Annotated in this window: 203 protein-coding genes, 2 tRNA genes and 6 pseudogenes (2 of these 211 cut by a window edge); 120 read left to right on the forward strand and 91 right to left on the reverse strand. The window is 72.5% G+C overall.

Going from position 1 to position 230043, the window contains the following annotated elements:
- The 4 genes from Sru02f_RS08710 to Sru02f_RS08725 all read left to right on the forward strand — a co-directional run.
- Window positions 1–208, forward strand: partial view of a RidA family protein gene (locus Sru02f_RS08710; RefSeq protein WP_109031856.1) — the 3' portion only. 197 nt of this gene lie to the left of the window's left edge; 208 of the gene's 405 nt are visible here — the last part of the coding sequence; its start codon lies beyond the left edge, outside the window; it ends in the stop codon at window positions 206–208.
- Window positions 205–960, forward strand: coding sequence for an imidazole glycerol phosphate synthase subunit HisF (gene hisF, locus Sru02f_RS08715; protein ID WP_109031857.1), 756 nt, complete (start codon window positions 205–207; stop codon window positions 958–960). The genes Sru02f_RS08710 and hisF overlap by 4 nt, the downstream gene beginning before the upstream one ends.
- Window positions 961–1043: 83 nt before the next feature.
- The gene (locus Sru02f_RS08720) at window positions 1044–1631 is read left to right on the forward strand and encodes an ArsR/SmtB family transcription factor (RefSeq protein WP_109031858.1); all 588 of its coding nucleotides are present in this window, start codon (window positions 1044–1046) and stop codon (window positions 1629–1631) included.
- Between the two features lie 13 nt (window positions 1632–1644).
- Entirely contained in the window at window positions 1645–2898 is a 1254-nt protein-coding gene (locus Sru02f_RS08725; protein WP_167469521.1) for an MFS transporter, read from the forward strand.
- A 10-nt stretch (window positions 2899–2908) separates the two neighbouring features.
- Here the strand turns inward: Sru02f_RS08725 and Sru02f_RS08730 are convergent, their stop codons facing one another.
- A complete protein-coding gene (locus Sru02f_RS08730; protein ID WP_109031859.1) occupies window positions 2909–3544 on the reverse strand; it encodes a TIGR03085 family metal-binding protein in 636 nt (211 codons plus the stop codon).
- An 81-nt stretch (window positions 3545–3625) separates the two neighbouring features.
- On the opposite strand from Sru02f_RS08730, the gene hisI reads away from it, so the two are divergent.
- The 11 genes from hisI to lgt all read left to right on the forward strand — a co-directional run bounded on the left by hisI (window position 3626) and on the right by lgt (window position 12607).
- Window positions 3626–4081 carry a phosphoribosyl-AMP cyclohydrolase gene (hisI, locus tag Sru02f_RS08735; RefSeq protein ID WP_109031860.1) on the forward strand — a complete coding sequence of 152 codons (456 nt, stop codon included), beginning with the start codon at window positions 3626–3628 and terminating at the stop codon, window positions 4079–4081.
- Window positions 4082–4110: 29 nt separating this feature from the next.
- Window positions 4111–5610 carry an anthranilate synthase component I gene (locus Sru02f_RS08740; protein WP_167469538.1) on the forward strand — a complete coding sequence of 500 codons (1500 nt, stop codon included), beginning with the start codon at window positions 4111–4113 and terminating at the stop codon, window positions 5608–5610.
- A gap of 83 nt (window positions 5611–5693) precedes the next feature.
- On the forward strand, window positions 5694–6329 hold the full coding sequence (locus Sru02f_RS08745) for a TIGR02234 family membrane protein (protein ID WP_373103424.1): 636 nt from the start codon (window positions 5694–5696) through the stop codon (window positions 6327–6329).
- Window positions 6330–6473: 144 nt separating this feature from the next.
- A complete protein-coding gene (locus tag Sru02f_RS08750; protein ID WP_109031863.1) occupies window positions 6474–6725 on the forward strand; it encodes an HGxxPAAW family protein in 252 nt (83 codons plus the stop codon).
- 101 nt (window positions 6726–6826) lie between these two features.
- A complete protein-coding gene (locus Sru02f_RS08755; RefSeq protein WP_109031864.1) occupies window positions 6827–7273 on the forward strand; it encodes a DUF2752 domain-containing protein in 447 nt (148 codons plus the stop codon).
- A gap of 117 nt (window positions 7274–7390) precedes the next feature.
- The gene (gene trpC, locus Sru02f_RS08760) at window positions 7391–8200 is read left to right on the forward strand and encodes an indole-3-glycerol phosphate synthase TrpC (protein WP_030866604.1); all 810 of its coding nucleotides are present in this window, start codon (window positions 7391–7393) and stop codon (window positions 8198–8200) included.
- Window positions 8201–8219: 19 nt separating this feature from the next.
- Complete coding sequence (gene trpM / locus Sru02f_RS08765) at window positions 8220–8414, forward strand: tryptophan biosynthesis modulator TrpM (RefSeq protein WP_109031865.1); 195 nt, start codon at window positions 8220–8222, stop codon at window positions 8412–8414.
- Window positions 8415–8528: 114 nt separating this feature from the next.
- The gene (gene trpB, locus Sru02f_RS08770) at window positions 8529–9812 is read left to right on the forward strand and encodes a tryptophan synthase subunit beta (protein ID WP_109031866.1); all 1284 of its coding nucleotides are present in this window, start codon (window positions 8529–8531) and stop codon (window positions 9810–9812) included.
- Window positions 9809–10624: a tryptophan synthase subunit alpha gene (gene trpA, locus Sru02f_RS08775; RefSeq protein WP_109031867.1), complete on the forward strand. Its 816-nt coding sequence runs from the start codon at window positions 9809–9811 to the stop codon at window positions 10622–10624. The genes trpB and trpA overlap by 4 nt, the downstream gene beginning before the upstream one ends.
- 101 nt (window positions 10625–10725) lie before the next feature.
- Window positions 10726–11499, forward strand: coding sequence for a DsbA family protein (locus Sru02f_RS08780; RefSeq protein WP_167469522.1), 774 nt, complete (start codon window positions 10726–10728; stop codon window positions 11497–11499).
- 76 nt (window positions 11500–11575) lie between these two features.
- Window positions 11576–12607, forward strand: a complete 1032-nt coding sequence (gene lgt, locus Sru02f_RS08785) for a prolipoprotein diacylglyceryl transferase (RefSeq protein WP_109031869.1) — start codon at window positions 11576–11578, stop codon at window positions 12605–12607.
- Window positions 12608–12682: 75 nt separating this feature from the next.
- Here the strand turns inward: lgt and Sru02f_RS08790 are convergent, their stop codons facing one another.
- The 6 genes from Sru02f_RS08790 to Sru02f_RS08815 all read right to left on the reverse strand — a co-directional run bounded on the left by Sru02f_RS08790 (window position 12683) and on the right by Sru02f_RS08815 (window position 20038).
- Entirely contained in the window at window positions 12683–13507 is an 825-nt protein-coding gene (locus Sru02f_RS08790; protein WP_109031870.1) for an HpcH/HpaI aldolase/citrate lyase family protein, read from the reverse strand.
- Window positions 13504–14718 (reverse strand): CaiB/BaiF CoA transferase family protein, encoded by a 1215-nt coding sequence (locus tag Sru02f_RS08795; protein ID WP_109031871.1) that lies wholly within the window; start codon window positions 14716–14718, stop codon window positions 13504–13506. Before Sru02f_RS08795 ends, Sru02f_RS08790 begins: the two co-directional genes overlap by 4 nt.
- On the reverse strand, window positions 14676–16079 hold the full coding sequence (locus Sru02f_RS08800; RefSeq protein ID WP_109031872.1) for an ADP-ribosylglycohydrolase family protein: 1404 nt from the start codon (window positions 16077–16079) through the stop codon (window positions 14676–14678). The genes Sru02f_RS08795 and Sru02f_RS08800 overlap by 43 nt, the downstream gene beginning before the upstream one ends.
- On the reverse strand, window positions 16067–17245 hold the full coding sequence (locus Sru02f_RS08805) for an ADP-ribosylglycohydrolase family protein (RefSeq protein ID WP_109031873.1): 1179 nt from the start codon (window positions 17243–17245) through the stop codon (window positions 16067–16069). The genes Sru02f_RS08800 and Sru02f_RS08805 overlap by 13 nt, the downstream gene beginning before the upstream one ends.
- Window positions 17242–18519, reverse strand: coding sequence for an ADP-ribosylglycohydrolase family protein (locus Sru02f_RS08810; protein ID WP_109031874.1), 1278 nt, complete (start codon window positions 18517–18519; stop codon window positions 17242–17244). Before Sru02f_RS08810 ends, Sru02f_RS08805 begins: the two co-directional genes overlap by 4 nt.
- A gap of 136 nt (window positions 18520–18655) precedes the next feature.
- A complete protein-coding gene (locus Sru02f_RS08815; protein ID WP_373103426.1) occupies window positions 18656–20038 on the reverse strand; it encodes an ADP-ribosylglycohydrolase family protein in 1383 nt (460 codons plus the stop codon).
- Between the two features lie 233 nt (window positions 20039–20271).
- Between Sru02f_RS08815 and Sru02f_RS08820 the strand changes: the two genes are divergently transcribed.
- The 3 genes from Sru02f_RS08820 to Sru02f_RS08830 all read left to right on the forward strand — a co-directional run bounded on the left by Sru02f_RS08820 (window position 20272) and on the right by Sru02f_RS08830 (window position 27445).
- Window positions 20272–21003 carry a VIT1/CCC1 transporter family protein gene (locus Sru02f_RS08820; RefSeq protein WP_109031876.1) on the forward strand — a complete coding sequence of 244 codons (732 nt, stop codon included), beginning with the start codon at window positions 20272–20274 and terminating at the stop codon, window positions 21001–21003.
- A gap of 441 nt (window positions 21004–21444) precedes the next feature.
- Entirely contained in the window at window positions 21445–25989 is a 4545-nt protein-coding gene (gltB, locus tag Sru02f_RS08825) for a glutamate synthase large subunit (RefSeq protein WP_109032108.1), read from the forward strand.
- Window positions 25982–27445: a glutamate synthase subunit beta gene (locus Sru02f_RS08830; protein WP_109031877.1), complete on the forward strand. Its 1464-nt coding sequence runs from the start codon at window positions 25982–25984 to the stop codon at window positions 27443–27445. The genes gltB and Sru02f_RS08830 overlap by 8 nt, the downstream gene beginning before the upstream one ends.
- Window positions 27446–27585: 140 nt before the next feature.
- On the opposite strand, the gene Sru02f_RS08835 is transcribed toward Sru02f_RS08830, so the two are convergent.
- Window positions 27586–28503, reverse strand: a complete 918-nt coding sequence (locus tag Sru02f_RS08835) for a chitosanase (RefSeq protein WP_109031878.1) — start codon at window positions 28501–28503, stop codon at window positions 27586–27588.
- Window positions 28504–28516: 13 nt separating this feature from the next.
- Window positions 28517–29452, reverse strand: coding sequence for a rhomboid family intramembrane serine protease (locus tag Sru02f_RS08840; RefSeq protein WP_109031879.1), 936 nt, complete (start codon window positions 29450–29452; stop codon window positions 28517–28519).
- A gap of 156 nt (window positions 29453–29608) precedes the next feature.
- Between Sru02f_RS08840 and Sru02f_RS08845 the strand changes: the two genes are divergently transcribed.
- Window positions 29609–30334, forward strand: a complete 726-nt coding sequence (locus Sru02f_RS08845) for a vWA domain-containing protein (RefSeq protein ID WP_174855071.1) — start codon at window positions 29609–29611, stop codon at window positions 30332–30334.
- Between the two features lie 19 nt (window positions 30335–30353).
- On the opposite strand, the gene Sru02f_RS08850 is transcribed toward Sru02f_RS08845, so the two are convergent.
- Window positions 30354–30983 carry an SIMPL domain-containing protein gene (locus Sru02f_RS08850; protein ID WP_167469523.1) on the reverse strand — a complete coding sequence of 210 codons (630 nt, stop codon included), beginning with the start codon at window positions 30981–30983 and terminating at the stop codon, window positions 30354–30356.
- Between the two features lie 40 nt (window positions 30984–31023).
- A pseudogene (locus Sru02f_RS08855) lies at window positions 31024–31923 on the reverse strand (hypothetical protein).
- A gap of 133 nt (window positions 31924–32056) precedes the next feature.
- Here Sru02f_RS08855 and Sru02f_RS08860 point away from each other — a divergent pair.
- From Sru02f_RS08860 to Sru02f_RS08875, 4 genes are all read left to right on the forward strand, one after another.
- A complete protein-coding gene (locus tag Sru02f_RS08860) occupies window positions 32057–32407 on the forward strand; it encodes a chorismate mutase (RefSeq protein ID WP_109031883.1) in 351 nt (116 codons plus the stop codon).
- Window positions 32408–32536: 129 nt separating this feature from the next.
- Window positions 32537–35035, forward strand: a complete 2499-nt coding sequence (gene pepN / locus Sru02f_RS08865; protein ID WP_167469524.1) for an aminopeptidase N — start codon at window positions 32537–32539, stop codon at window positions 35033–35035.
- Window positions 35036–35203: 168 nt separating this feature from the next.
- Entirely contained in the window at window positions 35204–36562 is a 1359-nt protein-coding gene (locus Sru02f_RS08870) for a pyridoxal phosphate-dependent decarboxylase family protein (protein ID WP_109031885.1), read from the forward strand.
- Window positions 36559–37971, forward strand: coding sequence for a lysine N(6)-hydroxylase/L-ornithine N(5)-oxygenase family protein (locus Sru02f_RS08875; RefSeq protein ID WP_109031886.1), 1413 nt, complete (start codon window positions 36559–36561; stop codon window positions 37969–37971). The genes Sru02f_RS08870 and Sru02f_RS08875 overlap by 4 nt, the downstream gene beginning before the upstream one ends.
- Before the next feature lie 18 nt (window positions 37972–37989).
- On the opposite strand, the gene Sru02f_RS08880 is transcribed toward Sru02f_RS08875, so the two are convergent.
- Entirely contained in the window at window positions 37990–39798 is a 1809-nt protein-coding gene (locus tag Sru02f_RS08880) for a bifunctional metallophosphatase/5'-nucleotidase (RefSeq protein ID WP_109031887.1), read from the reverse strand.
- A 214-nt stretch (window positions 39799–40012) separates the two neighbouring features.
- Between Sru02f_RS08880 and pyk the strand changes: the two genes are divergently transcribed.
- A complete protein-coding gene (pyk, locus tag Sru02f_RS08885; RefSeq protein ID WP_109031888.1) occupies window positions 40013–41443 on the forward strand; it encodes a pyruvate kinase in 1431 nt (476 codons plus the stop codon).
- A 49-nt stretch (window positions 41444–41492) separates the two neighbouring features.
- Here the strand turns inward: pyk and Sru02f_RS08890 are convergent.
- A tRNA-Leu gene (locus Sru02f_RS08890) sits at window positions 41493–41566 on the reverse strand.
- A 101-nt stretch (window positions 41567–41667) separates the two neighbouring features.
- On the opposite strand from Sru02f_RS08890, the gene Sru02f_RS08895 reads away from it, so the two are divergent.
- Complete coding sequence (locus Sru02f_RS08895) at window positions 41668–42324, forward strand: ANTAR domain-containing response regulator (RefSeq protein WP_109031889.1); 657 nt, start codon at window positions 41668–41670, stop codon at window positions 42322–42324.
- A 75-nt stretch (window positions 42325–42399) separates the two neighbouring features.
- On the opposite strand, the gene Sru02f_RS08900 is transcribed toward Sru02f_RS08895, so the two are convergent.
- From Sru02f_RS08900 to Sru02f_RS08940, 9 genes are all read right to left on the reverse strand, one after another.
- Complete coding sequence (locus Sru02f_RS08900) at window positions 42400–43116, reverse strand: ABC transporter ATP-binding protein (RefSeq protein WP_109031890.1); 717 nt, start codon at window positions 43114–43116, stop codon at window positions 42400–42402.
- Entirely contained in the window at window positions 43113–44042 is a 930-nt protein-coding gene (locus Sru02f_RS08905; protein ID WP_003976806.1) for an ABC transporter ATP-binding protein, read from the reverse strand. The genes Sru02f_RS08900 and Sru02f_RS08905 overlap by 4 nt, the downstream gene beginning before the upstream one ends.
- Window positions 44043–44047: 5 nt before the next feature.
- Entirely contained in the window at window positions 44048–45874 is a 1827-nt protein-coding gene (locus Sru02f_RS08910) for a branched-chain amino acid ABC transporter permease (protein ID WP_109031891.1), read from the reverse strand.
- A 5-nt stretch (window positions 45875–45879) separates the two neighbouring features.
- Entirely contained in the window at window positions 45880–46812 is a 933-nt protein-coding gene (locus Sru02f_RS08915; protein WP_003976808.1) for a branched-chain amino acid ABC transporter permease, read from the reverse strand.
- Between the two features lie 114 nt (window positions 46813–46926).
- Entirely contained in the window at window positions 46927–48162 is a 1236-nt protein-coding gene (locus Sru02f_RS08920; RefSeq protein WP_164276841.1) for a branched-chain amino acid ABC transporter substrate-binding protein, read from the reverse strand.
- 287 nt (window positions 48163–48449) lie between these two features.
- Entirely contained in the window at window positions 48450–49046 is a 597-nt protein-coding gene (locus Sru02f_RS08925; protein WP_109032109.1) for a Tat pathway signal sequence domain protein, read from the reverse strand.
- Window positions 49043–49288, reverse strand: a complete 246-nt coding sequence (locus tag Sru02f_RS08930) for a hypothetical protein (RefSeq protein WP_331478594.1) — start codon at window positions 49286–49288, stop codon at window positions 49043–49045. The genes Sru02f_RS08925 and Sru02f_RS08930 overlap by 4 nt, the downstream gene beginning before the upstream one ends.
- A gap of 448 nt (window positions 49289–49736) precedes the next feature.
- The gene (locus Sru02f_RS08935; protein ID WP_164276837.1) at window positions 49737–50225 is read right to left on the reverse strand and encodes a PaaI family thioesterase; all 489 of its coding nucleotides are present in this window, start codon (window positions 50223–50225) and stop codon (window positions 49737–49739) included.
- Window positions 50226–50315: 90 nt separating this feature from the next.
- On the reverse strand, window positions 50316–52595 hold the full coding sequence (locus Sru02f_RS08940) for an FdhF/YdeP family oxidoreductase (protein WP_109031895.1): 2280 nt from the start codon (window positions 52593–52595) through the stop codon (window positions 50316–50318).
- 221 nt (window positions 52596–52816) lie between these two features.
- Here Sru02f_RS08940 and polA point away from each other — a divergent pair, with 221 nt between their 5' ends.
- The 3 genes from polA to Sru02f_RS08955 all read left to right on the forward strand — a co-directional run bounded on the left by polA (window position 52817) and on the right by Sru02f_RS08955 (window position 58314).
- Window positions 52817–55540, forward strand: coding sequence for a DNA polymerase I (polA, locus tag Sru02f_RS08945; RefSeq protein WP_109031896.1), 2724 nt, complete (start codon window positions 52817–52819; stop codon window positions 55538–55540).
- Between the two features lie 293 nt (window positions 55541–55833).
- A complete protein-coding gene (locus Sru02f_RS08950; protein ID WP_174855072.1) occupies window positions 55834–56202 on the forward strand; it encodes a hypothetical protein in 369 nt (122 codons plus the stop codon).
- A gap of 318 nt (window positions 56203–56520) precedes the next feature.
- Window positions 56521–58314: a lytic transglycosylase domain-containing protein gene (locus Sru02f_RS08955; protein ID WP_109031898.1), complete on the forward strand. Its 1794-nt coding sequence runs from the start codon at window positions 56521–56523 to the stop codon at window positions 58312–58314.
- Between the two features lie 51 nt (window positions 58315–58365).
- Here the strand turns inward: Sru02f_RS08955 and Sru02f_RS08960 are convergent.
- Together Sru02f_RS08960 and Sru02f_RS08965 are read right to left on the reverse strand one after the other, a co-directional pair.
- A pseudogene (locus Sru02f_RS08960) lies at window positions 58366–61214 on the reverse strand (ATP-dependent RNA helicase).
- Between the two features lie 80 nt (window positions 61215–61294).
- Window positions 61295–62107 carry a class I SAM-dependent methyltransferase gene (locus Sru02f_RS08965; RefSeq protein WP_167469540.1) on the reverse strand — a complete coding sequence of 271 codons (813 nt, stop codon included), beginning with the start codon at window positions 62105–62107 and terminating at the stop codon, window positions 61295–61297.
- 375 nt (window positions 62108–62482) lie between these two features.
- Between Sru02f_RS08965 and rpsA the strand changes: the two genes are divergently transcribed.
- The 4 genes from rpsA (at window position 62483) to Sru02f_RS08985 (ending at window position 66154) form a co-directional block, all read left to right on the forward strand.
- A complete protein-coding gene (gene rpsA / locus Sru02f_RS08970; protein ID WP_109031901.1) occupies window positions 62483–63994 on the forward strand; it encodes a 30S ribosomal protein S1 in 1512 nt (503 codons plus the stop codon).
- A gap of 156 nt (window positions 63995–64150) precedes the next feature.
- A complete protein-coding gene (locus tag Sru02f_RS08975; protein ID WP_003976821.1) occupies window positions 64151–65089 on the forward strand; it encodes a PAC2 family protein in 939 nt (312 codons plus the stop codon).
- A 32-nt stretch (window positions 65090–65121) separates the two neighbouring features.
- A complete protein-coding gene (gene coaE, locus Sru02f_RS08980) occupies window positions 65122–65724 on the forward strand; it encodes a dephospho-CoA kinase (RefSeq protein WP_109031902.1) in 603 nt (200 codons plus the stop codon).
- A 49-nt stretch (window positions 65725–65773) separates the two neighbouring features.
- On the forward strand, window positions 65774–66154 hold the full coding sequence (locus Sru02f_RS08985) for a tetratricopeptide repeat protein (RefSeq protein WP_109031903.1): 381 nt from the start codon (window positions 65774–65776) through the stop codon (window positions 66152–66154).
- Window positions 66155–66162: 8 nt separating this feature from the next.
- Here Sru02f_RS08985 and Sru02f_RS08990 read toward each other — a convergent pair whose 3' ends face one another.
- Window positions 66163–66420, reverse strand: coding sequence for a DUF6343 family protein (locus tag Sru02f_RS08990; RefSeq protein ID WP_109031904.1), 258 nt, complete (start codon window positions 66418–66420; stop codon window positions 66163–66165).
- Window positions 66421–66593: 173 nt separating this feature from the next.
- Here Sru02f_RS08990 and Sru02f_RS08995 point away from each other — a divergent pair, with 173 nt between their 5' ends.
- Together Sru02f_RS08995 and Sru02f_RS09000 are read left to right on the forward strand one after the other, a co-directional pair.
- A complete protein-coding gene (locus Sru02f_RS08995; RefSeq protein WP_109032110.1) occupies window positions 66594–67280 on the forward strand; it encodes a class I SAM-dependent methyltransferase in 687 nt (228 codons plus the stop codon).
- A 142-nt stretch (window positions 67281–67422) separates the two neighbouring features.
- On the forward strand, window positions 67423–67872 hold the full coding sequence (locus Sru02f_RS09000) for a DoxX family protein (protein ID WP_174855073.1): 450 nt from the start codon (window positions 67423–67425) through the stop codon (window positions 67870–67872).
- A 28-nt stretch (window positions 67873–67900) separates the two neighbouring features.
- Here the strand turns inward: Sru02f_RS09000 and Sru02f_RS09005 are convergent, their stop codons facing one another.
- The gene (locus Sru02f_RS09005) at window positions 67901–68479 is read right to left on the reverse strand and encodes an RNA-binding S4 domain-containing protein (RefSeq protein ID WP_109031906.1); all 579 of its coding nucleotides are present in this window, start codon (window positions 68477–68479) and stop codon (window positions 67901–67903) included.
- Window positions 68480–68580: 101 nt separating this feature from the next.
- On the opposite strand from Sru02f_RS09005, the gene Sru02f_RS09010 reads away from it, so the two are divergent.
- Window positions 68581–69294: a uracil-DNA glycosylase gene (locus Sru02f_RS09010; protein ID WP_109031907.1), complete on the forward strand. Its 714-nt coding sequence runs from the start codon at window positions 68581–68583 to the stop codon at window positions 69292–69294.
- 54 nt (window positions 69295–69348) lie between these two features.
- On the forward strand, window positions 69349–70317 hold the full coding sequence (gene pip, locus Sru02f_RS09015) for a prolyl aminopeptidase (RefSeq protein ID WP_109031908.1): 969 nt from the start codon (window positions 69349–69351) through the stop codon (window positions 70315–70317).
- Here the strand turns inward: pip and Sru02f_RS09020 are convergent.
- On the reverse strand, window positions 70314–70820 hold the full coding sequence (locus tag Sru02f_RS09020; RefSeq protein WP_109031909.1) for a GNAT family N-acetyltransferase: 507 nt from the start codon (window positions 70818–70820) through the stop codon (window positions 70314–70316). The genes pip and Sru02f_RS09020 overlap by 4 nt on opposite strands.
- Entirely contained in the window at window positions 70817–71230 is a 414-nt protein-coding gene (locus tag Sru02f_RS09025) for a RidA family protein (protein ID WP_109031910.1), read from the reverse strand. The genes Sru02f_RS09020 and Sru02f_RS09025 overlap by 4 nt, the downstream gene beginning before the upstream one ends.
- Window positions 71231–71379: 149 nt before the next feature.
- Between Sru02f_RS09025 and Sru02f_RS09030 the strand changes: the two genes are divergently transcribed.
- From Sru02f_RS09030 to Sru02f_RS09050, 5 genes are all read left to right on the forward strand, one after another.
- Complete coding sequence (locus Sru02f_RS09030) at window positions 71380–72162, forward strand: nucleotidyltransferase domain-containing protein (RefSeq protein ID WP_109031911.1); 783 nt, start codon at window positions 71380–71382, stop codon at window positions 72160–72162.
- Window positions 72163–72357: 195 nt separating this feature from the next.
- The gene (locus Sru02f_RS09035; protein ID WP_109031912.1) at window positions 72358–74214 is read left to right on the forward strand and encodes an FUSC family protein; all 1857 of its coding nucleotides are present in this window, start codon (window positions 72358–72360) and stop codon (window positions 74212–74214) included.
- A complete protein-coding gene (locus Sru02f_RS09040) occupies window positions 74214–75575 on the forward strand; it encodes an amidohydrolase (protein ID WP_109031913.1) in 1362 nt (453 codons plus the stop codon). The genes Sru02f_RS09035 and Sru02f_RS09040 overlap by 1 nt, the downstream gene beginning before the upstream one ends.
- A 137-nt stretch (window positions 75576–75712) precedes the next feature.
- On the forward strand, window positions 75713–76402 hold the full coding sequence (locus Sru02f_RS09045) for a DUF899 domain-containing protein (RefSeq protein ID WP_109031914.1): 690 nt from the start codon (window positions 75713–75715) through the stop codon (window positions 76400–76402).
- 155 nt (window positions 76403–76557) lie between these two features.
- Complete coding sequence (locus tag Sru02f_RS09050; protein WP_003976837.1) at window positions 76558–76740, forward strand: hypothetical protein; 183 nt, start codon at window positions 76558–76560, stop codon at window positions 76738–76740.
- An 18-nt stretch (window positions 76741–76758) separates the two neighbouring features.
- Here the strand turns inward: Sru02f_RS09050 and Sru02f_RS09055 are convergent, their stop codons facing one another.
- Both Sru02f_RS09055 and Sru02f_RS09060 read right to left on the reverse strand, forming a co-directional pair.
- A complete protein-coding gene (locus tag Sru02f_RS09055; protein ID WP_109031915.1) occupies window positions 76759–77193 on the reverse strand; it encodes a hypothetical protein in 435 nt (144 codons plus the stop codon).
- Window positions 77190–77903 (reverse strand): ATP-binding protein, encoded by a 714-nt coding sequence (locus Sru02f_RS09060; protein ID WP_109031916.1) that lies wholly within the window; start codon window positions 77901–77903, stop codon window positions 77190–77192. The genes Sru02f_RS09055 and Sru02f_RS09060 overlap by 4 nt, the downstream gene beginning before the upstream one ends.
- A gap of 283 nt (window positions 77904–78186) precedes the next feature.
- Between Sru02f_RS09060 and Sru02f_RS09065 the strand changes: the two genes are divergently transcribed.
- Together Sru02f_RS09065 and Sru02f_RS09070 are read left to right on the forward strand one after the other, a co-directional pair.
- Window positions 78187–79047: a helix-turn-helix domain-containing protein gene (locus tag Sru02f_RS09065; protein WP_003976840.1), complete on the forward strand. Its 861-nt coding sequence runs from the start codon at window positions 78187–78189 to the stop codon at window positions 79045–79047.
- A complete protein-coding gene (locus Sru02f_RS09070) occupies window positions 79048–79323 on the forward strand; it encodes a DUF397 domain-containing protein (RefSeq protein ID WP_003976841.1) in 276 nt (91 codons plus the stop codon).
- Between the two features lie 141 nt (window positions 79324–79464).
- Here Sru02f_RS09070 and Sru02f_RS09075 read toward each other — a convergent pair whose 3' ends face one another.
- Together Sru02f_RS09075 and Sru02f_RS09080 are read right to left on the reverse strand one after the other, a co-directional pair.
- Window positions 79465–80955 carry a glutamate synthase subunit beta gene (locus tag Sru02f_RS09075; protein ID WP_109031917.1) on the reverse strand — a complete coding sequence of 497 codons (1491 nt, stop codon included), beginning with the start codon at window positions 80953–80955 and terminating at the stop codon, window positions 79465–79467.
- 162 nt (window positions 80956–81117) lie between these two features.
- Window positions 81118–81597: an anthrone oxygenase family protein gene (locus tag Sru02f_RS09080; RefSeq protein ID WP_109031918.1), complete on the reverse strand. Its 480-nt coding sequence runs from the start codon at window positions 81595–81597 to the stop codon at window positions 81118–81120.
- A gap of 214 nt (window positions 81598–81811) precedes the next feature.
- Between Sru02f_RS09080 and Sru02f_RS09085 the strand changes: the two genes are divergently transcribed.
- Complete coding sequence (locus Sru02f_RS09085) at window positions 81812–82444, forward strand: nucleoside/nucleotide kinase family protein (RefSeq protein ID WP_109031919.1); 633 nt, start codon at window positions 81812–81814, stop codon at window positions 82442–82444.
- A gap of 150 nt (window positions 82445–82594) precedes the next feature.
- On the opposite strand, the pseudogene Sru02f_RS09090 reads toward Sru02f_RS09085, so the two are convergent.
- Window positions 82595–82820: pseudogene (locus tag Sru02f_RS09090) on the reverse strand (magnesium transporter CorA); the annotation flags it as partial.
- Window positions 82821–83066: 246 nt separating this feature from the next.
- Here Sru02f_RS09090 and Sru02f_RS09095 point away from each other — a divergent pair.
- The gene (locus tag Sru02f_RS09095) at window positions 83067–83861 is read left to right on the forward strand and encodes a methyltransferase domain-containing protein (protein ID WP_109031921.1); all 795 of its coding nucleotides are present in this window, start codon (window positions 83067–83069) and stop codon (window positions 83859–83861) included.
- Between the two features lie 13 nt (window positions 83862–83874).
- Here Sru02f_RS09095 and Sru02f_RS09100 read toward each other — a convergent pair whose 3' ends face one another.
- On the reverse strand, window positions 83875–84810 hold the full coding sequence (locus Sru02f_RS09100) for a carbohydrate kinase family protein (protein WP_109031922.1): 936 nt from the start codon (window positions 84808–84810) through the stop codon (window positions 83875–83877).
- On the reverse strand, window positions 84807–85712 hold the full coding sequence (locus Sru02f_RS09105; RefSeq protein WP_109031923.1) for a pseudouridine-5'-phosphate glycosidase: 906 nt from the start codon (window positions 85710–85712) through the stop codon (window positions 84807–84809). Before Sru02f_RS09105 ends, Sru02f_RS09100 begins: the two co-directional genes overlap by 4 nt.
- A gap of 138 nt (window positions 85713–85850) precedes the next feature.
- Here Sru02f_RS09105 and Sru02f_RS09110 point away from each other — a divergent pair, with 138 nt between their 5' ends.
- Window positions 85851–86279, forward strand: a complete 429-nt coding sequence (locus Sru02f_RS09110; RefSeq protein ID WP_109031924.1) for a VOC family protein — start codon at window positions 85851–85853, stop codon at window positions 86277–86279.
- A 42-nt stretch (window positions 86280–86321) separates the two neighbouring features.
- Here the strand turns inward: Sru02f_RS09110 and Sru02f_RS09115 are convergent, their stop codons facing one another.
- Both Sru02f_RS09115 and Sru02f_RS09120 read right to left on the reverse strand, forming a co-directional pair.
- Window positions 86322–86876 (reverse strand): methylated-DNA--[protein]-cysteine S-methyltransferase, encoded by a 555-nt coding sequence (locus Sru02f_RS09115; RefSeq protein WP_109031925.1) that lies wholly within the window; start codon window positions 86874–86876, stop codon window positions 86322–86324.
- A gap of 37 nt (window positions 86877–86913) precedes the next feature.
- Window positions 86914–87783, reverse strand: a complete 870-nt coding sequence (locus Sru02f_RS09120; RefSeq protein WP_109031926.1) for a glycerophosphodiester phosphodiesterase — start codon at window positions 87781–87783, stop codon at window positions 86914–86916.
- Window positions 87784–88074: 291 nt separating this feature from the next.
- On the opposite strand from Sru02f_RS09120, the gene Sru02f_RS09125 reads away from it, so the two are divergent.
- From Sru02f_RS09125 to aroQ, 7 genes are all read left to right on the forward strand, one after another.
- Window positions 88075–88953, forward strand: a complete 879-nt coding sequence (locus Sru02f_RS09125) for an MHYT domain-containing protein (RefSeq protein WP_109031927.1) — start codon at window positions 88075–88077, stop codon at window positions 88951–88953.
- 39 nt (window positions 88954–88992) lie between these two features.
- The gene (gene uvrB, locus Sru02f_RS09130) at window positions 88993–91131 is read left to right on the forward strand and encodes an excinuclease ABC subunit UvrB (RefSeq protein WP_109031928.1); all 2139 of its coding nucleotides are present in this window, start codon (window positions 88993–88995) and stop codon (window positions 91129–91131) included.
- 142 nt (window positions 91132–91273) lie between these two features.
- The gene (locus Sru02f_RS09135) at window positions 91274–91852 is read left to right on the forward strand and encodes a TerD family protein (RefSeq protein WP_003976854.1); all 579 of its coding nucleotides are present in this window, start codon (window positions 91274–91276) and stop codon (window positions 91850–91852) included.
- Window positions 91853–91976: 124 nt separating this feature from the next.
- Window positions 91977–93992, forward strand: a complete 2016-nt coding sequence (locus Sru02f_RS09140) for a TerD family protein (RefSeq protein ID WP_373103428.1) — start codon at window positions 91977–91979, stop codon at window positions 93990–93992.
- A 252-nt stretch (window positions 93993–94244) separates the two neighbouring features.
- The gene (locus Sru02f_RS09145; RefSeq protein WP_109031930.1) at window positions 94245–95246 is read left to right on the forward strand and encodes a TerC/Alx family metal homeostasis membrane protein; all 1002 of its coding nucleotides are present in this window, start codon (window positions 94245–94247) and stop codon (window positions 95244–95246) included.
- 133 nt (window positions 95247–95379) lie between these two features.
- Window positions 95380–96480, forward strand: coding sequence for a calcium:cation antiporter (locus Sru02f_RS09150; RefSeq protein ID WP_109031931.1), 1101 nt, complete (start codon window positions 95380–95382; stop codon window positions 96478–96480).
- A 90-nt stretch (window positions 96481–96570) separates the two neighbouring features.
- Entirely contained in the window at window positions 96571–97044 is a 474-nt protein-coding gene (aroQ, locus tag Sru02f_RS09155) for a type II 3-dehydroquinate dehydratase (protein WP_003976858.1), read from the forward strand.
- A 204-nt stretch (window positions 97045–97248) separates the two neighbouring features.
- Here the strand turns inward: aroQ and Sru02f_RS09160 are convergent, their stop codons facing one another.
- Together Sru02f_RS09160 and Sru02f_RS09165 are read right to left on the reverse strand one after the other, a co-directional pair.
- On the reverse strand, window positions 97249–97905 hold the full coding sequence (locus Sru02f_RS09160; protein ID WP_109031932.1) for an MBL fold metallo-hydrolase: 657 nt from the start codon (window positions 97903–97905) through the stop codon (window positions 97249–97251).
- A gap of 70 nt (window positions 97906–97975) precedes the next feature.
- Window positions 97976–98662, reverse strand: coding sequence for a maleylpyruvate isomerase family mycothiol-dependent enzyme (locus tag Sru02f_RS09165; RefSeq protein ID WP_109031933.1), 687 nt, complete (start codon window positions 98660–98662; stop codon window positions 97976–97978).
- Window positions 98663–98885: 223 nt separating this feature from the next.
- Here Sru02f_RS09165 and uvrA point away from each other — a divergent pair, with 223 nt between their 5' ends.
- On the forward strand, window positions 98886–101939 hold the full coding sequence (gene uvrA / locus Sru02f_RS09170) for an excinuclease ABC subunit UvrA (protein ID WP_109031934.1): 3054 nt from the start codon (window positions 98886–98888) through the stop codon (window positions 101937–101939).
- A 64-nt stretch (window positions 101940–102003) separates the two neighbouring features.
- Here uvrA and Sru02f_RS09175 read toward each other — a convergent pair.
- The 3 genes and pseudogenes from Sru02f_RS09175 to Sru02f_RS09185 form a co-directional block, all read right to left on the reverse strand.
- Window positions 102004–102223, reverse strand: a pseudogene (locus Sru02f_RS09175) (YceI family protein); the annotation flags it as partial.
- A gap of 51 nt (window positions 102224–102274) precedes the next feature.
- Entirely contained in the window at window positions 102275–103183 is a 909-nt protein-coding gene (locus Sru02f_RS09180; RefSeq protein ID WP_109031935.1) for a carbohydrate kinase family protein, read from the reverse strand.
- A complete protein-coding gene (locus tag Sru02f_RS09185) occupies window positions 103164–104285 on the reverse strand; it encodes a LacI family DNA-binding transcriptional regulator (RefSeq protein WP_244941836.1) in 1122 nt (373 codons plus the stop codon). Before Sru02f_RS09185 ends, Sru02f_RS09180 begins: the two co-directional genes overlap by 20 nt.
- A 222-nt stretch (window positions 104286–104507) precedes the next feature.
- Between Sru02f_RS09185 and Sru02f_RS09190 the strand changes: the two genes are divergently transcribed.
- On the forward strand, window positions 104508–104933 hold the full coding sequence (locus Sru02f_RS09190; RefSeq protein ID WP_109031936.1) for a Rieske (2Fe-2S) protein: 426 nt from the start codon (window positions 104508–104510) through the stop codon (window positions 104931–104933).
- Between the two features lie 17 nt (window positions 104934–104950).
- Here Sru02f_RS09190 and Sru02f_RS09195 read toward each other — a convergent pair whose 3' ends face one another.
- Window positions 104951–105901, reverse strand: a complete 951-nt coding sequence (locus Sru02f_RS09195; RefSeq protein ID WP_109031937.1) for a hypothetical protein — start codon at window positions 105899–105901, stop codon at window positions 104951–104953.
- A gap of 351 nt (window positions 105902–106252) precedes the next feature.
- On the opposite strand from Sru02f_RS09195, the gene uvrC reads away from it, so the two are divergent.
- From uvrC to pgi, 11 genes are all read left to right on the forward strand, one after another.
- A complete protein-coding gene (gene uvrC / locus Sru02f_RS09200; protein WP_109031938.1) occupies window positions 106253–108415 on the forward strand; it encodes an excinuclease ABC subunit UvrC in 2163 nt (720 codons plus the stop codon).
- Window positions 108412–109455: an RNase adapter RapZ gene (gene rapZ, locus Sru02f_RS09205; RefSeq protein ID WP_109031939.1), complete on the forward strand. Its 1044-nt coding sequence runs from the start codon at window positions 108412–108414 to the stop codon at window positions 109453–109455. The genes uvrC and rapZ overlap by 4 nt, the downstream gene beginning before the upstream one ends.
- Before the next feature lie 7 nt (window positions 109456–109462).
- On the forward strand, window positions 109463–110554 hold the full coding sequence (locus Sru02f_RS09210) for a gluconeogenesis factor YvcK family protein (RefSeq protein WP_109031940.1): 1092 nt from the start codon (window positions 109463–109465) through the stop codon (window positions 110552–110554).
- Complete coding sequence (gene whiA / locus Sru02f_RS09215; protein WP_003976869.1) at window positions 110545–111537, forward strand: DNA-binding protein WhiA; 993 nt, start codon at window positions 110545–110547, stop codon at window positions 111535–111537. Before Sru02f_RS09210 ends, whiA begins: the two co-directional genes overlap by 10 nt.
- A gap of 205 nt (window positions 111538–111742) precedes the next feature.
- Window positions 111743–114715 (forward strand): M14 family metallopeptidase, encoded by a 2973-nt coding sequence (locus Sru02f_RS09220; protein WP_109031941.1) that lies wholly within the window; start codon window positions 111743–111745, stop codon window positions 114713–114715.
- Between the two features lie 227 nt (window positions 114716–114942).
- A complete protein-coding gene (gap, locus tag Sru02f_RS09225) occupies window positions 114943–115953 on the forward strand; it encodes a type I glyceraldehyde-3-phosphate dehydrogenase (protein WP_087809970.1) in 1011 nt (336 codons plus the stop codon).
- A gap of 133 nt (window positions 115954–116086) precedes the next feature.
- A complete protein-coding gene (locus Sru02f_RS09230; protein WP_109031942.1) occupies window positions 116087–117298 on the forward strand; it encodes a phosphoglycerate kinase in 1212 nt (403 codons plus the stop codon).
- Between the two features lie 5 nt (window positions 117299–117303).
- Window positions 117304–118080 carry a triose-phosphate isomerase gene (tpiA, locus tag Sru02f_RS09235; RefSeq protein WP_109031943.1) on the forward strand — a complete coding sequence of 259 codons (777 nt, stop codon included), beginning with the start codon at window positions 117304–117306 and terminating at the stop codon, window positions 118078–118080.
- Window positions 118081–118226: 146 nt separating this feature from the next.
- Window positions 118227–118463, forward strand: coding sequence for a preprotein translocase subunit SecG (secG, locus tag Sru02f_RS09240; protein WP_016325957.1), 237 nt, complete (start codon window positions 118227–118229; stop codon window positions 118461–118463).
- Window positions 118464–118676: 213 nt separating this feature from the next.
- Window positions 118677–119012: an RNA polymerase-binding protein RbpA gene (locus Sru02f_RS09245; RefSeq protein WP_003976875.1), complete on the forward strand. Its 336-nt coding sequence runs from the start codon at window positions 118677–118679 to the stop codon at window positions 119010–119012.
- A 115-nt stretch (window positions 119013–119127) separates the two neighbouring features.
- On the forward strand, window positions 119128–120783 hold the full coding sequence (gene pgi / locus Sru02f_RS09250) for a glucose-6-phosphate isomerase (protein ID WP_109031944.1): 1656 nt from the start codon (window positions 119128–119130) through the stop codon (window positions 120781–120783).
- A 34-nt stretch (window positions 120784–120817) separates the two neighbouring features.
- Here the strand turns inward: pgi and Sru02f_RS09255 are convergent, their stop codons facing one another.
- Genes Sru02f_RS09255 through Sru02f_RS09265 form a run of 3 tightly spaced genes read right to left on the reverse strand, consistent with a single transcriptional unit; the run spans window position 120818 to window position 124577 of the window.
- Complete coding sequence (locus Sru02f_RS09255; protein ID WP_109031945.1) at window positions 120818–123247, reverse strand: FtsX-like permease family protein; 2430 nt, start codon at window positions 123245–123247, stop codon at window positions 120818–120820.
- 50 nt (window positions 123248–123297) lie between these two features.
- Complete coding sequence (locus tag Sru02f_RS09260; protein ID WP_109031946.1) at window positions 123298–124065, reverse strand: ABC transporter ATP-binding protein; 768 nt, start codon at window positions 124063–124065, stop codon at window positions 123298–123300.
- The gene (locus tag Sru02f_RS09265; RefSeq protein WP_109031947.1) at window positions 124062–124577 is read right to left on the reverse strand and encodes a PadR family transcriptional regulator; all 516 of its coding nucleotides are present in this window, start codon (window positions 124575–124577) and stop codon (window positions 124062–124064) included. Before Sru02f_RS09265 ends, Sru02f_RS09260 begins: the two co-directional genes overlap by 4 nt.
- A 160-nt stretch (window positions 124578–124737) precedes the next feature.
- Between Sru02f_RS09265 and Sru02f_RS09270 the strand changes: the two genes are divergently transcribed.
- From Sru02f_RS09270 to Sru02f_RS09290, 5 genes are all read left to right on the forward strand, one after another.
- Window positions 124738–126003, forward strand: a complete 1266-nt coding sequence (locus Sru02f_RS09270) for an ABC transporter substrate-binding protein (protein ID WP_109031948.1) — start codon at window positions 124738–124740, stop codon at window positions 126001–126003.
- 171 nt (window positions 126004–126174) lie between these two features.
- A complete protein-coding gene (locus Sru02f_RS09275) occupies window positions 126175–127800 on the forward strand; it encodes a glycoside hydrolase family 13 protein (protein ID WP_109031949.1) in 1626 nt (541 codons plus the stop codon).
- 47 nt (window positions 127801–127847) lie between these two features.
- Window positions 127848–129176: an ABC transporter substrate-binding protein gene (locus Sru02f_RS09280; protein ID WP_109031950.1), complete on the forward strand. Its 1329-nt coding sequence runs from the start codon at window positions 127848–127850 to the stop codon at window positions 129174–129176.
- 13 nt (window positions 129177–129189) lie between these two features.
- Window positions 129190–130554, forward strand: coding sequence for a carbohydrate ABC transporter permease (locus tag Sru02f_RS09285; protein ID WP_109031951.1), 1365 nt, complete (start codon window positions 129190–129192; stop codon window positions 130552–130554).
- Window positions 130555–130564: 10 nt separating this feature from the next.
- Window positions 130565–131404, forward strand: coding sequence for a carbohydrate ABC transporter permease (locus tag Sru02f_RS09290; protein WP_109031952.1), 840 nt, complete (start codon window positions 130565–130567; stop codon window positions 131402–131404).
- 128 nt (window positions 131405–131532) lie between these two features.
- Here Sru02f_RS09290 and pgl read toward each other — a convergent pair whose 3' ends face one another.
- Genes pgl through tkt form a run of 5 tightly spaced genes read right to left on the reverse strand, consistent with a single transcriptional unit; the run spans window position 131533 to window position 138137 of the window.
- Window positions 131533–132318, reverse strand: a complete 786-nt coding sequence (gene pgl, locus Sru02f_RS09295) for a 6-phosphogluconolactonase (protein WP_109031953.1) — start codon at window positions 132316–132318, stop codon at window positions 131533–131535.
- Window positions 132315–133370, reverse strand: a complete 1056-nt coding sequence (gene opcA, locus Sru02f_RS09300) for a glucose-6-phosphate dehydrogenase assembly protein OpcA (RefSeq protein ID WP_109031954.1) — start codon at window positions 133368–133370, stop codon at window positions 132315–132317. Before opcA ends, pgl begins: the two co-directional genes overlap by 4 nt.
- Window positions 133367–134890 (reverse strand): glucose-6-phosphate dehydrogenase, encoded by a 1524-nt coding sequence (gene zwf, locus Sru02f_RS09305; RefSeq protein ID WP_109031955.1) that lies wholly within the window; start codon window positions 134888–134890, stop codon window positions 133367–133369. The genes opcA and zwf overlap by 4 nt, the downstream gene beginning before the upstream one ends.
- Window positions 134891–134893: 3 nt before the next feature.
- Window positions 134894–136012, reverse strand: a complete 1119-nt coding sequence (gene tal, locus Sru02f_RS09310) for a transaldolase (RefSeq protein WP_109031956.1) — start codon at window positions 136010–136012, stop codon at window positions 134894–134896.
- 37 nt (window positions 136013–136049) lie between these two features.
- Window positions 136050–138137 carry a transketolase gene (gene tkt, locus Sru02f_RS09315; RefSeq protein WP_109031957.1) on the reverse strand — a complete coding sequence of 696 codons (2088 nt, stop codon included), beginning with the start codon at window positions 138135–138137 and terminating at the stop codon, window positions 136050–136052.
- 370 nt (window positions 138138–138507) lie between these two features.
- Here tkt and Sru02f_RS09320 point away from each other — a divergent pair, with 370 nt between their 5' ends.
- The 4 genes from Sru02f_RS09320 to Sru02f_RS09335 all read left to right on the forward strand — a co-directional run bounded on the left by Sru02f_RS09320 (window position 138508) and on the right by Sru02f_RS09335 (window position 141952).
- Complete coding sequence (locus Sru02f_RS09320; protein ID WP_003976885.1) at window positions 138508–139461, forward strand: heme o synthase; 954 nt, start codon at window positions 138508–138510, stop codon at window positions 139459–139461.
- A 97-nt stretch (window positions 139462–139558) separates the two neighbouring features.
- Window positions 139559–139927, forward strand: a complete 369-nt coding sequence (locus Sru02f_RS09325; protein WP_164278617.1) for a hypothetical protein — start codon at window positions 139559–139561, stop codon at window positions 139925–139927.
- 114 nt (window positions 139928–140041) lie between these two features.
- On the forward strand, window positions 140042–141148 hold the full coding sequence (locus Sru02f_RS09330) for an amidohydrolase family protein (RefSeq protein ID WP_109031960.1): 1107 nt from the start codon (window positions 140042–140044) through the stop codon (window positions 141146–141148).
- A 60-nt stretch (window positions 141149–141208) separates the two neighbouring features.
- A complete protein-coding gene (locus Sru02f_RS09335) occupies window positions 141209–141952 on the forward strand; it encodes a nucleotidyltransferase domain-containing protein (protein ID WP_174855074.1) in 744 nt (247 codons plus the stop codon).
- On the opposite strand, the gene Sru02f_RS09340 is transcribed toward Sru02f_RS09335, so the two are convergent.
- The 4 genes from Sru02f_RS09340 to Sru02f_RS09355 all read right to left on the reverse strand — a co-directional run bounded on the left by Sru02f_RS09340 (window position 141907) and on the right by Sru02f_RS09355 (window position 145671).
- Window positions 141907–142929: a COX15/CtaA family protein gene (locus Sru02f_RS09340; RefSeq protein ID WP_109031962.1), complete on the reverse strand. Its 1023-nt coding sequence runs from the start codon at window positions 142927–142929 to the stop codon at window positions 141907–141909. The two genes, Sru02f_RS09335 and Sru02f_RS09340, sit on opposite strands and share 46 nt — an antisense overlap.
- A 55-nt stretch (window positions 142930–142984) precedes the next feature.
- Complete coding sequence (locus Sru02f_RS09345) at window positions 142985–143794, reverse strand: ABC transporter permease (protein WP_109031963.1); 810 nt, start codon at window positions 143792–143794, stop codon at window positions 142985–142987.
- Between the two features lie 88 nt (window positions 143795–143882).
- Window positions 143883–144806 (reverse strand): ABC transporter ATP-binding protein, encoded by a 924-nt coding sequence (locus Sru02f_RS09350; RefSeq protein ID WP_109031964.1) that lies wholly within the window; start codon window positions 144804–144806, stop codon window positions 143883–143885.
- Between the two features lie 76 nt (window positions 144807–144882).
- The gene (locus Sru02f_RS09355; RefSeq protein WP_109031965.1) at window positions 144883–145671 is read right to left on the reverse strand and encodes an AAC(3) family N-acetyltransferase; all 789 of its coding nucleotides are present in this window, start codon (window positions 145669–145671) and stop codon (window positions 144883–144885) included.
- 171 nt (window positions 145672–145842) lie between these two features.
- Here Sru02f_RS09355 and Sru02f_RS09360 point away from each other — a divergent pair, with 171 nt between their 5' ends.
- The 11 genes from Sru02f_RS09360 (at window position 145843) to dapD (ending at window position 154440) form a co-directional block, all read left to right on the forward strand.
- Entirely contained in the window at window positions 145843–146601 is a 759-nt protein-coding gene (locus Sru02f_RS09360; protein ID WP_109031966.1) for a helix-turn-helix transcriptional regulator, read from the forward strand.
- Window positions 146598–148019 (forward strand): Fe-S cluster assembly protein SufB, encoded by a 1422-nt coding sequence (gene sufB / locus Sru02f_RS09365; protein WP_003976894.1) that lies wholly within the window; start codon window positions 146598–146600, stop codon window positions 148017–148019. Before Sru02f_RS09360 ends, sufB begins: the two co-directional genes overlap by 4 nt.
- 60 nt (window positions 148020–148079) lie before the next feature.
- Window positions 148080–149264 carry a Fe-S cluster assembly protein SufD gene (sufD, locus tag Sru02f_RS09370; RefSeq protein WP_109031967.1) on the forward strand — a complete coding sequence of 395 codons (1185 nt, stop codon included), beginning with the start codon at window positions 148080–148082 and terminating at the stop codon, window positions 149262–149264.
- Window positions 149261–149578 (forward strand): non-heme iron oxygenase ferredoxin subunit, encoded by a 318-nt coding sequence (locus Sru02f_RS09375; RefSeq protein ID WP_003976896.1) that lies wholly within the window; start codon window positions 149261–149263, stop codon window positions 149576–149578. The genes sufD and Sru02f_RS09375 overlap by 4 nt, the downstream gene beginning before the upstream one ends.
- A gap of 7 nt (window positions 149579–149585) precedes the next feature.
- Window positions 149586–150350: a Fe-S cluster assembly ATPase SufC gene (gene sufC / locus Sru02f_RS09380; protein ID WP_031046948.1), complete on the forward strand. Its 765-nt coding sequence runs from the start codon at window positions 149586–149588 to the stop codon at window positions 150348–150350.
- Window positions 150347–151603, forward strand: coding sequence for a cysteine desulfurase (locus Sru02f_RS09385; protein ID WP_109031968.1), 1257 nt, complete (start codon window positions 150347–150349; stop codon window positions 151601–151603). The genes sufC and Sru02f_RS09385 overlap by 4 nt, the downstream gene beginning before the upstream one ends.
- Window positions 151604–151620: 17 nt before the next feature.
- Window positions 151621–152091 (forward strand): Fe-S cluster assembly sulfur transfer protein SufU, encoded by a 471-nt coding sequence (gene sufU, locus Sru02f_RS09390; RefSeq protein WP_030868583.1) that lies wholly within the window; start codon window positions 151621–151623, stop codon window positions 152089–152091.
- Window positions 152088–152420, forward strand: a complete 333-nt coding sequence (locus Sru02f_RS09395) for a metal-sulfur cluster assembly factor (RefSeq protein WP_003976900.1) — start codon at window positions 152088–152090, stop codon at window positions 152418–152420. Before sufU ends, Sru02f_RS09395 begins: the two co-directional genes overlap by 4 nt.
- 107 nt (window positions 152421–152527) lie before the next feature.
- The gene (locus tag Sru02f_RS09400; protein ID WP_003976901.1) at window positions 152528–152848 is read left to right on the forward strand and encodes a DMT family transporter; all 321 of its coding nucleotides are present in this window, start codon (window positions 152528–152530) and stop codon (window positions 152846–152848) included.
- Window positions 152848–153441: a TetR/AcrR family transcriptional regulator gene (locus Sru02f_RS09405; RefSeq protein ID WP_109031969.1), complete on the forward strand. Its 594-nt coding sequence runs from the start codon at window positions 152848–152850 to the stop codon at window positions 153439–153441. The genes Sru02f_RS09400 and Sru02f_RS09405 overlap by 1 nt, the downstream gene beginning before the upstream one ends.
- 9 nt (window positions 153442–153450) lie before the next feature.
- Window positions 153451–154440: a 2,3,4,5-tetrahydropyridine-2,6-dicarboxylate N-succinyltransferase gene (gene dapD / locus Sru02f_RS09410; protein ID WP_109031970.1), complete on the forward strand. Its 990-nt coding sequence runs from the start codon at window positions 153451–153453 to the stop codon at window positions 154438–154440.
- Between the two features lie 51 nt (window positions 154441–154491).
- On the opposite strand, the gene Sru02f_RS09415 is transcribed toward dapD, so the two are convergent.
- Complete coding sequence (locus Sru02f_RS09415; RefSeq protein ID WP_109031971.1) at window positions 154492–155220, reverse strand: DNA alkylation repair protein; 729 nt, start codon at window positions 155218–155220, stop codon at window positions 154492–154494.
- Window positions 155221–155508: 288 nt separating this feature from the next.
- Here Sru02f_RS09415 and Sru02f_RS09420 point away from each other — a divergent pair, with 288 nt between their 5' ends.
- Entirely contained in the window at window positions 155509–155760 is a 252-nt protein-coding gene (locus Sru02f_RS09420) for a hypothetical protein (protein WP_109031972.1), read from the forward strand.
- On the opposite strand, the gene dapA is transcribed toward Sru02f_RS09420, so the two are convergent.
- Window positions 155745–156662 (reverse strand): 4-hydroxy-tetrahydrodipicolinate synthase, encoded by a 918-nt coding sequence (gene dapA, locus Sru02f_RS09425; protein ID WP_174855075.1) that lies wholly within the window; start codon window positions 156660–156662, stop codon window positions 155745–155747. The genes Sru02f_RS09420 and dapA overlap by 16 nt on opposite strands.
- A gap of 182 nt (window positions 156663–156844) precedes the next feature.
- Here dapA and Sru02f_RS09430 point away from each other — a divergent pair, with 182 nt between their 5' ends.
- The 3 genes from Sru02f_RS09430 to Sru02f_RS09440 all read left to right on the forward strand — a co-directional run bounded on the left by Sru02f_RS09430 (window position 156845) and on the right by Sru02f_RS09440 (window position 158589).
- Window positions 156845–157264: a phage holin family protein gene (locus Sru02f_RS09430; RefSeq protein WP_109031974.1), complete on the forward strand. Its 420-nt coding sequence runs from the start codon at window positions 156845–156847 to the stop codon at window positions 157262–157264.
- On the forward strand, window positions 157261–157725 hold the full coding sequence (locus Sru02f_RS09435; RefSeq protein WP_109031975.1) for a DUF3618 domain-containing protein: 465 nt from the start codon (window positions 157261–157263) through the stop codon (window positions 157723–157725). Before Sru02f_RS09430 ends, Sru02f_RS09435 begins: the two co-directional genes overlap by 4 nt.
- 156 nt (window positions 157726–157881) lie before the next feature.
- Window positions 157882–158589, forward strand: a complete 708-nt coding sequence (locus tag Sru02f_RS09440; protein ID WP_109031976.1) for an antibiotic biosynthesis monooxygenase — start codon at window positions 157882–157884, stop codon at window positions 158587–158589.
- A gap of 31 nt (window positions 158590–158620) precedes the next feature.
- Here Sru02f_RS09440 and Sru02f_RS09445 read toward each other — a convergent pair whose 3' ends face one another.
- On the reverse strand, window positions 158621–160462 hold the full coding sequence (locus Sru02f_RS09445) for an endonuclease/exonuclease/phosphatase family protein (protein WP_109031977.1): 1842 nt from the start codon (window positions 160460–160462) through the stop codon (window positions 158621–158623).
- Between the two features lie 216 nt (window positions 160463–160678).
- On the opposite strand from Sru02f_RS09445, the gene Sru02f_RS09450 reads away from it, so the two are divergent.
- The 5 genes from Sru02f_RS09450 (at window position 160679) to Sru02f_RS09470 (ending at window position 166512) form a co-directional block, all read left to right on the forward strand.
- Window positions 160679–162106: a hypothetical protein gene (locus Sru02f_RS09450; protein WP_109031978.1), complete on the forward strand. Its 1428-nt coding sequence runs from the start codon at window positions 160679–160681 to the stop codon at window positions 162104–162106.
- A 208-nt stretch (window positions 162107–162314) separates the two neighbouring features.
- Window positions 162315–163784 (forward strand): PhoX family protein, encoded by a 1470-nt coding sequence (locus Sru02f_RS09455; RefSeq protein WP_109031979.1) that lies wholly within the window; start codon window positions 162315–162317, stop codon window positions 163782–163784.
- Window positions 163777–163902: transfer RNA gene (locus Sru02f_RS09460), tRNA-OTHER, on the forward strand. The genes Sru02f_RS09455 and Sru02f_RS09460 overlap by 8 nt, the downstream gene beginning before the upstream one ends.
- 380 nt (window positions 163903–164282) lie before the next feature.
- Entirely contained in the window at window positions 164283–165884 is a 1602-nt protein-coding gene (locus Sru02f_RS09465; protein ID WP_109031980.1) for a TROVE domain-containing protein, read from the forward strand.
- Window positions 165885–165921: 37 nt separating this feature from the next.
- Window positions 165922–166512 carry a TetR/AcrR family transcriptional regulator gene (locus Sru02f_RS09470; RefSeq protein ID WP_174855076.1) on the forward strand — a complete coding sequence of 197 codons (591 nt, stop codon included), beginning with the start codon at window positions 165922–165924 and terminating at the stop codon, window positions 166510–166512.
- 40 nt (window positions 166513–166552) lie between these two features.
- On the opposite strand, the gene Sru02f_RS09475 is transcribed toward Sru02f_RS09470, so the two are convergent.
- From Sru02f_RS09475 to Sru02f_RS09510, 8 genes are all read right to left on the reverse strand, one after another.
- Window positions 166553–167752, reverse strand: a complete 1200-nt coding sequence (locus tag Sru02f_RS09475) for a TerD family protein (protein ID WP_109031982.1) — start codon at window positions 167750–167752, stop codon at window positions 166553–166555.
- An 85-nt stretch (window positions 167753–167837) separates the two neighbouring features.
- Window positions 167838–168059: a hypothetical protein gene (locus tag Sru02f_RS09480; protein ID WP_109031983.1), complete on the reverse strand. Its 222-nt coding sequence runs from the start codon at window positions 168057–168059 to the stop codon at window positions 167838–167840.
- 188 nt (window positions 168060–168247) lie between these two features.
- Window positions 168248–169237, reverse strand: a complete 990-nt coding sequence (locus Sru02f_RS09485; protein ID WP_003976918.1) for a zinc-dependent alcohol dehydrogenase family protein — start codon at window positions 169235–169237, stop codon at window positions 168248–168250.
- Window positions 169234–170112 (reverse strand): carbohydrate ABC transporter permease, encoded by an 879-nt coding sequence (locus Sru02f_RS09490; RefSeq protein WP_109031984.1) that lies wholly within the window; start codon window positions 170110–170112, stop codon window positions 169234–169236. The genes Sru02f_RS09485 and Sru02f_RS09490 overlap by 4 nt, the downstream gene beginning before the upstream one ends.
- On the reverse strand, window positions 170109–171053 hold the full coding sequence (locus Sru02f_RS09495) for a carbohydrate ABC transporter permease (protein WP_109031985.1): 945 nt from the start codon (window positions 171051–171053) through the stop codon (window positions 170109–170111). Before Sru02f_RS09495 ends, Sru02f_RS09490 begins: the two co-directional genes overlap by 4 nt.
- Window positions 171050–172420 carry an ABC transporter substrate-binding protein gene (locus tag Sru02f_RS09500; RefSeq protein WP_109031986.1) on the reverse strand — a complete coding sequence of 457 codons (1371 nt, stop codon included), beginning with the start codon at window positions 172418–172420 and terminating at the stop codon, window positions 171050–171052. Before Sru02f_RS09500 ends, Sru02f_RS09495 begins: the two co-directional genes overlap by 4 nt.
- A gap of 89 nt (window positions 172421–172509) precedes the next feature.
- On the reverse strand, window positions 172510–173286 hold the full coding sequence (locus Sru02f_RS09505; RefSeq protein ID WP_109032111.1) for a DeoR/GlpR family DNA-binding transcription regulator: 777 nt from the start codon (window positions 173284–173286) through the stop codon (window positions 172510–172512).
- A gap of 283 nt (window positions 173287–173569) precedes the next feature.
- Window positions 173570–174379: an NAD-dependent epimerase/dehydratase family protein gene (locus tag Sru02f_RS09510; RefSeq protein WP_109031987.1), complete on the reverse strand. Its 810-nt coding sequence runs from the start codon at window positions 174377–174379 to the stop codon at window positions 173570–173572.
- Window positions 174380–174614: 235 nt separating this feature from the next.
- On the opposite strand from Sru02f_RS09510, the gene Sru02f_RS09515 reads away from it, so the two are divergent.
- From Sru02f_RS09515 to Sru02f_RS09525, 3 genes are all read left to right on the forward strand, one after another.
- Window positions 174615–175565 carry a 5-dehydro-4-deoxyglucarate dehydratase gene (locus Sru02f_RS09515; RefSeq protein ID WP_109031988.1) on the forward strand — a complete coding sequence of 317 codons (951 nt, stop codon included), beginning with the start codon at window positions 174615–174617 and terminating at the stop codon, window positions 175563–175565.
- The gene (locus tag Sru02f_RS09520; protein WP_109031989.1) at window positions 175562–176734 is read left to right on the forward strand and encodes a hypothetical protein; all 1173 of its coding nucleotides are present in this window, start codon (window positions 175562–175564) and stop codon (window positions 176732–176734) included. Before Sru02f_RS09515 ends, Sru02f_RS09520 begins: the two co-directional genes overlap by 4 nt.
- 79 nt (window positions 176735–176813) lie before the next feature.
- Window positions 176814–177206: a VOC family protein gene (locus tag Sru02f_RS09525; RefSeq protein WP_109032112.1), complete on the forward strand. Its 393-nt coding sequence runs from the start codon at window positions 176814–176816 to the stop codon at window positions 177204–177206.
- On the opposite strand, the gene Sru02f_RS09530 is transcribed toward Sru02f_RS09525, so the two are convergent.
- Window positions 177195–178442 carry an MFS transporter gene (locus Sru02f_RS09530; protein WP_109031990.1) on the reverse strand — a complete coding sequence of 416 codons (1248 nt, stop codon included), beginning with the start codon at window positions 178440–178442 and terminating at the stop codon, window positions 177195–177197. The genes Sru02f_RS09525 and Sru02f_RS09530 overlap by 12 nt on opposite strands.
- A gap of 185 nt (window positions 178443–178627) precedes the next feature.
- On the opposite strand from Sru02f_RS09530, the gene Sru02f_RS09535 reads away from it, so the two are divergent.
- From Sru02f_RS09535 to Sru02f_RS09600, 14 genes are all read left to right on the forward strand, one after another.
- Entirely contained in the window at window positions 178628–179227 is a 600-nt protein-coding gene (locus Sru02f_RS09535; protein WP_109031991.1) for a TIGR03086 family metal-binding protein, read from the forward strand.
- A 181-nt stretch (window positions 179228–179408) separates the two neighbouring features.
- The gene (locus Sru02f_RS09540) at window positions 179409–180077 is read left to right on the forward strand and encodes a GntR family transcriptional regulator (RefSeq protein ID WP_109031992.1); all 669 of its coding nucleotides are present in this window, start codon (window positions 179409–179411) and stop codon (window positions 180075–180077) included.
- Entirely contained in the window at window positions 180074–180982 is a 909-nt protein-coding gene (locus Sru02f_RS09545; protein WP_109031993.1) for a dihydrodipicolinate synthase family protein, read from the forward strand. Before Sru02f_RS09540 ends, Sru02f_RS09545 begins: the two co-directional genes overlap by 4 nt.
- On the forward strand, window positions 180979–182709 hold the full coding sequence (araD, locus tag Sru02f_RS09550) for an L-arabinonate dehydratase (protein WP_109031994.1): 1731 nt from the start codon (window positions 180979–180981) through the stop codon (window positions 182707–182709). Before Sru02f_RS09545 ends, araD begins: the two co-directional genes overlap by 4 nt.
- 119 nt (window positions 182710–182828) lie before the next feature.
- Window positions 182829–183764, forward strand: coding sequence for a carbohydrate ABC transporter permease (locus Sru02f_RS09555; RefSeq protein ID WP_109031995.1), 936 nt, complete (start codon window positions 182829–182831; stop codon window positions 183762–183764).
- A complete protein-coding gene (locus Sru02f_RS09560; RefSeq protein WP_109031996.1) occupies window positions 183761–184657 on the forward strand; it encodes a carbohydrate ABC transporter permease in 897 nt (298 codons plus the stop codon). The genes Sru02f_RS09555 and Sru02f_RS09560 overlap by 4 nt, the downstream gene beginning before the upstream one ends.
- On the forward strand, window positions 184654–185811 hold the full coding sequence (locus Sru02f_RS09565) for a Gfo/Idh/MocA family protein (protein WP_109031997.1): 1158 nt from the start codon (window positions 184654–184656) through the stop codon (window positions 185809–185811). The genes Sru02f_RS09560 and Sru02f_RS09565 overlap by 4 nt, the downstream gene beginning before the upstream one ends.
- The gene (locus Sru02f_RS09570) at window positions 185808–186653 is read left to right on the forward strand and encodes a DUF6807 domain-containing protein (RefSeq protein WP_109031998.1); all 846 of its coding nucleotides are present in this window, start codon (window positions 185808–185810) and stop codon (window positions 186651–186653) included. Before Sru02f_RS09565 ends, Sru02f_RS09570 begins: the two co-directional genes overlap by 4 nt.
- Window positions 186650–188218 carry a glycoside hydrolase family 43 protein gene (locus tag Sru02f_RS09575; protein WP_109031999.1) on the forward strand — a complete coding sequence of 523 codons (1569 nt, stop codon included), beginning with the start codon at window positions 186650–186652 and terminating at the stop codon, window positions 188216–188218. Before Sru02f_RS09570 ends, Sru02f_RS09575 begins: the two co-directional genes overlap by 4 nt.
- 63 nt (window positions 188219–188281) lie before the next feature.
- Window positions 188282–189652 carry an ABC transporter substrate-binding protein gene (locus tag Sru02f_RS09580; RefSeq protein WP_174855077.1) on the forward strand — a complete coding sequence of 457 codons (1371 nt, stop codon included), beginning with the start codon at window positions 188282–188284 and terminating at the stop codon, window positions 189650–189652.
- Between the two features lie 132 nt (window positions 189653–189784).
- The gene (locus Sru02f_RS09585) at window positions 189785–190588 is read left to right on the forward strand and encodes a rhamnogalacturonan acetylesterase (protein WP_109032001.1); all 804 of its coding nucleotides are present in this window, start codon (window positions 189785–189787) and stop codon (window positions 190586–190588) included.
- Window positions 190589–190655: 67 nt separating this feature from the next.
- Window positions 190656–192002 carry a pectate lyase family protein gene (locus Sru02f_RS09590; RefSeq protein WP_109032002.1) on the forward strand — a complete coding sequence of 449 codons (1347 nt, stop codon included), beginning with the start codon at window positions 190656–190658 and terminating at the stop codon, window positions 192000–192002.
- Window positions 192003–192068: 66 nt separating this feature from the next.
- Window positions 192069–193214, forward strand: coding sequence for a pectinesterase family protein (locus tag Sru02f_RS09595; RefSeq protein ID WP_109032003.1), 1146 nt, complete (start codon window positions 192069–192071; stop codon window positions 193212–193214).
- 125 nt (window positions 193215–193339) lie between these two features.
- The gene (locus tag Sru02f_RS09600; protein WP_109032004.1) at window positions 193340–194137 is read left to right on the forward strand and encodes an HAD family acid phosphatase; all 798 of its coding nucleotides are present in this window, start codon (window positions 193340–193342) and stop codon (window positions 194135–194137) included.
- A gap of 12 nt (window positions 194138–194149) precedes the next feature.
- Here the strand turns inward: Sru02f_RS09600 and Sru02f_RS09605 are convergent, their stop codons facing one another.
- The 8 genes and pseudogenes from Sru02f_RS09605 to Sru02f_RS09640 form a co-directional block, all read right to left on the reverse strand.
- On the reverse strand, window positions 194150–194824 hold the full coding sequence (locus Sru02f_RS09605) for a hypothetical protein (protein ID WP_373103431.1): 675 nt from the start codon (window positions 194822–194824) through the stop codon (window positions 194150–194152).
- A complete protein-coding gene (locus tag Sru02f_RS09610; RefSeq protein ID WP_109032006.1) occupies window positions 194821–195396 on the reverse strand; it encodes a SigE family RNA polymerase sigma factor in 576 nt (191 codons plus the stop codon). The genes Sru02f_RS09605 and Sru02f_RS09610 overlap by 4 nt, the downstream gene beginning before the upstream one ends.
- Before the next feature lie 76 nt (window positions 195397–195472).
- Window positions 195473–196927 carry a peptidoglycan D,D-transpeptidase FtsI family protein gene (locus tag Sru02f_RS09615; RefSeq protein ID WP_109032007.1) on the reverse strand — a complete coding sequence of 485 codons (1455 nt, stop codon included), beginning with the start codon at window positions 196925–196927 and terminating at the stop codon, window positions 195473–195475.
- Between the two features lie 81 nt (window positions 196928–197008).
- On the reverse strand, window positions 197009–197668 hold the full coding sequence (locus Sru02f_RS09620) for a response regulator transcription factor (RefSeq protein WP_109032008.1): 660 nt from the start codon (window positions 197666–197668) through the stop codon (window positions 197009–197011).
- Window positions 197665–198936, reverse strand: coding sequence for a sensor histidine kinase (locus tag Sru02f_RS09625; protein ID WP_109032009.1), 1272 nt, complete (start codon window positions 198934–198936; stop codon window positions 197665–197667). Before Sru02f_RS09625 ends, Sru02f_RS09620 begins: the two co-directional genes overlap by 4 nt.
- Window positions 198933–199953: pseudogene (locus Sru02f_RS09630) on the reverse strand (hypothetical protein). Before Sru02f_RS09630 ends, Sru02f_RS09625 begins: the two are co-directional and overlap by 4 nt.
- Window positions 199954–200064: 111 nt before the next feature.
- A complete protein-coding gene (locus tag Sru02f_RS09635) occupies window positions 200065–200535 on the reverse strand; it encodes a GNAT family N-acetyltransferase (protein ID WP_109032010.1) in 471 nt (156 codons plus the stop codon).
- Between the two features lie 3 nt (window positions 200536–200538).
- Entirely contained in the window at window positions 200539–201312 is a 774-nt protein-coding gene (locus Sru02f_RS09640) for an IclR family transcriptional regulator (protein WP_003976948.1), read from the reverse strand.
- A 122-nt stretch (window positions 201313–201434) separates the two neighbouring features.
- On the opposite strand from Sru02f_RS09640, the gene Sru02f_RS09645 reads away from it, so the two are divergent.
- The 4 genes from Sru02f_RS09645 to Sru02f_RS09660 all read left to right on the forward strand — a co-directional run bounded on the left by Sru02f_RS09645 (window position 201435) and on the right by Sru02f_RS09660 (window position 205664).
- Window positions 201435–202964, forward strand: a complete 1530-nt coding sequence (locus tag Sru02f_RS09645; RefSeq protein WP_109032011.1) for an aldehyde dehydrogenase (NADP(+)) — start codon at window positions 201435–201437, stop codon at window positions 202962–202964.
- A 131-nt stretch (window positions 202965–203095) separates the two neighbouring features.
- Complete coding sequence (locus Sru02f_RS09650; RefSeq protein WP_109032012.1) at window positions 203096–203704, forward strand: DUF1349 domain-containing protein; 609 nt, start codon at window positions 203096–203098, stop codon at window positions 203702–203704.
- Window positions 203705–203796: 92 nt separating this feature from the next.
- Entirely contained in the window at window positions 203797–204510 is a 714-nt protein-coding gene (locus Sru02f_RS09655; protein WP_109032013.1) for a DsbA family oxidoreductase, read from the forward strand.
- Between the two features lie 59 nt (window positions 204511–204569).
- Window positions 204570–205664 (forward strand): aminotransferase class V-fold PLP-dependent enzyme, encoded by a 1095-nt coding sequence (locus tag Sru02f_RS09660; protein WP_109032014.1) that lies wholly within the window; start codon window positions 204570–204572, stop codon window positions 205662–205664.
- 82 nt (window positions 205665–205746) lie between these two features.
- On the opposite strand, the gene thpD is transcribed toward Sru02f_RS09660, so the two are convergent.
- From thpD to Sru02f_RS09685, 5 genes are all read right to left on the reverse strand, one after another.
- On the reverse strand, window positions 205747–206646 hold the full coding sequence (thpD, locus tag Sru02f_RS09665) for an ectoine hydroxylase (protein ID WP_003976953.1): 900 nt from the start codon (window positions 206644–206646) through the stop codon (window positions 205747–205749).
- Between the two features lie 6 nt (window positions 206647–206652).
- The gene (locus Sru02f_RS09670) at window positions 206653–207051 is read right to left on the reverse strand and encodes an ectoine synthase (protein WP_003976954.1); all 399 of its coding nucleotides are present in this window, start codon (window positions 207049–207051) and stop codon (window positions 206653–206655) included.
- 98 nt (window positions 207052–207149) lie between these two features.
- Window positions 207150–208421, reverse strand: coding sequence for a diaminobutyrate--2-oxoglutarate transaminase (gene ectB / locus Sru02f_RS09675; protein WP_003976955.1), 1272 nt, complete (start codon window positions 208419–208421; stop codon window positions 207150–207152).
- 130 nt (window positions 208422–208551) lie between these two features.
- Window positions 208552–209064 carry a diaminobutyrate acetyltransferase gene (gene ectA, locus Sru02f_RS09680; RefSeq protein WP_109032015.1) on the reverse strand — a complete coding sequence of 171 codons (513 nt, stop codon included), beginning with the start codon at window positions 209062–209064 and terminating at the stop codon, window positions 208552–208554.
- Between the two features lie 329 nt (window positions 209065–209393).
- Window positions 209394–210521 carry a pyridoxal-phosphate-dependent aminotransferase family protein gene (locus Sru02f_RS09685; protein WP_109032016.1) on the reverse strand — a complete coding sequence of 376 codons (1128 nt, stop codon included), beginning with the start codon at window positions 210519–210521 and terminating at the stop codon, window positions 209394–209396.
- 177 nt (window positions 210522–210698) lie between these two features.
- Between Sru02f_RS09685 and Sru02f_RS09690 the strand changes: the two genes are divergently transcribed.
- The 3 genes and pseudogenes from Sru02f_RS09690 to Sru02f_RS09700 all read left to right on the forward strand — a co-directional run.
- Entirely contained in the window at window positions 210699–211181 is a 483-nt protein-coding gene (locus Sru02f_RS09690; protein WP_109032017.1) for a hypothetical protein, read from the forward strand.
- A 43-nt stretch (window positions 211182–211224) separates the two neighbouring features.
- Window positions 211225–212316, forward strand: a complete 1092-nt coding sequence (locus tag Sru02f_RS09695; RefSeq protein WP_109032018.1) for an amidohydrolase family protein — start codon at window positions 211225–211227, stop codon at window positions 212314–212316.
- 197 nt (window positions 212317–212513) lie between these two features.
- Window positions 212514–213458, forward strand: a pseudogene (locus Sru02f_RS09700) (SCO1860 family LAETG-anchored protein); the annotation flags it as partial.
- 311 nt (window positions 213459–213769) lie between these two features.
- On the opposite strand, the gene cobC reads toward Sru02f_RS09700, so the two are convergent.
- The 5 genes from cobC to cobM are packed head-to-tail and all read right to left on the reverse strand — an operon-like array spanning window position 213770 to window position 219551.
- Window positions 213770–214858, reverse strand: coding sequence for an Rv2231c family pyridoxal phosphate-dependent protein CobC (cobC, locus tag Sru02f_RS09705; protein WP_109032020.1), 1089 nt, complete (start codon window positions 214856–214858; stop codon window positions 213770–213772).
- Window positions 214830–215747 (reverse strand): sirohydrochlorin chelatase, encoded by a 918-nt coding sequence (locus Sru02f_RS09710; RefSeq protein WP_109032021.1) that lies wholly within the window; start codon window positions 215745–215747, stop codon window positions 214830–214832. The genes cobC and Sru02f_RS09710 overlap by 29 nt, the downstream gene beginning before the upstream one ends.
- A complete protein-coding gene (gene cobJ, locus Sru02f_RS09715; protein WP_244941837.1) occupies window positions 215744–217504 on the reverse strand; it encodes a precorrin-3B C(17)-methyltransferase in 1761 nt (586 codons plus the stop codon). The genes Sru02f_RS09710 and cobJ overlap by 4 nt, the downstream gene beginning before the upstream one ends.
- On the reverse strand, window positions 217501–218742 hold the full coding sequence (gene cbiE / locus Sru02f_RS09720) for a precorrin-6y C5,15-methyltransferase (decarboxylating) subunit CbiE (protein WP_167469529.1): 1242 nt from the start codon (window positions 218740–218742) through the stop codon (window positions 217501–217503). The genes cobJ and cbiE overlap by 4 nt, the downstream gene beginning before the upstream one ends.
- Window positions 218739–219551 (reverse strand): precorrin-4 C(11)-methyltransferase, encoded by an 813-nt coding sequence (cobM, locus tag Sru02f_RS09725; RefSeq protein WP_164272288.1) that lies wholly within the window; start codon window positions 219549–219551, stop codon window positions 218739–218741. Before cobM ends, cbiE begins: the two co-directional genes overlap by 4 nt.
- A 95-nt stretch (window positions 219552–219646) precedes the next feature.
- Here cobM and Sru02f_RS09730 point away from each other — a divergent pair, with 95 nt between their 5' ends.
- The gene (locus Sru02f_RS09730; RefSeq protein WP_109032023.1) at window positions 219647–220375 is read left to right on the forward strand and encodes a ZIP family metal transporter; all 729 of its coding nucleotides are present in this window, start codon (window positions 219647–219649) and stop codon (window positions 220373–220375) included.
- Window positions 220376–220395: 20 nt separating this feature from the next.
- On the opposite strand, the gene cobI is transcribed toward Sru02f_RS09730, so the two are convergent.
- The 6 genes in view from cobI to Sru02f_RS09760 are tightly spaced (each overlapping or abutting the next) and all read right to left on the reverse strand, a layout consistent with a single transcriptional unit that may run on beyond the window.
- Window positions 220396–221127 (reverse strand): precorrin-2 C(20)-methyltransferase, encoded by a 732-nt coding sequence (cobI, locus tag Sru02f_RS09735; RefSeq protein WP_109032114.1) that lies wholly within the window; start codon window positions 221125–221127, stop codon window positions 220396–220398.
- Entirely contained in the window at window positions 221124–222551 is a 1428-nt protein-coding gene (locus Sru02f_RS09740) for a cobyrinate a,c-diamide synthase (RefSeq protein ID WP_109032024.1), read from the reverse strand. The genes cobI and Sru02f_RS09740 overlap by 4 nt, the downstream gene beginning before the upstream one ends.
- Complete coding sequence (gene cobO / locus Sru02f_RS09745) at window positions 222545–223144, reverse strand: cob(I)yrinic acid a,c-diamide adenosyltransferase (protein WP_003976969.1); 600 nt, start codon at window positions 223142–223144, stop codon at window positions 222545–222547. The genes Sru02f_RS09740 and cobO overlap by 7 nt, the downstream gene beginning before the upstream one ends.
- Window positions 223144–225159: a putative cobaltochelatase gene (locus Sru02f_RS09750; RefSeq protein ID WP_109032025.1), complete on the reverse strand. Its 2016-nt coding sequence runs from the start codon at window positions 225157–225159 to the stop codon at window positions 223144–223146. The genes cobO and Sru02f_RS09750 overlap by 1 nt, the downstream gene beginning before the upstream one ends.
- A complete protein-coding gene (gene cobN, locus Sru02f_RS09755; RefSeq protein WP_109032026.1) occupies window positions 225156–228809 on the reverse strand; it encodes a cobaltochelatase subunit CobN in 3654 nt (1217 codons plus the stop codon). The genes Sru02f_RS09750 and cobN overlap by 4 nt, the downstream gene beginning before the upstream one ends.
- On the reverse strand, window positions 228806–230043 hold the 3' portion of the coding sequence (locus Sru02f_RS09760) for a cobyric acid synthase (RefSeq protein WP_109032027.1). It continues 271 nt past the right edge of the window; only the last 1238 of its 1509 coding nucleotides appear in the window; its start codon lies beyond the right edge, outside the window — the gene reads right to left on this strand; its stop codon occupies window positions 228806–228808. The genes cobN and Sru02f_RS09760 overlap by 4 nt, the downstream gene beginning before the upstream one ends.

The raw sequence follows: 230043 nt of genomic DNA on the forward strand, positions 1-230043 counted from the left end.
CGAGTTCGGGCTCGGCATCGGGTCCGTGATCCGGACCCGTGTGTACCTGGCACATTCGCGCGATGTCGATGAGGTGGGCCGCGCCCACAAGGAGCTGTTCGACTCCGTACGCCCTGCCACGACCCTGCTGGTCGTGGAGGGCTTCATCGACTCGCGGGTCCTGGTGTCGGTCGAAGTGGAAGCGTATAGAGGAGCCGTGGATTCATGACCCTGGCGGTCCGAGTCATTCCCTGCCTGGACGTGGACAACGGCCGGGTCGTCAAGGGCGTCAACTTCCAGAACCTGCGCGACGCGGGCGACCCCGTCGAGATGGCCAAGGTGTACGACGCCGAGGGCGCCGACGAGCTGACGTTCCTGGACATCACCGCCTCGTCGGGCAACCGCGAGACGACCTACGACGTGGTGCGCCGCACCGCCGAGCAGGTGTTCATCCCGCTGACCGTCGGCGGCGGGGTGCGCACCGCCGAGGACGTCGACAAGCTGCTGCGGGCCGGTGCGGACAAGGTGGGCGTCAACACCGCCGCCATCGCCCGCCCCGACCTGATCCGCGAGATCGCCGAGCGCTTCGGCCGCCAGGTGCTGGTGCTGTCGGTCGACGCCCGGCGCACCGAGGCGGGCACCTTCGAGGTGACCACCCACGGCGGCCGGCGCGGCACCGGCATCGACGCCGTGGACTGGGCGCACCGGGCCGCCGAGCTGGGCGCGGGGGAGATCCTGCTGAACTCGATGGACGCGGACGGCACGAAGGACGGCTACGACCTGGAGATGCTGGCGGCGGTACGCAAGCACGTGGGTGTCCCGGTCATCGCGTCCGGCGGCGCGGGCAGCCTCGCCCACTTCGCCCCGGCGGTCGAGGCGGGCGCGGACGCGGTACTGGCGGCGTCCGTCTTCCACTTCGGCGACCTGCGGATCGGCGAGGTGAAGACCGCCCTGCGCGAGGCGGGCCACCCCGTCCGGTAGAGGCCGAGCAGACGGCGAGACGAGAAAGGAAAATTGCGCAACATCTATTGCGCAATTTTTCTTTCGTAATCTAGCCTGGGTGCATGCCGCGTAAGGAGAACCACCCCGTCACCGATCTGGGCACCCTCAAGGCCCTGGCCCATCCGCTGCGCATGCAGCTCTACCGCGGGCTGTGCGTGGCGCGCACCGCGACCGCCTCGCAGCTCGCCGAGCAGGTGGACGAGGCCGTCTCGCTGGTCAGCTACCACCTGCGCAAGCTGGCCGAGCACGGGCTGGTCGAGCAGGCCGACCCGCAGAGCGCGGACGGCCGGGAGCGCTGGTGGCAGCCCTCCTCGAACGGGGTGACCATCCGCGACGAGAACTTCCGCGACGCCCCCGAGCGCGCGGCGGCCCACCTCGCGGCCACCCGGCTCTTCCACGAGCAGCGCGCCGACATGTACCGCCGCTACCTCGACGAACGCCCCACCTGGGGCCCGGAGTGGAACTCCGCCGCCCCGGACAACGAGTCCCTGCTCCGGCTCACCCCCGCCGAGCTGAGCGAACTGGGCGACGAACTGCTCGCGCTGGCGAGGAAGTACGACGAGAAGGGCCGCGCCGCCGAGGCCGCCGGTGACACCGAGGCGCGCGAGAACGTCGCGCTCCACGTGTACGGGTTCCCGTTCCGTGTCTGAGGGGACCACGCCCGTGCCGGCCACGCGCATACCCCCGGTCGTCGACGGCCCGGCACGTCCCGCCCACCGGGACGGCAACGTCCTGCGCTGGGTCGGGGCCTACACCGCGTCGATGCTCGGCGACAGCGTCTTCTTCCTCGCGCTCTCCTGGGCCGCCGTGCGGCAGGGCAGCCCCGCCGAGGCCGGGATCGTCACGGCCGTGAGCGCGGTGCCGCGTGCGCTGCTCATGCTCGGCGGCGGAGTGGTCGTCGACCGGCTGGGACCGCGCAGGGTCGTCATCGGCAGCGACGCCGTACGGTGCGCGGCGGTCCTCACGGTGGCCGCGCTGCTCTTCGCCACCGACCCCGGACTGTGGCTCCTGGCCCTGCTCGCCCTGGTCTTCGGCGCGGTGGACGCCCTCTTCATGCCCGCCGTCGGGGCGCTCCCCGCGCGCATCACCGCCAAGGACCAGCTCGCCCGCGTCCAGGGCATGCGCGGCCTCGCCGTCCGCCTGTCCTCCTTCGTGGGCGCCCCGCTCGGCGGCCTCGGCGTGGCGCTCGGCGGCGCGGCGGCGGCCTTCGCCCTCGCCGGGGTGCTGATCGCCGTGTCGGTGCCGCTGCTGGTCTCCGTACGGCTGCGCGAGCTGCCCCCCGACGACACGGCCACCGCCGAGGGCGGCACGGCGTGGCGGGACCTGCGGGACGGGCTCCGGTACATCCGCCGGCACCGCGTCCTCGGACCGCTGATGCTGGTCATCGCCCTCGGCGACCTCGGCTTCGTCGGCCCGCTCAACATCGGCCTGACCCTGCTCGCCGACGAACGCGGCTGGGGAGCCGCCGGCATGGGCTGGGTACTCGCCGGTTTCGGGGTCGGCGCCGGGACGGCCGCCCTGCTGCTGACCGTCCGGGGACGCGTGCCGCACGCCGGGTACGTCGTCGCCGGCGCCCTCGTCCCCGGCGCGGTCGCGATCGGCGCGCTGGCGCAGGCCCCCGCCCTTCCGGTGGCCGTCGGGACGGCGCTGCTCATCGGGCTGCTCGCGGGCCTCAGCGGCGCGCTCTGCGGGGCCCTGCTCCAGACGCAGTCCGCTCCCGCCCTCCTCGGCCGCGTCACGGCGGTCTCCGGCATCGTCAGCCTGGGCATCGCCCCGCTGAGCATGCCCCTGTCCGCCGCCGCCATCGGCGTCTGGGGCACCGGCCCGGTCTTCGCCGTCAGCGCCGTGGTGTGCGGCCTCGGCGGGGTGGTCGCCCTGTGCGCGCCGGGCGTACGGCGGGCCGAGCTGCCGAAGTGAGCGGCGGAGGTCAGATGCCCAGCTGCTTCGTCTCCCGCAGCTTGGCGATCGCGTTCTCCTCGCCCTCCAGCTCCACCTTCGCGGCGCCCTGCCTGCCGTACGCGAACAGCAGCAGCTCGGACGGCTCGCCCGTCGCCGTCACCACCGGCGTACCCCGGTGGGCGACCGTCGTCTGGCCGTTCGGGCGGCGCAGCACCAGGCCCGTCGGGATGCCCCGGCCCATCAGGCGGGCGGCCCGCTCCAGGCGGGACCACAGGGCGTCCTGGAAGACCGGGTCCAGCTCGCGCGGCGACCAGTCCGGCTGGGCGCGGCGGACGTCCTCGGTGTGGACGTAGAACTCCACCGTGTTCGCCGCCTCGTCGACCTGCTTGAGCTGGAAGGGGGAGAAGCGGGGCGGGCCGGTGCGGATCAGCTGGAGCAGCTCCTCGTACGGCTTCGCGCCGTACTCCTCCCGCACCCGGTGGAGGCGGGACTCCAGCGGCTTGATCAGGGCGCCCCCGGCCGCGTCCGGACGCCGCTCGCGCACCACCACGTGCGCGGCCAGGTCACGGGTCCGCCAGCCCTCGCACAGGGTCGGGGCGTCCGGACCGGCCGTCTCCAACAGGTCCGCGAGCAGAAGTCGTTCACGCTTGGCGAAAGTCGACATGGAGTCAGCCTACGGCGGTCGGCCGGGTCCGCCCAATGGACATCCCGGGGGAGTGTCCGCCCCACGCGGCACAATGGGCGCATGACCAGCAGCTCCCCCACCGGCGGCGGCCCCGGGCGGCCCAGCCGGCTCGCCCCCGAGATCGCCGACCGCCTCAAGCGCAGCGCCGACGGCCTCCTGCCCGCCATCGCCCAGCAGTACGACACCGGAGAGGTGCTGATGCTCGGCTGGATGGACGACGAGGCGCTGCACCGCACGCTGACGACCGGCCGCTGCACCTACTGGTCGCGCAGCCGCCGGGAGTACTGGGTCAAGGGCGACACCTCGGGCCACTTCCAGTGGGTGAAGTCCGTCGCCCTGGACTGCGACGCCGACACCGTCCTCGTCAAGGTCGACCAGGTGGGCGCCGCCTGCCACACCGGGACCCGCACCTGCTTCGACACCGACGTGCTCCTCGCCGAGGGTTCCGGGGGTTCCGAGGGCTCTGAGGCAACCGAAGACGCCGCGGGCGCCGACGTGCCCGGCGCGGGTCAGTAGGGTCTGCGGCCATGGACGTCACGCCTGACATGGACCTCGACACCTTCCGCAAGCTGGCCGCCGACCGCCGGGTGATCCCGGTGAGCCGCAAGCTCCTCGCCGACGGCGACACCCCGGTGGCGCTGTACCGCAAGCTCGCCGCCGAGCGCCCCGGCACCTTCCTGCTGGAGTCCGCGGAGAACGGACGTGCGGCGTTCCAATGGTCTCGGTACTCCTTCATCGGCGTCCGCAGCGCCGCCACCCTCACCGAGAAGGACGGCCGGGCGCACTGGCAGGGCACCCCGCCCGTCGGCGTCCCCACCGACGGCGACCCGCTCGCCGCCCTGCGCGCCACCGTCGAGGCCCTGCACACCCCGCGCGACCTCGCCCACGACCTGGGCCTGCCGCCCTTCACCGGCGGCATGGTGGGCTACCTCGGGTACGACATCGTGCGCCGCCTGGAGAAGGTCGGCCCGGGGGAGCGCGACGACCTGAAGCTGCCCGAGCTGACCATGCTGCTCACCAGCGACCTCGCCGTCATGGACCACTGGGAGGGCTCGGTCCTGCTGATCGCCAACGCGATCAACCACAACGACCTGGAGACCGGCGTCGACGAGGCCTACGCCGACGCGATCGCCCGCCTCGACGCCATGGAGGCCGACCTCACCCGTGCCGTCGCCCAGCCTCCGGCCGCGCTGCCCCCCTCCGAGCTGCCCGAGTACACCGCGCTGTGGGGCGGCCCCGACTTCCAGGACGCCGTCGAGGACATCAAGGAGCGCATCCGCGCGGGCGAGGCCTTCCAGGTCGTCCCCTCCCAGCGCTTCGAGACGCCCTGCACGGCGAGCGCGCTCGACGTCTACCGGGTCCTGCGGGCCACCAACCCCTCCCCGTACATGTACCTGCTCCGCCTCGACGGCTTCGACGTCGTCGGCTCGTCCCCCGAGGCGCTGGTCAAGGTCGAGGACGGGCGCGCCATGGTGCACCCCATCGCCGGTACCCGCCCGCGCGGCGCCACCCCGCAGGAGGACCAGGCCCTCGCCGACGAACTGCTCGCCGACCCCAAGGAGCGCGCCGAGCACCTGATGCTGGTCGACCTCGGCCGCAACGACCTCGGACGGGTCTGCGAGCCCGGGTCCGTCGAGGTCGTCGACTTCATGTCCGTCGAGCGGTACTCGCACGTCATGCACATCGTCTCCACGGTCACCGGCCGGGTCGCCCCGGACCGCACCGCCTTCGACGTCCTCACCGCCTGCTTCCCGGCCGGCACCCTCTCCGGCGCGCCCAAGCCGCGCGCCCTGCAGATCATCGACGAACTCGAACCCTCCCGCCGCGGCCTGTACGGCGGCTGCGTCGGCTACCTCGACTTCGCCGGCGACTCCGACACCGCCATCGCCATCCGCACCGCCCTGCTGCGCGACGGCACCGCCTACGTCCAGGCGGGCGCGGGCGTCGTCGCCGACTCCGACCCGGTCGCCGAGGACACCGAGTGCCGCAACAAGGCGGCGGCCGTGCTGAGGGCCGTACACACGGCCAACCGGCTGGCGCAATAGGGCCAACCGGTCGGACCGGTGGGGCGATTCTCACGCCCCCAATGCGAACCCCGGGTGACGGTTCGCCCGGGGTTCGGGTGATAGTGGAGTACGTGACAGCCGTTCCTCACCCCCGTACCCCAGCCGCAGGACCCGCCCGGGCCGGCCGCCGGAGCCTCGCCGTCGCCCTGCTGTGCGGCGCGCTCGGCGCCGCCGTCGCCCTGCTCGCCACCCGGCAGGAGTGGGCGGAGGGCACCGCGACGGTGGCCGGCGGCGCGTTCACCCTGACCGCCAAGGGCAGCGACGTCACGGGCGTACCCGCGTCGCTCGCCATAGTCGGCCTCGCCGCGCTCGTCGCCGTCTTCGCCGTCCGCCGGGCCGACCGCTTCGCCGTCGCCGCGCTGCTCGCGCTGAGCGGCGCGGGCACCGTCGCCGCCGCCCTGGCTGGCGCCTCCGACAGCTCCGCGCTCGACGACCAGGCCGCGAAGGCGGCGGGCGACACCTCGGCCACCGTCGACGCGCTCTCCCACACCGCCTGGCCGTACGTCGCGGCCGTGGGCGGCGCCCTGCTCCTGCTGGCCGGGCTGCTCGCGCTGCGCTACGGCCGCCAGTGGCCCGCGATGTCCGGACGCTACGAACGCGGCGGAGCCCCGCGGCGCAGGCCGCAGACCGTCGACCCGGACCGCCCCGAGGACCTGTGGAAGGCCATCGACCGCGGCGAGGACCCCACCAGCGCCTGACCCGCGTCCGGGCCCGCCTCCCGCCCCGTGCCCCGACCCGCGTTCACCCACTGGAGCACCCCCGCTCACGGCGCGTGCCCCCGTGCGGGACAATGGGTGCGAGCGTCCTGCTCAGACATGGCACACAGCAACGAGGAGCAAGCAATGGCGGGCAGCAGCCACGGTCACACCCCGGCCGCCTGGACCGGTGTCATCATCGCCTTCATCGGTTTCTGCATCGCGGGCATGTTCATGGTGGCGGCCCAGCCGTGGGGCTTCTGGGCCGGCATGGCGGTCGTGCTCCTCGGTGGTGTCGTCGGCTACATCATGAGGATGATGGGCCTCGGCCAGCCGAAGCAGAACCACCCCGTGCACCAGGTCGCGGGCGAGCGCGCCGAGGCCGGCGCCAAGGGCTGACCGGGCGCGGCGGTCACGGACCTCCGGAGGGGCGGATCGGCACACCGTGCCGGGACCGCCCCTCACGTGCGTGCGGGGGCCGCCGGAGGCAGAATGCGGGCGTGGACTTCGAGAGCGGGAAACCCGGCCGGACCGGCAACGCCCTGCCGCGCGGCGCGGCCCTCCGCCTCGCCGTCCCGGCCGGAGTGCTCGCGGCCGTCGCCGGGGCCTTCGCCTACGTCGGGAGCGTGGACCCCTACGAGCCCGGCCACTACCCCGTCTGCCCCCTGCTGCGCTTCACGGGCGTCTACTGTCCCGGCTGCGGCGGCCTGCGCAGCGCCCACGCCTTCGTCCACGGCGACCTGACGGCTGCGCTGCACGCCAACGCGCCCGCCGTCCTCGCCTATCTGGGCTTCGCCGTCCTGTGGACCGTCTGGGTGATCCGCGCGGCCCGGGGCCGTCCGGTACGCGTCGACCTCGGGCCGGTCCACCTGTGGACGCTGGGGACGTTGCTGCTGGTCTTCACCGTTGTCCGGAACCTGCCGTTCGGTGGCTGGCTGCTGCCTTGATCGTCCACGGGGCGTCCAGGTACTGGGACTGGGATCGGGCGGATGCGGGGCCGGTGCCCGGCTGCGGATACCATCACAGTGACCACACGTTTTGCCGTCTGAAAGGGGGCCGCTCGCGTGAGTGTGCTCGACGAGATCATCGACGGAGTCCGTGCCGACCTCGCGGAGCGGCAGGCGCGCGTCAGCCTCGACGAGCTCAAGGAGCGCGCGGCCAAGGCTCGCCCCGCCAAGGACGGCGTGGCCGCGCTGCGCGGCGACGGCGTCAAGGTCATCTGCGAGGTCAAGCGCTCCAGCCCCTCCAAGGGCGCGCTGGCGGCCATCGCCGACCCGGCCGGGCTCGCCGCCGACTACGAGGCGGGCGGCGCCGCCGTCATCTCCGTCCTCACCGAGGAGCGCCGCTTCGGCGGCTCGCTGGCCGACCTGGACTCGGTCCGCGCGCGCGTGGACATCCCCGTGCTGCGCAAGGACTTCATCGTCACCTCGTACCAGCTGTGGGAGGCCCGCGCCCACGGTGCCGACCTCGTACTGCTGATCGTCGCGGCCCTCGAGCAGCCGGCCCTGGAGTCGCTGATCGAGCGCGCCGAGTCCATCGGCCTCACCCCGCTGGTCGAGGTGCACGACGAGGACGAGGTCGAGCGCGCCGTGGACGCGGGCGCCAAGGTCATCGGCGTCAACGCGCGCAACCTGAAGACGCTCGAGGTCGACCGCGGCACGTTCGAGCGGGTCGCCCCGGAGATCCCCGCGCACATCGTCAAGGTCGCCGAGTCCGGCGTCCGCGGCCCGCACGACCTCATCGCCTACGCAAACGAGGGCGCCGACGCCGTGCTGGTCGGCGAGTCCCTGGTCACCGGCCGGGACCCGAAGACGGCGGTCTCCGACCTGGTGGCGGCCGGCGAACATCCCGCACTCCGCCACGGCCGGGGCTGACCCCCGGTAGGCTGACCCCGTGACCTCCGCACTCACTCCGGCCCCCCGGGACCCGTACGCCCGCCTCGCGCGCGGCTGCCGGCCCCGAGGCTGCCGCGCTCCCGCACGCCGGGTGCACGGCCGCCGGGTGCGGTACGTCATCGGCGACGAGCCCGGGCAGGTCAACGGCATGCGATGGCTCACGCGCCCCACAAGGGGCGCGGGGCTGTCCTGAATCTCCGACTCCGTCGCGTGTGCGCGAGCAGCCGCACACGGCCCGGAGCGGTCTCATCCACCCCGCCCCCACGGCGATTCTGTCCACACCAGACACTCACCGTGAGGTACACGCATGCCCAGTAACTTCTTCATCCCCGACCCGGAGGGCCAAGTCCCCTCCGCCGAGGGCTACTTCGGCGCCTTCGGGGGCAAGTTCATCCCCGAGGCCCTCGTCGCGGCGGTCGACGAGGTCGCCGTCGAGTACGACAAGGCCAAGTCCGACCCGGAGTTCGCCCGCGAGCTGGACGACCTGCTCGTCCACTACACGGGCCGCCCCTCGTCCCTCACCGAGGTCCCCCGTTTCGCCGCCGAGGCCGGCGGGGCCCGGATCTTCCTCAAGCGCGAGGACCTGAACCACACCGGCTCGCACAAGATCAACAACGTGCTCGGCCAGGCCCTGCTCACCAAGCGCATGGGCAAGACCCGCGTCATCGCCGAGACCGGCGCGGGCCAGCACGGCGTGGCCACGGCGACCGCCTGCGCCCTCTTCGGCCTCGACTGCACCATCTACATGGGCGAGATCGACACCCGCCGCCAGGCGCTCAACGTGGCCCGCATGCGCATGCTCGGCGCCGAGGTCATCGCCGTGAAGTCCGGCAGCCGCACGCTGAAGGACGCGATCAACGAGGCCTTCCGCGACTGGGTCGCCAACGTCGACCGCACCCACTACCTGTTCGGCACCGTCGCGGGCCCGCACCCCTTCCCGGCGATGGTCCGCGACTTCCACCGCGTCATCGGCGTGGAGGCCCGCCGCCAGCTCCTGGAGCAGGCCGGGCGCCTGCCCGACGCCGCGATCGCCTGCGTCGGCGGCGGCTCCAACGCCATCGGCCTCTTCCACGCCTTCATCCCCGACGCGGACGTCCGCCTCATCGGCTGCGAACCCGCCGGGCACGGTGTGGAGACCGGCGAGCACGCGGCCACCCTGACCGCGGGCGAGCCCGGCATCCTGCACGGCTCCCGGTCCTACGTCCTCCAGGACGACGAGGGCCAGATCACCGAGCCGTACTCGATCTCGGCCGGTCTGGACTACCCCGGCATCGGCCCGGAGCACGCCTACCTCAAGGACTCCGGCCGCGGCGAGTACCGCGCGGTCACCGACGACGCCGCCATGCAGGCCCTGCGCCTGCTGTCGCGCACCGAGGGCATCATCCCGGCCATCGAGAGCGCCCACGCGCTGGCCGGTGCCCTGGAGGTCGGCAGGGAGCTGGGCACGGACGGGCTGCTCGTGGTCAACCTGTCCGGCCGCGGCGACAAGGACATGGACACCGCCGCCCGCTACTTCGGGCTGTACGACACCGACGCCGAGGTCGCCGCCGACGAGACCGGCGCCGCGGAGATCGAGGGGGACGCCAAGTGAGCGGGAACGTACAGCTGCTGAACGACACCCTCGCCGCGGCGAAGTCCGAGGGGCGCGCCGCCCTGATCGCCTACCTCCCGGCCGGGTTCCCGACCGTCACGGGCGGCATCGAGGCGGTCAAGGCCGCGCTCGACGGCGGCGCCGACGTCGTCGAGGTGGGCCTGCCGCACAGCGACCCGGTGCTCGACGGCCCGGTGATCCAGACCGCCGACGACATCGCGCTGCGCGGCGGCGTGAAGATCGCCGACGTGATGCGCACGGTCCGCGAGGCGCACGAGGCCACCGGCAAGCCGATCCTCGTCATGACGTACTGGAACCCCATCGACCGCTACGGCGTGGAGCGCTTCACCGCCGAGCTGGCCGAGGCGGGCGGCGCCGGGTGCATCCTGCCCGACCTGCCGGTCCAGGAGTCGGCGCTGTGGCGGGAGCACGCCGACAAGCACGGGCTCGCCACGGTCTTCGTGGTCGCGCCCAGCAGCAAGGACGCGCGCCTCGCCGAGATCACCGCGGCCGGCAGCGGCTTCGTCTACGCCGCCTCCCTCATGGGCGTCACCGGCACCCGCGAGTCGGTCGGCGCGCAGGCCGAGGACCTGGTGCGCCGCACCCGCGCCACCACCGACACCCCGGTCTGCGTCGGCCTCGGAGTCTCCAACGCCGCCCAGGCCGCCGAGGTGGCCGGCTTCGCCGACGGCGTGATCGTCGGCTCGGCCTTCGTCAAGCGGATGCTGGACGCGCCCGACGACGCGGCCGGCCTGGAGGGCGTCCGCGCGCTCGCCGCCGACCTGGCGAAGGGCGTGCGCGGACAGGCGTGACCGTCGCCGTGGGACGGGCGAGCCCATGACAGAGGTCCCTCGTACGAGTGGACCTGGGACCGGGGAGGCGCGCTGCGCCTCCCCGGTTCGTTCTGCGGGGTGTGAGCGAGAAGAACCGACAGGGAAAGCGCGGCGCCCGCGAGAAGCTGGCGGCCGAGCGCGAGAAGCAGCGGTCCAGGGACAAGCGCCGCCGTGCGCTGATCGTCGGCGCGAGCGTGGTCTGCGTGCTGGGACTCGCGGCGGTGATCGGCGTGGTCGCGGCGAACGCGGGCAAGGACGACGGCAGTGAGTCGGCCGGTCCGGTCGTGGCACCTTCGGGGGCACAGGGCAAGGACGGCCTCGCGATCCCGGTCGGCGAGGAGAGCGCCAAGTCCACGCTCACCGTCTGGGAGGACTTCCGCTGCCCGGCCTGCAAGGCCTTCGAGCTGGCGTACCGCAACACCATCCACGAGCTGACCGACGCCGGGCAGCTCAAGGTCGAGTACCACCTGGCGACCATCATCGACGGCAACATGGGCGGCACCGGCTCCCGCAAGGCCGCCAACGCCGCGGCCTGCGCCCAGGACGCCGGAAAGTTCCCGCCGTACCACGACGTGCTGTACGACAACCAGCCGCCGGAGACCGACGACGCCTTCGCCGACGAGAACAAGCTCCTCGACCTGGCGGGCAAGGTCGACGGCCTCGACACCACCCTGTTCCAGGAGTGCGTGAAGAACGGCAAGCACAACAGCTGGGTGGAGAAGTCCAACAAGGCCTTCCAGAACGGCGGCTTCAGCGGCACGCCGACGGTGCTCCTGGACGGCAAGAACATCTACCAGGACCGCTCCATGACCCCGGCCAAGCTCAAGCAGATGGTGGAGGAGGCCAACAAGTAGCGCGCCCGCTCGTTACGGACCCGTAGCCGGGCTGCCCGCCGCGCCCCCCGTCCGACACGGTAGCGTCGACCCTGCCATGGAACTTGCCTTCATTCCCAGCCCGTCGCGCGGGGTGCTGCACCTCGGTCCCGTCCCGCTGCGCGGCTACGCGTTCTGCATCATCATCGGCGTCTTCGTTGCCGTCTGGCTCGGCAACAAGCGCTGGGTCGCCCGGGGCGGGCGGCCGGGCACGGTGGCCGACATCGCGGTCTGGGCCGTTCCCTTCGGCCTGATCGGCGGACGCCTCTACCACGTGATCACGGACTACCAGCTGTACTTCAGCGAGGGCCGTGACTGGGTCGACGCCTTCAAGATCTGGGAGGGCGGCCTCGGCATCTGGGGCGCCATCGCGTTCGGCGCGGTGGGTGCCTGGATCGGCGCCCGCCGCCGGGGCGTCCCGATGCCCGCCTACGCCGACGCCGTCGCCCCCGGCATCGCCCTCGCGCAGGCCATCGGCCGCTGGGGCAACTGGTTCAACCAGGAGCTGTACGGCAAGGCGACCGACCTGCCGTGGGCCGTGGAGATCACCTCGACCGCCGACGGACGGGTGCCGGGCACGTACCACCCGACGTTCCTGTACGAGTCGCTGTGGTGCATCGGTGTCGCGCTGCTCGTCATCTGGGCCGACCGCCGCTTCAAGCTCGGCCACGGGCGCGCCTTCGCGCTGTACGTCGCCGCGTACTGCGTGGGCCGCTTCTGGACCGAGTACCTGCGCGTCGACGACGCCCACCACATCCTGGGTCTCCGGCTGAACAACTGGACCGCGCTCTTCGTCTTCCTGCTCGCCGTGCTGTACATCGTGCTCTCGGCGCGGAAGCGGCCCGGCCGGGAGGCCGTGGTGGAGCCGGGCGCGGAGTCCGTCGCCGGTGACACCGGGTCCGCGGCGGACAAGGACGCCAAGGACGCCAAGGACAGCGAGAACGACGCGGACGCCGCGGAGAAGAGCGATGCCTCCGGCGCCTCCGCGGCCCCGGAGGACTCGTCGGGCGCGGACGAAGCGGATGCCGCGGACGACGCGAAGGACGCCGAGGGCGTGACGAACGGCGCCGACTCCGCCAAGAAGGGCTGACCCCAGCCCGCAAGCTACGCCGCCGAGGGCGCCCGGGACTCTCCGGGCGCCCTCGGCGTATGCCGGGGCCGGGGTTCAGGACAGGGTGGGCCGCCGGGCCAGCGACAGCGTCCGCCGGGCCGTCGCCACCACCGCCGCGTCGATGAACCGGCCGTCCGGCAGCGCCTGCGCACCCGGCTGGACCGTGGCCGCCTTGACGATCGTCTCCGCCTCCTCCAGCTCCCGTTCGGTGGGCAGATAGGCCCGCTCGATGATCGGCAGCTGGCGCGGGTGGATCGCGGCCCGCCCCAGGAAGCCCAGGGCGCGGCCGTGGGCGCAGGACGCCGCCAGGCCCTCCAGGTCCCGGGTGTCCGGATGCACCGTCTGGGACGGCGGCGCCAGGCCCGCCGCCCGCGCGGCCACGACCACGCGCGAGCGCGACCAGTCCAGGCCCGCGTCCCCGCGCACGCCCAGGTCGGCACGGAGGTCCGCCTCACCGAGGGCGATCCCGCGCAGTGCCGGATGGGCCGCGGCGATCCGGTACGCCCGCTCCACCCCCAGGGCCGTCTCCAGCAGGGCGTACAGCGGCGGTCCGCCGGTCAGCGCGGCGACGCCGGTCACCTGCTCCGGCGACGTCACCTTGGGCAGCCGCAGCCCGGACAGCCCCGGCAGCGCGGCCAGCGCCGCCAGGTCCCCGGCGGCGAGCGGACCGTCCAGGGCGTTGACGCGGACGTGCACCGGCACCGGCTGCGGCTCGGTGAGCAGCTCGGCCGTGGCGTCGCGGGCGTACTCCTTGCGGTCGGCGGCGACCGCGTCCTCCAGGTCGATCACCACCACGTCGGCACCGGCGGCCAGCGCCTTGGCCACCACCGGGGGCCGGTCCCCCGGCACGTACAGCCAGGTCAGCGGGGGTGCGGTCATACGACGCCGTCCTCACGCAGCTCCTTGACGTCCGCCGGGGTGAGTCCCAGCCCGGTCAGCACCTCCTCGGTGTCGGCGCCGTGCGGGCGGCCCGCCCAGCGGATCGCGCCCGGGGTGGCGGAGAGCCGGAAGAGGACGTTCTGCATGCGCAGCGGGCCCAGCTCGGGATCGTCGACCGTGGTGACGGTGTCGAGGGCCTGGTACTGCGGGTCGGCCAGCACGTCCCGCACGTCCTGGACCGGTGCGATGGCCGCCTCGGCCTTCTCGAACGCCGCGAGCACGTCGGCGCGGGTGTGCCGGGCGATCCAGTCGCCGACCGCCGCGTCCAGCACGTCTGTGTGCCGGGCCCGGTCGGCGCCGGTCGCGAACCAGGGCTCGTCGATCAGCTCCGGGCGGCCCACCAGCCGCATCACCCGCTCGGCGACCGACTGGGCCGAGGTGGAGACGGCGACCCAGGTGCCGTCGGCGGTGCGGTAGGTGTTGCGCGGGGCGTTGTTCTGCGAGCGGTTGCCGGTGCGCGGCTGGACGTGGCCGAGCTGGTCGTACCAGAGGGGCTGCGGGCCCAGCACGGTCAGGATCGGCTCGATGATCGCCATGTCGACGACCTGGCCCTCGCCGGTGCGCTCCCGGGCGGCCAGCGCGGTCATCACGGCGTACGCCGTCGCCAGCGCCGCGATCGAGTCCGCGAGGCCGAACGGCGGCAGCGTCGGCGGCGCGTCGGGCTCGCCGGTCATCGCGGCGAAACCGCTCATGGCCTCGGCGAGGGTGCCGAAGCCGGGACGGCGCGCGTACGGTCCGAACTGGCCGAAGCCGGTGACCCGGGTGAGGACCAGGCGCGGGTTGACGGCGGACAGCTCGTCCCAGCCCAGGTCCCACTTCTCCAGGGTGCCCGGCCGGAAGTTCTCGACGACCACGTCGGCGGTGGCGGCGAGCCGGAGCAGGGTGGTGCGCCCGGCGGGTTTCGACAGGTCCAGGGTGATCGTGCGCTTGTTGCGGCCCAGCAGCTTCCACCACAGGCCCACCCCGTCCTTCGAGGGACCGTGTCCCCGGGAGGGGTCGGGCCGGGTGGGGTGCTCGACCTTGATCACCTCGGCGCCGAAGTCGCCGAGCATGGTGGCGGCGAGCGGTCCCGCGAAGAGCGTGGCGAGGTCGAGGACGCGCAGGCCGGTCAGGGGAGGGGAGACGGGGGCGGGGGCGGCGGGCTCGGGCATGGGCGGGTGGCCTCCCGGTGGGTGAGGTGGGCGAGGGTGTCGAAGCCGGTGCCGTCGAAGTCGCCGACGGAGGTGGCGAGGCGGTTCTTCAGCGGGGTCGTCCAGTGCTCGGGAAGCGCGGCGGGGGAACCGGCGAGCAGTCCGGCGACGCCGCCCACGGTGGCGCCGTTGGAGTCGGTGTCCCAGCCGCCGGAGACGACGCGGGAGACGGAGCCGGTGAAGTCTCCGTCCGCGTGGGTGAGCGCGGCGGCGATCAGGGCGGTGTTGGGGATCGCGTGCACCCAGTGGTGGGCCGGGGAGTGGACGGCGTGGAGCCGGTCCACGACCGTGTCGAAGTCGGCGTGCGCGCCCGCGAGCCGTACGGCGTGCCGGACGGCCCCGGCGAGGCGGGAACCGGGCGGGACGACCGCGAGTCCGGCGCGCAGACAGGCGTGGACGTCGGGTGCGTCGTCGGGGGCGGCGGTGGCGACGACGGCCGCCGCGAACATGGCCGCGTGGACGCCGTTGGCGGTGTGGCTGAGGGTCGCGTCGCGGTGCGTCTGCTCGGCGGCGGCGCCCGGGTCGCCGGGGTTGGTCCAGCCGTGCACGTCGGCGCGGATCAGGGCGCCGATCCACTCGCGGAAGGGGTTGCGGTGGCGGGCGGTGTGCGGGGGTTCGAGGCCGGTGAGGAGGTTGCGGAGGGCGACCCGTTCGGCGGTGAAGGTGCGGCCGGGCGGGAGTTCGTCGAGCCAGACGCGGGCCACGTCTCCGGTGGTGAAGGCTCTGCCGTGGCGCCGCAGGAGCAGGAGAGCGAGCAGCGGGTAGTTGAGGTCGTCGTCCTCCGGCATGCCGTCGATGTTCTCGGCGAGGGAGGTCGGCGCGGAGCGGCGGTTCCAGGGGTGTGCGGTGAGCAGGTCGCGGGGGACGCCCCGGGCGGTGAAGTACGCGGTCGGGGGCCAGTTGCCGGCGGCCCGGCCGAGCAGCCGGATACCGGTGAGGGGGAGCTTCTCGACGGGTTTGCCGAGGAGGCAGCCGGCGGCGCGGCCGAGCCAGGCGGCCTCCAGCCGGCCGGGCGACACACGGGCTGCGGGATGCGGGGCGGGCCAGTCGGGGCACAGTGCCCGGATCCGGTCGAGTTCCGTCGGCTCGGCCGCCGCCAGGGGACTGGGCAGGCCGGCCAGTTCGTCCAGCAGGTCTTCCGCCAGGCGGCGCAGGCGGGGGGAGGCGGGTCCGGGCGAGGCGCCCGCCCGGGCCGGTGCCTCGCCGCCGCCCGCCGCGCGCCAGCGGGCCGCGACCGCCGACGCGTCGCGGCCGTCCAGCCGTGCCTGGCGCAGCTCGTGGCCGACCAGGTCCTCGGGCTGGACCCAGGTCAGCCGGAGCATCCGGCGCCCCCGATCGCGGCGAACGCCTCCTGGTGGGCCCGGCGGCGCCGTACGTCCCGGGCGAAGACCTCGCGCGCGACCGCGGTGAGCACCGCCGCCGGTTCCCACAGGTCCAGGCGGCTGGCCTCCGCGACGGTCTTGGCCCAGTCCTCCGGGACCGGCGATCCCAGCGCCCCGGCCAGCGCGCCCGCCATGGTGGCGATGGAGTCGCAGTCGCGGCCGTAGTTGACCGCGCCGAGCACCGCGTGCCGGAAGTCGCCGCCGGCGACGAGCAGCATGCCGAGGGCGACGGGCAGTTCCTCGATCGCGTGCAGGCGCGAGGGGCGGCGGGCGCCGAGCGAGGGGGCGCGGTAGTCGGGTCCCACCGTGTCGTACGGGGCCACCGCCGCCCGCAGCGGTGCCAGCGCCGACTCGAAGTCCGGGTGGCGTGCGGCCACCTCGCACACGGCCTCGATCGCGGCCCGGGTGCCGTCCTTGGCCAGCGACAGACAGGCGGCGACCACCGAGTCCGGGGTCGCGCCGGGAGCGCAGGCCGCGGCCACCGCCGCCGCGAAGACTCCGGCCGCCTCCCGGCCGTACGACGACTGGTGCGCGCCCGCGACGTCCAGCGCCTCGGCGTAGGCGGCCGCGGGGTGGGCCGCGTTGACCAGGCCGACCGGGGCCATGTACATCGCGGCGCCGCAGTTGACGATGTTGCCGGTGCCGGCCTCGCGGGGGTCTACGTGTCCGTAGTGGATCCGTGCGACCAGCCATTTCTCCGCGAGGAAGATCCGCTGGAGCGGCAGGGCCTCGGCCTCCAGTTCCGGGATCCAGCGCGGGTTCGTGACCAGGTCCGGGACCAGGTGTTCGGCGACCGCGTAGGCGTCGAGGTGGTCGCGGACCGTGCCGTAGACCCGCACCAGCGCGTGCGTCATCAGGGTGTCGTCGGTGACGTGCCCGTCGCCCTTGTGGTACGGGGCGATGGGCCGGGCGGTGCGCCAGGCGTCGCCGTTCCAGGGACCGACGACGCCGTGGACGCGGCCGCCGTGGCGTTCGACGATCTGCTCGGGGGAGTAGCCCTCGACGGGACCGCCGAGCGCGTCGCCGACGGCCGCGCCGACGAGAGCGCCGGTGACGCGCTCGTCGAGGGATGCTGCGGTGCTGTGGTCCTGGGGCGGGGGAGTCATGGGGTGGTGCCTCGTCCTTCCGGTGGGGACGGTTGCGTGGCGTGCAGGAGACCGGCGAGTTCGACCAGGTCGGTGCCGGTGAGCCGGGGCAGTACGCAGCCGGGCAGGGTGCGGCAGGCGTCCCGCCAGGAGGCGGGGACCGACGCGCCGCCGCCGAGCGCGCCGGTGAGGGCGCCGGCCAGCGCGGGTGCGGAGTCCGCGACCCGGGACAGGCAGGCCGCCGCCGGGACGGCTTCCGCGAGGCGGCCCCGGGCGGCGACGGCCAGGGCGAGGGCGACCGGGACGGTCTCGGCGGCGGCGATGCCGTAGCTGTAGACGTGGTCGACGATGCGGTGCTCCAGGAGCGGGACCAGGGCGAAGGTGCTCTCGGCGGCCGCCGCGAGGGCCAGGGCCTGACGGGCGTTGCGGCCGATCTCCGTCGCCTCGGGGAGTTCGGCGAGCGCGGCCGCCACGCAGGCGTCCACGTCGGCGCCGTCGAGGGCGCGGGCCAGCGCCGCCGCCATGGCCCGCGCGCCGTGCACACCGTCGCCGTCCTGGGTGTAGCGGGCGTCGAACTCGGCGAGGTCGGCGGCGAGGCGCGGGGCGCCGGGGTGGGCGACGGCGAGGACGCAGGCCCGCACGCAGGCGGCGTCGTCGAAGTAGTGCGGGTTGTCGTGGCCGGTGGCGGGCGGACGCAGCCCGGCGGCGAGGTTGCCGAGCCCGGCCCGCACCGAGATGCGGGCGCGCAGCGGCAGCACCGCGGACTCGGCCTCCGGGGCGCGCTCCGTGGCGGCGGCGACCTCGCTGGCGACGGCGTTCCAGGTCAGGTCGATCGCGGCGCGCATCCGGCGGTCCCGGCTCAGGTCCCCGAGCACGCTGTCGTCGCCTGCCCGCAGGAGCGCCTCCGCGGCGAACGCCGCCCACTCGGCGTCGTCCGAGGGGCCGAGGCACAGCGGCTCCGGGGGCTGGTTCAGGGCGATCGGGACGGGGAGGGTGGTGGTCGCGTTCTGTTCGGCGAAGGTGTCCAGTTCGCGGGTGAGCCGCCGTGTCCACTCCGGCATGCGGGCGGCCCGGTGCCGGGCGGCCGGCCAGCCGGCGGCGTCCCCCGCGGCGAGCCCGAGGAGAAGCCCCTCGACCCGGTCGCAGAGCGGCACCCCATGCGACGCCGCGGCCGTGTCCGGCTCGCTCCCCGGCCGGTGCCCGCTCCCACCGGGCCCGCTCACCTCCGGCACACCGGGCCCTTCGACGTACGCCGTGACACCCGTCGCCCCGACCGCACCACGAGCCCGGCTCACGGCGCCACCTCCGCCGCGTGGGCGTCCGGGGCGGGTGCATGCGCGGCCGGGGCCGACGGCGGCCGACCGCCGCCGGGGTCGGTGTCGGCGGGCGGCCTGCCCGGGACGGGGCGTGCGGCCGCCCCGGGACCCCGCGTCACCCGTACCGGCGGCTCGGCCACCTCTGCCGGTGCCCGCCCGGCGGCCCCGGCACCCACGGCGCGCCGCGCGGCACGCGTCCCGTGTTCCGGGGTGCTCGTTCTGCGTCCGCGTCCGCTGCCGCTGCCGCTGCCGCTGCCGCTGCCGTTTCCGCTTCCGTGGACGACGCCGGCCCGGCGGCTCGTGGCAGGGGGTGCGTGCCGGGCGGCACGCGGTCCTGGTCGGACGCCACTCGCGTCGGGGTGCGGGGTGCTGGTTCCGTGTCCGGTGGTGCGGTTTCGGTGGTCGGCGGCGTTCGCTCCGGGTCGGGCGGTGACCGGTCCGGGTTTCGGGGGGACCGCTTCGTGGTGCCCCGTACCCGCTCCGAGGCCGGCGGCGCCGGGCGGGACGACCGGGTCAGCAGGTCCGCCACCTCCAGGACGTGGTGACCGGCCATCGTCGGCAGGCAGGAGCCGCGGGCCGGGCCGATGGCGCCGGCCCAGTCGGCCGGGATGGCGTGGACGCCGCGGGTCGCGCCGGCCAGGGCGCCTGCCACCGCGGCGGTGGTGTCGGCGTCGCGGCCCATGTTGACGGCCGTCAGCACGGAGTCCGCGAAGTCGCCGTCGGCCGCCGCGTACGCGCCGAAGGCGAGGGCGACCGCCTCGGGGGCCAGGTCGGTCCACGGGTAGCCGCCGATGACCACCGCGGAGCGCACCGCGCGCTCGCCGCGGTGGGCCGCCGTCAGCGCGCGGCGCAGACAGCGCGCCGTCCAGGAGTCGTCCGGGACGACGGCCAGTGCGGAGGCCACCACCGCGACGGTCGACGCCCCGGCCATCGCCGCCGCGACGCCCGCCGCCACCGCCTGGCCGCCGTAGATGCCCTCGCCCTCGTGGCTGACCGAGCCGTCGATCGCCGCCAGCCGGGCCGCCTCGGCGGGCCGTCCGGCCGCGAACACGCCGTGCGGCGCGGCCCGCATGGCCAGTCCGTCGCTCCAGGCGTGCCGGTGCTGGGCGGAGATGGGGGCGGCCAGGCCCCGGCGCAGGTTCTCCAGGGTGCCGCGTTCGCTGAAGCCCGCGCCCCGGAACGGGCCCTCCTCCCGGTCCGCGATCCACTCGTGCCACGCCGCCTCCACATGGGCCTGGGTGAGCGCGCCGCCGTGGCGGGCCAGCAGCAGGCCCGAGAAGATCGCGTACTCGGTGTCGTCGGTACCGGCGGGCCGGTCGGCCACGTAGCCCGTGATGCGGCCCCAGCGGGCGCGGATCTCGGAGGGCTTCATGTTCTCGGCCGGCGCTCCGAGGGCGTCCCCGACGGCCAGGCCGAGCAGCGCGCCCCGGGCCCGGTCGCGGAGCCCGACGGCGTCCTGCGGCGCGGGGGCCGGGGGAATGCAGGCGGTGGATGCCATGCGGCCTCTCCTCTCCCTCCGCACATCTGTCCCCGGTGCGGCGCGCACCGCAGCCGAACCGGGGCCGGTGTCACCCGGTCGACATATGAGCGGACAAGATCACGGATGAGTACGGAGAGGTAAAACCCCAGGTAAGCCCAGCCTTTCCTTGCTGGCGGAGCGGAAATGATCGGCGTAGATTGGGTGTTGTTAAAAAGTGGAATGAGTCCAAACTAGCTTCCGGGGGAACCCTCATGGCCATCATCGAGACCGAGGCGCCGCTGCACGAGGCGCACCGCGACAACCACACCCACCGCGACGTGAACGGCGGCTGGCTGCGCCCCGCCGTGTTCGGCGCGATGGACGGGCTGGTCTCCAACCTCGCCCTCATGACCGGCGTCGCCGGCGGTACGGCGAGCCAGCAGACCGTGGTGATCAGCGGGCTCGCCGGACTGGCCGCCGGCGCCTTCTCCATGGCCGCCGGCGAGTACACCTCCGTCGCCTCCCAGCGCGAGCTGGTCGAGGCCGAGCTGGACGTGGAGCGCCGCGAGCTGCGCAAGCACCCGGCGGACGAGGAGGCCGAGCTGGCCGCGCTCTACGAGGCGCGCGGCGTCGAGCCGGAGCTGGCCCGCGAGGTGGCCCGTCAGCTGTCCAGCGATCCCGAGCAGGCGCTGGAGATACACGCCCGCGAGGAGCTGGGCATCGACCCCTCCGACCTGCCCTCGCCGACCGTCGCCGCCGTGTCCTCGTTCGGCTCCTTCGCGCTGGGCGCCCTGCTCCCCGTCCTGCCGTTCCTGCTCGGCGCCAGTGCGCTGTGGCCCGCGGTGCTGCTCGCGCTGGCCGGGCTGTTCCTGTGCGGCGCGGTGGTCGCCAAGGTCACGGCCCGCAGCTGGTGGTACAGCGGCCTGCGGCAGCTCGCCCTCGGTGGCGCGGCGGCCGGTGTGACGTATCTCCTGGGCAGCCTGTTCGGAACGGCCGTAGGATAGTCCGGCTCGAACTTATGCGGAGGGCCGCATAAGTAGCCGTTACTCGCTGGTTTCGAGTGCGTAATCTCCGGGCATGAGCCGTAAGCGCTGCGGGCAACGAAGCCTGCCGTGCACGCGCGGAGCGGGCGACGACGCTCCTTCCGCTCCCTCGGACCGACGGACATCGATCTGTTCGCCTCGGTCTCCATAGCTTCCACCGCAGGTGCGGAACCCCCACCGCACCCTGCCGGTGTCCGCATGCTGGAACGGATTGTCCCGTTTACCGAGAACCAATCCATCATGTAACCTGCACCAAATTTTTCAGCCACTGATGCACCCACCGCAGAGGGCCAACGTCGTCCCTCGGCACTTGCCACATGCCAGATGACGACGACGGGAGAGCCGATGCGTACGCCGCGCCAGCCGTCCCAGCACTCCGTGAGTGGCCAGAACTGGTCCTTCATGGATGCTCGCCCTGCCGCGCAGGGTATGTACGACCCCCGCAACGAACACGACGCGTGCGGCGTCGGTTTCGTCGCCACCCTCACCGGCGAGGCGTCCCACACCCTGGTCGACCAGGCGCTCACCGTGCTGCGCAACCTGGAACACCGCGGCGCCACCGGCTCCGAGCCCGACTCGGGCGACGGCGCCGGCATCCTCTCCCAGGTGCCCGACGCGTTCTTCCGCGAGGTGGCCGGATTCGAGCTGCCGGAGGCCGGGGCGTACGCCGTCGGCATCGCCTTCCTGCCGGTCGACGGCACCGAGGACGCCGTCTCGCGCATCGAGACGATCGCGCACGAGGAGGGCCTCACCGTCCTCGGCTGGCGCGAGGTCCCGGTCGCCCCGCAGATGCTGGGCGCGACCGCCCGCTCCACGATGCCGGTCTTCCGTCAGATCTTCGTGAGCGACGGCGCCTCGCGGGGCATCGCCCTGGACCGGCACGCCTTCGCGCTGCGCAAGCGCGCCGAGCGCGAGGCCGGTGTCTACTTCCCGTCGCTGTCCGCGCGGACCATCGTCTACAAGGGCATGCTGACCACCGGCCAGCTGGAGCCGTTCTTCCCGGACCTGTCCGACCGCCGGTTCGCCTCCGCGATCGCGCTCGTGCACTCCCGGTTCTCCACCAACACCTTCCCGTCGTGGCCGCTCGCCCACCCGTACCGCTTCGTCGCGCACAACGGCGAGATCAACACGGTCAAGGGCAACCGCAACTGGATGCGCGCCCGCGAGTCCCAGCTGGCCTCGAACCTGTTCGGCTCGTCCGCGGACCTGGAGCGGATCTTCCCGATCTGTACGCCGGACGCCTCGGACTCCGCCTCCTTCGACGAGGTCCTGGAGCTGCTCCACCTCGGTGGGCGCTCGCTGCCGCACTCGGTGCTGATGATGATCCCCGAGGCGTGGGAGAACCACGCCTCCATGGACGCGGACCGGCGCGCCTTCTACCAGTTCCACTCCACGATGATGGAGCCCTGGGACGGCCCCGCCTGCGTCACCTTCACCGACGGCACCCAGGTCGGCGCGGTCCTCGACCGCAACGGTCTGCGCCCCGGCCGCTACTGGGTCACCGACGACGGCCTCGTCGTCCTCGGCTCCGAGGTCGGCGTCCTCGACATCGACCCCGCCAAGGTCGTCCGCAAGGGCCGCCTCCAGCCCGGCCGCATGTTCCTCGTGGACACCGCCGAGCACCGCATCATCGAGGACGACGAGATCAAGGCCCAGCTCGCCGGCGAGCAGCCGTACGGCGAGTGGGTGGAAGCCGGCGAGATCGAGCTGTCCGACCTGCCCGAGCGCGAGCACATCGTGCACACCCACGCCTCGGTCACCCGCCGCCAGCAGACCTTCGGGTACACCGAGGAGGAGCTGCGCGTCATCCTCGCGCCGATGGCCAAGGCGGGCGCCGAGCCGATCGGCTCCATGGGCACCGACTCGCCGATCGCCGCGCTCTCCGAGCGGCCCCGGCTGCTCTTCGACTACTTCACCCAGCTCTTCGCCCAGGTCACCAACCCGCCGCTGGACGCCATCCGCGAGGAACTGGTCACCTCGCTGCGCTCCTCGCTCGGCCCGCAGGGCAACCTGCTGGACCCGACGGCCGCCTCGTGCCGCAGCGTCCTGCTGCCGTTCCCGGTGATCGACAACGACGAGCTGGCCAAGCTCATCCACATCAACGCCGACGGCGACATGCCCGGCTTCAAGGCCGCGACGCTCTCCGGTCTCTACCGGGTGCACGGCGGCGGCGACGCGCTGGCCGCGCGCATCGAGGAGATCTGCGCCGAGGCCGACGCCGCCATCGAGAACGGCGCCCGGCTGATCGTCCTGTCCGACCGCCACTCGGACGCCGAGCACGCGCCGATCCCCTCGCTGCTGCTCACCGCCGCGGTCCACCACCACCTCATCCGCACCAAGCAGCGCACCGAGGTGGGCCTGCTGGTCGAGGCCGGTGACGTCCGCGAGGTCCACCACGTCGCCCTGCTCATCGGCTTCGGCGCCGCCGCGGTCAACCCGTACCTCGCGATGGAGTCCGTCGAGGACCTGGTCCGGGCCGGCACCTTCCTGCAGACCGACGACGGCGAGCCCGAGCAGGCCATCCGCAACCTGATCTACGCGCTCGGCAAGGGCGTCCTCAAGGTCATGTCCAAGATGGGCATCTCCACCGTCGCCTCCTACCGCGGCGCCCAGGTCTTCGAGGCCGTCGGCCTCGACGAGGAGTTCGTCGCCAAGTACTTCAACGGCACCGCCACCAAGATCGGCGGCGTCGGCATCGACGTCGTCGCCAAGGAGGTCGCCGCCCGCCACGCCAAGGCCTACCCGGCCAGCGGCATCGCGCCGGCCCACCGCGCCCTGGACATCGGCGGCGAGTACCAGTGGCGCCGCGAGGGCGAGCCGCACCTGTTCGACCCCGAGACGGTCTTCCGCCTCCAGCACTCCACGCGCTCCGGCACGTACGACATCTTCAAGAAGTACACCGAGCGGGTGAACGAGCAGTCCGAGCGGCTGATGACGCTGCGCGGCCTGTTCGGCTTCAAGTCGGACCGGCAGCCGATCCCCCTCGACGAGGTCGAGCCCGTCTCCGAGATCGTCAAGCGCTTCTCCACCGGCGCCATGTCGTACGGCTCCATCTCCCAGGAGGCGCACGAGACCCTCGCCATCGCCATGAACCAGCTGGGCGGCAAGTCCAACACCGGTGAGGGCGGCGAGGACCCGGAGCGCCTGTACGACCCGGCGCGCCGGTCCAGCATCAAGCAGGTCGCCTCCGGCCGCTTCGGCGTCACCAGCGAGTACCTGGTCAACGCGGACGACATCCAGATCAAGATGGCCCAGGGCGCCAAGCCCGGCGAGGGCGGCCAGCTGCCCGGCCACAAGGTGTACCCCTGGGTCGCCAAGACCCGGCACAGCACCCCCGGTGTCGGCCTGATCTCCCCGCCGCCGCACCACGACATCTACTCCATCGAGGACCTGGCCCAGCTGATCCACGACCTGAAGAACGCGAACCCGCAGGCTCGGATCCACGTCAAGCTGGTCTCCGAGGTCGGCGTCGGCACGGTCGCGGCGGGCGTGTCCAAGGCGCACGCGGACGTGGTGCTGATCTCCGGCCACGACGGCGGCACCGGTGCCTCCCCGCTCACGTCGCTCAAGCACGCGGGCGGCCCCTGGGAGCTGGGCCTCGCCGAGACCCAGCAGACCCTGCTGCTCAACGGCCTGCGCGACCGCATCGTCGTCCAGACCGACGGCCAGCTCAAGACCGGCCGCGACGTCGTCATCGCCGCGCTGCTGGGCGCCGAGGAGTTCGGTTTCGCCACCGCGCCGCTCGTCGTCTCCGGCTGCGTCATGATGCGCGTCTGCCACCTGGACACCTGCCCGGTCGGCATCGCCACCCAGAACCCGGTCCTCAGGGAGCGCTTCTCCGGCAAGGCCGAGTACATCGTGAACTTCTTCCGGTTCATCGCCGAGGAGGTCCGCGAGATCCTCGCCGAGCTGGGCTACCGCTCCATCGAGGAGGCCGTCGGCCACGCCGAGACCCTCGACGTGACCCGCGCGGTCGACCACTGGAAGGCGCAGGGCCTCGACCTCGAGCCGCTGTTCCACGTGCCCGCGCTGGCCGAGGGCGCGGTGCGCCACCAGGCCGTCGTCCAGGACCACGGCCTGGAGAAGGCGCTGGACAACCAGCTGATCAAGCTGGCCTCCGACGCGCTGGCCGCCGCGGACGCCACCCAGGCCGCCCCCGTGCGCGCCCAGGTCGCGATCCGCAACATCAACCGCACGGTCGGCACCATGCTCGGCCACGAGGTCACCAAGAAGTTCGGCGGCGGCGGACTGCCCGACGACACCGTCGACATCACCTTCACCGGCTCCGCCGGCCAGTCCTTCGGCGCCTTCGTGCCGCGCGGCATCACGCTGCGCCTGGAGGGCGACGCCAACGACTACGTCGGCAAGGGCCTGTCCGGCGGCCGGATCGTCGTCCGCCCCGACCGGGGCGCCGACCACCTCGCCGAGTACTCCACCATCGCCGGCAACACCATCGGCTACGGCGCCACCGGCGGCGAGATGTTCCTGCGCGGCAAGGTCGGCGAGCGCTTCTGCGTCCGCAACTCCGGCGCGCTGGTCGTCTCCGAGGGCGTCGGCGACCACGGCTGCGAGTACATGACCGGCGGCCACGCGGTGGTCCTCGGCGAGACCGGGCGCAACTTCGCGGCCGGCATGTCCGGCGGCATCGCCTACGTCGTCGACCTCGACCGCGACAACGTGAACGTCGGAAACGTCGACGCGGTCCAGGCCCTGGACGACGCCGACAAGGACTGGCTGCACGACGTGGTGCGCCGCCACGCCGAGGAGACCGGGTCCACGGTCGCGGGCAAGCTGCTCGCCGACTGGCCCGCCGCCGTGGAGCGCTTCAGCAAGATCATCCCCAGCACGTACCAGGCAGTGCTCGCCGCCAAGGACGCCGCCGAGCGAGCCGGTCTCTCCGAGACCGAGACCACCGAGAAGATGATGGAGGCGGCGACCAATGGCTGATCCCAAGGGCTTTCTCAACCACGGGCGCGAGGTCGCCAGGACCCGTCCCGTCGACGAGCGCGTCAAGGACTGGAACGAGGTCTACGTTCCCGGCTCCCTGCTGCCGATCATCAGCAAGCAGGCCAGCCGCTGCATGGACTGCGGCATCCCGTTCTGCCACAACGGCTGCCCGCTCGGGAACCTGATCCCCGAGTGGAACGACTACGCCTACCGCGAGGACTGGTCGGCGGCGTCCGAGCGCCTGCACGCCACCAACAACTTCCCGGAGTTCACCGGCCGCCTGTGCCCGGCCCCGTGCGAGTCGGCGTGCGTGCTCGGCATCAACCAGCCGCCGGTCACCATCAAGAACGTCGAGGTCTCCATCATCGACAAGGCGTGGGAGACCGGGGACGTCGCCCCGCGCATCCCCGAGCGCCTGTCCGGCAAGACCGTCGCCGTCATCGGCTCTGGCCCGGCGGGCCTGGCCGCCGCCCAGCAGCTCACCCGGGCCGGTCACACCGTCGCCGTCTACGAGCGCGCGGACCGCGTCGGAGGCCTCCTCCGGTACGGCATCCCCGAGTTCAAGATGGAGAAGCGGCACATCAACCGCCGCATAGAGCAGATGCGCGCCGAGGGCACCCGCTTCCGCACCGGCGTCGAGATCGGCCGCGACCTCAAGGCGACCGACCTGAAGAAGCGCTACGACGCCGTCGTCATCGCCGCCGGCTCCACCACCGCCCGCGACCTGCCGGTCCCCGGCCGCGAGCTGAACGGCATCCACCAGGCGATGGAGTACCTGCCGCTGGCCAACAAGGTCCAGGAGGGCGACTACGTGGCGCCCCCCATCACGGCCGAGGGCAAGCACGTCGTCGTCATCGGCGGCGGCGACACCGGCGCCGACTGCGTGGGCACCGCCCACCGCCAGGGCGCGGCCTCCGTCACCCAGCTGGAGATCATGCCCCGGCCGGGCGAGGAGCGGGACGCGGTGCGCCAGCCGTGGCCGACCTTCCCGATGCTCTACAAGGTCACCAGCGCCCACGAGGAGGGCGGCGAGCGGGTCTACGCCGTCTCCACCACCCACTTCGAGGGCGACGAGGACGGCAACGTCCAGTGGCTGCACATGAGCGAGGTCGAGTTCGTCGACGGGAAGCTCACGTCGAAGCCGGGCACCGAGCGGAAGATCCCGGCCCAGCTGGTCACCCTCGCCATGGGCTTCACCGGCACCGACAAGGAGAACGGTCTGGTCGACCAGTTCGGCCTGGAGCTCGACGAACGGGGTAACATCGCCCGGGACGCCGACTTCCAGACCAACGTGCCGGGTGTGTTCGTCGCCGGTGACGCCGGCCGCGGCCAGTCGCTCATCGTCTGGGCGATCGCCGAGGGCCGCTCGGCCGCGCGCGGCGCCGACCGCTTCCTGACCGGGGCCAGCGACCTGCCGGCCCCGATCCGCCCGACGGACCGCGCCCTCGCGGTCTGACGGACGGGAAACCGTCCCGACGGGCGGACGACCGTCCTGACGGACGGAACAACCGAAGAACGTCCCGCACAAAGGCGTGCGGAACACTGATGGCGCCTGCCCCGTCCCCGACCGGACCATGGGCAGGCGCTGTCGCATGCTCAGGGCACCCGGTAGGTGTCCCCGTACATCTCCCACACCAGCGGCGTCGCCAGCTTCAGGTTCCCGGCCGTCAGGAACCGGCGCTGGGCCGTGTCGACGCGGGAGGTGTCGATGCCCGGCCGCTTGGCCTCCATGGCCTGCTTGCGGACGTCCAGGAAGGTCGCCAGGTAGGCCTTCTCGGAGCCGCCCTGCCCCGGCGTCCTCGCCTCGGCCATGGCCCGCTCGCGCAGCCCGTAGAAGCCCTCGGCGTCGGTGTCGGGGCCGTGGAAGACCATCGCGTCGTAGTAGACGAACTGGCCCAGCGTGCCCAGGCCGTCCAGCTTGGCCAGGCGCACCGCCGGTTCGAAGTAGACCCGGTCGCGCTCCTCCTCCTGCGCCGCGCGGAACGCCGGGACCTCGGCCTCCGCCTGCCAGGCCGCCGTGAAGCCCGGGTCCAGGCCCTCGTGCGAGTCGCTGCCGTCCACCTCGCGCAGGGCGGGCAGGTACTTCGCCAGTCCGTTGTCCGGGTGGTCCTCGGTGTAGCGCTCGACCAGCATGAGCAGGTCGTGGGTGCCGGTGCAGAAGCCGATGATGCCCGCGGTGTACCCGTCGCCGTCGCCCACGTCCTGGATGCTGCCGTAGGCGGTGCGCCACTTCGTGGTCGAGTTCTCGGCGCTGGACACGAGCTGCTGGGCCAGCTCCTTCTCGGCCGGTGCGGCGAGCCCCGGCGGCAGGTCGGCGACGAGCGCGTCGTCCGCCTCCCGCTCCTGCTCGGCCCGGTCCTTGGCGTCGTCGCGGGTCGACCGGGCGGTGGCCGAGGACGACGCGGAGGCGGCCGCGGTGTCCGCCGGGTCCGCCGAGTCGTCCGGCACGGCGAAGTACACGCCCGCGGCGATCACGGGAAGCGCCCCGAGGAGCAGCACTCCGGCACGTTTCATTGGGGGACACCTCTCATAGGGGAACACTTCCGCCGGTCAGTTCCGACACCTTCACCGCCGCCGTCACCGCGAGCAGCACCACCAGCGCGGCACCCGCGCCGGCCTGCACCGCCACCCGGCGCCCGTCCCGGGGCGCGTACGCGTAGGCCAGGGCCAGCGCGCCGCCCACCAGCAGGCCGCCGAGATGACCCTGCCACGAGGTGAACCAGGCGGACACCACCAGCCACAGCAGCAGCCCGGCCATGAAGCGGTTGACCCGCCCCATCCCGGCGCCGAGCCTGCGGTGCAGCACGTAGTACGCGGCCCCCACGCCGAAGACCGCACCGGACGCGCCGACCGAGGCCTGCCAGGGATCGGCGAGGACCAGTTCCAGTACGGAACCGCCGAGCGCCGACAGCAGGTACAGGACGGCGAAGCGGGTCCGGCCGAGCATCAGCTCCACCACCCGCCCCAACTGCCACAGCACGACCATGTTCATCGTGATGTGCAGAAGTCCGAACGTGCCCTCGAAGGGCGACTGGTGCAGGAACGCGCCGGTGAGCATCCGCTCCCACTCGCCCCCGGCGACCCCCTCCACCCGCAGCGGTCCGGAGCCGAGGACCAGGCCGTCGCCGATCAGGGGAGTGCCGTCCGGAGCGACCAGCCGCGAACCCACCATGGCGAACCGGTCCACGAGCTCCGGCCGCACCAGCTCCGCCAGGTACGCCAGCACGTTCAGCGCGAACAGCACGTACGTCACCACGGGCGTCGTCGAGATCCGGCCCCCGGCGATGGTCCTGGCCCGCCGGACCGACCGCGCCCCTTCCCGCACGCACTCGGGGCACTGGTGGCCGACGGGCGCCTCGCGCATGCAGTCGGGGCAGATGTACCGCTCGCAGCGGGTGCAGCGTACGTGGCACTCCACCGCGGGATGGCGGTAGCAGGTGGTGGCGGTGGACTCGGAATCCACGGGGCCGGCTCCTCGGGGACGGGGCGGACGGTGAGCCGGTGGGGACGGCGGCGAACAAAATAGCGAATGCCGGGGGACCGGCCGAGCGGCGGGGGTACGCCGTGCCGTAGCCTCGGCACCCGGATGCCGCAGGGCAGGGGTGACGGGGGAGTCCGCATGGCCGCGATCAGTCTCACCAAGGTGCGGGAGACGGCGCCCGCGCTGGTCGATCTGTACAAGACCGCCGGGGTGTCGCTCACCAAGCACGGCATGGAGGGGACCCGGGCCGCGGTCTACCTCGTCGTCGACTACTCCGGCTCCATGAAGCCGTACTACAAGGACGGCAGCGTGCAGGCGCTCGCCGACCGGGTGCTGAGCCTGTCCGCCCACCTCGACGACGACGGCACCGTGCCGGTGGTGTTCTTCTCCACCGACGTCGACGCCGTCACCGAGATCGCGCTCGCCGACCACCAGGGCCGGATCGAGCGGATCGTGGCCGGGCTCGGGCACATGGGCAAGACCAGCTACCACCTGGCCATGGACGCCGTCATCGACCACTACCTGGACAGCGGCGCCCGCCATCCCGCCCTGGTCGTCTTCCAGACCGACGGCGGCCCGATCAACCGGCTCGCCGCCGAGCGGTACCTGTGCAAGGCAGCGCCGCTGCCGCTGTTCTGGCAGTTCGTCGGCTTCGGCGACCCGGACAGCCGCCAGTTCGAGTACCTGCGCAAGCTGGACGAACTCGCGGTGCCCGGCAAGCGGGTGATCGACAACGCCGGGTTCTTCCACGCGGGCCGCGACCCGCGCAAGGTGACCGACGCCGAGCTGTACGACCGGCTGGTGGGCGAGTTCCCGCAGTGGCTGGCGGCCGCACGCGCCCAGGGGATCGTGCGGCCCTCCTGAAGGCGCCCGGGCGCGGCGGTCAGTGCCGCAGGGAGAAGCCCAGCACGACCCGGGCGGACACCTCCACCGCACCCGGAGCCAGCGCGCCGGGCGGGCCGCCGCCCGCGGAGGCACGGAACGCGGCGACGGGCTCCGACTCCACGTCCTGGATGTGCAGTACCGGCCCCAGCCGCGCGTCCGCCGCCTCCGCGTACACCTGGGCCTTGCGGCGGGCCGCCGCCACCGCCCTGCGCCGAGCCTCGTCGAGCAGCGCCGGCCGGTCGCGCACGTCGAACTCCACGCCGTCGATCCGGTGCGCGCCCGCGTCGACCACGTCCGCGATCAGCCGCTCGAGGTCGTCCAGCGCCCCGGTCTCCACCGAGTACGAGGCCTGGCACCGGTACCCGAGCAGCGTCCGGCCACGGGCGTGACCGTCGTACTCCGAGCTGAGGCCCAGCCGGGAGCCCGACACCGAGGCGTCCGGCACGCCGTGCCGCCGCAGCACCTCCCGCAGCCGGACCACGGCCTCCCCGGCCCGCTGGAAGGCCTGCTCCGGCGACGGTTCCAGCACGTCCACCGCCGGCCGCACCCGAGCGAGCGACGGCTCGGCCCGCACCGTGCCCGAGCCGAACACGCTGATGCCCCACGGTTCTTCGATGGCCTGTGTCATAAGGGCATTGAAGCAGCGGCCCCGCCCCCCGCGCGGCGACTTACGTGTCGCACTCCAGCACCGTCCGGCACAGCCCGCACCGCGCCCGGACCCGCCCCCGCACCGGCACCCTGATCCGCTGGTGGCAGGTCGGGCAGGGGAACGACACCCGGAGCTGTCCGGGCGGCTGAGCGGTGAAGGAGTAGGGGTCGCCGGCCGCCGCAGCCCCGGCGGCGTGCGGGTCCTGCGCGTGCCGGCGGTCCCGGGCGTAGCGGCGCTAGCCCGCCCAGCCGGCCGCGGTCAGCGGCGGCTGCTGCCCGTCCCGGCGCGCCCGGGCCAGGCCCTTGCCGTACGCCGTGTAGGCCTGCGGGCTGGTGAACCACACCGACGGGTCCTCGCCGAACACCAGCGCCCGCTTGGCCAGGACGTAGCCGAACTCCTCCGGGGTCAGGTACCCCAGCTTCTGCGAGGTCGCCGCGTCCTCCCGGTAGGCGTCGAGGAGCAGCCAGCCGGCGCCCAGGTACGTCGTCGCCGTGTCGGTGAGGATCTCGTTGTCCCGGGTGGCGGGGAAGGCCAGGTCGAGGCGGTGCAGGTACACGTGCATCACCTCGTGCGCGAGGGCCGCGCCGATGTCCCGGCGATGGGTGCGGAAGCGGTCGTTCAGCTCGATGAAGTACTCCGGGCCCGCCGTGAGTTCCACGTTCGCCGCGTGGGTCATCTCGCGGAAGGAGACGATCACGCGGGCGTCGGGCAGCCGGTAGTGCCGCACCAGTTCGTGGGCCACCCGCTGCGTACCCAGGTACAGGTCGTCCGTGTCGCAGAACGCCACGTCCACCGGGGCCACACTGGCCGAGAACGTCCGTACGGTGTCGTACGACAACCGCCGGTACAGCGCCGTGACCGCCGCCCGCACCGTCTCCAGGTGCGGGAACCCGTGCTCGACCGGTCCGCCGTTCGCCACGTCCGACCCCCAAGACGCCTGAACCTGCCTCCTGAACCCTGCCCCCACTGTACGAGCCGCACGAGGACCGTACGGCGTTCAGCGCCTGAGACGGTCTGCGACGACCGGGCCCCCGCCCGTAGGGTGTGCGCCCATGACCACCAGCAACACCGGCACCGGTGCCGTCGAACCCGCCGTCCGCGAGGAGCTGGCCCGGCTGCGGGACAGCATCGACAACATCGACGCGGCCGTCGTCCACATGCTCGCCGAGCGCTTCAAGTGCACCCAGCAGGTCGGCCACCTCAAAGCCCGCCACCAGCTGCCGCCCGCCGATCCGGCCCGCGAGGCCCAGCAGATCGCCCGGCTGCGCACCCTCGCCGAGAGCGCCAAGCTCGACCCGGCGTTCGCCGAGAAGTTCCTGAACTTCATCGTCGCCGAGGTGATCCACCACCACGAGCGCATCGCGGAGGGCAACGCCGCCGGCGGCGCACCGGCCACCGACTGAAACCGGGTGCGCCCCCGCCCACGGGGGCGCACGCCGGGGGAGTGCGACGGCCGGCGCGGCGGACCGGACATACCGCGCGTACCGAACCGCCTCTGTGCCCTGCCCACCGCATCAGGCAGCATGTCGTGCATGTCCGTACTGACGCGCGACGAAGCGCAGACCCGTTCCCGGCTCCTCGACGTCCACCACTACGCGATCGACCTCGATCTGACCCGTGGGGACGAGACCTTCGACTCCCGGACCGTGATCCGGTTCACCGTCCGCGGCGACACGGCCGGCACGGACACGTTCGTCGAGGTCAAGCCCGCGGAGCTGCGCGCCGTCACGCTGGACGGACAGCCCCTGGACCCGGCCGCGCTCGACGAGAACCGGCTGGCGCTGAAGAACCTCGCACCCGGCAAGCACGAGCTGCGCGTCGACGCCGCCATGCGGTACTCCCGCACCGGCGAGGGCATGCACCGCTTCACCGACCCCAGCGACGGCGAGACCTACGTCTACACCCAGCTCTTCCTGGACGACGTCCAGCGCATCTACGCCGCCTTCGACCAGCCCGACCTCAAGGCCGTCTTCGACGTCGCCGTGACCGCCCCCGAGGGCTGGACCGTCCTCGCCAACGGCGTCACCGAGCACACCGGCGACGGCCGCTGGCGGGCCGCCACCACCCCACCGATCTCCACCTACCTCGTCGCCGTCGCCGCCGGCCCCTGGCACTCCGTGCGCACCGAGCACCGCGGCCTGCCCTTCGGCATCCACTGCCGCCGCTCGCTCGCCCCGCACCTGGACGCCGACGCCGGCGAACTCCTCGACGTCACCCGCGCGTGCTTCGACCGGTACCACGAGAAGTTCGACGAGCCCTACCCCTTCGACTCCTACGACCAGGCGTTCGTCCCCGAGTTCAACGCCGGCGCGATGGAGAACCCCGGCCTGGTCACCTTCCGCGACGAGTTCGTCTTCCGGTCCGCCGTCACCGACACCCAGCGCCAGACCCGCGCCATGGTCATCGCCCACGAGATGGCCCACATGTGGTTCGGCGACCTCGTCACCCTGCGCTGGTGGGACGACATCTGGCTGAACGAGTCCTTCGCCGAGTACATGGGCTACCAGACCACCGCCGAGGCCACCCGCTTCACCGACACCTGGACCGACTTCGGCGTCACCCGCAAGGCCTGGGGCTACGACGCCGACCAGCGCCCCTCCACCCACCCCGTGGCCCCCGAGGACGTCCAGGACACCGCCTCCGCCCTCCTCAACTTCGACGGCATCTCCTACGCCAAGGGCGCCTCCGCCCTGCGCCAGCTCGTCGCCTGGCTCGGCGAGAAGGACTTCCTGGCCGGCATCAACATCCACTTCGAGCGGCACAAGTTCGCCAACGCCTCCCTCGCCGACTTCATCGACTCCCTGGCCGCCGCCACCGACCGCGACGTCCACGCCTGGGCCGACGCCTGGCTGCGCACCACCGGCGTCGACACCCTCGTCCCGAGCGTCACCGGCGACAACGGCAGCCGCACCCTCACCGTCCGGCACACCGGCGAGCGCCCCCACCGCATCGCCGTCGGGCTCTACGACCAGGACCCGGGCGACGAGGGCCTCCTCACCCCGCGCGAACGCCTCGACATCGACGTCCCCCAGGCCGAGCCCCGGCCCATCGGCAAGCTCCCCGCCCTGGTGGTGCTCAACGACGGCGACCTGAGCTACGCCAAGGTCCGCTTCGACCCCGACTCCTTCCGGGCCGTCCGCGAGAGCCTGTCCGGCCTGCCCGACCCGCTCACCCGGGCCGTCGTCTGGAACGCCCTCAGGGACGCCGTCCGCGACGGCGAACTCCCCGCCGCCACCTACCTCGACATCGCCCGCACCCACCTCCCGCACGAGAGCGACCTCGCGCTCGTCGACGGCGTCCTCGCCTTCGCCGCCGGCCAGGTGGCCGACCGCTACGTCACCCCCGAGCAGCGGCCCGCCGCCCTGCACACCCTCGCCGACCTCTGCCGCGACCTCATCCGCCGCACCGAGGACGGCGACCACCCCGGGCTGCGCCTGATCGCCGTACGGCACCGCATCGCGACGGCCGCCCACCCCGACACCATCGCCGCCTGGCTCGCCGACGGCACCGTCCCCGGCGGACCCGAACTCGACCCCGAGCTGCGCTGGCGCATCCTCACCCGGCTCGCCGTCCTCGGCGCCACCGACGAGGCCGCCATCGCCGCCGAGCTGGCGAACGACCCGAGCGCCACCGGCCAGGAGGGCGCCGCCCGCTGCCGCGCCGCGCTGCCGGACACCGAGGCCAAGGCCCGCGCCTGGGAGGCCATGTTCGCCTCCGACGACCTCTCCAACTACCTGTTCACCGCCACCGCCCAGGGCTTCTGGCAGCCCGAACAGGCCGAGCTGGTCAGGGACTACGTACCGCGCTACTACCCCGAAGCCGTCGCGCTCGCCGCCCGCCGCGGGCCCGCCATGGCCGACGCCGCCGGCCGCTGGGCCTTCCCCGCCCACGCCGTCGACGCCGACACCCTGCGCCTGGGCCGGGAGTGCCTCGCCGACGCCGATCCGATCCCCGCCCTGCGCCGCAAGCTCACCGACCAGCTCGACGACCTGGCGCGCGCCCTGCGGGTGCGGGAGGCGAACACGGACTGACCCGGCCGCGGCCGGTCCCCACGCGCGCGGCGCGGCGGGACCGGCCGTGTCCCCGGTGGAGAGCCGCCGGGATACCCCTTTCGGGTTGTGATCACTGAGCTGTCCGGGCGTACGCGCCCTTCCGCGTGGAAGCTGGAACCCCAGCTCCCCGTGCCCGGAGGACAGCTCATGGGCATGCCGCCCCTCGCCTCGGGCCCGCACGGCGCCGACGCCCTGCGGCCCCTGCTCGACACCGTGCTCGACGCCCTGCGCGCCGGCACGGCCGCACGCGGCGGCCCGCTGCCCGTCGGCGGCCCCGGCGCCGTCGCCGCCCGGGTGGCGGACGCGGTCGGCGACATCCTGCCCGAGAGGGGCGACCCCGAGGCCCTCCGTGTCCTGGTCACCGCGCTGGCCGAGGGCGCCGCCGACCCGGCCCACCCCCTGTGCGCGGCCCACCTGCACACCCCGCCGCTCGCCGTCGCGGCCGCCGCCGACCTCGCCGCGAGCGTCCTCAACCCCTCCCTCGACTCCTGGGACCAGGCACCCGCCGCCTCCGCGCTGGAAGCCCTCGTCACCCGCGCCCTCGCCCGCGAGACCGGCGCCGCCGACGCCCTCGTCACCACCGGCGGCACCGAGTCCAACCAGCTCGCCGTCCTGCTCGCCCGCGAGACGCACGGCGCGGGCCTGCGGCTGGTCCACGGGGCGGGCGCCCACCACTCGCTGCCCCGCGCCGCCTGGCTGCTCGGCCTGCCCGAGCCGGTCGTCGTCCCCGCCCCCGCCGGCACCCTCGACCCCGCCGCCCTGGACGAGGCTCTCACCCAGGTCCCCGGCCCGCACCTCGTCGCCGCCACCGCGGGCACCACCGACGCCGGGCTCATCGACCCGCTGCCCGAGATCGCCGACCGCTGCGCCGCCCACGGCGCCCGCCTCCACGTCGACGCCGCCTACGGCGCGGGCCTCCTGTTCAGCGACCGGCACCGGGCCCGGCTGGCGGGACTGGAGGCGGCCGACACCGTCGCCCTGGACCTGCACAAGCTGGGCTGGCAGCCGATCCCCGCCGGCCTCCTCACCGTCACGGACGCCGACGACCTCGCCGCCCTCCACCACCGCGCCGACTACCTCAACGCCGACGACGACACCGACGCGGGCCTCCCCGACCTCCTCGGGCGCTCCCCGCGCACCAGCCGCCGCCCCGACGTCCTGAAGACCGCCGTCACCCTCAAGACCCTGGGGCGCGCCGGACTGGGCGCCCTCGTCGACGCGGTCTGCTCGCTCGCCCAGGAGTTCGCCGGGCTGGTCGAGACCCGCCCCGGGTTCGAACTGCACGCCCCGCCCACCATCAGCACGGTCCTGTTCCGGCCCGCCGCAGCGACCGACGACGCCGTCGCCGCCGTGCGCCGCGCGCTGCTCACCACCGGCCGCGCCGTACTCGGCCGGGCCCGCGCCGACGGGCGGCTCTGGCTCAAGGCGACCCTGCTGAACCCCCACACCCGCCCAGACGACCTCGCAGCACTCCTGACACTCGTGGAAGGACACGTCCCGCGATGAACACCCCCGCGCCCCACACCCCCGACGCCCGCCGCGACCTCGTCGGCATCGGCATCGGCCCCTTCAACCTCTCCCTCGCGGCCCTCGCCGACCCCCTCACCGGCCTCGACGCCGTCTTCTACGACCAGCGCCCCGACTTCCGCTGGCACCCCGGCCTGCTCATCGACGGCGTACGCGTCCAGGTGCCCTTCCTCGCCGACCTGGTCACCCTCGTCGACCCGGCGAGCCCCTGGACCTTCCTCAACCACCTCAGGGCCCGAGAACGCCTCTTCCCGTTCTACTTCGCCGAGCGCTTCCACATCGAGCGCGCCGAGTACGACGCCTACTGCCGCTGGGTCGCCGAGAACCTGCCCGCCCTGCGCTTCCACCACCAGGTCGACGCGGTGCGCTGGAACCCCGAACGGGACCTCTTCGAGGTCGACTACACCCAGCTCGACGCCGACGGGGAGGCCGAGGCCCTCGGCCGGACGTACACCAGGAACGTCGTCCTCGGCGTCGGCACCGAGCCGCACGTCCCCGACCCGCTCAGACCCCTCGTCGAGGACCCCGCAGTCCCCGTCGTCCACGCCGCCGACTACCTCCGGCACCGCGACACGCTCCTGGCCGCCGGACACGTCACCGTCATCGGCACCGGCCAGTCCGGCGCGGAGGTCTTCCTGGACCTGCTCCGCCACCGCCCCGCAGGGCGCGAGCGGCTGCACTGGCTGGGCCGCACCGAGGCCCTCGCGCCCATGGAGTACTCCAAGCTCGGCCTGGAGCACTTCACCCCCGACTACACCCGCTACTTCCACGGCCTGGCCGAACCGGTCCGCGACCGCCTCGTCGCCGCCCAGTGGCAGCTGCACAAGGGCATCGACGCCGACACCACCGCCGCCATCCACGACGAGCTGTACCGGCGCACCCTCGACGGCGGCTGGCCCGACACCACCCTCACCCCCGGCGTGCACGTCCGCACCGCGGGACGCATCGCCGCCACCCAGGTCGAACTCCACCTGGAGCACGAGCAGCAGAAGACCCGCTCGCGCCTCACCACCGACGCCGTCGTCCTCGCCACCGGCCACCGGGAACGCCCGCTGGGCCGGCTCCTCGCCGGGCTCGACCCCTACATGCGGCGCGACAGCTCCGAACGCCCCCGCGTCGACGACCGCCACCGCCTCGTCCTCGACCCGTCCGTCACCGGCTCCGTCTACGTCCAGAACGCCGAGACGCACACCCACGGGGTCGGCACGCCCGACCTGGGCCTAGCCGCCTGGCGCAGCGCGACCATCCTCAACGACCTCACCGGGCGGGAGCCGTACCCGCTGCCCGCCCGCACCGCCTTCACCACCTTCGGCCTGGACGGCGGCCTGCCCCAGATCCCGTCGGCGCGCCACCACCGGGCGCTCACCCCCCTGGTGGACGGGGTCTAGGGCCGCCTCGGGCACCGCTCAGAACACGGGCACGCCGTCGCGCGTCAGCGACCAGTCCGCGGACGCGAAGTCCTTCGGGTCCAGTACACCCTTCGCGGTCGCCCACTCCGCGATCCGGGTGCGGATCTCCGTCGACTCCGACCACAGCTCCTTGGCCGACGCCACGTGCGGGAAGGCGCCGCCGCCGTTGGCCCGGTAGTTGTTCACGGCCAGCACGAACTGCTGGGCGTCGTCCAGCGGAGCACCGCCGTACGTCAGGTTCTTGATCCGCGAACCGGCCGCCTGCGCCACGTCGATCTCGTACTTCAGGCCCGAGACGTAGTCGTAGTTGTAGTCCGGGCGGCCGTTCGCGTTGGTCAGCTTGTCCACGTCCACCGGCGCACCGGCGGCCGTCCGCACGTAGTACTCCGCCGAGTACTCCAGGTACGCCCGCAGCTGCGCGCCCGTCAGCAGCTTCGCGACCAGCGTGTTGTCGTACACGTACAGGCTCGACAGGTCCCGGATCGTCACGTCGCCGGCCGGGATCTCGGAGGTCCGCGAGAAGGGCGACGCCTGTGCGAGGACCGGCAGCGCCGCGTACTCCGTGCCCGCCAGCGCCTCCTTGACCACGTCCTCCTGCACCTTGGTGATCAGGTCGATGATCGGAGCGTCCTTGTACCGCGCCTCGACCGTGGTCAGCGTCTCGGTGGCGGTGCCGACCACCTGGTTGACGTAGGCCACGACCTTCTCGTGCTCGTCCGCCAGCAGCTTCGTGATCCTCGGGTCGTCCTCCACCGCGTTGGAGTTGCGCAGCGACGCCTTCACCGACTCGACGTGCCAGCGGCCCCGCTCGAAGACCAGCTCGAAGTCGAACAGGGTCAGCCGCTCGGCGTAGCACAGCGGCTCCGACAGCACGACCGTCTTCCCGGTCTGCTCGTTGACGACCTTCAGCTCGGCGATCTCCTCGTGCGCGTGCCCCACCAGGATCGCGTCGATGCCCGGCACCTGCCGTGCCACGTTGGCCGCCGCGTTCTCGACGTACGGGACCTGGTCGCCGTAGGAGGAGGTGCCCGACGAGCCCGAGTGCGCCGAGACGACCACGACGTCGGCGCCCATCGAACGCAGCTTCGGCACCCACTTGGCCGCCTGCTCCTCGAGGCCCGGGAAGGCCAGCTTCCCCTGCACGTACGCCTTGTCCCAGATCGCGATGCCCGGGTTGGTCAGCCCCAGCACCGCCACCTTCACCGGCCGCGCGCCCTTCACCCGGAACGTCTTCATGAAGTACGGCGGGAAGGCGGGCTTCAGGGTCTTGGCGTCCACCGCGTTCGCGCCGAGCAGCGGGAAGTCGCACTGCTCCTCGAACCTGCGCAGCGTCTCGATGCCGTAGTTGAACTCGTGATTGCCGAGCGCCACCGCGTCGTAGCCGATGGCGTTCATCGCCTGCGCCATCGGGTGCACCGGACCGCCCTCGGCGGTGATCGGGTCCACCTTCGCGTAGTAGTACGTCAGCGGGGTGCCCTGGATGGTGTCGCCCGCGTCCACCAGCAGGGTGTTGTGGCGGCCCTTCTCCTCGCGGACCTGGTTCACCAGGGTGGAGATCCGGCCGAGGCCCTGGGCGTTGCCCGCCGCGTCCGTGTACTCGGCGTCCTTGAAGTAGTCCCAGTTGAAGACGTGTCCGTGCAGGTCGGTGGTGCCGAGCACGGTGAGCGCGTACCGCTTGGTCCGGCCGTGGCCCCGGTGCGCGGGGGCCGCGGCCTCGGCCGCCGGAGCCGCCCCCGCGCCGGCCAGGGCGACCCCCGCCCCCGTCACGGCGGACCTGCTCAGGAACTTCCGGCGGTTCAACGGCATGACTGACTCTCCTCGGGGACCCGTGCAGACAGTGGCAACGCGCGTAGATTCTGTCCTGAACATGCCTCCTGTCAAGGGGTGGCGGACCATCCGAATGCTCATCGGAGCGGAGGTGCGCACAATTCAACACTTGTCAATAACCCTTTACTCAAAGGTTGTTGAGTGGTCATGCGTGGCCAATTCGCTACCCTGCAGTAAGTCATAGGCTCGAACCATGCGCCGAGCAAAGATCGTCTGCACTCTTGGGCCCGCCACCGACTCGTACGACCAGATCAAGGACCTGGTCGACGCCGGAATGGACATCGCCCGCTTCAATTTCAGCCACGGCACCCACGCCGAACACGAAGAGCGCTACCACCGTGTCCGCAAGGCGTCCGACGAGACCGGCCGCAGCGTCGGCACCCTCGCCGACCTTCAGGGTCCGAAGATCCGCCTCGGCCACTTCGGTGAAGGACCCGTACTCCTTGAACGCGGCGACAGCTTCACCATCACCGTCGAGGAGGGCGTCGAGGGCGACCGCCACACCTGCGGCACCACCTACGCGGGCCTCGCCGAAGACGTCACCCCCGGTGAACGCGTCCTCGTCGACGACGGCAAGGTGTGCCTGGAGGTTACCGGCGTCGACGGGCCGCGGGTGCGCACCCGGGTGGTCGAGGGCGGCATGGTCTCCGACCACAAGGGCCTCAACCTGCCCGGCGTCGCGGTGTCCGTGCCCGCCCTGTCGAAGAAGGACGAGGACGACCTGCGCTGGGCGCTGCGGGCCGGCTTCGACGTGGTCGCGCTCTCCTTCGTGCGCAGCGGACGCGACATCCTCGACGTGCACCGCATCATGGACGAGGAGGGCCGCCGCCTCCCCGTCATCGCCAAGGTCGAGAAGCCGCAGGCCGTGGAGAACATCGAGGACATCGTCGCGGCCTTCGACGGGATCATGGTCGCCCGGGGCGACCTCGGCGTCGAGATGCCCCTGGAACAGGTGCCGATCGTCCAGAAGCGCGCCGTCAAGCTGGCCAAGCGCAACGCCAAGCCGGTCATCGTCGCCACCCAGATGCTCGACTCGATGATCGACAACGCCCGCCCGACCCGCGCGGAGGCCTCCGACGTCGCCAACGCGGTCATCGACGGCACGGACGCGGTGATGCTCTCCGGCGAGACCAGCGTCGGCAAGCACCCGACCGACACCGTGCGCACCATGGCCCGCATCGTCGAAGCGGCCGAGGAGGACATCCTCGCCAAGGGGCTGCCCCCGCTGACCGAACGCAACAAGCCCCGCACCCAGGGCGGTGCCGTCGCCCGCGCCGCCGCCGAGATGGGCGACTTCCTCGGCGCCAAGTTCCTGGTCGCCTTCACCCAGTCCGGCGACACCGTCCGCCGCCTCTCCCGCTACCGCTCGCCCATCCCGCTGCTCGCCTTCACCCCGGAACCGGCGACCCGCTCGCAACTGAGCCTGACCTGGGGCGTGGAGACCTTCATCGGCCCGCACGTGGACTCCACGGACGCGATGGTCGACCAGGTGGACGAGCTTCTGACCCGCTACGGACGCTGCGAGAAGGGCGACGTCGTGGTCATCACGGCCGGCTCACCGCCGGGGGTGTCCGGCACGACGAACCTGGTGCGGGTGCACCACATCGGGGAGGACGACCGCTGAACGGGTGGCCCCGCAGGCGCATGGGGATGCCTTCGAAATGAAGGGAAAGTGCCCCGGGTGGGACTCGAACCCACACTGAATGCCTTTTGAGGGCATCGTCTCTGCCGATTGGACTACCGGAGCCTCTTCGAACCGAAGGTCAGTGTAGCCCCTCGGTGACTCAAACATACAGGAGCTAGGTAGGCTCTTGTCAGCAGTACCCCTGCCCCGAACGAGGAGCCCACGTGACCGCCCCCGAGTCGCCCCAGCCCGTAGACGTGCCCGACGACGACCAGTCGCACGTTCCTCCGCTGACGACCCGCGTCGTCATCGCCGAGGACGAGGCGCTCATCCGGCTGGACCTCAAAGAGATGCTGGAGGAGGAGGGGTACTCCGTCGTCGGTGAGGCCGGTGACGGAGAGCAGGCCGTGGAGCTGGCCCGGGAGCACAAGCCCGACCTGGTGATCCTCGACGTGAAGATGCCCAAGATGGACGGCATCTCCGCGGCGGAGAAGATCGCCGAGGAGAGCATCGCGCCGGTCCTGATGCTGACCGCCTTCTCGCAGCGCGACCTGGTGGAGCGGGCCCGGGACGCCGGGGCCATGGCGTACCTCGTGAAGCCGTTCAGCAAGAGCGACGTCGTGCCGGCGATCGAGATGGCCGTCTCGCGGTTCACCGAGCTGAAGGCGCTGGAGAAGGAGGTCGCCGACCTCAGCCTGCGCCTGGAGACCCGCAAGCTGGTGGACCGCGCCAAGTCGGTGCTCCAGACGGAGTACGGGCTGACCGAGCCGGCCGCCTTCCGGTGGATCCAGAAGACCTCCATGGACCGGCGGATGTCGATGCAGCAGGTGGCCGAGGCGGTCATCCAGGACGCCGAGGAGAAGAAGGCGTCCAAGGGCTGAGGCCCCGGCGTACGAGTGAGGCCCGCGTCCCCGGGGTGGGGGCGCGGGCCTCGGCCGTACGGTGCTCCGGGGCGGTCAGTCCTCGCCCAGGTAGGCCTTGCGGACCGACTCGTCGTGCAGCAGGTCCTGGCCGCTGCCGGACAGGACGATGTTGCCGACCTCCATGACGTGGCCGTGGTCGGCCAGCGACAGGGCCGCCTGGGCGTTCTGCTCGACGAGCAGGATGGTGGTGCCCTGGGACTTCAGCTCGGCGATCGTCGCCATGATCTTCTGCATCATGATCGGCGACAGGCCCATGGAGGGCTCGTCGAGCATGAGCAGCTTGGGCTGGGACATCAGGGCACGGCCCATGGCGAGCATCTGCTGCTCACCGCCGGACAGGGTGCCCGCGGCCTGCTTGCGGCGTTCACCGAGGATCGGGAAGAGGTCGTAGGCGCGCTGGATGTCCTTCTCGATGCCCGGCCGGTCGCTGCGCAGGAAGGCACCGAGGCGCAGGTTGTCCTCGATCGTCATGCGCGGGAAGATGTGCCGCCCCTCGGGCGAGTGGGCCAGGCCCAGCGAGACGATCTGGTGCGCGGGGACCTTCTTGAGCGACTTGCCGCCGAACTTGATCTGGCCGCCGACCGGCTTCAGCAGCCCCGACAGGGTGCGCAGCGTCGTGGTCTTCCCGGCGCCGTTGGTGCCGATGAGGGTGACCACCTCGCCGGCGTCGACCTTGAAGGAGATGCCCTTGACGGCCTCGATCTTGCCGTAGGCGACGCGGAGGTCCTCGACCTCGAGCAGTGCGGTCATCGGTCGTTCTCCTTGCCGGCCGCGGTGTCCGTGGTGGTGTCGGCCCGGGCGGCTTCGGCCTGCGCGGCTTCGGCGGCCTCCACCTCGGCCGCCTCCGCGGCGCCGGGGTCGTCGGCGAGGGGTTCGCCGAGGTAGGCGGCGACGACGCGCTCGTCGCCCTGCACCGTGGCGCTGTCGCCCTCGACGAGCTTCTCGCCCTGGACGAGTACGGCGACGCGGTCGCAGAGGTTGAAGATGAACCGCATGTCGTGCTCGATGACGAGGACGGCGATGCCCTGGTCCCGGATGGCGAAGACCAACTCCTCGGTGGCCCGCGTCTCCTGGGGGTTCATACCGGCCGTCGGCTCGTCCAGGAGCAGCAGCCCCGGCTCGCTGGCCAGCGCGCGGGCGATCTCCAGCTTGCGCTGCTCGCCGTAGGGCAGATTGCGGGCGAGGTGGTCGGCCTTGGGCGCGAGGCCCACGAACTCCAGCAGTTCCAGGGCGCGTTCCCGGGACGCCTTCTCCGCCCGGTGGAAGCCGGGCCCGCGCAGCACGGCCGACCAGAAGCCCTCCTTGGTGCGGGTGTGGCGGCCGACGAGCACGTTCTCCAGGACCGTCATGTTGGCGAACAGCCGGATGTTCTGGAAGGTACGGGCGACGCCGGCGGCGGTCACCTTGAAGGACTTGGCCGGCAGGACCTGGCCCTTGTAGCGGACCTCGCCCTCGGTCGGGATGTAGAGGCCGGTCAGGCAGTTGAAGAAGGTCGTCTTGCCGGCGCCGTTGGGGCCGATCAGGCCGACGATCTCGCCGCTGTTCACGGTGAGGTCGACGCCGTTCACGGCGGTCAGTCCGCCGAAGCGCATCGTGACACCGCGCGCGTCGAGGATGGTGGTGCCGGGGGCGGGGGCGCCCGGTGCGGTGTCCTTGGTGGTGGTGTCGGTGGTCATGGTGGTCAGGCCCCTGTCTTGCTCAGGACTGCGGGCGCTTCGTCCTCTTCGTGGAACTCCAGCTTGCGTCGCCGGTTGGCGATGAGGCCCTCCGGGCGGAAGCGCATCAGCAGGACGAGCGCGAGCCCGAAGGCGAGGAGCTGGTAGTCGTCGAGGAACTGGAGCTTGTTGGGAATCAGGAAGAGCAGCGCCGCGCCGATGAGCGGACCGGCGATGGTGCCCATGCCGCCGAGCACGACCGCGGCGAGCAGGAAGGCCGAGTTGGGCGGCGTGGTGCCGGCGAACAGGTACTGCTCGGGCGTGACGGTGTAGGTGACGTGCGCCTGGACGGTGCCGGCCAGTCCGGCCAGCGAGGCGCCGACGGCGAACGCGATGAGCTTGACGCGGAAGCCGTTGATGCCCATGGCGAGCGCGGCGGTCTCGTCCTCGCGGATGGCGACCCAGGCGCGGCCGATGCGGGAGTCGCCGCTGCGCCGGAAGACGAGGACGACGACGGCCGTGATGATGAGCATGAGCAGGAAGTAGTTGGCGAACCGGCCGAGGGTGAAGCCGCCCATGTCGTGCGAGACACCGAGGTCGAAGCCGAGGATCTTCAGGTCGGGGATGGACGAGATGCCGTTGGAGCCGTTGGTGACGTCCGGCCCCGAGGTGCCGTCCAGGTTGTTGGCGGTGATCCGGAAGATCTCACCGAAGCCGAGGGTCACGATGGCGAGGTAGTCGCCGCGCAGCCGCAGCGTGGGCGCGCCGATCAGGACGCCGAACACCAGGGAGGCGGCCGCGCCGACCAGGACCGCGGCCCAGAAGGGCAGGTGCAGGTCGAAGGGTGAGCTGGGGGAGCCGGAGACCATGGAGGCGGCGTAGGCGCCGACGCCGAGGAAGGCCACGTAGCCGAGGTCGAGCAGGCCGGCGAGGCCGACGACGATGTTCAGGCCGAGCGCCACCGTGGCGAAGATCAGGATGTAGACGCCGAGGGTGGCGTACTGGTCGTCGGACTGCGTGAAGGGGAAGCAGGCCGCCGCGATGAAGCCGCCGCAGACGGTGATGTTCTGGTGCCGTGCGGTGATCTCGGTGATGTGGCCGATCAGCCCGGAGCGGTGGAGGGCGGTGAAGCCGAAACCGGAGACGATCAGGAAGCCGATGAACAGTTCGTCGTACTCGGTGCCGATGCCGTAGGTGAAGACGAGCAGGGCCACGGCGAGGGTGGCGACGATGACGAGGATCTCGACGTAGGAGGGGAGCGCGCGCACGGGCCGCGGCTCCTTGGAGGCGAAGGCCGCCCGGACGGTCTGCCAGTTCTGCGAGCTGGTGTGCTTGAACTGGTCCCAGCCGGTGTCGTCGGGGTCGAACGGGTCGGGCTCGGGGCGCTCGAAGGGCAGCGCGAGGGCGCCCAGGAACGCGACGAGGGTGGCGGCCGCGGCGATGTAGCCGCCGGGTTCGAGGTTGACGACGCCGCCGAGCTTGGTGCTGATCGCGATGATCGTGTACCAGGTGGTGGCGAAGGCGGCGAGGGCGGCGAACTTCAGCGCGGCGTCGGCGCCTGCGGGTGCGAGCCAGCCGAGCCCCTTGACGCCGTACGACGCGAGGCCGAAGAGGGCGGTGAGGGCGCCGGCGATCAGCACCAGGACCTGGAGGCCGCCGGGGTAGCCGTAGACGGTGAGGTCGCCGGGGAACTCGGCGGTCCAGGTCCAGGCGAGGAAGGTGGAGACGACGGTGAGGACGCCGCCGCCGGTGGCGAGGGCACGGCCGAGGTTCGCGGGTATGCCGATGAGGCCGGAGGCGTCGCCCGGTACGGGGGCGCCGGTGTTCTTCGGCGCGGTGGTCTGTGTGGTCATCGGTGTCACGCCCTGTCCGCAACGCGTTCGCCGAGCAGGCCCTGTGGCCTGAACAACAGCACGAGGATGAGGAGGATGAAGGCCCAGACGTCCGCCCAGGACTGGCTGCCGAACTTGTCCAGGCCGGGGATGTCGGCGATGTAGGCGGTGGCCAGGGTCTCGGCGACGCCGAGGACGACACCGCCGATCATGGCGCCGTAGATGTTGCCGATGCCGCCGAGTACCGCCGCGGTGAAGGCCTTGAGTCCGAGGATGAAGCCCATCTTGAACTCGATCTGGCCGTACCTGAGGCCGTAGGCGACGCCTCCGACGGCGGCGAAGACGGCGCCGAGGGCGAAGGCGATCACGATGATGCGGTCCGTGTTGACGCCCATCAGCTTGGCGGTGTCCGGGTCCTGGGCGGTGGCCTGCATGCCCCGTCCGGTGCGGGTGCGCATCACGAAGAAGCCGAGGATGGCCATGCTCACCGGGGCGACGACGAACAGGAAGATGTCGCCGGTCTGGAGGGTGACGTTGCCTATGTGGAAGGGCCCGCCGTCGATCTGCGGGAAGGGCCGCGCGGACTTCGCGTCCGGGTACCAGGCCCACACCGCCTGCTGCAGGGCGAGGGAGAGGCCGATCGCGGTGATGAGGGGCGCGAGCCGGGGTGCGCCGCGCAGGGGGCGATAGGCGAACCGTTCCGCCCCGACGGCGACGGTGGTGGAGACGATCACCGCGCCGATGAGCATCAGGGGCAGGGCGATCAGCATGGAGGTGCCGTCGGGCAGGATGTACATGTAGACCGTGAGTGCGCCGAAGGCGCCGGTCATGAAGATCTCGCCGTGGGCGAAGTTGATGAGCTGGACGATGCCGTAGACCATTGTGTAGCCGATGGCGACGAGCCCGTACATGGATCCCAGTAGCAGGCCGTTGACCAGCTGCTGCGGCAGTTCGTTCACCGCATGTCCTCCGAGACATTCGGACGTTCGACGGATGGTGTGGCCGGATGCGAGTCCGCGCGGGGCGCCAGTGGAACAGCGCCCCGCGCGGCTCGTGGGCAGTGGTGCGGTCGGTCAGCCGGTGTAGGTACCGGACTTGACGTCGTTGAAGGCCCCGTTCTCGACGGAGTAGACGGTGAGCTGCTTGTTGGTCGCGTCACCGAACTCGTCGAAGGAGACCTTGCCGGTCACACCGTCGAAGGAGACGTTCTGCATGGCCTCGGTGACCTTGGCGCGGGCGTCGTCGGGAAGCTTCCCGCCGTTGTCCTCGACGACCTTCTTGACGGCCTCGATGATCGCCCAGGCGGAGTCGTAGGAGTAGCCGCCGTAGGCCGCGTAGTCCTCCTTGTAACCCTCCGTCTTGTAGTCGGCCACGAACTTCTTGGCCGACGGGAGCTCCTCGACGGGCGCGCCGACGGAGGTGGCGAGGTCGCCGTTGGCGGCGGCGCCGGCCAGCTTGATGAAGGTGTCGTCCTTGATTCCGTCGCCGCCGACCAGCGGAATCTTGGCGCCGGCCTCCTTGATCTGCTTGCTCAGCGGGCCGGCCTGCGGGTACTCACCGCCGTAGTAGACGACGTCGGCGCCGGAGTTCTTCACCTTGGTGGCGACCGAGGAGAAGTCCTTGGTGTCCGGGTTGATGTGCTCGGTGCCGACCACCTGGCCGCCGAGCTTCTTGAACTCGTCGGTGAAGGTGCCGGCGAGGCCCGCGCCGTAGGTCTTCTTGTCGTCGATGACGAAGACCTTCTTCTTCTTGGCGTCGTTGTAGACGTACTGCGCGGCGAACGGGCCCTGAATGGCGTCCGTGGTCGCGGTGCGGAAGTACGACTTGTACTGGCGGACCTTCTTGTTGCGCCAGTCCGGGCCCTGGGTGAGGGAGGGGCCGGTGTTGGCCGGGGAGACCTCGACCAGCTTGGCGGTGTCGAAGACCTTCTGCATGGACTCGCCGACCGACGAGTTCAGCGGGCCGACGACGCCGAGGACGTCCTTGTTGGCGACGAAGCTGCTGGCGTTCTGCTGGCCGACGGAGGGCTGGCCCTGGTCGTCGAGCGCCTCGACCTTGAAGGTGATGCCCTCGACGGTCTTGTTCTTGTTGGCCGTCTTGGCCGCGAGGTCCGCCGAGTTCTTGATGCCGAGGCCGAGCGCGGACAGGTCGCCGGTCAGCGGGGCGTCGACACCGATGACGACGGTGGTGCCACCGCCGCCGTTGCCGGAGTCCGAGCCGCCGTCGTCGTCGCGCGAGCCGCAGGCGGTGAGGGTGAGCGCTCCCGCCGCCAGAGCGGCGGTGATGGCGATGAGCGAACGTTGACGCACGATCAGTCCTTTCCCTGGCACGGCCGCTTCCCCGTGGAGGCGGTCGAGTCGAGCGCGGGGCCGAAATGACAATCCGACGGCGCGGTGACTGGCCGTGACTCTAAGCGTGTGTGGGGAAGGTGGAGGAGGGTCTGACTGAGGCTGTGACTCTCTTGTTATGACACCGGGTATTGCAGAGCGGTACTGGCTGGGAAGAAGGGCTGAATTCAGGCCGATTCGCCCTGTCCGCATGCTGAGAACCCGCAGGACGGACCGGTCCGGTTCAGGCGTCTGGGACGTTTTGGTGATTACCTCGAATCGTTGCTGCAGGCGACCTCGAGGGCCCGGGAGAGGTCCCGTGCATAGCGCGACCCCAGGATGAAACTGTGGGCTTCTATTGCGCGCACATTACGCAGTGTTACATCCAGGAAAGGGAGTCCGGGATTCCGGGGCGCTTTTTCACATTCCGTCACCCGTAGCGTGACAATGATCTTGCGGGCGGAATGCGATTTTGTCTGGAAAGGTGCCGCGGGGGAGGTGGTCACCGACAGGCCGTCGTAGGGCTGGGTCAGCCGCGTCACGGTGACGGGCGGCCCGCTGCGCACGCTCAGCAGCACCGTGAAGCTGTAGCCGGCGGCCCGGGTCGAGGGCGAGCCGGTCACGGGGGCCCCGTAGACCAGGTCGACCGCCTGGGACGGGTAGGGCGGCGGGGGAGCGGGGCGCGGCTGCGGGCGGCTGGCGTACAGGTAGCCGCCGCCCGACAGGACGACGAGGGCGGCGGCGGAGGCGAGGACGGTCCGGCGGTGGCGGTCGTAGCGCAGGGCCAGGGGGCCGCGCGGACGGGGCCGCGGGGCTTCCCGGACGTGGGTGTCCTCGCCCGGCTCGACCGGTCCGACGCCGCTCATCGCTGCCACGGGCCGACGCTCGGACCGCCGTCGCGGTACCGCTCGGCACATGTCCGGCGCACCTGACGGTCGGTCAACTCAGCTGCGGCGCGGTCGCCCTGCTCCCGTTTCGCGGCCCGTGCCGCGGCCACGACCTCCCGCAGGATGTCGTACTGACGGTTGGACAGCCCCATCGACTGATAGTCGCCGTAGGGCACGCCGCCGTCCAGTATCTCGCGCGCCCAGTACCCGACGGCGCTCACGCACAACTCCGCGCCGGACAAGGGGCGAGGGGGTCCGGACGACGCGCCCGACGTGGACGGCGGAGAAGCGCTGGGCGCGGTACCGGCGGAACCTCCCGTCGGGTCGCCGGGGCCGCCGCCGCACCCGGCGGCGGAGACGCCGATCAGCAGCGCCAGGGTCAGGGCCAAGGGCCTGGCCCGTTTGGAAGTTGGGACCGCGGGAGCGCGTACGCCCGCTCCGGGCACGGCCCGCCCCCGCACGACACGGCGCCGAAGCGCCGCCGCCCCCGGCCGAGGGCCCCCTCCCCGTCCCATGCCCCGACGCTAGAGCGCCCGGCGGCAGGGGGCAATGCCCCGGGCCGGGCCGGGTGGGGCGGGGGCGGAGGGCGCCTCGCGCCGGCGTGCCGGACCCCGCGTCTTCGCCGTGATCAGACCCGGTCGGCATGGACGACGCTAGTGATCAGTACACCTAGCCCGCCGTGGTCGCCCGGACTCCGTCACCGGGGTTCACGTCCCGCAGCAGGCAGGTCAGCCGGGCGGTGCACACCCGGCGGTCCTGCTCGTCGCTGATCACGACCTCGTACGTGGCCGTCGACCGGCCGCGGTGCACCGGCGTCGCCACCCCGGTGACCAGACCGGAGCGGACCCCGCGGTGATGGGTGCAGTTCAGGTCGACCCCGACGGCGATCTTGGCGGCGCCCCCGTGCAGCATCGAGCCGACCGACCCGAGCGTCTCGGCCAGCACGGCCGAGGCGCCCCCGTGCAGCAGTCCGTACGGCTGGGTGTTGCCCTCCACCGGCATCGTGCCGACGACCCGGTCGGCGGAGGCCTCGACGATCTGGACACCCATGCGCGTGCCCAGATGTCCCGCGGAGAACAGGGCCGGCAGATCGACGCCGAGCGCGGCGTACTCGTCGATGACCTCCTGCGGGAACTGCACCTGCTGCCGCTCGCCCATGGGCCGGCTCCGTTTCGTCGATCCGTCTGCGTGTCCGCCGGCCGGCCGCACGCTCGGAGGCGCCGGCCGGTCGCTTGGCTGAGCAAACGCTCAGTCGGTCGCCGATTGTTCCAGACGGACGACCACCGACTTGCTGGCCGGGGTGTTGCTGGTGTCCGCGGTGGCGTCCAGCGGCACGAGCACGTTGGTCTCCGGGTAGTACGCCGCCGCGCAGCCCCGGGCCGTCGGGTAGTGCACGACGCGGAAGCCTGGCGCCCGCCGCTCCACACCGTCCCGCCACTCGCTCACCAGGTCGACGTACGAGCCGTCCTCGACGCCCAGCTTCCGGGCGTCCTCCGGGTTGACCAGGACGACACGACGGCCGTTCCTGATCCCCCGGTAACGGTCGTCCAGGCCGTAGATCGTGGTGTTGTACTGGTCGTGCGAGCGCAGCGTCTGCAGCAGCAGCCGCCCCTCGGGCAGCTCGGGGAACTCGACCGGAGCGGCGGTGAAGTTGGCCTTTCCGGTGGCCGTCGGGAAGCGGCGCTCGTCGCGCGGGGCGTGCGGCAGCGCGAAACCCCCGGGGTGCGCCACGCGCGCGTTGAAGTCCTCGAAGCCCGGCACGACCCGCCCGATGCGGTCCCGGATCGTCGCGTAGTCCTTCTCGAACTCCTCCCACGGCGTGCGGCTCTCCTCGCCCAGCACCCGCCGCGCCAGCCGGCACACGATCGCGGGCTCGGACAGCAGCTGACCGCTCGCGGGCTCCAGCCGCCCGCGCGAGGCGTGCACCATGCCCATGGAGTCCTCGACGGTCACGAACTGCTCGCCGCCGCCCTGGAGATCACGCTCCGTGCGGCCCAGCGTCGGCAGGATCAGCGCCCGCGCGCCCGTGACCGCGTGCGAGCGGTTCAGCTTCGTCGACACGTGCACGGTGAGCCGGGCCCGGCGCATCGCCGCCTCGGTGACCTCCGTGTCGGGGGAGGCGGAGACGAAGTTGCCGCCCATGGCGAAGAAGACCTTCGCCTCGCCGTCGCGCAGCGCGCGGATCGCCCGTACGACGTCGTAGCCGTGCTCGCGCGGCGGGGCGAAGCCGAACTCCTTCTCCAGGGCGTCCAGGAAGGCGGGCGCGGGCCGCTCGAAGATGCCCATCGTGCGGTCGCCCTGCACGTTGGAGTGGCCGCGCACCGGGCAGACGCCGGCGCCCGGGCGGCCGATGTTGCCGCGCAGCAGCAGGAAGTTCACGACCTCGCGGATCGTGGGCACCGAGTGCTTGTGCTGGGTCAGACCCATCGCCCAGCACACGATGGTGCGCTCCGAGGCGAGCACCATGCGCAGCGCTTCTTCGATCTCCGCGCGCGTGAGACCCGTCGCCGCGAGCGTGTCGTCCCAGTCGGCGGCGCGGGCGGCCGTCGCGAACTCCTCGTAGCCGTGCGTGTGTTCCTCGACGAAGGCCTCGTCGACCGCGCCCTCCGTCTCGACGATCAGCTTGTTGAGGAGCCGGAACAGCGCCTGGTCGCCGCCGAGGCGGATCTGCAGGAACAGGTCGGTCAGGGAGGCGCCCGCGGTGAGCCCCTTGGGGGTCTGCGGGTTCTTGAAGCGCTCCAGACCCGCCTCGGGCAGCGGATTGACGCTGATGATCCGCGCGCCGTTCGCCTTCGCCTTCTCCAGGGCCGAGAGCATCCGCGGGTGGTTGGTGCCCGGGTTCTGGCCCGCCACGATGATCAGGTCCGACTTGTACAGGTCCTCCAGCAGGACGCTGCCCTTGCCGACGCCGATGGTCTCGGACAGGGCCGAGCCGGACGACTCGTGGCACATGTTGGAGCAGTCCGGCAGGTTGTTGGTGCCCAGCTCGCGCGCGAAGAGCTGGTACAGGAACGCCGCCTCGTTGCTGGTGCGCCCCGAGGTGTAGAAGACCGCCTCGTCGGCCGAGTCCAGCGCCGCGATCTCCTCCGCGACGATGCCGAAGGCGCGCTCCCAGGTGACCGGTTCGTAGTGCTCGCCGCCCTCCGGGAGGTACACCGGGTGCGTCAGCCGGCCCTGCTGGCCCAGCCAGTAGCCGCTGCGGGTCGCGAGGTCGGCGACGGAGTGCGCCGCGAAGAACTCGGGGGTGACCCGGCGCAGGGTGGCCTCCTCGGCCACGGCCTTCGCGCCGTTCTCGCAGAACTCCGCCCTGTGCCGGTGGTCCCCCTCCGGCCAGGCGCAGCCCGGGCAGTCGAAGCCGTCCTTCTGATTGACGCGCAGGAGCGTCAGCGCCGTCCGCCGCACCCCCATCTGCCGCTGCGCGACCCGCAGGGTGTGGCCGATGGCCGGGATGCCCGCCGCCGCGTGCTGGGGCTCCGAGACCTGCGGCGCGTCCTGAACCGGATCACCCTTGGGCGGCTTGGTGGCCATCGCGCGCTCCTTCGCGTACACGTGTGAAGTACGTCTCCGATCCTCGCACGCGCCGCCGGCACCGAGGCCGTCCGGGCCGGGCGGAGATGGTGAGCAAAGCTTGCGGAACCTGCGGTGCCGCCGCCGCGCGCCCGGCGCGGGACGGTGCGGGACGGCGCGAGGAGGCCGCGGGACGGCGAGGCCGGGACCGAGTGTCAGTGGCACGTGGCAGGATCGGTGTCGTGGCGAAGACAGCATCGAAGAAGACCGACAGCACCTCCGGCGGCCGACCGCGGCTGATGCTCATGGACGGGCACTCGCTGGCGTACCGCGCGTTCTTCGCGCTGCCCGCGGAGAACTTCACGACCGCGACGGGCCAGCCGACCAACGCGATCTACGGGTTCGCGTCGATGCTGGCCAACACCCTGCGTGACGAGGCGCCCACGCACTTCGCGGTGGCGTTCGACGTCTCCCGCAAGACCTGGCGGTCCGAGGAGTTCACCGAGTACAAGGCGAACCGCTCCAAGACCCCGGACGAGTTCAAGGGGCAGGTGGAGCTGATCGGCGAGCTGCTCGACTCCATGCACGTGCCCCGGTTCGCCGTCGAGGGCTTCGAGGCGGACGACGTCATCGCCACCCTCGCCACCCAGGCCGAGGCCGAGGGCTTCGACGTCCTGATCGTCACCGGCGACCGGGACTCCTTCCAGCTGGTCAGCGAGCACACCACGGTCCTCTATCCGACCAAGGGCGTCTCCGAGCTGACCCGCTTCACCCCGGAGAAGGTCTTCGAGAAGTACGGGCTCACCCCCGCCCAGTACCCCGACTTCGCGGCGCTGCGCGGCGACCCGTCCGACAACCTGCCGGGCATCCCGGGCGTCGGCGAGAAGACCGCCGCGAAGTGGATCAACCAGTTCGGATCGTTCGCGGAGCTGGTCGAGCGCGTCGACGAGGTCAAGGGCAAGGCCGGGCAGAACCTGCGCGACCACCTGGAGAACGTGAAGCTCAACCGCCGACTCACCGAGCTGGAGCGGCGCGTCGAGCTGCCGAGGACCGTCACCGACCTGGAGCGGACGGCCTACGACCGCAAGGGCGTCGCGGTGATCCTGGACACCCTGGAGATCCGCAACCCCTCGCTGCGCGAGCGGCTCTACGCCGTCGACCCGGGCGCCGAGGAGGCCGAGGCCACCCCGGTGGTCGCGGACGGCGTCGAGCTGGACGGCACCGTGCTGGGCACGGGTGAGCTGGCCGGCTGGCTCGCCGAGCACGGCGCGCAGCCGCTCGGCGTGGCCACCGTCGACACCTGGGCCCTGGGCACCGGCTCGGTGGCCGAGGTCGCGCTCGCCGCCTCCGACGGGAAGGCCGCCTGGTTCGACCCGACGGAGATCGACGAGGCCGACGAGACGGCGTTCCGCTCCTGGCTCTCCGACGCGGACCGGCCCAAGGTCTTCCACAACGCCAAGGGCGCGATGCGCGTCTTCGCCGAGCACGGCTGGAGCGTCGCCGGCGTGGGCATGGACACCGCGCTGGCCGCCTACCTGGTCAAGCCCGGCCGCCGCTCCTTCGACCTGGACGCGCTCTCCCTGGAGTACCTGCACCGCGAGCTGGCCCCCGCCGCCGCGGCCGACGGACAGCTCGCCTTCGGCGCGGACGAGGGCGCCGAGGCCGAGGTGCTGATGGTGCAGGCCCGCGCGATCCTCGACCTGGGCGAGACGTTCGAGAGCCGCCTGGCCGACGTCGGCGCCGCCGACCTGCTGCGCGACATGGAGCTGCCCACGTCCGCGCTGCTCGCCCGCATGGAGCGGCACGGCATCGCGGCCGACCGGGAGCACCTCCAGGCCATGGAGCAGATGTTCGCGGGCGCCGTCCGGCAGGCGGTCAAGGAGGCCCACGCGGCGGCCGGACGCGAGTTCAACCTGGGCTCGCCCAAGCAGCTCCAGGAAGTCCTCTTCGGCGAGCTGAACCTGCCGAAGACCAAGAAGACCAAGACCGGCTACACCACCGACGCCGACGCCCTGGCCTGGCTCGCCGCCCAGACGGACAACGAGCTGCCGGTGATCATGCTCCGCCACCGCGAGCAGGCCAAGCTGCGCGTCACGGTGGAGGGCCTGATCAAGACGATCGCCGCGGACGGCCGCATCCACACCACGTTCAACCAGACGGTCGCCGCGACCGGCCGCCTCTCGTCCACGGACCCGAACCTGCAGAACATCCCGGTCCGCACCGACGAGGGCCGCGCCATCCGCCGCGGCTTCGTGGTCGGCGAGGGGTTCGAGTCCCTGATGACGGCCGACTACAGCCAGATCGAGCTGCGCGTGATGGCCCACCTGTCCGAGGACGCGGGCCTGACCGAGGCGTTCACGTCCGGCGAGGACCTGCACACCACCGCCGCCGCCCAGGTCTTCTCCGTCGAGCAGTCGGCCGTGGACGCGGAGATGCGCCGCAAGATCAAGGCCATGTCCTACGGACTCGCGTACGGGCTCTCGGCCTTCGGCCTCTCGCAGCAGCTGAACATCGAGGCGGCCGAGGCCCGCGGCCTGATGGACGCCTACTTCGAGCGCTTCGGCGGCGTTCGCGACTACCTGCGCCGGGTCGTCGACGAGGCACGGGCCACGGGATACACGGCGACCCTCTTCGGCCGCCGCCGCTACCTCCCCGACCTCAACAGCGACAACCGCCAGCGCCGCGAGGCGGCCGAGCGGATGGCCCTGAACGCGCCGATCCAGGGCACGGCGGCCGACATCGTCAAGATCGCCATGCTCAACGTGGACAAGGCGCTGCGCGAGGCCGACCTCAGGTCCCGCATGCTCCTCCAGGTCCACGACGAAATCGTCCTGGAGATCGCTCCGGGCGAGCGGGCCGCGGCGGAGGAACTGGTCCGCCGCGAAATGGCCAACGCGGTGCAGCTCAGGGTCCCCCTGGGCGTCTCGGTCGGCGCGGGCCCGGACTGGGAATCGGCGGCGCACTAGTAAGCGGCGGCGGCAGGCGGTACGAGGCCCTGCCGCCGCCCTCGCCGCCCCCCGCCGCTGCGGGCAGTCGTGCCTCCCCCAGGGCCAGAACGGCCTGGGCGGCACCCCCAGGCGGCACGGGTGGGCGTGGCGGCACCCCGCGACGCCGGGCCGCGCACCCCCGCCCCGCCCACGTCGGCCACCCCGTCGGCGCCGGGCCGCGCACCCGTCCCCCAGCGCCGCCCGGCCCGCCCCGTCACTCCGGTGGCCCCCGAGGAAACGCCGCCGCCCCGGTCTCCCGTGAGGATGCGGGCATGGGTATACGCATGCTCCACCACCGGACCACACCGGCACGGGCACGCACCGACGGACCCGCCCGCGTGCCACTCCTCCCGGTCCCGGTCTTCGCGCCGGGCGCAAGTACCGGCCGCATCCCCACCACCGTCGCGACGGTCCTTCACCGCACCGCGACGGGCCTCCGCCGCAGGCTCGCCCACCGGGCCCCCGCGACCGCCGCCCCGCAGGGAACACCCGCCTGGCGGCTCTGGGCCGACCTGGCCCGCGGTTACCTCGCGCTGGCCCTCGCCCTGCTGCCGCGGCCCCGGCCCGCCCACACCTTCACCGTGTTCGTCGCGCCCACCGACACCCTCGGCACCCGACCCGGCGGCCCGGCCTCGTACTGACGCCGGTCCCGTACTGACGCCGGCCCCGGACGGCCCGCCCGCTGGGCGACCGAGGGCGAACGACAACAGAACCCCTCATATGGCCAAGTGGTGAATGTCGGGCAGGAACGGGTGCCCGTGCAAAGAAAGTTGCCGTAGGGTCGCCTGCGGCACCGTACTGGTCGAACTGACGACCACGGTGCCCGGAGGACGACGGTGCAACCGTTCGCACCGGTCGCTCGTCACAACAGGGCGGATACAGCGGGTACGACGGGCGAGCACGACAGCAGAACACGGACGGAGACGGACGCGCGGGCGTCCAGGGGAGGGGTTCACTCTATGGCGGCGCATTTCGACAGGAGGCTCCGCAAGGCGGCGGTCACCACCACCGTGGCGGCGGTCGCGGTCGCGGCCCTGTCCGCGTCCCAGGCCCCCGACGTCACGGCCGACGGCAACGGCAGACAGACCACCGCCGACAACGCGCCGACGTCCGACACTCCCCCCGAGGAGAGCGCCACCGGCAACTCGCGCTACTACACCGACCTGCCGCCCCTCAACAGCCCCAGCCCGGCTCCGACCACGGGCACCCCCGCGTCGCGCGGTTCGTCCGAGGCCGGCATCCCCGCGACCGTCCTCGACGCCTACAAGAAGGCCGAGTCCGAGCTGCGCCGGGCCAAGCCCGGCTGCAACCTGCCGTGGCAACTGCTCGCCGCCATCGGCAAGGTGGAGTCCGGCCAGGCCCGCGGCGGCCGCGTGGACGCCAACGGCACCACCATCGGCCGCATCATCGGCCCGCAGCTCGACGGCAACGGCTTCGCCCTCATCAAGGACACCGACAACGGCGTCTACGACGGCAACAGCAGGTACGACAACGCCGTCGGCCCGATGCAGTTCATCCCGTCCACCTGGGCGTGGGCGGGCCGCGACGGCAACAGCGACGGCAAGGAAGACCCCAACAACGTCTACGACGCCGCCCTCGCCGCCGGCCACTACCTGTGCCGCAACGGCTGGGACCTTGCCGACCAGGCCGACCTGAAGCGCGCGATCCTCAGCTACAACAACTCGCAGGACTACCTGAACACGGTCCTGTCGTGGCTGGAGTACTACCGCAAGGGCACCCACGAGATCCCGGACGGCACCGGCAGCCTCCCGGTGGGCCGCAGCGACGACCCCACCTCCGGCACCCGTTCCCCGGGGCGCGGCACGGGTGCGAGCAGCCGCCCCCAGACCCCCGGCACGGCGACGCCCAGTCCGGGCCGGAGCCCGAGCAGGCCGCCGGCCTCGGGCAGGCCCACCGATCCCGGAGGCCCGAGCACCAGCCCCTCCACGCCGCCCACGGACCCGGCGCCGCCGACCGAGACCCCCACGCCCACCGACACCGTTCACCACCTGGAGAACGCCGGCGCCACGGGGTTCACCGCGATCGCGGGCGACACGTTCGCCGAGAAGATCAGCACCCGCGCCGAGACCAAGGCCGGAGAGGCCGTCGGCAAGGTGCGCGTCCGCTTCACCGTCCTGGGCGACACGGACGCCACCTTCACCGGCGGTGAGAAGGTCGCCGCGGTCACCACCAACCCCTCCGGCGTGGCCGTCGCGCCCGCACTGGTGGCGGGCGAGCAGACCGGTGGGTTCACCGTCCGCGCCACCGTCATCGGCCGTACCGTCCCCGGCCTCGACTACAAGGCCACCGTCACCGAGCGCGTCGCCGACGCCCTCACCAGCACCGGCGAGACCGAGCTGACCTGCACGCCGGGCGGCGAGTTCGCCGACCCGATCGAGGTGAAGGCCACGCTCAAGGGCGCCGTCGCGGACCAGGTCGCCGTCACCGCGACCCTCATCAAGTCCAAGGACGACCCGGCCGAGAACGACAAGGGTCCCTACTTCGAGGACGCCGACGGGAAGGCCGTCCGTACGCTGACCGGCCGGACGACCGACGCCAAGGGCCTGCTGGAGCTGCCCAAGCTGTACGCCGACGACGCGGAGGGCACGTACATCCTGCGCCTCACCACGCCGGGCGGCGCCACGCTCGACATCACCCTGAAGGTGGCCAAGGCGGCCGACCCGACGCCGGACCCGTCGACCGATCCGTCGACCGCCCCCTCCACCGAGCCGTCGACCGAACCTGCGGCGTAGGCACCGCCACCGTCCGCCCGGCGAGGCGCTCCCCGCCCCGCCGGGCCGCGGTCACCTGCCGAGCCGGGCCTTCGTGTACCGGGTCGGCTCCGCCGTGGCCGGGTCCTTTGGCCACGGATGCTTCGGGTACCGGCCGCGCAGCTCCGCCCGTACGCCGGTGTAGCCGTCCTTCCAGAACGAGGCCAGGTCGGCGGTGACCGCGGCCGGCCGGCCGGCCGGGGACAGGAGATGCACGAGGAGCGGCACCCCGGCGATCTCGGGCGACCGCTGGAGCCCGAACATCTCCTGCAACTTCACCGCGAGCACGGGCTGTTCGGGGTCGTCGTAGTCGATCCGGATCCTGGACCCGCTGGGGACGGGGATCCGCTCGGGGGCCAGCTCGTCGAGCCGCGCCGCCTCCCCGGACGCCCAGGGCAGCAAGCGCGTCAGCGCCTGCCCGGCGTCGATCCGCCCCAGGTCGGCCCGCCGCCGGGCCCGGCTCAGCTCGGGCTCCAGCCACTCGTCCGCGCGGGCGAGCAGGGCGTCGTCGGTGACGTCGGGCCAGGGCTCGCCCAGCCGGTGCCGCAGGAACACGAGCCGCTTGCGCAGCAGGTCGGCGTCGGCCGAACGCCGCAACAGCCCGAACCCCTCCCGCCGCAGCCCCTCCAGCAGGGCGCCCCGCACGAGTACGGGGTCGGCGTCGGCGAGGGGCCGCACCGCGAGTTCCACCGCCCCGAGCCGTTCGACCCGCCGCGCCACCACGTCGCCGTCGGCCCAGTGCACCTCGTCGCGCTCCGTCAGCAGCGCCCCCGCCGCGAGCCGGGCCGTCTCCTCGTCGACGGCCGCGCCGAGCTGCACGCGCGCGTGCCCCCTTCCCACCGGCCGGTCGGCCACGGCGACGGCGATCCAGGGCGCCCCGCGCAGTGCCGACCCCTGGGGGAGTTCGGCCCGGGTGCCGGAGACCATCAGATACGAACCGCCGTCCTTCCTGGCCACCCGCTCCGGAAACGCCAGCGCGGCGACCAGCCCGGCGAGAACGTCCTCACCGACCCGCTCCCCCTGCCCGCCGTCGCCACCCCCGACGGCGGCGCGCCGGCCCCGGCCGCTGTCGTCACCCTGCGCGGTGGCGCGCCGGCCCCGTCCGCTGTCGTCACCCTGTGCGGTGGCGCGCCAGCCCCGTCCGCTGTCGTCACCCTGTGCGGTGGCGCGCTGTCCCCGCCGGTCGTCGCCGCCCTCCACGGCGGCCCTCAGTCGCCGCACCTCGGCCCGCCAGCGCGCTCCGTACGCGCCCCCTCCGCGCCGGGCGGCCCGCAGTACGGACACGAGGTCGTCCCCGTACTCGCGGGGCGCCTCCTCACTCAACAGGCCCACCACCTCGGCCACCACCTCGGCCCCACCGCTCCTGAAGCCGCCCGCCCCGGGGACTCCGGCCCCGGCTGCGTCCGGTCGCGCGGTGCCGCCGGCGGCCTGTCGCGGCGCCGAGGTCCCCGTTGGCGAGGCGCCCGTACCGGGAGGAAGCGCACCGGAGCGGCCCGCGGGTGCCGCCGCCCCGAGGCGGCCCGGGGCGGAACCCCCGAGCCGGGCCCCGCCGCGTCCAGGAGTGCCCGGCCCAGCCGGGGGTGCAGGCCGAGACGGGACAGGCGTACACCTCGCTCCGTCGCGCGCCCCGCGCAGTCCACGGCGCCGACCGCCTCCAGCACCGACCGGGCGGCCGTCATCGCCCCGCCGGGCGGTGGGTCGAGCAGCGCCAGACCGGACGCGTCCGGATCGCCCCAGCAGGCCGCCTGCAGCGCGAACGCCGTCAGGTCGGCCACCTTGATCTCCGGCGCCGGGAACCGCGGCAGACGGGCGTCCTCCGCCTCCGCCCAGCAGCGGTACACCACCCCGGGCGCCTCGCGTCCGGCGCGGCCCGCCCGCTGCCGCGCCGCCGCCCGCGAGGCCCGTACCGTCGTCAGCGCGCTCAGCCCGCGCGCGTGGTCCACCCTCGGCTCCCGCGCGAGGCCCGCGTCCACGACCACCCGCACGCCCGGGACCGTCAGCGACGACTCGGCCACCGAGGTCGCCAGCACCACCCGGCGCCGCGCCCCGGGCGCCAGCACCGCGTCCTGCACGGCAGCGGGCGCCCGCCCGTGCACCTGGAGCACGTCGACGTCCCCCAGCGCCCCGAGGAAACCGGCGACGCGGGAGATCTCGCCCACCCCCGGCAGGAAACACAGGACGTCCCCGGCCCGCTCGGCCAGCGCCCGCCGCACCACCGAGGCCACGTGGGCGAGCAGCGCCGGGTCCACCCGCATCCCGTGCGGCGGGCGCACCGCACGCGCCGGCGGCGCCCACACGGTCTCGACGGGATACGACACGCCGTGCGCCTCGACCACCGGCGCGCCGCCCAGCAGCCGGGACCAGCCCTCCGCGTCGGTCGTGGCCGACGCGGCCACCAGCCGCAGCTCCGGCCGCAGGGCCTGCCGTACGTCCCACAGGAACGCCGCCGACGTGTCCGCGTCCAGATGCCGCTCGTGGCACTCGTCCAGCACCACCGCGTCGACGCCCGTCAGCTCCTGGTCCCGCTGGAGCCGCTGCAACAGCACGCCCGTCGTGACGACCTCCACGCGCGCGTGGCGCCCCACCACCCGCTCCCCGCGCACGGTGTACCCGACACTCGCGCCCGGCCTCTCACCCAGCAGCCACGCCATACGACGGGCCGCCGCCCGTGCGGCGATCCGCCGCGGCTCGGCCACCACCACGCGCCGCGCCGGAGCACCCTCCCCGCCCAGCAGCCCGGCCAGCGCCAGCGGCACCAGCGTCGTCTTGCCGGTGCCGGGCGGCGCGACCAGCACCGCCGTGCCGTGCTCCTCCAGGGCGTCGTGCAGCGCGGGCAGGGCACCGCGCACGGGCAGCGCGTCCAGGACGTCGTAACGGATCACGCCCCCAGTGTCGTACGTCCGCGAAAGCGCCCTCCACGCGCGCGTGGACCCGCCTTTTGGTACGGCTCAGTCGCGACGGCTCAGTCGCGCTCGCAGACGAAGATCGCCGTCCCCGGGATCAGATGCCCGCGCAGCGGCGACCAGCCGCCCCACTCCGAGGTGTTCCAGTCCGGCCACTCCGGCTCCACCAGGTCCACCAGCCGGAACCCGGACGTCACCACGTCCCGCACCCGGTCACCGAGCGTCCTGTGGTGCTCGACGTACACCGCGAGGCCGTCGTCGTCCTGCTCGACGTACGGCGTCCGGTCGAAGTACGAGGCGGAGACCGACAGCCCCTCGGGGCCCGGCTCGTCCGGGAACGCCCAGCGCAGCGGGTGCGTGACCGAGAAGACGAAGCGGCCGCCGGGCCGCAGCACCCGGCGCACCTCCCGCAGCACCAGCCGCGGGTCGGCGACGAATGGCAGCGCCCCGTACGCCGAGCACGCCAGGTCGAACGAGCCGTCCGCGAAGGGCAGCACCGACGCGTCGGCGCACACCAGGGGGAACGAGACGCCGATGCGCAGGGCGTGCTGGAGCTGGCGGTGGGAGAGGTCGAGGGCCACCGGACGGGCACCCTGGGCGGTCAGCCAGCGCGAACACTGGGCCGCGCCGGCGCCGATCTCCAGGACGTCCTTGCCCTTCAGGTCCTCCGGCGGGCCGAGCAGCTCCGCCTCCACCTCGTCCAGGCCCTCGGGACACCACACGAAGCGGTCGTCGCCGAGGAAGGTGCCGTGCTCGGTCTGGTACTCGTCCGCGTTCCGGTCCCACCAGCCGCGGTTGGCGCGGGAACTCTCAGTGACCCCGGCGGCACGCCGGGTGGCCTCGGGTTCGGATGCTTCGACTCCCTCTTGGATGACCGGCTCCCTCGTACTAGTCTGCGGGCTCTTCCGTGCCGCCCGCCCCTCGTGTCACGCAGGGGGCGTCCAGGGGTCCGTGTGGCCTCGGGAGGCGGCTTTTGTGCCGGGTATGCGGCGATCCGCCCCGGGTGTGCGGCTTCGCGCATTGACCCTGCCCGGCTGCCCCCGTATGCTACAAGTTGCGCTGCGGGCCTGCGCACCTCAGACGTAGCAGGTCGCGCTCGCATCTGTTGTATGTCCCCTCGGTTCTCGAGGCGTCACCAGTGGTTTTCGGTGACGCTTCCTTGGCTGTCCGGCTTCTGCAGAGCGAAACGGGCTCCCGGCGTAAGCAGTACCTACGACTTCAATGTCCGTACCGGAGCCCTTTCCCACATGACGAGCAGCACCGAGACCACCGCCACCACCCCGCAGGTTGCGGTCAACGACATCGGTAACGAGGAAGCCTTCCTCGCCGCGATCGACGAGACGATCAAGTACTTCAACGACGGCGACATCGTCGACGGCGTCATCGTGAAGGTCGACCGGGACGAGGTCCTGCTCGACATCGGTTACAAGACCGAAGGTGTCATCCCGAGCCGCGAGCTCTCGATCAAGCACGACGTCGACCCCAACGAGGTCGTCGCCGTCGGTGACGAGATCGAGGCCCTTGTTCTCCAGAAGGAGGACAAGGAAGGCCGCCTGATCCTCTCGAAGAAGCGTGCCCAGTACGAGCGGGCCTGGGGCACCATCGAGAAGATCAAGGAAGAGGACGGCATCGTCACCGGTACCGTCATCGAGGTCGTCAAGGGTGGTCTCATCCTCGACATCGGCCTCCGCGGCTTCCTCCCGGCCTCCCTGGTCGAGATGCGCCGCGTCCGCGACCTCCAGCCCTACGTGGGCAAGGAGCTCGAGGCGAAGATCATCGAGCTGGACAAGAACCGCAACAACGTGGTCCTGTCCCGCCGTGCCTGGCTGGAGCAGACCCAGTCCGAGGTCCGCCAGACGTTCCTCACGACCCTCCAGAAGGGTCAGGTCCGTTCCGGCGTCGTCTCCTCGATCGTCAACTTCGGTGCCTTCGTGGACCTGGGTGGCGTCGACGGTCTGGTCCACGTCTCCGAGCTGTCCTGGAAGCACATCGACCACCCGTCCGAGGTCGTCGAGGTCGGCCAGGAGGTCACCGTCGAGGTCCTCGACGTCGACATGGACCGCGAGCGTGTCTCCCTGTCGCTGAAGGCGACCCAGGAAGACCCGTGGCAGCAGTTCGCCCGCACCCACCAGATCGGCCAGGTCGTGCCCGGCAAGGTCACGAAGCTGGTTCCGTTCGGTGCGTTCGTCCGCGTGGACGAGGGCATCGAGGGTCTGGTCCACATCTCCGAGCTGGCCGAGCGCCACGTGGAGATCCCGGAGCAGGTCGTCCAGGTCAACGACGAGATCTTCGTCAAGGTCATCGACATCGACCTCGAGCGCCGCCGCATCAGCCTCTCGCTGAAGCAGGCCAACGAGGCCTTCGGTGCCGACCCGTCCACGGTCGAGTTCGACCCGACCCTGTACGGCATGGCCGCGTCCTACGACGACCAGGGCAACTACATCTACCCCGAGGGCTTCGACCCCGAGACCAACGACTGGCTCGAGGGCTACGAGACCCAGCGCGAGGCCTGGGAGACGCAGTACGCCGAGGCCCAGCAGCGCTTCGAGCAGCACCAGGCGCAGGTCATCAAGTCCCGCGAGGCGGACGAGAAGGCCGCTGCCGAGGGTGTCGACACCGCGGGTGCGGCCCAGGCCGCGTCCGGTGGCGGCGGTGGCGGCGGCTCCTACTCCTCCGAGGGTGGCGACAACTCCGGCGCCCTGGCGTCGGACGAGGCGCTGGCCGCGCTGCGCGAGAAGCTGGCCGGCGGCCAGAGCTGAAGCTCTGCACCGGCCGCTGACACACAGCGGTCGAAGCACGACGGTTGACTGAGGGGCCGCACCTTTCGAGGTGCGGCCCCTTCAGTGCTCCCTCCGGGAATGCCCCACCCCACAAGGGTGTTGTGACATACGAACACGAGGAGGGGAGCGGTCACTGTGCTTGATCCGCAGGATTTGTACACCTGGGAGCCGAAGGGCCTCGCCGTCGTCGACATGGCACTCGCCCAGGAGTCGGCCGGACTGGTCATGCTGTACCACTTCGACGGATACATCGACGCCGGGGAGACCGGCGACCAGATCGTCGACCAGGTGCTCGACTCGCTGCCCCACCAGGTCGTCGCCCGTTTCGACCACGACCGGCTCGTGGACTACCGGGCCCGCCGGCCGCTGCTGACCTTCAAGCGGGACACCTGGTCGGACTACGAGGAACCCACCATCGAGGTGCGGCTCGTCCAGGACGCCACCGGCGCACCCTTCCTGTTCCTGTCCGGTCCCGAGCCGGACGTGGAGTGGGAGCGCTTCGCCGCGGCCGTGGGGCAGATCGTGGAGCGGCTGGGCGTCCGCCTGTCGGTGAGCTTCCACGGCATTCCCATGGGCGTCCCGCACACCCGGCCCGTCGGCATCACCCCGCACGGCAGCCGGACCGACCTCGTGCCGGGCCACCGCAGCCCCTTCGAGGAGGCGCAGGTCCCCGGCAGCGCGGAGGCACTCGTCGAGTACCGGCTCGCGCAGGCCGGCCACGACGTGCTCGGCGTCGCCGCGCACGTCCCGCACTACGTCGCCCGCTCCGCGTACCCGGACGCGGCGCTGACCGTCCTGGAGGCGATCACCGCGGCGACCGGCCTGGTCCTGCCGGGCATCGCGCACTCCCTGCGCACGGACGCCCACCGCACCCAGACGGAGATCGACCGGCAGATCCAGGAGGGCGACGAGGAGCTCATCGCCCTCGTCCAGGGCCTCGAGCACCAGTACGACGCGGCCGCCGGTGCCGAGACCCGCGGCAACATGCTCGCCGAACCCGTCGAGATCCCCTCCGCCGACGAGATCGGCCGCGAGTTCGAACGGTTCCTCGCCGAGCGGGAGGGCGACGGCTGACCCCGTGACCGGCACCCTCTAAGCTTCCGCTCATGCTGAGGGTTGGTCTGACCGGCGGGATCGGCGCCGGCAAGAGCGAGGTGTCACGGCTCCTCGTGGAGCACGGTGCCGTACTGATCGACGCCGACAGGATCGCGCGCGAGGTCGTCGCCCCCGGGACACCGGGGCTCGCCGCGGTCGTGGCGGCGTTCGGCGAGGAGATCCTGGCCGAGGACGGCAGCCTGGACCGGCCGAAACTCGGCTCGATCGTGTTCGCCGACCCCGAGAAGCTGGCCGTCCTGAACGGCATCGTGCACCCCCTGGTCCGCGAGCGCTCCAGTGCCCTCGAGGAGGCCGCCGCCGAGGACGCCGTCGTCGTCCACGACGTCCCCCTGCTCACGGAGAACGGCCTGGCGCCGCTGTACGACCTCGTGGTCGTCGTGGACGCCGCCCCCGCCACCCAGCTCGACCGGCTGGTGCGGCTGCGCGGCATGACCGAGCAGGACGCACGGGCCCGCATGGCGGCCCAGGCGACGCGCGAGCAGCGCCGGGAGATCGCGGACGTGGTCGTCGACAACGACGTACCGCTTCAGGAGCTGCGGCGGCGCGTCAAGGAGGTCTGGGACGAACTGGTGCGCGGGGCGCACACGGAATAGCGGGTCCGGTGCGTGCGTTGATCCCTTGCAGCGAGGGAAGGACTCAGCCGTGCCCGAGACAAGCGGTCCGACCGGACGTACTCCGGAGACGGATGTCATCGACTTCCGTGCCGCCGAGCAACTGCTCGCGGCCCGGGACCCGCGCGGCGCGGTGAAACTGCTCGACGGTGTCATCGGCGCCCACCCCGAGAACACGGCCGCCCGGCTGCTGCGCGCGCGTGCCTTCTTCGCGGCGGCGCAACTGCGTCCGGCCGAGCTGGAGTTCACCATCGTCCTGGAGCGCGAGCCGGATAACGCGTTCGCGCACTTCGCCCTCGCCCGCACCTTTGAGCGCCGGGGCTGCCCCGGCCAGGCCCGGCGCCACTTCCGGCTGGCCGCGGCCCTGGACCCGAACCCGGAGTACCTGCAGCAGGCGCGCTTCGACTCCTGACCGCGCGGTCAGCGCCTGGGCGGCGGGTACGGCGGGATGTCCCGGCCCGGCTGGTAGTGCGGGCCCTGGCGGAGGTGCCGGAGGATCACCGTCAGGTCGGCCGTGACGACGAGCCACAGCACCCCGCAGGCGAGCGCCCAGCCGAAGTGCCCCGTGAGCGCGAAGACGGCCGTGCCGAAGATCGCCCAGGCCAGCCCCCACAGGCTCAGCCAGAACCGCGCCCGCAGGGCACTGCGCGCGGTGGCCGGTTCACTGCCCGTACGCATCGGTTCACCACTCCTGTATCGAACGTACTGCGGCGCGCGCCGAGGGGGAAACGAGGCGTGTCTGCTTAACCGACCGCACCGCGGGACGGCGCGCGTTCACTCGGTCGGGTGAACCGGGGGTGAGGGGGAACGGGTGTGCGGGGGCGGGCCGTTGGGCTGGTATGGAGCTGAGCATGCGAGAGGGACACCAGGGGACGGGGCCCGGGGCGATCACCCCGGACGGCTGCGCGGTCGAGCTCTATTCGCGGCTGCCGGCCGGAGCCGAGCCGGACATCGTCGCCGCCGTCGTGCCCGAGGGCGCGCGGATACTGGAGCTGGGCAGCGGGGTGGGGCGGATGACGCACCCCCTGCTGGAGAGGGGGTTCGAGGTCACCGCGGTGGACGAGTCCGCCGAGATGCTGGAGCGCGTGCGCGGGGCGCGCACCGTATGCAGCCCGATCGAGGACCTCGACCTCGGCGAGCGCTTCGACGTCGTGATGCTGGCGTCGTTCCTGGTGCACGCCGGGGACGTCGAGGTGCGGCGGGGCCTGCTGCGCACCTGCGCCCGGCACGTGGCGGAGGACGGCTGTGTACTGATCCAGCGGGAGGGGGCGGATTACCACACGAATCTGCCGCGTGAGCGGGTGGATCCCAGCGGCTTCACCATCCGGATCCTGTCCGCGGACCCGGTGGGTGACGGCGTCAACTCGGTCCGGGCGGAGTACGAGTTCCCGGACGCGGTCTGGACCCAGACCTTCCGGGCCCGGCCACTGACCAGGGAGCAGTTCGAGGAGGCACTGGGGGAGGCGGGACTCGCGGTGGACCGGTATCTCACCGACGACGGGACGTGGGTGCGGGCCGTGCCCGTGCGGCAGGGGTAGCGGCGAGGGGAGAGATCCGGCAGGCCCGGCAAGGGCGGACAAGGGCGGAGGGGAGTCGGGGCGCGGTCCGGCGATGAGTTCCGGAGCGGCGGGCGGTCTGTATCCCGACAGCAGCACGGACCGCTCGGCTCAGGAGATCGCCATGTCCGAAACCACCGCTCGCCCCGCCTCCGCCCCCACCGCCGCCGTCCCGGCCCGCCCGCGCGGCCTCCGGGTCGCCTTGCGCGTCGTGCAGGTGCTCCTCGCGCTGTTCTTCGCCGTCGCGAGCGCCCTGCCCAAGCTGATCGCGCACTCCTCGGCGGCCGACACCTTCGCCGAGATGGGCTGGGGCGACGCGGGCATGTACGCCATCGGTGTCCTCGAGCTGACGGGAGCGGTCGCCCTGCTCGTCCCGGTGCTGCAATCGGTGGCGGCGACGGCGCTGAGCGCGCTGATGGTGGGCGCGTTCGTCGTCCAGCTCACCTACTTCGACGGTGCGAACGCGGCGACACCGCTGATCCTGATGGTGCCGCTCCTGGTCGTCGCCCGGGCCCGCCGCGGGCACAACGAGGAGCTGCGCCGACTGCTGCGCGCCCGGATCCTGCGCGGCTGACCCGGGCATGACCCGTGCACGGGACCGCTTAGGGCCTGGTCCCCGCGTCCCTCCGAGAGCTGCTCAGGCCTTCCAGCCCCCGGAGCCGGTCCATCTCGCGGCGGTCGCGCTTGGTCGGGCGGCCGGCGCCGCGGTCGCGGATGCCCGCCGGGGCGACGGCCTCGCGGGGCGGGGGCGGCGGCGAGTTGTCGATGTAGCACTGGACGGCGACCGGGGCACCGACGCGCTTGCGGATCAGCCGTTTCACGACGACGACCCGTTCCCGGCCCTCCTGTCGCAGGCGCACCTCGTCACCGACGCGGAGCGAGTACGCGGGCTTCACCCGCTCGCCGTTCACCCGGACATGGCCGCCGCGACAGGCGGTCGCGCCCAGCGAACGGGTCTTGATCAGGCGGACGGCCCAGATCCAGCTGTCCACGCGGACGCTCTCCCCGTTCTGCGGCCCGGCCGCCTCGGCGGCGGCGATCGCCGCCGCCGTCTTCGGGTCCGCGGCCGTCTTCGGGTCCGGTGTCGCCGTCTTCGGGTCCGGTGTCCCGGCCGCGGCAGCGGCGCCGTCCCGCGGTGCGGCCACCGGGCCGCTCCCGCCTTCGTCGTGCTCGGAAGCCATGGTCCGACCCTAACCGCCCGGCACGGCGCGGCGGGCCGCAATTTCGGCGACCGACGACGGCCACCACGAACGGGGGCACGAGAGGGTCTTACGGTGGAGGCATGGACACCGGCGGCCTCTCCGTACTCGACCAGCGCATCGCGGGATGCCGGGCCTGCCCGCGGCTGGTCGAGTGGCGGGAAGAGGTGGCCCGTACCAAACGGGCGGCCTTCGCCGACTGGACGTACTGGGGCCGGCCCGTGCCCGGCTTCGGCCCGCCGGACGCGCGGCTGCTGATCGTCGGCCTGGCGCCCGCGGCCCACGGCGGCAACCGCACCGGCCGGATGTTCACCGGCGACCGCTCCGGCGACGTGCTGTACCAGGCGCTGTACGACGTGGGCCTCGCCTCGCAGCCCACCGCGGTCCGCGTGGACGACGGCCTGGAACTGTACGGCGTGCGCGTCACCTCGCCCGTGCACTGCGCCCCGCCCGCGAACAAGCCCACCCCCGCCGAACGGGACACCTGCCGTTCCTGGCTCGTCCAGGAGCTGGGGCTGCTGCGGCCGACACTGCGGGCGGTGGTCGTCCTCGGGGCCTTCGGCTGGCAGGCGGCGCTGCCCGCGTTCGCCGGGGCGGGCTGGACCGTACCCCGCCCCCGTCCGGCCTTCGCCCACGGCGCGCAGGTGACGCTGGACGCCGCCGACGGACCGGACCTGCACCTCTTCGGCTGCTTCCACGTCAGCCAGCGCAACACCTTCACCGGCCGGCTCACCCCCGAGATGCTGCGCGACGTGCTGCGCACGGCGGCGGAGACGGCGGGGCTGCCCGCGCGGTGAGGGCCGCACCGTAAAGCGGATGAGCGGCCGGGCCCACGCCGCTACGGTGCTCCGATGGGCCTGTATCCGGAAATCGAACCGTACGACCACGGCATGCTCGACGTCGGGGACGGCAACCACGTGTACTGGGAAACCTGCGGGAACCCGCACGGCAAGCCCGCGCTCGTCCTGCACGGCGGACCGGGCAGCCGCGCGAGCCCGGGTCTCCGGCGCTACTTCGACCCCGCCGCCTACCGGATCGTCCTCCTCGACCAGCGGGGCGCCGGACGGTCGCGCCCCCGCGCGAGCGCCTACGCCACCGACATGAGCGTCAACACGACCGCCCACCTCATGGCGGACCTGGAGCGGCTGCGGGCCCACCTGGGCATCGAGCGCTGGCTGGTGTGGGGCGTGTCCTGGGGCTCGGTCCTGGGCCTGCGGTACGCGCAGACGCACCCCGGCGTGGTGAGCGAGCTGGTGCTGACCGGGGTCGCCACCGGTTCCGACGCCGAAGTGGCCCTCCTGACGCGGGGACTGGGAAACATCTTCCCGGAGGCGCACGAGCGGTTCCTCGCCGAGCTGCCCCCGGACGAACGCGACGGAAACCTGGCCGCCGCGTACAACCGGCTGCTGGAATCGCCGGACGCGGCGGTGCGCGAGCGGGCCGCGCGGGCCTGGACCGACTGGGAGACGGCGACGATCCCGGCACCGCCCGGCTCGGTCGCCCGGTTCCAGGACCCGGACTTCCGGATGGGCTTCGCCCGTACCGTGACGCACTACTGGGGCAACGACCACTTCCTCGGCGACGGCAACGACGAGGGCGTGGTCCTCAGGGACGCGCACCTGCTGAAGGGCATCCCCGGCACCCTGGTCCAGGGCAGCCTCGACTTCGGCAACCTCCTCGGCATCGTCTGGCGGCTCCACCACGCCTGGCCCGACAGCGACCTGGTGATCGTGGACGAGGCCGGACACGACGCCGGGGCGACCGGCGACGAGGCCCTGCTGGCGGCGACGGACACGTACGCGCGCGGGGACACCCCCTAGGTGGTGCCGTCCGGGTCTGGCCGGGGTCGCCACACATAGCGCACGTCCGGCTCCCGCTCCTCGTTCCGGTCGCCGTCCGTCCACTCCACGGCCCGGAACCCGTGCCGTTCGTAGAAGCGCCGCGCGGGCGCGTTGACCTGGAAGGTCCACAGCGACAGCCCGTCCGTCCGGCGCTCCTTGGCCAGGGCGACGAACCGGTCACCGATCCCGCACCCGCGCCGCTCGGGGGCGAGGTACAGCTGAGACAGCTCCTCGCCCTCCAGCACCATCACACCGGCGACCTCGCCACCGGCCCCCTCCGCCAGCCAGGTCTCGTACCGCTCCACCACCACGTGCCGGAAGTACGCGCGGACCTCGGCGTCGGAGCGGGGTCGGACGACGGTCGGCAGCGCGGTGGCGAAGGAACGCAGCCAGACGTCGGCCGCGGCCCGCGCGTCGGCGGCACGGGCGCGCCGCAGGACGACCGCCCCGGCACCGGACTCGCCATCTGCCTCGCTGTTCACGGTCGGCCGCTCTCCGGCACCACCGCGGTCGCGGTGATCTCCACCAGCTGACCCGGATAGCCGAGACAGCTCACCCCGAGCAGCGTCGAGGAGTGCGGACCGGTGCTGAGCCCGGACGCCTCGACCACGTCCCAGACGGCGGACAGCGCGGCGGTCTCGGCGCTCACCACGTACACATCGGTCGACAGCACGTGCTCCAGCCCGCTCCCGACGGCACGCAGCTGCTCGGTGAGGTTCGCGAGCACCTGCTCGGCCTGACGGACCGGATCGCCCTCGCCGACCAGCTTCCCCTCCGCGTCGAGCGGAACGGAACCGGCGAGGAACGCGAGCCTGGTCCCGGCCTCGACGACGGACGCGTGGGAGTAGACGGGCGGCGGGAAAAGGCCGGGCACGGTGACGCGCTGGATCACGTGGACTCCTGGAGGACGGGCGGGCAACCTCCTGATCGTCCGTGCCGCGCCCGCTGCGCGCACCCGAATTTCGCTCGCGGCCCACACCCCGGCCGCCTAGGCTCCCCAGCGTCGCCACCCGCCGCCCGCACCGTCAGGAGCCCGCACCAGTGCCCTCGCCCGCCCTCACGGACCAGGTCTTCCTCGACACCACGGCCGACCGGCTCGCCGCCCTGCCCGCCGTCCGCGCGGTGACCCTCGGCGGCTCCCGGGCACAGGGCACGCACGGACCGGACAGCGACTGGGACCTTGCGGTCTACTACCGGGGCGCCTTCGACCCGGCGGACCTCCGCGCCGTCGGCTGGCCGGGCGAGGTCTCGGAGCTCGGCGCCTGGGGCGGCGGCGTCTTCAACGGCGGCGGCTGGCTGACGATCGACGAGCGCCGCGTCGACGTGCACTACCGCGACCTCGACTCGGTCGAGCACGTGCTGACGGAAGCGCAGGCGGGCCGCTTCGGCGTCGAGCCGCTGATGTTCCACCTGGCGGGCATCCCGACCTACCTCGTGGTCGCCGAGCTGGCGATCAACAAGGTGCTGCGCGGCGAACTGACCCGCCCCGACGGCTACCCGGAGGCCCTGCGCACCGCCGCACCCGAACACTGGTACGGCATGGCCACCGCCACCCTCGCCTACGCCAAGGCGGGCCACGCCCCCAAGGGAGCCCTCACCCAGGTCGCCGGCGCGCTCGCCCTCGCCACCACCCAGACGTCCCACGCGGTGTTGGCGGCACGGGGGGAGTGGGTGACGAACGAGAAGGGGCTGGTCGAGCGGGCCGGGCTGGACGGGATGGACGTGCTGCTCGCCGGTCTGACGCCGGAGCCGCGGGCTCTGGACGACGCGGTGACACGGGCCGGGACCCTGCTGCGGGACGCTCTGGACGCCGCCCGCTCCTGACGGCCCCGCACCCACCGCCCCGCACCCACCGCACCGCAGGCTCCGTGGCGCTCAACGGCCGTCATCCCCCCGAAACAAGCTCGTTTCCGCGCCTTCGAAAACCCGTCGTACGCTTGACAGCGCACCGCCCAGCCCGGCCACCGTCGCCCGAAGGCTCACCACCGCCTCGCCCGGACGACAGGAGCCCCGCACCCCGTGTTCCGCACCGCCGCCCACGCACTCCCGCCCTGGCTCGGCCACGCCTTGAACGCCCAGCGCGGCCCGGTGCCCTGGAACGCGGTGGTCCGGGGCGCGCTGGCCGGCGGGCCGCTGCTGATCGCCGCCCTGGTCGCCGGGCGGGCCTCCCTCGGGGTCGTCGCCGCGATCGCCGCCATGCTGGCCGGGATCAACGACCGGCCGGGCAGTCGCCGTACCTCCGTGCGGCGGATCGGCGTACCCGCGCTCGCGGGGGCGCTCGGGCTGCTCGTCGGGACGTACGCCGGCCAGCACCTCGGGGCCGTGGCGCTGACCCTGGTGCTGACCGGGCTCGGACTGGTCGCCGGGTGCGTCAGCGCCGTCGGGCCGGTGGCGTCCGGGGCGGGGACCCAGCTGCTGGTCACAGCGGCCGTGGGTGCCGGGATGCCGCTGCCGGACCCCGGGTGGCGGAGCGTCCTCGCCTTCCTCGCCGGTGCCGGATGGCTGCTTCTGCTGCGGCTGGTCCTGCCCACCCCCACCTCCGTCACCGGCGACCTCCGTCTCGACTTCCGCTTCGACGGGGAACGGGCGGCCGTCGCCGACGTCTACGAGGCCGTCGCCGCGCTCCTCGACGCGGTCGGCACGGAACACGCCGTGGCCCGCCGGGCCGCGCTCACCGCCGCGCTCGACCACGCGCAGGACGCGCTCGCCGGACCCCGGCTGCGACGCCGCGCCGCCACCGCCGCCGAACGCCGACTGCACGCCCAGTACGCCGCCGCCCTGCCCCTCGGCGAGGCCGCGACGGCGCTCGCGTGGGCGGAGCGGGCGGTGCCCGCGCGGGCCGGCGAAGGCCCCCGGCGGCTCGCGGCGGCCGTCCGCGGCAACACCCACGCCGGGCCGCTGCCCGCCCCCAGCCGGACCGATCCCGCCCTGCGCGCCCTGGACGACGCCCTGCTGCACGCGGCGCAGGCCTTCGACCGGGGCAGGGGCCCCGACCTGCACGTGCGGAGGCGATCGCCCCGCTCGGTGGCGCGGGCGGTGCTCGGCCCGGGCGGGCGGGAGTACGGGCTGCGGGCCGGGCTGTGCTTCGGCGCCAGTGCCGCCGTCGCGCAGGTGCTGCACCACGGTCACTGGTACGGCTCCCACCAGCACTGGTACTGGCTGCCCGCCACCGCCGTCTTCCTCGTCAAGCCCGACCTCGGCCCGCTCGTGTCCCGGGTGCTGTGCCGGGCGGCCGGGACGGTGCTCGGGGCGCTGCTGTTCGCCGGGTTCGCGGCCGTGCTGCCCCGGCCCGAGGGGCTGGTCGTCCTCGTCGCGGTCTGCGGTGCCCTGGTGCCGGTCGCCGCGCGGCACTTCGCCGCCCAGACCACCGTCGTCACCGTTCTCGTCCTCGCCCTGGTCATGATCGGCGGCGAACCGCAGGCCTCCGCCGGCCGCATCGGGGAGACGCTGCTGGCCTGCGCGATCGTGCTGGTGGCCGGGCACCTGCCGATGCCGGGGCAGCGGGGCGCGGGCATCCGGGCGGGAGTCGACGCCGCCGACGCGGCCGCGCACGCCTACCTCACGCACGTACTGAGCGAGTCCGACGACCGCGCCGCCCGGTGGACGCTGCGCCGGGAGGCCTACCGGACGCTCGCCGAGGCCCGTGCCGCCATCGCCCGTGCCGCCGCCGAACTGCCCGCCCTGGCCCGGCACTCCGAGGGCACCGACGAGGTCGCGGCGGTCCTCGAACGGCTCGTCGACACCACCACCGCGTGCGCCGTGCACCTCGACGACGCCGGGCGGCTCACACCCCGCCACACCGAACGGCTCGCCGCGCTGCGGGACGAACTCGCCGAGCGGCGCGGACGCGTGGGACGGCACCGTACGTTGGCGTGATGACGCCTTCTTCCCCCGAGCCCGCCGATCTCGTCATCACCGGCTGCACCGTCCTCGTGCACGACGACCGTGGACGGATCGGCTTCGAGCAGGACGCGGCCGTCGTCGTACGCGGCGGAGTCGTCGACTCCGTGACCACCGCCGCGGCAGGGGCCTCGGTGCCCGCCGCCGACCGCATCGACGCACGCGGTCAGGTCGCCCTCCCCGGGCTGATCAACTGCCACACCCACACGCCCATGGTCGCCCTGCGCGGACTCGCCGAGGACCTGCCCACCGAGGAGTGGTTCAACGACGTCGTCTGGCCCGTCGAGTCCAACCTCACCGAGCGGGACGTGACCCTGGGCGCCCGGCTGGCCTGCGCCGAGATGATCCGCGCGGGCGTCACGGCCTTCGCGGACAGCTACTTCCACATGGACGCCGTGGCCGCGGTCGTCGACCGGTGCGGGATGCGGGCCCAGCTCGGGCAGGCGTACTTCTCCTCGCAGGGGCCCGAGGGCCTGGCGGCGTCGCTGGACTTCGCGCTGCGCCGCCGCGGCTCCGCCGGCGGCCGGATCACCACCGCCCTCGCCCCGCACGCCCCCTACACGGTGGTCGACGCCGACCTCGCCGCGACCGCGGAACTCGCCCGCGACCACGGACTGCCCGTGCACCTGCACGCCGCCGAGAACCGCGACCAGACCGACACGAGCCTCGCCCGGCACGGGGTCACCCCCATCGGGGTCCTGGAACGCACCGGAGTCCTCGCCACCGACGTGCTCATCGCCCACGGCACCGGCATCACCGAGGACGACCTGCCGCTCCTCGCGAGCGCGGGCGGCCGTACGGCGGTGGCGACCGCGCCCCGCGGCTACCTCAAGTTCGGCTGGCCCGGCACCACACCGGTGCGCGCGCTGCGTGACATCGGCGTCCCCGTGGGGCTGGCCACGGACGGTGCCGCGTCCAACAACTCCCTCGACGTGTGGGAGTCGATGGCGCTCACGTCCCTGATCCAGAAGTCCACCGAGGGTGATCCGCGCTGGCTGACCTCCCGCCAGGCCCTCCACCACGCCACCGTGCAGAGCGCCCGGGCCGTCGGGCTCGGGGACGCCGTGGGGCGCATCGCACCCGGGTGGCGGGCGGACCTGATCCTGGTCGACCTCACCGGACCGCACACCCAGCCCGTGCACGACCTCGCCGCCACCCTGGTGCACAGCGCGCGCTCCGCCGACGTGCGCACGACGATCGTCGACGGACGCGTCCTCATGCGGGACCGCGAACTGCTCACCGTGGACGTGCCCGAGGTGGTCCGGGAACTGGAGGAGCGGCTGCCCGCCCTGACCGACCGCGGGCACGGCCGGCGCATCCAGGAGTACGACACCTGAAAGGCCTGTTCAGAGCTTGTTCGCAGCCTGTTCGGCGACCCGCTGAAAAGAATCTTGCCGGGCAGCGATGAGTTCCGCTCCGCCCTTCGGTCACCACCCGGACGGCCCGACCGCGTCGTCGTACAGGAGGCTGGAGTATGTCGCTGCCCGAGATCGTCACCCGCGCGGACTGGCGCGCGGCGCGCGAGGCCTTACTGGCCAAGGAGAAGGCGGCCACCCGCGCGCGTGACGCCCTCAACGCCGAGCGGCGCGGGCTGCCCATGGTGGAGGTCGACAAGGAGTACGTGTTCGAGGGCGGCGACGGCAAGGCCACCCTGCTCGACCTCTTCGAGGGCCGGGAACAGCTCGTCGTCTACCACTTCATGTTCGCGCCCGAGTGGGACGCCGGCTGCCGCAGTTGCTCGGCGTTCCTGGACCAGATCGCCCATCTCGCCCACCTCAGGGCCCGCGGTACGTCCTTCGCGGCCGTCTCCCGGGCGCCCTACCCGAGGATCCTGCCGTTCAAGGCGCGGATGGGCTGGACACTGCCCTGGTACTCGTCGTACGTCAGCGACTTCAACACCGACTTCGAGGCGACCCTGGAGCACGAGGGCGAGCTGGTCGAGCGGCCGGGGCTCAGCTGCTTCCTGCGGGACCGCGAGCGGGTCTTCCACACCTACTCGACGTACGAGCGCGGCCTCGACGGGCTCGGATCCACCACCAGCCTGCTCGACCTGACCGCGCTAGGCCGGCGGGAGTCGTGGGAGAAACCGGAGGGGCGCGCGTCGGCTCTCGGTGCGCCTGCGGGCAGCCGGAGAGTGCGCTATCACGACGAGTACGAGGACTGAGACGCTCGGTGGCGAAAACGGCCGGACGGCCGAGGCACCGTTCACACTTTGCGGTGAACAGGTGTCAACTATGTCTCAGTACCATCACCACGCGAGGCGTCCGCTCCATGGTTGGCGTTTAACTCTACGAGTACAGCGCTACATGGAGGTGCGGAGTGAACGGGCGAACGGTGCTCGAACGCTTTCCCGCCGGCGGACCGCGGGGATCCTGGCCGGCGGAGGAGTTCGCACAGGCGCGGCGTCTGGAAGGCATGCCCGCCGAGGTCGTGATGGACCTCGCGACGGACATGTTCCTGGTCGTCGTGCGCCGCGACACCGCGGGTGACGCGGCGGCCTGACGCGCCGCCGCCCGGCTCCTACGCGCTCACCGCCCGCGACCAGGTGGGCGTCGTGTTCGTCAGCCGGCACAGGGCCAGGTATAGCGGGATCGGCGGCGTGTAGGGGACCGTGCCGTCCGAGCGGTGGAGGAGGGCGGGCAGGCTCGTGGAGCCCGGCACCACCGCACCGGTCGCGTAACGCGCGGGGGCGGGCCACTCCAGCGCGTAGTCGGAGTCGGACGGAACGATCCACCACCAGTGCGTCTCATCGGCGTAGACGCACCCCACGCGTGGCAGCCGGGGCAGTACCTGCTGGCCGAGGCGGGCGGGAACGGCCACCGCGTCGCAGCCCAGCGGTGCCGTCATACCGTCCGGCACGGGCAGTCTCCGAGGTGTTCCGGCGGTGTGCCGTCCGCGCTGGAGGCGGACCATCGTGTCCAGACCCAGCGGTCGGACGCCGGACGCGGCCCTCATAGCCATTCGGTCCCCGTTCCACGGAGTGTTTCCCGGCCCTGGCGGCTCTCTGTGGCCCGCCGGGGCTCTGTGATCCCCCGGGCCCCGCGCGGCCGGTGGTCTTCCCGACGGCGGGACTCGGCCTCGCCCTCGTCCCCCGTGTCATCCGTCGGGGCGGGCTTCGGCCGGGCGCCCCAGCCCAGGTCGTTGTGGGGCTCCGCGGGGTCGCGCGGTTCGTCGGCCTTGCGCGGCAGTTCCGCCCAGACCAGCAGTCCGGGGCCGTGCTCGTGGGCGCCCCAGGCCTCGCACAGGGCATCGACGAGGATCAGGCCCCTGCCGTGCTCGTCCTCGGGCTGCTGATCGGCCGAGGGGTGGGGCTGGCCCGGGGCGCAGCCCTCGTCGCGCACGGCTATGCGGACCAGGTCGTCGGCGTCGTGCAGCTCGCACACTATGTGTCTGCTCGCCGTGTGCACGATCGCGTTGGTCACCAGCTCGGAGACGACCAGGGCCGCGGTGTCACAGGTGTCCTCGCACACTGCCCAGCCGCTCAGCCGGGCCCGTGTCAGGCGTCTGGCCTGTGAGGGAGAACCCGGATGAGCGGCCAGCTCGAAACGGAACCGGCGCTCGGCGGCGGCGGCTCCCGAAGCGCCGGCTCCCATGGCGGCACCGAGGCCCAGGGAGCCCGCGGCGGCGTCTGTTCCTAAGGGCGCGGACGGAATCACGCTTGCCACTATCGCCCCGCCGTGAACACTTGGCAAGTGTCACTCTGAAAAATGCAGAGTGCTGTGTGACGTTCTGGACGGCCGTGGCACACTGCTCGCAACAGCACGTCGAGCGGCGCCACTTCAGGTCGTCGAAGACCTCGCCAGGTTTTCGAACAGACCTTCGAATGGCGCCGCCGGGCTGTCCGCACCAGGACACGCCGGGCCTCGCCGCGGCTGTCCGTACAGAAGAACAGGGACGCAAGGACTCTGGGACGCAGGGAATCTTTCGGGACTCTTCAGGAGGTGGGCGGTGAGCGAGCCGCGGTCCGCGCCGACGGTCGGCCAGGTCGTACTCGGCCGGCGCCTGCTGGACCTGCGGGAACGTGCCGGTCTCAAGCGCGAGGAAGCCGCCCGCATCCTGCGCGTCGCCCCCGCCACGGTCCGCCGCATGGAGATGGCCGAGGTCGCCCTCAAGATCCCGTACCTCCAGCTCCTGCTGAAGGCCTACGGCGTCGGCGACGAGGAGGCCGACGCTTTCGTCCAGCTGGCCGAGGACGCCAACAAACCGGGGTGGTGGCAGCGCTTCCACGACATCCTCCCCGGCTGGTTCTCGCTGTACGTCAGCCTGGAGGGCGCGGCCTCGCTGATCCGTGCCTACGAGCCCCACTTCGTCCCCGGAGTGCTGCAGACCGAGGACTACGCACGCGGCGTGCTGCGCTCGGGCGCCATCGGGCAGACCCGGCCCGACGACATCGAGCGCCACGTCGACCTGCGCATGCAACGCCAGGAACTGCTCACCCGTAAGGACGCACCCCGGCTGTGGGTCGTGATGGACGAAACCGCGCTGCGCCGCCCCGTCGGGGGGCCGGAGGTGATGCGTGCCCAGATCGACCGGCTGCTCGAGGCCACGAAGCTGCCCAACGTGACGCTGCAGATCGCCCCGTTCTCGAGCGGGCCGCACCCCGGCACGTACGGGCCCTTCGTGCTGTTCCGATTCGCCATGCCGGAACTGCCGGACATGGTCTACAGCGAGTACCTGACCGGCGCCGTCTATCTCGACGCGCGCGCGGAGGTGGCGACCCACCTCGAGGTCATGGACCGCATGGCGGCGCAGGCCGCCACGGCACATCGCACGAAGGAGATCCTCCGGGATCTCCGCAAGGAGCTGTGAATGAACCGCATCAAGCCCCAGCGCTCGCCACTCAACCGCGCCGAGCGGATCTACAACGGCATGCCCGCCCGTGACCTGGGCAGCGAGGGCTGGCACAAGCCGTGGAGCGGAGGCAACGGAGGCAACTGCCTGGAGGCCATGAAGCTCGCCGACGGCCGGATCGCGGTACGGCAGTCCACCGACCCGGACGGGCCGGCCCTGATTTACACCTCCGCCGAGATGACGGCCTTCATTGAGGGAGCGAAGGCGGGAGAGGCGGACTTCCTTCTGTCCTGAAACGTGCACCCCGTTTGATTGTTGTTTTTAAGCTGTTGGCACTGAACTGAGTTGATCACCCATCGCCCCGCACGGACGTACGGCCGGTTTCCCGGCGGAAAGGACCGAGTACCTCCAGGCCGACGTCCGGCCGCACCCCGGTCAGGCCGTCATCGGCCGGTCGTACGGGCCGACCGGGGCCGGCAGCCGGGTGCTGCCGCCGGACAGGTGGCGGTCCACGGCCGCCGCCACCGCCCGCCCCTCCGCGATCGCCCAGACGACGAGTGACTGCCCGCGCGCCGCGTCCCCGGCGGCGAACACCCCCGGGACGTTGGTCGCGAAGCCCCCGTCCCGGGCGATCGTGCCACGGGGCTCCATGTCCAGTCCCAGCCCGTCGACGAGCCCGTCCTGCCGGTCGGGCCCCGAGAAGCCGAGGGCGAGGAGGACCAGGTCCGCGGGGAGCGACCGCTCGCTGCCGGGCAGCGGACGGCGCCCGGCGTCCACCCCGACCAGGTGCAGTGCACGCACGTGCCCCCGCTCGTCGCCGGTGAAGCGGAGCGTGGACGCCGCGAACAGCCGCGCGTCCGCGTCCGCCGCCGGCGCGGACCGCAGGTCGCGTGCTTCCTCGTGCGCCGCCGACAGCCGGTACAGGCGCGGATAGGTCGGCCAGGGCTCGGCCTGCTCGTCGCGCTCCGCACCCGGCCGCGCGTAGATGTCCAGCTGCGTCACGGAGGCGGCCCGCTCCCGCACCGCCGTGCCGAGACAGTCCGCGCCCGTGTCGCCACCACCGACGACGACCACGTGACGCCCGGCGGCGGACAGCGGGGAGCGCTCGAGGTCGCCCTCGCCCACCCGGTTGGCCAGCGGCAGGTACTCCATCGCCTGATGCACCCCCGTCAGCTCCCGGCCGGGCACGGTCAGCTCCCGCCACGCCGTCGCCCCGGTGGCGATCACCACCGCGTCGTAGCGAGCCCGCAGCGCCGCGGCGTCCACGTCCCGCCCGACCGCCGTCGACGTACGGAACCTCGTCCCCTCCGCCCGCATCTGGCCGACGCGCCGCTCCAGGTGCCGCTTCTCCATCTTGAACGCGGGGATCCCGTACCGCAGCAGCCCACCGATCCGGTCGTCGCGCTCGTACACCGCGACCGTGTGCCCGGCCCGGGTCAACTGCTGCGCCGCCGCGAGCCCCGCCGGTCCCGAACCGATCACCGCCACCGTCCTCCCGGACAGCCGTTCCGGCGGCAGGGGCGGGACGAAGCCCTCCTCCCAGGCCCTGTCCGCGATCGCGCACTCGACGTTCTCGATGGTGACCGCGGGCTGGTTGATGGCTAGCACACAGCCCGCCTCGCACGGCGCCGGACACAACCGGCCGGTGAACTCCGGGAAGTTGTTCGTGGCGTGCAGCCGCTCGCTCGCCGCCCGCCAGTCCGACCGGGAGACCAGGTCGTTCCACTCCGGGATCAGGTTGCCCAGCGGACAGGCCTCGTGGCAGAAGGGGACGCCGCAGTCCATGCACCGGTCGGCCTGCCGGCCGACGATCGGCAGCAGCGCTCCCGGGACGTACACCTCGTCCCAGTCCCGGACCCGCTCGTCGGCCGGTCTGCGGGGCCACTCCTCGCGGGGCGTCGTCAGAAAACCCTTGGGATCGGCCATGACCGTCTTCCTTGCGTGCGCGGTGGCAGGCCGTGCGCCGGGGGGCGGCGCTCACGCGCTCCACGATACGACCGCTCCGCTCCGCCCGCAGAGCGCCGGACGGCTCCCCGCCCGGGCCGGACCGCGCCGGGTCGGTGCGCCCGAGCCCCTGCCGCAGCCAGCTCAGGCGAGGGCCAGCACGTACGCCACCGCCGCGGCGGCCGAGGCAACCGCACGCACGTGGTTCCAGGCCGTCCACCCGCGCACGTAGGCCGGCCAGCGCTCGGCCGCCTCCGCGGCGCCCGGCTCCAGCCGGAGCAGCGCGTCGTTGCGCGGCACGTTGGCCGCCGCGGTCACCCCGAAGGACCCGGCCAGGTACAGCCCGCTGCCCAGCAGCAGCTCCACCGCCGCCTCCTCCGGCCACAGCACCAGCGTGACCACCGCGATCACCGCGGCCAGCACCGCAGTCCCGAGGAACACGGACATGAAGGGCGGCCGCACCGCGGCCCTGTTGATCGCGTTCATCGCGGCGACCCCCTGGGCGGGCGGCAGCGCGGCGAGCCCCCGCATGACGAAGGTGGAGAAGGCACAGAAGACACCAGCGGTCACACCGGTCCCGAGCACGCCCAGCACCGTCAGTACGAAGTACGGCCCCTCGACCATGTCGCGTCAACTCCCACCCGTCGAGTAACTGTCGGTCCGGTGCATGCCCTCGCGGCGCCACCGCCCGTCGATCACCCCAAGTCAACCGCCGCACCGGCACGGTGACCATGGCCGAGCGCCGCGAACCCATGCGCGAGCGTCCAGGAGGGCGGGGCGCTGCCCGGCGCGGCAACCCTCGTGCCGACCGGTACCGGAACTCACGCATCATGGGCGGGTGCGACTGGAAGCGATCACCTGGGACCGGCTCGGCGACCGGCTCGCCGAGCGACTGCTCGACCTGGAGCCCACCGACGGCAGTGCCTGGACGCGCGTCGCCCTGGACGGCGCCCCCGCCGCCCGCCCCGGCGACCTCGCCGAACGGGTCGGTGAGGCGTTGCGCGTGCGCGGACGCCCCTCCCTCGTCGTCGCGACGGAGGGCTTCCTGCGACCCGCCTCGCTCCGTCTGGAGTACGGGCACCAGGACGCCGAGTCCTACTACAACGGCTGGTACGACACCGCTGCCCTGTGGCGCGAGGTCTTCGACCCCGTCGGCCCCGGCGGCGACGGGCGGGTCCTGCCCGACCTGTGGGATCCGGTCACCGACCGGGCCACCCGCAGTCCCTACGCCCAACTCCCTTCCGGCGGCGTGCTGCTGCTCCACGGTCCCTTTCTGCTCCGTCACTGGTTCCCCCTCGATCTGAGCGTCCATGTCGTCCTCACCCCGGGCGCCCTGCGTCGCCGCACCCCCGAGACCGAGCAGTGGACCCTGCCCGCCTTCGAGCGCTACGACCAGGAGACCGACCCGGCGGGCACCGCCGACGTCCTGGTGCGCGCCGACGATCCACGGCATCCCGCCTGGAGCGGCTGACCCGGTGCGGTCGGCACCTCAGATGACCAGGCCGTAGCCGTACCGCCGGCCCAGGCCGTGATCTTCCGCATGTCCTCGTTCTGTGCGACCGTCACGCGGGCCAGGTGTGCCTGGAGGATGGAGTTGAGGAGTTCGTCGAACGCCGCACGTCCCGCGCCTGCGCATCCGCGCCACGACGTCGACCGGATCTCCGGCCTCGGGCATGCGGACCCCGCCCCGGTAGGTCACGCGGTTCACCACCGAGGAGCCCAGCGGGGAACGCGCGTGGTGGCTCAGGTCGCCCCCGGGGCCGCCGGCGGGCCAGCCGTGCCACCGTCCGCAGGCCGCCGACCCTGCTCAGCCCCGTGACCTTCCGCAGATTGCCCGTCATGGTCATCCGAATCCCCCCCGCGTGGGTCCCCTCGCGCTGTGTTTCCCGCGCCTTGGCAGGCCAGTTTGCCAGGACGGCGGACACGGCGAACGGGCCTGTGGAAACGGGGGATTCCGCTTTGTTCCCGCCTGTGGACGGACCGCTCGGGCGCCCGCACGCCTCGTCCCGAACCGGCCCGGCCGTCGCTGAGGTGGCCCGGGTGCCGGAGCGTCGCCCCCATCGGGCAAGCGGGACAACTGGGATGATCCCAGCATGACGCGAACCGACGGATACCTCCTCGACAACGGGCAGGCCGAGGCGGCGGAGCGCTTCGACGCCTTCGCCACGCTCTTCGATCCCACGACGTTCCGGCACCTGGAGGCACTCGGCGTCGGCCCCGGCTGGCGCTGCTGGGAGGTCGGAGCCGGAGGCACCTCCGTGGCGTCGTGGCTGGCCAAGCGGGTGGGGCCGACCGGCAGGGTCCTCGCGACGGACATCGACACCTCGCGGGTCGCCCCGGCCGGCCGGCCGCCGGTCGAGGTGCGCGTGCACGACGTGGGGGCGGAGGAACCACCCGGGGAGGGCTTCGACCTGGTCCACGCCCGACTCGTCCTCGTCCATGTCCCCGACCGGGACCGGGCGTTGCGGTCGATGATCAAGGCCCTGCGTCCCGGTGGCCGCCTCCTGGTCGAGGACGCCGACCCGGCACTCCAGCCCCTGCTCTGCCCCGACGAGCACGGACCCGAGCAGGAGCTGGCGAACCGGCTCCGGCACGGCTTCCGCCAACTGCTGTCGGGTCGCGGCGCCGACCTCTCCTACGGCCGCCGGCTGCCCCGGCTGCTCCGGGAGGCGGGACTGCGCAGGGTGGAGGCCGACGCCTACTTCCCGGTCACCTCGGCCGCGTGCGCCGCGCTGGAGTCGGCGACGGTACGGCAGGTCCGCGACCAGCTGGTCGCCGCCCAAGTGGCCACCCACGACGACATCGACCGTCACCTCGCGAACGTCGCGTCCGGCGGCATGGACCTCGCGACGGCGCCGATGATCTCGGCGTGGGGACGCAAGGGGTGACCCCTGAGTCCCGCTAACCGTCGCCCGGCCCCCGGACGGCCGCTCGTGGCGGTCTCCCGCCCACCCGTGCGACCGCCCGTGCGCCCGCCCGGCACCCGGCGGCCGTGGCCTCCTCGGCCTCCGCGCCCGCGAGCAGTGCGGCGAGGAACGCGCCGGTGAAGGCGTCACCGGCGCCCGTACTGTCCCGCGGTACCGCCGTGACCGCGGCGACCCGCGCGCCCACGGTGCCGGACCGCGCCACCAGGGCCCCCTTCGCCCCCTGCTTGACGATCACCAGCGGTACGTGCCGGCTGAGCTTCGCCGCCGCGTCCGCCACGTCGGGCAGGCCGGTGAGCAGACACGCCTCGTCACGGCTGGGCAGCAGCACGTCCACGCCCTCGACCAGGCCGAGGAAGCGGTCGACGCCCAGCTCGGTGAGGAACCCGGCCGACGCCGGGTCCAGACTGACCGGCACCCCACGCGCGCGAGCCGCCGCCAGGGCGACCGACACCAGGGCGCGGCCCGGCTCCGAGAAGAGGAGGTAGCCCGAGAGGTGCAGCCGACCCACACCGTCGAGCAGCGTGTCCGACCAGTCGCCCGGCCCGATCCGCAACGCCGCCCCGCTGTCCGTGAGGAACGTCCGCTCGGCCGAGTCGGCGGTGTCGACCAGGCAGATCACCGTCCCCGTGGGCGCCGTCGAGTCGACGACGAGGAGCGGACGCACCCCGCACTCCGTCAGCTCCCGTTCGTGCCAGGCGGACGCGTCGGTGCCCACCCGGCCCAGCAGCCGCACGTCCCCGCACCCCTCGTGCGCGGCCCAGCAGGCCACGTTGGCGCCCGCCCCGCCGGGCAGCCGCCGCACCGCTGCGGCGGTGTCCGTGCCGGGGGACAGCGGTCCCCGATGCCGGGCGACGATGTCGGTGACCACGTCCCCGATGACCAGCAGCGCACCGCCCGGGGCCAGGCTCATGGCCCGGTCCAGGCCGCCGCGATCCGGGCCGCCAGCCGCACGTTCCCCCGCACCGCCGCCAGGTTGGCGCTCAGCGAGGCGCCGTCGGTGAGCCGCACCAGGCGTTCGAGCAGGAACGGCGTGACCGCCTGGCCCGTGACACCCTCCGCCTCGCAGGCGTGCAGCGCGTCGGCGAGCACGCGCGCGTGGAGCGCGGGATCGAGCTGCTCCTGCTCGGGAACGGGGTTGGCGACCACGAGCGCGGACCGCGGCCCGTCCAGCGCGTCCTGCGCCCGCATGACCGCCGCCACCTGCCCCGGATCGTCCAGCGTCCAGTCCACCGGATGCCCCGAGTCGGACAGGTAGAAGCCGGGGAAGCGGTCCGTCCCGTAACCGGCCACGGCGACCCCCAGCGTCTCCAGCCGCTGCAGCGTCGCCGGCACGTCCAGGATCGACTTCACGCCCGCGCAGACCACGGTGATCCGGGTGCGGGCCAGCAGACCCAGGTCGGCCGACTCGTCCTGCGTCACCGTCCACTCCCGGTGGACGCCGCCCAGCCCACCCGTGGCGAACACCCGTACGCCCGCGAGGTCCGCCAGCAGGGCGGTCGCCGACACGGTGGTCGCCCCGCTCGCGCCGGAGGCCACCGCGAGCGGCAGGTCCCGGTGTCCCAGCTTGCGAATGCCGTCCTCGTTGGCGACCCGTTCCAGCTGCTCCTTGTCCAGGCCGACATGCGGCCGGCCGTCCAGCACGGCGATCGTCGCCGGTACGGCACCCTCCCGCCGCACCGCCTCCTCCAGCTCCCGCGCCACCAGCAGATTGCGCGGGCGGGGCAAGCCGTGCGCGATGATCGTGGACTCCAGGGCCACCACGGGGCGACGCGCGTCGAGCGCCTCCCGCACCTCTTCCGACACCACCAGCATCACGCGCCTGCCTCCTGTCCGACGGTCTCCCTCAGCTCCGGTCTCCCTCATCCCTGGCGGGCGGGAGACCCGGCCAAACCCCGCCGGTGCCGGAACAAAGCCGTTGCGGCCCCCGGGGCGGAGCACGAGCCTGGGGCCATGACAGAGAACACGACACGTCTCGACCACGTCGTCCTGTGGGTACGCGACCCGGTCGCCGCGGCCGGCTTCTACGAGAAGAACCTCGGCTGCGAGCCCCTGCGGCTCACCGAGTACGCCGCGGGAACCGTGAGCTTCCCCTCCGTGCGGATCAACGAGGAGACCATCCTCGACCTCGCACCGCACTCCATGGCGGCCCGCATGCGCATGCTCCCGGGAGCCGACGCCGGCGCCGGGCATCCCGTCAACCACATCTGCGTGTCCCTGCCCGCCCACGACTTCGACGCACTGCGGGCCCGCCTGCAGGAGCAGTCCATACCGGTCTCGGACCTCTCGCACGACTCCTACGGCGCCCGTGGCCCGGCCAGGCGGAGCTTCTACTTCGGCGACCCGGACGGCAACATCATCGAGGCCCGGCACTACGACTGACGGGCAAGGCGCCCGGCCCGCCCGCCCGGCTAGTGCCGCCCCTCAGAACAGCGGCTCGGGCAGCACACCCTCCAGCGCCAGCAACCGCCGCTTGGTGTCCACGCCGCCGCCGAACCCGCCGATGCCGCCGTCGCTCTCCACGACCCGGTGGCACGGCACGACGACCGGCAGCGGATTGGCACCCATGGCCATGCCCACCGCCTGGGCGGCACCCGGCTGGCCCACCCGGCCGGCCAGGTCGCCGTAGCCGACGACCGAGCCGTAGGGGACGCCGGACGCCAGCTCGCGCAGCACCTGCCGGTTGAAGCCCGAGATCAGCGACCAGTCCAACGGCAGCTCGAAGTCGCGCCTCCGGCCCGCGAAGTAGGCCTCGACCTGGCGTATCGCCTCGGCCAGCAGCGGGGAGCCGGGCGCCTCGACGGGCTCCGTGCCCAACCGGGCCGCGAGCCTTTCGAGCGCCCGGCCGCGCGTGGCGTCGGTGGCGTGGAACACGACGTTGACGAGGCCGTCGCGGGTGGCGGCCAGCAGCAGCGGACCGATGTCGGTGCCGACGACGGTCCACACGACCTGCTGCTCGTACTGCCCGTGGCTGTCCATGTGCCCACGGTACGGCCCGCCACCGACAACGCCCGGGTCAGTCCACGGCGTCCCGCACCACGTCGGGCTTGTTGGTGATGATGCCGTCGACGTCGTACCCGGCGACCCGGCGCGCGGTGTCCGCGTCGTTCACCGTCCAGGTGAGGACCTCGAGCGGCCTGCCGTGCGGCCCGGTGAACGCGTGGACCGCGGACACGTAGCTCATGGAGAGGGAGCCGTACGACGGATTGATCTGGTCGGCGAACTCCGCGTACGCCGGCAGCTCCGAAACGGCCGGGGTGCCGAGGAACCCGGTCTTGACGGCGGGCTTGAGGTCGTGGACCGTCCGGATGCTGTCGGCGTCGAAGCTCTGCACCACCAGCCGCCCCGCCACGTGCCGCCGGTCGAGCCAGCCCTCGTTGGCGAGGACCTTGAGGGTCTGCTGTTCGATGCCCGGGTACAGCCCCGGGCTCTTCAGCTCCAGGAGCAGCTTCTGGTGATTGTGCTCCAGGCGGTGCACGTACTGCTCCAGCGTCGGTACGCGCGCGCCCGCGTACTCGGACCCGAACCAGCTCCCCGCGTCCAGCCGCGCGATCTCGGCGGCGGTGAAGTCCTTCACCTTCCACGGCGAGCGGTCGGGGAAGACCTCCTCCACGTCGGTCGTCCGGGCCAGGCTCTCGTCGTGGAGGACGACCAGTTCGCCGTCCCGGGTGCGCTGGACGTCGTTCTCCACCCAGCGGATGCCCAGCTCGGCCGCCCGGTCGACGGCGGCCAGCGTGTTCTCCGGCGCGTACCCGGAAGCACCCCGGTGGGCCACGACCGCGGGCCCGTCGTCCCCCGCCTCGTTCGCTCGCGCGTGCGAGAGCGGAGCCGTGAGGGCGACTCCAAGAAGGGCGGTGGTCGTGACGGCTACTGCGCGCACGTGCATGCGTACTCCTCGCGTCGAACGATCACGGACAGCACCACTGTGACATCAGAGAGTCAACGAAAGAGGGGTGCAGAGTGGCCACAGGTTGAATGGAGTTGCTCAACTACGCTCACGGGGGCGGCACAACTGGGGCGAGACCGTGATTCTTTGCCGGAGAATCGTTCGACCATTCCGGTGGACGCCATACTCTCTGCCTCGACCCTGAATCGTTCGCGCGGTCCCGGGAGGGGGCGCACATCAGGAGAATCCGGGACACCACCGGGGCGTAAGAAGGCGGAAGGGCAGCCGCACATGCACAACACGGTCCACGGATTCAGCTACGGACTCGTCACACCGCTGGTGGCCTACCTCATGGCCTGTCTCGGCGGCGCCCTCGGTCTGCGCTGCACCGCCAGGGCCGTGCTGGTCAGCCGTTCCTGGCGCCCCGGCTGGCTCGCCCTCGGCTCGGCGGCGATCGGCTCCGGCATCTGGACCATGCACTTCGTCGCGATGATGGGCTTCACGATCGAGCACACCCCGATCCGCTACGACTGGCTGATGACCTTCGCCAGCCTGGCCGTCGCGATCGTCATGGTGGGTGTCGGGATCTTCATCGTCGGCTACCGGGGCGCGCGCGGGACCGCCCTGTTCACCGGCGGCACCATCACCGGCCTGGGCATCGCCTCGATGCACTACCTGGGAATGGCCGGTATGCACCTGGACGGACAGCTGACGTACAACACGTTCACCGTCGCGGTGTCCGTCGTCATAGCCATGGTCGCCGCCACCGCCGCCCTGTGGGCGGCCGGACAGGTCCGGGGCTTCCTGTGGAGTGTGGGCGCGGCCCTGATCATGGGGCTGGCCGTCACCGGCATGCACTACACGGGTATGGCCGCGGTCGAGGTCCACCTCAGCGGCACGGCCGAGCCCTCCGTCGGCGGGTCGCCCGCCGAACTGCTGGCCCCCATGCTGATCGGCCCCCTCGCCTTCCTCCTCCTCGCCGGCGTCGTCGTCATGTTCGACCCGCTGATGGTGATGGGAAGGCCCGGCGTGGTCCCCGCCGAGCGGAAGCCGGGCATCCCCGCCCACACCGAGGTCCCGCGCACGATCCGCCATCCGGCACACCACCGCGCGCGCCGCACCCGCCACCCCCTCGGCCACCCGCGCTCCCGCACCCCGCAGAACCGCTGACGGGACCCGTTGTCAGTGCGGGGTCGTACGGTGGAACCCATGCGGCCCGTTTCCCAGATCGAACGCACGGTGGCGCCCTTCGAGGTCGTCAGCCCCTACCAGCCGAGCGGTGACCAGCCGACGGCCATCGCCGAGCTGGCCCGGCGCGTCCAGGCAGGCGAGAAGGACGTCGTCCTGCTCGGCGCGACCGGCACCGGCAAGTCCGCCACCACCGCGTGGATGATCGAAAAGCTCCAGCGCCCCACCCTGGTGATGGCGCCGAACAAGACCCTGGCCGCCCAGCTGGCCAACGAGTTCCGCGAGCTGCTGCCGAACAACGCCGTCGAGTACTTCGTCTCGTACTACGACTACTACCAGCCCGAGGCCTACGTCCCCCAGTCGGACACCTACATCGAGAAGGACTCCTCGATCAACGAGGAGGTGGAGCGCCTGCGCCACTCCGCCACCAACTCGCTGCTCACCCGCCGTGACGTCGTCGTGGTCGCCTCCGTGTCCTGCATCTACGGCCTCGGCACCCCGCAGGAGTACGTGGACCGCATGGTCCCGCTGCGGGTGGGCGAGGAGCACGACCGGGACGAGCTGCTGCGCCGCTTCGTCGACATCCAGTACACGCGCAACGACATGGCCTTCGCGCGCGGCACCTTCCGGGTGCGCGGCGACACGATCGAGATCTTCCCGGTCTACGAGGAGCTGGCCGTCCGCATCGAGATGTTCGGCGACGAGATCGAGGCCCTGTCCACCCTCCACCCGGTCACCGGCGAGATCATCAGCGACGACCAGCAGCTGTACGTCTTCCCGGCCTCCCACTACGTCGCCGGTCCCGAGCGCCTGGAGCGTGCGGTCAACGACATCGAGAAGGAGCTGGCCGAGCGCCTGACCGAGCTGGAGAAGCAGGGCAAGCTCCTGGAGGCCCAGCGGCTGCGGATGCGCACCACGTACGACATCGAGATGCTCCGCCAGATCGGCTCCTGCTCCGGCGTGGAGAACTACTCGATGCACTTCGACGGCCGCTCACCCGGCTCCCCGCCGAACACACTGCTCGACTACTTCCCGGACGACTTCCTGCTCGTCATCGACGAGTCGCACGTCACCGTGCCGCAGATCGGCGCCATGTACGAGGGCGACGCCTCCCGCAAGCGGACCCTGGTCGACCACGGCTTCCGGCTGCCCTCCGCCCTCGACAACCGCCCGCTGAAGTGGGAGGAGTTCCAGGAGCGCATCGGACAGACCGTCTACCTGTCGGCGACCCCGGGCGCCTACGAGCTCTCCCGTTCGGACGGCGCCGTCGAGCAGATCATCCGCCCGACCGGCCTGGTCGACCCGGAGGTCGTCGTCAAGCCCACCGAGGGCCAGATCGACGACCTGGTGCACGAGATCCGCCGGCGGACCGAGAAGGACGAGCGCGTCCTGGTCACCACCCTCACCAAGAAGATGGCCGAGGACCTCACCGACTACTTCGTGGAGCTCGGAATCCAGGTCCGCTACCTGCACAGCGACGTGGACACGCTGCGCCGGGTCGAGCTGCTGCGCGAGCTGCGCGCCGGCGAGTACGACGTCCTGGTCGGCATCAACCTGCTGCGCGAGGGCCTCGACCTGCCCGAGGTGTCCCTGGTGGCGATCCTCGACGCCGACAAGGAGGGCTTCCTGCGCTCCGGCACCTCCCTCATCCAGACCATCGGCCGCGCGGCGCGCAACGTCTCCGGCCAGGTCCACATGTACGCGGACAAGATCACGCCGGCGATGGAGAAGGCCATCGACGAGACCAACCGCCGCCGCGAGAAGCAGGTCGCGTTCAACAAGGCGAACGGCGTCGATCCGCAGCCGCTCCGCAAGAAGATCAACGACATCGTGGCGCAGATCGCCCGCGAGGACGTCGACACCGAACAGCTCCTCGGCTCGGGCTACCGCCAGACGAAGGAGGGCAAGGGCGCCAAGGCTCCCGTGCCCGCGCTGGGCGGCCAGGCGACGGGCGGAGCCAAGGCGGCCAGAGGCAGGGCCAAGGAGACCGCGGTGACCGACCGTCCCGCGGCGGAGCTGGCCGAGCAGATCGAGGACCTCACCACCCGGATGCGGGCGGCCGCGGCCGACCTCCAGTTCGAGATCGCCGCCCGGCTGCGCGACGAGGTCTCCGAAATGAAGAAGGAACTGCGCCAGATGCGGGAGGCGGGCCTGGCCTGACGGCCCCCTCCGGGCACGCGCTGTGTTGCAAGACCGACACAAAGCGCGGACCGGGGTGGGGCACTGTCAGTGCCCCTGCGTAGGGTTCTGGTCAACCGCGGGGACCGCGGCAACAGGGGACAGTTCGAGAGGGGATCAGCGCGTGACCGTCAACATGACCAAGGGTCAGGCCATCAGTCTGCAGAAGAGCGACGGCGGCAGCCTGACGTCGGTGCGGATGGGTCTCGGCTGGCAGGCGGCTCCCCGGCGCGGCCTGTTCGGTTCGCGCACCCGGGAGATCGACCTGGACGCCTCCGCGGTCCTCTTCGCGGACAAGCAGCCGGTCGACGTCGTCTTCTTCCGCCACCTGGTGAGCGACGACGGCTCGGTGCGCCACACCGGAGACAACCTCGTCGGCGGTGTCGGCCAGGGCGGCGACGACGAGGCGATCCTCGTCGACCTGCAGCGCGTTCCGGTCCACATCGACCAGATCGTCTTCACGGTGAACTCCTTCACCGGCCAGACCTTCCAGGAAGTGCAGAACGCCTTCTGCCGCCTGGTCGACGAGACCAACGGCCAGGAACTCGCCCGCTACACGCTGGCCGGCGGCGGGGCCTTCACGGCCCAGATCATGGCCAAGGTGCACCGCGCGGGCCAGGGCTGGTCGATGACCGCTATCGGCACCCCGGCCAACGGCCGCACCTTCCAGGACCTGATGCCGGCGATCCTGCCGGTCCTGTAGCAGCCGGCCCGCGGCAGTCCGGCCCGCAGCAGTCCGACACGAACCGGCCGGTCCCGCGCGCGGGACCGGCCTCACCCGCATGACGCCTCGCGGGTGGCAGACGAATGACACAGGGGGAAAGGCGATGACGGCCGAGCTGACGCGGGGACAGAACCACCCGCTTCCCCGGGCTCGTCTCGAGATCCGGGTCTCGGCCGGTACGCCGGTCGTGGCCGGGGCCACGCTCGGCGACGAGAACGGCACGATCCACGGCGTCGAACGGGTGGTCCACCCCGGTGCGCCCACCCTGCCGGGCCTGGAGGTCTCCCGGCAGGCCGCCGCCGACCACCGTCTCGCGGTGGACCTGGACGCCGTGCCGGACGCCGTGCACCGTGTCAGCGTGCTGCTCGCCCTGCCCACCGCCGGGCGGGGCCCGGCCAGGTTCGGGGCCGTCGCCGCCCCCTTCGTCGCCGTCACGGACCTCGACGGCGACGAGGTCGCCAGCTACACCATCACCGGCCTGGAGGCCGAGTCCGCCGTCGTCGCCCTGGAGCTCTACCGCCGCCAGGGCGCGTGGAAGGTGCGCGCCGTCGGCCAGGGCTACGCGGGCGGCCTCGCCGAGCTGCTCGCCGACCAGAAGCTGTCCCAGGCCCATCAGCTCGCGGCGGCCATTCACGAGGCGGTGGCGAGCGGACTGGCCCGTTCGATACCGGCTCCGCCGGCCGCCGCCCCGGCCCACCGGCCGGACCACGGCACCACTCCCGGGGCCGGCCCCGGTGGTCCCGTCCCGCCGGCGTCCCCGTACGACCCCCAGGGGGTTCCCGCTCCCGGCCCACAGACGCCCGGGGCGCCCGGACGGCCCGGGGGACAGCAGCCGTACCCGAGCGGGCCGGGGGAGCCCGCCACGGCCAGCCAGCCGTCCGCTCCCGCCGCAGGTGGCCCGATCGACTACAGCCACCCGCGCCGGCAGAGCGCGGCGCCGCCCCCGCCCCCGCCCGCCGCACCCCCGTCCGAACCGGGTCGGCCGGCCCGGCCCGTCGCCGGTGACGCCACCGGCTGGTCCATGGAGGAGCGGCTCTACAACCAGGTGTGGGGCATGTTCGAGGACCTGGCCCGCACCACGGCCGCCTACCGCAGCGCCGTCGACTTCGCCGACTCCCGCATGGAGAAGGAGCTGGACCAGGCCCTGTCCGACCCCCGCAGCCGGATCGGCGGGCAGGGCGACGCGGCCCGGGAAGCGGCGCGCGCCCGGCACGGCCGGCTGGTGTCCCAGGCCCGGGAGGTCCTGGACCGGGACGTCGCCCAGCTCGTCGCCGAGGCCGAGGTCGTCGAACCTGCGCTGCCGACGGCCTTCGCGCGGTGGGACAACCCCGTCTGGCACGCCTACCGCGTCCCCATGGAGATCCCCATGGCCCTGCGGCTGGGCGATCTCCATCTGCCGGAGGCCGACCGCATCCGCATCCCGATGCTGATCCGGCTGCCGCTCGAGCGCGGTCTGTGGATCGACAGCGGGCGCTCCGCCTCGCTCGACGGGTCGTTCGCCGACTCGCACGAGATGCGGCGCCTCGGCCTGGAGACGGCCGTCTCCCACGCGGCCCGGCTGCTCGCCGTCTACCCGGCGGGCGAGTTCACCGTGCACGTCATCGACCCGGCCGGATCCGGGGCGCAGGCACTGGCGCCGCTGGCGCAGAGCGGGGTGCTCGCCGCGCCGCCCGCCCAGGGGGCCGCGGGGACGGCCGACGTACTGGCCCGTCTCACCCAGCGCGTCGACCTGGTCCAGATGGCGTTGCGCGGAGGTGCGCCCGACGCGCTCCCGCCCGGCCTCGACACCTCGCAGCAACTGCTGATCGTCAACGACTTCCCGCACGGTTTCGACGACCGCGCCGTCAACCAACTGCGCTACCTCGCCGACGAGGGGCCGGCCGTCGGCGTCCACCTGATGATGGTCGCCGACCGCGAGGAGTCCGCCGGGTTCGGACCGCTGCTGGATCCGCTGTGGCGCTCGCTGCTGCGGCTGACCCCGGTGGCCGACGACCACCTCGCAGACCCGTGGGTCGGGCATGCCTGGACGTACGAGCCCTCGCTCGTGCCGCCCGGCAGCCAGGTGCTCCAGGAGGTGCTCGCCCAGGTCGCCGCCGCCCGCCGGCCATGGGATCGTTGACCGGCTCCGAGCTGGCCTTTTGAGCTTTATTTGCAAATCTCTTTACCTTCCCTTGGGGATTGGGGTACTGTCGTCCGCACGGAGGGGAGTACTCCCTGTCTGTGCGGCGTACCCGTCAATACGGATCAGGCCAGATCCCGGGGCGTCGGCCCGTGGTTCCGGGCGCATCACGCGCCCCGGACACCCGGGTGGAAGAGACCTCCGGCAGCGACGACGCTGACATCTGCCGTGTGACGTACTGCCGGAGGCGTAGTGGAAGTTTCGGTGACCCTGTGGGTCCTGACCATCGTGGGCCTTGCCGCCCTCATCGCGGTCGATTTCTTCATCGGCCGCAAACCGCACGACGTATCGATCAAGGAAGCCGGTATCTGGACCGGCGTCTGGATCGCCCTGGCGGGCCTCTTCGGGCTCGGCCTGCTCCTGTTCAGCGGCGGTGAGCCCGCCGGCGAGTTCTTCGCGGGCTTCATCACCGAGAAGTCGCTGAGCGTGGACAACCTGTTCGTCTTCGTCCTGATCATGGCGAAGTTCGCGGTGCCCTCCCAGTACCAGCAGCGCGTCCTGCTCATCGGCGTGCTCATAGCCCTGGTGCTGAGGGCCATCTTCATCGCCGCGGGTGCCGCGATCCTCGCCAGCTTCGCCTGGGTCTTCTACATCTTCGGTGCCTTCCTCATCTACACCGCCTGGAAGCTCATCCAGGAGGCCAGGGCCGACGAGGAGGACGAGGAGTTCGAGGAGAACAAGCTCCTCAAGGCCGCCGAGCGACGCTTCGGTGTCGCCGACCGGTACCACGGCACCAAGCTGTGGATCGAGGAGAACGGCAAGCGGATCATGACCCCGATGCTGGTCGTGATGCTCGCGATCGGCACCACCGACGTGCTCTTCGCGCTCGACTCCATCCCGGCGATCTTCGGTCTGACGCAGGACCCGTACATCGTGTTCACGGCCAACGCGTTCGCGCTGATGGGTCTGCGACAGCTGTACTTCCTCATCGGCGGTCTGCTGAAGAAGCTGGTCCACCTGTCCTACGGCCTGTCCGTGATCCTGGGCTTCATCGGCGTCAAGCTGGTGCTGCACGCCCTGCACGAGTCCGGCGTCCACGTCCCCGAGATCAGCATTCCGGTCTCGCTCGGCGTGATCTGCTCCGTCCTGATCGTCACCACGATCACCAGCCTCCGCGCCTCGAAGAAGCAGGCCGCGGCGGAAGCGGCGGCCGCCGGGGGCGACGACACCCGCAAGGACAGCGTCGAGGCCTGATTCACCCGGGCCCGGGAGCGGCGAACGGCGCGGAGCCGTTCGCCGCTCCTCCCATGCGCGCCGGGCGTGCTCGGCGGACGAAGGCCCCCGGGCCCGGAGTGCGGCGCCCGTCGCCCTCTGCGACGATCACCGCATGGTCACCGGTCCCAGGGCGCTCCTCGCACAGTGGACGACCGTCACGCCCGTGATCGCGGTCGTACTGCTGGCCGTCACCTGGGGCCGCTCGCTGCCCGGCGTGGTCGTCGCGCTGCTCACGATCGTCCTGGCGGCCTCCGTCCTGGCCGCGGTGCACCATGCCGAGGTGGTCGCCCACCGGGTGGGCGAGCCCTTCGGCTCCCTGGTCCTCGCCATCGCGGTCACGGTCATCGAGGTCGCGCTCATCGTGACCCTGATGGTGGACGGCGGCGACAAGAGCGCGACCCTGGCCCGGGACACGGTCTTCGCGGCCGTCATGATCACCTGCAACGGCGTGGTCGGACTCAGCCTGCTGGTCGCCTCCCTGCGACACGGGACCGCGGTGTTCAACCCGGAGGGCACCGGCGCCGCCCTCGCGACGGTGGCGACCCTGGCCACCCTCAGCCTGGTGCTGCCGACCTTCACCACCAGCGCGCCCGGCCCGGAGTTCTCCACCGTGCAGCTGACCTTCGCGGCCCTGTCCTCGCTCGTCCTCTACGGCCTGTTCATCGCGACCCTGACCGTGCGGCACCGCGACTACTTCCTGCCGATCACCCGGCAGGGCGAAGTGATCACCTTCGAGGAGCACGCCCACGCACCGTCCTCCCGCACGGCTCTGACCAGCCTGGGGATGCTGGGCCTGGCACTGGTCGGGGTCGTCGGCCTCGCGAAGGGCGTGTCGCCGACCATCGAGGACGGGGTGGCGGCCGCCGGACTCCACCACGCCGTCGTCGGCGTCATCATCGCGCTGCTGGTCCTGCTCCCCGAGACCATCGCCGCGGTGCGTTCCGCGCGCCGCGACCGGGTCCAGACCAGTCTGAACCTGGCGCTCGGCTCCGCCATGGCCAGCATCGGCCTGACCATCCCCGCGGTGGCCCTGGCCTCGGTGTGGCTCACCGGGCCGCTGGTCCTCGGCCTCAGCTCCATCCACATGGTGCTGCTCGCCCTGACCGTGGTGGTGGCCTCGCTGACCGTCGTGCCGGGCCGGGCCACGCCCTTGCAGGGCGGTGTCCACCTGGTGCTGTTCGCGGCGTACCTGGAACTGGCCGTCAACCCGTAGGCGGGGCCGGGGCATCGGCGCACCGTGATAGACCGGGGACCGAGCAGCGGTCGCGCAGGGACCGCCGCACCCTCACGGACCGGAGGAACCGTGCCCCGCAGCCTGGCCAACGCCCCGATCATGATCCTCAACGGCCCCAACCTGAACCTGCTCGGCCAGCGCCAGCCGGAGATCTACGGCTCCGACACCCTCGCCGACGTCGAGGCACTGTGCGTGAAGGCGGCGGCCGCGCACGGCGGCACGGTGGACTTCCGGCAGTCCAACCACGAGGGTGAACTGGTCGACTGGATCCACGAGGCCCGGCTGAACCACTGCGGCATCGTGATCAACCCCGCCGCCTACTCGCACACGTCCGTCGCCATCCTGGACGCGCTCAACACCTGCGACGGGCTGCCGGTGGTGGAGGTCCACATCTCCAACATCCACCAGCGAGAGCCGTTCCGGCACCACTCCTACGTCTCGCAGCGCGCCGACGGCGTCGTCGCGGGGTGCGGTGTGCAGGGGTACGTCTTCGGTGTGGAGCGGATCGCGGCCCTGGCCGGGGCGGGCTCGGCCAGGGCCTGAGGTGCCGGGGCCGCCGGCCGGGGGCGGGGATCGAGGGGCCGGCGGCCCGTGCCGCCCAGGAGCCGTCGTTCCTGTGCGGGGCTGCCACCAGTCGACCGCGCCGGACCGGTACGCGGGGAGCGGGTGCGGCCCGCGGGTGTGTGTGAACGCTTCACACGGGGCGCGTACGCGGGGGCGCGGGCCCGTGCCCGACGCGCCGGCCCGTCACCAGCCGCGCGCCCGCCATTCCGGCAGGTGCGGCCGTTCCGCGCCGAGCGTCGTGTCGTTGCCGTGCCCGGGATAGACCCACGTCTCGTCCGGGAGCGTGTCGAAGACCTTGGTCTCCACGTCGTGGATGAGGCTCGCGAAGGCGTCCGGGTCCTTGAAGGTGTTGCCCACGCCGCCCGGGAACAGGCAGTCCCCGGTGAACACGTGCGGATGCCCGTGCGGGTCGTCGTAGACCAGGACGACGGAGCCCGGTGTGTGTCCGACGATGTGGCGTGCGGTGAGTTCCACCTGCCCCACCCGGATGGTGTCGCCGTCGTCGACCAGGACGTCGGTCGGCACCGGGATGCCCTCGGCGTCGTGCCGGCCGGCGTGGGTGCGGGCGCCGGTGGCCGCGACGACCTCGGCGAGCGCCTGCCAGTGGTCTCCGTGCCGGTGCGTGGTGACGACGGACGCGATGCCGTCGTCACCGATCGTGCCGAGCAGGGTGTGCGCGTCGTTGGCGGCGTCGATCAGCAGTTGCTCGTCGGTGGCCCGGCAGCGCAGCAGATAGGCGTTGTTGTTCATCGGGCCGACCGCGACCTTGGTGATCATCAGATCCTTGAGCTCGTGCACGTCGGCGGGCCCGCCGACCGTCACCTCTCCGCTGTACGTCATGACGGTCAGCCTAGCGCCGGGAGGCGGCCGGCAGGCTGCCTCCCGGCTGCTCACCGGAGTCCACGGGGACCTACAGCGGAGGCAGCGTCGGCAGCGCGCCGCCCTCCACCGTGAGCGCGGAGCCCGCACGGCGGCCGGCGAGCCAGCCGAGCAGGTCGGCCGGGGGGCCGGTGACGGTCACCTCGGCGGCGTCCGCCTCCCGTCCCGTGCTCCACGCGCGCGTGCCGTCGGTGAGCCGGGTCGACGGTACGTCGGGGTGACCGGCGAACCGAGCGGCGAGGAAGTCGGTCTCCCGCTCGGTGAACTCCGCCGGAAGGTCCTCAAGCTCGTAGCCGATGCCCAGGTCCACGTGGTGCAGCTCCACCTCGACCCACCTGCGGAACGGCACCCTGGAGGCCGAGTCCGTGACCCCGTTGCGCAGCTCCACCGTGCGCGACCAGTCCGCGGGGGCGGCACCGACGTCCTGGAACCGGGCGGCGCTCTCGCGCACGTCCGCGAGCTGGGCGTCGAGCGGGCGCGGGGCGTCCCGCTCGATGTCGGCGTCCCTGGCCTCGCCCGAGACGTACATGGGGCCTCCTTCGAGGACGTTCACGAGGGCGTCGGCGTTGCGGGCGAGGTGGGCGAGGACATGACCGCGACTCCAGCCGGGAAGCCGTGACGACTGCGTCACGGACGCGTTGTCCAGTTTCCCGACCGCGGTGAGCAGCCGATCGGTCGCGGCACGTACAGACGCCAGGTCATGAGCGTGATCAATCATGCTGCTGACCCTAGACCGCGCCACACCTTCGGGTGAAGGTTGCGGACGACCCCCGCAATTCGAATGCACGTGCTATAAGGTCGACTGCGGCGTCGGGCATGCTGGGAAGTCGGGGTTTGTTGACAACCGGTGAATCCGACCGGCGTTGTCAGTGGCTCCCCCTAGTCTGAGAAAGACGGGGGCCCCGCCCCTGTCACTTCTCTCAAGAAAGGTGCGGACCGGCGTGGCCGACCGTCTCATCGTCCGTGGCGCGCGCGAGCACAACCTGAAGAACGTCTCGCTCGACCTGCCTCGTGACTCGCTCATCGTCTTCACGGGCCTGTCCGGGTCGGGCAAGTCCTCCCTGGCCTTCGACACCATCTTCGCCGAGGGCCAGCGGCGCTACGTGGAGTCCCTCTCCTCCTACGCCCGGCAGTTCCTCGGCCAGATGGACAAGCCGGACGTCGACTTCATCGAGGGCCTCTCCCCGGCGGTCTCCATCGACCAGAAGTCGACCTCGCGCAACCCGCGCTCCACGGTCGGCACCATCACCGAGGTCTACGACTACCTGCGCCTGCTCTTCGCCCGCATCGGCAAGCCGCACTGCCCCGAGTGCGGCCGGCCCATCTCGCGCCAGTCGCCGCAGGCCATCGTGGACAAGGTCCTGGAGCTGCCGGAGGGCAGCCGCTTCCAGGTGCTGTCGCCGCTGGTGCGCGAGCGCAAGGGCGAGTTCGTCGACCTCTTCGCCGACCTCCAGACCAAGGGCTACTCCCGCGCGCGGGTGGACGGCGAGACCGTCCAGCTGTCCAACCCGCCCACCCTGAAGAAGCAGGAGAAGCACACCATCGAGGTGGTCGTCGACCGCCTCACGGTGAAGGACTCCGCCAAGCGGCGCCTGACCGACTCCGTGGAGACCGCACTCGGCCTGTCCGGCGGCATGGTCGTGCTCGACTTCGTCGACCTCCCCGAGGACGACCCCGAGCGCGAGCGCATGTACTCGGAGCACCTCTACTGCCCGTACGACGACCTGTCCTTCGAGGAGCTGGAGCCCCGTTCCTTCTCCTTCAACTCGCCCTTCGGCGCCTGCCCCGACTGCTCCGGCATCGGCACGCGGATGGAGGTCGACCCGGAGCTGATCGTCCCCGACGAGGACAAGTCCCTCGACGAGGGCGCCATCCACCCCTGGTCGCACGGGCACACCAAGGACTACTTCGGCCGCCTGATCGGCGCCCTCGCCGACGCCCTCGGCTTCCGTACGGACATCCCCTTCGCGGGCCTGCCGCTGCGCGCCCGCAAGGCCCTGCTGTACGGGCACAAGACCCAGGTCGAGGTCCGCTACCGCAACCGGTACGGCCGCGAGCGCCGGTACACCACGGCCTTCGAGGGCGCGATCCCCTTCGTCAAGCGCCGGCACAGCGAGGCGGAGAGCGACGCCAGCCGCGAGCGCTTCGAGGGCTACATGCGCGAGGTGCCCTGCCCCACCTGTGAGGGCACCCGCCTCAAGCCCCTCGTCCTCGCGGTCACCGTCATGGGCAAGTCGATCGCCGAGGTCTCGGCGATGTCCATCAGCGACTGCGCGGACTTCCTGGGCGAGCTGACGCTCAACGCCCGCGACAAGAAGATCGCCGAGCGCGTGCTGAAGGAGGTCAACGAACGGCTGCGGTTCCTGGTCGACGTCGGCCTGGACTACCTCTCGCTGAACCGCGCGGCGGGCACCCTCTCCGGCGGCGAGGCCCAGCGCATCCGGCTGGCCACCCAGATCGGCTCCGGACTCGTCGGCGTGCTGTACGTCCTCGACGAGCCGTCCATCGGCCTGCACCAGCGCGACAACCACCGGCTGATCGAGACCCTCGTCCGGCTCCGGGACATGGGCAACACCCTGATCGTCGTCGAGCACGACGAGGACACCATCAAGGTCGCCGACTGGATCGTCGACATCGGCCCCGGCGCGGGCGAGCACGGCGGCAAGGTGGTGCACAGCGGCTCCGTCAAGGAGCTGCTCGACAACGCCGAGTCGCAGACCGGCCTGTACCTGTCCGGGCGCAAGGCCATCCCGCTGCCCGACATCAGGCGCCCGCAGGACCCCTCCCGGCGGCTCACCGTGCACGGCGCCCGGGAGAACAACCTCCAGGACATCGACGTGTCCTTCCCGCTGGGCGTCTTCACGGCCGTCACCGGCGTCTCGGGCTCCGGCAAGTCGACGCTGGTCAACGACATCCTGTACACCCACCTGGCCCGCGAACTGAACGGCGCGCGGAACGTCCCGGGCAGGCACACGCGCGTGGACGGCGACGACCTCGTCGACAAGGTCGTCCACGTCGACCAGTCGCCCATCGGCCGTACCCCGCGGTCGAACCCGGCGACGTACACCGGCGTCTTCGACCACATCCGCAAGCTGTTCGCGGAGACGACGGAGGCGAAGGTCCGGGGCTACCTGCCCGGCCGCTTCTCCTTCAACGTCAAGGGCGGCCGCTGCGAGAACTGCGCGGGCGACGGCACGATCAAGATCGAGATGAACTTCCTCCCGGACGTCTACGTCCCGTGCGAGGTCTGCCACGGCGCCCGGTACAACCGGGAGACCCTGGAGGTCCACTACAAGGGCAAGTCCATCGCCGACGTCCTGAACATGCCGATCGAGGAGGCGACCGACTTCTTCGAGGCGGTCCCCGCCATCTCCCGGCACATGAAGACCCTGAAGGACGTCGGCCTCGGCTACGTCCGGCTCGGCCAGTCCGCGACCACCCTGTCCGGCGGTGAGGCCCAGCGCGTCAAGCTGGCCAGCGAGCTGCAGCGCCGCTCCACCGGGCGCACGGTCTACGTCCTGGACGAGCCGACCACCGGTCTGCACTTCGAGGACATCAGCAAGCTGCTGACGGTCCTCGGCGGCCTGGTCGACAAGGGCAACACGGTCATCGTCATCGAGCACAACCTCGACGTGATCAAGACCGCCGACTGGGTCGTCGACATGGGCCCCGAGGGCGGCGCCGGTGGTGGCCTGGTGGTCGCCGAGGGCACGCCCGAGCAGGTCGCGGGCGTGCCCGCCAGCCACACCGGCAAGTTCCTGCGGGACGTCCTGGGCGCCGACCGGGTCAGCGACGCCGCCCCCGTGACCAGGCCGCGCAAGGCGGCGAAGACGGTCGCGACCAAGGCCGCCGCCAAGAAGACCGCCACGAAGACGGTCACGGGCACGGCGGCCAAGAAGACGACCGCCACCAAGACGGCCAAGACCGCCAAGACAGCGGTCAAGAAGGCCGCCAAGCCCGCCGCGAAGAAGGCCACGCGGACGAGCAAGGCCTGAGTCCGACGGCGCCGGGCCCCACGGGATCATCCGCGGGGCCCGGCGCCGTCCGCGCGCCGGACACTCAGGCGCCGGCCGGCTCCACGAACCGCATGTCGAGCTGGATCTTCACGACCTCTCCGAGCAGCCCGGCGCGAAGCCCAGGCCGTACCGGCTACGCCGGACCTCCCCGTCGAATCGAACCCGGCGGGCCGGCCGGCGCCCTCCCTCGGGACGTCCACCAGCCCGCCGAACTCCACGGCCGGCGTCACCGGACGGGTCACGTCGCCGAACGTCAGCTCACCCGGACCCCGACCCGGACGCCGGACCCGGTGTCGGCACCCGTCGCGGCCCCGTCAGACGGCGACTTCGTGCGCGTACGGCGGTTCCGCGCCCGCGCGGGAACAGGTGACCGCCGCGGCGCGGGCGGCGAAGCCCAGCAGCCCGGCCCAGCCGTCCGGACTCAGGGCGGCCAGGTCCGCGTCGGCAAGAGCGTCCCGCGCCGCGAGGCCGTGCAGGAGTGCCGCGTTCACCGTGTCGCCCGCACCGATGGTGTCCACCACCTCGACACGCTCGCCCGGCACCGTGTACTCGCCCCCGTCCCGGGTGAACGCCGTCAGTCCGTCGCCACCCCGGGTGACCACGACCGCGGCCGGTCCCGCGGCGAGCCACTCCCGGGGCGTGCCGCCGAGCCACTCGGCATCCTCGGCGGACAGCTTCAGCAGCGACACCGACGGCAGCCAGCTCTTGAACCGGGCCCGGTAGGCGTCGGGGTCCGGGATCAGCCCGGCCCGGATGTTCGGGTCCAGCGCGGTGAACACACCCCGCGCGGCCGTCTCGCGCAACAGTTCCTCGTACGCGCTCGCGCCCGGCTCCAGGACCAGCGAACAGGTCCCGAAGGAGACGGCCCGGGTGCCAGACGGCAGCGCGGCGGGCAGCGCGAACAGCCGGTCGGCCGTCCCGTCCACGTAGAAGGAGTACGCGGCCGAACCGTCCGCGTCGAGCGACGCCACGGCGAGGGTCGTCGGCTCGGCCCCGCGCTGCACCGGAGAGACGTCGACGCCGGTCTCGCGCAGCCGGTCGAGCAGCGCCTCGCCGAAGCCGTCGTACGACACCCGCGAGCAGAACGCGACGGGGGAGCCGAGGCGGCCCAGCGCGACGGCCGTGTTGTACGGACCGCCACCGAGCGCGGGCCGCAGCGCGGCGAGGGCGCCCGTGCCCTGCGGTACCAGGTCGATCAGTGCCTCACCGGCGACGACGATCACGGGAGGGTCCTTTCGTGGGCCTTGGCGTGGGCTTTTCCGGACGTCCGGCGACGTGCCCGGACTTCTCGGAGAGCGGTCCGGGCTGCTCGACGCAGCCGCACGAGCCGCGGTGGACGAAGGTGCAGGGCAGTCGCAGGGTCCGCGCGGGCCGGTCCGGCTCGGCCAGGCGGTCGAGGAGCAGGCGGACGGCCTGCGCCCCGATGTCCCGGCTGGGTTGGGCGACCGCGGTGAGCCGGGGGGAGAAGAGGTCGGCCCAGGTGAAGTCGTCGAAGCAGCACAGGGCGAGGTCACCGGGTACCGACAGGCCCCGGTCCCGCAGGGCGCGCAGGGCACCGATGGTCATCGCGTTGTTGGCGGTGACCAGCGCGGTGGGCGGCACCGCCAGGGACAGCAGGTCCGCCGTGGCCCGTTCGCCGCCCGCCGCCTCGGAGTCGCCGTGGACCAGCAGCCGCTCGTCGAAGGGCAGCCCGGCGGCGGCGAGGCCGTGCCGGTACCCGGTGATCCGCTCGCGGGTCGTGCTGAGGCCGGGCCGGCCCGCGACCAGGCCGATCCGGCGGTGGCCCAGCCCGGCGAGATGGCCCACCAGGCCGGTCGTCGGCTCGGCGCCCTCGGCACCGACCTGGTCGAAGCGCGGGGCGTCCTCGCCCTCCGGTACGTCCACGATCCGGTCGAGGAACACGGCCGGCACCCGGTGGCGGGTGAGGTAGGAGACGAGTTCCCGGGGCTCGGCGGAGGGCGCGACGATCACGCCGTCCACGCGTCGCTCGTGCAGCAGCCGGACGACTTCGCGCTCGTGCGCGGGGTCGTCGTGCGGATCGGCGATGAGCAGGCCGTATCCGTGTTCCAGGGCAGTGGCCTCGACGCCCTGGAGGATCTCCGTGAAGTACGGGTTGCTGATGGCCGACACCGCCAGCCCGATGGAGCGGGTGCGGGAGGTCACCAGGGAGCGGGCGAGGGTGTTCGTGGTGTAGCCCAGTTCCTCGACGGCGTCCAGCACCGCCCGGCGGGTGTGCGGCAGCACCGGACGGGTGTCGTTGAGCACGTGCGAGACGGTCGCCACCGAGACCCCGGCACTCCGCGCCACATCGGCCATGGTCGCCACCGGGGCACCCCCTTCGCGTGCGGTCGCGCTGTGGCCGGACCGTACCCCACGGCGCCGGGTCGCGTAAACGCTTGCGCAAGCGTTTACGCGGGCTTCGGCGAAGGCCCCGCCGGAGATCCTCGCCCCGGGGCCACCCGGCCCTCGGAACCGCCCAAGCCGCCGGATATCGTCGCCCTGCACCCGCACGCCCCGGCCCTGCCCGCCCCGACCAGTGGAGATCCCATGCCCGGCCGTCCCGCCCCGAGCCGCCGTACCGTCCTGCGTTCGGCGGCCGCCACGCCCGTCGCCGGGCTCGGCCTGGCCGCCTGCTCCCCGGGCGACGACGGTGCCGCGCCGGCCAGGCCGACCGCGCCCGTGGACCTCGGCGCGGACGGAGACGTGGCCAAGGGCGCGACGAAGCTCTTCCCGGACGGGAACGTGGTGGTCAGCCGGGCCGCGGACGGCTCCCTGAAGGCGTTCAGCACGGTGTGCACGCACGCGGGGTGCCCCATCAGGAAGCTGGAGGGGACCAAGCTCGTCTGCAACTGCCACGGCAGTGAGTTCGACGCCCGTACCGGCGAGGTGCTGCACGCCCCGGCGACCGTGCCGCTCGTCGAACTGCCGGTCTCGGTCGAGCAGGGCCGGATCGTCGCGAGCCCGGGGGCCTGACCGGGACGGGCCGCGTCCTACTCCCAGTCCCAGCCGATCCCCAGCATCCCCGACCTGACCCGCGGCTCCACGAGGTGCACCGAATGGTGCTGCCCGCTGAGCACCAGATCCTGCCGGCCGCCGCGCGGTGCCGCCGGAGAGTGCTGCGTGAAGCGGTGGCAGCGCACCGGAAGCGCCGCGGCGTCGAACCGCACCTGGAGCGCGTACTGCCCGCCCGCCGTACCGAACCCGCGGACGTACTCGCGCGACACACCGGCCGTGGCGTCCTCGACGCCGTAGCGGAGGAGATGGGTGTCGCCGGCCCCCAGCCGGGTGTCGAAGAGCAGCTCGGTGACGAGCACACCGGTCTCCTGGTGGGTGCGGACACGGCCGGTGCGGCAGTTCTCCAGCGCGTGGACGGTCATCCGCGCGGGAACGCATCCCGGATCGCCGTAGTGGACCGCGACGAAGCGGTCCACGCCGTCGCGGTGGGCACGGACGATGAGGTGCGACTCGCGTCCCGCCAGCTCACGGCGGGGACCGATCCGGATCCGTTCGTGGTGCCCCAGGGTGTGCACCCCGCCGTCCGGCGACGGGTACCCCAGTTCGGTCAGCAGCTGGTCCAGGACGCCCGAGGCCGCCAGGTGGGCACGGTAGGAGCGGCCCGCGGGCCGTCGCTCCTCGGGTTCCGCGTCGGACTCGGCGAGCAGGCGTATCAGCGACTCCTCGGGCAACTGGAGTATCTCCTCCAGAGCCCGCACCGCCCGGAGGGACTCCGGACGCTGCGGACGGCGGGCGCCCTGCTGCCAGTAGCTCAGACTCGTGACGCCCACCTTCACCCCGTGGCGGGACAGATGGTGCTGCACGCGCTGCAGCGGCAGTCCGCGGGCGGCGATCGCCGCCCGCAGGGCGACGTGGAAGGGACCACCGCGCAGGGCCGAGTCGAGTTGCGCGGTGGCGACGTCCGCGTGCTGTGTGGCGTGCGGCATGCAGGGGCCCTTCTGTGAAGTTCACGGCGGCTGGTCAGGCCGTCGACACGGATCGACCGGGGCCGCCCGCCCCCGCTCGCGACGCAGAGGTCTTCACATCCGTACGCCGCGCTTCAGGCCCCGAGTCCCCCCGCATTGAAGCGTGTCGACCTAGTCCCGACAACACCTGGCGCCCGACCGCCACCCGCTCCTGGCCGAGAACGCACGGGCCCGCGGTCCCGGGGGCCACCCGCCGTGACCGACCGGCCCCGTACCGTCTTCCCCGGCCTCTCCCGCCGGCCGTCCACAGGGGCCCGGCCCGTCGTCCACAGGCCCGCCGGAGTGTCGGTCCGCGCCAGTAGGGTGTGAGTCATGGCCGACCCCTCCAGCTACCGCCCCAGGCCGGGAGAGATCCCGGACTCCCCGGGGGTGTACAGGTTCCGTGACGAGCACCGCCGGGTGATCTACGTCGGAAAGGCGAAGAGCCTGCGCCAGCGCCTGGCGAACTACTTCCAGGACCTGGCGCACCTGCATCCGCGCACCCGCACCATGGTCACGACCGCCGCGTCCGTGGAATGGACGGTGGTGTCCACCGAGGTCGAGGCGCTGCAGCTGGAGTACTCCTGGATCAAGGAGTACGACCCCCGGTTCAACGTCAAGTACCGCGACGACAAGAGCTACCCGTACCTCGCGGTGACGATGAACGAGGAGTTCCCCCGCGTCCAGGTGATGCGCGGCCAGAAGAAGAAGGGCGTGCGCTACTTCGGGCCGTACGGGCATGCCTGGGCGATCCGTGACACGGTCGACCTCCTGCTGCGCGTCTTCCCGGTGCGCACCTGCTCCGCGGGCGTCTTCAAGAACGCCGCCCGCACCGGCCGCCCCTGCCTGCTCGGATACATCGGCAAGTGCTCGGCGCCCTGCGTCGGCCGCATCACCCCCGACGACCACTGGGACCTGGCCGACGAGTTCTGCGACTTCATGGCCGGCCGCACCGGTACCTACCTGCGCCGCCTGGAGCGGCAGATGGCCGAGGCGGCCGAGGACATGGAGTACGAGCGGGCGGCCCGCCTGCGGGACGACATCGGGGCGCTCAAGAAGGCCATGGAGAAGAGCGCGGTCGTGCTCGCCGACGCCACCGACGCCGACCTGATCGCGGTCGCCGAGGACGAGCTGGAGGCGGCCGTCCAGATCTTCCACGTGCGCGGCGGACGCGTGCGCGGTCAGCGCGGCTGGGTCACCGACAAGGTGGAGGAGATCACCACCGGCGCCCTCGTCGAGCACGCCCTCCAGCAGCTGTACGGCGAGGAGAGGGGGGACGCCGTGCCCAAGGAGGTCCTGGTCCCCGCCCTGCCCGACCCGGTGGAGCCCGTCCAGCAGTGGCTGGCCGAGCGCCGTGGATCGGGGGTGTCGCTGCGCATCCCGCAGCGCGGCGACAAGAAGGCGCTGATGGAGACCGTCCAGCGCAACGCCCAGCAGGCCCTCGTCCTGCACAAGACCAAGCGTGCCTCCGACCTGACGACGCGCTCGCGCGCGCTGGAGGAGATCGCCGAGGCCCTCGACCTGGACAGCGCCCCGCTCAGGATCGAGTGCTACGACATCTCGCACCTCCAGGGCGACGACGTCGTGGCCTCCATGGTCGTCTTCGAGGACGGGCTGGCCCGGAAGAGCGAATACCGGCGGTTCCAGATCAAGGGCTTCGAGGGACAGGACGACGTCCGTTCCATGCACGAGGTCATCACCCGCCGCTTCCGCCGCTACCTCGCCGAGAAGGAGAAGACCGGCGAGTGGGCGGACGGCGAGGCACTGACCGACGACGCCCGGCACCCGAACGGCGACGCCGCCCCCGACGGCGACGCCGCCGCCCCGGACGACGCCGCCGCCTCCGACGACGGCGCGGCACGCACGGGCGGGCGGGGACTCACGGACGGGCAGGAGCTCACGGACGGCCCCGCGCTCAAGGACGACGACGGCCGGCCCAAGCGCTTCGCCTACCCGCCCCAGCTCGTCGTCGTCGACGGAGGGCAACCGCAGGTCGCCGCCGCCCAGCGGGCGCTGGACGAGCTGGGCATCGACGACATCGCCGTGTGCGGTCTCGCCAAGCGCCTGGAGGAGGTCTGGCTGCCCCGCGAGGACGACCCGGTCGTCCTGCCCCGCACCAGCGAGGGCCTCTACCTGCTGCAGCGGGTCCGCGACGAGGCCCACCGCTTCGCGATCACCTACCAGCGCGCCAAACGCGCCAAACGCTTCCGGGCCGGCCCGCTGGACGACGTGCCCGGCCTGGGGGAGACCCGCAAGCAGGCGCTGATCAAGCACTTCGGTTCGGTGAAGAAGCTGCGGTCGGCGACGATCGACCAGATCTGCGAGGTGCCCGGCATAGGCCGCAAGACGGCCGAGACGGTCGCCGTGGCCCTCGCCCGGGCCACCCCGGCCGCGCCCGCCGTGAACACGGCGACCGGAGAGATCATGGATGACGACGACGGGGCACCCGAGACGACGGCGGATGCCCCGGACGAACGACGGGGGCAGGAGAGATGACCGAGCACGAGGCACAGCCCGCAGCGGAGCGAGAACAGGCGCGGCCCGCAGCCGGACGGGATCAGGCGGGTCCCGCGACGGGACGAGAACAGCCCCGGCACACCGCCGAGCGGGAACAGACGCACGACGACGGAGCACAGGTGAGTACGGGCAAGGAAACGGCCGGGGCGCACGAGGCGGCCATCCCCGAGCTGGTGATCATCTCCGGCATGTCCGGAGCCGGCCGCTCGACGGCCGCCAAGTGTCTGGAGGACCTGGGCTGGTTCGTCGTCGACAACCTCCCGCCCGCGCTGATCCCCACCATGGTGGAGCTCGGCGCCCGCTCCCAGGGCAACGTGGCCCGCATCGCGGTGGTCGTCGACGTCCGCGGCCGGCGCTTCTTCGACAATCTGCGCGAGTCCCTCGCGGACCTCGACGCGCGCGGCGTCACCCGCCGGATCGTCTTCCTGGAGTCCTCCGACGACGCCCTGGTGCGCCGCTTCGAGTCGGTGCGCCGCCCGCACCCCCTCCAGGGCGACGGCCGCATCGTCGACGGCATCGCCGCCGAGCGCGAGCTCCTGCGCGAGCTGCGCGGCGACGCCGACCTGGTGATCGACACCTCCAGCCTCAACGTGCACGAGCTGCGCGCCAAGATGGACGCCCAGTTCGCCGGCGACCAGGAGCCCGAGCTGCGGGCCACGGTGATGTCCTTCGGCTTCAAGTACGGCCTCCCGGTCGACGCCGACCTCGTCGTCGACATGCGCTTCCTGCCCAACCCGCACTGGGTCCCGGAGCTGCGCCCCTTCACCGGCCTCAACGAGGAGGTGTCGAGCTACGTCCTCAACCAGCCCGGGGCCAAGGAGTTCCTGGACCGCTATGCCGAGCTGCTCCAGCTGATCGCCGCGGGCTACCGTCGGGAGGGCAAGCGCTATGTGACCGTCGCCGTCGGCTGCACCGGCGGCAAGCACCGGTCCGTGGCCATGTCGGAGAAGCTCGCCGCCCGGCTCGCCGCCGAGGGCGTGGAGACGGTGGTCGTCCACCGGGACATGGGACGGGAATGACAGGGGAATGACAGGACGTACTCCGCGGCTGAGCAGGCTGCGCCGGGTGGTGCCCGAGGGACGCGGCGGCAGACCCGCCGACGCCCGCGCCGCCCGGCCCGAACAGGCGCGCGGCGCCAAGCCGCGCCGCCGGGGCGCCCAGCCCAAGGTCGTCGCCCTCGGCGGCGGCATGGGCCTGTCCGCCTCGCTCGCCGCGCTGCGCCGGATCACCGGCGACCTCACCGCCGTCGTCACCGTCGCCGACGACGGCGGCTCCAGCGGGCGCCTGCGCGACGAGCTGGGCGTCCTGCCGCCCGGCGACCTGCGCAAGGCGCTGGCCGCGCTGTGCGGCGACGACGACTGGGGCCAGACCTGGGCCCGCGTCATCCAGCACCGCTTCCAGTCCCAGGGCGACCTGCACGAACACGCGGTCGGCAATCTGCTGATCGTCGCCCTGTGGGAGCAGCTCGGCGACCACGTCCAGGCGCTGGACCTGGTGGGCAAGCTGCTCGGCGCACACGGCCGGGTGCTGCCCATGTCCGCCGTACCGCTGGAGCTCCAGGCCCTGGTCAGGGGCCACGAGCCGGAGCGGCCCGACGAGGTGGACACCGTACGGGGGCAGGCGACCGTGGCGCTCACGCCCGGCGAGGTGCAGTCCGTGCACCTGGTGCCCAGCGACCCGCCCGCCGTCCCCGAGGCGGTCGACGCCGTCCTGGACGCCGACTGGGTGGTGCTCGGTCCCGGCTCCTGGTTCTCCTCGGTCATCCCGCACCTGCTCGTGCCGGATCTGCTGGACGCGCTGGTCGAGACGAAGGCGCGCCGGGTGCTCTCGCTGAACCTCGCCCCGCAGCCCGGAGAAACTGAGGGCTTCTCCCCGCAGCGTCATTTGGAGGTTTTGGGACGACACGCCCCTAAACTCGCCCTGGACGTGGTGCTGGCCGACGAGGCCGCCGTGCCCGACCGTGACTCGCTCACCGACGCCGCGAAACGGTTCGGCGCCGCGGTCGAGCTGGCTCCGGTCGCCCGGACCGACGGGACCCCGAGGCACGACCCGGAGCTGCTGGCCGCCGCGTACGACCGTATTTTTCGGATGCATGGAAGGATCGGCCCATGGCGATGACGGCAGCGGTGAAGAGCGAGATCTCCCAGCTCCCCGTCACCCGGACCTGCTGCAGAAAGGCGGAGGTCTCCGCCGTGCTGCGGTTCGCCGGCGGCCTCCACCTGGTGAGCGGACGCATCGTGATCGAGGCGGAGCTGGACACCGGGAACGCGGCGCGACGGCTCAAGCGGGACATCCTGGAGATCTTCGGGCACAGCTCGGAGCTGATCGTGATGGCGCCGGGCGGGCTGCGCCGCGGTTCGCGTTTCGTGGTCCGGGTGGTCGCGGGCGGTGACCAGCTGGCCCGGCAGACCGGTCTGGTGGACGGCCGGGGCCGCCCGATCCGGGGCCTGCCGCCGCAGGTGGTCTCGGGGGCCACCTGCGACGCCGAGGCCGCCTGGCGCGGGGCCTTCCTGGCGCACGGCTCGCTCACCGAGCCCGGCCGCTCCTCCTCCCTGGAGGTGACCTGCCCGGGGCCCGAGGCGGCGCTCGCCCTGGTCGGCGCCGCCCGCCGGCTGTCGATCCCCGCCAAGGCCCGCGAGGTGCGCGGCGTGGACCGGGTCGTGGTCCGCGACGGCGACGCGATCGGCGCGCTGCTCACCCGGCTCGGCGCCCACGACTCGGTGCTGGCCTGGGAGGAGCGCAGGCTGCGGCGCGAGGTCCGCGCCACCGCCAACCGGCTCGCCAACTTCGACGACGCCAACCTGCGCCGCTCCGCCCGCGCGGCCGTCGCCGCCGGTGCCCGGGTGCAGCGCGCCCTGGAGATCCTCGCCGACGACGTGCCCGAGCACCTCGCCGCGGCGGGCCGGCTGCGCATGGAGCACAAGCAGGCCTCCCTGGAGGAACTGGGCGCCCTCGCCGACCCGCCGCTGACCAAGGACGCCGTCGCCGGACGCATCCGCCGTCTGCTGGCCATGGCCGACAAGCGGGCCTCGGACCTCGGCATCGCCGGTACGGACGCCAACCTCGGCGAGGAGGAGCTGGCCGACAACCTCGTCGGCTGACCGGACGCCCCGGCCCCGTGCCTCCGGGCCGGCCGCGCGGAACGAGGACAACGAGCCGGTGCCGGCGCCCACTTGGGTGACCGGCACCGGCTTTCGCGTGTCCTTGCCGCACTCTTGACTCGATCATGAGCTGTCATGAGCCTGGCATCTGTTCGCCGCTGTGGCGGACGCAGGCCTGTCGGACAGGCCCCATCTAGGGGGGTTCATGAGACGAAGAGCGAGATCGATCCTCGCTGTCGGCGCGCTCCTGATCGGCGGAGCGAGCTTCGCGCCCATCGCCCAGGCACAACCCGCGGACCCGGGGACCCCGGACGCGAACGAAGTGAAGGTCTTCCGCGCCGACGTCACCAAGGAGCAGGTACCCCTGCTGCTGGCGACCGGCCAGGACGGCCACGAACTCGGCGAGCAGGTACCCGACCGGGGGACCGCCGCCGTCGAGCTGTACCTCACCGAGAAGCAGGCCGGCACGCTGGAGGAACAGGGCGTCGACCTCACCGAGCACACCCTGTCCCCCCAGGCCGAGAAGCGCGTCGAGAGCGCCGCCGACGGCGTCTTCCGCCCGTACAGCGGCAGTGGCGGCCTGCGCGAGGAGATCCTGCGGACCGCCCAGGAGAACCCCGGCCTCACCAAGGTCGTCTCCATCGGCAAGACGGTCAACGGCCAGGACATCCTGGCGCTCAAGCTCACCAAGCACGCGAAGAAGTCCAAGGACGGCTCCAAGCCCTCCGTCCTCTACATGTCCAACCAGCACGCGCGCGAGTGGATCACCCCGGAGATGACCCGGCGGCTGATGCACCACTACCTGGACAACTACAAGAAGGACCGGCGGATCAGGGAGATCGTCGACTCCACCGAGCTGTGGTTCGTCCTGTCGGCCAACCCCGACGGCTACGACTACACCTTCGAGAGCACCGACAACCGCCTCTGGCGCAAGAACCTGCGCGACGTCAACGGCGACGGCACCATCGGCACCGGCGACGGCGTCGACCTCAACCGGAACTTCGCCTACAAGTGGGGTTACGACGACGAGGGCTCGTCCCCCAACCCCACCAGCGAGACCTACCGGGGCGCGAGCCCCGGCTCCGAGCCCGAGACCAAGGCGCTGGACGCCTTCCAGAAGCGCATCGGCTTCACCTACGGCATCAACTACCACTCCGCCGCCGAACTCCTCCTCTACGGCGTCGGCTGGCAGGTGGCCACCAACACCCCGGACGACGTCCTCTACAAGGCGCTGGCCGGCACCCCCGACAACTCGGCGATCCCCGGCTACCACCCGCAGGTCTCCTCGGAGCTGTACACCACCAACGGCGAGGCCGACGGGCACGCGGCCAACGTCAACGGCATGGCGATGTTCACCCCGGAGATGTCGACCTGCAAGACGGCCTCCGACGTGGACCCCGACGACCAGTGGAACGCGCGCGACTGCCAGTCCGGCTTCAACTTCCCCGACGACGAGAAGCTGATCCAGCAGGAGTTCGCCAAGAACGTCCCGTTCGCGCTCTCCGTCGCCGAGACCGCCGCCCACCCCGACCGGCCGTCCTCCTCGGTCGGCCTGGACGCCGCCGACTTCACCCCCGCCCCCTTCACCACCTCCTACGCGCGCGGCGCCGACCAGGAGGTCTCCGTCGTCGTCCGCAAGTCCGTGCGCGACAAGGAGCTGAAGTACCGCGTCAACGGCGGACGCACCCACGACGCGACGCTGCGGCCCTGGCGGGGCGGCGAGACGTACGGCGGCGAGGACAACCTCTACTTCGACGAGTACCGGGCCAAGGTCAGCAGCGCCGACCCCGGCGACCGCGTCGAGGTCTGGTTCACCGGCGAGACACCGCGCGGCACCCATGACCGGCACGGCAAGCGCGCCGAGAGCGAGCACTTCACCTACACGGTCGCCGAGCGGCCCCGCGCCGACGTCCTCGTCGTCGCCGAGGAGGGCGCGAAGGCCACGCAGACCCGGACGTACCTGGACGCCCTCAAGGCCAACGGCCAGCGCGCCGCCGTCTGGGACGTCGCCACCCAGGGCGCCCCCGACGCGCTCGGCGTCCTCGGCCACTTCGACACGGTCGTCCACTACACGGGCGCCGCGGTGCCCGGCAACGCCACCCAGCTCCAGCTGCGGGCCTTCCTCAACGAGGGCGGCAAGCTGATCGAGGCCGGCGAGCAGGCCGGCGGCGACGTCGACCTCGGCGGCGGCACCCTCTCCGACGACTTCAGCCAGTACTACCTGGGCGCCTACACCCACACCGCCACCGCCGGCGCCACCGGGTTCACCGGCTCCGGCAAGCTCGACAAGGCCGACGGCGCCCTCGGCGACGCCCCCGGCAACCCGCTGGACGCCGCCGGCGCGTACAGCGTGACCTCCGACGAGCTCGACCCCGGCACCTACCCGCAGTTCGCGAGCGCGGGCGCCGGGAAGTTCGCCGGGACGGTCAACCCGTACGGTCCCTACGCGGGGGAGTGGATGGCCGCCGCCGTCCACACCGACGACGCCTACAAGCGCCTCACCCGCACCGTCGACCTCACCGGAGTCACCGCCTCCGAGCGCCCCACGCTCCGCACCCAGCTGCTGTGGGACACCGAGCGCGGCTACGACCACGCCCTGGTCGAGGCGCACACCACCGGCGCCGACGACTGGACCACCCTGCCCGAGGCGAACGGCGCCACCGGCACCGCCGTGCCCGCCGAGTGCGCGGCCGGGTTCTACCTGGCCGGGCACCCCTGGCTGGCGCACTACCTGACCCTGTCCGACGAGGGCTGCACCGCGACCGGCACCACCGGCCAGTGGAACAGCCTCACCGGCTCCTCCGGCGGCTGGAAGCAGGTCGAGTTCGACCTGAGCGCCTACGCCGGGAAGTCCGTCGAGCTGTCCATCGCCTACGTCACCGACCCCGGCAGCGGCGGCCGCGGCGTCCTCGCCGACGAGGCCTCCCTGGTCGTCGGCGGCACGGCGACGCAGACCGAGGGTTTCGAGACCTCGCTGGGGGCCTGGCAGGTCTCCGGTCCGCCGGCGGGCAGCCCCGCCGTCCTGAAGGACTGGACCCGCACCGGGACCCTGTTCCAGACCTACGGCGCCATCACCACGGACGACACCGTGCTGCTCGGCTTCGGCCTGGAGCACCTCGCCGAACCGGCCGCCCGCGCGGCACTGGTCCGGCAGGCGCTGCGTGCCCTGGACGAGTGAATCCCGGCGTGCGGGGGACTGACCCGGTGTAACCAGATCGGGTGATCGGTCCCCGTAGCCCAGGGCGGTCCGTACCCCTACTGGCGGGTACGGACCGCCCTGCCGGGTATGGGGCGTCTCGATGTCACCCCCGAGGCCCCGGAGAGGTAGGGTCGGAGGTGGTCGGGGACATCCCAAATACAGCTCGCCGGCACATCGGGCCGGCGTACCAACGAGGAGATCGGTTCGTGACGATCCGCGTAGGCATCAACGGCTTTGGCCGCATCGGTCGTAACTACTTCCGCGCGCTGCTGGAGCAGGGTGCGGACATCGAGATCGTGGCTGTCAACGACCTGGGTGACACCGCGACCACCGCCCACCTGCTGAAGTACGACACCATCCTCGGCCGCCTCAAGGCGGAGGTCTCGCACACCGAGGACACCATCACCGTCGACGGCAAGACCATCAAGGTCCTGTCCGAGCGCAACCCGGCCGACATCCCGTGGGGCGAGCTGGGCGTCGACATCGTGATCGAGTCGACCGGCATCTTCACGAAGAAGGCGGACGCGGAGAAGCACATCGCCGGCGGCGCCAAGAAGGTCCTCATCTCGGCTCCGGCCAAGGACGAGGACATCACCATCGTGATGGGCGTCAACCAGGACAAGTACGACCCGGCGAACCACCACGTCATCTCCAACGCCTCCTGCACCACCAACTGTGTGGCGCCGATGGCCAAGGTCCTCGACGAGAACTTCGGCATCGTCAAGGGCCTGATGACGACGGTCCACGCGTACACGAACGACCAGCGCATCCTGGACTTCCCGCACAAGGACCTGCGCCGCGCCCGTGCCGCCGCGGAGAACATCATCCCGACCACCACCGGTGCCGCCAAGGCCACCGCGCTGGTCCTGCCGCAGCTCAAGGGCAAGCTCGACGGCATCGCGATGCGCGTCCCGGTCCCGACCGGCTCGGCCACCGACCTGGTCGTGGAGCTCCAGCGCGAGGTCACCAAGGACGAGGTCAACGCCGCGTTCAAGAAGGCCGCCGACGACGGCGACCTCAAGGGCATCCTGTTCTACACCGAGGACGCGATCGTCTCCTCGGACATCGTCGGCGACCCGGCCTCCTGCACCTTCGACTCCTCCCTGACCATGGTCCAGGAGGGCAAGTCGGTGAAGATCCTCGGCTGGTACGACAACGAGTGGGGCTACTCGAACCGCCTCGTCGACCTCACGGTCTTCGTCGGCAACCAGCTCTGATCGACTTCAGCAAGGCACCTCATGCGGTAGCAGGGCTCGGGCAGCGCAAGGTCGCGCTGTCCGGGCCCTGCGTCGCGTCCGCCGCCACCAGCCCTCGTAGGATCACGAGCGATCCGAGAACCCAGGAGCCCTCTTGAAGACGATCGACGAACTGCTCTCCGAAGGCGTCGCGGGCAAGCGCGTCTTCGTCCGCGCCGACCTGAACGTCCCGCTGGACGGCACCACCATCACCGACGACGGCCGCATCCGCGCGGTAGTGCCCACCGTCGAGGCGCTGGCCGACGCGGGCGCCCGCGTGATCGTCGCCTCGCACCTGGGCCGCCCCAAGGGCGCCCCGGACCCCGCCTTCTCCCTCGCCCCGGCCGCCGCCCGCCTCGGTGAGCTGCTCGGCGCCGACGTCGCCTTCGCCGAGGACACGGTCGGCACCTCCGCCGAGGCCGCCGTCTCCGGCCTCGCCGACGGCGGTGTCGCCGTCATCGAGAACCTGCGCTTCAACGCCGGTGAGACCAGCAAGGACGACGCCGAGCGCGCCGCCTTCGCCGACAGGCTGGCCGGCCTCGCGGACGTCTACGTCGGTGACGGCTTCGGCGCGGTGCACCGGAAGCACGCGTCCGTCTTCGACCTGCCGAAGCGGCTCCCGCACTACGCCGGGTACCTCATCGCCACCGAGGTCGGCGTCCTCAAGAAGCTCACCGACGACGTGAAGCGCCCGTACGTGGTCGCGCTCGGCGGCGCCAAGGTCTCCGACAAGCTCGCCGTCATCGACCAGCTGCTCGGCAAGGCCGACCGGCTGCTCATCGGCGGCGGCATGGCGTACACCTTCCTCAAGGCCAAGGGGTACGAGGTCGGCATCTCGCTGCTCCAGGAGGACCAGATCCCGGCGGTCCAGGAGTACATCGAGCGCGCCGAGAAGAACGGCGTCGAGCTGGTGCTGCCCGTGGACGTCCTGGTCGCGCCCGAGTTCCCCGACCTCAAGACGAAGGCCCCGGCCAACCCCACCACCGTCGCCGCGGACGCCATCCCGGCCGACCAGGAGGGTCTGGACATCGGTCCCGAGACCCGCAAGCTGTACGCATCGAAGCTCGCCGACGCCGGCACCGTCTTCTGGAACGGTCCCATGGGCGTCTTCGAGCACCCCGACTACGCCGAGGGCACCAAAGCGGTCGCCCAGGCCCTCGTCGACGCCCCGGGCTTCACCGTGGTCGGCGGCGGCGACTCCGCCGCGGCCGTGCGCACGCTCGGCTTCGACGAGAACGCATTCGGCCACATCTCGACCGGCGGCGGCGCCTCCCTCGAATACCTCGAGGGCAAGACGCTCCCCGGCCTCGCCGCACTGGAGGACTGACCCCGATGACCACCCGCACGCCGCTGATGGCGGGCAACTGGAAGATGAACCTCAACCACCTGGAGGCCATCGCCCACGTCCAGAAGCTCGCCTTCGCCCTCGCGGACAAGGACTACGACGCCGTCGAGGTCGCCGTCCTCGCCCCCTTCACCGACCTGCGCTCCGTGCAGACCCTGGTCGACGGGGACAAGCTCAAGATCAAGTACGGTGCCCAGGACATCTCCGCCCACGACGGCGGCGCCTACACCGGCGAGATCTCGGGCCCGATGCTGGCCAAGCTGAAGTGCGCGTACGTGGCCGTCGGCCACTCCGAGCGCCGGCAGTACCACGCCGAGACCGACGAGATCGTGAACGCCAAGGTCAAGGCCGCCTACAAGCACGGCCTGACCCCGATCCTGTGCGTCGGCGAGGAGCTGGACGTCCGCGAGGCGGGCAACCACGTCGAGCACACCCTCGCCCAGGTCGAGGGCGGCCTGAAGGACCTCGCGGCCGAGCAGGCCGAGTCCGTCGTGATCGCCTACGAGCCCGTGTGGGCCATCGGCACCGGCAAGGTCTGCGGCGCCGACGACGCCCAGGAGGTCTGCGCGGCGATCCGCGGCAAGCTCGCCGAGCTGTACTCCCAGGAGCTGGCCGACAAGGTCCGCATCCAGTACGGCGGCTCCGTCAAGTCCGGCAACGTCGCCGAGATCATGGCGAAGCCCGACATCGACGGCGCCCTGGTCGGCGGCGCCTCGCTGGACTCGGACGAGTTCGTCAAGATCGTCCGCTTCCGCGACCAGTAGCCGGCTCCCGGGTCGAGAGGCAGATCGACCAGTGAGTATGCGCTAGCGGCGATACGTCGTACCCTTGCGGGGGCATGGTGGCCTGCTGTCACCGTGCCCCCGTCGTTCACCGTCGTTCATCCGAATCCGAGGAAGTTGGTCCAGCCGTGGTTTTGGGGTTCTCGATCGCCCTGATCGTCTTCAGCCTGCTGCTGATGCTGCTGGTGCTGATGCACAAGGGGAAGGGCGGCGGCCTCTCCGACATGTTCGGTGGCGGCATGCAGTCGTCCGTCGGTGGCTCCTCGGTCGCCGAGCGCAACCTCGACCGGATCACCGTTGTGGTCGGTCTGGCCTGGTTCGCCTGCATCATGGTGCTCGGCCTGCTCATGAAGGCCAACAACTGAGGGGTCCCGTCGCCCCGTCACACACTTGTGCACGTAAAGCCCCATGTCCGGTACGCGCCTCGGCGCGCCGCCTATCATGGGGCTTGCGTCTGTGCACTGGAGCTTGTAACTCCAAATACTGGACGCGCGTTGGGCCTTACGTAGACTGAGGCGCTCGCAGCGAAGCGAAACGCCGACTCGCTTCGCGGCACCATCACGCAGGGAGTTACGACCGTGGCAAGTGGCAACGCGATCCGGGGAAGCCGGGTCGGGGCGGGGCCGATGGGCGAGGCCGAGCGCGGCGAGTCCGCGCCGCGTCTGCGCATCTCCTTCTGGTGCTCCAACGGACACGAGACACAGCCGAGCTTCGCGAGCGACGCCCAGGTCCCGGAGACCTGGGACTGCCCGCGCTGCGGCTTCCCCGCCGGACAGGACCGGGACAATCCTCCCGACCCGCCGCGCACCGAGCCCTACAAGACCCACCTCGCGTACGTGCGCGAACGCCGCAGCGACGCGGACGGCGAGGCGATCCTCGCCGAGGCGCTCGCCAAACTGCGCGGCGAGATCTAGCTCCGTACACCGTCGGTTTCCGTCTCCGTCGGTCGCCTTCACTCCTGATCACTTAGGTTGGAACAGCTGTACAGGGGACAGCTGGGACACCCAAGGAAGAAGGCTGACGTCCGACATGAACGCAGACGGCCGTACCAGGCTCCACCAGACGCCCGAATGGGCCGCGCTGGTCAAGCACCGCGAGCAGCTCGGCGAGGTGCGGCTGCGCGAGCTGTTCGCCGCCGACCCGGGGCGCGGCACCGGCTGGACGCTGCGCGTGGGAGACCTCCACGTCGACTACTCGAAGCACCTGGTCACCGACGAGACGCTGGCCCTGCTCCAGGAGCTGGCCGCAGCGACCGGCGTGTCCGGGCTGCGCGACGCGATGTTCCGCGGTGAGCGGATCAACATCACCGAGGACCGGGCGGTGCTGCACACCGCGCTGCGGGCGCCGCGGGACGCGGTGATCGAGGTCGACGGCGAGAACGTCGTCCCCAAGGTGCACGCCGTGCTCGACAAGATGGCCGGCTTCGCCGACCGGGTCCGCTCCGGCGAGTGGACCGGCCACACCGGCCGGCGCATCAAGAACGTCGTCAACATCGGCATCGGCGGCTCCGACCTCGGTCCGGCGATGGCCTACGAGGCGCTGCGGGCCTTCACCGACCGCTCCCTCACCCTCCGCTTCGTGTCCAACGTGGACGGCGCCGACCTGCACGAGGCGGTCCGGGACCTGGACCCGGCCCAGACGCTGTTCGTCATCGCGTCCAAGACCTTCACCACCATCGAGACGATCACGAACGCCACTTCCGCCCGCTCCTGGCTGCTGGACGGCCTCGGGGGTGACGAGAAGGCGGTCGCGAAGCACTTCGTGGCCCTGTCGACCAACGCCGAGAAGGTCTCCGGCTTCGGCATCGACACGGCCAACATGTTCGAGTTCTGGGACTGGGTCGGCGGCCGCTACTCCTTCGACTCGGCCATCGGGCTGTCGCTGATGATCGCCATCGGCCCGGACCGCTTCCGGGAGATGCTCGACGGCTTCCACCTGGTCGACGAACACTTCCGCACCGCCCCCGCCGATTCCAACGTGCCGCTGCTGATGGGGCTGTTGGGCGTCTGGTACGGCAGCTTCCTGGGCGCGCAGTCGCACGCGGTGCTGCCGTACTCGCACTACCTGTCGAAGTTCACCGCGTACCTCCAGCAGCTGGACATGGAGTCCAACGGCAAGTCCGTCGACCGCGAGGGCAATCCCGTGGAGTGGCAGACCGGGCCGGTGGTGTGGGGCACGCCCGGCACCAACGGGCAGCACGCGTACTACCAGTTGATCCATCAGGGCACGAAGCTGATCCCGGCGGACTTCATCGGCTTCGCGCGGCCCGTGGGCGAGCTGAGCGACGAACTCAAGGTCCAGCACGACCTGCTGATGGCCAACTTCTTCGCTCAGACCCAGGCCCTCGCCTTCGGCAAGACCCCGGACGAGGTACGCGCCGAGGGGGTGCCGGAGGAGCTGGTCCCGCACAAGACCTTCCGCGGCAACCACCCCACCACGACCGTCCTGGCCGCCGAACTGACTCCCTCCGTCCTCGGCCAGCTCATCGCCCTCTACGAGCACAAGGTCTTCGTCCAGGGCGCGATCTGGAACATCGACTCCTTCGACCAGTGGGGCGTCGAACTCGGCAAGGTGCTCGCCAAGCGGATCGAACCCGCGCTGACCGAGGGCGCGGACGTGCCGGGGCTGGACGCCTCCACGGTGGCGCTGGTCGCCGCCTACCGGGAGCTGCGCGACCGGCAGTGAGCGGAACGGGGCGCGGTGGCCCGGCCGGTCCCGGTCAGGCCACCGCGCTCAGTGTGTCGGCGAGGCGCCGCCGGGCCGCCCGCGCCGACGGCACCGCGGCCAGCGCTGCCGCACCGAGCACCGCGGCCGCGCCCACCAGTACCAGGAGAGCGGGAGAGGGGACCTGGGCGATTCCCGCGCCGATGCCGCTGGAGGCGCCCTGGGCGTCGATCAGCCAGTGGGCGAGCGGCAGCCCGAGGGCGGCGGCGAGGAGCACGGCCGCCAGGGCGGTGCAGCCGGTCGCCGTGACGGTGATGCCGGTGATCTGGCGCGGGGAGAGCCCGATCGCCTTGAGGGCGAGCAGGTCCCGTTCGCTCTCCCGGACGGTGCCGCCGATCGCCGTGAGCAGTTCGATCAGCCCGACGAGGGCGAGGACGGCGATCAGTCCGAGGACCACCGCGCGCAACGGGGACAGCCCGTCGGCCGGGTTGGCCACGGCGTGCACGTCGAGCCGCCCGTGCCCGGCCTCCGCGAGCCGCCCGGCGACCTCGTCCGGGTCGGCTCCGGCCGCCAGACGCAGCTGGTAGAGGGTCGGCCGGAGCCGCGGATCGTTCTCCTGGAGGGTGTCCAGGGATGTGGAGATGACCCGGCCGGCGTTCTCCGGCTCGATGCTGCGGCCCACGATGTGGAGGATCTGCGGCCGGTCGCCGACGGTCATCCGCACCCAGTCGCCGACCTCCACCTCCAGCAGGTCCAGGAGGCCCTGCCCGGCCACCGCCTCGTCCGGTCCGTGCGCGCGGCGGCCCTCGGCCAGGGCGTACGGGTAGGGCTCCTCGCGGGTGCCGAGCCCGCGCAGGGCGATCGTCGCCGTCTGGCCCGGCACCAGGGCGGCGACCTCGACACCCGGGTAGGCGGCGGCGACCTGGGGGTCGCGCTCCAGCAGGGCCCGCGTGCCGCGCTCCCCGGTGTCGGTGTCAGCGCGGACGGTCAGCGCGGCCGGCAGGCCGATCTGCTCGGGCCGGCTGTGGAAGCGGTCGATGGTGGTCCACGCGCTCATCGCCACCACGATCAGCAGCAGCGGCAGCGTGAGCCGGGCCACCGTGGCGAACGAGCGCGGGCGGCGGGCGAACGCCTTGTGCCAGCCGAGCACGAGGGCGGGCGGTACGCGTACCTCCAGTTCCCGCACGCCGGGCGGTACGCGTACCTCCAGATCCCGCACGCCGGGCGACGCCCCGGCACCCGGTGCACCCGCTCCGTCGGAACCCCGGACACCACGTCCCTGCCATCGGACTCCCACCGGCACCCGGAACATCCGCAGCCCCAGCGCCCGGCGAGCCGCCACGGACAGCCCGCCGCCCTGCGCCCCCGCCGGACGCGGCAGCGGAACCGGCGGCACCCGGCCGGCCCGCCAGGCCGCGAGGCCCGTAGTGGCGCCGATGAACAGCACCGCGCACGCCGGTACGACGAACAGCGCGACGGTGTGCCCGGGCAGCCCCTGCCAGACGCCGACCGCGTCCCCGAGCCGCCCCGGGACGCGGCTGCCCAGGGCCTGGACGGTCGCGGCGGCGGCCACCGCGCCGAGCAGCGCGTAGGCGAGGTGCTGGAGCAGGAAGACCCGCACGACCTGGCCCGGTGTGAAGCCGATCGCCTTCAGCACCGAGATGTCCCGCAGATGCCCTCGGATCCGGGTGCCGATCGCCCCGTGCACCGCCAGCCCAGCGGCGAGCAGCGCGCCCAGCCCGAACAGCCCGAGCACCTGACCGAGCAGCCGGTTGTCGCCCTGTGCTTCCGCGCGGGCCTGCTCCCAGGTGGAGACCTGCCCGATCGCCCCGGCGCCCAGTACGGTCACCGCCCGCTGCACGGCGTAGTCCGTCTCCCCGGGATCGGTCAGCCGCAGTCCGATCACCTGGCCGCCCGGGTCGGGCACCGCGGCCGGGGGCGCCCACACCAGGCCCGGCTGCTCGCCAGGCCGGTAGCGGCGTTCGGGGCTGTCGGCGATGCCGAGCACCGTGAGGGTGCGCGAGGTGCCGGTCAGGGTGAGGGTGTCGCCGGGCTGGGCCAGCAGTGCGCGGGCGAGGCGGGTCTCCAGGACCACCCCGTCGGGGTCGTCGGCGTCGAGCCAGTGCCCGGCGGTGAGCAGCGGGCGCCCCACGTCGGGCCGCTCGGCGGTGCCGCGCAGCTCGACGGAGGCCCGGGTGCCGCGCACGGCGACGGTGGTGGAGGCGGTGGGGTAGGGGCCGGCGACGGACTGGACGCCGTCCAGCGCGGCCAGGTCGCCGGTGTCGGCGGCGCGGTCGGTGTGCAGCCAGACGTGCGCGCCGCGCGCCTGTGTGAAGACCCGCTGCCAGGGGTTGGTCGCGTACCCGAACAGGGCCGTGGCCAGCAGCAGCGACGCGACGATCCCCGCGGTGGCGAGGACGAGGAACAGCGCCTCGCCCCGGTGCGTGCGCAGATCGGAGTGGGCCCAGCGCAGAGTGGCTCGCACGGGCTCAGCCCTCCGGTGCGCGGTGCGCGCGGTGGTCGTACGCCCGCATGTCAGTCCTTGAGTTCCAGGACGGCGGACGCCCCGGGACGGCGGCGCGGTGGCGCGGCGGCGTCCAGCTCGGCGTCGTCGGCTATCCGCCCGTCGAAGAAGCTGATCACCCGGTCGGCGGCGCTGGCGAGCCGCGCGTCATGGGTGACCAGCAGGATCGTCTGACCCCGCTGGTGGAAGCGGGACAGCAGCCGCATCACCTCACGGGTGCCCTTGCTGTCCAGGCTGCCCGCGGGCTCGTCCGCCAGCAGCAGCGGCGGATGGTTGACCAGCGCACGCGCCAGCGCCACCCGCTGCTGCTCACCGCCGGACAGCTCACCGGGCATGCTGCGCTCCTTGCCCGTCAGCCCCAGCTCGGCCAGCAGCCCCTCCCGCTCGGCGCGCGCCCGCTTGGGTGGCAGCCCGGCGAGCAGGGCGGGCAGCTCCACGTTGTCTGCGACGGACAGATCCGACACCAGGTTGAAGAACTGGAAGACGATCCCGATCCGCTTCCTGCGCTCGACGGCCCAGCGTGCCTCGCCGTAGGCGTCGGTGCACGCGCCGTCCAGCCAGAGGCTGCCCGCGTCCGGCCGCTGGAGCCCGCCCAGCAGATGCAGCAGCGTCGACTTCCCGGCACCGGACGGTCCCGTGATCGCCACGAACTCGCCGCGCCGCACCGTCAGGTCCACCCCGCGCACGGCGTGCGCCGGGGCGCCCTCGCCGTGGTGCGTCTTGACCAGGCCCTCGGCGCGCAGCACGGGAGCGGGGTCGGCACTCGCCCCAGCGCTCACTCCAGCTCCTCCAGCTCTTCCTGGCACCGCTCCAGCCAGTCGAGGTCGGCCTGCAGGTGCAGCATCGCGCCCTCGATGAGGAGGTGGGCGATGCGGTTGTCCCGGTCTTCGGCGGCGGCCAGCTTCGACAACTGCCGCATCGTGTTCAGGTACTGCCGCCGCTGCTTGTTGATCAGGGCGATCTGGTCGGCGAGCCCGGTCTGCGGAGCCAGGGCGAGCTTCATGAAGAACTCGTCCCGCACCCGCGGCTCGTCCGCCGTCTCCTCGTACCAGGCCCGCAGCTCGTCGCGCCCGGCGTCGGTGAGGTGGTAGACCTTCTTGTTGGGTCGGCTCGACTGCTCGATGTCCTCGCCCTCGATCAGTCCCGTCTTCTCGAGACGGTTGAGGGTGACGTAGATCTGGCCGACGTTCGGCTGAGGGTACGCGGAGCCCAGCAGTTGCTCAAGGTCCTGCTTCAGCTCGTAGCCGTGGGCCGGACCGCGGGCCAGGAGAGCCAGGAGGTGCAGGCGCACTCAGCCGTCCTCCCGCTTCTGTTCGAGTCCCCGGATGTGCTCCAGGCCCTAGTATCGCCCATACCTAACAGGTATACATGGCCTCTGACCCGGGACGAGGACGCCCGGTGCCGGTGCGAGCCAGTGAGCCCGGTGTACGAGGGTGTACAGGGAGGAACCTATGCGGTGGATCCACGCCGCCGGTAGGGGCCTCCTCGTCCTCCTCGTCATCCTGACCGGGTACGCAGCCTCCGGCGCCCGCGCGGACGAGGGGGCCGCGAGCGGCCGGGGACCGCTCACCCTGGCCACCGCCGGGGACCTCACCGGCTACCTCGGCCCGCTCCTCGAAGGCTGGAACCGCGCCCACCCCGGCGAACGGGTCACCCTCGTCGAACTGCCCGACTCCGCCGACGAGACCCGCGCGCAGATGACCACCGACCTGCGCGACGGCGGCCGGCACCGCTTCGACGTCCTCAACATCGACGTCAACTGGACCTCCGAGTTCGCCGCCGCCGACTGGATACGCCCGCTGCCCCGCGACCGCTTCCCGCTCGGCTCCTTCCTGCCGCCCGTCGTCGACACGGCGACCTACGACGGCAGGCTCTACGCCGTCCCGTACGTCACCAACGCCGGTCTGCTCCTGTACCGCAAGGACGTCCTCGCCGCCGAGGGCGTCCCGCCGCCGCGCACCTGGGCGGAGCTGGAGCGGTACGCCGAGACCATCGCCCCGGAACACGGACTGGACGGCTACGCGGGCCAGTTCCTGCCCTACGAGGGCCTGACCGTGAACGCCGCCGAGTCCGTCTACTCGGCCGGGGGCAGCATCCTCGGCGACGAGGGCGAACGCGTCACCGTGGACTCGGCGGCGGCCCGCGAGGGCATCGGTTTCCTGGCCCGCGGGGTGCGCGAGGGCTGGATACCGAAGGCGGCGCTGACCTACAAGGAGGAGGAGTCCAAGCAGGCGTTCCAGGACGGCCGCCTGCTCTTCCTGCGCAACTGGCCCTACGCCTACGTCAGCGCCTCCGCCCCGGGCTCCGCGGTCGCCGGGAAGGTCGGCGCCGTGCCGCTGCCCGGTCCTAGCGGCCCCGGCACCAGCGTCCTCGGCGGCTCCAACCTGGCCGTCGGCGCCCACGCCCGGCACCCCGACTCGGCCGCGCGCCTCATCGCGTACCTCACCAGCGAGCGCGTCCAGCGCCAGGTCCTCACCCGCGGCGCGCTGCCACCCGTACGGGCCGACCTGTACGAGGACCCCGCGCTGATCGAGGCGTTCCCCTACCTGCCGACCCTGCGCGAGAGCGTGCTCGCCGCCGCCCCGCGCCCCAAGAGCCCGCGCTACGACCAGGTCAGCCTGGCCGTGCAGGCGGTCGTGCACGACGCGATGACCGGGCGGCAGACGCCCGAGGCCGCGGTGCGGCGGCTGGCGCGCGAGCTGGCCGCGATCTCCTAGTTACGCGTTAGGTAACGCCGACGTCTCATCTGCATCTGCCGCATGCTGAAAAGTCGGCATATAAATGCCCAACTGTCCAGTAGCCTCCGTCCCGTTCATTGACACCCTCGCGTCATCGCTACCTAACATGCATGCATAACAGCGGCCCTCCTCTACAGACAGGTCCACGGGGTGAACAGGCACCACTGGTGGCGTGACGCGGTGATCTACCAGGTCTACGTCCGCAGCTTCCTCGACAGCACCGGCGACGGCGTCGGCGATCTCGCCGGTGTCCGGGCCGGACTGCCCTACCTGCGCAAACTCGGCGTCGACGGGATCTGGTTGAGCCCCTTCTACCCGTCGCCGCAGCACGACCACGGTTACGACGTCGCCGACTACCGGGGCGTCGACCCGCTCTTCGGCGACCTCGACGAGTTCGACGAGCTGGTCGCCGCGGCCCGGCGCCTGGGCATCCGGGTCCTGCTGGACATCGTCCCCAACCACTGCTCCAGCGAACACCCGTGGTTCCGCGAGGCGCTGGCGTCCCCGCCCGGCAGCCCGGCCCGCGCCCGCTTCCACTTCGCCGACGGCCGCGGGCCGGACGGGGACGAGCCGCCCAACAACTGGCACGCCATGTTCGGCGGCCCCGCCTGGACCCGGGTGACCGAGGCCGACGGCCGTCCCGGCCAGTGGTACCTGCACATGTTCACGCCCGAGCAGCCCGACTGGAACTGGCGCACCCCAGAGGTCGCCGCCGAGTTCGACCGGATACTCCGCTTCTGGCTGGACCGGGGCGTCGACGGCTTCCGCATCGACGTCGCCGCCGGCCTCTACAAGCACCCCGAACTGCCCGACTCCCCGGGCCCGGAGGCCGACGCCCGCACCCGCGACTCGGTCAACCCGCTGGCCTGGAACCAGCCCGAGGTGCACGAGGTGTGGCGGCGCTGGCGCGCGGTCTGCGAGGAGTACACCGGCCGCGACGGCCGCGAACGCCTCCTCGTCGGCGAGGTGTCGGTCCCCAGTGCCCGCGAACACGCCCGCTACGTCAGGCCCGACGAACTCCACCAGGCCTTCTTCTTCGACCTCCTCGGCGCCCCCTGGGACCCCGACGCCTTCCGCAAGGTCATCTCCGAGGCCATGCAGGACATCGCCGGCACCGGTTCCACGGTCACCTGGGTCCTCAACAACCACGACCAGGTCCGCACCGTCACCCGCTACGGCGAACCCGCCACCGACGGCAGCGGCCTGGGGACGGCCCGCGCCCGTGCCGCCGCCCTCCTGATGCTCGCGCTGCCCGGAGCCGCGTACATCTACCAGGGCGAGGAACTGGGCCTGCCCGAGGTCGTCGACCTGCCCGACGACGTGCTCACCGACCCGATCTTCCGCCGCACCGGCAGCCGCGCCCGGGTCCGCGACGGCTGCCGGGTGCCGCTGCCCTGGTCGGGCCAGGCGTCCCCGTTCGGCTTCACCGCGGGCGACGGGAGTGCCAAGCCCTGGCTGCCGCAGCCCGAGTACTTCGCCGAGTACGCCACCGACCGCGCCCTCGCCGACACCCGCTCCTTCTGGCACCTCTACCGCGACGGCCTGCAACTCCGCTCCGACCTGCCGCAGCTGGGCGAGGGCACCCTGCGCTGGCTGGACACCCCGCCCGGCGTGCTCGCCTTCGTCCGCGGCGACGGACTGGTCTGCGCCGTCAACTTCGGCACCGCCCCCACGCCCGCACCGGTCCCCGGCGCCCCGCTGCTGACCAGCGACGGCCCCTGCCCGCCCGGCGTCCTGCCCGGCTCCACCGCCGCCTGGTGGATCGCCGACCTCTGACCTCGCCTCCAACCTCTTCTCGCCCGACCCTCGAAGGGACATCAACGATGATGCGACGACGTACCACCCTGCTCACCGGCTGCACCGCCCTCGTCCTCGCCCTCGGCGCGACCGCCTGCGGCGGCTCCGGACCCGTCACCGCGGGCGGCGGCGACAAGGCGCTCAGCGGACAGTCGGTCACCGTGGCCGGCGTCTGGTCCGGCACCGAACAGGAGAACTTCCAGAAGGTGCTGGACGCCTTCACCGAGAAGACCGGCGCCAAGACCTCCTTCGTCTCCACCGGCGACAACGTCTCCACCGTGGTCGGCAGCAAGATCGAGGGCGGCAACGCCCCCGACGTCGTGATGGTCCCGCAGGTCGGCGTGCTGGGGCAGTTCGCCGGCAACGGCTGGCTGAAGCCGCTGTCCAAGACGGCCCAGAAGTCCGTCGACACCAACTTCGCGGACGTCTGGCAGACGTACGGGACCGTCGACGGCACCCTCTACGGCCTCTACTTCAAGGCGGCCCACAAGTCGACCGTCTGGTACAGCCCCGACGCCCTCGCCCAGGCCGGGGTCGAGCCGCCGAAGACGTACGACGAGATGCTGAAGGCCGGGCAGACCGTCTCCGACTCCGGGCTCGCCGCCTTCTCGGTGGCCGGGCAGGACGGCTGGACGCTGACCGACTGGTTCGAGAACGTCTACCTCTCCCAGGCCGGACCCGAGAAGTACGACGCCCTCGCCGCCCACGAACTGAAGTGGACCGACGCGAGCGTGGTCGAGGCGCTCACCACCCTCGGCAAGCTCTTCAAGGACGAGCAGCTCGTCGCGGGCGGTCAGAAGGGCGCCCTGAACACCGACTTCCCGGGCTCGGTGGAGAAGGTGTTCGGCCCGAAGCCCGAGGCCGGCATGGTCTACGAGGGGGACTTCGTCGCCGGGGTCGCCAAGGACCAGTTCGACAAGGAGATCGGCAAGGACGCGAACTTCTTCCCGTTCCCCGCGGTCGACGGCGGCGAGGCGCCCGTGGTCAGCGGCGGTGACGCGGCCGTCGTCCTCAAGGACGGCAAGAACTCCGAGGCAGGCATGGCCCTCCTGGAGTACCTCGCGACGCCGGAGGCCGCGGCCGTGTGGGCCGAGGCGGGCGGCTTCCTCTCCCCGAACAAGAACCTCGACCCCGCCTCCTACGGCGACGACGTCACCCGGGCCACCGCCGAGTCCCTCGTCGGCGCCGGGGACTCGGTCCGCTTCGACATGTCCGACCAGGCACCGGCGGCCTTCGGCGGCACCAAGGGCACCGGCGAGTGGAAGATCCTCCAGGACTTCCTGCGCGACCCCTCCGACCCGAAGGCGACCGCGGCCGAGCTGGAGGCCGCGGCGGCCAAGGCCTACAAGGGCTGAGGGCCGACCGGTCATGACCTCCACCCTGGTGAAAGAGGCGAGCCCGCCCGCCGCTCCCGGCCCGGCGCCCCTGCGGCGTCCCCGGCGGCGCCGGGCGGCCGTCGCCCTGCTCTTCGTCCTGCCCGCGCTGCTCCTGCTGGGCGCCCTCGTCGTCTACCCCGTGCTGTTCTCCGTCGGCCGCAGCTTCTTCGACGCCTCCGGCACGCGCTTCGTGGGCGGCGAGAACTACACCGAGATGTTCCGCGACCCGGCCACCCTCAAGGCCGTCCGCAACACGGCGATCTGGGTCGTCGTCGCGCCCACCCTGCTGACCGGCCTCGGCCTGATCCTCGCCGTCCTGGTCGAGAAGGTCCGCTGGGCCACCGCCTTCAAGCTGCTCCTCTTCATGCCGATGGCGGTCTCCTTCCTCGCCGCCGGCATCATCTTCCGGCTCGCCTACGACCACGACCCGGACAAGGGCGTCCTCAACGCCGCCGTGACCGGCGTGCACGACGCCTTCGCCGGTACGTCGAGCTACCCGGGCGCCCGGGCGCGCGAGGGCCAGGAGGGCGGTCCGGTCAAGGGGGCCGACGGCTCGTACCGGACCGGTGCGGGCGTGTCACCCGGCGACACGGTGGCCCTCGGCCTGGTCGGCGTGGCGCCCGACGACCTGCCGTCCGGCGCGGAGTCCGCGTACGGGGCGGCGGGGCGCGAGGCCGCCGACGACGAGGTGCGCGGCGTCGTCTACCTGGACTTCACACCCGGCGGGGGAGGGGAGCAGGGCCGGGTCGACCGGCGGGAGAGCGGGCTGCCCGAGATGACGGTCGAGGCGGTGCGCGACGGCCGCACGGTCGCCACCACGACCACCGCCGCCGACGGATCCTTCTCCTTCGACGGGCTGGACCCGGGCTCCTACACGGTGGCGCTCCCTGCTTCCAACTTCGCCCCGCCCTACGAAGGCGTCTCCTGGCTCGGACCCGCTCTCGTCACCCCCGCCATCATCGGGGCGTACCTGTGGATCTGGACCGGGTTCGCGATGGTGCTGATCGGCGCCGGGCTCTCCTCGCTGCCGCGCGACGCGCTGGAGGCGGCGCGGATGGACGGCGCCAACGAGTGGCAGATCTTCCGGCGGATCACCGTGCCGCTGCTGGCACCGGTGCTCACGGTCGTCTTCATCACCCTCGTGATCAACGTGATGAAGGTCTTCGACCTCGTCTACATCATCGCGCCCGGACCCGTGCAGGAGGACGCGACGGTGCTCGCGACGCAGATGTGGCTGGTGTCGTTCGGCGGCGGCAACAACCAGGGACTCGGCAGCGCGCTCGGCGTACTGCTCCTGCTGCTCGTCGTCCCGGCCATGGTCTTCAACGTCCGCCGCTTCAAGAGGAGTCAGCGATGAGGAGTCAGCGATGAACGCCGTCCGGCGCTATCTGGGCAACGGGATCGTCCAGGCCTTCCTCGTGCTCGTCGGGCTGGTGTGGATGACGCCGCTGGCCGGGCTGTTCCTGTCCTCGCTGCGGTCGTCCGAGGACACGGCGAAGGGCGGCTGGTGGACGGCGCTGGCGAGCCCGGGGCAGCTCTCCCTCGACAACTACTCGGCGCTGCTCGGCAACTCCGGCATCACCCAGGCCTTCTGGAACACGGTGCTGATCTCCGTACCGACGACCGTGCTCGTCGTGGTCGTCGGGGCGCTCGCCGGGTACGCCTTCGCCTGGCTGGACTTCCCGGGGCGCGAGACGGTCTTCCTGGTCGTCGTCGCGCTGCTGGTGGTGCCCGTGCAGATCGGGCTGCTGCCGGTCGCCAAACTCTTCGGGCAGCTGGGCCTGTTCGGGACCATCCCGGGTGTGGTGCTCTTCCACGTCGCCTACGGACTGCCGTTCGCGGTGTTCCTGCTGCGGAACTACTTCGCCGAGATGCCCAAGGAGATGCTGGAGGCCGCGCGCATGGACGGCGGCAACGAGTGGCGGATCTTCACGCGGCTGGTGCTGCCGGTCGGCAAGCCGGCCATCGCCAGCCTCGCCATCTTCCAGTTCCTGTGGGTGTGGAACGACATGCTGGTCGCGCTGCTCTTCGCGGACAGTTCGTCGCAGCCGCTGACGGTGGAACTCCAGTCGCAGATCCGCCAGTTCGGCAGCAACATCGACGTGCTGGCGCCGGGGGCGTTCCTGTCACTGGTGGTGCCGGTGGTGGTGTTCTTCGCGTTCCAGCGGCATTTCGTGCAGGGGGTCATGGCGGGGTCCGTGAAGTGACCGGGGGTGGGCGGCGGGAGGGTTATTCGCCCCCGCCGCCCCTTCCCGTTCCCGTCCCTGGGGGCTGCCGCCCCCAGACCCCTGCTTTCGGCCTGGACGGCCTCGTCCTCAAGCGCCGGACGGGCTGGTTAGGCCGACGCCGGTGGGTAGAGGGATCGCGGCAGCTGGGATGCCGCCGCCGAGTCCAGGAGCCACAGGGTGCGGGCGCGGCCCCGGGCGCCCGCTGCCGGGGCCTGGATCTCGCCCGCGCCCGACAGGGCCATCGCCACCGCGTTCGCCTTGTCCTCGCCCGCCGCCAGCAGCCACACCTCACGGGCGGCGCGGATCGCGGGCAGGGTCAGGGAGATGCGGATGGGCGGCGGCTTGGGGGAGCCGTGGACGCCGATCACCGTGCGCTCCGTCTCCCGGACGCCCGGGTGCTCCGGGAAGAGCGACGCCACGTGGGTGTCCGGGCCGACGCCGAGGAGCAGGACGTCGAAGGACGGGACCGCGGCGTGGTTCTCCGGGACGGATGCCGTGGCCAGTTCCTGTGCGTAGGCCGCCGCTGCCGCCTCGACGTCCGAGCCGTAGGGGCCGTCGGAGGCCGCCATCGCGTGCACCCGCTTCGGGTCCAGCGGCACCGAGTCGAGGAGTGCCTGGTGCGCCTGGGTGACGTTGCGCTCCGGGTCGCCCTCCGGCAGGAACCGCTCGTCGCCCCACCACAGGTCGAGGCGGCTCCAGTCGATCGCGTCCCGGGCCGGGGAGCCGGCCAGCGCCGCGAGCAGGCCGTTGCCGTTGCGGCCGCCGGTGAGGACCACGGACGCGCTGCCCCGGGAGGCCTGCGCGTCCACGATCTTCGTGATCAGGCGGGCCGCCGCGGCCTCGGCCATCAGCTCCTTGTCACGGTGCACGACCAGCTGCGGGGTCTCGCTCATTTCGCCGCCGCCTTCCTCACCGGTGTCTTCTCCCGCGCCGCGTCCTTCGCGGAAGCCTTCGCGACCGCCCCGACGGGAGCGGCGACCGCGAGGGCGTCGCCTTCGCCGGCCCGGTCTCCTTTGGCCGATTCGTTCAGCCGGTCCACGCCGTACCGCAGCGCCGAGGCGTACGTGTCGTCCGGGTCCAGGCGGCGCAGCTCCTCCGCGATCAGCTCGGCGGTCTCGCGGCGCTTGAGCGCGACCGCACGGGCCGGCTGGCCCTGGATGGAGAGGTTCGCCAGCGAACCGTCGGCCCGGTCCAGGACGACCGGACCGCAGTCGGTGTCCATGCGGACCGCGGTGAGACCCGGGCCGCCCGACACCGTGCGCCGCACCGGTACGCCCAGCCGGTCGGCGAGCCACATCGCGAGCAGCTCGCAGCTCGGGTTGAACTCCTCGCCCTCCACCTCGACGCCCTGCACCTCGCAGTCGACCTGGTCGAGCGCGGCCGCCAGCATGGAGCGCCACGGCGTGATGCGGGTCCACGACAGGTCGGTGTCGCCCGGTGCGTAGGCGTCGGCACGGGCCGCCAGCTCCCGTATCGGCTCCTCGCAGGCGTAGGTGTCGGTGACCCGGCGCTGGGCGAGGGCGCCCAGGGGGTCCTTCGCCGGGTCCAGCGGCGCGTTCACCGGCCACCAGACGACGACCGGCGCGTCCGGCAGCAGCAGCGGCAGGACCACCGACTGGGCGTGGTCGACGACGTCGCCGTACAGCCGCAGCACGATCGTCTCGCCGGTGCCCGCGTCGGCGCCGAGGCGCACCTCGGCGTCGAGCCGGGACCGGGTGCGGTCCCGGGGCGAGCGCGAGACCCGCTTGATGACGACGAGGGTGCGCGAGGGGTGCTCGTGAGCGGCGTCGCTCGCGGCCTTCAGCGCGTCGTAGGCGTTCTCCTCGTCGGTGACGATGACCAGGGTGAGCACCATGCCGATGGCCGGGGTGCCGATCGCCCGGCGGCCGAGCACCAGCGCCTTGTTGATCTTGCTGGCCGTGGTGTCCGTGAGGTCGGTCTTCATGGCCGGCGCCAGCTCCGTCCGTCTCGTTCCAGCATGTCGTCGGCCTCGACGGGCCCCCAGGTGCCGGCCGGGTACTGGGCCGGGGTGCCGTGCTCGTCCCAGTACTCCTCGATCGGGTCGAGGATCTTCCAGGACAGCTCGACCTCCTCGGTACGCGGGAAGAGGTTGGCGTCGCCCAGCAGGACGTCCAGGATCAGGCGCTCGTACGCCTCCGGGCTGGACTCGGTGAAGGACTCGCCGTAGGCGAAGTCCATGGACACGTCCCGGATCTCCATCGACGTGCCCGGCACCTTGGAACCGAAGCGGACGGTGACGCCCTCGTCGGGCTGGACGCGGATGACGATCGCGTTCGAGCCGAGTTCCTCGGTGGCCGTCGTGTCGAAGGGGGAGTGCGGGGCCCGCTGGAAGACCACCGCGATCTCGGTGACCCGGCGGCCCAGGCGCTTGCCGGTGCGCAGGTAGAAGGGGACGCCCGCCCAGCGGCGGTTGTCGATGCCGACCTTGATGGCGGCGTAGGTGTCGGTCTTCGACCTGGGGTCGATGCCGTCCTCTTCGAGGTAGCCGACGGCCTTGGCGCCGCCCTGCCACCCCGCCGCGTACTGGCCGCGCACGGTGTCCCGGCCCAGGTCCTTGGGGAGGCGGACCGCGCCGAGCACCTTGGTCTTCTCCGCCGCCAGCGCGTCCGCGTCGAAGGAGGCGGGCTCCTCCATGGCGGTCAGCGCGAGCAGCTGGAGCAGGTGGTTCTGGATGACGTCACGCGCCGCGCCGATGCCGTCGTAGTAGCCGGCCCGGCCGCCGATGCCGATGTCCTCGGCCATGGTGATCTGGATGTGGTCGACGTAGGACCGGTTCCAGATCGGCTCGAACATCGTGTTGGCGAAGCGCAGCGCCAGGATGTTCTGGACGGTCTCCTTGCCCAGGTAGTGGTCGATGCGGAAGACCTGGTCGGAGCCGAAGACCTCGTGGACGATCGCGTTCAGCTCCTCGGCCGACTTCAGGTCGTGGCCGAAGGGCTTCTCGATCACCGCCCGCCGCCAGGAGCCGCTCGACTGGTCCGCCAGTCCGTGCTTCTTGAGCTGCTGGATGACCACCGGGAAGGACTTCGGCGGCACCGACAGGTAGAAGGCGAAGTTGCCGCCCGTGCCCTGTGCCTTGTCCAGCTCCTCGATGGTGCCGCGCAGCCGCTCGAAGGCGTCGTCGTCGTCGAAGGTGCCCTGGACGAAGCGCATCCCCTGGATCAGCTGCTGCCAGACCTCCTCGCGGAACGGGGTGCGGGAGTGCTCCTTGACGGCGTCGTGCACGACCTGGGCGAAGTCCTCGTGCTCCCAGTCGCGGCGGGCGAACCCGACGAGCGAGAAGCCCGGCGGCAGCAGACCCCGGTTGGCGAGGTCGTACACGGCGGGCATGAGCTTCTTGCGGGACAGATCGCCGGTGACGCCGAAGATGACCAGACCCGACGGCCCCGCGATGCGCGGGAGCCGTCGGTCTGCGGGGTCACGCAGCGGGTTGCTGCTCGACAATTCTCAGCCCTTCGAGGGAGCGAGGCGCTTGAGCTCCGCCTCCGTGGACTTCAGCAGGTCGTTCCAGGCGTCCTCGAACTTGTCGACGCCTTCCTTCTCCAGGAGCTGGACCACCTCGTCGTAGGAGATCCCGAGCTTCTCGACCGCGTCGAGGTCGGCACGGGCCTGCTCGTACGTCCCGGAGACGGCGTCCCCGGTGATCTCGCCGTGGTCCTCGGTGGCGAACAGGGTCGCCTCCGGCATGGTGTTCACCGTGTTGGGTGCCACCAGGTCGGTGACGTACATGGTGTCGCTGTACGCCTTGTCCTTCACACCGGTCGACGCCCACAGCGGACGCTGCTTGTTGGCGCCGGCCTTCTCCAGGGCGGCCCAGCGGTCGGTGCCGAAGACCTCCTCGTACGCCTGGTAGGCGAGGCGCGCGTTGGCGACGGCGGCCTTGCCGCGCAGGGCCTTGGCCTCGTCGGTGCCGAGCGCGTCGATCCGCTTGTCGATCTCGGTGTCCACGCGGGACACGAAGAAGGACGCCACCGAGTGGATCTGCGAGAGGTCCAGGCCGCGCTCCTTGGCCTTCTCCAGGCCGGTCAGGAAGGCGTCCATGACCTTGCGGTAGCGCTCCAGGGAGAAGATCAGCGTGACGTTGACGCTGATGCCCAGACCGATGGTCTCGGCGATCGCCGGGATACCCGCCTCGGTGGCAGGGATCTTGATCAGCGTGTTGGGCCGGTCCACCAGCCAGGCCAGCTGCTTGGCCTCGGCGACCGTCGCCCGGGTGTTGTGCGCCAGGCGCGGGTCGACCTCGATGGAGACCCGGCCGTCCTTGCCGCCGGTGTTGTCGAACACCGGACGCAGGATGTCGGCGGCGTCCCGGACGTCCGCCGTGGTGATCATACGGATGGCCTCTTCGACCGTGACCTCGCGGGCGGCGAGGTCGGTGAGCTGCGTGTCGTAGCCGTCGCCCTGCGAGATCGCCTTCTGGAAGATCGACGGGTTGGTGGTGACGCCCACGACGTGCTGCTGGTCGATCAGCTCGGCGAGGTTGCCGGACGTGATCCGCTTGCGCGACAGGTCGTCCAGCCAGATCGCGACGCCTTCGTCGGAGAGGCGCTTGAGTGCGTCTGTCATGGAAATTGCATCTCCTACTACGAGTCGTATATGAGCGTCAGCGCTGGGCAGCGGCCAGGGATTCCCGCGCGGCGGAGGCCACGTTCTCGGCGGTGAAGCCGAACTCCTTGAAGAGCACCTTGGCGTCCGCCGAGGCACCGAAGTGCTCCAGGGAGACGATGCGGCCGGCGTCTCCCACGTACTTGTGCCAGGTCAGGCCGATTCCGGCCTCGACCGCGACCCGGGCCTTCACGGACGGGGGCAGGACGCTGTCCCGGTACCCCTGGTCCTGCTGCTCGAACCACTCCACGGACGGCATGGACACCACACGGGTCGGCACGCCGTCGGCCTGGAGCGCCTCACGCGCCTCGACGGCCACGTGCACCTCGGAACCGGTGGCGATGAGCACGACCTCGGCGTCGCCGCCCTCCGCCTCGAACAGCACGTAGCCGCCCTTGGCCGCGTCCTCGTTCGGCTCGTACGTCGGCACGCCCTGACGGGTCAGCGCCAGACCGTGCGGCTGGCCCTTGCCGAACTCCTTCGTCCAGCGGCGCAGGATCTCCCGCCAGGCGATCGCCGTCTCGTTGGCGTCGGCCGGGCGGACCACGTTCAGACCCGGGATGGCGCGCAGCGAGGCCAGGTGCTCGACCGGCTGGTGGGTCGGGCCGTCCTCGCCCAGACCGATGGAGTCGTGCGTCCACACGTACGTCACCGGCAGGTGCATCAGCGCGGACAGCCGTACCGCGTTGCGCATGTAGTCGGAGAAGACCAGGAACGTTCCGCCGTAGATGCGGGTGTTCCCGTGCAGCGCGATGCCGTTCATCTCCGCGGCCATCGCGTGCTCGCGGATGCCGAAGTGGATGGTGCGGCCGTACGGGTCGGCCTCCGGCAGCGGGTTGCCCGCGGGGAGGAAGGACGACGTCTTGTCGATCGTCGTGTTGTTCGAGCCCGCGAGGTCGGCCGAGCCGCCCCACAGCTCCGGGATCACCGCGCCGAGCGCCTGGAGCACCTTGCCGGACGCGGCGCGGGTCGCCAGGCCCTTGCCCGCCTCGAAGACCGGGATCTTCTCCTCCCAGCCCGCCGGCAGCTCACCCTTGGCCACGCGGTCGTACTCGGCGGCGCGCTCGGGGTTGTTGTCCCGCCACTGCTGGAAGGACTTCTCCCACACCGCGCGGGCGGCCTGGCCCTTCTCCAGCGCCTTGCGGGTGTGCCCGATGACCTCGTCGGAGACCTCGAAGGACTTCTCCGGGTCGAAGCCCAGGACCCGCTTGGTCGCCGCGACCTCGTCGTCGCCGAGCGCCGAGCCGTGCGCGGCCTCGGTGTTCTGCGCGTTCGGGGCGGGCCAGGCGATGATCGAGCGCATCGCGATGAAGGAGGGGCGGTCGGTGACCTTCTTGGCCTCCTCGATCGCGTCGTAGATCGCGTTCGGGTCCAGGTCGCCGTCCGGCTTCGGCGCGACCCGCTGGACGTGCCAGCCGTACGCCTCGTACCGCTTGCAGGTGTCCTCGGAGACGGCCGTCTCGGTGTCGCCCTCGATGGAGATGTGGTTGTCGTCCCACAGCAGCACCAGGTTGCCGAGCTTCTGGTGACCGGCCGTCGAGGACGCCTCGGCGGAGATGCCCTCCTGGAGGCAGCCGTCACCGGCGATGCAGTAGACGAAGTGGTCGAACGGGGACTCGCCCTCGGCGGCCTCCGGGTCGAACAGGCCGCGCTCGTAGCGGGCGGCCATCGCCATGCCCACCGCGTTGGCGACACCCTGGCCCAGCGGGCCGGTCGTGGTCTCCACGCCCGTGGTGTGGCCGTACTCCGGGTGGCCGGGGGTCTTGGAGCCCCAGGTGCGGAAGGACTCCAGGTCCGCCAGCTCCAGGCCGAAGCCGGCCAGGTACAGCTGGGTGTAGAGGGTCAGGGACGAGTGACCCGCGGACAGCACGAAACGGTCGCGCCCGACCCAGTTCGCGTCGGCGGGGTCGTGCCGCATCACCTTCTGGAAGAGGGTGTAGGCGGCGGGCGCCAGGCTCATCGCCGTACCCGGATGGCCGTTGCCAACCTTCTGTACGGCATCGGCGGCCAGGACGCGGGCGGTGTCCACGGCCCGCTGGTCCAGTTCGGTCCACTCGAGGTCTGTGGTGGTCGGCTTGGTGCTCACCCTGAGTCAGGGCTCCTCTCCACATGTCGGTTGCCGGTGCACGAGTGCACCGGCTGCCGGCGCGTCCGTGAGTCGGCCGGCCATGGCCGAGCCTACCCCCGTAAGTACGTGCGTTTTTCCGATGGAAACCAGACTGCCGGGACTCTTGTGCATCCGCCTGTCGACTGGGCGAAACCGCATTCGGCAAGTGAATACGGAGCCGCTCATCTGACTGCTCAATCGACTCTCCGAACGCACGTCGGAGCGCCCTCGCCAACACGAGCCCACCCCCGCGAAGGCCGAGGTATGGGCAACGTCTAAAGTGGCGTGGTACGCGCGAGCCTTTACCGCCACTTCACACGGTCGGGCTTGCTGGGAGTCTCTGTCAGGGGTGTGCGTGACGGCCGTTGAATCCCGTCCTGCGGGGGTTATCGGGACGAGCCAGAGCCCGAGTCACCGGCCGTTCGGGGCCCGTGTCAAGGCGTTCGTGGCGCTGACCAAGCCGCGGATCATCGAGCTTCTGCTAATCACCACCGTTCCGGTGATGTTCCTCGCCGAACAGGGTGTTCCGAATCTGAAGCTGGTGCTGCTGACCTGCGTCGGCGGTTATCTGTCGGCCGGCGGCGCCAACGCGCTGAACATGTACATCGACCGCGACATCGACGCGCTGATGGACCGGACCTCGCAGCGCCCCCTGGTGACCGGCATGGTCAGCCCGGTGGAATGCCTCGTCTTCGGCATCACCCTGGCGATCGTCTCGACGCTGCTGTTCGGCTTCACGGTCAACTGGCTGTCGGCCTGGCTCTCGCTCGGCGCCCTCCTCTTCTACGTCGTCGTCTACACGATGATCCTCAAGCGCCGTACCTCGCAGAACATCGTCTGGGGCGGCATCGCGGGCTGTCTGCCGGTGCTCATCGGCTGGTCGGCCGTGACCAACTCGATGTCCTGGGCGCCGGTCATCCTCTTCGGGGTGATGTTCTTCTGGACGCCGCCGCACTACTGGCCGCTGTCCATGAAGGTCAAGGAGGACTACGCGCGCGTCGGCGTGCCGATGCTCCCGGTGATCGCCTCCAACAAGGTCGTCGCCCGGCAGATCGTCATCTACAGCTGGGTGATGGTCGTGGTGTCGCTGCTGCTGCAGCCGCTCGGCTACACCGGCTGGTTCTACACGGCGGTGGCCCTGGCCGCCGGCGGCATGTGGCTGTGGGAGGCGCACGGGCTGCAGAACCGCGCCAAGGCCGAGGTGACGGGCGGCAAGCTCAAGGAGATGCGGCTGTTCCACTGGTCCATCACCTACGTGTCGGTGCTGTTCCTGGCGATCGCGGTGGACCCCTTCCTGCGCTGAGCGCTGCTCGTGGAGCCGTCCGACGGGCGGGGCGCGTGGTCAAGGCCACGCACCCCGCCCGTCGCCGTTTGATCTACCCGTCGGTAGCATCCTGGTCATGGCAGACACGCAGCAGGTGGACACGGAGCAGTCCGGCGCGAAGCGCGGCTGGGCCGACCGGTGGGACGCGTACGAGGTGACCCGGACGGCCGGGCGGATCGAAGCCTTCGCCAAGGCCCACGGCGGCGCCGAGGCCCAGGTGGCCCACCTCGGCGAGCGCGGCGCCCGGATCGTCCTCGTCGGTGCGGACGGCGCCTGGGGCGACCTGGTCGCGCGCACCCACGAGCGGGCGCGCAAGGCGGTGGAGAAGTCCGGGATCACCGTCCACGAGGACTTCGACGGCGAGTTCGCGGCCAAGGTCACCACGGGCCGCTACGAGTGGTCGCGCATGGCCGGCATCCAGGTCGGGGGCCCGAGCAACACCTGAGGGCGGGTTCACCCGTTAGGACCGTAGGAAGCCGCGAGGCACGCGGACCGCGAGTCGTGCGGGCCGCGAGGCACACGAGCCGCGCGGCACACGGTCCCAGCGCGGGGAGCCCGGATGATCGAAACGCCGTCCCTGGTGGACCAGTACTGCCACGGCGTCCTGAGAACGGAGCTGGGCCTCGGCACCTTCGAGGCCCAGCTGGCCCGCACCGAGGGCCCGCCCGCACCGGGCACCACCCTCTTCGACACCCAGACCGGCTTCGCGGTACGCCGCTGGTGCCCGCCCCTGCTCGGTCTGGAACCGCACTGCCCGCCCGCCCGCTACCTGGCCCGGCGCCGCGAACTGGGCGTCATGGAGGCCGACCGCAGGCTGCTGCGCGGCAGCGGCATCACCACCTACCTGGTCGACGCGGGACTGCCCGGAGACCTCACCGGACCGACCGAGATGGCCACGGCCGCGGACGCGGACACGCGCGAGATCGTGCGCCTGGAGCTGCTCGCCGAGCAGGTCGCCGACACCTCGGGCACCGTCGAGTCCTTCCTCGCCAACCTCGCCGAGGCCGTGCACGGCGCCGCCGCGAACGCGGTCGCGTTCACCTCGGTCGCCGGGGTGCGGCACGGCCTGGCCCTCGCCCCGGAGCCGCCGGGCCCCGGCGAGGTGCGCGGGGCCGCCGCCCGCTGGCTCACCGGGCGCGAGGTCGGTGGGGAGCTGAGCGACCCCGTACTGCTGCGCCACCTGCTGTGGATCGCCGTCGCCTCCGGCCTGCCGCTCCAGCTGCACGCCGGCCTCGGCGAACCGGGCCTGCGCATCGACCGCACCGACCCGGTCCTGCTCACCGACTTCGTGCGGACCACCGCCGGACTCGGCACCGACCTAATCCTGCTGCACGGCTACCCGTACCACCGCCACGCCGCCCACCTGGCCGGCGTCTTCCCGCACGTCTACGCCGACTCGGGCGCCGCCCTGGTGCGCACCGGCGCCCGGGCCGCGACGGTCCTCGCGGAGATCCTGGAGCTGGCCCCCTTCGGCAAGATCCTGTTCTCCAGCGGCGCCCAGGGCCTGCCCGAACTGCACGTGGTCGCCGCCCGGCTCTTCCGCGAGGCCCTCGGGCGGGTGCTGGGCGCCTGGGTGGCCGAGGGCGCGTGGTCGCTCGGGGACGCCCAGCGGGTGGCGGCGATGATCGCCTCGGGGAACGCGGGGCGGGTGTACGGACTGGAGTGACGGGTGTACGGGCTTGAGGGACGGGTGTACACACCGGAGGGATTCGTCGACACTGGGCGGATGCCGACCGACGCCCTGCTCGACCGTTTCCTCGCCGGCCTCACGCCCCTCGACCCCGTCGCCGTCTGGGCACACGGTTCACTGGGCGCGGGCGACTACCAGGAGGGCCGCAGCGACCTGGACCTGATCGCGGTCCTGCCCCGGCCGGCCACGGCGCGCACGGCCTGGCGGCTCGGCCTGCTCCACGCCCGCCTGCGCGCCGAGCCCCTGGCCGGGCTGCTGCACTGCACCTACCTGTCGCCCGACACGGTCGCCGACCCCGACCAGCGGCATCTGACCTGGGCCCACCAGCAGCTCTTCAAGCGGACCGTCACCCCGGTCACCCGGCGCGAACTCCACAGCTTCGGCCGCGTCCTGCACGGCGAGTCGCCGGAGCTGCTGCTGCCCCCGGTGCCGGACCGGGAACTGCACGCCTTCGTCGTCCGCGACCAGCGGGAATTCTGGCGTCCGCACGTGCGCAGGGCGGAGCTGTGGTCGCAGGACGTCTGGGTCGACCTGGGGCTGATCACCTTCGCCCGCGCCACCGTCACGCTGCGGGAGGGCCGCCTGATCACCAAGCGGGAGGCCCTGGACGAGCTGTCCGCCATGGGCGCGCCCGGCGAGGTCGTCAAGGACGTCACCGAACGGCGTTACGGGAACCGCGCGCGACCCGCGGCCACGGGGGAGTGGACCGCCCGCCGCGCGGAGCTGACCCGGAGCTACCTGGGACCGGCCATCGACACGCTGGTGGCGTCGTACTCCTGAGCGGGCAGCCCGGGCACCGTCTCCTCGGGCCGCTCGCGCAGCGCCAGCAGCACCCGCAGCACCGCGATCCACACCAGGCACGAGCCGAACATGTGCAGGCCGACCAGGACCTCGGGGAGGTCGGTGAAGTACTGGACGTACCCGATGACACCCTGGGCGAGCAGCACCAGGAACAGGTCGCGGGTGCGGGCCAGCGGGCCCTTGGGTGCGTCGACCGCCTTCAGCACGAACCACAGGGCGAACGTCAGCGTCACCACGATCCACGCCAGGACGGCGTGCGCCTTGCTGATCATCTCCCAGTCGACCGGCATGCGCGGCACGTCGCTCGAGTCGCCCGCGTGCGGGCCCGCGCCGGTGACCACGGTGCCGACCACGACCAGCAGCGCGGAGACGACGACCATCACCCACACCAGCTGCTGCACGGACTTGCCGACCAGCGGGCGCGGTGCGGTGTCGCCCTCCCGGGTGCGCTGCCACATCACCGTGGCCAGGGTCAGCAGCGCCGTCGTCGCCACGAAGTGCGCCGCGACCGTGTAGGGGTTGAGCCCGACGAGCACGACGACGCCACCGAGCACGGCGTTGCTCATCACGACCCAGAACTGCGCCCACCCCAGCAGGGTGAGGCTGCGCCGGTAGGGCTTCTGCGAGCGGGCGGCGATGATCGCCCAGCCGACGGCGGCGCACAGCGCGTAGGTCAGCATGCGGTTGCCGAACTCGATGACGCCGTGGAAGCCCATCTCGCTCGTGGTGGTGAGCGAGTCGTCGGTGCACTTGGGCCAGGTCGGGCAGCCGAGGCCCGAGCCGGTGAGCCGGACGGCGCCGCCGGTGACGACGATGATCACGGACATCACGATCGGCGCGAGGGCCGCCCGCTGGACCGTCCGGGGATGCGGGGTCCAGCGCGCGGCGATGAAGGCGAGCGGGTTGCGCACGGCGGCTACGGCGTCGGCACGGGTCACGTTTGGCACGCCGTCCATCGTAGGCGCCCGCTTGTGCACGCTTTCACGAGGGTCGGTTCCCTGGCATGTGTTCTTACTCCCAGCGGAAGAACTTCCCCGCGGCCGCGAGCCCCACGACCGCCCACCCGGCGAGGATCCCCAGGTCGCCCCAGGGCATCGCGGCGCCGTGCTGGAGGACGTCCCGGAGCCCGTCGGACAGGGCGGAGATGGGCAGCAGCCCCAGCACGTCCTGCGCCGCGTCCGGGAACCTGTCCAGCGGTACGATCACGCCGCCGCCCACGAGGAGCAGCAGGAAGACCAGGTTGGCGGCGGCCAGCGTGGCCTCCGCCTTGAGGGTGCCGGCCATCAGCAGACCCAGCCCGGAGAAGGCGGCGGTGCCGAGGACCAGGAGCAGCAGCACCGCCGCCGGGTTGCCGTGCGGCGACCAGCCCAGGGCGAAGGCGATCACCGTCAGCAGCACGATCTGGAGCACCTCGGTGACCAGCACCGACGCCGACTTCGCGGTCATCAGGGCCCAGCGCGGCAGCGGGGAGGCGGCCAGCCGCTTCAGCACCCCGTACCGGCGCTCGAAGCCGGTGGCGATGGCCTGCCCGGTGAACGCCGTCGACATCACGGCCAGCGCGAGGATGCCCGGGGCGAGGAAGTCGACCGCCTCCCCGGCCCCGGTGTCGACGATGTCCACGGAGCTGAACAGGACGAGCAGCAGCGTCGGGATGATCACCGTCAGCAGCAGCTGTTCGCCGTTGCGCAGCAGCATCTTCGTCTCGAGCACGGCCTGGGCCGCGATCATGCGCCCGAGCGGAGCGGCGCCGGGCCTGGGCGCGTACGTCCCCGCGGTCCCGGACGCGCCGGTGTTCCCCGGTGTCCCTGTCGTCGTGGTCACCCGCGCAGCTCCTTGCCCGTCAGTTCCAGGCTGTGTCTTCCCGGGGGACGACCCCCGGACCCCCGGCCGTCCTTGGCGCTGACCGAGATCATGAGCGCAACTCCCTGCCTGTCAGCTCCAGAAAAACGTCCTCCAGCGTGTGCCGCTCCACCGAGATGCGGTCCGGCATCACCCCGTGCTGGGCGCACCAGGAGGTCACCGTCGCGAGCAGTTGCGGGTCCACCTCGCCGTTCACCCGGTAGGAGCCAGGGGTCAGCTCGGCCGCCGCGGAGTCCGGGGGCAGCGCCTTGAGCAGCGACGCGACGTCCAGTCCCGGGCGGCCCGTGAACCGCAGGGTGTTCTCGGCGCCGCCGCGGCACAGCTCCTCCGGAGAGCCCTGGGCGACGACCCGGCCGGTGTCGATGATGGCCACGTCGTCGGCCAGCTGCTCGGCCTCGTCCATGTGGTGCGTGGTGAGGATCACCGAGACCCCGTCGCCGCGCAGGTCCCGCACGAGGTCCCAGGTGGCGCGGCGGGCCTGCGGGTCGAGGCCGGCGGTCGGCTCGTCCAGGAAGACCAGCTCGGGGCGGCCGACCACGGCCATCGCGAGGGCGAGCCGCTGCTGCTGCCCGCCGGAGAGCCTGCGGTACGTGGTGCGGCCGCACGAGCCGAGACCGAGCCGCTCGATCAGCGCGTCGACGTCCAGCGGGTGGGCGTGCAGCTTCGCGACGTGGCGCAGCATCTCGTCCGCGCGGGCGCCGGAGTAGACGCCGCCGGACTGGAGCATCACGCCGATCCGCGGGCGCAGCTCGGCGCCCTGCCGCACCGGGTCCAGGCCCAGGACGCGCACCGTCCCGGAGTCCGGTCTGCGGTATCCCTCACAGGTCTCGACCGTGGTCGTCTTGCCCGCCCCGTTGGGGCCGAGCACGGCGGTGACACCCGTGCGGGCCACCAGGTCGAGGCCGTTCACCGCGGTCTTCGTGCCGTACCGCTTCACCAGGGCCTGGACCTGGACCACGGGCTCGCTTCGCATGGGTCACGAGTCTAGGGAGACCGACGACCGGCCGGGCGCGGGGGTGTGGAAAACCCCCTCGCCGCCGGTACCGGACTCACTCGCGAGGGCGGTGCACGGGCAGCCACCGCCCGGCGTACGCGACCGCCTCCGGCAGGGAGAACAGCCGTACGTCGGCCGCGCCGACCCTGCCGCGCGCGACGGGGCGGTCCCGTTCGAAGTCGTGGCCCAGTTCGTCGAAGCGCTCCGACGTGATCGACACCTCCGTCACCCGCTCCCAGCCCACCGGCCCCGGACGCCCCACCTCCACCAGCGGGGCGGGGATCCGGTACTCGGCGAGGTGGAAGGCGGTGCACGCGTCGTAACCCGCGCCGAGCAGCAGGACCCGGGCGTCCAGCCGCTCCAGCGCGGCCAGCGGACTGCGCTCGCCCAGCCGGCAGTCGGTCGCGTGGCCGGCGACCACCTCGGCGGCGCGGGCGCCCAGGGCCGCGAAGGAGGTCTGCGGATGGGCGCTGCGCCGGGCGCCGGGCCAGGTGCGGACCGTCTCCGGGACCACGCCCACGCCGCGCGAGGGCGTGATCAGCGGGTCGTAGGGGGGCGTCGCCGCGCGCACGGCCTCCCACCACTCCTCGGGCACCGGCGGGCTGGTCCACAGGGCCGGGTCGGAGAGGTCGCCGGTCTGGGTCGGGACCACCAGGGTGCCGTCCGGACCGAGGACGTCGAGCAGCGCCTGGACGACCGCGACGGGGCCGCCGCAGACCCAGCCGAGCGAGCTGAGCGAGGAGTGCGCGAGGAGGGTGTCGCCGGTGCGCACACCCAGTTCGCGCAGCCCGGCGGCGAGCGAGCCGCGGGTGACGAGTGGGCCGGTCGGAGGGGGCGTGGGCATGCGGGGGAGTGTTCCGGAAGCCGGTCGCGGACGCCAGCCGATTGTCCGGCGCCTGATCGATCAAAGATCGTTTCCGCAGGTCACCTTAGGTATGCCTAAGTGACGCAGGGCACCGCCCGATGATCCGGACGCGGCTTGCCCGCCCCGGAGGAATTACGCAACAATGGCGTTGTGAAAAACGTCGGTGAGGCTCCGCAGGAGGAACTCGCGACCGGTGAGCGGTCCACCCGCAACCGCGTCGCGCGCTCCATCCTGGACCACGGGCCCTCGACCGTCGCCGAGCTCGCCGGACGCCTGGGCCTGACCCAGGCCGCCGTCCGGCGCCACCTCGACGCCCTGGTCGCGGACGACGTGGTCGAGGCCCGCGAGCAGCGGGTCTACGGCGCGCGCACGCGCGGGCGGCCCGCCAAGGTCTTCGCGCTCACCGACTGCGGCCGGGACGCCTTCGACCAGTCGTATGACAAGCTGGCCGCCGACGCCCTGCGCTGGATCGCCGAGCAGGAGGGCGGGGAGCAGGCGATCGCCGCCTTCGCCCGGGCCCGGATCGCCGCCCAGTCGGGCGCGTACCGCGCGGCCGTCGAGTCCGTCCCCGCCGAGAAGCGCGCCGAAGCGCTGGCCAAGGCCCTGAGCGAGGACGGGTACGCTGCTACCGCGCGGAGCGCACCCCACCCCCAGCAGGGCGAGCAGCTGTGCCAGCACCACTGCCCGGTCGCCCACGTCGCGGAGCAGTTCCCGCAGCTGTGCGAGGCGGAGACGGAATTTTTCGCCGAGCTGCTCGGTACGCATGTACAGCGTCTCGCGACCATCGCGCACGGCGACGGGGTCTGCACCACGTTCATTCCGAAGACTTCGCACGCGCCACCCCCGGCGCGCGCGCCCAAGAACACCGCTAACGCATCTGCAAGCACGGCCGGGAGGAACCCCGCATGACTCTCCCCACGGAGACTGCTCACCCCGAGCTCGAGGGCCTGGGCAAGTACGAATACGGCTGGGCCGACTCCGACACGGCCGGCGCCTCTGCCAAGCGCGGCATCAACGAGGACGTCGTCCGCGACATCTCCGCGAAGAAGAACGAGCCGGAGTGGATGACCAAGCTCCGGCTCAAGGGCCTGCGCCTCTTCGAGAAGAAGCCCATGCCGAACTGGGGCTCGGACCTGTCGGGGATCGACTTCGACAACATCAAGTACTTCGTGCGCTCCACGGAGAAGCAGGCGGAGTCCTGGGAGGACCTGCCCGAGGACATCAAGAACACGTACGACAAGCTCGGCATCCCCGAGGCGGAGAAGCAGCGCCTCGTCGCCGGTGTCGCCGCGCAGTACGAGTCCGAGGTCGTCTACCACCAGATCCGCGAGGACCTGGAGGAGCAGGGCGTCATCTTCCTGGACACCGACACGGCCCTGAAGGAGCACCCGGAGCTCTTCAAGGAGTACTTCGGCACCGTCATCCCCGTCGGTGACAACAAGTTCGCCTCGCTGAACAGCGCCGTGTGGTCCGGCGGCTCCTTCATCTACGTGCCGAAGGGCGTGCACGTCGAGATCCCGCTCCAGGCCTACTTCCGTATCAACACGGAGAACATGGGCCAGTTCGAGCGGACCCTGATCATCGTCGACGAGGGTGCCTACGTGCACTACGTCGAGGGCTGCACCGCGCCGATCTACAAGTCGGACTCGCTGCACTCCGCGGTCGTCGAGATCATCGTCAAGAAGAACGCCCGCTGCCGCTACACGACCATCCAGAACTGGTCGAACAACGTCTACAACCTGGTCACCAAGCGCGCCGTGGCGTACGAGGGCGCGACCATGGAGTGGATCGACGGCAACATCGGCTCCAAGGTGACGATGAAGTACCCGGCCGTCTACCTGATGGGCGAGCACGCCAAGGGCGAGACCCTCTCCATCGCCTTCGCGGGCGAGGGCCAGCACCAGGACGCCGGCTCCAAGATGGTCCACATGGCGCCGAACACCTCCTCCAACATCGTCTCGAAGTCCGTGGCCCGCGGCGGCGGCCGCACCTCCTACCGCGGTCTCGTCGAGATCGGCGAGGGCGCCCACGGCTCCAAGTCGAACGTGCTGTGCGACGCGCTGCTGGTCGACACCATCTCCCGCTCCGACACGTACCCCTACGTGGACGTCCGCGAGGACGACGTGTCCATGGGCCACGAGGCGACCGTCTCCAAGGTCTCCGAGGACCAGCTCTTCTACCTGATGAGCCGCGGCCTGAGCGAGTTCGAGGCGATGGCGATGATCGTGCGCGGCTTCGTCGAGCCGATCGCCAAGGAGCTGCCCATGGAGTACGCCCTCGAGCTCAACCGGCTGATCGAGCTGCAGATGGAGGGCGCGGTCGGCTGACCCCCGCCCCCACCGCAGTCACCAGATCCAGGAACGTAGGAAGAGAGCAGACCGACAGCCATGGCTGAGGCTCAGAACATCCCCGTGGGGTCCACCACCGCGGGCCAGATCGCGGTGGCCGCCGAGTCGACCGTCGCCACGCGCATGAGCGCGCCCGCGTCCTTCGACGTGGCGGACTTCCCGGTCCCCCACGGCCGCGAGGAGGAATGGCGGTTCACCCCGCTGGAGCGGCTGCGCGGGCTGCACGACGGCACCGCCGTCGCCACCGGTGACGGCGTGAAGGTCGACATCGAGGCGCCCGAGGGCGTCGTCGTCGAGACCGTCGGCCGCGACGACGCGCGCATCGGCAGGGCCGGGACGCCCGTGGACCGGGTCGCCGCCCAGGCCTACTCGGCGTTCGAGAAGGCGGGCGTGATCACCGTCCCCAAGGAGACGGTCCTCACCGAGCCGATCCGCATCGCCGTGCACGGCGAGGGCGGCACCGCCTACGCCCACCAGGTCGTCGAGCTGGGCGCCTTCGCCGAGGCCGTGGTCGTCATCGACCACACCGGCGACGCGGTCCTCGCCGCCAACGTCGACTACGTCCTGGGTGACGGCGCCAAGCTGACCGTCGTCTCCGTCCAGGACTGGGACGACAAGGCGGTCCACGTCGGTCAGCACAACGCGCTCGTCGGCCGCGACGCGACCTTCAAGTCCTTCGTCGTCACCTTCGGCGGCGACCTGGTCCGGCTGCACCCGCGGGTGGCCTACGCCGGACCCGGCGGCGAGGCCGAGCTGTTCGGCCTGTACTTCACCGACGCGGGCCAGCACCAGGAGCACCGCCTCCTGGTCGACCACAACGTCCCGCACTGCAAGTCCAACGTCGTCTACAAGGGCGCGCTCCAGGGCGACGACGCGCACGCGGTGTGGATCGGCGACGTGCTCATCGAGGCCGCGGCCGAGGGCACCGACACCTACGAGATGAACCGCAACCTCGTCCTCACCGACGGCGCGCGGGTCGACTCGGTGCCGAACCTGGAGATCGAGACCGGCGAGATCGTCGGTGCCGGTCACGCCTCCGCCACCGGCCGCTTCGACGACGAGCAGCTCTTCTACCTGATGGCGCGCGGCATCCCCGAGCTGGACGCCCGCCGTCTGGTGGTCCACGGCTTCTTCGCCGAGCTGGTCCAGCAGATCGGCGTCGCGGACATCGAGGAGCGCCTCCTCGCCAAGATCGCGGAAGAGCTGGAGGCGTCGGTCGCATGACCTTCGTACGCGTCTGTGGAGCGGACGAGCTGGAGGAGGACACCCCCAAGCGGGTGGAACTCGACGGCACGCCGATCTCCGTCGTGCGCACCGAGGGCGAGCTGTTCGCCATCCACGACATCTGCTCGCACGCGAACGTCTCGCTGGCCGAGGGCGAGGTCGACGACTGCCACATCGAGTGCTGGCTGCACGGCTCGCGCTTCGACCTCCGCTCCGGCAAGCCCGACAGTCTGCCGGCGACGCGCCCCGTCCCCGTATACCCCGTAAAGATCGAAGGGGACGACGTGCTCGTCTCCCTCACCCAGGAGTCCTGAGGCACCCATGGCAACGCTTGAAATCCGAGACCTGCACGTCACCGTCGAGGCCGACAACGCCACGAAGGAGATCCTCAAGGGCGTCGACCTCACCGTGAAGCAGGGCGAGACGCACGCCATCATGGGCCCCAACGGCTCCGGCAAGTCGACCCTCGCCTACTCCCTCGCGGGTCACCCGAAGTACACGATCACCGGCGGCACCGTCACCCTCGACGGCGAGGACGTCCTGGAGATGTCCGTCGACGAGCGCGCCCGCGCCGGCCTCTTCCTCGCCATGCAGTACCCGGTCGAGGTCCCCGGCGTCTCGGTCTCCAACTTCCTGCGCACCTCCGCCACCGCCGTCCGCGGCGAGGCCCCCAAGCTGCGGCACTGGGTCAAGGAGGTCAAGGAGGCCATGGAGCGCCTCAACATGGACCCCGCCTTCGCCGAGCGCAACGTCAACGAGGGCTTCTCCGGCGGTGAGAAGAAGCGCCACGAGATCCTCCAGCTGGAGCTGCTCAAGCCGAAGGTCGCCATCCTCGACGAGACCGACTCCGGCCTGGACGTCGACGCCCTGCGCGTCGTCTCCGAGGGCGTCAACCGCGTCCGCGAGACCGGCGAGGTCGGCACCCTGCTGATCACGCACTACACGCGCATCCTGCGCTACATCAAGCCCGACCACGTCCACGTCTTCGCCAACGGCCGCATCGCCGAGTCCGGCGGGGCCGAGCTGGCCGACAAGCTGGAGGCCGAGGGCTACGAGGCATACACGAAGGGCGGCGCATCCGAGTGACACAGCTGCCGGGCCTCCTCGACACAGAGGCGATCCGCAAGGACTTCCCCATCCTGGACCGCCAGGTCCACGACGGGCACAAGCTCGTGTACCTGGACAACGCGGCGACCAGCCAGAAGCCGCGGCAGGTGCTGGACGCGCTCAGCGAGTACTACGAGCGCTACAACGCCAACGTCCACCGCGGCGTGCACGTCCTCGCCGAGGAGGCCACGGCGCTGTACGAGGGCGCGCGTGACAAGGTCGCGGAGTTCGTCAACGCGCCCTCGCGCGACGAGGTGATCTTCACCAAGAACGCCTCGGAGTCCCTCAACCTGGTCGCGAACATGCTGGGCTGGGCCGACGACCCCTACCGCGTGGACCACGAGACCGAGATCGTCATCACGGAGATGGAGCACCACTCCAACATCGTGCCGTGGCAGCTGCTGGCGCAGCGCACCGGTGCGAAGCTCCGCTGGTTCGGCCTCACCGACGACGGCCGCCTGGACCTGTCCAACATCGACGAGGTCATCACCGAGAAGACGAAGATCGTCTCCTTCGTGCTGGTCTCCAACATCCTGGGCACCCAGAACCCGGTCGAGGCGATCGTGCGCCGGGCCCAGGAGGTCGGCGCGCTGGTCTGCATCGACGCCTCCCAGGCCGCGCCGCACATGCCGCTGGACGTACAGGCCCTCCAGGCCGACTTCGTGGCCTTCACCGGCCACAAGATGTGCGGCCCGACCGGCATCGGCGTCCTGTGGGGCCGCCAGGAACTGCTCGAGGACCTCCCGCCGTTCCTCGGCGGCGGCGAGATGATCGAGACCGTCTCGATGCACTCCTCCACCTACGCCCCGGCCCCGCACAAGTTCGAGGCGGGCACGCCCCCGGTCGCCCAGGCGGTCGGTCTCGGCGCGGCGATCGACTACCTCAACTCGATCGGCATGGACAAGATCCTCGCCCACGAGCACGCGCTGACCGAGTACGCGGTCAAGCGCCTGCTGGAGGTCCCGGACCTGCGCATCATCGGCCCCACCACGGCCGAGGAGCGCGGCGCGGCGATCTCCTTCACGCTGGGGGACATCCACCCGCACGACGTGGGCCAGGTCCTCGACGAGCAGGGCATCGCGGTCCGGGTCGGCCACCACTGCGCCCGCCCCGTCTGCCTGCGCTACGGAATTCCTGCGACCACGCGAGCGTCGTTCTATCTGTACTCCACGCCGGCCGAGATCGACGCACTGGTCGACGGCCTGGAGCACGTACGGAACTTCTTCGGCTGACGGGACGAGCGAAGAGCATGAAGCTGGACTCCATGTACCAGGAAGTCATCCTGGACCACTACAAGAACCCGCACGGGCGGGGCTTGCGGGATGGCGACGCCGAGGTCCACCACGTCAACCCCACCTGCGGGGACGAGATCACGCTCCGCGTGAAGTACGACGGCACGACGATCAGCGACGTCAGCTACGAGGGCCAGGGCTGCTCCATCAGCCAGGCGAGCGCCTCCGTGCTGAACGACCTGCTGGTCGGCAAGGACCTCGCCCAGGCGCAGCGGATCCAGGAGACCTTCCTGGAGCTGATGCAGTCCAAGGGCAGGATCGAGCCCGACGACGCGATGGAGGAGGTCCTGGAGGACGCGGTCGCGTTCGCCGGGGTCTCGAAGTACCCGGCCCGGGTCAAGTGCGCCCTGCTGAGCTGGATGGCCTGGAAGGACGCGACCGCCCAGGCGCTGGACGGCGCCGACGCCGAGAAGGAGACGACGGCATGAGCGAGACCCTGGAGATGAAGCCGGCCTCGGAGGAGGAGCTCCGCGAGGCCCTGATGGACGTCGTGGACCCCGAGCTGGGCATCGACGTCGTCAACCTCGGCCTGATCTACGGCATCCACGTCGACGACGCGAACATCGCCACCGTCGACATGACCCTGACGTCGGCGGCCTGTCCGCTGACCGACGTGATCGAGGACCAGGCCAAGTCCGCCACGGACGGCCTGGTCAGCGAGCTGCGCATCAACTGGGTCTGGATGCCGCCGTGGGGCCCCGACAAGATCACGGACGACGGCCGCGAGCAGCTGCGCGCGCTGGGGTTCAACGTCTGAGCCACACCGCACCGGCAGCACGGTTTCGGAGAACGGCGGCACCTTCGGGTGCCGCCGTTTCTCGTGTTCGCACCCGCCCTCATCCATCGTTATGTACGCTCGTACACATGGGATATCTGCTCCTGGCCGGAGCCATCGCCGCCGAGGTCGCCGGCACCACCGCCATGAAGTACAGCGAGGGTTTCAGCAGGCTGGTGCCGTCCCTGCTGACGGCCCTCGCGTACGTCCTCTCCTTCGCGCTCCTCGCCCAGACCCTGAAGATCCTCGCCGTCGGCACGGCGTACGCGATCTGGGCCGGAGTGGGCACGGCGGCCATCGCCACCATCGGCGTGGCCTTCATGGGTGAGGGGATGACCCTCACCAAGGCCGCCGGCATCGCGCTGATCATCATCGGCGTCGTCGTCCTCAACCTCGGCGGAGCGCACTGATGCCCCGCCGCCACGACCCGGAGCGCCGCCAGCGCATCATCGACGCGGCGATCAGGGTCGTCGGACAGAAGGGCATCGCCGGCCTCAGCCACCGCACCGTCGCCGCCGAGGCGGACGTGCCGCTCGGCTCCACGACGTACCACTTCGCGACCCTCGACGACCTCATGGTGGCCGCCCTGCGCCAGGCCAACGAGGGCTTCGCCAGGGTCGTCGCGGCGCACCCCGCCCTGTCCGACCCCGAGGCCGACCTGCCCGGCGAACTCGCCCGCGTCCTCGGCGAGTGGCTGGGCGGCGACCGCACCGGCGTGGAGCTGGAGTACGAGCTGTACCTCGCCGCCCTGCGCCGCCCCGCCCTGCGCCCGGTCGCCGCCAAGTGGGCCGAGGGCGTGGGCGCCCTGCTCGCCGCCCGCACCGACCCCACGACCGCCCGCGCCCTGGTCGCCGTCCTCGACGGAATCTGCCTCCAGGTCCTGCTGACGGACACGCCGTACGACGAGGAGTACGCCCGGGAGGTGCTGACCCGGCTGATCCCCGCGCCCGCCACCCGAGACGGCCGCGGGCCCGGCTCGCTTCCACCGGCGACGGCCGGTTAGGTTGCCCTCATGACCGACACGACTGCTCCCCGCACCACCGGCGCCGTGGCCGCCGGCCTCGCCACGATCGCCGCCGACGGCACCGTCCTCGACACCTGGTTCCCGGCCCCCGAACTGTCCGACGAGCCCGGCCCCTCCGGCACCGAGCGCCTCACCGCCGAGCAGGCCGCCGAACTCCTGGGCGGCGGCGCGACCGCCGCGGTCGGTCCGGACGCCCGCCGCGGCGTCGAGGTGGTCGCGGTCCGCACGGTCATCTCCTCGCTGGACGAGAAGCCGGTCGACACGCACGACGTCTACCTGCGCCTGCACCTGCTCTCGCACCGCCTGGTCAAGCCGCACGGCCAGAGCCTGGACGGCATCTTCGCCCACCTCGCCAACGTCGCCTGGACCTCGCTGGGCCCGGTGGCCGTCGACGACATCGAGAAGGTCCGCCTCAACGCCCGCGCCGAGGGCCTGCACCTCCAGGTCACCTCGATCGACAAGTTCCCGCGCATGACGGACTACGTCGCCCCCAAGGGCGTCCGCATCGCCGACGCCGACCGCGTGCGGCTCGGCGCCCACCTGGCCGAGGGCACCACGGTCATGCACGAGGGCTTCGTCAACTTCAACGCCGGCACGCTGGGCACCTCGATGGTCGAGGGCCGCATCTCCGCGGGCGTCGTCGTCGGCGACGGCTCCGACATCGGCGGCGGCGCCTCCACCATGGGCACCCTCTCCGGCGGCGGCAACGTCCGCATCGTCATCGGCGAGCGCTGCCTGGTCGGCGCCGAGGCGGGCGTCGGCATCGCGCTGGGCGACGAGTGCGTGGTCGAGGCCGGCCTCTACGTCACCGCGGGCACCCGCGTCACGATGCCCGACGGCCAGGTCGTCAAGGCCCGCGAACTCTCCGGCGCCTCCAACATCCTCTTCCGCCGCAACTCGGTCACCGGCACGGTCGAGGCCCGCCCGAACAACGCGGTCTGGGGCGGCCTGAACGAGGTCCTGCACAGCCACAACTGAGCCCGCGCAGGCTCGCCGAGCGCCCTCTGCCGCCGTTTGCGGGGAGGGCGCTCAGGCGTCTGCGGGGGAGGGTTTCGCGGTGGCGTCCTCCTGTTGGCGGCGCACGATCTCCGTGATCCAGGCGGGGGCGTACGGGGAGGTGCAGCCCGGGGGAGTCGGGTAGTCCTTCAGGACGCCCAGGCGTTCGCCGATGGCGAGGGCGCGGGGGCGGTGTTCGGGGTGGTCGATGCCGATCCGGGCCAGGCAGTGGTTCATCGCCCACTGGAGGCGGTCCGGGGCGTCGCTCATCTCCGACTCGACGGTGTCCAGCAGGGCCGGGAGGTCGAGACCCGCCGGGTTCCTCGTCACGCGTTCCGTGGTCAGCGCCCAGCCGGCGCTCGCGACCACCGGGTCCGGGTCGGCGGTCCAGGCCACGCGCAGTTCCTCGGCGTGCGGGTTCTTCTTCACCACGTAGGCGACGAGCCAGTCGTGCACCTTCGGAGTGCGGGCCTCGCGGAGCATGGTGTCCAGTTCGTCGCGGTGCAAGGCCTTGGGGCGGCAGATCAGGAGGCTCAGCAGCCGCGCGGCGGTGTCGTCCGTCGCCCACAGGCGGCGTGCCAGGTCCGGCTGCGTCTTCAGGCGCTTCGCGATCGCGCGCAGCCTGGTGAGGTTCACCCCGTGGTCGTCGCCGTGCTTCTCGTTCACCGCCCGGATCCGCGGATCCTCGAGCGCGGCCAGCTCGGCCGTCACCTCGGCCACCGTGGGCCCGGTCGGCGTCCTGCCCGGCGTCTTCTCCGGCACCTCGGCCCCTCCTGTCGGCCCGTGTCGCCCTCTGTCGGTCATCTGCGGAGGCCCAGCCTACGGCGCTCGGGCACATCTCGTAGTGGTCGCCCCACCAGCGGCGGCCCTTGGTGTCCCAGGGCCGGAGTCCGCCCGGGACGATCCGGGTCACGTAGCGTCTTCTGCTCGTCGCGGGCACCGTAACCCGCACGTACGGATGACTGCCCGTGACTTGTCGGTGGTCTTGGCGGATGAACGGGTGGACGCAGTGTCCGATCAGACGCCGATCCGACGAGAAGAGGAACTGGGATGACGCCTGGGACGAGGAACGAGCGGGTGGGGGCCGCGGCGCGCCTGCTGGCCGGGGCGGGGGCCGCGGTGCTGGTGTGCTGCGGGTCGGTGTGGGCCGCGGGGGCCGCGCACGCCGACGAGACGACGACCGGTTCGCACAACGGCCCCCGGGTGGGGCTCCTCAACGTCCACGTCGGGCAGATCGACGACCCGGCGGAGGACGTACTGGAGCACACCCTGCTGTTCGGCGACGGCTACGCCTGGGACTGAGAGGCGTCGGCGGCCAGTTCTCCGTAGGCCGCCAGCAGGCCGGCGGTGGTCTCCGGGTCCGCGGACCGCAGCGGTGCGCGGACCGGGCCCGCCGGCAGGCCCAGCGCGCCGAGGAGGGCCTTGGCGGTGACCGTGCCGGGCAGGCCGGCCGCCATCATCGACTCGACGAGCGGGACCGCCCGCCGCTGGAGCAGGGCGGCCCGGCCGGTGTCGCCCGCGTCGAAGGCGTCGAGGACGGCCCGGAACAGCTCCGGCACGACGTTGGCGACGGTGCTGACGTACCCCGCCGCTCCGATCGCGTAGAGGGCGAGGACCTGTTCGTCGCAGCCCGCGTAGTAGGCCAGACCGGTGCGGGACAGCACCTTCTGGGTGCCGAGGAGGTCGTAGGCGCAGTCCTTGACGGCGACGATCCGCGGGTGCGCGGCGAGCCGGACGACGGTGTCGGGTTCGATACGGGTGCCGGTGCGGCCCGGGATGTCGTACAGCATCACGGGCAGGCCGCTCGCGTCGGCGACCTCGCGGAAGTGCGCCTCCAGGGCGTCCTGCGGCGGCCTGCTGTAGTACGGCGCGACCACCAGCAGTCCGTCCGCGCCGGCCTTCTCCGCGGCCAGGGCCAGTTCCACGGTGTGCCGGGTGTCCGCGGTGCCCACCCCGGCGACGAGTGCCGCGCGGTTCCCGACCGCCTCCCTGACCGCCGTCACCAGCGCCGCCTTCTCGGCGTCCGTGGTGGTCGGCGACTCGCCCGTGGTGCCGGACAGCACCAGGCCGTCACAGCCCCGCGAGACCAGCCGGTCGGCGAGCCGCTGGGCGCCGTCGAGGTCGAGAGCGCCGGACCCGGTGAAGGGCGTGACCATGGCGCACAGGCTGCGGCCGAAGGGTGCGGAGTCGTCGTCTGTCGTCATGGAAGTAGTGTCGGCGGCCGGACAGTGTAGCTCCACTTAATTCTGCTACGAGGTATGTGTAATGAATGCTTCAGGGTGAGGGAAGCGGTCCGGGGACTGGGGCGGCGCGGGTACCGGCAGGGGTAGCGCCGTTCGGCCCGGGGTACCCGGGGTGCTCCGAACCGAGAGGAGGCGGGAACACCGTGACCGGAACCACGCACACCAGGCCGGTGCGCGACGAGCAGCACTCCGTGGGCGAGCTCGTCGGGCAGGCCACCGAACAGCTCTCCCGGCTCGTGCGCCAGGAAGTGGCCCTCGCCAAGATGGAACTGGCCGAGAAGGGCAAGCGCGCCGGGCGCGGCGGCGGAATGCTCGGTGCCGCGGGCGCCATCGCCTACGTGGGCCTGTTCGCCCTGGCCGGCACGGCCACCGCCGCGCTCTCGCTGGTACTGCCCGTCTGGGCCGCGGCGCTCATCGTGACGGCGGCGCTCTTCGTGATCGCCGGCGTACTGGCCATGACCGGTCGCGCCCAGCTCCGCCGGGCCGTGCCACCCAAGCCCGAGGAGACCCTCGGCAGCGTCAGGGCCGACGTGGACCAGATCAGGGAAAGGGCACATCGATGACCGACGCGACGAGCCGGGACGGTTCGAGGAGCGGCTCCACCGAGCAGCCGGTCGGCGGCGCCAAGGGCCCCGACGAGCTGCGGAGGCAGATCGAACAGACCCGCGGCCAGCTCGGCGACACCGTGGAGGAGCTGGCGGGCAAGGCCGACGTGAAGGGCCGCGCCAAGGCCCGGGCCGCCGACCTGAAGGACAAGGCGGGCGCGATGAGCGTCCAGTTGCGCAGCTCCGCCGCGCACGCCGGGCACACCGTGCACGACAAGGCGGGCCGGGCCGGGCACACCGCGCACGACAAGGCGGGCCGGACCAAGGACGCCGCGGAGCGGCACGCGCGGCCCGGGCGGGCGCGCGGTGCGGTGCGGGCGGGCCTCGGGCACCCGCGGGCCGTGCTGGCCGCAGGGGCGGCGGCCGGCGTGGTGGTCGCGGCGAGCCTCGTGCGGCGCCGGCAGCACGGGCACTGCTGAGCGCACGCGCGGGAACGGCACGTGGGCGAGGGGCTCTGGACGGGGCCCCTCGCCCATGTGCCGTTCCACCGGTGCCGGAAGGGGCTTGACCTCAACCATGGTCGAGGTCGGAGGGTGGTGCGTGCACCCGACGGAAACCGATCACTGGAGGCCGGCATGACCCGCCGCACCGACGCCCACCCCGACCTGGCCCGCCCCGACGCCCTGGCGCCCTTCTTCAGCACCTGGCGGGTCGGCACCCCCGAGCGGCAACGGCAGACCGTCGACGCCATCGCCCGTACCTGGGAGAGCCGGCCCTGGCCCGCCGAAGACCTGCGCGGCTACCACGTCTACACGGGGCACGACGGCAGCACACTGCTGCACCACTCCCAGTGGGCGAGCGAGCAGGCGTACGAAGCCTTCGTCAAGACCCACCGGCAGGAGCGCGTCGACGAGATCGACACCGCCGTGCCGGGCATCGAACGGCTGGGACTCGGCAGGTACCGGCGCTACCGCAGCACGCGGCGCGAGGACCCGGCGGCCGCCGTCGTCCCCGGCTGCGTCGTGATCGTCGACGTCGAGTTCGAGGGACCCGACCCCGACCGTCAGCGCGCCTGGGTGGACGCCGTCTTCGAGGCCCTGGAGAGCGAGCCGAGCCCGCGCCCCGGTGGCATCTCCGCCCACTTCCACCTCAGCACCGACGGCACCCGCGTCCTCAACTACGCCGAGTGGGAGAGTGCCCAGGCCCACCGCGACGCCCTCGCCGCACCCGGGGACGGTGTCGGCTCTTCGACACCTCAGTGGGAGCGGGTGCAGACCTGGCCGGGCCTGAAGAGCAGCACGGTCAGCCGCTACGACCACGTGCTGGGCCTCGTGCCCCGCTGAAGCCGCCGAACCCGCCCCCACCGTCGGCCGGTTACGGACGGAAACGCAGCACCTGCGGGTCGTGGTCGCTGATCTGGTCGTGGAACTCGGAGTTGACGTGCACGCTGTCGTAGGACAGGTGTCCGGCGCGGCGCACCGACGGGCTGACCAGGATCTGGTCCAGGACCTGGCTGTTGCCCTGGTAGACGTACGAGTAACGCTCGCTCCTCGGCAGCGACTTCACCGCCGACCACAGGGCGCCGTCGTCCTCCAGGACGCGGGCGGTCCCGGAGAACTCGAAGTCGTTGATGTCGCCGAGCGCGACGACGTCCGCGTTCTTCTGGGCGGCCAGGATCTCCTTGACGAAGGTGTTCACCACCTTCGCCTGGGCGTGGCGCTGGGTCTCCGAGCTGCGCGACGGCGGCTGGTACTGCGCCGTCAGACCCTGGTCGCCGCCCTTGGAGTTGAAGTGGTTGGCGATGACGAAGACCGTCCGGCCGCGGAAGACGAACTCGCCCGCCAGCGGCTTGCGGCTGTCCTCCCAGGCCGGGTTCGCCGGGTCGACCCGCCCGGGGGAGAGGGTCAGCGCCGCCTTGCCGCGCGCCTTGCGCACCCCGGTCGCGGTGGTGGCGTCGCCGCCCGCGCGGTCGGTGAAGGAGACCCGCTCCGGGTTGAACAGGAACGCCTGGCGGATGTTGCCGCCGGGCTGGCCGCCGTCCGCCTTGTCCACCGGGTCGATGCCCCGCCACTCGTAGCGCGGGCCGCCGGCCGCGACGATCGCGTCGATCAGCTTCCCGACCGTCGCGTCGGCCGCCACGGTGCCGTCGTCCGTGGCGCCGTTGTTGTCCTGGATCTCCTCCAGCGACACGATGTCGGGCGACTTCAGGTTGTGCACGATCGTTTCGGCGTGCGCGGTGAAGGTGTCGTCCGACGGGTCGAGGTTCTCGACGTTGTACGTCGCCACCGCCAGCTCGCGCGCGCTCTGCCGGCGCGTCGACTCGCGCTCGGTGTCGCCGCTCTCCAGGGCGCCGATCTCGCTCGCGACCAGGGTGTAGCCGCCGTACTGGTTGTAGTCCAGTGGACCGGCGGTGGTACCGGCGAGCGTGTCGCCCACGTCGGCGACGGGGAAGTCGGCCGGCTTGCCCAGCGACTGGATCTGCAGCCGGCCGGTGTTCTGGTCGTCGTAGGAGCCGTAGACCGTGCCGCCGCGGCGGTTCGGGTTCTCCCAGGGCTTCACCGTGACCCACAGCTCGGTGTACGGGTCCGAGGCGCCGACCACACGGGCGTCGGCGACCCGGACGTTCATGCCCTCCAGCGACTCGTAGTAGTCCAGGGCGTACGTCCTCGGCCGCAGGGCCAGGCCGTTGACCGAGCCGTTGGCCGCCCCGTCGCCCTCGGGGGCGTACGCGCGGGGCACGGAGCGGGCGGAGACGGTCGTCGCGGCCGGGATCGCGTTGCCGCCCGAGACGACGGTGACCGTCGGACGGGTGATCTCGGTCAGCGACTGGTTCCCCGAGGACGTACCGCCGGGGACGTACTCCGAGACCGTGCCGGACACGGTGACCGCGTCACCGACGGCGACCTCGGGAGCCCTGTTCGTGAAGACGAAGACGCCCTCGCTGGTGGCCGGGTCCGCGTCCGGCAGCGGGTCCTGCATCCAGAAGCCCTTGGAGGAGCCGTAGCCGCGGACGCCGGTGACGATTCCGGCCACGTCCGTGACCTGCTCGCCGGCGTACGGCGACAGCCTGGTGCTGCCCTGGACGTCGTGGATCCGCACCGGGCCGGCCGCTGCGGAGGCGGCGTGCGCGGGCACGGTGAGGACGACGGTGGACGCCGCCGAGCAGACGGTGGCGACGGTGAGCGCGGCGAGGCGCGCGAAGGACTTGCTGGCCAACGGATCCCTCCGGGGATGTGACGTGGCGCGGGACTCTACGCGCGTCAATCTCCTGCCTGCTCCGGCCAGTTGTCAAGGTTTCGGCCATGTACACCACCCGTCGGGGAGATGAACCGGGCGGCATGGGGCGAAACCCGTCTAGGCTGAGCCGTTGAGCCGTACGCGGTCCGAACGCGGCCGTACGGCGGTCAAGAGGCGCGCGAGGAGAAACATCCGATGTCAGACAGCTCCACCCTGCCGCCCGCACGGCTGCGCCCCGAAGCGGAGCTGGCCCGCGACGCGCTGTCCGCGCCGGTGCTCGCCCGGGCCGCGCGGCTGGCCCGCTGGGCCGATGCCGGCACCCGCGTCGACGCCGGGGGCGGACTCGTCGAGGAGCAGCTGCCCGCGGCGGCCGAGCAGCTCGGGCTGAGCGGGGACGACGCCGCCGCCCACGCGAGCGAGGCCTGGCGGATCGCCGTCGACACCGGGCTCGTCGAGATCACCGACGAGGAGACGGGCACCGTGGCCGCGGGCGAGGACCTCGCCCTGCTCACCGGCGGCTCCCCCCAGGACGTGCTCGGGGTCTGGCTCACCGCGCTGGAGGCCGTGCTCGCCGACGCGAGCGTGCCCGACCTCGACGACCTGGTCGACGCGATGGCCGAGGGCGGCGAGGTCGACCTGTCCTCCCTCGACTGGGACCCCGAGGCCGAGTCCGATTTCCTCGACGGCGTGCTCGGCAACCTCTACCTACTCACCGTCGGCGAGGAGGGCCCCGGCGAGGCCCCGGTGCCGCTGCCGGCGCTGGCCGCCTCCGTGATCGTGCCCAGCGACATGGGCGAGCCCAGCAACGAGGTCCTGGAACAGGTGTCGGACGCGATGATGCGCCTGGACGACCAGTTCCGGCTGCTCGAACCGGTCGGCCTCGTCGAGTACCAGCCGGTCGACGAGGCGCTCATGGCCGACGCCGACGAGGAGCCCGCCGCCCCCGTCGACGAGGCCGACGTCACCCGCTACGGCATGGTGCGGCTCACCCCGCTGGGACTGTACGGACTGCGCGCCCGGCTCCTGGACGCCGGCTTCGAGGCGCCCGCCGTCGGTGACCTCTCCGACAAGGGCGCCGACGCGCTCCTCGACGGCACCGCGCCCTTCCCGCCGGCCGCGGCCCACGCCGAGACCGAGCTGTGGCTGGCCGGGCGGAGCCCGCTCGACGCCGCCCGTGAACTCCTCGCGGCGGCCCGTGGCGCCGACCCCGGGGCTCCGCTGCGCCGGCTGCGCTGCCAGCAGGCGCTCTCCCTGGTCGGCGCGGAGGCCGAGCCCGCGCTGCGGGAGGTCCTCGACGACGCCGAACTGGGCGGCCTCGCCCGGGTGTGGCTCACCGAGCACGGGGCCCCGGACGTCCCGGCGCCGCCGCAGGAGATGGTCTTCTGGCTGACCATCGACACCGTCGCCGCCCAGCTCGCCGCCGAGGGCAACTCCGAGGAGCTGCGCGCCCTGGTGGAGGGCCTCGCCCGGCAGCACAGCGGCTTCTTCGACACGGTCTGGCGGGTCGAGCACCCGGCCACGCCGGAGGTCCTGGAGGCGATGGGGCGGCTGCACCCCGACAAGAAGGTGGCCAAGGAGGCCCGCAAGGCGGCGTTCAAGGCACGCTCCCAGCAGGGCGGCTGAGCGCCCCAGAGCGGCGTACGGGGGCGGGACGGCGGCCGAGCGGCGTACGGGGCCCGGCGGGCGGCGGCCCGGGGGCGGGGGAGAGGTCTCCGCCAGTTCAACTCCCGTTCAGGCGCCGGCGGGATCCCCGTTCAGGCGCGGACGGAACCGTGTCGCCGGATCGAGGTCCGCCACCCTCCACGGCTCGCCCACCGTCACAGGAGACACCATGTCGCTCACCCGCAGGGACTTTGCCGGCCGATCCGCGCTCACCGGCGCCGGGGTCGTGCTGGCGGGCAGCGTCGGCGCCCTCGCCACCGCCCCCAACGCCCTCGCGTCCACGGACACCGACAGCGTGGGGGAGGAGCACGGCCACGGGCACGACGGTCACCACGGCCACGGCGGGGTCGGCTACGGGCCGCTGATCCCCGACCCGGACGGCATCCTCGCCCTGCCCGCCGGGTTCCGGTACGAGATCATCACCTACTCCGGCCGGACCAGGCTGGAGTCCGGCGAGTACACCCCGTCCAACCACGACGGCACCGCCGCCTTCGACGGCCCGCGCGGCACCACCCTCCTCGTCAACAACCACGAACTCGGCGGCCACCGCGACGACTGGCCGCACCCCGTGCCGCTCACCGAGGGCCTCGTCTACGACCCGGCCGCCGCCGGCGGCTGCACCGTCGTCGAGGTCCGCCGCGGCGGCCACGTCGCCGAGTGGGTCGGCATCGCCGGCACCGCCACCAACTGCGCGGGCGGCAGCACCCCGTGGGGCACCTGGCTGACTTGCGAGGAGACCGAGGACAAGGCCGGCGAGGAGGGGATGACCAAGGACCACGGTTACGTCTTCGAGGTCGACCCCGAGGACCGCCGCGCCAACCGCGAGCCCAAGCCGGTCAAGGCGCTCGGCCGCTACGCCCACGAGGCCGTCGTCATCGACCCCAAGCGCGGCCACGCCTACCTCACCGAGGACGCCTCGGGACCCAACGGCCTCCTGTACCGCTGGACCCCGCCGGAGCACTTCCGGCAGGGCCGCGGCCGGCTGCGCGCCCTCGCCGACGACGCCGGGGTCCTCCAGGCGTTCAAGTGCTTCGACTCCGGCGGCAAGTTCGTCGACGACCTCTCCCGCGCCACGAAGACCGGCACCGTCTACGGCGTCGACTGGGTCGACGTCCCCGACCGCGACGCGAAGACCACCTCCGTGCGCAAGCAGTTCGCCATTGGCGAGGTCACCCGCGCGCGCAAGCTGGAGGGCATGTGGTGGGCCGACGGCGGCGCCTACATCGTCTCCTCCTACGCCCGTGCCGAGAGCCCCGGCCGGCCGCACGACGGCCAGGTCTGGTTCTACGACCCCAAGCGCCGCACCCTGACGCTGAAGGTCCTGCTCGGCGTCAACGCCGACCCGTCCGCCGACGGCGCCTTCGACGGCCCCGACAACATCACCGTCTCCCCGTACGGCGGTCTGGTCATCGCCGAGGACGGCGACGGCGTCCAGCACCTCTTCGGCGCCACCGACAGCGGCCGCACCTACCCCATCGCCCGCAACGAACTGAACCTGGGCACCGAGGACGAGCCCGAGTACAGCGAGTTCACCGGCGTCACCTTCTCGCCCGACGGCCGCACCCTCTACGCCAACATCCAGACGCCGGGCATCATGCTCGCCATCACCGGACCCTGGAAGCGCCAGAAGCGCCGGTAGTTAATTCGCTCGCCCGAACGACGGCCGCCCTTTTAGAGTGATGAACGTCCAGGTGCGAAGGCAGGACCTACTTCCACTCATAATGGGGCGGCCACGGGTTCGAGTCCCGTCACCGGCACAACGCGCCGGTGTAGCTCAGGGGTTAGAGCACCTTGTCGGTTCCGCCGACCTGAACTCTGGACACCCACAACTTCATGCACCTCCCGGTGCGCGGGCCGCGGCTACTTCTTCTGCAAAAAGAATCCCATGCCGCCGCCCACTTGATCTCGGGAGGCCCAGCAGTCGAAGGGTGCCCGGTGCGCAGGCAGCGGATACTTCCTTTGATCGGACGGTTGCGGGTTCGAATCCCGTCATCGACCTCGGGTCGGTGTAGCTCAATCCGGCAGAGCATCCGCATAGTCCCGTCGCCGATTCTGACCTCGGGCACCCTTCCACTGCCGTGTCTCCCTCCGGAAATGTTCGGGATTTCGAGCTTTCGAGAATTCGGGGGAATTCACCATGGCGCGCTTCAACACCAGGACCGCGAAGGCGCAGCCCACCTCGCGCGTGACGTCGACGGGCCGCGTGCTGCGCACCTGCGAGGGCGGCCGGGGCACCGAGCGCGACGCGCGCTCCGAGCTCTACCTGCTGTCGGTGGCCAACTTCGTGTCCCAGCGGACCTTCTACGAGTCCGGCGCCGCCCGCGACGACCGTTTCGCCGCGCTGGTGCGCGAACTTGCCGTCGCCGACCCGTCCTGGACGGCCGGCCTGCTCGGCTGGCTGCGCGGCGAGGGCAACCTGCGCACCGCCTCGATCGTCGGCGCCGCCGAGTACGTCAAGGCCCGCCTCGACTCCGGCGACACCGATGGGCCGTCCAACCGGCAGGTGATCGCCTCCGTCCTGCGGCGGCCCGACGAGCCCGGTGAACTGCTCGCGTACTGGACCGCGACGTACGGCCGCGCCGTGCCCAAGCCGGTCAAACGGGGGATCGCCGACGCCGTGCGGCGGCTCTACCACGGCAAGTCGCTGCTGAAGTACGACACCGCGTCCAAGGGGTACCGCTTCGGCGACATCCTCAACCTGGTGCACGCGGCGCCCGACCCCGACAAGCCGTGGCAGGGCGAGCTGTTCCAGTACGCCCTCGACCGCCGGCACCACCCGGACACCGCGGTGCCGCCCGCCTCGAACCGCGTCCTGACCGCGCACCGCGAGCTGATGGCGCTGCCCGTCCCCGAGCGGCGAGCGGTGGTCACGGCGCCCGACGGTGCCGAGCGGCTCGCGGCGGCGGGCATCACGTGGGAGATGCTGGCCGGCTGGCTCCAGGGGCCGATGGACAAGGCCGCCTGGGAAGCGGTGATCCCGTCCATGGGAGCGATGGCGCTCGTCCGCAACCTGCGGAACTTCGACGAGGCCGGTGTCTCGGACGAGGTCGCCGCCCGGGTCGCGGCGCGGATCAGCGACCCGGCCGAGGTGGCGCGCTCGCGGCAGTTCCCCTTCCGCTACCTCGCCGCGTACCGGCACGCGCCGTCGCTGCGCTGGTCGTACCCGCTGGAGCAGGCGCTCGGCCACTCGCTGGCCAACGTGCCCGCGCTGGGCGGCCGGACGCTGGTCCTCGTGGACCGGTCGGGCTCGATGTTCTACTCGCGGATGTCGGACCGCTCCGAGCTGACCCGGGCCGACGCGGCGGCGGTCTTCGGCACGGCGCTGGCGCTGCGGGCGGCCGACGCGGACCTGGTCGAGTTCGGTTCGTCGAGCAACCGCGTGACGTACCGCGAGGGCGAGTCGGTGCTGAAGGTCCTGGGCCGGTTCCGCAACCTCGGCGGCACCGACACCACCGAGGCGGTGCGGCGCCACTACGCGAAGCACGACCGGGTGCTGATCGTCACCGACGAGCAGTACGCGTACAGCAGGCACGGCGACCCGACCGAGCAGGTCCCGGCGCACGTGCCCGTCTACACCTGGAACCTCGCCGGGTACCGGGCGGGCCACGGTCCGTCGGGCCGGGCGAACCGGCACACCTTCGGCGGGCTCTCCGACGCCGCGTTCCGGATGGTTCCGCTGCTCGAGGCCGGCCGGGACGCCGACTGGCCCTGGGACGCCCGGGACGAGCACGCGCGGTAGGGTGCCCGGAAGGTTGCCCGCTGTGCAGGGAGGGGCTGTGGCGCAGGTCAGGCCCATGCGGGCGGATGCCCGGCGTAACCGTGAGCGGTTGCTGGCGGTGGCGGCGGAAGCCTTCGCCGAACACGGGGAGGGTGCCTCCCTGGACGACATCGCCCGGCGGGCCGGCGTCGGCGTCGGCACCCTCTACCGGCACTTCCCGACGCGCCAGGCGCTGCTGGAGGCCGCCTACCTGGAGCGCCTGGAGGCGATCGCGGCCCGCGCCGACGTGATCGCGGCCGACCGGCCGCCGGGCGCGGCGCTCATGGCGTGGCTCGACGAGCTGGCCGTCGGGATGCTCCAGGTGCGCGGCCTCAAGGCGCTGCTCGGCACGGCCGTCACCGGCGGCGGACCGGCGTGCGGCGACTGTGTGCGCGGCGCGGCGACCCGGCTGGTGCGGGGCGCGCAGGAAGCCGGCGCGCTGCGGCCGGACGTGGAGCCGGTCGAGGTGCTGAGACTGCTGCACGGCGTGGTGACGGCGGCCGAGGCGGCCGACGAGGTGGACGGCACCGCCGTACGGCGGTACCTGTCGCTGCTCATGGAAGGACTGGGGCAGGGACTGGGACTGGGGCAGCGGCCGGGGCAGGTCTAGGGGCGCCCGCGGCCGGGCGCCCCCAGGTGGCCCCGGTCGCCTACAGCGCCTGTGCGGCCGGCTTCACCATGCCGCGGACCGTGCGGGACTTGACGAAGTCGCCCATGGCGGTCATCTCCCACTCGCCGGAGTACTGGCGGATCAGCTTCGCCATCATCACGCCGGTCTGCGGCTCGGCGCTGGTGAGGTCGAAGCGGACCAGCTCCTCGCCGCTCGCGGCGTCGATGAGGCGGCAGTAGGCCTTGGCGACCTCGGTGAACTTCTGGCCCGAGAACGAGTTCACCGTGAAGACCAGGCCGCTGACCTCCTGCGGGAGCCGGCCCAGGTCCACGACGATCACCTCGTCGTCGCCGCCGCCCTCGCCGGTGAGGTTGTCGCCGGAGTGCTTGATCGCGCCGTTCACGATCGAGAGCTTGCCGAAGTAGCAGCTGTCGATGTGGTTGCGCTGCGGGCCGTAGGCGATGACCGAGGCGTCCAGGTCGATGTCCTTGCCGCGGTACGCCGGCTCCCAGCCGAGGCCCATCTTCACCTGCGAGAGCACCGGCCGGCCGCCCTTGACCAGGGAGACGGTCTGGTTCTTCTGGAGGCTGACCCGGCCCTTGTCGAGGTTGATCTTGCCGGTGCCCGGGGCGGGGGCCGGCGGTGCGGCGGGCGGGGCGGGCGGAGCGGCGGGCATCGTGGGCGCGGCCGCGGGGGGCGGCGGGGGCGTGACCGCCTGGGGCTGCGGCGGGGTCGCCGGGGCGGCCGGTTCCTCCACCGTGACGCCGAAGTCGGTGGCGATGCCGGCGAGGCCGTTGGAGTAGCCCTGGCCGACCGCGCGGGCCTTCCAGGCGCCGTTGCGCAGGTAGACCTCGACGATCACGAGGGCGGTCTCGGTGCCGAGCTGCGGGGGCGTGAAGCTGGCGAGCACGGAGTTGTCGTCCGCGTTGCGGATGGTGGCGGTCGGCTCGATGCCCTGGAAGGTCTGGCCGGCGGCGTCCGGGCTGGCGGTGACGACGATCTTCTCGATGCCCGGCGGGACGGCGGCGGTGTCCACCACGATCGCGTCCGGGGCGGTGCCGCCGCCGGAGCGGTAGGTCACACCCTGGCCGGTGGGCTGGTTGTAGAAGATGAAGTCGTCGTCGGAGCGCACCTTGCCGTCGGCGGTGAGCAGCAGGCCCGATACGTCGAGCCGCACGGGAGCGGCGACGTCCACCGTCACGCGGGCGGCGGAGAGGGGGATGTTCGAGCCGGGGGTCATAGCTGTCATGCCGGGTGAACGAGCGAGGGCGTTTTACCGTTCCCTTACCCGGCGGCCAATCGGGTCAGGGCCGTGTTCCGCCCGGTCAGCGGCGGTTTCGGGGGTGGTTGCGGGCCGTGCGTTCGTTGCCGTGCCTGTAGTTGCCGGTCCAGCGGGCCATGACCAGCTGGGGGTCGCCGGAGGTGACCTCTTCGAGGAAGCGGGCGGCTCGGGAGCCGTTGAGGGTGGTGGCGGGGTGGTTGTGGTGGGTGATGTGGACGGTGCCGGACGCGGTGGCGGTGTAGGCGAAGCCGTTCGGTTTGGGCATGGCGGGATGGTAGGAGGCGGTGGTGGGGGCGGCCCAGTGGATTTCGCCCCCGCCGCCCCTCCCATTCCCGTCCCTGGGGGCTGCCGCCCCCAGACCCCCGCCTTTCGGCCTGGACGGCCTCGTCCTCAAACTCCCCCAGAGGGGGCACCCCCAACGGGCTGGGGGTGCCGGGCGTTGGCTGGACAGTCCTACGGCACGACCACGATCTTGCGGCCCACGCCCGCCGCGAACTGCTCCAGGGCCTGGGGATAGCGGGCCAGTTCGATGCGGTCGCTGATGAAGACGTCCGGGTCGAGGACGCCGTTCGCGAACAGCTCCGCCGCGCGCTCGTAGCTGTGGAGGACCGCCATCGAGCCCGTGATGGTGATCTCCTGGTTGTAGATGCGGTACGGGTCGATCTGCACGCGCGTCGCGTAGTCGGCGACGCCGAACTGGAGGAAGGTGCCGGCCTTGGCGACGCGGTCCAGGCCGTCCTGGATCGCCGCCGCGTTGCCCGTGGCGTCGATGACCAGGTCCCAGCCCTGGGGGCGGTCCAGCTCGTCGGGGGTCGCGGCCGAGGCCGAGACGCCGAGGCCGCGGGCCGTTTCCAGGCGGGCCGGGTTGAGGTCGACCATGTCGACGCTGGCCGCGCCGGTGCGCTTGGCCAGCTCCAGCATCATCAGGCCCATCGTGCCGGAGCCGTAGATCAGGACGTGGGCGCCGAGGCGGGACTGGAGGACGTCGTAGCCGCGCACGGCGCAGGAGAGCGGTTCGATCAGGGCCGCGTCCTGGGTGCGGACGTGCTCGGGGAGCTTCACGCAGTTCGCGACCGGCGCCACCGCGTACTGGGCCGCGCCGCCCGCCGTCGTCACGCCGATGGCCGCCCAGCGTTCGCAGAGGTTGTTGTGGCCGGTGCGGCAGTAGCGGCACTCGTAGCAGTAGAGGGAGGGGTCGACCGCGACCTGGTCGCCGACCGCCACCTCGGTGACCTGGGCGCCGACGCCGACCACCGCGCCCGCGAACTCGTGACCCGGCACGATCGGCAGCTTGGGCGCGAACTCGCCCTGGAGGATGTGCAGGTCGGTGCCGCACAGGCCGCAGGCGGCGACCTCGACGACGACCTCGCGCGGCCCTGGCGTCGGGTCGGGGACCTCGGTGACGACGGCGCGGCCCACGGACTCGATGACGGCGGCCTTCATTTCACGGCTCCCAACGACAGGCCCTGGACCAGTTTGTCCTGGGCGGCGAACCCCGCGGCGAGCACCGGCAGGGAGATGACGAGCGACGCGGCGCACACCTTGGCCAGGAAGAGGCCCTGGCTGGTGATGAAGCCGGTCAGGAAGACGGGGGCGGTCTCGGCGACCACGCCCGTCAGGACCCGGGCGAAGAGCAACTCGTTCCAGCTGAAGATGAAGCAGATCAGGGACGTCGCGGCGATGCCCGGCAGGGCGATGGGGGCCACCACGCGGACCAGGATGGTGGGCAGTTTCGCGCCGTCCACCCGGGCCGCCTCGATGATCGCGACCGGGACCTCGGCCAGGAAGGACTGCATCATCCAGACCGCGATCGGCAGGTTCATCGAGGTGTAGAGGATGACCAGCAGCCAGATGTTGTCCAGCATGTCGGTGTTCTTGGCGAACAGGTAGATCGGCAGCAGGCCCGCCACCACCGGCAGCATCTTGGTGGAGAGGAAGAAGAACAGGACGTCCGTCCACTTCTTCACCGGGCGGATGGACAGGGCGTAGGCGGCGGGCAGGGCCAGGACCAGGACGAAGAGGGTCGAGGCGATCGACGCGACCGCCGAGTTGATCAGGGCGGGCCAGGGGCTGGCGCCGCCGCCCGCGCCGAAGAACTCGCGGTAGCCGTCCAGCGTCAGCGAGGCGGCGAAGGAGGGCGGGTTGGTGGCCGCGTCCGACTCAGAGTGGAAGGAGGTCAGCGCCATCCAGGCGATGGGCAGGAAGAAGACGATGCCGACCAGCCAGGCCACCAGGCCCAGGCCGGCACCGGCCCTGCGGCGGGTGCGTACGGGCGGCTTGGCGTCGGTGACGACGGGGCGTACGGCGGTGGCGCTCATGCGCGGCCGACCTCCTCGCGGAACAGGGACGACACCACGCGCAGCGCGAAGGTGGCGATGATGATCGAGCCGATGACGACCAGGACGCCCGCGGCCGAGGCGAGGCCGTTCTCGTGGGCCTGGTAGAAGCTCTGGTAGACGGTGTAGGGCAGGTTGGCCGTGCCCAGGCCGCCGGAGGTGATGGTGAAGACGGCGTCGAAGTTCTGGACGATGTAGATCGAGCCGAGCAGGGCGCCGAGTTCGAGGTAGCGGCGCAGGTGGGGCAGGGTGAGGTGGACGAAGATCTGCCAGTCGCCCGCGCCGTCCACCCGGGCGGCCTCGATCTGCTGCTGGTCCCGGCTCTGCAGTCCGGCCAGCAGGATGAGCATCATGAACGGCGTCCACTGCCACACCAGCGATGCCTCGACCGCGAGCAGCGGGGTGTTGGAGATCCAGTCCGGCTGGGGTCCGCCGACGTAGTGCAGCAGGCCGTTGAGCAGGCCGTACTCGGGGTTGTAGAGGACGTGTTTCCAGAGCAGGGCTGCCGCCACCGGGACCACCAGGAACGGGGCGATCAGCAGGGTGCGGACCACGCCGCGCCCCTTGAACCTCCGGTCGAGGAGCAGGGCGAGGGCCAGGCCGAGGACCAGGCTGACCAGGACGACCGCCACGGTGAGCAGGATGGTCGTCCACACCGACTTGCGCAGGGCGGGGTCGCTGAGGACGTCGCCGTAGTTGGCGAAGCCGGTGAAGCTGCGGGCGTCCGGGTAGAGGGCGTTCCAGTCGAAGAAGGAAATCACCAGGGTCGCCACGAAGGGCAGTTGGGTGACCACGACCATGAAGATCAGGGCGGGGAGGAGCGGGGCGCGGGTGGCCCAGGCGCGCAGCCGGTTGGACGGCGGGCGGACGGCGGGGCGGGGGTGCTCGGGTGCGGCCGAGGGGGCCGTGGTCGTGGCGGTCATCGTCCCTCGTACTCCTCGGAGATCTGCTCGGCGAGCTGCTGGGACTTCTTCAGGGCCTCCTCGACGGACTGGCGTCCGGCGATGGCCGCGCTGATCTCCTGGGAGACCTTGGTACCGAGGTCGGTGAACTCGGGGATGCCGACGAACTGGATGCCGGGGGCGGGCCGCGGCTGCACGCCGGGGTCCTTGGGCCTGGCGCCCTCGATGGCCTTCCTGGTCATCTCCTGGAAGGCGGCGGCCTCCTTGACGTAGGCCGGGTTCTGGTACGTCGAGGCGCGCTTGCCGGCCGGGACGTTGGACCAGCCGATCTCGTCGCCGACCAGCTGCTCGTACTCCTTGCTGGACGCCCAGGAGACGAACTTCCAGGCCTTGTCGGAGTTGCGGGAGGCCTTCTGGATGCCCCAGGCCCAGGTGTAGAGCCAGCCGGAGGAGTCCGTCTTCTCCACCGGCGCGGGCGCGTAGCCGATCTTGCCCTTGACCGGGGAGTCGGCGGCGTCCAGGGAGCCGGCCGCGGAGGTGGCGTCGTACCACATGGCGACCTTGCCCTGCGTCATGTTGTTCAGGCACTCGGCGAAGCCGGACTGGGCGGCGCCGGACTCGCCGTGCTCGCGGACCAGGTCGACATAGAACTTCGTCGCCTTCTCCCACTCGGGGGAGTCGAGCCGGGCCTGCCAGTCCTGGTCGAACCAGGTGCCGCCGAAGGTGTTCACGACCGTCGTCAGGGGTGCCATCAGCTCGCCCCAGCCGGGCAGCCCGCGCAGACAGATGCCCTTCATGCCGGGCTCCGACCCGTCGAGCTTCTCGGCGAAGCCGGCCACCTGGGTCCAGGTGGGGTGCTCGGGCATGGTCAGGCCCGCCTTGGCGAACAGGTCCTTGCGGTACATCAGGAAGGAGGACTCGCCGTAGAAGGGCTGGCCGTAGAGCTTGCCGTCGTCGGCGGTGAGGGACTCGCGCATCGGGCCGAGGACGTCCTGCTCGTCGTAGGCGGGGTCCTTGGCGACGTAGGAGTCCATCTCGTGCAGCCAGTCGTTGCGGGCGTAGATCGGTATCTCGTAGTTGGAGAGGGTGGCGGCGTCGTACTGGCCGGCCTGGTTGGCGAAGTCCTGGCTGATCTTGTCGCGGACGTCGTTCTCCGGCAGGACGGTGAAGTTCACCTTGATGCCGGTCTCCTTGGTGAAGTGGCCGGCGGTGAGCTTCTGCAACTCGACCATCTGCGGGTTGTTGACCATCAGGACGTTGATGGCGTTGCCGCCGGAACCGGCGCCGCCCGCCCCGACCCAGCAGCCGGTGAGCAGCGGGGCGAGCAGCGTCCCTGCGGCGGCCATGGCGAGTGTGGCTCGCGGCCTCCGTCGGCTCTGGGTTCGCATGGATCGCTCCTGAACGTATGGGGAGGTATGGGGAGGTAAAGGGCAGTGGAAGGTGTGGGTGTGCCGTGCGGGACGGGGGCGGGTGGTTCTCAGACGCGGATGATCTGGGGGCCGAGCAGGGAGTAGCGGTGGGCCTCGGCCGAGGGCAGCAGCGTGCTGGTGACGATGGCCTCCAGGGCGCCGACCTCCGCGAACCGGCAGAAGCTCACCGCCCCGAACTTGGTGTGCGCGCCGGCGAACACCGTGCGGCGGGCGGCCCGGATGGCCTGCGCCTTGACCTCGCTGACCGCGGGGTCGGGGGTGGTGAGACCGTGCTCCCGGGAGATGCCGTTGGCGCCGATGTACGCCAGGTCGATGACGAAGCCGGCCAGCATCTTCGTGGTCCAGTGGTCGACGGTGGCCAGGGTGCCCGAGCGGACCCGGCCGCCGAGCAGCAGGACGGAGGTGTCGCCCGCCTCGGCCAGCGCGCCCGCCACCGGCAGGGACGCGGTGACCACGGTCAGCGGCCGGTCCCGGGGCAGGGCCTCGGCGATGAGCTGGGGGGTGAAGCCCTCGTCGACGAAGACCGTCTCGGCGTCGCCGAGCAGTTCGGCGGCGGCGGACGCGATCCGGCGCTTCTCGGGCACGTGGCTGGTGGCGCGGAAGGCGAGCGTGGTCTCGAAACCGGCGCTCTCCACCGGGTAGGCGCCACCGTGGGTGCGGCGGACCAGGCCGTGGTCCTCCAGGGCGCGCAGGTCGCGTCGTACGGTCTCCTTGGCGACGCCCAGTTCGGCGGCGAGCGCGGTGACGTCGACCGAGCCGGTGGCGCGGGCGACCCGCACGATCTCGTGCCGGCGTTCTTCCGTCGTCCTCGTCCCCGTGCTCATGCCGAACACCTGCCTCACCGCCTCGTCGCCGTGTGGTTGCCCGTTCGGGCCCGGATGGCCCTTGGGGGAAGTTCTACAGCGGCCGCGCGGCACTGACCAGGCCTGTTGCGGACCCGATACTGCCCGGGTGTGCCCGTTTGCCGTGCCGGGTGCCCGTCTCGGACCTGGGGTTCGGCGCGGGGCGGGGTGAGAACGGGCAGCGCGGATGCCCGCATAAGGAAGCGGACGGGCCCGTTCGGTGCCCGTCCGCTTCTTCCGTGGTTCTCGCGTGGTCGTCTTCCGGTCAGTACGGCCAGATCGGGGGGTCGGTCACGAAGTGGCCGCCCAGGCGGGCGTGCGCCGGGTCGCCGGGGTCGAGTTCGCCCTGTTCGGCGACGAGCTTGTCGGCGTACGGCTCGGAGTCGTCCTGCGGCTCGTAACCGAGCGCCCGCGCGGAGGTCAGGTCCCACCACAGGCGGGTGTTGGCCGAGGAGCCGTGGACGACGGTGTGCCCCACGTTCTCGGCGGTGAGTGCCGCGTGGAAGAGGCGGGCGCCGTCCGCGGGGCTCATCCACACCGAGAGCATGCGCACGCTGGTCGGCTCGGGGAAGCAGGAGCCGATGCGGACGGAGACGGTCTCGATGCCGTGCTTGTCCCAGTAGAGCTGGGCGAGGTCCTCGCCGAAGCACTTGGACAGGCCGTAGAAGGTGTCCGGGCGGCGTGGCGTGTCGACGGGGATGAGGGGGTCGTCGCCCTGCGGCCGGGGGGTGTAGCCGACGGCGTGGTTGGAGGAGGCGAAGACGATGCGGCCGACGCCCTCCTCGCGGGCGGCCTCGTACAGGTTGTACGTGCCCTCGATGTTCGCCGCGAGGATCTTGTCGAAAGAGGCTTCCAGGGAGATGCCCGCGAGGTGGATGATCGCGTCGACGCCCCGGACCGCCTCGCGCAGGGCGTCCCGGTCGGCGAGGTCGGCGACGATCGCGTCCGGCTCGCCCTCGACCGGGAGCAGGTCGAGCAGGCGCAGCTCGTAGCCGTGGCCGGGGAGCAGTTCCCGCATCAGGGTGCCGAGGCCGCCGGCGGCGCCGGTGAGCAGGACGGTGCGGGGAGCGGGCATCCTCGGGACTCCTAGGTCGGTCTGTGGAAGCGGCAGGCGTGCACATGCGTGCCGGTGTGTGCCTCACGTTCAGATGTGTGGACACGCTAAGGAGCAGGTGGTCAGGCGTCAAGAGGGCGCCTGCTTGACGGTGTTCGCGGGGCGGCTTAGCGTGGTCGCGTTCAGAAATGTAGACGTGGGTCATGAATATGATGACGTCCGTGAATCGACCCTGCACCTGGAATGGGGAGCGCCCGTGACCTCAGCCCCTCTCGTCGCCCGGCTCACCGCGCCCAGCGGCCCGCTGTTCTTCCCCGTCACGGCGTACGGACCCGACGGCGGACTCGACCTCGACGTCTACCGCACCCATGTGCGCCGCGGGGTCGAGGCCGGTGCCGCCGCCGTCTTCGCCTGCTGCGGCACCGGCGAGTTCCACGCCCTCACGCCCGAGGAGTTCGCGGCCTGTGTCCGCGCGGCCGTCGAGGAGAGCGCGGGCCGGGTGCCCGTCCTCGCGGGCGCGGGCTACGGCACCGCCCTCGCCGTGCGCTACGCCCGCCTCGCCGAGGAGGCCGGGGCCGACGGGCTGCTCGCCATGCCGCCCTACCTGGTGCTCGCCGGGCAGGAGGGGCTGGTGCGGCACTACCGGGAGGTGGCGGCCGCGACCCCGCTGCCCGTGATCGTCTACCAGCGCGACAACGCCGTGTTCACCCCGGAGAGCGTCGTCGAACTGGCCCGCACGGACGGCGTCGTCGGCCTCAAGGACGGGCTCGGCGACCTCGACCTGATGCAGCGCATCGTCAGCGCGGTGCGCACGGAGCTGCCGGGCGAGGAGTTCCTGTACTTCAACGGGCTCCCGACCGCCGAACAGACCCAGCTCTCCTACCGCGCCCTGGGCGTCCCCCTGTACTCCTCCGCCGTGTTCTGTTTCGCCCCCGAGATCGCCGGCGCCTTCCACCGGGCGCTGCGCGAGGGCGACGACACCACCGTGCACCGTCTGCTGGACGGCTTCTACCGGCCGTTCGTCGAGCTGCGCGCCCGGGGCCGCGGATACGCCGTGGCCCTGGTCAAGGCGGGCGTGCGGCTGCGCGGCCTGGACGTGGGAGAGGTGCGGACGCCGTTGCAGGAGCCGACCGAGGAGCACGTGAAGCAGCTCGCCCGGATCATCGAGCGGGGGCAGGCGCTGGTCGAGGAAGGAGCCGGCCGGTGAAGGCCTCGGCGTTCGTCTACCCCTGGGACGTCAACGGCGACCCGGAAGCCCCCGCGCGCGTCGCGGACCTCGGCGTGGCGCAGGTGACCCTCGCCGCCGCCTACCACTCCACCCGCGCCCTCACCCCGCGCCACCCGCGCCACCGTGTCGTCACCGCCGAGCACGCCGCCGTCCTCTACCCGCCGGACGGCGCCCGCTGGCAGGGCCGCACACTCCACCCGTACGAGTCCGGCGACTGGGCGCCCGGCGACGCGTACGGGGAGGCCGCCGCCGCCCTCGCGGAGGCGGGCCTTCAGGTGCACACCTGGGTCGTCCTCGCCCACAGCTCCCGCCTCGGCGCGGAGCACCCGCACACCTCCGTCGTCAACGCCTACGGCGACCGCTACCCCTGGGCGCCCTGCATCGCGCAGCCCGCCACGCGCGCGTACCTCACCGACCTGGCCGCAGAGGCGGCGGTACGGCCCGGGGCGCGCGGCACCGAACTGGAGTCGCTGGGCTGGTACGGGCTCGCCCACCTGCACGCCCACGACAAGACCGCCGGGGTGCCCCTCGGGGACGCCGGGCAGTACCTGATGTCGCTGTGCTTCTGCCCCGACTGCAGGGCGGGGTACGGCGGCCAGGGCCTCGACGTCGACGCGCTCGCCGCCGCCGTGCGGACCGCGCTGGAGCCGGTGTGGCGGGGTGCGGCGCCCTCGGACGGGGGCTGGGCGGGCGTCGAGAAGCTCCTCGGCGCGGCGCCCGCGAACGCCACGCGTGCGTGGCGGGACGACCGGGCCCGCACGCTCCAGGAGGCGGCGGTCTCCGCGGTCCGCGCCGCCGCGCCCGACGGCTTCCAGGTCCTGCTGCACGCCGACCCGCTCTCCTTCCACTGCGGCGCCAACGCCGGTGTCGACCCCGCCCACATCCTCTCCGTCGCGGACGGCGTGGTCGTCCCCTGCACGGGCGGCCCGAGCCTGCTGACGCCGTTCGCCGAACAGGCCGTCGACGGTGCCGTCCTCGCCGCCAACCTCACGGTGGTCTCGGGCATGGGCGGCAGCCCCCGCACCCTCGCCGCGGACGCCGCCCGCGCCCGTGACCTGGGCGCGACGGAACTGCGGCTGTACCACGCGGGGTTGGCGTCGGACGGGGACCTGGAGGAGGTGCGGGCGGGGCTCGGGGCCTTCGCGTAGGGTGCGGACGACGGTGTCGGGGCCGGTCGTTCACCGACCGACCCCGCAAGCCCTCGTCGCGCTCCGGAAGGGGATGCCCGTGGAACTCGCCCAGGTCCGCCTCCTGGTGACGGACTTCCCCGGCTGCTACCGCTACTACCGGGACGTCCTGGGACTGAAGCCGCAGTTCGAGTCGGAGGACGGCCCGTACGCGAAGTTCACTCCCGACGGCGGTGCCGCGGGCATCGCGCTCCAGGACCGCGCGCAGATGGCCCGGGTGCTGGGCGGACTCGCCGACGAACCGGCCGGCCACCGGTCCCTCGTCGTCCTGCGGGTCGACGACCTGGACCGTTACTGCGAGGAGATCACCGCGCGGGGCGCCGAGCTCGTCCACGGCCCCGCCCCGATGACGGACCGCATGCGGGTCGCCCACCTCGTGGATCCGGCGGGAAACCTCGTCGAACTCCAGGAGTGGTCGGCCCTACGCGGCTGACGGCGTCTCCCGGCCGTCCGGCCGCCGCGTCGCCGCCAGTACGGCCGCCGTGCCCAGCAGCACCGCCCCCACGACCGGCAGCAGCGGCCACAGGCCGGCCGGCTCCACCAGGGCCGCGCCCGCGGCCAGGCCGAGCACGTTCGGGGCGAAGACCAGGGAGTTGGCCGTCGCCGCGACCCGGCCGAGCAGCGGCCCCGGCGTCTCGTGCTGGACGGCGGTCAGGGCGGCGATCAGCACCGCGGGCAACCCCGCGCCGACGGCCGCACTGGTGGCGAGGGCGACCGCGTCGTACGGTGCCGCACGCACCGCCACGGCCACCGCGAACAGCGCGATGCCCACGGCGGCGAAGCGCCGTCCGCCCAGGCGCCGGACGGCCGGTCCGGCGAGCAGGCCCGCCACCACCGACCCGGCGCCCTGGACGGCGTACAGCGCGCCTGCGTACGCGGGGGAGTGGCCGAGGGCGCCGACGACGGCGTACGCGGTGGCGCCGTTGACGCCCGCGCACAGCATCGTGACGCCGCCCGCGAGGACGAGCGGGCGCAGCGTGGGGTGTCCCCACAGGTACCGGGCGCCCTCGGCCGTGTGCCGCCGCCAGTTCCCCGCGGGGCGGACCGGGGGCGCCTCGCGGACCCGCAGGGCGGCGTAGACGCCGGTGGCCAGCACGAACGTGGCCGCGTCCAGCAGCGCCACGGCCGGTCCGCCGTACGCCGCGTACAGCCCCGCCCCGGCCAGCGGCGCCACCAGCTTCATGCCCTCGTTGGCGGTCAGACGCAGGCCGTTGAAGTCGCCGAGCAGCCCGGGGTCGACGGCGGCGGCCATCAGCGCCGACTCGGCCGCGTCGTGGACGACGCCCGACGCGCCGTACACGAGGAGCACTGCGTAGACCAGCCACAGTTCCTCCCGCGAGTCCACGGCGAAGAGCGTGAGCAGCAGGCCGGACATCAGCAGCCCGGTGGCGATCAGCAGCGGTCTGCGGCGGACGCGGTCCGTCAGGGTGCCCAGCGCCGGACCCACGAGCGTCGGCGCCCACATCGCGAGCATGCACAGGGCCGCGAGCCCGTCCGATCCGGTGAGGTCCTTCACCCACACACCGGCCGCCAGCCACAGCGCCGAGGTGCCGAAGCCGGACACCACCACCCCGCCGAGACAGAGGGCCGCGTCGCGGTCGCGCAGGACGCGGACGAGGGGCCGGTGTCCGTCCCGGCCCGCGGAATGCTTCGTTCTTGCCGTCGTCATACCCGGTCAGCCTGGGCCTAAGGCCCGGCAGCGGGCATCGGGCAGGTGCCCTAGGGCCTGTCTGAAATTCCCGTCCGCCGCGCGACGCCATGCGCGCCCTCTCGCCGCGGCGGCCGATGAGTTTCGCGGGTGCGACCGGTCCACCTTCCGAGAGAACCGGCCACGCACATCCCGAGGAGCAGCCGATGACCGCCGAGACCACCACCCTCGACCTGGGACCGCAGACGCGGGTCCTCACCCGCCTCGCCGACGGCGTGCGCGAGGACCGGCTCGCGGACCCGACGCCCTGCCCCGGTCTGGCGGTGCGCAACCTGCTCGGCCACCTGACCGGTCTCGCCGTCGCCTTCCGCGACGCCGCGCGCAAGGACCTGGGGCCCACCACGAACACCAGCCCCGAGGCGGCCGTGCCGGACGTCGGGCCCGGCTGGCGCGAGGAGCTCGCGGCCGCACTCGGCGAACTCGCCGAGGCGTGGCGCGACCCCGGGGCGTGGACCGGCATGACCCGGGCCGGCGGCATCGACCTGCCCGGCGAGGTCGCCGGTGCCGTCGTCGCCGACGAACTGGTCATCCACGGCTGGGACCTGGCCCGCGCGACCGGCCAGGAGTACACCCCCGACGCGGCCGCGCTGCGGGCGGCACACGGCCTGCTCGCCGCCGCCGCCGAGGAGTCCGAGCGCGACCAGGGCATGTTCGGACCGGTCGTCGCCGTCCCCGCGGACGCACCGCTGCTGGAGCGCGCGGTGGGGCTGAGCGGGCGCGACCCGGGCTGGACCCGCACCGTCTGACGCACGCCTGACGCAGGAGGACACCCCCGCACAACTTCCTTTGTCAGAAGCATTGACGTGGCCGCGCGCCCCTCTTACCTTCAACGCGTCGTACTCCGTACGTCATATATGAGACGCGATACGCGAGATCTGATGTCCGAGATCTGTCCGCGCATCCGACGCGAGATTCCGAGAGGCGCGCATGACCTCTGTGCCCACGCCGATCCCCTCCCGCACGCAGTACGTGCTGGAGGAGATCAAACGCCGCATCCTCACCGGCCGGCTGACGCCCGGCCAGGCCCTGGTCGAGACCGACCTCGCCGCACAGTTCGGGGTGTCCAAGACACCGGTGCGCGAGGCGCTCAAGACGCTGGCCGGTACCGGACTGGTCGTGATGAGCCAGTACAAGGGCGTCACCGTGCGCATGGTGGACGCGGACATGGCGCGCGAGGTCTACGACGTCCGGCTCCTCCTGGAGCCCGAGGCGCTCCGGCGCGCCGTGCGCCGGGAGGCCTCCCTGGACGCCGCCCGCGAGGCCCTCGCCCGGGCCGACCGGGCCACGGACACGGCCGAACGGTCGCTGGCCAACCGCGAGTTCCACCGCGCCCTGTACGTGCCGTGCGGCAACCCGCTGCTCGGCCGGATGCTCGACGAGGTCCGCGACCAGGCGGCCCTGGTCTCCGCGGTCGCCTGGGCCGCCGACCCCTCCTGGGAGCGGGAGGCCGGCGAGCACCAGGAGATCCTGCGCCTCGCCCTCGCCGGTGACGCGGACGGCGCGGCCCGCGCCCTGCACGCTCACATCGCGTCCTTCGTCGAGCGGGCCTTCCCCGAAGCGGGGAACGCGGCCCAGGAAGAGGACGGTCAGGCATGACAGCGACGTTCGAGACCCAGCGGGCGGCCCTGGCCGACGTGGTGGCGATCCCGGTGACCCCGTTCGCCGAGGACGGCACCGTCGACCCCGCCACCTACCGGGCCCTGCTGCGTCGTCTCCTCGACGGTGGCATCACGACCCTCACCCCCAACGGCAACACCGGCGAGTTCTACGCCCTGGACCCCGCCGAGCGCCGCCTCGTCACCGAGCTGACGATCGAGGAGAGCGGCGAGCGCGCGGACATCCTGGTCGGCGTCGGCCACGACGTGCCGACCGCGGTCGCCTCCGCCCGGCACGCCCGCGACCTGGGCGCCTCCATGGTGATGGTCCACCAGCCCGTCCACCCCTACGTCTCCCAGGGCGGCTGGGTCGACTACCACCGCGCCATCGCCGAGGCCGTGCCCGAGCTGGGCGTCGTCCCCTACATCCGCAACGCCCAGCTCACCGGGGCCCGCCTCGCCGACCTCGCCGACGCCTGCCCCAACGTGATCGGCGTGAAGTACGCCGTCCCGGACGCCTCCAAGTTCGCCGCGTTCGCCCGCGACGCCGGCCTCGACCGGTTCGTCTGGGTCGCGGGGCTCGCCGAGCCCTACGCCCCCTCGTACTTCTCCGCGGGCGCCACCGGCTTCACCTCGGGGCTGGTGAACGTCGCCCCGGCCGTCTCGCTGAACATGATCGAAGCGCTTCGATCCGGCGACTACCCGGCCGCCATGAAGGTCTGGGAGCAGATCCGCCGCTTCGAGGAACTGCGCGCCGCCAACGGCTCCGCCAACAACGTCACCGTGGTCAAGGAGGCCCTCGCCTCGCTGGGCCTGTGCCGCCGGGAGGTCCGCCCGCCGAGCAAGCCGCTGCCCGAGAGCGAACGCGCCGAGGTCGCCGCCATCGCCGCGGGGTGGTCCATATGACCCCCAGGAAGTCCCCGGAGGAGCTGCGCAGCCACCAGTGGTACGGCACCGACGGCCTGCGCTCCTTCAGCCACCGCGCCCGCACCCGCCAGCTCGGCTACCTGCCCGAGGAGCACCTCGGCAAGCCCGTCATCGCCATCCTCAACACCTGGTCCGACATCAACCCCTGCCACGTCCACCTGCGCGACCGGGCCCAGGCCGTCAAGCGGGGCGTGTGGCAGGCGGGCGGCTTCCCCCTCGAATTCCCGGTCTCGACACTCAGCGAGACCTTCCAGAAGCCGACCCCCATGCTCTACCGCAACCTCCTCGCCATGGAGACCGAGGAGCTGCTGCGCTCCTACCCGGTCGACGGCGCCGTGCTGATGGGCGGCTGCGACAAGTCCACGCCCGCCCTGCTCATGGGCGCCGCCACGGTGGACCTGCCCGCGGTCTTCGTCCCCGCCGGGCCCATGCTCCCCGGGCACTGGCGCGGCCAGACCCTCGGCTCCGGCACCGACATGTGGAAGTACTGGGACGACAAGCGGGCCGGCCTCATCGGCGACTGCGAGATGCAGGAACTGGAGAGCGGCCTGGCCCGCTCGCCCGGCCACTGCATGACGATGGGCACCGCCTCCACCCTGACCGCCGCCGCCGAGGCCCTCGGCGTCACGGTCCCCGGGGCCTCCAGCATCCCGGCCGTCGACTCCGGGCACGACCGGATGGCCGCAGCGGCCGGACTGCGCGTCGTCGAACTGGTCCACCGGGACCGGAGACTGAGCGACATCCTCACCGCCGACGCCTTCGAGGACGCCGTCACCACCGTGCTCGGGCTCGGCGGCTCCACCAACGCCGTGATCCACCTGATCGCCATGGCGGGCCGCGCGGGCGTCACCCTCACCCTCGACGACTTCGACCGCATCGCCCGCACCGTCCCGGTGCTGGCCAACGTCCGCCCCGGCGGACAGACCTACCTGATGGAGGACTTCCACTTCGCCGGCGGCCTGCCCGGCTTCCTCTCCCGCATCACCGACCTGCTCCACCTGGACCGGCCCACGGTCGCGCACGACACCCTGCGCGAGCAGCTGGACGGCGCCCTCGTCCACCACGACGACGTCATCAGGCCCCGCGACAACCCGGTCGCGAGCGAGGGCGGGGTCGCCGTACTGCGCGGCAACCTCTGCCCGGACGGCGCCGTCATCAAGCACATCGCCGCCGAGCCGCACCTGCTCAAGCACACCGGACCCGCCGTCGTCTTCGACGACTACAAGACCATGCAGCGCACCATCAACGACCCGGAGCTGGGCATCACCGCCGACAGCGTGCTGGTGCTCCGCAACGCCGGGCCCAAGGGCGGGCCGGGCATGCCCGAGTACGGCATGCTGCCCATCCCCGACCACCTGCTCAAGCAGGGCGTGCGGGACATGGTCCGGATCTCCGACGCCCGGATGAGCGGCACCAGTTACGGCGCGTGTGTGCTGCACGTGGCCCCCGAGTCGTACGTCGGCGGACCGCTCGCCCTGGTGCGCACCGGCGACTCCATCACCCTCGACGTCGGGGGGCGCTCCCTCCGGCTGAACGTGGACGACGAGGAGCTGGAGCGGCGCAGGGCCGCCTGGACACCGCCGCCCGCCCGCTACGAGCGCGGTTACGGCGCGCTCTACAACGAACAGATCACCCAGGCCGACACCGGCTGCGACTTCGAGTTCCTGGCCCGCCCGGGCAAGGTGCAGGACCCGTACGCCGGCTGAGCGCCTGCTCCGGCAGAACCCCGTACGACCCGAACCGCCTCCGCACAGTCCTGCCCGCCGAGAAAGCGCTTCCTGTCCGACCCTCGCACGACGTAGACGTAACTGAACGGAGAACTGTCATGGCCCAAGCCGCAGCCGTGGCGAAACCGCCCGCGCCACCCCGGCGGCGCCGTGCCTCGGCCACGCCGCGCAGGCTCCCCTACCTGCTGATCGGACCGGCCGCCCTGCTGATGCTGGGCTTCATCGCCTACCCGGTCATCAGCGTCTTCTACTACAGCCTTCAGGAGTACAACCCCACCAAGCCGTGGCGCAACGGCTTCGCGGGCTTCGACAACTTCGTCAAGATCTTCACCGAGGACCCGGTGTTCTGGGACACCCTCGTCTTCAGCGCCAAGTGGGTCTTCGTCGAGGTCGGACTGCAACTGCTCTTCGGACTGGCGCTGGCGCTCATCGTCAACCAGACCTTCGTGGGCCGGGGCATCGGGCGGGCCATGGTCTTCTCCCCGTGGGCCGTCTCCGGCGTCCTGACCTCCGCGATCTGGGTGCTGCTCTACAACTCCCAGACCGGCGTCACCCGCTACCTCGCGGACATGGGCATCGGCTCGTACGGCACCAGCTGGCTCTCCGACACCTCGACGGTCTTCTCCGCGGCGGTGGTCGCCGACCTCTGGCGCGGCGTGCCCTTCTTCGCGATCCTCATCCTCGCCGACCTCCAGTCCGTCTCGAAGGACCTGTACGAGGCCGCCGAGGTCGACGGGGCGAGCCGGCTCAAGCAGTTCTGGCACATCACGCTGCCGCACCTGAAGGACGCCATCATCCTGTCCACCCTGCTGCGCGCGGTGTGGGAGTTCAACAACGTCGACCTGCTCTACACCCTGACCGGCGGCGGACCCGCGGGCGAGACCACGACGTTGCCCCTGTACATCGCCAACACCAGCGTCGACGCCCACGACTTCGGCTACGCGTCGGCCCTCACCACGGTCGCGTTCGTGATCCTGCTCTTCTGCTCGATCGTCTACCTGCGGCTGAGCAAGTTCGGAGGCGAGAACAAGTGATCACCAAAGAGGCCCCCGCGGCCGCCCCCGCCCCCGCGCCGGTCGCCCCCGCCGCGGCGCGGCCCGGCAAGAAGCGCCCGGCCTGGGACGAGGTGCCCCGCTGGCAGATCTACCTGCCGCTCGGGATCTACCTGGTCTTCACCCTGATCCCGTTCTACTGGATCCTGCTCTTCGCGCTGCGCCCGACCGGGTCGACCTCGCTCGTGCCCTGGCCGATGACCACCGAGCACTTCGAGAAGGTGTGGACCGACCGCGGCTTCGGCACCTACTTCACCAACAGCGTGTACGTCGGGCTCGCGACCCTGGTGATGACCACGCTCGTCGCCCTGGCCGGAGGCTACGCCCTCGCCCGGTTCGACTTCAGGATCAAGCGCGGCTTCATGCTCGCCCTGCTCTGCTCCCAGTTCGTGCCCGGCGCGCTGCTGCTCGTGCCGCTGTTCGAGATCTTCGCCGGACTCCAGATGATCAACTCGCTGGGCAGCGTCATCATCGCCGAGACGGTCTTCCAGCTGCCCCTGTCGATCATCCTGATCAGCAACTTCATCAAGAACGTGCCGTACTCCCTGGAGGAGGCCGCCTGGGTCGACGGCTGCGGCCGGTTCCGGGCCTTCCGGATCGTCGTACTGCCCCTGCTGCGGCCGGGACTGATCGCGGTGGGCTCCTTCGCCTTCGTGCACTCCTGGAACCACTTCCTGTTCGCCCTGATGTTCCTCAACAACCAGAGCAAGCAGACCATCCCGGTCGGCCTCAACTCCCTGATGAGCGCGGACAGCGTCGACCTCGGCGCGCTGGCCGCCGGCGGCATCGTCGCGGCCGTCCCCGTCGTGATCGTCTTCGCCTTCATCCAGAAGTGGCTGATCACCGGCTTCAGCGCGGGGGCGGTGAAGGGATGAGCCGGGTCCCCGTCGTCCTCGCCGGCGCCCGCGGCCACGGCCGCTGGCACGTCGCCAACATCCGCCGCCTGGAGCGGGCGGGACTGGTCCGGCTGGCCGGCATCTGCGAACTGACCCCGCTGACCGAACAGGAGGCCGAGGGCGAACTCCCCGAGCAGTCCGCCGACTTCGGCGCCCTGCTCGACTCCACCGGCGCCCGGATCGCCGTGATCTGCACGCCGATCCCCACCCACACCGACCTCGCGCTGACCGCCGCCCGCCGAGGCGTGCACCTGCTCCTCGAGAAGCCCCCGGCACCGTCGTACGCCGAGTTCCGGCGCATGGCCGACGGGGTCGCCGAGGCCGGTGTCGCCTGCCAGGTCGGGTTCCAGTCGCTGGGCTCGCACGCCGTGCCGGCCATCCGCGAGCTGGTCGCCCGGGGCGCGATCGGCGAGGTCGTGGGCATCGGCGGCGCCGGGGCGTGGGTGCGCGACGAGGCCTACTTCCGCCGGGCGCCCTGGTCGGGCAGGCGGCGGCTGAACGGCGCCGACGTAATCGACGGCGCGCTGACCAACCCGCTGGCACACGCCGTCGCCACCGCCCTCGCGCTCGGCGGCACCGCCCGCGCCGAGGACGTCACCGGCATCGAGACCGAGCTGAGCCACGCCAACGACATCGAGGCCGACGACACCTCCTGCGTGCGGATCGGCACCGCGCGAGGGCACCGCGTCACCGTCGCCGCGACCCTGTGCGCGGAGCGGGCCGCCGAGCCGTACGTCCTGGTGCACGGCTCCAGCGGCCGCGTCACCTTCTGGTACAAGCAGGACCGGGTCCTGCTCCAGCGCGGCGGCCACGGCCCCGAGGAGTTCCACCACGACCGCACCGACCTGCTGGAGAACCTGGTCGACCACCTGACCACCGGCGCCCCGCTGCTGGTCCCGCCGGACGAGACGGGCGCCTTCATGCGGGTCGTCGAGGCGATCCGCCGGGCCCCCGACCCGGAGCCGCTGCCCGAGGCCGCCTGGCGACGCGTCCCCGGCGAACGGCGCCGCGTGGTCCCCGGCATCGACGGCCTCGTGGCCGCCGCCGCCGACACCCTCTCCCTCTACTCCGAACTGGGCGCGCCCTGGGCGCCGCGCACCGAGCACCCGCGACACGAGGTGAGCACCCGATGACCGGCAACGACTCCCCGGTGCTGCGCGTGGCGGGCCGCCCCGTCGCCCGCTACGTCACCCGGCCCGAGCTGCCCCACCGGCTCTCGCCGCGCCCCTACCTGCACCCCGTCACCACCCTGGCCGGCACGGCCGTGACCGAGTTCAGCCCCGCCGACCACCTCCATCACCTCGGCGTCGGTGTCGCCGTTCCCGACGTCGAGGGGCACAACTTCTGGGGCGGGCGCACCTACGTCCGGGGTCGGGGGCCGACCGAGCTGGACAACCACGGCACCCAGCGGCACACCGCCTTCCAGCTCCGCGACCCCGACGGGTTCGTCGAGGAGCTGCGCTGGGTCGCCGCCGGCGCCGAACTGCTGCGCGAGCGCCGTACGGTCGCGGCCACCGAACTCACGGGCACCGCCTGGGCGCTGGACTTCACCTTCTCCCTCACCAACGTCACCCCGGACCCGCTCACCCTCGGCAGCCCCGCCACCAACGGGCGCCCCGGCGCCGCGTACGGCGGCTTCTTCTGGCGCGCCCGCAAGGAGAGCGCGCCGCCCGGGGTCCTCACCGCCGACCGGGAGGGCGAACGGGAGGTGCACGGCCGCAGCGCCGACTGGCTCGCGCTGACCGGGGAGACCTGGTCGCTGGTGTTCGCCGGAGCCACCGAACGCACCCGGCGCGACCCGTGGTTCGTGCGCACCGAGGAGTACCCGGGCGTCGGCTCATCGCTGGCCCACGACGACCGGGTGACCGTCGCCCCGGGCGACACCCTGGTCCGGCGGATCGTCACCGTCGTCGCCGACGGCCGCCTCGACGCCGACGGCGCCGCCGCCCTGGTACGCAAGGCGGTGGGCCCGTGACCGCCGTCGAGACCGTCCCCGGGACTCCGGGGACGTACACCAACCCCGTCCTGAACGCCGACTGGTCCGATCCGGACGTCGTCCGCGTCGGCGACGACTTCTACCTGACCGCCTCCAGTTTCGGCCGCGTCCCCGGCCTGCCGCTCCTGCACTCCCGCGACCTGGTCCACTGGACCCTGGTCGGGCACGCCCTGGAGCGCCTGGAGCCCGAGCGGGAGTTCGCCCGGCCCCGCCACGACTGCGGCGTCTGGGCGCCGGCCCTGCGCCACCACACGGGCCGCTTCTGGATCTTCTGGGGCGACCCGGACCAGGGCGTCTTCCAGGTCAACGCCCCCGACATCCGGGGCCCGTGGACCGCGCCCCACCTGGTCAAGGCGGGCAAGGGCCTGATCGACGCCTGCCCGCTGTGGGACGAGGAGAGCGGCGAGGCGTACCTCGTGCACGCCTGGGCCCGCTCCCGCTCCGGGATCAAGAACCGCCTCACCGGCCACCGCATGCGCCCCGACGGCACCGGGCTGCTCGACGAGGGCGAGGTGATCGTCGACGCCGACCGGCTCCCCGGCTGGTTCACCCTGGAGGGCCCGAAGCTCTACCGGCACGACGGCTGGTACTGGATCCTCGCCCCCGCCGGATCGGTGGAGACCGGCTGGCAGGGCGCCTTCCGCTCCCGCGAGTTCTTCGGGCCGTACGAGGAGAAGGTCGTCCTGGAACAGAGGGACACCGACGTCAACGGCCCCCACCAGGGCGGCTGGGTGCGTACGGCGTCCGGCGAGGACTGGTTCCTGCACTTCCAGCAGCGCGGCGCGTACGGGAGGGTGGTCCACCTCCAGCCGATGCGGTGGGGCCCGGACGGCTGGCCGGTCCTGGGGGACGAGGGCGCCCCGGTCGCCGAGCACCGGCGTCCCGCGCTGCCGCCGCAGCCGCCCGCCGCACCCGCGACCGACGACGACTTCCCCGGCGGGCGGTTCGGCCGCCAGTGGTCGTGGACGGCCAATCCCCGGGCCGGCTGGGCCACCCAGCACGCCGGGGACGGGCTGCGCCTCGCCTGCGTCCGCTCGGCCGACGCGCACGACCTGCGCCTGCTGCCGAGCGTCCTGACCCAGCGCTTCCCCGGCGAGCCCTCGGTGATCGAGGTCGAGCTGCGCCTGGACAGCGAGGAACCCGGGGCGCGGGCCGGGCTCGTGGTGCTCGGCGACGCCTACCGCTGGATCGGGCTCCAGCGGGACGCCGACGGGACGGTGCACCTGGTGCACCGCTTCGCCGAGTCCGTGGCCGAGGCCGAGCGGGACGCCGACCGGCCCCGCCCCGCACCCGGGGGACGGGCCCGGCTGCGGATCGAGACGGTGCCGGGGGCGCGCTGCCGCTTCTCGTACGACCTCGGCGACGGTGACGGCGGCGACGGCGATCCGGGCGACGGCCCTCACCCCGTCGCCGTCGGCCGGGAGTTCGCCGCCACCCCCTGGCGCTGGGTCGGCGCACTGCTCGGCCTGTTCGCCCTCGCGCCCGCCGGCCAGGGACCCGCCGGCACCGCCACCTTCACGCGGTTCCGCGTCGGGCCCCACTGAACCCCCACGTTGTCGTTCCACCGCCTTGTTCGATCCAGAAGATCCGGAAGAAGAGAGCCGACCATGAGGATCAGCATGCTCAGCAGCAGAGACAAAGGCACAGTCAGGCGCCGGACGTCCGCCGCCGTCGCCCTGGGGGCCGTGCTCGCGCTGACCGCCACCGCCTGCGGTGACGACGGCAGCGGGGCGGGCGGCGACAAGGGGGCCGAGGGCAGCGGCAAGGGGAGGATCACCTTCTGGGACAACAACGGCGGTATCCGTACGGCCGTCTGGAAGACGATCATCGCCGACTTCGAGAAGGCGAACCCGGACATCGACGTGGAGTACGTCGGCATCGCCGCCACCGAGTACCAGTCCAAGGTGGACACCGCCATCCAGGGCGGCGGCCTGCCGGACGTCGGCGGCGTGACGGCGTCGATGCTCGCGGGCTTCTCCGCCCAGGGCGCCCTGGAGCCGCTGGACGACCGGCTCGCCAAGTCGCCCCTGGGCGACAAGCTCAACAAGGACATGGTCGAGTCCCTGAAGGCCGCCGGCGGCGGCGACGGCACCCTGTACTCGATGCCGTCCTCCGCCAACAACGGCGTCCTCTACTACCGCACCGACCTGTTCGAGAAGGCCGGTCTCGACGCGCCGACGACGTGGGACAAGTTCTACGCCGCCGCCGAGAAGCTGACCGACGCGGGCAAGAACGAGTTCGGCTACACCATCCGCGGCGGCTCCGGCTCCATCGCCCAGGCGCTCGACGCCATGTACGGGCAGTCCGGCATCACCTCGTTCTGGGACGCCGGCAAGAAGAAGACCACCGTCAACGACCCGAAGAACGTCGAGGCGCTGGAGAAGTACGCGGCCCTCTACAAGAAGGCCACGCCGGCCGCCGACGTCAACAACGACTTCGCCAAGATGGTCGCCCAGTGGGACACCGGCACCATCGGCATGCTCAACCACAACCTGGGCTCCTACCAGGACCACGTGAAGGCGCTCGGCGTCGACAAGTTCCGCGGCATCCCGCAGCCGGTCGGCGCCTCCGGCAAGCGGGTCCAGGTGTCCAACCCGGTCGACGGGCTCGGCATGTTCAAGAGCTCGAAGAACAAGGAGGCCGCCTGGAAGTTCATCGAGTTCGCCACGTCGAAGGAGCAGAACTCCAAGTTCAACGAGTCGGCCGGGCAGGTGCCGTCCAGCACCGAGGCCGCGAACGACGCGTGGATCCAGAAGGCGGAGCCGACGAAGCTGGCCGCGCAGGCGCTGAACGACGGGTCCACGACCATTGTTCAGCTGCCGTACTACCTGCCGGACTGGAACACGCTGTCCAAGTCGGAGAGTGAGCCGGGGTTCCAGAAGGTGCTGCTGGGCGACATGAGTGCGAAGGATTTCCTGGACGGGCTGGCCGACAAGCTGAATGAGGCGCAGGCCGAGTGGACGGAGCAGATGGGCTAGCCGGTTCCGGTTCCGGGTTTCGCCGTGGGTGGTCCGTGGTTCGTCGCGGGCTGCGGGCCGCCCGTGGCTGATCGCGCAGTTCCCCGCGCCCCTGGGGGAGCTGTCCCACTCCCTCCTGAAAGGCAGACCCGCGTGTCACTCAGCCGAAGACAGGTCGCCTCAGCCGCCGTTGCCTCCATTCCGCTGGCGTTCGCCGCCACCGGCACCGCCCAGGCCGGCGGACGCCACCGCCCCCGCACCCTCTACATCGCCGGGGACTCCACCGCCGCGCAGAAGTACTCCGACGCCGCGCCCGAGACCGGGTGGGGCATGGCCTTGCCCTTCTTTCTCCGCAACGACCTTCGCGTCGCCAACCACGCGGTGAACGGGCGCAGTTCCAAGAGCTTCGTCGACGAGGGGCGGCTCGACGTCGTCCTCGGCGCGATCCGGCCCGGTGACTTCCTGCTGATCCAGTTCGCGCACAACGACGAGAAGGACGAGGACCCCGCCCGCTACACCGAGCCCTGGACGACGTACCAGGACTACCTGCGGAGATACGTCGCCGGTGCGCGGGCCCGCGGGGCGCGGCCGGTGCTGGCCACGCCCGTCGAGCGACGGCGGTTCGACGCGGCGGGGAACGCCGTCCCGAGCCACGGCGAGTACCCGGCGGCGATGCGGGCGCTCGCGCGGCAGGAGGGCGTGGCGCTGCTCGACGTGCAGGCGCTGTCGCTCGCGCTGTGGCAGCGGATCGGCGTCGAGGGGACCAAGGCGTACTTCAACTGGACCGCCACCGAGCAGGACAACACCCACTTCAACCCGCCGGGCGCGATCGCGGTCGCCCGGCTCGTCGCCCGGGAGCTGCTGCGCGGGCGCGTACTGGCGCACCGGGACGTGCGCCGGCTCGACGAGGAGATCCCCGGGTCCTGGATCAGCTGGCCCGCGCCGGCCACCGCGTAGCACCGCCGGCCGGCCGCCGGCGCGCGACACCCCACTCACCGCCCCGAGAACAAGGGAGAGCCGCACCATGAGCACGCAGAGATGGCATGGGCATGCCACAAGGTACGTCACCAGGAGAACCGCCGCACTCGTCGGCTGCACCGCCCTCGTGCTGAGCCTGACCGCCGCCACGGCCGAGGCCCGCCCCGGCCACCACCACCCCCGGGACACCGCCCGGCAGACGCTCCCCGCGAACGACGGCTGGGCCTCGCACGGCACCGGCACCACCGGCGGGTCCGCCGCCGACGCGGAGCACGTGTACACCGTCTCCACCTGGGCCGAGTTCAGGGCCGCCCTCGCCGCCGACGGCACCGCGCCCAGGATCATCAAGGTCAAGGGCACCGTCGACGCCGTCTCGGAGGGCTGCGAGGCCTTCGCCGCGCCCGGGTACGACTTCGACGCCTACCTGGAGAAGTACGCGCCCGAGAACTGGGGCATGGACACCGACCTGAGCGCCGAGCCCGACGACAGCCCCGAGGGCCTGCGCCGCGTCTCCGCCGCCCAGCAGGACCGGTCCATCAAGGCGAACGTGCCCTCCAACACCACCATCATCGGCGTCGGCCGGGGCGCCGCGCTCAAGGGCGCCAGCCTCCAGATCAAGGACGTGGACAACGTCATCGTCCGCAACCTGACCTTCGAGAGCCCCGTCGACTGCTTCCCGCAGTGGGACCCGACGGACGGGGACAGCGGCAACTGGAACTCCGAGTACGACAGTGCGGTCGTGTACGGGTCGACGCACGTCTGGCTGGACCACAACACCTTCACCGACGGCGAGCACCCCGACAGCGCGGCGCCCACCTACTTCGGCATGCTCTACCAGCAGCACGACGGCCAGCTGGACATCGTCAAGGGCGCCGACTACGTCACCGCCTCCTGGAACGTCTTCACCGAGCACGACAAGACCATCCTGATCGGCAACAGCGACAGCGAGTCCACCGCCGCCGTCGACCGCGGCCACCTCAGGGCGACCTTCCACCACAACCTGTTCAAGAACCTCGTCGAGCGCGCGCCCCGCGTCCGCTTCGGCCAGGTCGACGTCTACAACAACCACTTCGTGGCCTCGGACGACTACGCCTACAGCTTCGGCGTCGGCAAGGAGTCCGCCCTCGTCGCCGAGCACAACGCCTTCACCCTGCCGGCCGGCGTCAGCCCCGCGAAGGTGCTCAAGCGCTGGAACGACTCGCCGCTCAGCGCCGCCCACAACCGCGTCAACGGCCGCACCGTCGACCTGATCGCCGCCCACAACGCCGAGAACCCGGACGTGGTCCTCCGCTCCGGCGCGGGCTGGACGCCCTCGCTGCGCACCAAGGTCCTCCCGGCCCGGGCGGTGCCCTTCGTCGTCGACCACGGCGCGGGCGCCGGCCGGCTGCGCTGACACCCGTCCCCCGAACCGGGCCGGGGCGCCCGCACCGCCCCGGCCCACCCCCGAAGGAGCACCCGCATGCACCCACCCGCCCCGTCCCGCAGAGGCTTCCTCCTGGCGACCGCCGGCGCGGGCGCCGCCCTCGGCCTCGCGGCAGCCGGTCCCGCCGCCGCCGGCACCCGCCCGCACCCGCGTCCCTTCGGCCGGTACGGCTCACCGGCCGACCGCCGCACACCCAGGACCCTGTACGTCGACCCGCACGGCCGCGGCGACTTCACCTCCGTCCAGAGCGCCGTCGACGCCGCCGGGGGCGACGGCTGGACCCTCGTCCTCGCCCCGGGCACCTACCGCGAGACGGTCTCCGTCGACGCCGGGCGCACCGGGGCGACCTGGATCGGAGCCTCCGGCGACCCGCGCGACGTCGTCATCGTCTACGACAACGCGGCCGGCACCCCCAAGCCGGACGGTTCCGGCACCTACGGCACCAGCGGTTCGGCCACCACCACCGTGCGCGCCGACGGCTTCACCGCCCGCGCCCTCACCTTCGCCAACGACTGGCTGCGCGCCGACCGGCCCGACTGGACCGGCACCCAGGCGGTCGCGATCAAGGTGATGGGCGACCGCTCCGCCTTCCACGACTGCCGCTTCCTCGGCCACCAGGACACCCTCTACGCCGACAGCCGCGACCTCTCCCTCTTCGCCCGCCAGTACTACGAGCGCTGCTACGTCGAGGGCGACGTCGACTTCGTCTTCGGCCGGGCGACCGCGGTGTACGAGCACTGCCACTTCCGCACCCTGGTCCGCACCGACCTCGACGCCGCCCCGTACGGCTTCGTCTTCGCGCCCTCCACGGCGGGCGCCAACCCGCGCGGCTACCTGGTGACCCGCGGCCGCGTCAGCAGCGAGGCCCCCGACGGCTACTACAAGCTGGCCCGCCCCTGGGTGCCCAGCTCCGACACCACCGCCCGTCCGATGCTCACCGTGCGCGAGACCCACCTCGGCGCGGGCATCGACGCGGTGGCGCCGTACGCCAACATGCGGGACGCCTACCCCTGGCAGGAGCAGCGGTTCCGCGAGTACCGCAACACCGGGCCCGGCGCCGCGGCCACCGTCCCGGACAACCGGCCGCAGCTCACCCGGGCCGAGGCCGCCGCGCACACCCGCGAGGCGTACCTCGGCGACTGGCGGCCCTACGACCGGCAGCCCCACCACGGACGGCACTGAACGGACCGACCGGGCCGTCACGGCCGGTACTTGACCTGCTTGACACGATTTTTGCCAGGTAAAGGGGCGCGGATCCGGCCACGGGTCTCGCGCTCACCCGGGTGACGCGCGTAGAAACCTGTGTCATGCATAAACCACTGCGCATCGCGACCGCCACCGCCGCCTGTGCCGTCGCCGGTGCCGTCCTGTACGCAACGGGCGCCGCCACCGCCGGCCAGTCGACGGCCAACTCCACCCACGAGCCGTACAACATCGGGGTGCTGGCCAAGGACATCGACGCCTACTACGGCACCACCCTCGACGCCGACGGCGTCTACCAGGCCTCCCCGGACAGCCCGTACGCCGCCGACCTGGCCCGCGTCGACGCCGACGCGAAGAAGCAGATCGACCGCGCCGCCCGCACGGCGCACCACAGGCACACCAGGCCCGCGGTCGTCTTCGACATCGACGACACGCTGCTCCTCAGCCTCGACTACGAGAAGAAGAACGACTACGGCTACGACGGCGCCACCTGGGCCGCCTACGTCGACCGGGCCGACCGCCCGGCGGTCCCCGGCAGCCCCGAGCTGGCCCGGTACGCCGACAAGAAGGGCGTCGAGGTCTTCTACAACTCCGGTCTGAGCGAGGCCCAGCGCGCCGCCGCCGTCGAGAACCTGAAGAAGGTCGGCGCCGACGTGAACCTGGACGCCGCCCACATGTTCCTCAAGGACAAGGCGAACCCGCCGTCCTACCTGGCCCACTGCGCCACCCCGGGCAGCTGGACGTGCACCACCGTCCAGTACAAGGCGGGCACCCGCCGGCACATCGAGCGGGACCTCGGGTACGACGTCGTCGCCAACTTCGGCGACCAGTACTCCGACCTCCAGGGCGGCTACGCGGACCGGACGTACAAGCTGCCCAACCCGACGTACTTCGTCGAGTAGCGGGCCGCCCGCTCAGCCGCCCGGGGTGAAGCCGCCCCGGACCGTGTGCCGTCCGGACGCGGCGGTGGCCGTCGCCGAGTAGCGGTCGCCGCCCGCGTCCCGGCCGCCCCGCTCGTGGTTGTACTGCCCGGCGAACACCCACTCGCCGGCCGGCACGGTACGGCCCTCCTTGAGCGTCCACCGGTAGACGAGGAAGCCCGCCCGCTCGCCGACCGTGAACGCGAAGTCGTCCTCCGGCAGCGACCGCCAGGCGCCGGTGGAGGTCACCGAACCCGTCTGCGCCACCCGCAGCTCGACGGTGAGCGCGGTGAGCCGGGCGCTCGTCCCCACGGTGATGTTGCTCTGCGCCCAGAACTCGTTGCTGTGCGGGTCCACCACCGCGCCCGACCACAGCGGGCCCGGCTCGCGCGACGCCGGTGCGGTGGCGGCCGGACGCTGCGCGGGCGCTTCGCCCCGCACCGCCGGGGCGACCGTGTAACCGCTTACCACCAGGACGCCCGCCACGGCTGCCGTCGCCCCGGCCACCCGTACCCAGCCCGGCAGGGGACGGCGGGCCAGCCCGCGGTCACCGGCCGCCATGCCGTGCTCGACCCGGGCCAGGATCCGGGCCCGGTCGGGCTCGTGCGCCCCGGCCGCCTCGTGCAGCCGGGCACGCAACCGCTCGTCCGCCTCCCGCCGCCCGGTCACCGGGTCCCTCCCGCGGTCTCACCGCTGTGCGCGATCGCCGCGCGCACCTGTCCGGGAGCGCGGGGAGCGGTCCGGGTGCCGAGCAGCCGCTGGAGTTCGGCCACCCCCTTCGAGGTCTGGCTCTTGACCGTCCCCACGGAGATGCCCAGGGCGAGCGCCGTGTCCTTCTCGGAGAGGTCGAAGGCGTGCCGCAGCACCACGCACGCCCGTTTGCGGAACGGCAGCCGGCGCAGCGCCTCCCGTACGTCCACCACGCCCGCGACGTCGGGGTTCTCCGTCCGCTCCTCGCGCTGCGACCAGAACAGGGCGACGCGTCTGCGCTCGCGCACGGCGGCCCGGACGCGGGTACGGGCGAGGTTGGCGACGACACCGCGCGCGTACGCCACCGGGTGGTCGGCCGCGCGCACCCGGTCCCAGCGGTGCCACAGGGCCAGCAGGGCGTCCGCCGCGAGGTCGTCTGCGGCGTCCGGCTCACCCGTCAGCAGATGGGCGAGCCGGGCCAGTTCGGCGTAGTGGCGCTCGAAGAAGGCGCGGAACTCCGCGGAGGCGGCGTCGTCGACGACTGTCCCCACGGCGGGCTCTCCTCGCAGCGGCTTCCCGGATGCCGAACACCGTACGGCAGACCGAACCCGAACGACCCCCGCGGGATCAGCCCTTGAGCGCCGCCTCCATCATGGCCTTGGCCACCGGGGCCGCCAGGCCGTTGCCGCTGACCTCGCTGCGGGCCGCGTCGGACTGCTCGACGACGACCGCCACCGCGACCTCCTTGTCCGACGAGTCGGACTTGGCGTAGGAGGTGAACCAGGCGTACGGCGTCTTGCTGTTGTTCTCGCCGTGCTGGGCCGTGCCCGTCTTGCCGCCCACCGTCGCCCCGGCGATCTGCGCGTTGGACCCGGTGCCCTTCTCGACGACGGTCCGCATCGCCGACTGCAATTGCTCGGCGGTGGTGGAACTGACGATCCGCTTCGAGTCCGCGTCGGTGTGGTCCTCCAGGACGTCGCCGCCGCTGTCGGTGACCTGCGACACCATGTGCGGGGAGACCAGCTCGCCGCCGTTGGCGAGGGCCGCGGAGACCATCGCCATCTGCAGCGGGGTTGCCGTCACGTCGAACTGGCCGATGCCCGTCAGGGCGGTGGACGAGCGGTTCATGTCCTTCGGGTAGACGCTGGTGTAGGCCCGTACCGGCACGTCCTGCGTCTCGTCGTTGAAGCCGAACTTCTCGGCCATGGCGCGCAGCTCGTCCTGGCCGAGGTCGACGGCCATCTTGGCGAAGACGTTGTTGCACGAGTACTGCAGCGCGGTGCGGATCGTGGCGTTCTCGCAGGGGGCGTTCGGATTCTCGTTGGTCAGATCGGTCGTGGTGTCCGGCAGGGTGTACGGATCGGGACTGTCGGTCTTCTCGTCCACCGAGCCGTACAGCCCGTTCTCCAGCGCGGCGGCCGCCACGACCAGCTTGAACGTCGAGCCCGGCGGCAGCGGCTGGCGCAGCGCCCGGTTGGTCAGCGGCTTGTCCGGGTCGCCGGTGAGCTTCTCCCAGGCCGCACCGGCGGTGTTGGCGTCGGTCAGCGAGGTCGGGTCGTACGAGGGGGTCGACACGACCGAGAGGATCCTGCCCGTCTTCGGGTCGATCGCGACGGCGGCGCCCTTCGTGTCGCCCAGCGCCTCGAACCCGGCCCGCTGCACGTCCGGGTCGATCGTCGTCACCACGTTGCCCGGCTCGGCCCGGGTGCCGGTGACGGTGTCCATCACCGTCTTCAGCCGCGGATCGGTGCCGTTGAGCACGTCCTGGTAGACGCCCTCCAGCAGGGTCGGCGCGTACGCCTGCGAGGCGTAGCCCGTCACCGCCGCGTACAGCCTGCCGTTCTCGTAGGTGCGTTTGTACGCGAGGTCGCCGCCCTTCGTCGGCGCCGAGCCGGTGACCGACCGGCCGGCCACGATGATGTTCCCGAGCGGCTCCGCGTACGTCTCGATCGCGTTCCGCCGGTTGTCCTTGCCGTCCGCGAGCGCCCGGCCCTCGTAGAACTGCACCCAGGTCGCCCTGACCAGCAGAGCGAACACCAGGAGCAGTGTGAAGACCGAGGCACGCCTGATCGTCTTGTTCATCCCGTTCATCCCGCTGACAGGACGAACGGGCGGGCGGAGGTCGTTCCCGTGTGCCCCGATTTCTCATCTTTCTCATGCTTCTCATCGCCCGTTCATGAAGCCCGCCTCGTAGGCCCGGATCACCGCCTGGGTGCGGTCCCGGGCGCCGGTCTTCGCCAGCACCGACGCCACATGCGTCTTCGCCGTGGCCGGCCCCACCCCCAGCCGCCCGGCGATCTCCGCGTTGGTCAGCCCGGTCGCCATCAGGCGCAGCACCTCGCCCTCGCGTTCGGTGAGCCGCGCCGCCCACGCCGGCGGGGCGGGGTTCGCGCGCGCGTGCTCGGCCGCCAGCGTCCGCACCGCCGCCGGGAACAGCAGCGTGTCGCTGTGCGCCACCAGCCGCACCGCCCCGACGAGGGTGTCGGCGTCGGCGCGCTTGAGCAGGAAGCCGGCGGCACCGGCGCGCAGGGCGTCGTAGACGTAGGAGTCGTTCTCGAAGGTGGTCACGACGACGATCCGGGGCGGCTCGGGGAGCGTGGCGAGGATCTGCTCGGTGGCGCGGAGGCCGTCGACCCCGGGCATGCGGACGTCCATCAGGACCACGTCCGGCCGGACCTCCCGGACGACGGAGACGGCCTCGGCACCGCTGGCGGCCTCACCGGCGACCTCCAGATCCGGTTCGGCGGCAAGGATGGCGCGCATGGCGGTTCGGACCATGCGCTCGTCGTCGGCGAGGACGATCCGGATCGGCGGGTGGGTCACGCGGTTCCCTTCAGCGGCAGTCGGACGTGCAGTCGCCACACCGGACCCGCGGGGCCCGCATCGGCCGCGCCGCCCAGCAGCCGGGCCCGGTCGGCGACGCCGCGCAGGCCGTGGCCGCCGCCGGGGCGCGGGGCGGGGACGGGACCGACGGGGTTCTCGACGGTGATCCGCAGGTGCTGGTCCAGCACCTCGACGCGCAGTGTCACCGCGACCTTCCCACCCGCGTGCCTGAGCGCGTTGCTCAGCCCCTCCTGCACGATGCGGTAGGCCTCGCGGGAGACCGGCGGCGGCAGCGCCCGCGGGTCGGTGGCGACGGCGGCGACGGTGGCGTCCACGCGCAGTCCGCCCGCGCGGGTGCGGCGCAGCAGTCCGTCGAGGTCGGCGGCGAGCGTCGGGGCGGGCGCGCTGTCCCAGGGGTCGCCGGGCGCGTCGCCGTCGCGCAGGACGCCCAGTACGGCGTCGAGTTCGCCGACCGTGCGACGGGTGGTGTCCTCGATGGCGGCGAGCGCCTCGCGGACGAACTCCGGATCGGTGTCCAGGACCCGGCGGGCGGCGCTCGCCTGGAGGGTGACCGCGCTCAGCGCGTGGCCGACGGAGTCGTGCAGCTCCCGCGCGAGCCGGTTGCGGACGGCGAGGTCGGCGGCGCGCGCCTCGGCCGCCGCGACCCGGTCCGCCGCGGACGGGCCGAGCAGGTCCGGCGCCCAGCGGGCCAGCAGCGTGCCGCAGGCGGCGGCGCATCCGGCCAGCGCGACCAGCATGGCGGCGCCCGCGAGCGGCGACAGGACGAGCGCCCAGGCGTGGTGGAGGAAGCCGGGCAGCCCCAGCCGCCCCTCGCGCAGCGCGGGTACGAACGGCAGGACGATCAGCGTGCCCGCGAACGGCGGCACCGCCAGCGACATCCCCGCCACGATCCCGCCGGCCCCCAGGTGCAGCGTGAACCAGGCCGCCGTGCGGCCCTTCTCGCCCCTCGTCCGGGCGGGCCCGTACGCGAGCCGGTCGGCCTCCACACCGCACAGCCACCGCACCACGCCCGATTCCAGGGGGCGGGTCAGCGGGAACAGCGAGGTGACGGCGGCGAGCGGCAGGCCCAGGGCGAACGAAGCGAGCTGGAGGCGGAGCGAACCGAAGACGTTCGCACCCCCGGCGACCGGGCCGACGACGACCGAGCCGACGAGGACGTACGGCATGGCGAGCGCGCCGCCGAGGATCAGGTGGATCCATCTCAGGCGCGCCCGCCGGCCGAACAGCGACCGGGCGAGGGCCGTCACGGCCGGACCCGGGCGGCGGCCGACCGCCCCGCGAGGAGGCGCGCGCCCGAGGCGGCGAGCAGGAGGCCGACGGTCATCTGGGCAGCGTAGGTGAGGATCATCAACTGCGTCGGGCGGTCGGCGGGTTCGTCCGGACCGATCAGCGAGGCGAGGAGCATCCAGCCGCCCCAGCAGGCCACCGCGCCGGAGCAGACCCAGGCCGTGGCGAGCGGCACGGCGACCGGCAGGCCGCGGGCCCGGCGGAAGGCGAGCGCCACGCCGGCGGCGACGGCCAGGACGAGGAAGCCGACGTACAGGCCCTCCAGCACGTGGAAGTCACTCGTGCGGTCCGCCGCCCGGTCCGCACCGAGCCCCGCGGTGGAGCCGCAGGCCCACAGCAGCCGGACCACGAGCGGGAACAGCGCGAGCACGGCGGCCACGGCGGTCGCGGCCCGCGGCGGCGTCCCCCCGGTGACGGCGGCCGGCAGGTCCCGCGTCCGACCGCGCCACAACCACCCCCAGCGGTCCCGCGCGTAGAGCACGAACAGGGCGCCCAGGGCGAGGCCCTGCACGATGAAGCCGCCGTACACGACCCCGAACACCCACTCGTCCAGGAAGGGCTCCCGCCGGGGGGCCGGCGGCTGTGCCGGCCCCGCCGGTGACCGCCCGCGCGAGGAGTTGCAGCGGATACCCCGCCATGATCGGCGCGAGCAGCCCGGTGGCGACCCACACGGGGAACGCCAGTGACCAGGCGGGCACCCGGCGCCCCCAGGGCCGGGTCAGCACCAGCGCGAGCACGATCACGCAGCTGTCCAGCAGGACGGAGACCCCGTTGCCGACGATCAGGGCCACCCGGTGGTCGAGCAGCGAGCTGCCCTCCGGGATGCCGACCCGGCTGCCGCCGATCCAGGCGGCCTTGAGCGCGAGGTACGGCAGACAGGCCACGACGGCGACCGCCCGCAGCAGCCGCCGGGGCCGGGCGGGGCCCGTGGGCGGAGTCGGGGCGGGCGGGGCAGAGGCGGCGGGCGTCGGCGTCATGCGTCCACGCTCCCGCCCGCACGCCCCCGGCACGTCCCTCGCACCGACGATCCGCCTCCGCCGCGCGGCGGAGACGCACCGGCCCGGTGGATCACCGGTGCGGCCGGCGGCTCATTCCGCGAGGTGCAGGACGACCTCGTCGATCTCCGTGCCCCGGGCGGTCGCGAACCCGCGCGCCCGTGCGCTGGTCACGAAGCCGCACTTCTCCAGCACGCGCCGCGAGCCCGTGTTGTCGGCCGCCGCCCGCGCGTACAGCGGACGGTCCCGGACCTCGGCGAGCAGGGCCCGCAGCGCGGCCGTCGCGACCCCCTGCCCCCAGTACGCCCGGTCCACCCAGTACGTCACCTCGCGCTCGCCCGGCTCCCCGTACACCGCCGTGCTGCCGACGACGTCACCGTCGCCGAGGATGGTGCGCACGACGTCGCGGGAGGCCCGGATCTTCGTCCAGTGGGCCGTGAACGCGTCCCAGTCGGCGGGGTCCTTCGGGGTGAAGGCCGCCATGCGCAGGGCCTCCGGATCGTTCATCTGCCGGAAGAAGACGGGCAGATCGCTGTCGTGAACCTCGCGCAGTGCGATGTGCATGGATCAGAGCCTACGCGTCGCCAGTGTCAGCCGGTCCCGCGCGTCGAACAGGGCGTCCTTCACCATCTGTTCGTGCGCGGGCGTCAGCCGCGCCACCGGCACCGAGCAGCTGATCGCGTCCCGCGCGGGGGTGCGGTAGGGGACCGCCACGCCGAAGCAGCGCAGCCCCAGCGTGTTCTCCTCGCGGTCCACGGCGAAGCCCTGCTCCCGCACCAGGCGCAGCTCCTCGATGAGCTTCTCCCGGTCCGTGATGGTGTGCTCGGTCAGCGCGGGGAGGGTCTCCGGGAGCATCTTGCGCACCTGCTCGTCGGTGTACGTGCTCAGCAGCGCCTTGCCCAGCGAGGTCGAGTGCGCGGGCAGCCGGCGGCCGACCCGGGTGAACGGCCGCAGGTAGTGCTGGGACTGGCGGGTGGCCAGGTACACCACGTTCGTGCCGTCCAGGCGGGCGAGGTGGATGGTCTCCGTCGTGTCGTCGGAGAGCCGGTCCAGCGTCGGCCGCGCCGCCGCCACCACCTCGTCGCCGTCGATGTACGAGGTGCCGACCAGCAGCGCCCGTACGCCGATGCCGTACCGCGTGCCCGTGGCGTCCGTCTCCACCCAGCCCAGCTCCACCAGCGTGCGCAGCAGCATGTAGAGACTGGACTTCGGATACCCCACGGCCTCCTGGACCGACGCGAGGGAGTGCATACCGGGGCGCCCGGCGAAGTACTCGAGCAGCTCAACCGTCCGCACCGCGGACTTGACCTGCGCTCCGCCCCCCGTCTCGACAGCCGACATCGACCTTGACCCCTTCGTTCGACGAGAAGCTGAAGATATAGTCTCGAACAGCGTATTCATCAGTAGAGACAGCGTTCAGTATATCGAACAACTTCTGTGCAGAGCACGTGGAGGGACCCGCGGTGGCAGCAGCACCAGTCTGGAGTGTCGACCCCCGTACCGGGAAGCAGCGTGAACAGGTCGCCGTGGAAGCCACGGCCCAGGAGGTGGACGCCGCCGTCCGCGCCGCGCACGCCGCCCGGGACGCCCTCGCCGACCGCGCCGTCCGCGCGGCCTTCCTGCGGAGCGCCGCCGACGAGCTGAAGGCGGCCGAGAGCACCCTCGTCGAGGTGGCCGACGCGGAGACCGCCCTCGGCCCGGTCCGGCTCACCGGCGAACTCGCCCGCACCTGCTACCAGCTGCGGGCCTTCGCCGACATCGTCGACGAGGGCGAGTACCTCGGCGTGGTCGTCAACCACCCCGACGACACGGCCACCCCGCCCATCCCCGACCTGCGCCGCTACAAGGTGCCGCTCGGCGTCGTCGCCGTCTACTCCGCCTCCAACTTCCCCTTCGCCTTCTCCGTCCCCGGCGGCGACACCGCGAGCGCGCTCGCGGCCGGCTGCCCGGTCGTCGTCAAGGCGCACCCCGACCACCCGGCCCTGTCCGAGCTGGTCGCCAAGGTGCTGCGCCGGGCCGCGGCCCGGCACGACGTCCCGGACGGGGTCCTCGGCCTGGTGCACGGCTTCGAGGCGGGCGTCGAGCTGATCAAGCACCCGCTGGTCGCCGCGGCGGGCTTCACGGGGTCGGTGCGCGGTGGCCGCGCGCTCTTCGACGCGGCGGCGGCGCGTCCGGTGCCGATCCCGTTCCACGGCGAGCTGGGCTCGCTGAACCCGGTCGTCGTCACGGAGGCGGCGGCCGTGGAGCGGGCGGAGGCGATCGGCGCGGGCCTGGCGGGCTCCATGACGCTGGGCGTCGGGCAGTTCTGCGTGAAGCCCGGTCTGGTGCTCGTGCCGGCCGGCGACGCCGGTGACGGCCTGGTCAAGTCGCTCACCGACAAGGTCAGCGCCACCGACGCCGGTGTGCTCCTCGACCACCGCATGCGGGACAACTTCGTCGCCGGCGTCGCCGAGCGCGCCGCGCTGTCCGACGTGGACTCCCCGGTGACGCCGGGCTCGGGCGGCGAGCACACCGTCAGCGCCGGGTTCCTCACGGTGCCGGCGGCGCGGCTGGCGGCGGAGGGCGAGCACGACCTGCTCCTGGAGGAGTGCTTCGGGCCAGTCACCGTGGTGGCCCGCTATCAGGACGAGGGTGAGGTCCGGGGGGTGCTGTCGCGTCTGCCGGGGAACCTGACGGCGACCGTGCAGCTCTCTGCCGAGGAAGTGGCGGGAGAGGGTGCCGGGGCGGCTCTCCTCGCGGAGGTGACGCCGTTGGCGGGGCGGGTGCTGGTCAACGGCTGGCCCACGGGTGTTGCCGTGGCGGCGGCTCAGCAGCACGGGGGGCCCTACCCGGCGACCACTTCGACGTCCACGTCGGTGGGGGGTACGGCCATCGAGCGGTGGCTGCGGCCGGTGGCTTATCAGGGGGTGCCGGAGGCGTTGCTGCCGGTGGAGTTGCGGGACGACAATCCGCTGGGGCTGCCTCGGCGGTTCAACGGGGTGCTGGAGCGGTAACGCCGTGGGGCGCGGGGTCGTGTGCGGTCCGACGCGCCGTCGTGGCTTGTCGCGCCCGCGCGGCGGAGCCGCAAATCGACACCGCCCCGCGCCCCTTCAGGGCGTTCCCCTGAGCCTGGGATGATCAGTCAATGAATCTCGAAGTCGCCGAACTGCCCTTCACCCTCCGCCCCTATGGGCCCGACGGCCGTTGGTCCTACGCCGACGGTGTGCTCACCGGTGTCGCCGGGCCCCGGCAGGACCGGTTCGTGCCGCCGACCGGGGAGTCGTTGGAGTCCGTGTCCGACGCGCCCCGGTTGCTGGGGGCGCCCGACGGGGACTTTCAGCTGATCGCGCGGGTCTCCGTCGGGTTCCGGGGCGCCTTCGACGCCGGGGTGCTCTACGTGCACGTGGGGGAGCGGGCCTGGGCCAAGCTGTGCCTGGAGTACTCCCCGGACCTGCCCACCGTCTGCACGGTGGTCACCCGGGGGCACTCCGACGACTGCAACTCCTTCACCGTGGAGGGCGACTCCGTCTGGTTCCGGGTCAGCCGGAAGGGACGGGCCTTCGCCTTCCACGCCTCCCTCGACGGGGAGCGCTGGACCTTCGTACGGCTCTTCACACTGGGCGACGAGGAGGAGACCGGCTCCGCCCTGGTCGGCTTCCTGGCGCAGGCGCCGACGGGGGAGGGTTGCACCGTGACGTACGACCACCTGGAGTTCCGGCCGGCCTGGCCGGAGGATCTGCGGGACGGCAGCTGAGCGCGGGGCGGGAATGCGAACGGCTGCTTGAACGTTCACGTACGCGGCGGAGAGGGCCTCCGCCGCCGTACGACCTGGAGAAGAGCCGAGACATGCGCGTCGAGATCTGGAGCGACATCGCCTGCCCCTGGTGCTACGTGGGCAAGGCCCGCTTCGAGAAGGCGCTCGCGGCCTTCCCGCACCGGGACGGCGTCGAGGTGGTCCACCGTTCGTTCGAACTGGACCCCGGGCGGGCCAAGGGCGACGTGCAGCCGGTGCTGACCATGCTCACCGCCAAGTACGGCATGAGCGAGGCGCAGGCGCAGGCCGGTGAGGACAACCTCGGGGCGCAGGCCGCCGCCGAGGGCCTGGACTACCGCACCCGGGACCGCGACCACGGCAGCACCTTCGACCTGCACCGCCTGCTGCACCTGGCCAAGGAGCGGGGACGGCACGAGGCGCTCCTCGACGCCTTCTACCGGGGCAACTTCGCCGAAGAGCGCTCCGTGTTCAACGACGACGAGCGACTCGTGGAGCTGGCCGCCGGCGCCGGGCTGGACGCCGAGGAGGTCCGCGCGGTGCTCGCCGACCCCGCCGCCTACGCCGACGAGGTGCGCGCCGACGAGCGCGAGGCCGCCCAGCTCGGCGCCACCGGGGTGCCGTTCTTCGTGCTCGACCGGGCCTACGGAGTCTCGGGAGCCCAGCCCGCCGAGGTCTTCGCCCAGGCGCTGACCCAGGCGTGGGGCGAGCGCACGCCGCTGAAGCTGATCGACGACGGCGGCGCCGAGGCCTGCGGCCCGGACGGGTGCGCGGTCCCCGGCAACTGAAGCGGCAGGTCGGGACGGACTCATAAGCGTCCCTTGGAGGTATCGCGTAGAAATACGCAATGGACGGGGAGGTCACGGGGCCGCACAGTGGTGCCATGGAGAGCTTCGAGAACCTCGTCCGCACCGAGTTCGCCCCGAAGACCACGTATCTGAACACCGCCAGCACCGGCCTGCTCCCCGCCCGGACCCTCGCGGCCATGCGCGACGCGGCGGCCTCAGCGGCGGAGGGGCAGCCGCTCGACATGTTCGCCGACGTCGAGGCGTCCCGGGCCGCGTACGCCCGCCTCGTGGGGGTGCCCGCCACCCGGGTCGCGACCGGCGCGTCCGTGGCCACGTTCAGCGGGCTCGTCGCCGCGTCGCTGCCCCCGGGAGCCGAAGTGCTCACCGCTGAGGCCGACTTCAGCTCCCTGGTGAACCCGCTGTACACGCGCGGCGACCTGAAGGTGCGCAGTGTGCCGCTGGAACGGCTGGCCGAGTCGGTGGGACCGGACACCGCGCTCGTCGCGGTCAGTTCCGTGCAGTCCGCCGACGGGCGGCTCGCCGACCTCGCCGCGCTGCGGGACGCCGCCCGGGCGCACGGGGCGCGGACGCTGATCGACGCCTCGCAGTCGAACGGGTGGCTGCCGCTGGCCGCCGGCGACTTCGACTTCGTGGCCGCCGTCGCCTACAAGTGGGTCCTGTGCCCGCGCGGCGTCGCCTTCCTCGTCGTACCGGAGGATCTGGGGGCGGCGGCCGGGCTGACACCGCTGTTCGCCGGGTGGGCGTCCGGTGAGCACCCCTGGGACAGCTGCTACGGCCCCGTCGAGGAACTCGCGCACTCCGCCCGGCGGTTCGACGAGAGCCCCGCCCTGTTCTCCTACACCGGCGCCCGGCACTCCCTGGCCCTGATCGAGGAACTGGGCGTCGACGCGGTGCACGCCCACGACACCGGGCTCGCCGACCGGTTCCGTGCCGGGGTGCGCTCGCTGGGCCACCAGCCGGTGGACGCGCCGGGCTCCGCGATCGTGTCCGTGCCGGGGCTCGGACACCGGCAGGGCGAGCTGGGCGAGGCCGGCGTCCAGGTCTCGGACCGGGCGGGCAATCTGCGGGCCGCCTTCCACGTGTACAACACCGCGGCCGACGTGGACCGGCTGCTCGACGTGCTGGCGGGCTGACCCGGCGGGGGCGGGAGGAGAATACCGGGCAGGGGCCTCCCGTCCCACACGAGGAGGCCCCTGCCCGAGTCTCAGACGCGAGTCACTTCACCGGGGTGAAGTCCCGCGCGCCGATGAACTCCGGCCGCCGGATCGGAGCCGCGAACGGCTCGACCGCCGTGTTCTCCACGCTGTTGAACACGATGAACACGTTGCTGCGCGGGAACGGCGTGATGTTGTCGCCCGACCCGTGCATGCAGTTGCAGTCGAACCAGGTCGCCGAACCGGCCTTGCCGGTGAACAGCTTGATGCCGTACTCCGAGGCCATCTTCGTCAGGCCCTCGTCGGACGGCGTCCCCGCGTCCTGCATCTGCAGGGACTTCTTGTAGTTGTCCTTCGGCGTGGCCCCCGCGCACCCGAGGAACGTCTTGTGCGACCCCGGCATGATCATCAGACCGCCGTTGGTGTCGTAGTTCTCGGTGAGCGCGATCGAGACCGAGATCGTGCGCATGTTGGGCAGGCCGTCCTCGGCGTGCCAGGTCTCGAAGTCCGAGTGCCAGTAGAAACCGCTGGCCCCGAAGCCCGGCTTGACGTTGATCCGAGACTGGTGGACGTACACGTCCGAGCCGAGGATCTGCCGCGCCCGTCCGACCACGCGCTCGTCGCGCACCAGCTTGGCGAAGACCTCACTGATCTTGTGCACCTCGAAGACCGACCGGATCTCCTTGGACTGCGGCTCGACGATCGAGCGCTCGTCCGCGCGGATGGCCGGGTCGGTGGTGAGGCGCTCCAGCTCGCGCTGGTACTCGCCGACCTCGTCCGGGGTGATCAGCTGGTCGATGGCGAGGAAGCCGTCGCGGTCCAGCGCCTGGAGGTCGCCCGCCGAGACGGGGCCGGGCGCGTCCGGGGAGCCCCAGACGACCGGGTCCTGCCGAGGGGTAGCCACTTCGGTGGCGCCGCGGGTGGGATAGAGATCGGTGACGTTCGTGGTCGTGGTGGTCACGGTGACTCACACCTCCTCGGTGAGCAGCGGGTAGACGCCGTTCTCGTCGTGATCCTCCCGTCCGGTGACGGGCGGGTTGAAGACACAGATGCAGTGGAAGTCCTCCTTGACCTTGAGCGTGTGCCGCTCGTGGCCGTCGAGGAGATACATCGTGCCCGGCGTGATGTGGTACGTCTTCCCCGTCTCGCGGTCGGTCAACTCGGCGTCGCCCTTGGTGCAGACGACGGCCTCGATGTGGTTGGCGTACCACATCGACGTCTCCGTACCCGCGTACAGGATCGTCTCGTGGACGGAGAAGCCGACCTTCTCCTTGGCGAGGACGATCCGGGTGCTTTCCCAGGTGCCGGACGCGCTCTTCACGTGCCGGTCGGTGCCTTCGAACTCCTTGAACGATCGGACGATCACGGTGTTGCGATGCCTCCTAGGTGAGGGTGTGCAATGGTCCCCGGCGCCTTCGGCCGCGCGGGCCGAAGGCGCCGGAAGTACGGGTGGGGCCGTGCGGGTCAGGCCGTTTCGCGCACGGCCCGGGCCAGGGTCTTCATGCCCTCGTCCAGCTCGTCGGGCGTGATGGTGAGCGCCGGCAGCAGCTTGACGACCTCGCTCTCGGGGCCGGAGGTCTCGATTAGCAGCCCCAGCTCGAAGGCGCGCTTGGCGACCCGGCCCGCGCGGTCCTTGTCGTGGAACTCCAGGCCCCAGACCAGGCCGCGGCCGCGGTACTCCTTGACGTCGGCGAGGTTCTCCTCGGTGATGGCGATCATGTGCTGCTCGACCTGCTCGCCGCGCTTGCGGGTCTGCTTCTCCATCGCCGACCCGTCGGCCCAGTACGCCTCCAGGGTGGCGGTCGCCGTGACGAAGGCCGGGTTGTTGCCGCGGAAGGTGCCGTTGTGCTCGCCCGGCTCCCAGACGTCCAGCTCCGGCTTGAACAGGGTCAGCGCCATCGGCATGCCGTAGCCGCTGATGGACTTGGAGACGGTGACGATGTCCGGCGTGATGCCCGCCTCCTCGAAGGAGAAGAAGGCGCCGGTACGGCCGCAGCCCATCTGGATGTCGTCGACGATGAGCAGCATGTCCTGGCGCTCGCACAGGTCGGCCAGGGCACGCAGCCACTCGGCCCGGGCGACGTTGATGCCGCCCTCGCCCTGCACCGTCTCGACGATCACGGCGGCCGGCTTGTTCAGGCCGGAGCCCTGGTCCTCGAGCAGCCGCTCGAACCAGATGAAGTCCTCGACGGTGCCGTCGAAGTAGTTGTCGAACGGCATGGGCGTGCCGTGCACCAGCGGGATGCCGGCGCCGGCCCGCTTGAAGGCGTTGCCGGTCACCGCGAGGGAGCCCAGCGACATGCCGTGGAAGGCGTTGGTGAAGGACACGATCGACTCGCGCCCCTTCACCTTGCGCGCCAGCTTGAGCGCGGACTCGACGGCGTTGGTGCCCGTCGGGCCCGGGAACATGACCTTGTACGGCAGGTCGCGGGGCCGCAGGATGGTGTTCTGGAACGTCTCCAGGAAGCGGCGCTTGGCGGTCGTCGACATGTCGAGCCCGTGCGTGACGCCGTCCCGCTCCAGGTAGTCGATCAGCGCGCGTTTCAGGACCGCGTTGTTGTGCCCGTAGTTGAGCGAGCCCGCTCCGGCGAAGAAGTCGAGGTACTCGTGGCCGTCCTCGTCGTACATGCGGCTGCCGACCGCACGGTCGAAGACGGTGGGCCAGCCGCGGCAGTAGCTGCGCACCTCGGACTCGACGGTCTCGAAGACGCTGAGGTCGGGCTGGGTGATGGTCACGACGAATCGCTCCTCGTGGGGTGAGGGTGGGAGAGGAAGGTCGTACGGGTCCGGTGGGACCTGTCGTGGTCCCGGCCGGGAAGTCTGGGGGCCGGACCGGTCGGGGGTGCCCCGACGGCTCGGCGAGGGGTCAGCCGCCGGCGGACAGGGGGCCGATGCGGTACAGGACCTCGGGCTCGTGGGGCCCGTCGGGGAACACCGCCGTGTCGAACAGGACTTCGCGCTCAAGCCGGGCGCCGCGGCGCTCGGCGAACGAGGTGAACAGTCGTTGGGACGCCGTGTTGTCGGGAGAGATCGTTGTCTCCAGGATGGTGATCCCGCGTTCGCGGGCCACCCGGTCCGCCAGTCCGTCGACCAGCGTTGCCGCGAGCCCACGACCACGGTACGTCCCGTCCACCGCCACCTGCCACACGAGCAGGGTGTCGGGACTGTCCGGCCGTACGTATCCGGTGATGAAGCCGACCGGCACGCCGTGCCCGTCGCGGACGACGGCCGAGGTGGAGGCGAAGTCCCGGCACCAGAGCAGGTAGCTGTACGAGGAGTTCAGGTCGAGGACCTCGGAATCCCTCGCTATCCGCCACAGGGCGGCGCCGTCGGCCACTCTCGGACGATCGATTTGCAGGTCTGCTTGCGCGGCAGTCATGCAAATTGAATTTACCCAGCGAAATTCGAAATTGCATCGCCGGATGGGGTTACGAATGGGCGCCTCGTGTGTTATCACGCGGGCGCGTGCTTCCGCGCGAGGCGGCGGCGTTATGAGGGGGTTTGACGGGGGCGCAAGCCGCAAATCGGGCAGCATGTGGATCGGGTCACAATCGCGTAACCCGTGCGAGACGTGTCCGAAATGTGAAGATCGTTAGTCGTGAAATCTTTGTGTTTAGGTCCGAAGAAAGCGGGCAGAAGAATACGGGAAGCTGCGCTGAGTAGAATTCTTAAATTCTGCTTGTGCGAGTATCCGGAATTCCCTCCGATTCATCCTTCCAAAAGGCCGGGTCCGGTCGGCCGCTCCCACGCCTCCTCGGCGGCCCGCCGGGCGGCCTCCGGGTCGGCCTTCACGCCCCGCTCGGCCAGCGCGGCACCCAGTGCCGCCAGGCAGCCCTGCACGGCCCCGCGCGTCGCGTCCGGACCGTAGTGGTTGACCCGGATCATCTCGCCCGCCAGCGCGCCGCCGCCCGCCGCCAGCGGCAGCGCCGGGTCGGACTCCAGGGCACGGGCCACCAGCGCGGACGCGTCGACGTCCGACGGCGTGCGCAGGGTCGTCGCCACCGGCGCCGCGTCCCTCGCCTCGTACACGTACGGCTCCAGGCCGCCCAGCGCGAGCGCGCCGGCCCGGGTGGCCGCCGCCGCGGACGCGTGCCGCGCCATCACCGTGCCGGGGCCCTCCGCCTCGATGCGCTCGACGCAGGCCTCCAGCGCGAGCATCTCCAACTGCGCCGGCGCGTGCAGCAGCGCCTTGCGCCCGCCGTCGATCCAGCGCTCCTTCCAGTCGAGGAGCGACAGGTACGACCGCCGCGGGGCGTTCGGGTTCGCCGCCATGCGGGCCCAGGCCCGCTCGCTCACCGACACCGCCGAGACGCCCGCCGGGCCGCCCATCGCCTTCTGCGCGCCGATGACGCACAGGTCCACGCCCCAGGCGTCCGGCAGCACCGGCTCCGCGCCCACCGAGGCCACGGCGTCCAGGTAGAACAGCGCGCCGCGCGCCCGGACCACCTCGCCGATCTCCGCGACCGGGTTGGTGTTGCCGGTCGCCGCCTCGGCGTGCACCAGGGACACGAAGTCGATCTCCGGGTGCTCGGCCAGGGCCCGGCCGACCTGCTCGGCGGAGACGGCCGTGTGGAACGGCACGGCGAGGTCGTGCACGGTCGCGCCGCAGTCCCGCAGCCAGTTCCCGAAGGTCTGCCCGTACGGTCCCGTGACGACGTTCAGCGCGACGGTGCCGGGCCCCGCGGCGGCGCGGATGGCACCCTCCAGCGGCAGCAGCGCCTCGCCCTGCATGACCACCACGTCCTGGCCGGTACCGAGCAGGCGCGCGACCCGGTCCTCGATCGCGGCGAAACGTCCGGCGCTCAGCGGGGGGAGGTCCAGGAAGGGATGGGTCACGGCGGTGCTCTCTTCGGTGACGGCGGGTGTGCGGCGCGGGTACGCGGCGTACGGAGTCGAGAGTAACCATGGCGTCCGCCGGCACTCGCGCCGGAGTGCTTCCGTTGCGACACCCCCACGCCCGGAATCGTGGCTTCCGTCACAGCCGAAGAGATCACCGCCTGATGGACTGGGCCCGTGTTCCTCGTACTCCTGCTGATCGTCGTGGTCGCCGTGGTGTCCGCCGTCGGCCTGACCGGCCACGGCGCGAGCGTCCTCGCCGCCCGCCGCGCCCGGGGAACGGGCACCGGACCGGCGCTGCACGCCCTCGCCGCCTTCGCCGGTGCCGCCGCCGTCGCGGTGTACGCCTGGGGGGTACTGCACGTGACCGGCGCCGTCATGGAGTCCGACGGCGGCGCGAGTTCCGCGCCGGCGCCGCCCTGCCGCACCCCCGGGAACGAGGAGCGCGCCCTCCACGTCATCGACCAGTCCGTCTCCTTCCTGCCGCTGGGTTTCGTCTGCGAGACCACCGACGGTGGCGAGTACACCAGCGACGACGTCCCCGGCTACGTCAACCCCGCCACCGCCGCCCTGGCCCTGACCGCCGTCGCGGGCGCCGTCGGGGCGGGGTGCGCGAGCGAGGCGCGCGCCCGCGCGACAGCGCGCGGCGACGGCCGGTGACCGGCCCCGGACGGGTGTGCGGGCACCGTTTAGGGTGCGGGGCATGAGCGATCGCGCGGTGCTGCACGTGAAGGGTCGGGTGCTCGTCGGACCGGAGGAGGTCCGGGACGAGGTGTGGGTGATCGACGGCCGGATCTCCTACGACCGCCCCGCGGGCGCCGCCGACGTCCGCACCGTCGAGGGATGGGCGCTGCCCGGCCTGGTCGACGCGCACTGCCACGTCGGCCTCGACCAGCACGGCGCCGTCCCCGCGGACGTGGCCGAGAAGCAGGCGCTGACCGACCGCGAGGCGGGCACCCTGCTCCTGCGCGACGCGGGCTCGCCGTCCGACACCCGCTGGATCGACGACCGCGAGGACCTCCCGAAGATCATCCGGGCCGGCCGGCACATCGCCCGCACCCGCCGCTACATCCGCAACTACGCCTGGGAGGTCGAGCCCGACGACCTCGTCGCCTACGTCGCCCAGGAGGCCCGGCGCGGCGACGGCTGGGTGAAACTGGTCGGCGACTGGATCGACCGCGACCTCGGCGACCTGTCGGCCTGCTGGCCGCGCGGCGCCGTCGAGGCGGCCATCGCCGAGGCCCACCGCCTCGGCGCCCGCGTCACCGCGCACTGCTTCGCCGAGGACTCGCTGCGCGACCTGGTCGAGGCCGGCATCGACTGCGTCGAGCACGCCACGGGACTGACCGACGACACGATCCCGCTCTTCGCCGAGCGCGGCGTCGCCATCGTCCCCACCCTGGTCAACATCGCCACCTTCCCCGCCCTGGCCGACGGCGGCGAGTCCCGGTTCCCGCGCTGGTCGGCCCATATGCGCCGGCTCCACGAACGCCGCTACGACACCGTCCGGAGCGCCTACGACGCCGGCATCCCGGTCTTCGTCGGCACCGACGCGGGCGGTGCCCTCGCCCACGGACTGGCCGGGGCCGAGGTCGCCGAGCTGGTCACCGCGGGCATCCCGCCCGTCGAGGCCCTCGCCGCGACGACCTGGGCCGCCCGGCGCTGGCTCGGCCGGCCCGGCCTGGACGAGGGCGCGCCGGCGGACCTGGTGGTGTACGAGCAGGACCCGCGCGCGGACGTGCGCGTGCTGACCGCTCCGCGCCGGGTCGTACTCAACGGGCGGGTCGTCGGTTGACCGACGGGAGTGACGCCGGGGAACACCCGTGCCGGAAGATGCGACGAAGATTCGAATAGATTCGCCAAAACCCCACGAAGGGGTGAAGTGCCCTCGGTTCACTGACGGTTCGGCGGACGCGGGGACATTCTGTCCGGGTCCCAAGCACGTCGCTCATGCGTGCCCCGCACGCATGTCTCACTGGGGGTCCCACCACCTTGAACGGCAACACCTTCCGCCTGCCCGCACGCCGTCTCGCCACCGTCGCGGCGGCCACGGCCCTGGCCGCGGGTCCCGCGACCCTGGCCGGCGCGGGGTCCGCCCACGCGACCGGCGACCACGGCCGCGCGAGCGCCACCGTGCTGCGCACCGGGCTCGACGTCTCCCTGCTCAACAAGACCGTGCACGTCCCGCTCGCGGTCACCCTCAACGAGGTGCAGGCGCCCGAGAGCGCCGAGAAGACCGCGCTCACCGCCCGGCTGGACGGCGTCGACGGCGGAAAGCCGTTCAGCGTGCTGCGCGCCGACGTGGCCGAGGCGAGGGCGACGGCCACCGCCGCGAAGAGCGAGGGCTCCACCACGCTGGCCCGCGCCAGGCTGCACGTCCCCGGCCTGCCGCTGCTCTCGGTGATCGAGGTCCAGGAGGTCACCTCCACGGCGACCTGCGAGGCCGGGAGGAAGCCGGTCGCCGACGCCGACCTCCTGGGACCCGTGACCGTCCTCGGCAAGAAGGTCACGCTCACCACCGGCGGGACGACGGACGTGAAGGTGCCCGGCGTCGGCGAGGTGCGGCTCGACCTCTCGAAGGAGGAGACGACCTCCCGCACGGCCGCCGCCACCGCACTCGAACTCAAGGTCTCCGTCAACCCCGGTGACCTGAACGTCGCCGAGGTCGACGGCACCGTCACCCTGGCGAAGGCGACCTGCGAGTCCCCGGCCGCCCCCGCGGACGAGGCCGGGCAGCCCCCGGCGAAGGCCGACGCGCCCCCGGCCGGGCAGGACGCGGAACAGCCCGCCGAGCCCGCGGCCGACGTGCAGGCCCAGGGCGCCCGCACCGAGGCCGAGGCCGACCTCGCCGAGACCGGCGGCAGCTCGGCGACGCCGTACGTCGCGGCCGGAGCCGCGGCCCTGGTCCTGGCGGGCGGCGGCGCACTCGCCCTGTCCGCCGCAGGCGCACCTGACGCACGGCCGGGCGGCTCCGGGACGGGCGGCCCTGCGGTGCCGGACCTGGCCGGGACGGGGGCGGTTCGGGGACCGTGTGCGGCGCGGGCTGCGGCGTGGCGCCGGTCCGGACGGACGGCGGCGCGCTGCGGGCCGGTCCCGGTGCGGGTGCGGTCGGCGCGTGGGCGGGGGTTAGCCGTCCCCGTTCCGGGGGTAGGCGGCGTGGCGCCGGTCCTGGTGGGTGGCGGGGCGTCGGGGTCGTGTCCCGGCGCGGGCGGGGCCGGCCGGGAGGGGCCGGCCGGGGGGCGGGTGACTCAGGTCGGTTTCGTCGCCGTCACCGCCTGCTCCAGCGCGTTCAGGAAGCCCTCCGTCGTCGCCCGGTCCCGTACCGCCAGCCGCAGCCAGCCGTCGCCCAGACCGGGGAACGTGTCCCCGCGCCGGACCGCGTACCCCAGGTCGCGCAAGCGGTGCCGTACGGCGGACGCGTGCGGGACGGCGACCAGCACGAAGGGACCCTCGGCCGGTCCGGCGACCCGCACCCCGGCATCGGCCAACTCCGCCAGCCCGGCGACGAGTCGGTCCCGGTCGGCGGCGATGCGGTGGGCGGCGTGGGCGGCCTCCGCCAGCGCCCGCGGCGCCACGCACGCCTCGGCCGCCGCCAGCGCGGGCGTGGACACCGGCCACAGCGGCTGCGCGCGCTCCAGCCCGGCGACCGTCTCCGGTTCCGCGAGGACGTACCCGATGCGCAGCCCCGCAAGGCCCCACGTCTTGGTGAGGCTGCGCAGGACGACGAGCCCGGTTACGTCCGTCCGCCCGGCCAGTGCCTCCCGCTCGCCCGGCACCGCGTCCATGAACGCCTCGTCCACGACCAGCGTCCGCCCGGGCCGGGCCAGCGACGCGAGTACGCCCGCCGGGTGCAGCACCGAGGTCGGGTTCGTCGGGTTGCCGACCACCACCAGGTCGGCGTCCTCGGGGACGGCGGCCGGGTCGAGGCGGAAGCCGTCCGCCGCCCCCAGCAGCACCCGGCCCACCGTGTGCCCGGCGTCGCGCAGCGCCGCCTCCGGCTCGGTGAACTGGGGGTGCACCACGACCGGCCGGCGCACCTTCAGCGCCCGCGCCAGCAGCACGAACGCCTCCGCCGCGCCCGCCGTCAGCAGCACCCGCTCCACCGGCAGCCCGTGCCGCGCCGCCACCGCCGCCCGCGCGGCCCGACCGTCCGGGTAGGCGGCGAGCGAACCGAGCGAGGCGGCGACGTGCTCGCGCAGCCAGGCCGGGGGAGTGTCCGCGCGGACGTTCACCGCGAGGTCCACCAGCGCCGCACCGTCGTCGCGCACCTCGGCGTCCCCGTGATGGCGCAGGTCGAGGCCGTCGGCCTCAGTGTGCATGGGAGTGTGCGTGTCCATGCCCGTGATGGTGCCCGTGGTGGTGGTCGCCGTCGTCGTCGGGGTGGAAGTGCGGCTGCTGCGGCAGCCCCACCTTGTCCTCGAACCCCGGCAGCGCGATCCGGTACACGCAGCTGTCGCAGTTCATCCGCAGGTCGCCGCCGACGGCCTCCTCGTACCGCTCCCACACCAGGTCGAGCAGCTCCGGCTCGGGCCCGATCACGTCCGCCGACCGCACCTCCGCCTCCGGATGCGCGGCGGCCCACTCCTCGGTCTGGTGCCGGACCCGGTCCGGGAGGATGCCGGTGAACAGGAAGTACGGCAGCACCACGACCCGCCGCGCCCCCAGCCGCACGCACCGGTCCAGGCCGCCGGGCACGTCCGGCTTCGCCAGCGACACGAACGCCGTCTCCACACCCGCGTAACCGCGCCCCTCCCACAGCAGCCGGGCCGCCTTGAACACCTCGGCGTTGGCGTCCGGGTCGGTCGACCCGCGCCCGACCAGCAGCACGGTCACCTCGGCCGGGTCCCAGGCCGGATCGACCGCCTCCGCCAGACGCCGCTCCAGCACCCGCAGCAGCGCGGGGTGCGGGCCCAGCGGACGTCCGTACGTGTACGAGATGCCGGGGTGGCGCTCCTTCTCGCGGGACAGGGCCGCCGGGATGTCGCCCTTGGCGTGCCCGGCGGACACCAGCATCAGCGGCACCGCCGCGAACCGGCGCACACCGCGCTCGACCAGTTCGGCCACCGCGTCGCCCAGCGGCGGCGGGGACAGCTCGATGAAGCCGCCCGCGACGGGCAGCTCTGGGTGGCGTCGGCCCAGCTCGCGCACGAAGTCGCGGAACGCCTCGGCTCCGGCCTCGTCCCGGGTGCCGTGGCCGGCGATGAGCAGGGCGGGCGGGGTCGTCACAGGTTCTCCTCGGGTTTCTCGGATGCGGACGCCGCGGACCCGGAGGTCCGGGAAGCGGCGGCAGGGGAGCGGCGGGTCGCCGGGTCCTCCTGCCAGCGGTAGCCGCGCGGTGTCACCATGCGCCCGGAGATCTCCCGGGTCGCGGTGTTGCCCACCGTCACGACGGTCATCATGTCGACGGTCGCCGGGTCGAGAGCGGCCAGCGTCGACAGGCGGCTCGACTCGTCGGCGCGGGACGCGTTGCGCACGACACCCACCGGAGTCGTCGGCTCCCGGTGCTCCGCGAGGATCGCCAGCGCCTTGGGCAGCTGCCAGTCGCGGCCCCGGCTGCGCGGGTTGTAGAACGTCACCACCAGGTCCGCCTCCGCCGCAGCCCGCACCCGCCGCTCGATGACCTCCCACGGCGTGTGCAGGTCGGACAGGCTGATCGACACGTGGTCGTGGCCGAGCGGCGCGCCCAGGACCGCCCCGGCCGCCAGCGCCGCCGTCACGCCCGGCACCCCGACCACGTCGATGTCGTCGGACGCCTCGGCCAGCGCCGGCGAGGCCATCGCGTACACCCCGGCGTCCCCGCTGCCGATCAGCGCCACGGCGTGCCCGCGCCGCGCCTGTTCGACCGCGGTCCTGGCCCGCTCCTCCTCGGCGCCGAGCCCCGACTCCAGCACCCGGGTGCCGGGCCGCAGCAGGTCGCGGATCTGGTCGACGTACTGGTCGAGCCCGACCAGCACCGACGCCCGCCGCAGCTCCGCCCGCGCCCGCGGCGTCACCAGGTCCCGGGCGCCGGGCCCGAGCCCGACCACCGCGAGCCGTCCGCGCCCGGGCCGCCGTACGACCGCGCAGGTCGCCATCGCGGGCACCGCCGCCGACTTCCGCTTGGGCACGAGCAGTTCGCCCCCGCGCACCAGCGCCGCCGCCTCCGCGACCGACGGGGTGCCCACGGCCGCGAGCGGCGCGTCCGAGGGGTTGGGCACCTCGACACCGGCCAACTCGTCGGCGGGGTACGTCACCAGGGGCACCCCCAGCCGCTCCGCCGCCCCGACGATCCCGGGCTCCCCGGCCTTGGCGTCCACGGTGGCCAGCTCGGCGACCGACGCGGCCGACAGCCCCGCCTCGCGCAGGGCGGCCTCCACCAGGCCGAGTACCTCGTCCACCGGCGCCCCCCTGGACGCGCCGACGCCGACGACCAGGGACGGCGGCCGCAGGACGACCTCGCCCGCGGCCGGTTCCACCGCACGGTCCGTCACCCGGATCCCGCAGGCCCCTTCGGCGGTGACCGGCAGCGGTGGCAGCGGCCACGCCACCTCCGCCCGCAGTGCCACCGGCTCACCGTCCAGCAGGGCCCGCGACACTCCGGCGACGTCGCCCTCCACGGGCAGCCCGAGCGTGTCCAGAGCGGCCAGCCCGACCGCGTCGGTCGCCGTCGTCACCACCGGCTCCGCGCCCAGCACCTCGCCGACCGCACGGGCCAGTTCGTTGGCGCCGCCCCCGTGCCCGCCGACCAGCGACACGGCGAACCGCCCGCCCTCGTCGACGCACACCACACCGGGGTCGGTCCGCTTGTCGTCCAGCAGCGGCGCCACCAGCCGGACCACGGCCCCGGTGGCCAGGAAGCACACCAGCCGCTCGCACTCGGCGAACGCGGCCCGCACGGCGTCCCCGACGGGACCGTCGTACACCCGCGTGCGGTCCGGCCACGCCGCGGCCAGCCGGTCCCGCGCCGCCGCTCCCGCCGCCGTGGCGGAAATGAGGCCGATCAAGGGGCAACTCCTTCGGTACGGCCGTGCGGCCTGACGCCCCACAGCAGGAAGACGGGATTGGTGGCCGCGAGCCGGGTCACGTCCCCCGGCAGCGGCGCGAGCCGCGAGGACTGCAGCAGCACCCCGTCGCAGTCCAGACCGGCGCCGAGCAGGGCCTCGCGGGCCGCCGGCACCCGGTCGAGCGCGGCCACGGCGACGACCACGCAGCGCCGGGCCCGCCGCGCGCACTCGGCGACGATGGAAGGCAGCTCGCGCCCGCCGCCGCCCACGAACACCGCGTCCGGAACCTCGCCCAGCCCGGCCAGCACCGCGGGCGCCGCCCCGTGCACCACCCGCACGTCGACACCGTGCGCGGCGGCGTTGGCGCGGACCCGCCCGACACCGTCCGGCGTCCTCTCGACGGCGGTGACGGCGGCACCCAGCCGCGCGCACTCCACCGCCACGGACCCGGAACCGGCGCCGACGTCCCACACCAGGTCGCCGGGGCGCGGCCCCAGACGGGCCAGGGCCAGCGCCCGCACCTCGAACTTGGTGATCATCGAGTCCCGGTGCGCGAACGCGTCCTCGGCCAGCGCCCACCCGGCGGGCCCGGGGCGCACCCCCGCGAGGGCCCGCACCGGCCCCAGCGCCCGCGCCCCGTCCAGGCACAGCACCACGCTCACCGCCGTGCCCCAGTCCCGGGCGGCGGCCTCGGCGGGTGTCACCCGCTCCACCCGCTCCTCGGCCGAGCCCAGCGCGGAGGCGACGACGAACACCCGCCCGTCGTCCCGCAACGCGGCCCCCAGCTCCGCCGGACCCGCCCCGGGACCGGTCAGCACGGCCACCTTCGGGTACGCCCGGCACACGTTCACCGCCGTCCGCAGGTCCCGCCCGTGCGCGCTCGCCACCACGGCGTCGTCCCACGGCAGCCCCACCCGCGCGAAGGCCGCGGCGACCGAGGACACCCCGGCCCGCACGTCCAGCCGCTCCGGACCGAACCGCTCGGCCAGCGCCCGCACGATCCCGAAGAACCCCGGATCACCGGAGGCCAGCACGGTCACCGGCCGCCCCCGTTCGACATACTCCGCGACCGTGTCCAGGGCGGGCGCCAACGCCCCCAGGACCACCGTCCGGACCCCCTCCGGCAGCCGTACGGCGTCCAGGTGCCGACGTCCGCCGACGACCAGCTCCGCGCCCGCGGCGACGTCCCCGGCGGGAGCCGCACCGGCGGCGGCCCCCATCCCGACCACGGTGATCACGTGCTCGCACCCCGCGAGCGCAGCTCCCGGCGCGCCTCGGGGTCGGCCTTGCGATAGCCGTGGAAGTGCCCCGGGTGGTAGAGGTGCGAGCGGGTGCCGTGCGCGTCGAGGGCCGGTCCGACCAGGAACAGGGTGTGCTTCCAGAGCCTGTGCTCCTTGACCGTCTCCTCCAGCGTCCCGATCGTGCACCGCACGACCAGCTCCTCCGGCCAGGTGGCCTGGTAGGCGACGACGACCGGGGTGTCGGTCGGATAGCCGCCCTCCAGCAGCTCCCGCACCAGCTGGCCGCTGCGGGCGGCCGACAGGAAGACCGCCATCGTCGTGCCGTGCTTCGCGAACTCACGGACCTCCTCCCCGGGCGGCATCGGCGTCTTGCCCCCGCCGAGCCGGGTGAGGACCACGGACTGCGCGACCTCCGGGATGGTCAGCTCGCGCTGCGCGAGCGCGGCCACGGCCGAGAACGCGGAGACACCCGGCACCACCTCGGTCGCGACGCCGATCTCCGCGCACCGGTCGAGCTGCTCCTGCGTGCCGCCCCACAGCGCCGGGTCGCCGGAGTGGATGCGGGCCACCCGCAGCCCCTCCGCCCGGGCCCGCCGGTACACGGCGACGACGTCCTCCAGCGACATCGTCGCCGAGTCCAGCACCTCGGCGCCCTCGCGCGCGTGCTGGAGCACCTCCGCCTGGACGAGGCTCGCCGCCCAGATCACCACGTCCGCCTCGGCGATCGCCCGCGCCGCACGGAACGTCAGCAGGTCGGCGGCGCCGGGACCGGCACCGACGAAGGTCACCTTGGCCTCGGAATCCATCGTTTTCGGTCCTCTCCTGTGCATCCTGCGCATATTTACTGCGGTTGCTGCTGTCGTACGCGCGTGAACGCGGGGTGATCGGATACCAAGGGCCCATGGCGGTCTTCGTCGCGCTCGGCGCGTTCCTGATGACGCTGGCCGGCGGCTGGACGGCGCAGCGCGTCACCGACCGACGCCACCTGGTCCTGGGCCTGGCCGGCGGCCTCATGCTCGGCGTGGTCGGCCTGGACCTGCTGCCCGAGGCCCTGGAGGCGGCGGGCGACGAGGTGTTCGGCGTACCCGCCGCACTCCTGCTCTTCGTGGCCGGATTCCTGCTCGCGCACCTGGTGGAACGCCTGCTGGCGGCCCGCCGCGCCGCACACGGCGCCGACGAGCACGGACACCGCTCGCCCGAGGTCGGTCTGACGGCCGCGGCCGCGATGGTCGGCCACAGCGCGATGGACGGCGTGGCGATCGGCGCGGCCTTCCAGGTCGGCGGCGGCATGGGCGCGGCGGTCGCGATGGCCGTGATCGCCCACGACTTCGCGGACGGCTTCAACACCTACACACTGACCAGCCTGTACGGCAACGCCCGCCGCCGCGCCGTCGCGATGCTGGTCGCCGACGCGATCGCCCCCGTCCTCGGCGCGTCCTCCACCCTCCTCTTCACCATCCCGGAGGGCGCGCTCGGCGCCTATCTCGGCCTCTTCGGCGGCGTACTCCTCTACCTCGCCGCGGCCGAGATCCTCCCCGAGGCCCACCACGAGCACCCCGCCCGCTCGACCCTGCTGTGCACGGTCGCGGGCGCGGCGTTCATCTGGCTGGTGGTGGGCATCGCGGAGTGAGCGCCGGGAACGGGAGGCGGTCACAGCTTCCCGCCCCGCCCGCCCTCGCGCCGGGCGGGCGCGATGAGCGTCGACAGATACGGCAACGGCGCGCCGTCCAGCTCGCCGGCCGGCCGCACCGACTCCTCCGGCAGCCCCAGCGCCGACCCCCACACGGCGTCGTCGAGGCGCCCGCTCTCCCGCAACGCCTCGGCCACCTCGGCCGCCTGACGGCCGAACTTGTAGGCGACGACCGTGCCGGGCCCGTGCAACGCCTCCTTGAGCACCGCGGACCCCGCGGTGACCGGCACCAGTGTCAACGGCTCCGTGCCCTCGGTCAGCACGGCCCCCGACCGTGCCGCGAGGTCCTGCATGGCGGTGATCCCCGGCACGGTCTCCACGACCGTCCCCGGCACGAGCGCGCCGACGGTCTGCGCGAGGTAGGTGAAGGTCGAGTACACGTTGGGATCACCGATGGTCGCGAAGGCGACGGCGGCATGCTCCCGCAGCAGCCCGGCCACCCGCTCACCGGCCGCGTCCCAGGCCGCCTCGCGCCGCGCCCGGTCGGTGCGCTCGTTCAGCGCGAACACGACCCGCACGATCTTCTCGGCGCCCACGTAGTGCAGCACGGTCGCCTCGGCACGGCCGCGCTCGCCGGTGTCCATGACGGGCACGACCACGACATCGGCGCCCCGCAGCGCGTTGACCCCCTTCACGGTCACCAGCTCGGGGTCCCCGGGCCCGACCCCCACTCCGATCAGCCTGCTGCTCATGACGTCCGGCACCTCTCCACGAACCGACGGGCGACACCGGGCTCGGCCGCCCAGTGCGTGTGCAGATAGCTCGCGTGCACACCGCGCTCCACGAATCCCTCGACGCGCCGCTCGGGCGCCCGCATCCCCCAGGCCGGCGCGGCCCCGGCCCCCGGCTCCACCACCGTCCGGTGGAACTCGTGCCCCCGCATCCGCGTCCCCGCCCCGGCCAGCGCACTGTCGGACACGGCCACGGCGTCCCGGTAGCCCAGCGTCAGCCGCTCCGACATCCGCGCGGCGGCGTCCAGCACCCCGCACATCGGCCGCCCGTCCAGCTCACGGCACAGATACAGCAGCCCCGCACACTCGGCGGCGACGGGAGCACCGCTGAACGCCAGCTCGGCGACGGACTTCCGCAGCGGCTCGTTGGCGGACAGCTCGGCGGCGTACACCTCGGGGAACCCGCCGCCGATCACCAGCCCAGCGGTCCCCTCGGGCAGCTCCTCGTCCCGCAACGGGTCGAACGTGACGACCTCGGCCCCGGCGGCCGCGAGCAGTTCGGTGTGCTCGGCGTAGGAGAACGTGAAGGCCGCTCCTCCGGCGACGGCAACGCGTGGCGTCGACTTCTCGACCGACCGAGACGGGATGGGGGTCCCCCCGCGCGAGCGCATTCGAGCGTGGGGGAGGGTGGGCATAGGCCCGGGGGTCCAGGGGGCGGAGCCCCCTGGCAACGGCCCGGCAGCCCGCGCCAACCCGACCAACGCCTCCAGGTCACACCCCGCGGCGACCTGCGCACCCATCGCCGTAACGGCATCCACCGCATCCGAGCCCCGCTCGGCGACAGGCACCAACCCCAGATGCCGGGAAGGCGTCTCCACGGGCGCGGCCCTGCGCAACACCCCCAGCACCGGCACCCCGACGGAGTCCACCGCCTCCCGCAACAACTCCTCGTGCCGATCGGACGCGACCTTGTTCAGGATCACGCCCCCGATCCGCGCCTCCGGGTCCCAGGACACGAACCCGTGCACCAGCGCCGCCACCGACCGCGACTGCGACGACGCGTCCACGACCAGCACCACCGGCGCCCGCAACAGCTTCGCGACCTGCGCGGTGGACGCCAGCTCGCCCTCCCCGGCGGCCCCGTCGTACAGCCCCATGACGCCCTCGACCACGGCGATGTCGCACCCGCGCGCCCCGTGCAGGAACAGCGGCCCGACCAGCTCGGGCCCGCACAGGTACGCGTCGAGGTTGCGGCCCACCCGCCCGGTGGCGAGCGCGTGGTAGCCGGGGTCGATGTAGTCGGGCCCGACCTTGTGCGGCGACACGGCGAGCCCGCGCCCGGTGAGCGCGGCCATCAGCCCGGTGGCGACGGTGGTCTTGCCGCTCCCGGACGAGGGCGCGGCAATGACCAGCCGAGGAACGGCGGAAGCCGGGGAGGTCACCACTCGATGCCCCTCTGCCCCTTCTGCCCCGCGTCCATCGGATGCTTGACCTTGGACATGTCGGTGACGAGATCGGCGAACTCCACGAGGGCGCCGGGCGCGTTCCGCCCGGTGATCACGACGTGCTGGGTCCCCGGCCGCTCGCGCAGCACCGACACCACCTCGTCGGTGTCGACCCACCCCCAGTGCATCGGGTAGGCGAACTCGTCCAGCACGTACAGCTTGTACGTCTCGGCGGCCAGGTCCCGCTTGACCTGCTCCCAGCCCTCGCGGGCCTTCTCCTCGTTGTCCATCTGGGCGTCCCGCTGGACCCAGGACCAGCCCTCGCCCATCTTGTGCCAGTCGACGGACCCGCCCTCGCCGCTGGCGCCCAGCACCCGCAGGGCGTTCTCCTCGCCGACCTTCCACTTCGCCGACTTGACGAACTGGAACACCCCGATCGGCCACCCCTGGTTCCAGGCCCGCAGCGCCAGCCCGAAGGCGGCGGTGGACTTGCCCTTCCCGATCCCCGTGTGCACCACGACCAGCGGACGGTTGCGCCGCTGCCGGGTCGTCAGCCCGTCGTCCGGTACGACACTCGGCTTGCCCTGCGGCATTACGCGGCCCTCCTGCTGCCCTGAACGTCCTTCACGAGACCGGCGATCGAGTCGGCCCGCAGCTCGTCCAACGTCACCGCGGTACCGCCCAGCTCACCCGCGAGCTGCCCGGCCAGCCCCAGCCGCACGGGCCCCGACTCGCAGTCCACGACGACGGAGGCGGTGCCCTCGGCGGCGAACAGCCGCGCGGCGCGCGAGGCCAGCGCGACGGGCTCGGGGCCGCCGGTGGCCCGCCCGTCCGTCACGACGACCACCAGCGCCCGCCGCGCCGGATCCCGCAGCCGCTCCACCCGCAGCACCTCGTGCGCGCGCAGCAGCCCGGCGGCCAGCGGCGTACGCCCGCCCGTCGGCAGCGACTCCAGCCGCACCGCCGCCGCGTCCACCGACGACGTCGGCGGCAGCGCCACATCGGCCGCCGAACCCCGGAAGGTCACCAGCCCCACCTTGTCCCGCCGCTGGTACGCGTCCAGCAGCAGCGACAGCACGGCACCCTTGACGGCACTCATCCGCTGCCGCGCGGCCATCGACCCGGAGGCGTCCACCACGAACAGCACGAGGTTGCCCTCACGCCCCTCACGGCTCGCCTGCCGCAGGTCGTCCCGGCGTACCACGAGCCCCGGCCCGCTGCGGCCCCTTGCCCGCTGGTGCGGTGCGGCGGCCTGCACGGTGGCGGCCAGGTGCAGCTTGGTCAGGGCCCCCTGCGGCCGCCGGGCGCCCGTGGTCCGCCCGTGCTCGGTCCGCGCCCGCGAACGCCGCCCGGCGGCGCCCTCACCCAGCCCCGGCACGCTCAGCACCTTGGTCCGGAACGGCTCGGCGGCACGCGCCGGCTGCTGCTCCCCGGCACCGGAACCGGACGGCTGCGGCTCGCCGCCCTCCCCGGCCTCGGGCCGCGCGGCGGCGTCGCCGCCGCCCTGCGGCCCGTCGTCGGGCTCGGGCTGCCCGCCGGGACCGCCGCCGGGACCCGGATCGGGGTCGTCGTCCCCGTCCTCGCCCTGGCCGTCCTGCCCGCCGAACTCCTCCAGCGTCTCGTCCAGCTTGTCCTCGTCCAACCCCGGGGCGTCGAACGGATTGCGCCGCCGCCGGTGGGGAAGTGCGAGCAGCGCTGCCTGCCGCACGTCCTCGGCGAGCACCTCGGTCCGTCCGGCCCAGGCCGCCAGCGCGGTCGCCGTCCGGGCCATCACGATGTCGGCCCGCATGCCGTCCACCTCGAAGGCGGCACAGGTCGCCGCGATCTGCCGCAGCGCCCCGTCGCCAAGCCGCACCGACGGCAGCAGCTGCCGCGCCGCCGCGATCCGCGCCCGTACGGCGGACTCCTCGTCGGCCCAGCGCGTGGCGAAACCGGCCGGGTCGTCGTCGTACGCCAGCCGGCGCCGTACGACCTCCACGCGCTGATCGGGCTCGCGCGAGGCGGCGACCTCGACGGTGAGCCCGAACCGGTCCAGCAACTGCGGGCGCAGCTCGCCCTCTTCGGGGTTCATGGTCCCGACGAGCAGGAACCGCGCCGCGTGCCGCACCGACACGCCCTCGCGCTCGACGTAGGAGGCGCCCATCGCGGCGGCGTCCAGCAGCAGGTCCACGAGGTGGTCGTGGAGCAGGTTGACCTCGTCGACGTACAGGATCCCGCGGTGCGCGTCGGCCAGCAACCCCGGCTCGAAGGCCTTCACGCCCTCCGCCAGCGCCCGCTCGATGTCCAGCGCGCCCACCAGCCGGTCCTCGGAGGCGCCGACGGGCAACTCGACCATGCGGGCCGGACGCGAGGCGAAGGCACCCGGCGCGTGCGGGCCGTCCGGGCAGTCCGGGTCGGGGGAGTCGGGGTCGCAGGAGAAACGGCACCCGGAGACGACGTCCACCCCGGGCATCAGCGCCGACAGCGCCCGCACGGCCGTGGACTTCGCGGTGCCCTTCTCGCCGCGCACCAGCACACCGCCGACGGCCGGGGAGACGGCGTTCAGCAGCAGCGCGAGCCGCAGGTCGTCCTGGCCCACGACGGCCGTGAACGGGAACGGGGTACTCACTTGTCGTCGCCCTCCAAGTCGCCTTCGAGCTCCAGATAGGTGGCGCGCAGCCGCTCCAGCGTCTCCGCGTCGGGTTCGGCCCACAGGCCGCGGTCGGCGGCCTCCAGCAGCCGCTCGGTGATGCCGCGCAGCGCCCAGGGGTTGGACTTCTTCATGAAGTCCCGGTTCTCGGGCGAGAACACGTACTCGGCGCTGAGCCGCTCGTACATCCAGTCGTCCACGACACCGGCCGTGGCGTCGTACCCGAAGAGGTAGTCCACGGTGGCCGCCATCTCGAAGGCGCCCTTGTAGCCGTGCCGCCGCATCGCGGCCATCCAGCGCGGGTTGACCACCCGGGCCCGGAAGACGCGGTGCGTCTCCTCGCCCAGCGTCCGGGTCCTCACCTGGTCGGGAGTGGCGGAGTCGCCGACGTAAGCCTCGGGGGAGTCCCCTGTGAGGTGCCGCACCATGGCGACCATGCCGCCGTGGTACTGGAAGTAGTCGTCGGCGTCCACGAGGTCGTGCTCGCGCGTGTCCACGTTCTTCGCCGCCACCGCGATCCGCCGGAACGCCGTCTCCATGTCCCCGCGCGCCGCGCGCCCGTCGAGCCCGCGCCCGTAGGCGTAGCCGCCCCACACCGCGTACACCTCGGCGAGGTCCGCGTCGGAGCGCCAGTTGCGGGCGTCGATCAGCGGCAGCAGACCGGCGCCGTACGCGCCCGGCTTGGAACCGAAGATGCGGGAGGTCGCCCGGCGCCGGTCGCCGTGCTCGGCGGTGTCCTCGTCGGCGTGCGCCTTCACGAAGTTGTCCGAGGCGGGCTCGTCCAGCTCCGCCACCGCCCGCACCGCGTCGTCGATCAGCCCGACCACGTGCGGGAACGCGTCCCGGAAGAAGCCCGAGATGCGCACCGTGACGTCGACGCGCGGCCGGCCCAGTTCCGCGACCGGGACCACCTCGAAGCCCGTCACCCGGCGCGACGCGTCGTCCCAGACCGGGCGGCAGCCCAGCAGCGCGAGGATCTCGGCGATGTCGTCGCCCTGGGTGCGCATCGCGGAGGTGCCCCACACCGTGAGGCCGACCGACTTCGGGTACTCACCGGTGTCGGTCAGGTACCGCTGGATCAGTGAGTCCGCGAGCGACTGGCCCACCTCCCAGCTCAGCCGGGACGGGATGGCCTTCGGGTCGACGGAGTAGAAGTTCCGGCCGGTCGGCAGGACGTTGACCAGCCCGCGGGTCGGGGAGCCCGACGGCCCGGCCGGGACGTAACCGCCGTCCAGGGCCCGCAGGATGTGCCCGATCTCGTCCGTCGTGCGGGCGAGCCTCGGTACGACCTCCGCGCAGGCGAACTCCAGCACCGCCACCGCGTCGGCGAGTTCGGTGCCCAGCACGTCCCGCACCAGGCCCGGGACGGCCCCCGCGTCCCACTCCCGCAGCTCCATCCCCTCCGCGAACCGCCGGCACAGCTGCTCCAGCAGGTCGATCGCGTCGGCCGCCGACCGCGCCGGGCCGTCCACCAGGTCCGTCAGTTCCGCCGGCACCTTCACCGGGGCGCCGGGCTCGGCCAGCAGTTCCTTCTCCACCAGCCCGAAGTGCTCGGCCAGACAGGCCCGCAGGCCCGGCAGCGCGTTCGCCTGCCCGCCCCACACCTGCGAGGCGCGCAGCACCGCCAGGACGAGGTTGACGCGCGGCTCGCCGACCGGGCCGCCGCCCAGGACGTGCAGGCCGTCGCGGATCTGCACGTCCTTGATCTCGCACAGGTAGCCGTCGATGTGCATGACGAACTCGTCGAAGTCGTCGTCGTCCGGCTGGTCGTCCACGTGCAGGTCGTGGTGGAGCTCGGCCGCCTTGACCAGCGTCCAGATCTGGGCCCGGACTGCCGGTGCCTTGGTCGGGTCCAGGTCGGAGACGAGGGCGTACTCGTCGAGGAGCTGCTCCAGCTTGGCCAGGTCGCCGTAGGTGTCGGCGCGCGCCATCGGCGGCACGAGGTGGTCGACGACGGTGGCGTGACCGCGGCGCTTGGCCTGGGTGCCCTCGCCGGGGTCGTTGACGATGAAGGGGTAGATCAGCGGCAGGTCGCCGAGCACGGCGTCCGGCGCGCAGCCCGCGCTCAGCCCCAGCCCCTTGCCCGGCAGCCACTCCATCGTGCCGTGCTTGCCCATGTGCACGATCGCGTCGGCGCCGAAGCTGCTGTCCAGCCAGCGGTAGGCGGCCATGTAGTGGTGCGACGGCGGCATGTCCGGGTCGTGGTAGATCGCGATCGGGTTCTCCCCGAAGCCGCGCGGCGGCTGGATCATCACCACGACGTTCCCGAACTGGAGGGAGGCCAGCACGATGTCGTCACCGTCCACGTACAGCGAGCCCGGCGGCTCGCCCCACGCCTCCCGCATGCCGTCCCGCAGCTCCGGGTCGAGCTTCTCGAACCAGGCCCGGTAGTCGGCCAGCGGCACCCGCGCGGGCGCCGCCGCCAGCTGGTCCTCCGTCAGCCACTCCACGTCGTGACCGCCCGCCTCGATCAGCCGGTGGATCAACTCGTCGCCCTCGGAGGGGTACTCGGTGACCCCGTACCCCGCCTCCCGCAGCGCGTCCAGGACCCGCACCGCGGACGCGGGGGTGTCCAGGCCGACGGCGTTGCCGACCCGGGAGTGCTTGGTCGGGTACGCCGTGAAGACCAGCGCGAGCTTCTTCTCGGCGTTCGGCTTGTGCCCGAGCGCCGCGTGCCGTACGGCGATCCCGGCGACCCGCCCGGCCCGCTCGGGGTCGGCGACGTAGACCGGCACCTCGTCCGGACCCTGCTCCTTGAAGGAGAACGGCACCGTGACCAGCCGCCCGTCGAACTCCGGGATCGCCACCTGCATCGCCGCGTCCATGGGGGAGAGCGCGGCGTCCGAAGCCTGCCAGGCGGCCCGGGAGGAGGTGAGGCAGAGCCCTTGCAACACCGGGATGTTCAAGTCGGCCAGCGCGCCGATGTCCCAGGCCTCCTCGTCACCGCCCGCCGAGGCCTGCGAGGCGTGCGTGCCGCCGGCCGCGAGGACCGTGGCGACCAGGGCGTCGGCCCGGCCCAGCAGCTCGTACAGCCCGGGGTCCGCGCCGCGCAGCGAACCGCAGTACACCGGCAGGGCGTTGGCGCCGCGCGCCTCGATCGCGTCGCACAGCGTGTCGACGAAGGCGGTGTTGCCGCTGAGCTGGTGGGCGCGGTAGAAGAGCACGCCGACCGTCGGGCGGCCCTCGACGAAGGCCCGGGTGCCGTGGACGCCGTACTCCGGCATCTTCCGCGGCTCGTCGAAGCCCTCGCCGGTCAGCAGCACCGTGTCGGACAGGAACCGGGCGAGCTGGGTGAGGTTGTCCGGACCGCCCTCGACCAGGTAGCGCAGCGCCTGCGCCACCACCCCGGCCGGGACCGAGGACTCCGCCATCAGCTCCGCGTCCGGCACGCTCTCGCCGCCCAGCAGGACGGTCGGGATGCCGGCGGCCCCCAGTGCGGCGAGCCCGTCCTCCCAGGCGCGCTTGCCGCCGAGCAGGCGCACGACGGCGAGGTCCGCGCCGTCGATCAGGTCCGGCAGTTCCTCCCCGACGTCGACCCGGGTCGGGTTGCCGATCCGGTAGGCGGCGTCCGACGCGCGGGCCGCCAGCAGGTCCGTGTCGGCGGTCGACAACAACAGCACTGTGCTCATGCGGGCGCTCCCGGTGGAATGAAGGGCAGTCCGTGCGGCGCGCCGGACTCGATGAGCCGCCACAGCGCGTCCGTGTCCGCGTGGTGTTCGATCAGGTCGCCGAGCCGGTCGAGCTGCTCCTCGCGCAGCGCGGCGAACGAGGTGTCGGGGGCCGACACGAAGCGGCGGCCCGCGGCGGCGGCCACCTCGCGCAGGAACGCCCGCCGGAAGTCGTCCGACTCCAGCGAGCCGTGCCAGTGCGTGCCCCAGGTCTGGCCGACCCGGCAGCCGTCCAAGAAGGCGTCCCCGCCGGTCACTTCGGCGACCCCGTGGTGGATCTCGTACCCCTCGACGCGCTCGCCGAGGGCCTCGCCCACCGGCCGGGTGAGGGTCTTCTCGCGGTCGAACCGCACCCGCACGGGGAGCAGTCCCAGCCCGTCCACGTGCCCGGCGCGCGACTCGACCTCGTCCTCGATGTGCTCGCCGAGGAGCTGGAAGCCGCCGCAGATGCCGAGCACCGGCCGCCGCTCGGCCACCCTGCGCGCGATCGCGTCCGCGAGCCCGCGCTCGCGCAGCCACTCCAGGGCCCGGACCGTCCCGCGCGTCCCCGGCACGATCACCAGGTCGGCGTCGGCCAGTTCCTCCGGACGGTCCACGAACCGCACCACGACACCGGGTTCGGCGGCCAGCGCGTCCACGTCCGTGAAGTTGGACATCAGCGGGACCGCGCAGACGGCGACCCGCAGCACGTCCTCGCCGACCGGCGGCGCGACGACCGACTCCCGCACCGTCCCGCGCAGCGAGACCCGCAGACCGTCCTCCTCGTCGATGCCGAGCCCGTGCCGGAACGGCAGCACGCCGTACGTCCGCCGCCCGGTGAGGCCGCGCAGCATCTCCAACCCGGGCTCCAGCAGCGACACATCACCCCGGAACTTGTTCACCAGGAACCCGGCGACCAGTGCCTGGTCCTCGGGCGCCAGCAGCGCCACCGTGCCGAAGAAGGACGCGAAGACGCCGCCGCGGTCGATGTCGCCGACGACGAGGACGGGGAGTCCGGCGCCCCGGGCGATCCCCATGTTCACGATGTCGGTGCGGCGCAGGTTGATCTCGGCGGGGCTGCCGGCGCCCTCGCAGATCACCGCGTCGTAGGTGCCGCGCAGTTCGGCCAGCGAGTCGAGCACCGTGCCGAGCAACCGCTCCTGGCGCCCGCCGTGATAGCCGCGGGCGCTCGTCTCGCCCACCGGCCTGCCGAGCA

This window comes from Streptomyces rubrogriseus (assembly GCF_027947575.1).
GTDB classification, from domain to species: domain Bacteria; phylum Actinomycetota; class Actinomycetes; order Streptomycetales; family Streptomycetaceae; genus Streptomyces; species Streptomyces rubrogriseus.

Coding starts and splice junctions, on each gene's coding strand:
- hisF (WP_109031857.1), top strand. CDS start 205: ATGACCCTGGCGGTCCGAGTCATTCCCTGCCTGGACGTGGACAACGGC.
- Sru02f_RS08720 (WP_109031858.1), top strand. CDS start 1,044: ATGCCGCGTAAGGAGAACCACCCCGTCACCGATCTGGGCACCCTCAAG.
- Sru02f_RS08730 (WP_109031859.1), bottom strand. CDS start 3,544: ATGTCGACTTTCGCCAAGCGTGAACGACTTCTGCTCGCGGACCTGTTG.
- hisI (WP_109031860.1), top strand. CDS start 3,626: ATGACCAGCAGCTCCCCCACCGGCGGCGGCCCCGGGCGGCCCAGCCGG.
- Sru02f_RS08740 (WP_167469538.1), top strand. CDS start 4,111: ATGGACCTCGACACCTTCCGCAAGCTGGCCGCCGACCGCCGGGTGATC.
- Sru02f_RS08750 (WP_109031863.1), top strand. CDS start 6,474: ATGGCGGGCAGCAGCCACGGTCACACCCCGGCCGCCTGGACCGGTGTC.
- trpB (WP_109031866.1), top strand. CDS start 8,529: ATGCCCAGTAACTTCTTCATCCCCGACCCGGAGGGCCAAGTCCCCTCC.
- lgt (WP_109031869.1), top strand. CDS start 11,576: ATGGAACTTGCCTTCATTCCCAGCCCGTCGCGCGGGGTGCTGCACCTC.
- Sru02f_RS08790 (WP_109031870.1), bottom strand. CDS start 13,507: ATGACCGCACCCCCGCTGACCTGGCTGTACGTGCCGGGGGACCGGCCC.
- Sru02f_RS08795 (WP_109031871.1), bottom strand. CDS start 14,718: ATGCCCGAGCCCGCCGCCCCCGCCCCCGTCTCCCCTCCCCTGACCGGC.
- Sru02f_RS08800 (WP_109031872.1), bottom strand. CDS start 16,079: ATGCTCCGGCTGACCTGGGTCCAGCCCGAGGACCTGGTCGGCCACGAG.
- Sru02f_RS08805 (WP_109031873.1), bottom strand. CDS start 17,245: ATGACTCCCCCGCCCCAGGACCACAGCACCGCAGCATCCCTCGACGAG.
- Sru02f_RS08815 (WP_373103426.1), bottom strand. CDS start 20,038: ATGGCATCCACCGCCTGCATTCCCCCGGCCCCCGCGCCGCAGGACGCC.
- Sru02f_RS08820 (WP_109031876.1), top strand. CDS start 20,272: ATGGCCATCATCGAGACCGAGGCGCCGCTGCACGAGGCGCACCGCGAC.
- gltB (WP_109032108.1), top strand. CDS start 21,445: ATGGATGCTCGCCCTGCCGCGCAGGGTATGTACGACCCCCGCAACGAA.
- Sru02f_RS08830 (WP_109031877.1), top strand. CDS start 25,982: ATGGCTGATCCCAAGGGCTTTCTCAACCACGGGCGCGAGGTCGCCAGG.
- Sru02f_RS08835 (WP_109031878.1), bottom strand. CDS start 28,503: ATGAAACGTGCCGGAGTGCTGCTCCTCGGGGCGCTTCCCGTGATCGCC.
- Sru02f_RS08845 (WP_174855071.1), top strand. CDS start 29,609: ATGGCCGCGATCAGTCTCACCAAGGTGCGGGAGACGGCGCCCGCGCTG.
- Sru02f_RS08850 (WP_167469523.1), bottom strand. CDS start 30,983: ATGACACAGGCCATCGAAGAACCGTGGGGCATCAGCGTGTTCGGCTCG.
- Sru02f_RS08860 (WP_109031883.1), top strand. CDS start 32,057: ATGACCACCAGCAACACCGGCACCGGTGCCGTCGAACCCGCCGTCCGC.
- pepN (WP_167469524.1), top strand. CDS start 32,537: ATGTCCGTACTGACGCGCGACGAAGCGCAGACCCGTTCCCGGCTCCTC.
- Sru02f_RS08870 (WP_109031885.1), top strand. CDS start 35,204: ATGGGCATGCCGCCCCTCGCCTCGGGCCCGCACGGCGCCGACGCCCTG.
- Sru02f_RS08875 (WP_109031886.1), top strand. CDS start 36,559: ATGAACACCCCCGCGCCCCACACCCCCGACGCCCGCCGCGACCTCGTC.
- Sru02f_RS08880 (WP_109031887.1), bottom strand. CDS start 39,798: ATGCCGTTGAACCGCCGGAAGTTCCTGAGCAGGTCCGCCGTGACGGGG.
- pyk (WP_109031888.1), top strand. CDS start 40,013: ATGCGCCGAGCAAAGATCGTCTGCACTCTTGGGCCCGCCACCGACTCG.
- Sru02f_RS08900 (WP_109031890.1), bottom strand. CDS start 43,116: ATGACCGCACTGCTCGAGGTCGAGGACCTCCGCGTCGCCTACGGCAAG.
- Sru02f_RS08905 (WP_003976806.1), bottom strand. CDS start 44,042: ATGACCACCGACACCACCACCAAGGACACCGCACCGGGCGCCCCCGCC.
- Sru02f_RS08910 (WP_109031891.1), bottom strand. CDS start 45,874: ATGACCACACAGACCACCGCGCCGAAGAACACCGGCGCCCCCGTACCG.
- Sru02f_RS08925 (WP_109032109.1), bottom strand. CDS start 49,046: ATGAGCGGCGTCGGACCGGTCGAGCCGGGCGAGGACACCCACGTCCGG.
- Sru02f_RS08935 (WP_164276837.1), bottom strand. CDS start 50,225: ATGGGCGAGCGGCAGCAGGTGCAGTTCCCGCAGGAGGTCATCGACGAG.
- Sru02f_RS08940 (WP_109031895.1), bottom strand. CDS start 52,595: ATGGCCACCAAGCCGCCCAAGGGTGATCCGGTTCAGGACGCGCCGCAG.
- Sru02f_RS08950 (WP_174855072.1), top strand. CDS start 55,834: ATGGGTATACGCATGCTCCACCACCGGACCACACCGGCACGGGCACGC.
- Sru02f_RS08955 (WP_109031898.1), top strand. CDS start 56,521: ATGGCGGCGCATTTCGACAGGAGGCTCCGCAAGGCGGCGGTCACCACC.
- rpsA (WP_109031901.1), top strand. CDS start 62,483: ATGACGAGCAGCACCGAGACCACCGCCACCACCCCGCAGGTTGCGGTC.
- coaE (WP_109031902.1), top strand. CDS start 65,122: ATGCTGAGGGTTGGTCTGACCGGCGGGATCGGCGCCGGCAAGAGCGAG.
- Sru02f_RS08990 (WP_109031904.1), bottom strand. CDS start 66,420: ATGCGTACGGGCAGTGAACCGGCCACCGCGCGCAGTGCCCTGCGGGCG.
- Sru02f_RS08995 (WP_109032110.1), top strand. CDS start 66,594: ATGCGAGAGGGACACCAGGGGACGGGGCCCGGGGCGATCACCCCGGAC.
- Sru02f_RS09000 (WP_174855073.1), top strand. CDS start 67,423: ATGTCCGAAACCACCGCTCGCCCCGCCTCCGCCCCCACCGCCGCCGTC.
- Sru02f_RS09005 (WP_109031906.1), bottom strand. CDS start 68,479: ATGGCTTCCGAGCACGACGAAGGCGGGAGCGGCCCGGTGGCCGCACCG.
- Sru02f_RS09010 (WP_109031907.1), top strand. CDS start 68,581: ATGGACACCGGCGGCCTCTCCGTACTCGACCAGCGCATCGCGGGATGC.
- pip (WP_109031908.1), top strand. CDS start 69,349: ATGGGCCTGTATCCGGAAATCGAACCGTACGACCACGGCATGCTCGAC.
- Sru02f_RS09040 (WP_109031913.1), top strand. CDS start 74,214: ATGACGCCTTCTTCCCCCGAGCCCGCCGATCTCGTCATCACCGGCTGC.
- Sru02f_RS09045 (WP_109031914.1), top strand. CDS start 75,713: ATGTCGCTGCCCGAGATCGTCACCCGCGCGGACTGGCGCGCGGCGCGC.
- Sru02f_RS09055 (WP_109031915.1), bottom strand. CDS start 77,193: ATGAGGGCCGCGTCCGGCGTCCGACCGCTGGGTCTGGACACGATGGTC.
- Sru02f_RS09070 (WP_003976841.1), top strand. CDS start 79,048: ATGAACCGCATCAAGCCCCAGCGCTCGCCACTCAACCGCGCCGAGCGG.
- Sru02f_RS09075 (WP_109031917.1), bottom strand. CDS start 80,955: ATGGCCGATCCCAAGGGTTTTCTGACGACGCCCCGCGAGGAGTGGCCC.
- Sru02f_RS09080 (WP_109031918.1), bottom strand. CDS start 81,597: ATGGTCGAGGGGCCGTACTTCGTACTGACGGTGCTGGGCGTGCTCGGG.
- Sru02f_RS09095 (WP_109031921.1), top strand. CDS start 83,067: ATGACGCGAACCGACGGATACCTCCTCGACAACGGGCAGGCCGAGGCG.
- Sru02f_RS09100 (WP_109031922.1), bottom strand. CDS start 84,810: ATGAGCCTGGCCCCGGGCGGTGCGCTGCTGGTCATCGGGGACGTGGTC.
- Sru02f_RS09105 (WP_109031923.1), bottom strand. CDS start 85,712: ATGCTGGTGGTGTCGGAAGAGGTGCGGGAGGCGCTCGACGCGCGTCGC.
- Sru02f_RS09110 (WP_109031924.1), top strand. CDS start 85,851: ATGACAGAGAACACGACACGTCTCGACCACGTCGTCCTGTGGGTACGC.
- Sru02f_RS09115 (WP_109031925.1), bottom strand. CDS start 86,876: ATGGACAGCCACGGGCAGTACGAGCAGCAGGTCGTGTGGACCGTCGTC.
- Sru02f_RS09120 (WP_109031926.1), bottom strand. CDS start 87,783: ATGCACGTGCGCGCAGTAGCCGTCACGACCACCGCCCTTCTTGGAGTC.
- Sru02f_RS09125 (WP_109031927.1), top strand. CDS start 88,075: ATGCACAACACGGTCCACGGATTCAGCTACGGACTCGTCACACCGCTG.
- uvrB (WP_109031928.1), top strand. CDS start 88,993: ATGCGGCCCGTTTCCCAGATCGAACGCACGGTGGCGCCCTTCGAGGTC.
- Sru02f_RS09140 (WP_373103428.1), top strand. CDS start 91,977: ATGACGGCCGAGCTGACGCGGGGACAGAACCACCCGCTTCCCCGGGCT.
- Sru02f_RS09150 (WP_109031931.1), top strand. CDS start 95,380: ATGGTCACCGGTCCCAGGGCGCTCCTCGCACAGTGGACGACCGTCACG.
- Sru02f_RS09160 (WP_109031932.1), bottom strand. CDS start 97,905: ATGACGTACAGCGGAGAGGTGACGGTCGGCGGGCCCGCCGACGTGCAC.
- Sru02f_RS09165 (WP_109031933.1), bottom strand. CDS start 98,662: ATGATTGATCACGCTCATGACCTGGCGTCTGTACGTGCCGCGACCGAT.
- Sru02f_RS09190 (WP_109031936.1), top strand. CDS start 104,508: ATGCCCGGCCGTCCCGCCCCGAGCCGCCGTACCGTCCTGCGTTCGGCG.
- Sru02f_RS09195 (WP_109031937.1), bottom strand. CDS start 105,901: ATGCCGCACGCCACACAGCACGCGGACGTCGCCACCGCGCAACTCGAC.
- uvrC (WP_109031938.1), top strand. CDS start 106,253: ATGGCCGACCCCTCCAGCTACCGCCCCAGGCCGGGAGAGATCCCGGAC.
- rapZ (WP_109031939.1), top strand. CDS start 108,412: ATGACCGAGCACGAGGCACAGCCCGCAGCGGAGCGAGAACAGGCGCGG.
- Sru02f_RS09210 (WP_109031940.1), top strand. CDS start 109,463: ATGACAGGACGTACTCCGCGGCTGAGCAGGCTGCGCCGGGTGGTGCCC.
- whiA (WP_003976869.1), top strand. CDS start 110,545: ATGGCGATGACGGCAGCGGTGAAGAGCGAGATCTCCCAGCTCCCCGTC.
- Sru02f_RS09220 (WP_109031941.1), top strand. CDS start 111,743: ATGAGACGAAGAGCGAGATCGATCCTCGCTGTCGGCGCGCTCCTGATC.
- tpiA (WP_109031943.1), top strand. CDS start 117,304: ATGACCACCCGCACGCCGCTGATGGCGGGCAACTGGAAGATGAACCTC.
- pgi (WP_109031944.1), top strand. CDS start 119,128: ATGAACGCAGACGGCCGTACCAGGCTCCACCAGACGCCCGAATGGGCC.
- Sru02f_RS09270 (WP_109031948.1), top strand. CDS start 124,738: ATGCGGTGGATCCACGCCGCCGGTAGGGGCCTCCTCGTCCTCCTCGTC.
- Sru02f_RS09280 (WP_109031950.1), top strand. CDS start 127,848: ATGATGCGACGACGTACCACCCTGCTCACCGGCTGCACCGCCCTCGTC.
- Sru02f_RS09285 (WP_109031951.1), top strand. CDS start 129,190: ATGACCTCCACCCTGGTGAAAGAGGCGAGCCCGCCCGCCGCTCCCGGC.
- Sru02f_RS09290 (WP_109031952.1), top strand. CDS start 130,565: ATGAACGCCGTCCGGCGCTATCTGGGCAACGGGATCGTCCAGGCCTTC.
- pgl (WP_109031953.1), bottom strand. CDS start 132,318: ATGAGCGAGACCCCGCAGCTGGTCGTGCACCGTGACAAGGAGCTGATG.
- opcA (WP_109031954.1), bottom strand. CDS start 133,370: ATGAAGACCGACCTCACGGACACCACGGCCAGCAAGATCAACAAGGCG.
- tal (WP_109031956.1), bottom strand. CDS start 136,012: ATGACAGACGCACTCAAGCGCCTCTCCGACGAAGGCGTCGCGATCTGG.
- Sru02f_RS09325 (WP_164278617.1), top strand. CDS start 139,559: ATGGCAGACACGCAGCAGGTGGACACGGAGCAGTCCGGCGCGAAGCGC.
- Sru02f_RS09330 (WP_109031960.1), top strand. CDS start 140,042: ATGATCGAAACGCCGTCCCTGGTGGACCAGTACTGCCACGGCGTCCTG.
- Sru02f_RS09335 (WP_174855074.1), top strand. CDS start 141,209: ATGCCGACCGACGCCCTGCTCGACCGTTTCCTCGCCGGCCTCACGCCC.
- Sru02f_RS09340 (WP_109031962.1), bottom strand. CDS start 142,929: ATGGACGGCGTGCCAAACGTGACCCGTGCCGACGCCGTAGCCGCCGTG.
- Sru02f_RS09350 (WP_109031964.1), bottom strand. CDS start 144,806: ATGCGAAGCGAGCCCGTGGTCCAGGTCCAGGCCCTGGTGAAGCGGTAC.
- Sru02f_RS09355 (WP_109031965.1), bottom strand. CDS start 145,671: ATGCCCACGCCCCCTCCGACCGGCCCACTCGTCACCCGCGGCTCGCTC.
- sufB (WP_003976894.1), top strand. CDS start 146,598: ATGACTCTCCCCACGGAGACTGCTCACCCCGAGCTCGAGGGCCTGGGC.
- sufD (WP_109031967.1), top strand. CDS start 148,080: ATGGCTGAGGCTCAGAACATCCCCGTGGGGTCCACCACCGCGGGCCAG.
- Sru02f_RS09375 (WP_003976896.1), top strand. CDS start 149,261: ATGACCTTCGTACGCGTCTGTGGAGCGGACGAGCTGGAGGAGGACACC.
- sufC (WP_031046948.1), top strand. CDS start 149,586: ATGGCAACGCTTGAAATCCGAGACCTGCACGTCACCGTCGAGGCCGAC.
- sufU (WP_030868583.1), top strand. CDS start 151,621: ATGAAGCTGGACTCCATGTACCAGGAAGTCATCCTGGACCACTACAAG.
- Sru02f_RS09395 (WP_003976900.1), top strand. CDS start 152,088: ATGAGCGAGACCCTGGAGATGAAGCCGGCCTCGGAGGAGGAGCTCCGC.
- Sru02f_RS09400 (WP_003976901.1), top strand. CDS start 152,528: ATGGGATATCTGCTCCTGGCCGGAGCCATCGCCGCCGAGGTCGCCGGC.
- Sru02f_RS09405 (WP_109031969.1), top strand. CDS start 152,848: ATGCCCCGCCGCCACGACCCGGAGCGCCGCCAGCGCATCATCGACGCG.
- dapD (WP_109031970.1), top strand. CDS start 153,451: ATGACCGACACGACTGCTCCCCGCACCACCGGCGCCGTGGCCGCCGGC.
- Sru02f_RS09420 (WP_109031972.1), top strand. CDS start 155,509: ATGACGCCTGGGACGAGGAACGAGCGGGTGGGGGCCGCGGCGCGCCTG.
- dapA (WP_174855075.1), bottom strand. CDS start 156,662: ATGACGACAGACGACGACTCCGCACCCTTCGGCCGCAGCCTGTGCGCC.
- Sru02f_RS09435 (WP_109031975.1), top strand. CDS start 157,261: ATGACCGACGCGACGAGCCGGGACGGTTCGAGGAGCGGCTCCACCGAG.
- Sru02f_RS09440 (WP_109031976.1), top strand. CDS start 157,882: ATGACCCGCCGCACCGACGCCCACCCCGACCTGGCCCGCCCCGACGCC.
- Sru02f_RS09450 (WP_109031978.1), top strand. CDS start 160,679: ATGTCAGACAGCTCCACCCTGCCGCCCGCACGGCTGCGCCCCGAAGCG.
- Sru02f_RS09455 (WP_109031979.1), top strand. CDS start 162,315: ATGTCGCTCACCCGCAGGGACTTTGCCGGCCGATCCGCGCTCACCGGC.
- Sru02f_RS09465 (WP_109031980.1), top strand. CDS start 164,283: ATGGCGCGCTTCAACACCAGGACCGCGAAGGCGCAGCCCACCTCGCGC.
- Sru02f_RS09475 (WP_109031982.1), bottom strand. CDS start 167,752: ATGACCCCCGGCTCGAACATCCCCCTCTCCGCCGCCCGCGTGACGGTG.
- Sru02f_RS09480 (WP_109031983.1), bottom strand. CDS start 168,059: ATGCCCAAACCGAACGGCTTCGCCTACACCGCCACCGCGTCCGGCACC.
- Sru02f_RS09485 (WP_003976918.1), bottom strand. CDS start 169,237: ATGAAGGCCGCCGTCATCGAGTCCGTGGGCCGCGCCGTCGTCACCGAG.
- Sru02f_RS09490 (WP_109031984.1), bottom strand. CDS start 170,112: ATGAGCGCCACCGCCGTACGCCCCGTCGTCACCGACGCCAAGCCGCCC.
- Sru02f_RS09495 (WP_109031985.1), bottom strand. CDS start 171,053: ATGACCGCCACGACCACGGCCCCCTCGGCCGCACCCGAGCACCCCCGC.
- Sru02f_RS09500 (WP_109031986.1), bottom strand. CDS start 172,420: ATGCGAACCCAGAGCCGACGGAGGCCGCGAGCCACACTCGCCATGGCC.
- Sru02f_RS09505 (WP_109032111.1), bottom strand. CDS start 173,286: ATGAGCACGGGGACGAGGACGACGGAAGAACGCCGGCACGAGATCGTG.
- Sru02f_RS09510 (WP_109031987.1), bottom strand. CDS start 174,379: ATGCCCGCTCCCCGCACCGTCCTGCTCACCGGCGCCGCCGGCGGCCTC.
- Sru02f_RS09530 (WP_109031990.1), bottom strand. CDS start 178,442: ATGACGACGGCAAGAACGAAGCATTCCGCGGGCCGGGACGGACACCGG.
- Sru02f_RS09535 (WP_109031991.1), top strand. CDS start 178,628: ATGACCGCCGAGACCACCACCCTCGACCTGGGACCGCAGACGCGGGTC.
- Sru02f_RS09540 (WP_109031992.1), top strand. CDS start 179,409: ATGACCTCTGTGCCCACGCCGATCCCCTCCCGCACGCAGTACGTGCTG.
- Sru02f_RS09545 (WP_109031993.1), top strand. CDS start 180,074: ATGACAGCGACGTTCGAGACCCAGCGGGCGGCCCTGGCCGACGTGGTG.
- araD (WP_109031994.1), top strand. CDS start 180,979: ATGACCCCCAGGAAGTCCCCGGAGGAGCTGCGCAGCCACCAGTGGTAC.
- Sru02f_RS09555 (WP_109031995.1), top strand. CDS start 182,829: ATGGCCCAAGCCGCAGCCGTGGCGAAACCGCCCGCGCCACCCCGGCGG.
- Sru02f_RS09565 (WP_109031997.1), top strand. CDS start 184,654: ATGAGCCGGGTCCCCGTCGTCCTCGCCGGCGCCCGCGGCCACGGCCGC.
- Sru02f_RS09570 (WP_109031998.1), top strand. CDS start 185,808: ATGACCGGCAACGACTCCCCGGTGCTGCGCGTGGCGGGCCGCCCCGTC.
- Sru02f_RS09580 (WP_174855077.1), top strand. CDS start 188,282: ATGAGGATCAGCATGCTCAGCAGCAGAGACAAAGGCACAGTCAGGCGC.
- Sru02f_RS09590 (WP_109032002.1), top strand. CDS start 190,656: ATGAGCACGCAGAGATGGCATGGGCATGCCACAAGGTACGTCACCAGG.
- Sru02f_RS09595 (WP_109032003.1), top strand. CDS start 192,069: ATGCACCCACCCGCCCCGTCCCGCAGAGGCTTCCTCCTGGCGACCGCC.
- Sru02f_RS09600 (WP_109032004.1), top strand. CDS start 193,340: ATGCATAAACCACTGCGCATCGCGACCGCCACCGCCGCCTGTGCCGTC.
- Sru02f_RS09615 (WP_109032007.1), bottom strand. CDS start 196,927: ATGAACAAGACGATCAGGCGTGCCTCGGTCTTCACACTGCTCCTGGTG.
- Sru02f_RS09635 (WP_109032010.1), bottom strand. CDS start 200,535: ATGCACATCGCACTGCGCGAGGTTCACGACAGCGATCTGCCCGTCTTC.
- Sru02f_RS09640 (WP_003976948.1), bottom strand. CDS start 201,312: ATGTCGGCTGTCGAGACGGGGGGCGGAGCGCAGGTCAAGTCCGCGGTG.
- Sru02f_RS09650 (WP_109032012.1), top strand. CDS start 203,096: ATGAATCTCGAAGTCGCCGAACTGCCCTTCACCCTCCGCCCCTATGGG.
- Sru02f_RS09655 (WP_109032013.1), top strand. CDS start 203,797: ATGCGCGTCGAGATCTGGAGCGACATCGCCTGCCCCTGGTGCTACGTG.
- Sru02f_RS09660 (WP_109032014.1), top strand. CDS start 204,570: ATGGACGGGGAGGTCACGGGGCCGCACAGTGGTGCCATGGAGAGCTTC.
- ectA (WP_109032015.1), bottom strand. CDS start 209,064: ATGACTGCCGCGCAAGCAGACCTGCAAATCGATCGTCCGAGAGTGGCC.
- Sru02f_RS09695 (WP_109032018.1), top strand. CDS start 211,225: ATGAGCGATCGCGCGGTGCTGCACGTGAAGGGTCGGGTGCTCGTCGGA.
- cobC (WP_109032020.1), bottom strand. CDS start 214,858: ATGGACACGCACACTCCCATGCACACTGAGGCCGACGGCCTCGACCTG.
- cobM (WP_164272288.1), bottom strand. CDS start 219,551: ATGGATTCCGAGGCCAAGGTGACCTTCGTCGGTGCCGGTCCCGGCGCC.
- Sru02f_RS09730 (WP_109032023.1), top strand. CDS start 219,647: ATGGCGGTCTTCGTCGCGCTCGGCGCGTTCCTGATGACGCTGGCCGGC.
- cobI (WP_109032114.1), bottom strand. CDS start 221,127: ATGAGCAGCAGGCTGATCGGAGTGGGGGTCGGGCCCGGGGACCCCGAG.
- cobO (WP_003976969.1), bottom strand. CDS start 223,144: ATGCCGCAGGGCAAGCCGAGTGTCGTACCGGACGACGGGCTGACGACC.
- cobN (WP_109032026.1), bottom strand. CDS start 228,809: ATGAGCACAGTGCTGTTGTTGTCGACCGCCGACACGGACCTGCTGGCG.